Origin of the sequence: Streptomyces sp. NPDC086080 (assembly GCF_044540255.1) — a bacterium.
GTDB lineage: Bacteria > Actinomycetota > Actinomycetes > Streptomycetales > Streptomycetaceae > Streptomyces.
In genome coordinates this window covers 55360-280134 of sequence record NZ_JBITRU010000005.1, presented here as the reverse complement: position 1 = coordinate 280134, position 224775 = coordinate 55360, and the positions used below count along the sequence as shown (strand labels likewise).

The window sequence follows — 224775 nt, the reverse complement described above, 5'->3', positions numbered from 1 at the left end:
CATCAACACCGTCACCGCCGGCCGCACTCACCTCCAGCACGCTCTGCCCGTCACTTTCGGATACCGCGTCGCCGTATGGCTCTCGGCACTGGACCGACACGCCGAGCGTCTCGCCGACGTGCGACGACGCGACCTGATGGTCCAATTCGGAGGAGCCGTCGGCACCCTGGCCTCTCTCGGACCAGGACCCGAAGCTCTGCGCATACGTGCTGAACTCGCCGTGGAACTCGGCTTGCGGGACCCCGACATCACCTGGCACGTGGCGCGGGACGGTCTGACGGAAATCGTCTGGCTCCTCGCTGCCATCGGCGCATCCGTCGGGAAGATCGGCATGGACGTCGCCCTGATGTGTTCGACCGAGTTCGGGGAACTGGCCGAGCCATACGTCACGGGGCGCGGCGCGAGCTCCACCATGCCGCAGAAGCGCAACCCCATCTCCAGTGAACTCATGGTCGCTGCCGCGAAACTTCTGCGGGACAAGTCCTCAGCCATGCTGGATGCGGCGATGCAGGACTTCGAACGCGCCACCGGTCCCTGGCACATCGAATGGGCCGTCATCCCAGAAGCGTTCCTGCTGCTGTCCTCCTCCCTCGCCCAGGCGACCCACACGGTGGCACACCTGGACGTCGACACTGCCCGCATGCGTGAAAACCTTGGCCTCAGTGGAGGGCAAATCCTCGCCGAGGCGGTCATGATGGCCCTCGTGCCCGACCTCGGCCGCCAACGGGCCCACCACATCGTCTACGAGGCCTGTGCCCGAGCCGCGGAAAGCGGCACCGACCTGGTCGATGAGCTGCTCAGGACCCCGGACGTCGTCGTGAGCCTCGGCGAAGACCGGATCCGGCAGCTGAGCGACCCTTCCGTTTATTTGGGCCATGCCCAGGCCATGACCCAGTCCGTCATTCATCGACGCGCGAGTAACTGATCAGCCTGCACGAGTGCGGCGGAGGGACGATCGCCGTACTCGTTCCCTCGGAGAGCCGGTGATACAGCAGGCTCGGACATGGCCGACCCGATCACATGCGGGACCAATTCGGCGCGAGAACGGTCCGTCGAGGATCCGCTGCGGCAGCCTGCCCCGCACCGTGAACACGTAGAGCCCGCCAGCAAGCTGGCGGGCTCCCGCAAAGGACCGAGGCTAACCTGACATCAGGTCAGATCGTCGGCGTCTCGTCGACGATCTCCTTGTGCGGTTCGACAATGAACCTCCAGCCATCGCTGGGCTCCATGAAGCGCACTCGGGTCGGGTAGATGTCCAAGGCGCGGCGGTCACGGTTCTGGCTGTTCGCGTTCTTCCGCCCCCGGGCCGGCTCCTCGAACAGGTCGACCTTGACGTCGGGCACCGTGACGACTTCCTCATTCCAGCGCTGGACGATCCCCGCGCCGAAGGCTTCCCGGGCGGCGGAGTAGAGCGCCTCCAGGGATTCCTTGTTCCCGTTGGGTACGAAGAGGGCGAGATTCAAGAGGACGCCTGCATTCTGAAGAACCTCGATCTCTTCCCCTGCCTTATCGGCAACCCAGATCCCAGGCTCCTCGGCGTCGTCCGGGAGAACACTGATCTCCTGACCGAATATCGTCCTCGCAGTGAAGGACCCTCCCTCAAAGTTCTTGCCCGGCTTCGTGAGGGAAGCCGGAGCATAGCAGTCGAGGGGAAGGCCTTCCATCTCTGCCGAAACGAAGATTTCGTCCCGGAGACTCAGCTCCGAAACCTCTTCGGCCGTAAGACGTCGAGCCGTGACCTTCTCGGTTTTCACGCCATTCCCCTTTTTTCGCGGCGTCCTGCGAATTCAATGAAACTCTATCATAAGAATGGTCACTCAACTGCCGTCCAATTCCCTCCGAGGGAACGGCAGAAGATTCCTCCCGCATCACCGGAAAAACCCGGCAAGCGTAGAGAAACGATGCGAGATTCGAAAAGTGAACCACCCGCCCCCACGGAACTTCCGGCAACCGGGTCAGCCGTCGAGCGAAACGACGAGCAAGCCTGACCGAACGGGAAAAGCAGACAGCGGGCGCCTCTCTGTCAGGCATTGCGCTGCGCCTGCGCTCGCGCCGCGACGGGCCGGATCCCGGTCCCGGCGAGCGGCATGCGGACAGTCGCAGCCGAAGTGCTCACACCGTGGGACAGGCAGGTCATGCCCGCGGGCACGGCACGGGCGCGAACACGCGTCCCGCATCGCACACCGCGAGCTTTCCCGACGGCCGGGTGGACCTGTCGGAGGACGGGGAGGCAGCGGCGCTCGATGCCCTCCGTCGGCCACCGCCGATCAGCCCTTCTTCACGACGCCGGACTTGAGCTGCATCGCCCCGAATCCCTCGACCTTGCAGTCGATGTCATGCCCGTCGACGCCGTCGATCAGCCGGATGTTGCGCACCTTGGTGCCGGCCTTGATGCCCGTCGGGCTCCCCTTGACCTTGAGCGTCTTGACGACGACCACGGTGTCGCCGTCCTGCAGCACGTTTCCGACGGCGTCCTTCACGACGCGCTCCGCAGTGGCGGCACCCTCACTCTCCTCTCCACTCTCGGGGGCCCATTCGTGTGCGCACTCCGGGCACACGACAAGGGAATTCATCTCGTAGGTGTACTCACAGGAGCATTTCGGGCAGGGGGGAAGGTTGTCCATCATCTCGCGAGCGTATCCAGAGATCGGCGCGACCGGCGAACGAGCTCGGGGCGCTCCCCGCACAGGCGGCTGGGGGTTCCGTGATCGTCCACGGGAGAGCACATGCCCGGGGGAGCCGCGCTGCCGGTGTCCGACGCCGGCGGTCGGCGCCCGGGACCGGCCCCTCCGACGGTCATGGCGCCGCCGGTCCGCAGACACCCTGGGGTCACCGGCTCATGGCGTGGGCGGCGGCTCCGTAGGGCCGTCGACGGCGGCGTGACTCTCCTCGGCCCGGCGGCGGGCCTCGGCGAGGGCACGCTCGAACTCCTCACGGGCGCGCCGCTGGATGCCGTCGCGGTCGTGCAGCAGCGCTTCGATGTCCGCGGGCGTGGCCGTGACGGGCGGCGGTCCCTCGGCGGTCAGGCGTTCGTGGAGCCACCGGCACGCCCGGTCCTCGGCGGGGAACCGCTCCAGCACCTCGCGGGTGCCGCGCTCGTGGATCCCCACGACCCACTCGCCGTCGCGCTCTTCGAGGAAGTAGCGATCTCTGACCGGCCGGGGCCCATGGGTGCAGCCGGGGATCTCGTAATACGCCTCCGGGACCCCGGCCGCTCGAAGGGCCTGGCAGAGCTGCAGGCGGTCCATGAAGCCAGTCTTTCACCAGAGCGGGAGCCGGGTCGGGCGCCAGGTGAGAACCTCGCGCCGGGCCCTGCTCCTCCGCACCGTCACCGGGACTCGGCGGCCCGCACCCCGGCCGGCGGCTTCTGCTTCATCGGCTTGGTTTCCGTGTACGGGACCTTCACCCGCACGAGGGTGCCGTTGGAGACGAGTGTGCCCACGTTGGCGAAGGGGAGGCTCGGACAGACACTGGAGGACGTGACGTACTGAATGTCCCTACCCGGCTGCTCGAACGCCGGAGCGGCCGGTCCCGCGCACACGGTGACATCCTTCGCCACCCTGTACAGGTGGTAGTTGTACGGGTAGCGCGGATCCTCGGTGTTGAGGCTGGACGGCGGGATGGCCCGTCCCCCGTACTTCGTGCCCGCGGGAGAAAGGTACCGGCCGTTCTCGTTGCCGAACCTGTCGAGCGACTGTCCCGCGTGAAGCTCCAGCGGCGCCGCGATCGGTTGCTGGTTGCCGTCGAGCGCGAAGCCGTCGCGGGCCGGGTATTTCCAGTTGCCCTGCCCCGCGTCCGCGGTGCGGTCCCACCAAGTGCTGAGAAACTGCACGGCCGTGAGGCCCCCGAGCCGGTCGTAGCCCTTGACGATGTCCCCCAGCAGCCCGCGGTCCGGCAGCCGCTTGGGGCCGAGCCTCCAGTCACCGCAGAAGTAGAACGAGCGGTAGGACACCGGGATGGGGTACGGCACCAGTCCCTCGCACACACGTGGCGCCGGGTGGTTGGGTCCGTCCCCCGGTCGTCCGAGTGGTCCCGTCTTCCGGAGTGCGGCCGGGTCCGACCGGCCATGCGTGGGGGTCCCGCCCGGCCGCTCTCCTCGGCCGCGGGCGCGGCCGAGGCCGAGGCGACGGAGGCACCCACGACCAGGGAACCGGCCAGGCCGACCACGGCCGCGAAGCCGGCACACCTTGCTGACGATCTCAACACACCACCCATGTGGCGTGTATCCGACACCCACTGCCGAACATGTCCTGAAACATCTGGAAGAAGGCAGAACGACGAGATCACTAAAACCGTGGGGTCGGGCGAGAGCCAGCAGACGCGCCGGGCCTACGGCCGAACAGGGCCCGCACCGCAATGACCCGTCAGGCGGCAGCCGGTTCGCCCACGGCCCTGCCCCGGTCTCCTCCCCGGCCGGCGGCTGACAGCCCCACAGACCAGCACGGACCCGACCAGTGCCGGCCTGCACCCCCTGGGCCGGCCCGGCCGCCCGGACCCCGTGCTTCTGTCGACCCGCGCGAGCTTCCCCGTCTGCTGTCTATGGGTGAATCTGCACGAGAGGCGGCAAGAAGACCGGACGGCCCGTCAAAACTTTCTCCACGCCGATCCTGTGGCGTACTCACCGCGCGTCTGTCGACGTCACGAACTGCCGTCGCACCCGGCGTGAACCGGACGTCGGGTGCCCCGCCACCACACCGGCACCACCACCTACCCGATTCCGCCGCAATTTCGCCCGGGGAGCCGATCGTGCCGACGACGCGACCACTGCCGTCCGCAACCACGCAGGGGTGGATGGAGGGCCCGTACGGCCGTACCTGGTACCGGATCACCGGGAACCTCGATGTCTCGCGGGCGCGGGGACTCACCCCGCTGGTGGTACTGCACGGTGGTCCGGGCTTTCCGCACGACTACCTGCTGAACATCGCCCGGCTGGGGGAGACGGGTCGCGCCGTCGTCCACTACGACCAGCTGGGCTGCGGCCGCTCCACCCACCTGCCCGATGCCGACCCCGGTCTGTGGACCGTCGGCCTGTTCCTCGACGAACTCGACGCGCTGCTCGCTCATCTCGGGATCACCGGGGACCACACCGTGCTGGGACAGTCCTGGGGCGGCATGCTCGCCACGGAGCATGCGGTACGGAGACCCGCCGGGCTGCGCGCGATGGTCCTGGCGGACACGCCGGCGTCGATGCCGCTGTGGTGCAGCGGGGTGGCGCGGTTGCGCCGGGCGCTGCCCCGGGAGGTGCAGGAGGTCCTCGACCGCCATGAAGCGGCCGGCACCACCGGTTCACCGGAGTACGCGAAGGCCGCGCAGGCCTTCTACGATCGCCACCTGCTGCGGATCAAGCCGTATCCGACCGAAGTGGCTGCCAGTTTCGCCCAATGGGAGGAGGACCCCACCGTGTACCACACGATGATCGGTCCCAGTGAGTTCGACGTGACCGGCACCCTCCGTGACTGGTCGGCGGTGGACCGGCTGGCGTCGGTCGATGTGCCCGCGCTCGTTCTGCGCGGCGAACACGACGAGGCCACCGCCGAGTGCGTCGGGCCGTTCGTCGAGTGCGTCTCAGGTGCGCAGATGCGCGTGTTCCCGGAATCGAGCCACATGCCGCACATCGAGGAGGAGGAAGCGTTCCGTGACGCTGTCACAACCTTCCTCGCGAGGTACGACCTCGACGGAAGCAGTCCCCTGTGACGTTCCCTGTCGACAGCGGACTTGTCATCGGGCCCTCCACACCACTCTGACCTCAGAGGTTGCGGACCCGGTCGGCCACGGCGGGAGCTGGGGGGCGTGAGAGCCCGAGACAGCCGCGAGTGGAGCGACGAGGGAGGGCGGGGCGGACGTGCTCGGCTGCCCCGTGACCTCCGGCGGCTGCCCCTGCCCCGATCTCCGCAGCGGTGGTGCACGGCGGCGTCGGTGAACGGGACGTGGGGTGTCGGTGTGGGGGTGGTCAGCCGAGTGGGGCGGTGGTGTCGCGCAGGGTGGTCAGGGTCGGGGCGTACATGCGGGCCTTGATAGTGCCGAGGGTGTCGCCGGCCTTGCCGACCTGGGCCCGGGCGATCTCGATGGCGGTGGAGCGTACGGCTTCCTCGGGGACCGCCCGGTCGACGATGCCGGCGTCGGCCGCGTCGGTGCCTCCGTAGCGGCGGGCGGTCGTCATGGCCTCGTGCGCGGTCTGCGGTGCGAGCCGGGACTGGATGAGGGAGGCCATGCCGGGGGTGAAGGGGATGTTGATGTCCGCCTCGGGCAGGCACCAGTAGCCGCGGTCGGCGCGCATGACGCGGAAGTCCTGCGCGAGGGAGAACATCGCCCCGGCGGCGAACGTGTGGCCCTGCAGCGCGGCCACCGTGACGAGCGGCAGGGACAGCAGCCGCGCGAAGAGTTCGTGGACGGAGACGACGTAGTCGTGGTACGCGTCGGCGTTGGCCAACAGCCACTCCAGGTCGAGCCCGTTCGAGTAGAACTTGCCCGTGGCGGCAGTGACCAGGGCGCGGGGGCCCTCCGCCTTCTCCACCTCGTCGAGGGCGGCCCCGACCGCGGTGATCCAGTCGGGGTGGAAGCGGTTCTCGCCGTCCCCCAGGTCGAGGACGAAAACGTTCTCATGACGGTCGAGCGACGGCATGGTGGCTGTCTCCTTCGGCGAATGGTCTACTCGCCGGTAACTTATGCGGGCGGCCTGGACAGCGCAAGACATCCGCGCCCGCCCGCCCGGGCAGGCGGGCGGGCGAAGGGGGCCGTCAGTGGTCCGGGGTGGGGGCGAGTGACTCAATCAGTTGGCGGGCGCGGGTTTCCTCCTTCAGGAGGAGGTCGACGAGGGGGCCCGTGCCCGGGTCGGTCGTCGGGGTGTCGGCCGGGGCGTCCGCGGGCGGCCTGCCCGGGGAGGCGGCCTCGTCGAGGTACTGCTCGGCAGGGCGTGCGTCGGCTGTCAGGGGGACGCGGCCGGTGGTCAGCGCGCTGTGGACGGTGGCGTGGTCGAGGCCCATACGGGCCAGCCGCTCGCTGCCCGTGTAGCGGGTGTCGGGGGTGGGGGCGCTCTCGTCCTTCATGTGCGGGTACCGGAGCGCGACCTCGTGCGTGGCCAGGACCGCCAGCAGGATGTGCTCGGTGCCCACCGTGTCGTGGCCGAGACGGCGTGCCTGCTCATGGGTCTCCATGCTGACCCACCAGGCCGGGCGCGAGGCCCAGTTGACGCCTATGCGCTTGAGCAGCCACCGCTTCCAGAGGACTTTGTGGCGGTAGTGGCTGCGGCCGAGGAGGACGTCCCGGGTGGGGTGCAGCAGGGGGTCGAGGTCGCCCTCCTGGGGCGGGGTGTCGCCGTCGAGGAGCGACAGGACGGTCCGGGGAGAGACACCGCAGGCGGTCAGCAGTACCACCGCGCGGTTGGGCTCCCGCGTCCGCTTCCCGGTCTTCTCCTCCCCCGTGCTTTCCTCCGCCGCGTCCTCCTCCCCCGCGCTCTCCTCCAGCAGCGCCCGCAGCAGGTGCACCGCGCCGAACTTCTTCGCGCCCTCGCCCCACGCCTGCTCCATCGCCGAGGTCAGCGCCCTGGCCGCGGCGCCCGTGAAGCGGGTGCGGCGGTCGCCGTCCTCACCCAGGAGATCCCGGGAGGCGACGGTTTCGTCGGCGTCGTCGTCGCCCTCCCGCGTGACACCCCGTTCCCAGGCGTCCCGCAGCAGTGCCATCACGGCGGTCCTGGTCGCGCCTGCGTCCGCGAGCGCCTGGCGTGCGGCCCCCTTGGACGCGGTGATACCGGCCAGCAGGTGGTCGGTGCCGAGGACGTCCCCGTCGGCCGCCCCCGCCGCGCCTTTCGCGGATCCCATGATTCCCACGACGGTCCAGTCGGGCTCCTTGATGGCTTCCATGCTGCCTTCCTCGTGATCGCCGGTGCTGCCGTGCAGACTTCCCGACCCGGGCGGAGCAGCACATCGTCCGGGAGGCGTATCCGGATCTCCCCCTTCAGGGGTGTGCCGTGCCGGGCGGGCCGCACCACCAGGGGCGATGCCGCGCGGGAGTGCGCGCCCCGCGGGCTCCGTGCCGGGCGGACAGGGTGGTACGGCGCCCGAGGTCTTTTATCTGCACCCGCGAGGTCAGAGTTGTGCGCGAGGTGTCCACAGATTCATTACGGCGACGAGCGGAGCAGAATTGCGCAAAATACGCGGAGCGTCTCAGCGTGCTACTGTCGATCGCAGTTGCAGTTGTGGTTCCCGAAACTTCAAGCGCTCTTTCCGGCATGCGTACCGGAAAAGGCGCTTGTGCATTCCCGGTTTTCCGGCGGGGTGATCATCGCGGCGACACGGTGTCCGCACAGGGTGGATGCCGACGCACAGCCCCGAAGGAGATATGACATGGCTACTGGAACCGTGAAGTGGTTCAACGCGGAAAAGGGTTTCGGCTTCATCGAGCAGGACGGTGGCGGCGCTGACGTGTTCGCCCACTACTCGAACATCGCCGCCCAGGGTTTCCGCGAGCTCCTCGAGGGCCAGAAGGTGTCCTTCGACATCGCGCAGGGGCAGAAGGGCCCGACGGCCGAGAACATCGTTCCCGCCTGACCTGACGCGCACCACGTAGCTGGGGCCCGCATCCTTCGGGGTGCGGGCCCCAGCTGCTGCCGTTTTTCGCTCCGCTCGCTCCGCGCGTTCTACTCGCTCCGCGCGTTCTACTCGCTCTGCGCGTTCTACTTCTTCTTTCGATCTGTTTCACCCGGCCGGTGCGTGTCTCGCATTCCGTCCGGGCTTTTCGAAAACCGATCCACCCAGCGGGAGGCACTTCTTGTCCCTCATTCAGGCGTATTCCCGTCCGGCAGACACCTCCGCCCTCCACACGACGGCGGCCTGGCCCCGGGTCTGGCACGGCATGACCGTCGAGGTGGCGTTGTCCGTCATGGCCGCCGCCGGCACCGGTCACCTCGCCGTCTGTGACGAGGACGACCGGTGCACCGACGTGGTCACGCGGGTCCGGCTCACCGCCGTGCGGGACAGTCCCGCCTACACGGACCAGGTTCGCCTGGGCGACGTCGCGGACGACGCGCGGCGGCGGGCGGGCCGGGCGCGCGGCCGTCAGTGGTCGGAGTAGCTGAAATCACCCACGGTCCAGGCGCTGACGTCTTCGATCGCCACCCGGTACATCCCGCCGGTCTCCGGGATCCCCACCGTGCCCTGCAGGATGCGGGCGACGTGGAAGTGGAGATGTGTGGGTGGCCCCTCCCGTCTCACGGGGGCGTCGAAGACGGCGGAGAACCGGCTCAGCTGAGCCGAGCCTGTCAGCACCTCCGCCACTCGCTGGCGCCACACGGCTTCGGGGGCGAGGCGACCGGTGATGACAGCACCACCGGTAACCACGGTCAGGGACATCCGGCTGTTCTGCCCGGACTCCACCAGGGCAGCGATCTCGACGATCAGCTCGTCAGGCTTCACCATGAGGCCGAATTCTATGCACCGGCCCGTCCGGGGTGACATGCGCGGTCCCCTACCGGCCGGAAACCGTACGGGTGGCCCATGCCGTCGGCGCGGCCGCACCGGGCCGGAGCGCGGTGCCCGGCCTGGTCCGCTGTCGGCTCGGCCCGCGCAGGGCCGGCGTTCACTGCGAGGTTCGGGTCAGGCGTCCGCCTTGTGGCCGGAGCCGAGTTCACTGCGGCGCAGTTCGTCATTGATGCGCCGGGCCTCTTCCAGCTGATCTTCCAGAATGATGATGCGGCAGGCCGCCTCGATGGCGGTCCCCTGGTCGACCATCTCGCGGGCCCGGGCGGCGATCCGCAACTGATAGCGCGAGTAGCGGCGGTGGCCGCCCTCGGAACGCAGGGGCGTGATCAGCCGGGCCTCACCGAGTGCCCGCAGGAATGCGGGCGTGGTACCGAGCATCTCCGCTGCTCGGCCCATGGTGTAGGCGGGGTAGTCGTCGTCGTCGATGCGGTCGAGCGGTGTGTCTGCGGTCATCTGCACCTCTGTCGGGGTCATGCGTCGAGGGGCCTTGGTGCCGTACCGGCACCAAGGCCCCGAGGGATTTGTAACACCATCTGCCGGCTTACTGCACTGCCGGCCTTCTCTTTCCGCACCAGCCCCCGTCGAGGGGCGGAGAGTGCGGGGATCGCAGATGCGTGACCGTGGGACCACCTTCCGTTCCGGGGCCTGCGGTACCCGGGCAGACCGTTCTCGCCCGGGCCATCCTGATGGCGTCCGCCTCCTTCTCTCTTCGTTCTCCTGCGGTTCCTTCTTGGTACTGCCTTGGTACTGCGGATCCTGCGTGCGGGCAGTTCGTGTCTGCCGCGCCTTACGGACTTCTTGGCTACAGCAGACACAGTAGCCCTGTGATCAGAGGATGTCTATAGCGACGACAGCAGATTTCGGGCCGTACGGGTGAACGTTTCCCGTCGGCTCCTCCCTGGGCCGCGCCGGGCGGACGCGGCGCGTCCCCCGCCCCCCGACGTCGCGGCGGCAAGGCACCGGGCGTGTCACGATGCCGGTATGCGGGTCATCGTGGTGGGTGCGGGCCAGGTCGGACACACCGTGGTCAAGTCGCTCGCCGAGACGCACGAGTGCACGGTGATCGACACCGACGAGGCGCGCCTGCAGGCCTTGTCGCACGCCTACGACGTACGGGTCACGCGCGGCAGTGGCACACAGCGCGAGACCCTGCTGGAAGCCGGTGCGGCCGACGCGGACCTCGTCCTGGCCTGCACCTCGCGGGACGAGGTCAACCTGGTGATCGCCATGCTCGCCCGCCGGCTGTCGTCGGCTCGGACGGTGGTGCGGGCCACCGGAATGGACTATCTGGCGGCCTGGCACGCGGGCGATCTCGATGTGGACCTTCTCGTCTCGAAGGCGTTCGAGACCGCGAGCGCCGTCGCACGCGTTCTGCAGGTGCCCGGTGCCCGGCACGTGGACTTCTTCGCCGGGGGCGAGGTGGTGGTGCTGGGTGTTGACATCCACGAGGCGAAGTCGCCCTGGTGCGTCGGACGGCCCCTGCGGGACGCGGACCTGCCCGAGGCGTCCCGGGTGGTCGCCGTCGTACGGGACGGGGAGTGGGCCGGACCGACCGCGCGGGAGGTGCTGCGGGACGGGGACCGGTTGATCGTGACGGCGTCACCGGCGGCGGCACGCTCGTGGAGCCGGCTGGTCAGCGGGGCCGAACCGGTCGATGACATCGCGCTCTTCGGCGCCGGGCGCATGGGGACGGCCATCGCCCGGGTGCTGTCGGACCGGGGGATCTCCGTACGGGTGATCGAGCCGGACGCGGTACGGGCGCGAGCGGCCGCGGACGTGCTCGACCGGGCGCGGGTGTTCCACGCGTCGGGACTCGACCCGGAGTTCCTGCGCCGTGAGCGCATCGGCGCGGCGGGCGCGGCGGTGTTCGCCGGCCGCGACGACTCCCGCAATCTGCATGGGGCCCTGCTCGCGAAGATCCAGGGGGTGGGGCTCACCCTGACGGTTCTCGACAACCCCGCCGCCGCCGAGGTCTTCGTGGCGGCCGGCGTCGACGTGGCGATCGACCCCGGTGACGAGACCGCCGAGAAGATGGCCCGCTTCACCTTCGGTGAGCGCACCCGTCAGGTGGCGATGCTGGAGGACGACCGCTTCGAGGTGCTCGACATCGCCGTACGGGCCGGCAGCCGGTACGCGCATCGGCCGGTCGACGCGGTTCCCGGGGCCGGTGTGGGGGCGATCGTCCGTGACGGCGGGGTGTTCTTCCCCGGCGGGGAGGACGAGCTGCGGCCCGGGGACCGGGTCATCGTGCTCACCGAGCCCGGACGCGTGCCCGGGATCGAGCACGACCTGTGACGCCCTCGCACCCGCCCTCGTCCTCACCCCGGGCACCGAGTCGTGCCCGCCCCGCACGCCGGCGGCTCCCCGGTGGACGACGGTTCGGCGTGGACGTGCGCACCGCGCTGGGCGTGGTCGGTGCGCTGCTCACGTGGTTCGCGGTCGCGTTCGTCGCGCCGGCCGCCGTCGCGCTGGCGGCCGGGGAGCCTCCCTGGCCCTTCCTCGTCGCCGGGGTCGTGGTGGCCGTGACGGGCCTGACGCTCAGGCGTCTGACGGGCGAACGGCCCCCGCTGGGCGTCCGGGAGGGGTTCCTCGTCGTCGTCGCGGTGTGGCTGCTGGTGCCCGCGTTCGGCGCGCTGCCCTTCCTCCTCGGCCACGTTCCGCAGCTCGACCACCCGGTCGACGCCTACTTCGAGGCGATGTCGGGCTTCACCGCCACCGGGGCGACGGTGCTGACGGACGTGAACGCGCTCGGCACCGACATGCTGTTCTGGCGGCAGCTCACCACCTGGCTGGGCGGCGCGGGAATCATCGTGCTGGCGCTCGCGGTGCTGCCGCGGCTGCGCATCGGAGGCCGCGAGCTCCTGCGCTCGGAGCTGCCGGGGCCGGTCGAGACCGAGTCACTCGGCGCGACCGTGCGCGGGACCGCCCGACGGCTCTGGAAGATCTACCTCGCGGTGACGGCCGCCGGCGTCCTGCTCCTGGCCGGTCTGGGATGGGCGGGGCTGGACCGGCGGATGGATCTGTTCACCGCGTTCTCCTACGCGATGTCCGCCGTGGCCCTGAGCGGTTTCGCCCCGGAGGCCGACTCGGCCCGGGGCCTCGCGCCGGTGACGCAGTGGGTGCTGTGCGCACTGATGGTGGTGGCGGGGCTGAACCTGCTGCGGTTGTACCGACTCGCCGTGCTGCGTCAGTTCCGGGCCGGATTCCGCGACGAGGAGCTGCGCCTGTATCTGGCGCTGCTGGCCGGGAGCGCGGCCGTGCTCACGGTCGAACTGTTCGCCGACGGCACGGTGGACGGGCTCGGCGGCGTCCGGCACGCGGTCTTCCAGGCGGTCTCGGTGATGACCACCACCGGCTTGGCGACGCTGGACTGGTCGAGCTGGGGGACGCTCGCGACGCTCACCCTGCTGGCGCTGATGTTCGCCGGGGCCTGCGCCGGGTCGGCGAGCGGCTCGGTCAAGGTCGTGCGGCATCTCATCCTCTTCCGCTTCGCCCGCCGTGAGCTGGCGCAGGCCGTCCATCCCGACGCGGTGCTCCCGGTGCGGGTGAGCGGCCGGGTGGTCGACCAACCCGCGCTGCGCTCGGCGCTGCTGTTCGCTCTCCTCTACGTGCTCGCTCTCGCGTTCGGGACGCTCGGCCTCGCCCTCGACTCCCGGGTGAGTACGCCCGGAACCGGTGTGCTCACCGCGCTCGGCGCCGCGGCGGCCTGCCTCGGCAACATCGGCCCGGCGTTCGGCGAACTCGGCCCGTACGGTTCGTACGCACCCCTCGGAGGGCTGTCGAAGGTGATCCTCACCGCTCTCATGTTCCTCGGCCGCATCGAGATCGTCCCCCTGGCCGTCCTGCTCCGCCGCGGCTACTGGCGCGCTTAGCGGGATCCGGCGGGCGGCGGGCGGCGGGCGGCGAAGGCTTGCGGCGGCGGGCCTTCGCCGAGAAGGCCGAGAGGCCGGCGAATACGGTGGGTTGCCCCTGGAGGGGTGGATTCACCCGAGCGTGGCGGACCGTGTCTACGGCGATAATCGGGCCATGACCTCACCCCCGGCCGGCGTGGACGCCGTGCATGAGCGGCTGGTGGGCGATCTGCTCGCCGCCGGGACGCCGTACGGGCTCGTGCTGGCCGGTGGCGACGCCGTACGGGCGCACGGGCTGGTGGACGCCCGGGTCAGCCGGGGGGTGGACCTGGCCACGGAGCATCCCGCGGCCATGGCGGAGATCGCCGGGGCGGTGCGGGCAGGGCTGGAGCGGCGCGGGTGGGCGGTCCGGAGCCAGGAGGCCGATCCGCTGGCCGCGCGGCTGGCCGTCGGCGAACCCGCGTCCGGTACGGAGTGCCGGGTCGACCTGCGCAAGGAGGTGCTGTGGCGGCCGGCGGTGGAGACCCGGGCGGGTCCGGCGCTCTCCCTGGAGGATCTGATCGGTACGGCCGTGCGGGCGCTGGCGGACCGCGGCCTGCCCCGTGACCTCGTCGACGTCCACGCGGCCGCCGACCGGTGGAGCCACCCGGAGCTGGAGGAGCTCGGGCGCCGCCACGCCCCCGACACCTTCGACCTCACCGAGTTGCAGTCCCGGCTGGCGGGCACGGAATGGCTGGACGACGCCGGGTTCCGCGCCCATGGTCTCGACACCCCGGCGATCGAGGCCCTCCGCCGCTGGGCCCAGGCGTGGGCCGACGACATCGCGGAGCGGCTGGTGGAGGGGGAGGTTCCGGAGGAGTAGGACCCTGGCCGGCCCGTTTCGGCCGGTCCGTGCCCCGCCCGGCCGGACTCCCGGGAGCGATGCCGGGGTGAGCGGCACCCCGGACGTCCGAGGACCGTCCGGAAGCCCATCTCGGGGGAGAACCCCATCGGGTACGGCCCGGCGGCCCGGAAAGCCTGGAGAGCCTGGATGGAACGGCCGCTTCAGGAGGGCAGCTTGGGAGGGAGCCCTCTCGGAGGACCTGTCGGGCCCCGCGCTCGGGCAACCGCCCGCACACGGCCGGGCGCGGGCCGGGCGCCGGAGTGGCGGGCGCCGGGGCTAGGGTCGGCGCATGACGACTGCAGAGAACAAGGGCACCTCTCCTCTCGACGTCGAGATCGGCGCGCTCAACGGCGGTTCGGCGGACCTCGCCCAGTACGCCGGCCGGGCCGTGCTCGTCGTGAACGTGGCGTCCAAGTGCGGGCTGACCCCGCAGTACGCGGGACTGGAGCGGCTGCACGAGCGGTACGCGGAGCGGGGCTTCACCGTGCTGGGCGTGCCCTGCAACCAGTTCCTGGGACAGGAGCCGGGCAGCGCGGAGGACATCGCCGCGTTCTGCTCGGCGACGTACGGGGTGACCTTCCCGATGACCGAGAAGACCGAGGTCAACGGGGAGGGGCGGCACGCGTTGTACGAGCGGCTGGTCGGTTTCGCCGACGCCGAGGGGCACAGCGGGGACGTCCGCTGGAACTTCGAGAAGTTCCTGATCGGGCGGGACGGCGAGGTTCTCGCCCGTTTCTCGCCGCAGACCGAGCCGGAGTCGGCGGAGGTCGTGGCCGCGGTGGAGAAGGCGATCGGCTGACCGTTGACCTTGCCCCTGGGGCAGGGGTGAGCGTCTCTCCCACCGGGCGGACCGTCCGCCCGGTCACGGAGGATGTCGGCGTGGACGAGGAACTGCTCACCATCGGGGCGTTCGCGGCGCGGGCACGGCTTTCGGCGAAGGCCCTGCGCCTGTACGACCGGCTGGGGCTGCTGGCCCCGGCGCGGGTCGACGAGACCACCGGGTACCGCTCGTACCGGGCCGGTCAGGTCGAACGGGCCCGGCTGATCGCGCTGTTGCGGCAGCTGGACATGCCGCTCGCGCGGATCGCCGAGGTCGTCGACGCGGACGACACCGCGGCGGGGGCGGAACGGCTCGCCGCCTACTGGGCGGACGTCGAGGCGCGGCACGCCGGGCAGCGGACGCTCGCCGAGTACCTCCGTGGACGGTTGTCGGGGAGGAGCTCCGAGATGTACGGAAAGTTCGTGGTCGAGACGGTCGAGGTGCCGGAACAGGTGCTGATCACCGAGTCGCGGCACCTCCTGGCGGAGGAACTGCCGACGTGGATCGGGACGTCGCTGGGCCGGCTGGAGGAAGCGGCCCGGGAGTGCGGGGGCGTGACCGGAGCACCGTTCGTGGCGTATCACGCCGAGGTGTCGATGGAGAGCGACGGGCCGGCGGAGGCGTGCGTCCCGGTCGCCGACGAGGCGGCGGCACGTGCCTGGGCCGAGGCGCGGGGCCGGGTTCTGGGGGCGACGGTACGGGTGGAGCCGCCGCTGCGGCTGGCCCGTACCCGGATCACCAAGGCCCAGGTGGCGCATCCGCAGATCCTGGCCGCCTTCGAGGCGGTGGAGGAGTGGATGAGGGACCAGGGGCTGACGCCGACGGGTCCCTGCCGCGAGGTGTACTTCGCGGACTGGGCGGCCGCGGGTCCGGAGGACCCGGTGTGTGACGTGGCCTTCCCGATGGCCCTCCGCTAGGACGGCTGCCGGTCTGCGGCTTCCCGGGAGCCCTTTCCGGCGGCCCTGCGGCAGCCCTCCGGCGGCCCTCACGGCAGCGGCCGGGCGGGCCGGGCCGAGGGGGTGCGCGCCGGGCCCCCTCGGCTAGGACGGCGGGCTGGTCGAGGGGGCTCTTCGGTGGCGCCGGTGACCGACGCCGGTCCGGCCGGTGGCCGGCGCCGTCAGTTCTTGACCGAGGCCACGAAAGCGCTCCACGCGTTCGCGGGGAAGGCCAGCTTCGGGCCCTCGGGGACCTTGGTGTCCCCGAGTTCCAGTGCCACCTCGGTGGTCGACCTGACCATCACGCACGCGCCGTTGTTGTTGGTGTAGGAGGACGTCGTCCACGTTTCCGTGGCGCCCAGACGAATTGCCATGTTCGCTCCGTAGCCAGATGCTGAGTTGCTGTCACCGGCCTGCGCGGTCCGACAGGGACCCGCAGAACGGATTGCGCCAACCCTCACGGGTGTTGGCGTGATCGACGCTACTCGCCACCTTCTTCTGCCGGAGCGGCCGTTCACTCGTCCGAGTGGCATATCCCGAACGGTACGTCCAGTCGAGCATGTCAGCGGTATAAGGTTCCGCCTCGCGCCTGACGGCCGATCAGTGCGCGTAGTCCTTCGCGAGGCGTTCCACCAGCTGACGGGACTGTTCCACGTTCAGGGACTGCGCCCGCAGATGCTCGTACATCACCGTGTACTTCTGCACGTCGTGCGGCTTCTCCAGATACAGGTCGCTGGTGACGCCCTCGATGTACACCACGCTCGAATCGGCCGCGTCGGCGAACTCCAGGATCGAGTACTGGCCGTTGATGCCGGCGTGCGCGCCGACCTCGAACGGCAGCACCTGCACGGTGATGTGCGGCAGTTGGCTCAGCTCCATGACGTGTTCGAGCTGTTCCCGCATCACCTGGCGGCTGCCGACCACCCGGCGCAGCGCCGCCTCGTCCAGCACCACCCACAGCCGCAACGGGTCGCTCTCGGCGGTGATCCGGCCCTGCCGGCGCAGCCGCACCTCGACCCGCCTGTCGTTCTCCTGCCCGGTCGACTCCGGCGAACCACCCTGGACGATCGCCTCGGCGTACGCGCGGGTCTGCAACAGGCCGGTGATGATCTGGGGTTCGTAGACGCGCAGCGACTCCGCGTCCGTCTCCAGACCGATGTAGACGCTGTACGGGATGTCACCGAAGGCGTGCCACCAGCCCTGCTGGCGGGAGTCCTTGGCCATCTGCATGAGCGACTCGACGATCCGCTGGTCCTCGACCTCGTACACCCCGCACAGGTCGCGGACGTCGCGCTGGCTGATACTGCGCCGGCCGTTCTCCAGGCGGCTGATCTTCGACTGCGACACCAGCAGTCGCTCGGCCACCTCCTCGGCCGTCATGCCCTTGAGCTCTCGGAGCCTGCGCAGCTCCTGGCCCAGCCGGCGCCGCCTGACGGTGGGATTGACATTGGACGCCACGGGACGTGCACCTCCGGCTGTATGCCTCATACTTGCCACTTTGCGTGTCTGCTGATGAGCAGATTGCCACCAAGGGGCTTCCTACCGCTGGGAAACGGTGGATATACGACGGGTACACGCCACTTCAGGTACGGGTGGCAGGTGTCGGCGCCGGCCGGGGGCACGCCGAGCGGGGCGGAGAGCGCCCGTGCGTTCTCTCCGCCCCGCTCGGTCAGCGGCTCCCGTGACCCGTCACCGGGTCTGCCGTGCCGAGGATTCGTGCCGTTCGTGCCGGCTTTCCGCCCCTGGGGGACACACGGGGCGCAGGGCTCAGTGGGCCACGGCGCGTGCCATGGACCCCCGGTGCGGTTGTGCCGGCACGCCTCGCGCGGGTTCCGGTGCGCCCCTGCCGCCGCCGGGGCCGGGCTGCCGGCCGGCCGGTGCGGAACCGCGGCGCGGCTGGGCCGCGGCGCCGTTCTGGACGTCCATCACCGCGTGCGCGACGAGTCCGCCCATCGGGTCGTGCCGGATCAGGTCCCGCAACCGGGAACGCGAGGAGCGTCCCTCGTTCCCCGGATACAGGTGTTTGCCGAGGCCCACCGCGTGCGCCAGCGCGGCGAGCGCCGCGGTCCGCGGGTCCGGCGGAACGCCGGTGCGGATCGCGGAGTCCAGCCGGGCCTTGATCTCCCGGCTGATCTCGGTGTCCGTCGCTTGGTAGCGAGTCGTCGGCAGCACCCCGCACATCTGACCGGCCACGGCATGCACCATGCCGCACCGCTCCAGATGCGAGAGATAGGTCTGGCGCAGCCCGAGACGCGGCCCGCCGATCCAGTGGACCGCCCGCACAGGAGCGCCACGCCTTCGCAGCAACTCCAACGCGCAGTCCAGTGTTGGGTCTCCAGTCGGCCGTGGCACCACCACGGCGATACGATCCCCGTCTGGGGCTATCCGTCCGGCCAGCGCCAGCTCCACTAGCTGTGCTCCGGCCAGACCGAGGTCGAGCGACTGCGGCTGTGCAGTGGTACCCGTGGTCGGGTCCAATGCCAGCAGCAGAAGCTCCTCCGGAAGTGTTCTGCGGCTCCTGCCCATCCATGCCTCCCCGCGTGGATGTCTGACAGGGTGACCCCTCTCACATTGGTCTGTCGAGGGTGCGTGACCACTTCGTAGTGGAACCAGTAGGTATGTCGTTCCCGTCTACCACGCGGGGGAAGTCCGCACACAGGACACTGTTACATGGTTCGGACAGCGCTGCGGAGCGTTGTCGCGGGCGGGCGGTTCACGGTTCGGATGGCGCACGCGGGGCGTGCGGCGCATGGAGGAGGCATCGGTGGCGGGCGAGTCCCCCGACAGGTCGAAGCAGCGCGAGTCGTCGGCAGAAACGACGTCGGGGAGCGCGGGTCCGGTTCCCGAGAAGCGGGATCCCCGGTTGGCGGTGGCACGCGACGCGTCCCCCTCGAAGACCCGTGGAACCTCCGACACGGCCACCCGGGTGCTGTCGCTGCCCGCCGACGTGTCCTCTCCGGCGGAGAGCGGGGACGGGTCCGCGGCGGAGGACGGGGGCCGGTCCTCCGGCACGAGCGAGGGCCGGCTGCAGGAGGCGGTCGCCGCATGGGTCCGCACGGCGGAGCCGAGCGATGACCTGAGCGGCGACACCGGGCGCGAGGACGGCCGGAACGGCGAGGACGGGGCAGGCGAGCGCGACGCCGGACCCGCCGCGTCCGCCCCGGACGCGGACGAGTCACCGGGCGACGACACCGCGGCCGAGGCGGCGGACGACGACGCCCGCGCGGACGCGGGTACGGTCCCGTCCGCGAGCGATGCCTCCGACGACGCCGGTACGGTCCCGGCCGCGCGCAGCGCCTCCGACGACGGCGAGAAGGACGCACCGGCCGCAGAGGCCTCCCGCGACGAGGACGGGGACGGAGACGGGGACGGGGACGGAGACGGAGACGGGCCCGAGGATTCCGTGAGCGAGGTCTCCGCCGTCCCCACGGCCGGTAGGGGCGTCGACGAGCCCCGTGACCGCGACTCCCGCGCGGCAGCGGCCACGGCAACGGCAGGCGCAGCGGACAGCGCCCCGGACGACGCCACCTCGCAGGCGGATGCGCCCGGCCGCGGCGACGACCCGCACGCCGCCTCCGGCAAGCCCGGCCCGGAAGCCGACGACGCCCCCTCCGAGGGGGCGTCCGAGCCGACGGCCGAGGACCCGGGCACCGAGCACGCCGGAACCGGCGGCACCCCTGCGGCAGCGGACACCGACGCGGACGACGCCCCCCGCGACGACACGGACCCGGACACCAAGCGCACCGCAGCCGGCGGCACCCCCGCCGCCGTGGACACCGGCACGGACGACACTCCCCGGGCCAAGACATCCGACCACGGCGACGACACGGACCCGGACGCCGAGGGCACCGGAGCCGGCGGCAGCGCCGGGGCGCGCTCACCCGAACGCGACGACGACCCGGACACGGACGCGGATTCCGGCACGGGCCGCCCGTCGTGGGCCGGCGGCACCGGCACGCCCCCCTCCCCCGGCAAGCCCGGCAAGCCCGGTGCGGAAGCCGGCGACGCGGCCCCGGAAGCCGACTCCGGGTCCGGGTCCGGGTCCGACTCCGGGTCCGGGTCCGGGTCCGACTCCGGATCCGGATCCGACTCCGGGTCCGACTCCGGGTCCGGCGGGAAGGCCAAGGGCCCCGTCGATCAGCCCACCGCTGTCTTCCGGACCCGGCGGCCCTCCGTCGATCAGCCGACCACCATGCTCAAACTGGGCGACGTGGGCGCCAAGCCCGCGCGTGACAACGACGTCGACGGTGAGGCCGACAGCAAGCCCCCCGCCGGGCCCGGTCCCGAGCGGACCAGCAGGTTCGTCGCACTGAAGGACTTCGACGACCCCGCCGCCCGCAAGCCCCCGCGCACCACGGACGCCACCACCGCGTCGGGTGCCGTGCCGCCCGCCGAGGCCACCACCTCGCTCCCGCAGGTCGGGCCGGAGCGGACGACGCAGCAGCCGTTGCCGCCCAGGCCGCCGCTGGATCTGCTGGCCGAGCTGACCAACACCCCGCCGCCCCCGCAGACCCCGCTGCGCACGGCCGTGCGACGGATCAAGATCTGGACGCCGCTGGTCGTCCTGCTGCTGATCGTCTTCGCGGTCGTACAGAACGTCCGTCCGCTTCCCGCGCCCACGCTGGAGCTCACTGCCGAGGACAGCTACACCTTCGAGGGCGGCAAGCCCGAGATCCCGTGGCCGGCGGACGGCCAGGCCGCGCTCGACGTGCAGGGCATCGGCTCGTTCGGCTCCTCCGGCGAGCAGAAGCCCGTGCCGATCGCCAGTGTCGCCAAGGTGATGACCGCGTATCTGATCCTGCGCGACCACCCGCTGAAGAGCGGTGCCGAGGGTCCGATGATCAAGATCGACGAGCTGGCGGAGCAGCAGTCCGACGCGGGGCAGGAGTCGACCGTCGATGTCACCGAGGGCGACGAGATCTCCCAGCGGGAGGCGGTCGAGGCCGTCCTGATCGCGTCCGCGAACAATGTGGCGCGGCTGCTCGCCCGCTGGGACGCCAAGTCCGAGGAGGCGTTCGTCGAGAAGATGAACGAGGCCGCCGAGGACCTCGGCATGTCCGACACGACGTACACCGACCCGTCGGGTCTGAACGACACCACCGTGAGCACGGCCGTGGACCAGGTGAAGCTGGCCAAGGCCGCGATGACGCAGCCCGCGTTCCGCGAGGTCGCCGCGATGATGTCGTACGACGACTACAAGGGTGTCAACCACTCCAACTGGAACCAGCTGGTCGGCCACAACAACGTCGTCGGCATCAAGACCGGCACCACCACCTCCGCGCTCGGCAACCTGGTGTTCGCCGCGAAGAAGGAGGTCGGCGGGGAGACCCGGACGGTCGTCGGCGCCGTGGTCCGCCAGCCGGCGGGCGGCAAGGACAACACCATCCTGTCCGCCGCGCTCACCGCGGGCGACGAGCTGATCCGGGCCGCGCAGGACGCGCTGGAGGCGGCGACGATCGTGAAGAAGGGCACCGTCGTCGGGTATGTGGACGACGGTCTCGGCGGCCGTACGCCGGTCGCCGTCACCGAGGACGTCAAGGCGGTCGGCTGGGCGGGCCTCTCGGTGGAGCTGACGTTCGCCGCGGACGAGCTGCCGCGCACGGCGAAGGCCGGAACGAAGGTCGGCACGCTCACCGTGGGTGACGGTACGAGCAGCGCCGTCAAGGTGCCGGTCGCCCTCCAGGAGGACCTCGTGGAGCCCGGCTTCACGGACCGGCTGACCCGTCTCGCCTGAGACGGCGGCCGACGCGGCACATCCGCACCCCGCGGGCCCACGCCCCACCCGGGCGACGGTCGGCGGGGTGCGTGCTAGCGTCACGAAACGGACAGTGAACGGGCAGCGAACGGGCAAGGAACGGGACACGGGGAGTGCCTTCAGGTGGCCACAACGGAGCCGACACGCGCCGACGACGCCGATCCCGATCCTCGTCCGGGATCCGGTCCGCGAATACCCCTGGCCGGAGCACAGGGCCCCGCCGAGGGCGCTGAGCCCCCTCCCGGCACGCCGGGCGCCACCGCCCGCCCGGACACCCACGGTGACACCCCCGGCGACGCGCCCGGTGCCACCCACGGCGCCGCCATGACCGTCGTGCTCGCCGTGCGCGCCCGCATGTTGCGGCACCCCGTGCTGTCCGTCACGGCGCTCGCCGGGCTGCTGCACATCGTCTGGTTCTTCACGTCCGCCAACAGCGGCGGCGATCTGGCGGCGCAGGACGCCTGGGCGGAGTTCGTCGGCCGTCACCCGGACTCCGCGTACAACCTCGCCTGGTACGGCGGGATGCACCCGGTGTCGTACAGCGTGGTCTCGCCGTATCTGATGTCCCTCCTCGGGGTGCGGACGACGATGATGATCGCGGGGACGGTGTCGGCGGGCCTGCTGACGCTGGTGCTCCTGCGCAGCCGGGTGGTGCGCAACCCGCTGTGGGCGGCCCTGGCCGGGGTGTTCGCGCTGCTGTGCAACGCCGCCTCGGGACGGGTGACGTACGGGCTCGGCACGATGTTCGCGCTCGGCGCGGTCGCCGTCGTCTTCTGCTGGCCCCACCGCTGGCGTCACAAGCGCTGGGCGAAGGCACTGTGCGCGGCGCCGCTGGCCGCACTGGCGACCATGGCCTCGCCGGTCGCGGGGCTGTTCGTGGGCCTGGTCGCGGTGGCGCTGTTCCTGCAGAAGCGCCGGTCGGGGGCGTGGGCACTGGGCCTGGCGCCCACCGCGGTGGTGGCGGTGTCGGCCTGGCTGTTCCCGTTCTCGGGGACGCAGCCGATGGGCATCGGCTCGGTGATCCTGCCGCTGCTGTACTCGGTCCTGGTGTACGTCCTGGTCCCCGCGGAGTGGAGGACCGTACGGATCACGGCCGCGGTGTACGGGCTCGGGATCGTACTGGTCTGGCTGGTCAGTTCGCAGATCGGCTCGAACATGACGCGGCTGGCGATGCTGTTCGCCGGTGTGGTGCTGGTGGCGGCGCTGCCGTTCGCGGTGCCGAGGTCCCGGAAGTGGTACGTGATCGCCGTCGCGATCGCCGGCTTCACCGGCTGGATCGGCTTCAAGTCGGTCGACGACGTGGTGCACACCACCCCGCGCGCGTCCTGGGCGCGCGAGCTGGCGCCGCTGGTGAACGAGCTCCAGGAGGTCGGCGCCGAGCGGGGCCGCGTGGAGGTCGTCCCGGCCGCCTCGCACCGTGAGGCGTCGGCCCTCGCCCCGTACGTCAATCTGGCCCGCGGCTGGAACCGGCAGGCCGACATGGAGCGCAACCCGCTCTTCTACGACGACACCCTCAACTCGGCCAACTACCACGAGTGGCTGAAGCGCTGGGGCGTGCACTTCGTGGTGCTGCCCAAGGACGAGCCGGACGGTGACGGCGGCCAGCGGGAGCGGGAGCTGGTGCAGCGCGGGCTGCCGTATCTGAGGCAGATCTGGGGCGACGCGAACTGGCAGCTGTTCGCGGTGAACGAGCCGACCCCGCTCGCGGAGCCGAACACGGTCGTGGAGCGGGCCGAGCAGGGCGAGTGGACGCTGCGGGTGGAGAAGGCGGGCCGGATCCTGGTCCGCGTCCCGTACTCGCCGTGGCTGGGCCTGGTCGACGCCGACGGCAAGGCGCTGGAGCCTCCGCAGGAGACGGAGGAGTCCAAGGACCGTCCCGAGGGCGAGCCGAGGACGTACGAGAACGTCACCGGCTGCGTGATGGAGACGGAGGAGGACGCGAACGGCGACACGTGGACGATGCTGCTCGCGCCGGAGCCGGGGGTGTACCGCCTGGCGGCTCCGTACCAGTGGGACCGGGGCACGCCCTGCCCGGACGAGCTGCGCTGACAGCTTCGCGTTCACGGGGGTGAACGTTATTCAGCCATACGAACGACTTTACTCGCTCTTGACCTGACTCTTTCTTGTCGTGCCCGCGCCATCCCACCCACGATGAGCGGGCACTTCGCGCCCGTTCACGCCCCTACCCCGCTCAGGCGAAGTGTCAACCAGCTGGGCGGTGTTCACAAGGCGGACCCTGGAGGGGGGACATGAACGGTCTCGACTGGGCGGTTCTCATCGGCTACTTCGCCGTGATGGTCGCCATCGGCGTCTGGTCGCACAAGCGGGTGGACAACGTCAGCGACTTCTTCACGGCCGGCGGCAAGATGCCCTGGTGGCTCTCCGGCATCTCCCACCACATGTCGGGCTACAGCGCGGTGATGTTCACCGGGTACGCGGGCATCGCCTACACCTACGGCGTGACGTCCTTCGTCACCTGGTCCTTCCCCATCGCCTTCGGCATCGCCATCGGCTCCCGGCTGTTCGCCCCGCGCATCAACCGGCTGCGCTCCCGGCTCCATGTGGCGTCACCGCTGGAGTACCTCAAGAACCGCTACGACCTGAAGACCCAGCAGGCGCTCGCCTGGTCCGGCATGCTGCTGAAGATCGTGGACGTGGGCGCGAAATGGGCCGCGATCGCCACCCTGCTGTCGGTCTTCACCGGGGTCTCGCTCAACCAGGGCATCCTCATCACCGGTGTCGTCACGGCGGTCTACTGCACCATCGGCGGCCTGTGGGCGGACGCGCTGACCGAACTCGGGCAGTTCGTCATCCAGCTGCTGGCCGGCATCACGATGTTCGTCGCGGTGGTACTCGAACTCGGCGACCACGGCGGCTTCCTCGGCGCCTGGGACGAACCGGAGCTCCAGGGACACGGGGAGCCGCTGGTGGGACCGTACGGCACGGTCTTCCTGCTGGCGTTCCTCTTCATCAAGCTGTTCGAGTACAACGGCGGCATGCTCAACCAGGCCCAGCGCTACATGGCCACCCCCACGCCCCGCGAGGCGGAGCGTTCGGCACGGCTGTCGGCGGTGCTGTGGCTGGTCTGGCCGGTGATCCTGTTCTTCCCGATGTGGATGTCGCCGCTGCTCGTGGAGTCGCAGAAGGCGGACGGCTCCGACTCCTACGCCCTGATGACCGAACAGCTGCTGCCGCACGGCCTGCTGGGTCTGGTCATCGTCGGCTTCTTCTCCCACACGATGGCCATGTGCTCCTCGGACGCCAACGCCATCGCCGCGGTGTTCACCCGGGACGTGGCACCGGTGCTGTCCGCGCGGGCGCGCGCGTGGGGCGAGCGGTCGGGTCTGGTCGCGGCCCGCGTGACGACGGTGGTCTTCCTCGGCCTGTCCATGGCGGTCGCCACCCAGGTCGACTCACCCACCTTCAAGGACATCATCACGGTCGTCATCAAGTGGGTGGCCGGCCTGATGGGCCCGATCGCGATCCCGATGATGCTGGGCCTGCTGCGACCGTTCCGCCGCTCGGGTCCGACGGCGGCGCTCACCAGCTGGGGGCTGGGCCTGTTCGCCTTCTGGCTGGTGAACTACCCCGTCCACTGGGCCGTCGACGGTGGTGTGCCGCTGGAGTACCAGGTCTCCGTCCCGCTGGCGGTGTCGCTGGTCCTGTACGTGCTGATCGGCTTCGCGAAGCCGGAGGACACGCCGGAGCGGCTGGCGATCATCGACCGGGTCAACACCGATGGTGACGGGGGTGGCGGCTCGGCGGTTGCGGCGGTTGCGGCGGGGCCGGGTGCGGGGGAGGAAGAGCGGCCGTGAGTTCTGGCCGGGCGGGTGGGGCGCGCGGTTCGTCGTGCTGCGGGGTTCTCGTCCTTCCTGCCGGGTTCGTGGTGCCGGGGGGATCTCGCCCCCGCCGCCCCTTCCCGTCCCGTCCCTGGGGGCTTCGCCCCCAGACCCCCTTCGCGCCCGCGCGGCGGAGCCGCATATCGGCACAGCCCCGCGCCCCTGATTGCCCGCGTCCCTGATGGCGCCGCTATGCGCGGGGATATCGGGCCAGCCAGGCGGGGGAGGATCCTGTGGGGCTGTGCAGGGTGGGGCCCTGGGTCATCTCCATGGCGAAGTCGTCGGCGAGTTCCAGGATGGTGGGGCGGCCCTCCAGTTCGGCCAGCCAGGCCGGCGGCAGGGCCGTCTCGCCGTGCAGCGCCCCGAGCAGCCCGCCGGTCAGCGCGCCGGCGGCGGCGCTGGGTCCGTCGTGGTTGACGGCGAGACACAGCCCGTGCCGTACGTCCTCCCCCACCAGCGCGCAGTACACGGCGGCGGCGAGCAGCCCATCGGCGGTCGCGTTCCCGACCAGCTCCGTGACCCGCTCCGGGGTGGGTATCCCCTGCCGTACGGCACCGAGCGCGCGCTGGAGCGCGTCCGACACCGGCTGGTGCCCGGGCCGCGCCGCCAGCAGCGCGAGGGCGCGCTGCACGGCCGCGTCCAGGTTCTCGCCCCGGGCCAGCGCGTGCACGATCACGGCGTACCCGCCCGCCGCGAGGTATCCGGCCGGATGGCCGTGGGTCTGCGCCGCGCACTCCACGGCGAGCTGGGCGACGAGCTCCGGCTCCCAGCCGACGAGCAGCCCGAAGGGCGCGGACCGGGCGGCGGCCTCCGGCCCGGCCTCACCAGGGTTCTTGGGCGCGTCGAGGGTCCCCATGATCTCGTCACCGAGCCCGAGCAGCAGCGTCCGGGCGGGGTCCCGGCGGGCGTACAGCCACTCCTCGCGCGCCAGCCAGCCGTCGTCCCCCCGTCGTTCGTCCGGACCCCAGTCCCGCTGGGTGGTCGCCCAGCGCAGATACGCCCGGTGCAGGTCGGTCGGCGGATGCCAGGCCCCGGTGTCGCGCCGCACCTGGGCGCGGATCAGGCCGTCCACGGAGAACAGCGTGAGCTGGGTGTGGTGCGTGACGGCACCGCGCCGCCCGTAGGCGGGGGCGAGGTCGGTCATGCCCTGCGGGCCGTGGGCCTTCCGGATCGCGTCGATCGGCAGGCCGTTCACGGGCGCGCCCAGCGCGTCGCCGATGGCCACCCCGAGCAGTGTCCCGCGCACCCGGCTGCGGAAGTCCTGCTGCTCCCGGCGCCCCCACACGGGCCCGGCAGTACCGGTCACCAAGACCTCCCGGGCACCGTCCGTACATGCGACGCCCAGCACTGTAATCGAACGCGGTCGGTCGGTTCAGGAGGCGGATCGGTATGCGAGAAGTACGCCGAGTGATCGGATCCGGCCGATATCGACCGTCCCGGGGGCGTACGGGCCTCAGCGCAGCGCATACCCCCACGCCTCCCACGCGATTATGGCATTCGTGATGCCATAATGGGCCCATGGCTGACGACGACACCGCGTTCCCTCCCGGCGACGGTCCGAGCAGTGGCGTATCCGTCACCCTCACCGCCGGCACTCTGCACGCCATTCGTGAGCGGGTCGGCAAGCGGGGTGTCTCGGCGTATCTGGAGCGGGCGGCTCAGCGACAGATCGAGCGGGACCAGTTGGATGAGTTGATCAACGCTTTCGAGGAGGTCCACGGGCCGGCGGACCCGGAGGCCGTCGCAGTCAAGCGCGCCCGGCTCACCGGAGAGGGCTCGGACGCGGGGGCCGCCGCGTGAGCGGTGCCCTGATCCTGGACAGCGAGGGACTGGCCAAGGCCGTACAGCGGGATCGTGAGGTGCACGAGTGGCTGACAGCCGCCCGGGAGGCGGATCTCCCGGTGATCACCTCGGCCGCGGTACTGGTCGAGGTGATCCATCCGCGGATCAACGATGCCGCGCTTCGATGGACGCTGTCGCGACTGCGTGTGGAGCCGGTCACCCAGGCGCTCGCCCAGTCCGCTGCCGCCTTGTTGCGCACGGTCGGCCTGCACGGCCACAAGTACGCCATCGACGCCATGCTCTGTGCGACCGCCCTGCACCACCCCGGCAGAGTGACCGTCCTGACCTCCGATGTCGAGGACATCGGCCTGCTCACGGCCGGGCATCCACGCGTGGTGGCCGAGAAGGTCTGAGGTCGCGAGGGCTACTCGACCACCCGTACCGTCGTGCCCGCCGTGCCGAAGGCCCACAGGGCCCTGCCGTCGTCCTTCGTCACGCGGATTCCGCCGGTCTTGGCGTCCGGAGCCGCAGGAGGGGGTGAGGCCCCGTCGACCGCGTTGGAGAACGCCACGGAGATGCCGGACTTGGCGGCGAAGTAGACGATGTGCTCGACCTCCACACCGTCGCTGCCGGTGGTGGCCTCCGTGCGTTTGCCGATCGTGTACGAGCCGGGGTCCGGGGAGACCGTGCCCGGCCAGACCGGGAAGGTGCGGCGGGCGGCGTCGCTGGCGTCGACCAGCCAGACGCGTTTCTGGTCGAGGGAGTAGACGATACGGCGGCCGTTGCCCGAATCGGCCGGCACCGCCACCGGCTTCTTCTTCTCCGGCTGGGCGGAGGGCTTCGCGTCCGGCGTCGCCGACACGCTCGGCCGGCTCGTGGCGGCGGTGGGTTTCGTCCCCTGCTCCGCCTCTACGGCCAGGAACCCCACCACGGCTATCGCGCCCGCGGTCAGCCCGGTCACCCAGGCCCACGAAGGAAGACGGGCAGACACCGGTACGTATCTCCTCAGTTACGGGTCCCGAACGCGCGTCGGATCATCCTACTGCCAGCACTCACCGCTCCCCGGACCGTCCCCGACCGGTCCGGACGGTCCGGACGGTCCCGGGACCGCGCGCGGCCCGCTCCCCCGCGCCCCTCTCAGTCCAGTACCGGCAGCAGCTCCGGCAGGTGGCCGTCCGAGGCGTCCGCCGCCCGCCGGCGCTCCTCGGGGACCTCGCCGTACAGCGTGGTCCGGGGCCGCGACGGGCGCCCGGCCGCGTCGGCCACCGCCCGCAGGTCCCTGACCGACTTGTAGGAGCCGTAGGACGAACCCGCCATCCGCGAGATGGTCTCCTCCATCAGCGTGCCGCCGAGGTCGTTCGCCCCGGAGCGGAGCATCTCCGCCGCGCCCTCCGCGCCCAGTTTCACCCAGCTCGTCTGGATGTTCGGGATCCAGGGGTGCAGCAGCAGCCGCGCCATCGCCGTGACCGCGCGGTTGTCGCGGACCGTCGGGCCCGGGCGGGCGATACCGGCCAGGTAGACCGGGGCGTTGGTGTGCACGAAGGGGAGGGTCACGAACTCGGTGAAGCCTCCGGTGCGCTGCTGGATGCCGGCGAGGGTGAGCAGGTGGCCGAGCCAGTGGCGGGGCTGGTCGACGTGGCCGTACATCATCGTGGACGAGGAGCGGATGCCCAGTTCGTGGGCGGTGGTCACCACCTCGGTCCAGGTCGCCGCGGGCAGTTTGCCCTTGGTCAGGATCCAGCGGACCTCGTCGTCGAGGATCTCCGCCGCCGTGCCGGGGATGGTGTCCAGACCGGCTTCCTTCGCCGCCGTCAGCCACTCCCGCACGGACATGCCGGTGCGGCTCGCGCCGTTCACCACCTCCATCGGGGAGAAGGCGTGCACATGCATGCCGGGGACGCGTTCCTTCACCGCCCGCGCGATGTCGAAGTACGCGGTGCCGGGCAGGTCGGGGTGGATCCCGCCCTGCATGCAGACCTCCACCGCGCCCAGGTCCCACGCCTGCTGGGCGCGGTCGGCGACCTGGTCGAGCGAGAGCGTGTAGGCGTCGGCGTCCGTACGGCGCTGGGCGAAGGCGCAGAAGCGGCAACCGGTGTAACAGACGTTGGTGAAGTTGATGTTGCGCGTGACGATGTACGTCACGTCGTCGCCCACCGCCGACTTCCGCACGTCGTCCGCGACCCGGCACAGCGCGTCCAGCGCCGGGCCGTCCGCGTGCAGCAGCGCCAGCGCCTCCGCGTCGGTCAGCTTCGTCGGGTCGTCGGCCGCGGTGCGCAGGGCCTCGCGGACGTCGGTGTCGATGCGCTCCGGGACCATCCCGGGGGCGGCCGCCTCGCGCAGCGCCTCCCAGTCGCCGTACACCTCGTCGAAGTCGTCGCGGCGGTCGGTGGTGCGGCCCTCGGTGTCGATGGTGCGGTGCAGATCGGTGCGGCCGGTCGCGGTGAACGCCTCGTCCGGCTCCTGCCAGGGCAGCCCGCGCGGCAACGCGTCGGGGCGCGCGAGACCGGTGGCCGGGTCGGCGAGCGCGGCCACGTGCGGGCGCAGCCGCGGGTCCAGCCAGGGCTCACCGCGCCGCACGAACTCCGGGTAGACGCAGAGCCGTTCGCGCAGCTCGAAGCCGGCCGCGCGGGACTTGTCGGCCAGTTCCTCGATCTGCGGCCAGGGGCGTTCGGGGTTGACGTGGTCGATGGTGAGCGGGGAGACGCCGCCCCAGTCGTCGATGCCCGCCGCGATCAGCCGCCCGTACGCGGAGTCGACCAGGTTCGGCGGGGCCTGGAGACACGCGGAGGGGCCGAGGACGAGCCGGGCGACGGCGACCGTGGCGACCAGTTCGTCCAGTTCCGCGTCCGGCATGCCGCGCATCGCGGTGTCCGGCTTGGCGCGGAAGTTCTGGATGATCAGTTCCTGGATGCCGTGGTGGGCCCGGGAGACCTTCCGCAGCGCGAACAGCGACTCCGCGCGCTCCTCGAAGGTCTCGCCGATGCCGATGAGGATCCCGGAGGTGAAGGGGACCGAGGAGCGGCCCGCGTCCTCGAGGACCCTCAGCCGCACGGCCGGTTCCTTGTCCGGGGAGCCGTGGTGGGGGCCGCCGGGCTCGGACCACAGGCGGGTGGCGGTGGTCTCCAGCATCATGCCCATGGACGGCGCGACGGGCTTCAGACGCTGGAAGTCCGTCCAGGTCAGGACGCCGGGGTTGAGGTGCGGGAGGAGTCCCGTCTCCTCCAGGATGCGGATCGAGATGGCGCGGACGTAGGCGATCGTGTCGTCGTAGCCGTGCGCGTCGAGCCATTCGCGTGCCTCGGGCCAGCGGTCCTCGGGCTTGTCGCCGAGGGTGATGAGGGCTTCCTTGCAGCCGGCCGCGGCGCCCTTGCGGGCGATGTCCAGCACCTCGTCCGGCGACATGAACATCCCGTGCCCGGCCCGGCGCAGCTTGCCGGGCACGGTGACGAACGTGCAGTAGTGGCACTTGTCCCGGCACAGCCGGGTCAGCGGGACGAAGACACTCTTCGAGTACGTGATGACTCCGGGCCGCCCGGCCGCCTCGAGTCCCGCGTCCCGGACCCGGGCGGCCGACGCCGAGAGGTCCTCCAGGTGCTCACCGCGCGCCTGGAGCAGGACCGCCGCCTCCGACACGTCCAGGGAGACGCCGTCCCGGGCACGTCGGAGGGCACGGCGCAGGGAGTTCTCGGTCGGGCCGCCCGGGCCGCCCGTTCCGGGGGTCGCGGAAGTCGTCATTCCTTGAGCATACGTTCGGGTCGATCAGGCCCCCGGCCGGTCCACCGCGTCCGCATCGCCCGCCTCATCCGCTCCGCTCGGTACATCCGTTTCATCCGTCAGCTCGGTCCGCTCAGTCCGCTCCGTCCACGAACGGCTGGTAGGCGTCCAGCGCCCGCAGCACCTCCGCCTCCCCCGCCGCCGGCAGCTGCACCACGGTCTCCTCGATCCCCAGCCCGGCGAAGTGGGCCAGCTTGCCCGCACTGGGAACGACGGCGTACGGCACGACCTGGAGGGCGCCCGGGTCGCGGCCCGCGTCCGCCCAGGCGGTGCGCAGCAGCGGCAGCGACTCCGTCAGGCCCCGCCCGCCGATCGGCAGCCAGCCGTCGGCGTACTCGCAGATGTGCGCGAACAGCTTCGGTCCGGCCGCCCCGCCGACCAGCGTGCGCGGGCCGACCGCAGGACCGCGCGGTTTCCGCACCGGCTTGGGGTACGCGAGGCTGGCCCGTACGCTCCCGAACTCGCCCTCGTACGGCGTCGGTTCCTCCGCCCACAGCGCACGCATCAGACCGATGCGGTCCCGCACCAGCTCACGCCGGGTACGCCACTGCACCCCGTGGTCGGCGGCCTCCTCGACGTTCCAGCCGAAGCCGAGGCCCAGGGTGAACCGCCCGCCGGAGAGGTGGTCCAGCGTCGCGACCTGCTTGGCCAGGTCGATCGGGTCGTGCTGCGCGGCGAGCGTGATGCCGGTGCCGAGTCCCAGCCGCTCACTGACGGCGGCGGCCTGCCCGAGCGCGACGAAGGGGTCGAGGGTGCGGCCGTACTCCCTCGGCAGCTCCCCGCCCGCCGGGTAGGGAGTGGTCCGCTCGACGGGGATGTGGGTGTGCTCCGGCAGGTAAAGACCGGCGAACCCTCGCTGCTCCAGCTCACGGGCGAGCCGGACCGGGGTGATCGTCTCGTCGGTGAGGAAGATCGTGACGGCGATGCGCATGAGCGGCCTTTCGTACGCGGACGACCACCCATCCATACCCTGACGGACCCTGTCTGTCCATACCGACCGGTCGGGATATCGCCACGTCCGCGGCCTCCCGGCAGCCCGGCCGCCACGCCTTTCCCGGGCGCGCCGCCGGGCCCGGGAAAGGCGCGGCGGCCGGCGGTAGGCTCGGCGCACGATGACTTCTGGGACCTCGCGCGCCGAACGCAAGTACCGGACCGCCACCGCCTTCCAGCGCAGGATCAACCCCCTCCTGCGCCGGCTGCCGCTCCAGACGGTGCTGGAGACCACGGGGCGGGTCTCCGGCCTGCCCCGCCGCACCCCCGTGGGCGGACGACGGGTGGGCGACTCCTTCTGGCTGGTCTCGGAGTTCGGCGAACGGTCGCAGTACGTCCGCAACATCAAGGCCGACCCCCGGGTGCGGGTGCGCGTCCGGGGCCGCTGGCACACCGGGACCGCCCATCTCCTGCCCGACGACGACGCCGTGGCCCGGCTGCGCACCCTGCCCCGCTTCAACAGCGCCGCCGTACGGGCCCTCGGGGCGGGGCTGTTGACGGTGCGGGTGGATCTGGACGGCTGAGGGCGAAGATGTGTGGGCTCCGTGGCGGCCCGCGGTTCGCCGTGTGACCGCGGTCTCGCACGACTGCCGCATCCGCCATGAACAAGGCAAACTGGCGTAGTTGCTCAGGATGCATAGGGGGACTGCATGGAGGTTGCGCCGCGAGGACCGCAGCGGCGGCGTTCCGGCTCCTCGACGGAGTCCGGAGGGCTGCGCTTCGGCGTGCTCGGCCCGGTACGGGCCTGGCGCGACGACGAACCGGTCGCCACCGGCAGCCCCCAGCAACGCGCCCTGCTCGCCGCCCTGTTGCTGCGTGAGGGCCGTACGGCCACCGCGGCCGAACTGATCCACGCCCTGTGGGGCGAGGAACCGCCGGCCCAGGCGCTGGCGGCGGTGCGTACGTACGCCTCCCGGCTGCGGAAGGTGCTGGACCCCGGGATCCTGGTCAGCGAGTCCGGCGGCTACGCGGTGCGCGGGCTCGACGAGGGCGCGCTGGATCTGACGATGGCTCAGGAACTGGCGACGGAGGCGGAGAAGGCGCGCGGCGGCGGTGACCCGCGCCACGCCCGGGACGCGCTGAACCGCGCCCTGTCCCTGTGGGACGGCGAGACGCTGGCCTCGGTGCCCGGCCCGTACGCGGAGGCCCAGCGCGTCCGCCTGGAGGAATGGCGACTCCAACTACTGGAGTCCAGGCTGGACATGGACCTGGAGCAGGGCTGCCACGCGGAGGCGGTCTCCGAGCTGACGGCTCTCACGGCGGCGCATCCGCTGCGGGAGCGGTTGCGCGAACTGCTGATGCTGGCGCTGTACCGCAGCGGCCGCCAGGCGGAGGCGCTCGCGGTCTACGCGGACACCCGCCGTCTCCTCGCCGACGAACTCGGCGTGGACCCGCGCCCCGGCCTCCAGGAACTCCAGCAGCGCATCCTCCGGGCCGACCCGGGCCTCGCGGAACCGTCGGCCCCCGCGGCGGAACCGGTGGCGGCCCCCGTCCGCCCGGCCCAGCTCCCGGCGACGGTGCCGGACTTCACGGGCCGCGCGTCCTTCGTCAGGGAGCTGAGCGAGGTACTGGCGTCGGCGTCGGGCGCCGGGACCCAGGTGATGGCGGTGTCGGCGCTGGCGGGTATCGGCGGCGTCGGCAAGACGACGCTGGCCGTGCACGTGGCCCATGCGGCGCGCTCCGCCTTCCCCGACGGCCAGTTGTACGTCGATCTCCAGGGCGCGGGAGCGCGGTCCGCGGAACCGGAGACCGTTCTGGGTTCCTTCCTGCGGGCCCTCGGCACGGCGGACTCGGCGATCCCGGATTCCCTTCAGGAGCGGGCGGCGCTGTACCGCTCGGTCCTGGACGGCCGCAAGGTCCTGGTCCTGCTGGACAACGCACGGGACGCCGCACAGGTGAGGCCGCTGCTGCCGGGGACGGCGGGCTGCGCGGCCCTGGTGACCTCCCGGGTCCGGATGGTGGACCTGGCCGGAGCCCATCTGGTCGACCTGGACGTGATGTCGCCTGAGGAGGCGCTGGCGCTCTTCACGAAGATCGTGGGCGAGGAACGGGTCGCGTCGGAGCGCAAGGCGGCCCTGGACGTGGTGGCGGCCTGCGGCTTCCTGCCGCTGGCGATCAGGATCGCGGCGTCCAGACTGGCGGCACGGCGTACCTGGACGGTCTCGGTCCTCGCGGCGAAGCTCGCCGACGAACGCCGCCGCCTGGACGAACTCCAGGCCGGCGACCTGGCGGTGAAGGCCACGTTCGAGCTGGGCTACGGGCAGCTGGAACCCGCCCAGGCCCGCGCGTTCCGGCTGCTGGGCCTGGCGGACGGGCCGGACATCTCGCTGGCGGCGGCGGCCGCGGTCCTGGACCTGCCGGCGGAGGACACGGAGGACCTGCTGGAGTCCCTGGTCGACACGTCGTTGCTGGAGTCCGCGGCCGCGGGCCGCTACCGCTTCCACGATCTGGTGCGGCTCTACGCGCGTGCGTGCGCGGAACGGGACGAACAACCCCCGAGCGAAAGGGAGTCGGCGCTGTCGCGGTTGCTGGACTTCTATCTCGCGACGGCCGCGGGGGTGTACGCGATCGAGCGGCCCGGGGACCGGCTGGTGGACGACCTCGAACGCACCGCGTATCCGGGCCTGGTCTTCACCGACGGTTCCGCCGCCCTGGACTGGCTGTACACCGAGTCGGCGAACCTGCTGGCCTGCGTGCGCCAGACCGCGGGCACCGGCAGGCTGCGCGGGGGCATCGATCTCCTGTGGGCCTCGCGCGACCTGGCCGAGTCGGGCACCAACTCCCGTCAGTACGAGGTCACGGCCGTCGCCGTCTGTGAGGCCGCGCGGGAGGCCGGTGACCCGCGCGCCGAGGGCAGGGCCCGCAACACCCTCACCGGCGTCCTGCTCGTGTCCGGACGCATCGAGCGGGCCGAGAACGAAGCGCGCGCCGCCATGGAGCGGGCCGCCTCCGCCGGGGACGCGACCGCGGCGAGCTGGGCGGCGCAGGACCGGGGGCTCATCGCACTGCACCAGCACCGTTACGCGGACGGCAAGGCCTTCTTCGACCGGGCGATAGAGGGGTTCCGGGCGGCCGGCAACGGGCTCTGCGAGGCGACGGCGCTGTGCAACCTCTCCCGCGCCCACATGGGCATGGGCGACACCGGCAGGGCCGTCGAGTTCGCCCAGCACGGCCTCGACCGGCACATCGCGGTGGGCAGCACGATGCGCCTCGCCAACGGGCACTACGCCCTGGGTGTCGCTCTGGTGACGGCCGGCCGGCACACCGAGGCCCTCGGCCAGTTCTCCGAGGCCCTGAGCATCTTCACGGAACATCGCCAGCGCCTCTGGGAAGGAACCACACAGTTCAGGATCGCCGAGGCGCACCAAGCCGGCCACCGTCCGGCCCAGGCGGCCCGGCACGCGGAGCAGGCGCTGGCACTGGGCTGCATCGGTGGTGACCGTATGCGCGGCAACGTCCTGACGCTGCTGGGTCACGCTCTCGCGGAGCTGGGCCAGGCGGACCGGGCGAGGGCGTGCTGGCGCGAGGCGCTCGGTCTCTACGAGGCCAACGGCGCGCCGGAAGCCCTCCTGGTCCGCACGCTGCTCGCGTCGAAGGCCAGGGCCTGAACAGGGCGACCGCCCGGCGGGGCGGCCGGCGTTCAGCGAACGTTTATCTCCGCCCGGCATCATCGTCTGTGTCACGCCGTCGCGTCGGGGGGCAGACGGGTGACCAGGAGCCCTCAGGAGTTACTGTGCGGCTCCACGCGCCCGCCCGGCAGTACTCGGGGGAGCTTCCGGGTGGGCGCTCCGGACGTGTCACCGCAGCGTGTCACCGCAGAAGGGGAGCAACTCCATGGCCGACAGCATGAGGGACTCGGACGCCAAGCCGCTGGACAACAACATGCCCAGCCCCCCGGCGTCGGACGGAACCCCGACCACCCAGGACAACAACATGCCCAGCGAGCCCGCCGGGGACACCATCACGACGATGGACAACAACATGCCGGCTCCGCCCCAGTTGGACCTGGACCGGGACGGCAAGTAGACCTTTCCCGCACGGGGATCGGCCGCGGCGGCGCGGAGGGGAGGCCGTCGCGGCCGACGTGTGTCCGGGCGGGTTTCCCGCGGCGTGCCCCGGTGACCCGCGCCGGGAAGACCGCTGACGAGTGGCCCGGCGGTCACCCGTCGGCGACGGGCCGGTCAGCCGACCGCCGGGGCGTACGGGACCGGGTCGCAGTCGGCGATCCGGGTCACGTCGTCGACGGTTTCCACGTTCATCTCCGTTGTCACGGTGTCTCCCGCGGGTACGGCGACCGCCTGTGTCCGCGTGACGACCTCCGCGCCGCTCGTGTCCTCGAAGGTCACGGTGACGGTGAACACGCCGTCCGTGGCGTGGGGGTTGGTGACCTGGACCGTGGCGTACGGGTTGTCCTTCGAGGCGCAGGTCAGCAGGTCCACCGTGGCGACCGTGGAGGACGAGGGCGCGTCGCCGGCGTCGCCGCCGCCGCCCGTGCCGCCCTCGTCGTCATCGTCGTCGTCGTACCGGTGTGAGCCTCCCCCGGAGCCCGACGACGAGTCGTGGTTCTGGGACGAACTGCTGCAGCCGCCCCCGTCGCCGCTGCTGCCGCCGTGCCCGCGGCCGGTCGAGAAGCCGGTGAGGGCGAGGACGACGAGTGCCGAGACGGCCGTGAGCCCGAGTGTGTTCCCCCGAATCCGCATGGCCGTCAGGCTAGCCGTGTGCACGTCACGGCCCTGTCACCGTCCGTCGACCGTCCCGCACCCGTACGGCACCGCACCGTCCGCCCCCAGGGGGTGTGCGTCGGATCAGGCCGGAGGTGACCGAGGGTATCCGTCCAGCCGGACCCCACGTCCCCGGCATGATCCGCCGGACAGGCCCTAAGCCGTCCGGGCCGTTCCCGTCCCCTTCTCCGCGTCCAGCGCGTACACACAGCGGTCCTTGCTGCACGCGTACACCACGCCGTCCCGGACCACCGGGGAGCCGGTGATCTCGCCGCCGGTCGCCAGCTTCCACCTCAGGCGGCCGTCGTCGGCCTTGAGGGTGTACAGCAGGTGGTCGCTGGAGCCGAAGTGGATGCGGCCCTCGGCGACCACGGGGGCGCCCACGATCTCGCCGCCCGACTGGAAGCGCCACTTGGGCGTGCCGGTGACCGCGTCCAGGGTGTAGAGGCCCTTGCCGCTGCCCACATGGACGTGTCCCGCGGCGACCAGGACCGGTTCGATGGAGGCGCGGGACTCGGTGGCGATGCGCCAGCGGTCGCGGCCGTCGGTGGCGTCGAGGGCGTAGACCGTGCCGAGGTAGTCGGCGAGGTAGACACCGCCGCCGGTCACCGCGGGGCCGGGGACGAAGGCGGGCGGGCAGAGGAAGACCGCCGGGGCCTCGAAGTGCCAGCGGACGTGGCCGCCGGTGACATCGATGGCGAGGACGCGGGTGCCGGCGGAGACGTAGACATGGCCGTCGGGCGCGTGGGCGAGGCGGACCGGGACTCCACCGCAGGAGGCGGCGTCACCGATGGGGTACGACCAGCGCTCGTCGCCGGTGCGGGCGTCGAGGGCGCGCAGGCGGGCGTCCTGCCAGACGTAGACGGTGCCCTCGTGGACGGACGGCCCGGCCTCGGGGGACTCGAAGTCGGTCTGGCAGCCGCTGATCTCCCACAGCTTCTGACCGGTGGCCGCCTCCCAGGCCTGGACGCCACCACCGCGTGTGCCGGTGACGACGGTGCCGCGGTCGGCCTTCAGGGAGTACACCCAGGCGTCCGTGGACAGCCGCCACAGGTCACCGCCCTCGCGGGCGTCCAGGGCGAAGAGGGTGGGGCCGTCGGAGGCGTGGATACGGCCGTCGGCGACCGCCATCGACCAGGCGACGTCGCGGGTCTTGAAGCGGCGCCGGCCGGTGGCGACGTCGAGGGCGTGCACCTCGAAGGAGGTGACGTAGACGAGGTCGCCGTCGACGGCGGGGGTGCCCCAGACGTCGTTGGACATCCGGAAGCGCCACGGACGCCAGCCACTGGGGTGCTCCGGCGCGGCGGTGGGCGCCGGTACGGCCGGGTCGGCGCCGTTGACGCCGGGGCGGGGCTTGGACCAGGTGGCGGCGAGGGCGGCCTCCGGCGGGGGTGCCTTGACGGCGGCCGCGCGCGTGTCGGCGACGCGCGGGCCGGGACCGATGGGGACCATCGCGCCCGCCAGACGTACGGGGCCGGTGTCGGGGGCACCCACCGGGGCGCCCAGGGCCGGACCGGCGTGCGCACCCGGGTGTCCGCCCGCATGCGCTCCCGCGTGCGCGCCCACCGGGGCCGGCCTGGAAGGGGGCGGCGGGACGACGGGGGCGTGCGGCGGCGGGGGCGGTGCGTGGTGACGGGCGCCGCCGACGCTGCGGCCGCCCCCGTGCGGGGGCCTGGGCGTCGGACGGCCACCCCGGCGGGTCTCGATCAGGCTGACCGCCCGCTCGGGCAGCCACGCCGACGCCGTACCGCTGTCGTCGGAGCCGGAGCCGAAGAGGTGCGGAGCGAGCTGGGCCTGGAGGTCGGCGGGGTTGGGCCGGGCCGTGGCCTCCAGCTGCATGCACGCCTCGATGAGCGGGCGCAGCTCGTCCGGGAGCCCTTCGAGGTCCGGGCCCTCACGCAGCAGCATGAAGACGGTCTCGACGGGGTTGGCGCCGTGGAAGGGCGGGTGACCGGTGGCGGCGAAGACGAGCATCGAGCCGAGCGAGAAGACGTCGCTCGCGCCGGTGACGCTGCGCGAGTCCTTGGCCTGCTCCGGGGACATGTAGGCGGGGGTACCGACGGCGACGTTCGTCATCGTCAGACGGGTGTTCGACACGCCGGACGCGATGCCGAAGTCGATCACCCGGGGGCCGTCCTCGACGACGAGGACGTTGGAGGGCTTGAGGTCGCGGTGGACCAGCCCCGCACCGTGGATCGACTGGAGGGCCTCCGCGACGCCGGCCGCGAGCCAGCGCACCGCCTGGGCCGGCAGCGGCCCGCACTCGTTCACTATCTCCTCGAGGGAGGGCGCGGGAACGTAGGCGGTGGCCAGCCACGGCACGGCGGCGCGCGGATCGGCGTCCACGACGGCGGCCGTGTAGAAACCGGAGACCGCGCGGGCCGCCTCCACCTCGCGCGTGAAACGGACCCGGAAGAGCTGGTCCTCCGCCAGCTCCGTGCGGACCGTCTTGATCGCCACCCGCCGGCCGGACGCCGAGCGCGCGAGATAGACCAGCCCCATGCCGCCGGCTCCCAGCCGTCCCAGCACCTCGAACGGCCCGATACGCCGCGGATCGTGCTGCGTCAGCTGATCCACCACTTGCCTGCCACCTCCCCGTACGAGTCGCGCCACCACCTGTGCGCGACCGTAGTGCAGCGTCTCACCCCCGCACCGCCGTGGCGCCACGCACCCCGATTCTTCCTGTCCGGGCGCCCGGTTGCGAACCGGCCGACAAATCGGGTGTCCAGGTTTACATATGACACCGCGGGCGGAAACGGCTCAGCGGTACAGCAGCGCGAAGGACGCCCCCTGATTGTCGGTGACCACGGCCACCGTTCCGTAGGACGTCTCGAAGGGCGGAACCTGGACCCGCCCGCCGAGCCGGGTCACCTCCGCGAGGCCCGCCGTGAGGTCCTCGACGGCGAAGTGGACCAGGAGATGGGGCGGCATCTCGGCGGCGAAGACGTCGGAGACCTGTGCGCGGCCGAAGTCGGGGTCTGCGTCCGGCCCGAACAGGGCATCGTGGAAGAGATCGCCGTAGAACGTGTTGGCCGCCTCGGTGTTCCGTGCGTAGAGCTGCACCCAGGCGAAGGTGCCCGGTGCGTGCCGACGGCCGAAGCCGGGGGACCGTGCGCCCTGCCACAGGGAGAACACGGCACCCTCGGGATCGGTGACGAGCGCGGTGTGGCCCAGGTCTCCGAAGGGCAGCGGCGGGGAGACGACGCTTCCGCCGGCCGCACGGATCCGCCCGCACAGCGCCCCGGCGTCGGGGGTCGCGAAGGAGACCGTCCACACGGTGGGCAGCCGGCCGTCCGTCTTGTGCGCGAGGGAGGCGACCGCTTCCCCGTCCTTCAGCGCCCGCACGGTCCCCTGCGGCTGCTCCTCGAAGGTCCACCCGAAGAGCTCGCCGTAGAAACGCTTGCCCGCCTCCACGTCCGGCAACTGCGCGTCCACCCAGCACGGGGTGCCCTCCGCGTACTGGGACGCCCTGTACTCCGATGCCCTGTTTTCGGCCATGCCGCCAAACTAGCCGCGCCGGCCGCACCCCGCAGACCAGGCACACCAGCGTCCAGGGGGCCGCGCACCCCATTTGCAGTCGGCCGAATAGCGCCCGCATCACCCGTCGGTAAGCTGACGTCATGACAGGACAAGTGCGTACCGTCGACGGCCGCGTGGCCGGCCGGCGTGGGCAGGCGACCCGGCAGAAGCTGCTCGACTGCCTCAGCGAGATGCTCAGCTCCTCGCCCTACCGGGATGTCAAAGTCATCGATGTCGCCCGCCGGGCGGGGACTTCGCCGGCGACCTTCTACCAGTACTTCCCGGACGTCGAGGGCGCCGTTCTGGAGCTGGCCGAGAAAATGGCGGCCGAGAGCGGCGAGTTGACGGAACTGGTCGCGGGCCGCTCGTGGGCCGGGCGGGCCGGCTGGCAGACAGCGCAGGAACTCGTCGACGGCTTCCTGGAGTTCTGGCGGAGGAACGACGCGATCCTGCGGGTCGTGGATCTCGGTGCCGCCGAGGGCGACAAACGCTTCTACAAGATCCGTATGAAGGTCCTGAACTCGGTGAACACCTCGCTCACCGAATCGGTCGCCGAGTTGCAGTCCAAGGGACGGATCGACAAGGACGTGAATCCCGGGGCGGTCGCCGGCTCCCTGGTCGCCATGCTCGCGGCCGTGGCATCGCACCAGAAAGGTTTCTCCTCCTGGGGTGTGAAGCAGGCCGAGATCAAGCCCAACCTGGCCCTGCTGGTCCACCTGGGGGTGACCGGCAGAAAGCCGACGAAGTAGCCGCCCGGCGGCACGCACACCCCGCGCGACCTCACAAGTCCTGTCATCGAGGCGGCGGTTCACTCCGGTGGACCGCCGCCTGTCGCGTGGTACGGGGCGGAGCTGGTCCGATGGACGAGGAATCCTCCCCGCGCGGCCCGCGTTGCATCCGGGGAGCCCCGACCGCACGCCCGAACCGGCGCGCCGCCGCCCCGGCACACCCATCGCAGGAGGAACCCGTCATGGCCCTGACCCGCGAAGAACGTGAGCAGTTCCTGGCCGAACCCCATGTCGCCGCGATCGCGGTCGACGCCGGGGACGGCCGCGCCCCGCTGACCGTGCCGATCTGGTACCAGTACGCGCCCGGCGGCGACCTGTGGATCCTCACCGGCCTCGACTCGCGCAAGAACCGGCTGATCGGCGCGGCGGGGCGGTTCTCGCTCATGGTGGACCGCCTCGAACCGACCATCCGCTACGTCTCCGTCGAGGGCCCGGTCGTCGACACCACTCCGGCCACGATCGAACGGCTCCGGGAGCTCTCCGCCCGCTACCTTCCGCCGGACAAGGTCGAGGGATACGTCGACTTCGCCTGGAAGAACCACGGCGAACAGGTCGTGGTGCGGATGCGGCCGGAGCGCTGGGTGTCGTCGGACCTCGGGTCGATCTGACCGGGCCGCACCACCGACAATCGGGGTATGGAACCCGGTCTTCACGAGCTGCTGAGGTCGCTTCGGGTGTGGGACCCGGCGGTCACCACCCTGCCGCCGTTCGAGCCCGACACCGCGCCCGCCCTACCGCTGCCGCTGTTCGCGCGGTGGCTGGCGGAGGCGGCCGCGGCCGGGCAGCCCGATCCGCACACCATGTCGCTGGCCACGGCGGACGCGGAAGGGCTGCCCGACGCACGGATCGTCACGCTGCACGGCGCCGACGACAGCGGCTGGTCCTTCGCGACCCATGCGCACAGCCGCAAGGGCGGGCAGCTCGCCGCCCGTCCGTATGCCGCGCTGGTCTTCTACTGGCAGGTGCTGGGCCGTCAGGTGCGGGTGCGCGGGCCCGTGGAGGTCGCTCCGGCCGAGGAGGCACAGGCGGATCTGCACGCCCGTTCGACGGGTGCGCTGGCCGCCGCCCTCACCGGCAGCCAGAGCCGGGTCCTCGGCTCGGCGGAGGAACTGGCGCGGGCCTCGGAGGAGGCCTGGGAGCGGGCCCGGCGGGAGCCGGGGACGCCGGTGCCGTCCTGGACGCTGTACCACCTGCGGCCGGACGAGGTGGAGTTCTTCCAGGGCGACACCCGGCGGCGGCACGTCCGGCTGCGCTACCGGCGGGGTGCCGCGGCCGGGGAGTGGATCAGGGAGTCGCTCTGGCCCTGAGGCCGGCGGCCGGAGACCGGCGGGTATGGCGGGGCCGCCACGGCGACAGGAACCGGGAGCGGGACACGGAAGCCGCCACAGCGACAGGAACCGGAAGCGGGACACGGAAGCCGCCACAGCGACAGGAACCGGAAGCGGGACACGGAAGCCGCCACCGCGTCCGGGATCGAAGCACGAAGCCGCTGCCGCCCACCAGGATCCGGAGGGTGTCACCGGGTCGCCGTGTCGCGCGGGTGGCCATGGGTTTCCTGCGAACTCGCGCACCCCATGCACCGATGTGATCAATCCGCAACCAATTTCGGTCTTGACCGATACCCATCAACCAGGCATGGGATTACGCTCGCGCTCATGACCGATTCCTCCGACTCGCCCACCTCCGCGCGGTCCACCGCGCCGAACCCCCCGGACCGCCCCGTCTACGTCATCGGCGGCGGACCGGGCGGGCTCTCCGTCGCGTACGCCCTGCGCGCCCGGGGGATACGGGCCGTCGTCCTGGAGCGGTCCGACCGCGTCGGCGCCTCCTGGCGGCGCCACTACGACCGGCTGCGCCTGCACACCACCCGTCGTCTCTCCGCCCTGCCCGGACTGCCGATGCCCCGCCGGTTCGGCCGGTGGGTGGCCCGGGAGGACATGGTGCGCTACCTGGAGAAGTACGCCGAACACCACCGCCTGGAGATCGTCACCGGCGTCGAGGTCACCCGGGTCGAACGCACCCCGGACGGCAGCGGCTGGCTGCTGCGCGCCACCGGGGGGCGCGAGCTGACCGGCGCGGCGGTCGTCGTCGCCACCGGGTACAACCACACCCCGCGCCTCCCGGACTGGTCCGGCCGGGACACGTACACCGGAGAGTTCCTGCACGCCTCCGAGTACCGCGAGCCGAAGCCCTTCGCCGGCCGGGACGTGCTCGTCGTGGGCATCGGCAACACGGGCGCCGAGATAGCCGTGGATCTGGTGGAGGGGGGCGCCTCCCGGGTGCGGCTGGCGGTCCGCACCCCGCCGCACATCGTGCGCCGCTCGACCGCGGGCTGGCCCGCGCAGTACTCGGGCATCCTGGTACGGCGGCTGCCGGTCGGCCTCGTCGACCGGCTGTCCCGGGTCCAGGCGCGGGTGGCGCTCCCGGACCTGTCGGCCCAGGGCCTGCCCCGGCCCGACTCCGGTCTGTACAGCAGGGTGCGGGAGGGCGCCATCCCCGTACAGGACGTCGGGCTGATCGACGCGGTGCGCAAGGGGACGGTGGAGATCGTGGCCGCCGTGAAGGGTTTCGAGGAGGGCGAGGTCGTCCTCGCCGACGGCGGGCGCGTCACCCCGGACGCGGTGATAGCGGCCACGGGGTACGTCCGCGGGCTGGAGACCCTGGTCGGTGACCTCGACGTCCTCGACGACCGCGGCAGACCCGTGGCACACGGCCCCCGCACCCCGCCGGGCGCCCCGGGCCTCCACTTCACCGGCTACACCAACCCGATCAGCGGCAACCTCCGCGAACTGGCGCTGGACGCCGAGCGGATCGCCAAGGCCCTCTCCCGTGCGAAAGGCGTGTCCCGGCTCCCCGTCACGTGATCCCCGGCGGGAACGGGCGGGGCGGCCGCGCGACCCGGCGCTCGCGGGGAGGCCGGCACGCCCACCGGTGCCCCCGCGGGACGGCTGCCCGCGACGTGCGCGGGCGGTCAGACGGCCGCCACGCGCGCACCGTCCGTACGGCGCCGGATCACCAGCGCCATCAGCGCCGCCGCCGCGCACAACGCGCCCGACGCGACCCAGACCACGTCGTACGACCCGAACGCGTCCCGGGCGACACCCCCCACGAAGGCGACCACGGCCGCCCCCACCTGATGGGAGGCGAGCACCCACCCGAAGACGATCGGGCTGTCGTCCCCGTAGTGCTCCCGGCACAGCGCCAGCGTCGGCGGCACCGTCGCGACCCAGTCGAGCCCGTAGAACACGATGAAGAAGATCATCGGCGGATGCACACCCGGCGCCAGCAGCATCGGCAGGAACAGCAGCGAGACACCCCGCAGCGCGTAGTACACGGCGAGCAGCCGCCGCGAGTCGTACCGGTCGGTGAACCATCCGGACGCCACCGTCCCGACGACATCGAACACCCCGATGACCGCCAGCAGCGACGCCGCCGTCGTGATCGGCATGCCGTGGTCGTGGGACGCGGGCACGAAGTGGGTCTGGATCAGACCGTTCGTCGAGGCGCCACAGATCGCGAAGGTTCCGGCGAGCAGCCAGAAGGGCCCGGTCCGCGCCGCCGAGAACAGCACGGTCAGGGCGCGCCGGGCGGCACCCGGCACCGGCGCGGGCTTGGGTACGAACTCCTTCGCCCCGTAGGGCTTCTGGCCCACGTCGGCCGGGTGGTCGTGCAGCAGCAGCCAGACGAACGGCACCACCGCGAGGGCGGCGAGCGCCACGGTGACGGCGGCCGGCCGCCAGTCGTACGTGGCGACGATCCAGGAGAGCACGGGCAGGAAGATCAGCTGTCCGGAGGCGGACGCCGCGGTGAGGATGCCGGTGACCAGGCCGCGGCGCTCGGTGAACCAGCGGTTGGTCACGGTGGCGGCGAAGGCCAGCGCCATGGAGCCGGAGCCGAGGCCGACCAGCAGACCCCAGCACAGGATCAGCTGCCAGGCCGCGGTCATCCACACCGTCAGTCCCGAGCCGAGCGCGATCACGGTGAGCGCGACCGCGACGACCCGCCGGATGCCGTAGCGGTCCATCAGCGCGGCGGCGAACGGCGCGGTGAGGCCGTACAGCGCCAGGTTCACGGAGACCGCCGCGCCGATGGTCCCGCGCGACCAGCCGAACTCCGTGTGCAGCGGGTCGATGAACAGGCCCGGCACGGAACGGAACGCGGCGGCGCCGATGATCGTCACGAAGGTGACGGCGGCGACGAACCACGCGCGGTGGACCCGGCGGCGGGCGGGCCCGCGGCCGCTCGCGGGCGGCTCCACGACGGCGGCTGTCCGCGCTCCTGGCTGCGCTGCTGGCTGGCTTGTCTGTGTCACGTCATAGAGCTTCCGGTGCCGGAGGCCGCCGCATCGAGTGGCCCGAAGGACAGCGTTCGCTAGGATCGGGCCATGGATCCGGCCGAGCACACCCCCGCATCCGACGCCTTCCGGCCGCACCGGGTCGTCGTCCTCGCCCTCGACGGGCTGCTGCCGTTCGAGACGGGCATCCCGCACCGCATCTTCGGCGGCCCCCGCGACGGGCACGGGCGGCGGCTGTACGAGGTGGTCACCTGCTCGGTCCGGCCGCCCGGTCCCGTCGAGACGGACGCCGACTTCTCCCTCCACGTCGCCCACGGCCCCGAGGCTCTCGCCACCGCCGACACGGTGATCATCCCGGCCTCCTACGAACTCGGCCCGGTCTACGCGCGCGGTGAGCTCACCGACGAACTGGCCGCCGCCTTCGCCCTGATCCGGCCCGGCACCCGGATCGCGTCCATCTGCACCGGCGTCTACGTCCTGGCCGCCGCCGGGCGCCTCGACGGGCGCCCCGCGACCACGCACTGGGCGGACGCCGAGCGCTTCCAGGAGCTCTTCCCCCGGGTCCGGGTGGACCCGGACGTGCTGTTCATCGACGACGGCGACATTCTGACCTCGGCGGGCGTCGCGGCCGGCATCGACCTGTGCCTGCACATGGTGCGGCGCGACCACGGCGCCGTCGTGGCCAACGACGTGGCCCGGCGTACGGTCGTACCGCCGCACCGGGACGGCGGGCAGGCGCAGTTCATCCGGCGGCCGGTGCCCGATCCGCGGCAGGCGTCGACGAGCGCTGCCCGCGCGTGGGCGCTGGACAGGCTGCACGAGCCGATCCAGCTGCGGGACATGGCCGCGCGGGAGTCGATGTCGGTGCGTACCTTCACGCGCCGCTTCCGGGAGGAGGCCGGGGTCAGCCCGGGGCAGTGGCTGACCCAGCAGCGGGTGGAGCGGGCCCGGCACCTGCTGGAGTCCACCGGTCTGTCCGTGGACCAGGTGGCGCGCGACGCCGGTTTCGGTACGGCGCAGTCGATGCGGCAGCACCTCCAGGCGGCACTGGGGGTGACCCCCACGGCGTACCGGCGGACCTTCCGGGCCGGCGGGCGGCAGGAGGGGGTGGCCGCGTCCGTGTCCGGGTGAGGGAGAAGTTTTCCACAGCCTGTGGACGGCCGGGGCGCGGTCGCCACCGATCGAGGCGCCGGGCCGGCGACGCCACGGACACGGCCCGGGCCCCGGTGGCGGTGCGGCGCTCTCCGCCCCGAGCACGGCAGCGCCGCACCGCTCTTCGGCTCGGCGTTCCCTCCCGGGTCCCCCTCGGCCCTGGGGAACCGACGCCGCATCACGACCCACACTCGTCGAGGGCTCCCGTCGCCGGACCCTCGCCGTCCCCTCACGGCGAATCGCTGACGAACAGCGTGATCAAACGGTCACGGCGCGTCAATACCGGTTCGGGCGAGAGGGGACGGACGTGACACAATCCCTGGTCAACGGCGCGGCGCACGGAAGCACACCCGGCGCACCGGCCCGCACACCGCCTCGTACGACCGGCCCACCGTGCACCCGTGCCCCTCCGGGGGCGGACGGTCCGCACCCGCGCGGCAACGCGCGCTCAGACCGCTTCGTAGGCCAGTCCGTCGTAGGCCGCCGCGGCGCCCCCGCCGCAGGGCCGCGCCGCCTCGGATCCCTGGGCGCAGCGGTCGAGTTCGCACCAGATGCGTTTGCCCGCCCCTTCGGCGCTCCAGCCCCAGCGGTCGGCCAGGCCGTCGACGAGGGCGAGTCCGCGTCCCCCGGTCGACTCGCCGTTCACGCAGCGCGGCACCGGCGCCCGGTCGCTGCGGTCGGCCACCTCCAGACGGACGACGGCCTCCTCGGGCGCCTCCTCGGCCGCCTCCGCGACCGGCAGGGAGAGCCGCAGCACGGCCGGACAGCCGGTGTGCACCACGGCGTTGGTGACAAGCTCCGAGACGAGCAGGATCAGGGTCTCGGCCAGCGGTTCGTCGGCCCCTATACCGGACCCGGCCAGCCGGGAGCGGGCCCATCGCCGCGCCCGCCCCACCTCAGCGGGGTCGGGCCGGATCTCCAGCTGCACTTGAAGCACCTGCACCGCTCACACCATCCGAACCGGCGGACACTTGGACTCGCGCCTCACGAGGGCCACGATCGTAGCCATTTTCCGCATGGCTAGAACAACGGCCGGGACAGGGGTCACGGAACGTGAGTCCCTTGTGGGACAGCATGGTTGACGTACAGTCACGTCAACAAGCGCTTCGGGCATATTCCAGCGCGAAGGAGTACACGTGCGGCATACTGTGCGACCCCCGTCACAGGCGGCCGGGGAGGCGGCGTCGGCCGGCCCGGCCACGCGGCGAGCAACCGCAGGTACCGGGCGCGCAACCGCAGGTACCAGCGGAGACGGAGCCGCCTCGGGGGCGACTCCGTCGCGGTGCGTGCTCACAACGACTCGCATCTCACACAAGGTACCGGAGCGGACGTCCGACTCCGGGCCGTGACGAGTCACGCCGAGGACACGAACCGGTCCCGACGCTCCGTGATCACGGGAATGCCACAATCGGTGACATCCGCCGGGGGTGCGTCATTCGGGAACGGTGAAGTAGCGGGCGAAGGCCCGCACGATCTCCTCCTCGTCGATCCTGCCGTCGCCGTCGGTGTCCAGCGCGGCGGCGACGGAACGGGCGAGGTCCTCGGCGACACCGAGCACCATGAGCACCCGTGCGGTGTCCTCGACACCGACCGCTCCGCCGTCCCCGGTGCCGGCGACGGCGAGCGCCGCGTGCAGGAAGGGGCGGGCGATCTCGGCGAAGCGCTCCGGGTTGTCCCGCAGCCGCTTGACGGCGCCGTTCACGAACTCCTCGCGCGTGATGCGCTGATCGCCGTCCCGGTCCGCGATGCCCGCCATGCCCTGCCAGAACGCCTCGGCGCCGATGTACAGGGCCTGGCCCCGGTCGGAGCGGGCGGCGGTGCCGAACTCGGTGAGCAGCGCCTTGGCCGCTCCGCTGAAGTCCTGACGGTCGATGCAGCCGTTGCCGTCCTGGTCGAAGGTGGCGAACCGGGCCGCGATCCTGCGCTCGTACTCGCTGGTGACCATGTCTCTTTCAGGCCGCCTTAGGTCAGAGGGGTCGTCTCGCAGGGAGCGTACGTGGTCTGCGGGCGCCGGGTGGCCCCGATCCGGCCTCTGGACCAAGACCGGGGGAACAAGAGGACAACCGCGTGACACGTGTGAGCCGTTCCACGGCGGGCGCCGGCCAGGGAACGCGGCTCACGCCGACAGCGGACGGGAGTCCTCGTCGACGGCGGACGGGACGTCCGGGTGGATCTCGAAGAGGCGGCGGACGCCGAGAGCGCCGAGCACCTTGTTGACGTGGCTGCCGTCGGCGGCTCCCCGCGCGGGGAGGATCAGCCGCAGACTTCCCTGGCAGGAGCGCAGCAGCCGGCGGGAGGCGATAAGCACACCCACCCCGCTGGAGTCGCAGAACCACACCTCGGAGAGATCGAGGACGAGCCTGTGCCGGCCGTCGGCCACCACGTCGTGCACCCGCTGGCGCAGCACCGGGGACGTGACGAGGTCCAGCTCGCCCGACACCTGGAGCACGGCCCATGGGCCATGCTCCCGATCGGTCACTTTGAAGGTCACGACCACGCCCCTCACTCACCGAAACGGAAGCAGTACCTACGCTTCCTTGCAGCGCGGCTGCCCACCGGCCGTTCCCTGAAACACGGAGCGAGAAACGGTAACGGAACGGAAAGGGCTTGTTTTAGTCGCCTTCGATCCGATTCGATCGGTTCCGATCGACGCGGGAGGGGGCAGGCAGGTCCGGAACGCTCTCCGACGTGCCCGGGCGTCCCCTTACCACCTGGGGCTCTGCCGGGGGCGCACATTGCCACAAAGGGGCGTGCACGCTCGTTCGTGCCGACTACATTCATGAGGTCACCGGCCACACGCCGGCCCCGGGCACCGACCGGCCCGGGAGCCCGGGGCCCGGGAGGAACAGGGGGTGAAGCGCCGCATGCCGAAAAGGGACGTACCGCCCCGCTGGGACCGCACGATGCAGCAGCGGCTCGCCCGGGGGGAGGCAGCGGCCCTGGGTGAGCTCTACGACCGGTTCGCCTCCCTCGTCCATGGACTCGCCCACCGGGTCGTCGGCGACGAACACGCGGCCGACGCCCTCACCCGGGACGTCTTCGCCCACGTCTGGCAGCACCCGGACTCCTACGATCCCGGGGAGGGCCCGCTGCGCAGCTGGATCGCCGCGCTGACCAACCGGCTGGCCGTGCAGCGGCTGCGCACCACCGAGACCGCCGCACTCGCCCGGGGCGGCCCGGGCACCCCCGAGGATCTGGAGCGCAAGCTGCGGCACGCGTCGGTGGCCGCTCGCGCCGACTACATCGTCCAGTCCATGCCGACACCGCTGCGGGCCGCCCTGGAGCTGGCCTACTTCCAGCGCCGGGACTACCGCCAGACCGCCGTCGACCTGGGCGTCACCGACGACGAGGCCCGCCGCCGGCTCCGCCTGGGCCTGCAACTGCTGGCCACCGCGCATGACACCGAGGCCCCGGGCGCCCCGCCCGGAATCGGGGGCGCCGCGTGAGTGAGCACCGCCCCGGACCGTACGACGACGGACCCGGGTCACGCGACGACGAGCGGTCCGGTGAGCAAGCCGAACAGCGGGCCGGGAAGCCGACCGAGGAGCGAGCCGAGGAACAGGCCGGGAAGCCAGCCGAGGAACAGGCCGAGGAGCGAGCCGAGGAACAGGCCGAGGAGCGAGCCGAGGAACAGGCCGGGAAGCCAGCCGAGGAACAGGCCGGGAAGCCAGCCGAGGAACGGGCCGGGAAGCCGGCCGAGGAGCGGTACGAGTGGTCGGCCGTCGGGACGCCCGGCGCAAACGGGGCGGACGGTACGCCCCCGGAGCCGGCCCACCACGTGCTGAAATCGCTGCTGGGCGCCTGGGCGCTGGCCGCCTGCGGGCAAGCCGAGGCGGAGGCCGTCGAGGAGCACCTCGGTGCCTGCGGGTCCTGCGCGGACGAGGCACTACGGCTGCGGGAGGCGGTCGGCCTGCTCCACCGGCCCGAGAACCTCGACCTCGACCCGGGACTGCGCACCCGCGTCCTGGACTCCTGCCTGGAGCGACGCCCGCCGCGCCTCCCCGTACCCGAATGGGCCACCGCCTACGACGCCGAGACCGCGCGTCTGGACGCGCTGCTGCAGGACTTCGGGGACACCGAGTGGCAGGCGCCGGTGCGGCTGCGCTGGTACGAGGCGGACGAGGCGAGCAGCCGCCGCACCACCGTCGCCGGGGTGATCGCGCATCTGCTGACGGTCGACGGTCTGGTCGCGGTCGCCCTCGGCCTGGACGACCCGCTCGGCGACGCGACGGCCGACCGGCCCACCCCGTCGGACCGCACCGAGGCCTACTGGCGGACCGCCCACCACCCGCCCACCCGCTCCGTCCGTGCCCCCTGGCGGGAGCAGAGCCACGCACTCGTGCGGACGGTGTCCTTCACGGGCGGCCGCACCGGACGGACGACGGTTCCGTACGGCGACTTCGAACTGCCGCTGCACGACGCGATGCTGGACCGGGCCTTCGAGTGCTGGGTGCACGCGGAGGACATCGCCGAGGCCGTCGACTACCCCTACGAACCGCCCTCCGGCCGGCATCTGCACCGCATGGTCGACCTGGCCGCGCGGATGCTCCCGGCCGTGTTGGAGCACCGCAGGCTGCACGGTCTCGCCTCTCCCGTCGAGCGGCGGCTGGTCGCCGCCGGGGAACCGGGACGCAGCCTGCGGCTGGAGATCGAGGGATCCGGCGGCGGGGAGTGGCTGATCCCGCTGGACTCCCCCGCGGCGAAGGGCTCCGCCGACCACGAGGTGGCGCATGTCGCGCTGGACGGCGCGGAGTTCTGCCGTCTCGCGGCCGGGCATGTGCCGCCGCGGGAGGCTGCCGTCGGGCAGGAGGGGGATCGTGCGGCGATCAGTGACGTGCTGTTCGCTGCCGCGAGCCTGAGCAGGATGTAGCGCGGGGTGCGGTGGGGTGTGAGGCGAGTGCGCGGGATGTGAGGGCTGGTTGCGGTGCGTGGGCGGCTGCGGGTGGGTGGGGGTTGTTCGCGCAGTTCCCCGCGCCCCTGAGGGTGCGTCCACTGCGCCTGCTCAAGGGGCGCGGGGAACTGCGCGATCGGCCGCCGACGGCCCGCGGCCGCCTGCGGGACCGAACCCCGGGCGTTCCTAGGCGAACACCACCGTCCGGCGGCCGTTCAGCAGGATCCGCCGCTCCGCATGCCACTTCACCGCCCGCGCCAGCGCCCCGCACTCCACGTCGCGGCCGATGGCGACGAGCCCCTCGGGGGTGACGTCGTGGCCCACCCGCTCGACCTCCTGCTCGATGATGGGGCCCTCGTCGAGGTCGGCGGTCACATAGTGCGCGGTGGCGCCGATGAGCTTCACACCCCGCGCGTGTGCCTGGTGGTAGGGCTTCGCGCCCTTGAAGCTCGGCAGGAAGGAGTGGTGGATGTTGATGATCCGGCCGGAGAGCTGCTTGCACAGGTCGTCCGAGAGGACCTGCATGTAGCGGGCGAGGACGACGAGTTCGACGTTCTCCTCGCGCACGATCTCCAGCAGCCTGGCCTCGGCCTCCGGCTTGCCGTCCTTCGGCACGGGGATGTGGTGGAAGGGGACGTCGTACGACGACACCAGCTCGGCGAAATCGGTGTGATTGGACACCACGCCGGCGATCTCCACGGGCAGCGCGCCGGTCCGGGCGCGGAACAGCAGGTCGTTCAGACAGTGCCCGAACCTGCTGACCATGAGCAGGATGCGCATCTTCTCGTCGGCCCGGTTGATCTGCCAGTCCATCCGGAAGGCGTCGCCGATCGCCGCGAAGCTCGCCCGCAGCTTCTCCACGGTCACCGGCGCTTCGGCGGAGAAGTGGACGCGCATGAAGAACAGTCCCGTGTCGTGGTCACCGAACTGCTGGCTGTCCTCGATGTTGCAGCCGGTCATGAACAGGTAGCTGGACACGGCGTGCACGATGCCCTGCTTGTCGGGGCAGAACAGGGTGAGGACGTACTGGTCGGCCGGGGCCGCGGCTCGGGTGGACTGCTCGCTCATGCCAAAAAGGGTCCCATACGCGGGGCCCCGACCGGCCGGCCGTTCCGCTACGCGGACCGCGTCAGGATGTGCAGCACCTCGAGGGTGCTCGGCGGGCCGTCGGGGTCCTCGCCGTCGCTGGTCGCCATCCGCACATGGGCGTCCCGCGCGGCCCGCACGGCGTCCGGCCATCCCTCGTTCTCGAGATAGGCGGTCACCGGGGCGTCCGGCCCTACCTGGTGCATGATCCGCAGCACGCGCAGCACCGCGGTGTCGACGAGCGCCGCCTCCTGGGAGTCGCGGAAGATCGTGCCGACGTACTTCTCGGCGGACCAGCTGTCCAGCCAGGTGTCCTCGACCAGCCGGTAGACGGCGTCGGTGACGTCCCCGTAGCCGGGCACGCCGGCCAGCCAGACGTCCCGCTGGAAGCCGGGGTCGGAGAGCATGTGCAGCGCGGAGCGCACATTGCTGCGCCAGCGCCACCATGGCATGTCGTTGAGTGGCATGCCGCCCATGGTGGAGGAGCGACGGCCGCGACGGGAAGAGTTCTCCGAACCTTGCACGGTCGTCGATCGTACGTTTCCGCGCATCGGGGGTGGCACGGGACCCCGTAATTCACCTCCGCGTCACCGTCCGTTGACCAAGGGTCACGCCGGGGTTGGCCGGGTGGCGGAATCGTGCGGAGGCATGACCGGCAGGCGACAGACCCGCAGCACCTTCCACCCCCGCCTCCTCACCCGGCCCGTCAGAGCCGGCGCCCTGATCGCCGGCACGCTGCTGGCGTGCGCGTCGCTCACCACCGGGTGCGGTGTCGTCACCGGTGCCACGGGGGGCTCCGGGGACGACACCATCACCGTGATGACATGGGCGCCCGAGGACACCGGCGCCACGGACAAGCCCGGAATGCCCGCGTTCGCCGAGGCCTACGCCCGGTGGATCAACTCCCGGGGCGGTATCGACGGCCGCCGGCTCTCCGTGCTGACCTGCAACGAGCAGAACGACGCCACGGCCGCCGCGCGGTGCGCCCGGCGCGCGGTCGAGGAGAAGGCCGTCGCGGTCGTGGGCTCCTACAGCCAGCACGCCGACACCTTCCTGCCCACCCTGGAGACCGCAGGCATCCCGTACATCGGCGGCTACGGCATCACCAACGACGAGTTCACCAGTCCCCTGTCCTACCCCGTCAACGGCGGCCAGCCGGCGCTGCTGGCCGGTCTCGGCCGCACCCTCGCCGACAGCTGCGGACCGGTCGCCCTGATCCGGCCCGACACCATCGCGGGCGACCAGCTGCCCCCGCTGCTCGACTCGGGCCTGAAGGCGGGCGGGCACGACGCCGTCGGCGACCAGCGCGCCGCGGAGGCCGCCACCTCGTACGAAGGTCAGACGAAGCAGGCCCTGGAGCATGCCGCCGCCGACGCCGAGGAACCGGGCTGTGTCGTGCCCGCGCTCGGCGATCGCACCGGCACCTTCATGGACTCCTTCCGGCGGGCCCGCGGCGACTACCCCGAGGTGCGCACCGCGACCGTGCTCGGCAGCGTCGACCAGTCGGCCATCGACGCCTCCGGTGGGGCGTCGGGGCCGTACGAGGGGTCGTACGTCACCGGCTGGTACCCGGCGGCGAGCGATGCCCGCTGGGACGCGATGAAGGAAGTGATCAAGGAGGAGGCGTTCGGCGACAACCGGATCGACGCGGCGGACGCCGGGGTGCAGACCACCTGGATCGCCTACACCGTGTTCCGGCAGGTCGTGGAGTCCCTCGACGGCGAGGTGACCGCCGACACGGTGAGCGGGGCGCTGGACGGCGGGCTGAAGGTCACCACGGGCGACCTCACCCCGACCCTGCGCTGGCGGTTCCAGGACGAACTGGCCGCCGTCGGCTTCCCGCGTCTGGTCAACGCGAACGTGACCCTCCAGGTGGTCGAGAAGGGCCGGCTGGTCGCCGCCCGCGAGGGCTTCACCGATGTGACGCAGACCCTGCGGGACGCGGACCTGTAGCCGGCCGGCGTTCCCCGGCGTCCGGCATCCGGCGTCTGACCCGGGACCGGGCATCGGGCACAGGTGCCGATGTCCGGGCTCGGGGCTCCGGGCTCGGGGCTCCGGGCTCGGGGCTCGGGGCTCCGGGCTTCGGGCTTCGGGCTTCGGGCTTCGGGCTTCGGTCAGAGCTGGGTCGGCTGGCGTTCGGTCAGGCCGTACTTCCTGGCGATCTCGTTCCAGAGGCCGGACGCCTTGCCCTTCTCGGCGGTCGCGGTGCCGCTCTCCCGGTTGCCGGCCTCGGTCTCCTTGGTCGTCCGGGCCTGGCCCTTCTTGCAGCCCTTCTTGCTGGCGACCTGGTCGGCCCAGGCGGCGTAGTGGTTGTCGGCCGACTCCGATGCCCGCCAGGCCTTGGTGAGCGCGGCGGTGAGCTCCTGCTGGTTCGGCAGTTTGTCCACCGCCAGGCCGGCGAGGTCGGTCACCAGCTTGCTGCGCTGCCCGGCCGCCTCCCGCAGGTCCTTGGCCGCCTGCCCCAGGTTGCGGCAGGCCTTCACATCGGCCACCGCGTTGATCACGGCGGTCCGGCTGTCGCCGCTGTCGGCCAGCAGCTTGTCCAGCTCGACGGCCTGCTCACGGGCCGGGTCGACGGACGGCGAGGGGGAGGATTCCCCTTGGGTGGCGGACGCGCCGGCGGCCACCGTCTGGTTGTCACCGCTGTCCTCGTCGCCCCCGCTGCCGAGCAGGGCCCCGGCGCCGACGCCGAGGATGGCGATACCGACACCGATCGCCGCGATGACCGGCACGCGGGAACCGGTGCGGCCCCCGCCGCGGCCGCCCCGGCCACCGCCGGCCGGGCCGGCGGGCCCGGCGGGGTGCGCTGTGGGCGCGGTGGGCGCGGGCCTGCCGTACTCCACGCGCGGGAGCTGCTGGGTGGAACCGGCCGGGCCCGCGTCGTTGCGGAAGAGGTTGTCGAACTCGGCGGGCGGCTGCCGGTTGCCGTCACCGGCCGGCGGGGCCGGTGCGCCGTAGGGCTGCCCGGAGGGCGGGTCGGCGACGGGGGCGATGTACTGGGTGGCCTCGGCGTCGGGGCCACCGGCGGGCGGCAGGTGGGTGGCGCCGGGCGCGTTCTGCTGAGGGAGGCCGAGGTACCGGGTCTCCTCGGTGCTGTGCGCGGCGGGCATCTCGGGCGGCAGCGCGCCCGGGCCCACCGGGGGTATGAACTGCGTCGCCCCCTCGTCGGCACCGCCCGCGGGCACCGGCGGCAGGAACTGGGTGGCCCCCTCGGCGGCACCGCCCCCGGGCACCGGCGGCAGGAACTGGGTGGCCCCTTCCGATCCGTCGGGCACGGCGGGCGGTACGGGTCCGCCACCGGCCGGGGAGGTGCCGTACGCCGCGTGGGCGGGGGCGCCGTAGGCGGAGCCGTACGGGTCGGCGGTGCCCTCCGCACCCGGGTGGCCGCCGTAGCCGCCGCCGGGGTGGGCGTCCGGTGCGGCACCGTAGGGCGAGGGCGCGGTGTTTCCGCCGCCGTGAGCGCCGTGAGCGCCGTACCCGCCCGCACTGCCGTGCGAACCCGGCAAGCCGCTGTCCGCACCCGGGTGGCCGCCGTAGCCGCCGCCGGGGTGGGCGTCCGGCGCGCCGCCGTAGGGCGAGGGCGCGGTGTTTCCGCCGCCGTAGCCGTCGCCGTAGCCGGGGGACGCGGGCCGGGCGCCCTCGGGGGGCAGCGGGCCGGGGCCCTGGCCGCCCCAGGAGGGCTGTTCCGGCGTGCCCCAGCTGCCATCGGGCGGGGACTGCCGGTCCGGGCCCGACGGCGGACCCGCGTCCTGCCCGCCGGGGCCCCACGGTGTGCCCCAGGTCTGACCGCCGGGTGGGGCCGAGGCGGGGAAGCCGCCGACGGGGGGCCGGGCGTCCGCGCTGCCGCCGGGGGCGACCGGTCCGCCCGTCATGCCGGGCAGCAGGGGCTCACCGCCGTCGGAGGGCAGCACGATGCCTTCGCGCGCTGGGCGCGCCGAGGGCTCCTCGCCCTGTCCACTCTGCGTCACCGGGACTCCTACCAATGGGGGACCTTGTGGATCGTCGGCTCACGCTACCGGGTCCCCGGAGCCCGGTGCCACGCGCACAGGACCTGACCTCCTGCCCTGTGAGCGTGGTAACAAAACCGGGTCACTCCCCGTCGATTACGTCACCTCTTCCTCATCTCGCCGCCCGGTGACCGGCGTCACGCCGCCGCCTGGAGTTCCATGCGCGCCCCGAACTCCCGTACCACCGGCTCCTCCCGGTAGGGCTCGAGCCGCTGTTGGAGGTCCTCCAGGTACTCGGCGCCCCGGTTGGAACGCAGTCCGCCCAGAAGTCCCGCCGCCTTCAGGCCCGTACTGCAGGCCTGTTCGATCTCGCGCTGCTGCACCTGCGCGGTGGCCAGCAGCACATAGCCGATCGCCCGCCGCCGGGCCCGCGACTCGGGATGTCCCTCCAGCGACTGGCGGGCGCACCGCGCGGCGGCCTCGGCCTGGCCGAGGTCCCGGTGACAGTGCGCCAACTCGTCGGCCAGGTAGGCCTCGTCGAAGTGGGCGATCCACGCCGGGTCGTCACCGGAGGCCGGATCGGCGGCCTCCATGGCGCGCACGGCGCGCCCCGCCGCCGCCTGCGCGGCGTGCGCGTCCCCCATCAGTGCGTGCCCGCGCGCCTCCGCCGCGAGGAACATCGACTCCGCGCGGGGCGTCACCCGCCCCCGCGCGCCCTCCTGCGCCGCGCGCGCCAACTGCGCGATCTCGCGCGGGTTTCCGAGCTGTGCGGCGAGATGGCTCATGGAGGCGGCGAGCACATACCCGCCGTAGCCGCGGTCCCCGGCCGCCTGTGCCAGCCGCAGCGCCTGGATGTAGTAGCGCTGGGCGAGGCCCGGCTGCCCGGTGTCGACGGCCATGTACCCGGCGAGTTCGGTCAGTCGGGCCACCGCCGCGAACAGGTCCCGGCCCACCGCCTCGCGGTACGAACCCGCCAGCATCCCCGAGACGACACTGTTGAGGTAGTGCACCACGACCGGGCGCACATGCCCGCTGCCGTACTGGTGGTCCAGGTCGACCAGGGCCTGCGTCATGGACCGTACGGCGCCCACGTCGGACTGCCCCACGCGCGGACCGGCGGAGCGCGCCACCTGCCCGTCGGGGGCGGAGATCAGCCAGTCCCGGCTCGGTTCCACCAGCGCGGAGGAGGCGACGGACGAGCCGGACAGGAAGTCCCGCCGCCCCACGTCGCTACGCCACAGCTCGCAGACCTGCTCTATGGCCCCCAGCACCGTCGGCGAGAACTGGAGACCGACCCCCGACGCGAGGTTCTTGCCGTTGGCCATGCCGATCTCGTCGATCGTGACCGTACGGCCCAGTTTGCGGCCCAGGGCCTCCGCGATGATCGCCGGTGCCCGGCCCCTCGGCTGCTGCCCGCGCAGCCAGCGCGCCACCGACGTCTTGTCGTAGCGCAGATCGAGGCCGTGCTCGGCGCCGCACATGTTGACCCTGCGGGCCAGCCCGGCGTTGGAGCACCCGGCTTCCTGGATGAGCGCCTGCAGCCGTTCGTTCGGCTGCCGCGCGACGAGAGGCCTTGCGGCCATGGCGTACCCCCTGAGGCTGCGGTGCCTGCCCACGCACCGGGTTGACGTTCTTCCGCGGCCGTACTTCTCACGTCCCGGTCAGAAGAACCGGCCGTGAAGATCAATGCCCCGCCGATGTGCCGACAATGCGAGGCATGTGAGGATTGCCGGGGTAACGGCGGTTGCCGGCCCCCCTCGTGGTTACCCACCCGCACCGGCGGATCCCCCTGCGCGCCCCCACGGATGCACCCATGCGCCCCGAGCGGGGAAACGGTGCTCCTCCCCCGCGCACGCGACCTGGCGTAACCCCTGGTGACAGCCGTAGTTGTGCTCATCGTGGAAAAGACGATCGCGGGCACCGACGCCGTACAGATCCCGAAGCAGCGCGGGGAATCGCTGCTGGACGCCGCAGTGCGCTACGCGGAGGAGCGGCACTGGGACGTGGTCCCGGGCACCTGGCTGGAGGCCTCGGACGGGGTGCGGGCCTGCTCGTGCGGTGACGCGGAGTGCCCCGCACCCGGCGCGCACCCGGCCCAGCCGGACTGGGTGGCCCTGGCGACCGGCAGCGCCACCGCGGTCCGGCGGATGTGGGAGCGACAGCCGGCCGCCTCGGTCCTGCTGCCCACCGGGCGGACGTTCGACGCGGTCTCCGTTCCGGAGACGGCCGGGTTCCTGGCGCTCGCGCGGATGGAGCGGATGGGGCTGACGCCGGGACCGGTCACGCTGACGCCGGACCGGCGGACGGAGTTCTTCGTGCTGCCGGGGGCGGCGACGAAGGTACCGGGGCTGCTGCGCGGGCTGGGGTGGTCGTTGTCGTCGATCGACCTGACGGTGCGGGGGGAGGGCGACTTCGTGGCCGGGCCTCCGACACGGGTCGGGTGCCGGGGGGCTGTGCAGTGGGTCCGCCGGCCGACGTCGGCGAACCGGTGGCTGCCGGATGTGGAGGAGCTGATCCCGCCGTTGGCCTATGCGTGCGGCCGGGACCGGTAACGGGCCTTTCTCCTGCGGGGCTTGCGACGTACGGGCGCCCTCGCCGTCACCGGTCGCGTCCGCGTGTCGGCTCGGCCCCTTGCCCCTACGGCGCCCCGCGCCCCCGAAGACCCCCGACCGCCGCGGCTCGCAACCCGCAGCCCGCCGCCCGGCACGGGACAGACCGCACCGCCCGCCGACAGGCTCTGTGACCGCGGCCCGGGCAGGTCCTGAGGCCGTGACGGGCGAAGCCGAGACCTGCAGCGCGGCATTGGGCTGAGCCCGCCCGCGGGCCAGGGTCGGCCCGTGGGTGGCGAGGGGCGGACGACGTGGCGGTACGACCCCGCGGTGCGTGGTCCGGCGGTCGCCGCGTGATGCGGCTCAGGTGCCGCTGACGCTGTCCAGGAAGGGTTCGATCGCGGTCAGCCAGGCCTCCGGCTGGTCGTAGTGGACGAGGTGGCCCGCGTCGGGGACCTCGGCGTACTGGCCGTGGGGCAGGACGCGGACCATCTCCTGGGCCTCCGCCCGGCCCAGTTCCCCGTCGAGGCCGCGGACCACCAGGGCGGGGCACCGCACCTGGGCCAGCTCCTCCCAGTGGGCGTCGAACACCCAGGTCTCGCGGGAACGGAGCATCTGGTCCGGGTCGAAGACGGGCCGCCAGCCGTCGGGGGACTCGGCCATCACCTCGGCATAGAACTCGCCGCGGGCGGGGTTGGGGCGCTCCACCCAGGGGTCGTCCTCGCCGAACCACTTGCGTACGTCGGCGAGCGTGGCGAAGGGGAGCGGCCATGCCTTGAACCACTCGGCCCACTCGCGCTGCGAGGCGGCTCCGAGCGCGGAGGCCCGCATGTCGCAGATGATCAGACCGCGCACCAGGTCGGGGCGTTTCGCGGCGAGTTGCCAGGCAGTCAGCGCGCCCATCGCGTGGCCGATGAGGACGGTGGGGCCGAGGCCGAGCTGGTCGAGGGCGGCCTCGGCGTCGTCGACGTAGGCGTCGCGGGTGAAGGATGCCTGCGAGGGCTTGTCGCTGCGGCCGTGACCGCGCTGGTCGAGGGCGACGGCCCGGTACCGCGCGGAGAGCCGGCGGGCGGTGGACGCCCAGTGCGAGGCGCGGCCCATCAGTCCGTGCAGTAACAGCACACCGGGCCCGTTCCGCGTGCTGTCCTCCGCCGGGTCGGCCCCGTCCTTGGGCGGGTCGCCGAACTCCCAGGCGGCGAGCCGTACGCCGTCCGCCCCGGTCACGTCGATACGTCGCGCCATGATCCTGGCACCCCCCAAGCTCGCTGCCTGCCCACTGCCTGTGTGCCCCACTGCCTGCCCCGCCGCCCGTGTGCCCACTGCCCGTGTCCCGGCCTGTCCGCTGCCACTCTGCACGCAGGTTATCGAAAATGCATTCGAAAACGCCTTCTTGCCCGGCAACACCCCTCGTTCGAGTGACCCCCGGCGAGGATTGATCGCCGTGGCCCGGGGGAGATCTTCAGCGGGAGGCGGACCGCTCGGGGAAACCGGTCCGAGGGGAATGACCCTGAGAGCTCGGGGCTCCGGGTCAGCACAGGGGAGGACAGGCCCCGGCGCCCCAAGGCGCCGGGGCTCCTCACGTGGTCACGGCACACCGTCCCGCCCCTCCCCGGCCGGGACGACATCGCTGTCGGGCCGGCCAAGAGCCCCTCAGGTCATATGCCCCACGCGACAGCGTGGCACGCGATTCCGGCGAGCGCTGCAATTCCACGCAACGGACGGTCGATTCGGCGCGTTCCCACCCGCGGTCAGGGCTTGGCGACGAACACGTGGGACGCCACATCCGTCTCGAGCTCGGCCGCCTCACCGCCGCTGCCCACCAGCACCCCGCCGGCCGACTCCGTCACGCTCACCACCGAACCGGGCTGCACACCCGCCCGGCGCAGCGTGTACATCAGCTGCGCGTCCGTCTGGATCGGCTCGCCGATCCGCCGCACCACGACCGTCTTGCCCTCGCTGCCCGGGTCGAGATCGGCCAGCGACACCATGCCCTCGTCCAGGAACGGGTCGGCACCGTCCTTCTCGCCCAGCTCCTCCAGGCCCGGGATCGGGTTGCCGTACGGCGACTCGGTCGGGTGCCTCAGCAGCTCCAGCACGCGGCGCTCGACGGCCTCGCTCATCACGTGCTCCCAGCGGCACGCCTCGGCGTGCACCTGCTCCCACTCCAGGCCGATCACGTCGACCAGCAGGCACTCCGCGAGGCGGTGCTTGCGCATCACCCGCGTGGCGAGCCTGCGGCCCTCCTCCGTGAACTCCAGGTGCCGGTCGGGGGCGACGGAGACCAGGCCGTCGCGCTCCATGCGCGCCACCGTCTGGCTGACCGTCGGCCCGCTCTGGTCGAGCCGCTCGGCGATCCGGGCGCGCATGGGGACCACACCTTCCTCCTCCAGCTCGAGGATGGTGCGGAGATACATCTCCGTGGTGTCGATCAGTCCGGACATACATGCCCCTCGATGAGATCTGCGGATTGCTCTGCCGGAGGCTGGACTGCTCACCGGCGCGTGCGCTGGCCCAGGGCTCAATTCTGACGCATGCGGCTGACAACCGTGCCGCACAGCGCAAACGAGGGCTGCGGAACCAGGGAACCGGGCTGCCGGCGCCGCGTATTGACACGGCACTGGTCCAGACCGCACGGTGATCCGCGACACTTCACCCGCGAAGGGAACGCCGCATGAGCGACCGCACGCCGGCCGACCGGTTCCTCGACGCCGCGATCGGCCTGCTGGAGCGGATCCGCGACGAGGAGGCCGAGTCCGTGGCGGCCGCCGGCACGCTGCTCGCCGACACGGTCGCGGACGGCGGCCGGCTCTTCGCCTTCGGCGCCGGGCACTCCTCGCTCGCCGCACAGGACCTCGTCTACCGCGCGGGGGGACTCGCGCTGATGAACCTGCTCGCCGTGCCCGGGGTCGTCGGCATCGACGTGATGCCGGCGACGCTGGGCTCCGCGCTGGAGCGCGTCGACGGGCTCGCGAGCGTCGTGCTCGAGTCCTCGCCCCTCCGCACGGGCGACGCGCTGGTGATCATCTCGCTGTCCGGGCGCAACGCGCTGCCCGTGGAGATGGCCATGAAGGCCCGCGAGCTGGGTGTGCGGGTCATCGGCGTGACGTCGGTGGCGTACGCGACGCGGACGTCGTCCCGGCACTCCTCCGGAACGTTCCTGAAGGACCACTGCGACCTCGTGCTGGACTCCGGGATCGGGGTCGGTGACGCGGAGCTGACGCACGACCGCGTTCCCGCGCCCTTCGCTCCCGCGTCGACGGTGGTGACCACGGCGCTGCTGCAGGCCGTCATGGCGACGGCGGCGTCGGTGCTCGCGGAGCGGGGCATCGATCCCCCGCTGCTGCGTTCCGGCAACGTGGACGGCGGGCACGAGTGGAACGCGCGCGTCTTCGAGGAGTACGCCGACCGCATCTTCTACCGCCGGTGATCCCGCCCCCGCCGCCCCTTCCCGACCCGACCCGGGACTCCGCCCCGGACCCCGCGCCCTCGGCGGGGGGCGGGACCAGGGGCCTGTTGCGAGAGTGACGCCTGCCGTGCGGCGGGCGTCACGCACGCTCGTCTCGCCGGGCGGAAGCCCGGGCGCGCCCCGCCGGAGGCTGCCTTCCGGCCGGCACCCCGGGAGCAGGCACCGGACGCCGCACCGCCCCGCTCCGGTTTCCGGCCCGCATGCTCGGCGCACCGGACGAAAGCCCGCGCCCCGCCGGAGGCCTTCCGCCCGGCACGCCGGGAGCACGCACCGGACGCCGCGCCGCCCCCTCCGGGCGCCGACGGCCCGTGCGCGACAGGCTCTAGCGGTCGGAGTCCACGAGGCCCGCCAGGTCCAGTGCCGTGGCGATCCGGACCGCCACGTCCTCCGCGTACATGGCGTCGGACCGCTCGAACGCGTGTCGCCCCGCCCCCCGCAGAAACGTCACGGCACCGAGCGTCCGCCCCCGGCAGCGCAGCACGGTGCACAGCGCGTGCACCGCGTCCGCCGGCCACTGCCGCGCCAGCGCCCAGGCCCGCGCGTCCTCCGCGGACATGGCCCCCGCCCCGGCCCGCACGGACCCGGCCCGCTCCACGCACTGCACCGCCGGATGCCCCTCCCCGTACCGCACCGGCAGTCCCGCCCGTCCGTCGATCCTGCTCGGCCCCGGCGCGCCGGACGGTGTGGCGGCGATCCGCACCAGCCGCACGGGCTCGGCGTCCCCGGGGCACTCGGCCACGCGGTCGATCAGCGCATGATCGGCGAATCCGGCGAGCGCGAAGTCGAGGTGGACCGTGGCCGCCTCCGCCGGGTCCTCGCACTCCGCCGCCGCGCGCGCCGCGCGGTGCAGCTGCTGCGCGCGGAACCGCAGCAGCGACGCCTCCTGCTCCACCTGCCGCGACTCGGTCACGTCCTGGAACAGCCAGCCCACCCCGAGCGGCACCGGTTCCTCCGCCAGCGGTGACGCCAGCCGCACGAACCCGCTGCGCCAGCACCGCCGCCGCTCGCCCTCCGGCGTGCGCACGCTCACCCACAGCTCGGCCGGCGCGGGCGGCGTGCCCTCGGCGAGGACATGGGCGAGCGCGCTCTCCAGTTCCTCCACGCCCTGCACCAGCAGTTCCCCGAGCGGCCGCCCGAGTACGGACGTACGCCCCGCGCCCAGGGCCCGCGCGGCGTGCGCGTTCACCACCGCGGGCCGCAGGTCGGCGTCGACCAGGACGACGCCCCAGCTGGCGTCCTCCAACAGTGCCTCGCTCAGCGCGATCGACCGCTCCAGGTCGATCTGTGCGTGCACCTCGCTGAACGCGCAGTACACCCCGGCCGGCTTCCCGTCCGGTCCGCGCACGGCCGCGGACTGCGTCCGCACCAGGACCCGGCCGCCGTCCTTGGTCAGCAGCGCGAACTCGTTGACCTGCCGGCCCGGCGCGTCCATGGCCGACATCAGCCGCGCCTCGACCTCCTCGGCGTCCGCGCTGCGCACGGCCCACCCGGCGAACCCGGTCCGGCCCACGGCCTCGTCCGCGCTCCAGCCGAGGATCCGTTCCGCCTCGCGATTCCAGTGCGTGACCGTCCCGGCCGCGTCGAAGGCGCACAGGGCGGCGTCCATGCCGTCGAGCAGCGCGGCGAGGAGATCGGAACCGTCCGACCCCTCCCGCGCGGGCTCGGGCTCCTCCGGCCCCAGCTCGTCGGTGGTCCCACTACGCCGGGATGCACTCACCTGGACCCCCTGCAGGCTGCGTCCGCACGTACGGCACGACGGTTCGCTCACTGGCAATCATTCAACTTGAACGTGACTCAGCGCACACCGGGTTCCCGCAAGATTGAGAAAATCGTTGTACACCGCCTCTGTTCTCCAGCCGGTACCGCCCACTGCGCTCGCGCACCTCCCCCGGGGTCGTCGCGGCGGAAAGAGGGGGCCGGGAAAAAAAGTGGTTGATTCGCCGGCGATCGGTTCTTAGTGTGGCGGTACTTCGGAAAGGAGGTGGTTCGGCAGATGTATGCAGACCGGACGGAAGAGGTGGCTGTGGGCTAGCGGCCCGCCGCCGTACTCGGTTCGGCGCCGGACCCGCGTGTGCGTGATGCACGCAGCCGGCCGAATCCAACGCAGTCACCCGACCCGCGAGTCGCCGGTAACGTCCGGCCGGCTCCTCCCCAGGGAGGAACCTGACTCGCGGGTCGTTTGCGTGGTCGCGGACTTGCCGTGGCCGCCGGCTTCCCGGCTCAGCGGGCGATGTCCGCGTAGCCCTCGACCTCGCGCGGATCGCGGGTGCCCGGCCCGACATAGCGGGCCGAGGGGCGGACCAGGCGGCCGGTGCGCTTCTGCTCCAGGATGTGGGCCGACCAGCCCGCCGTGCGGGCGCAGGTGAACATCGACGTGAACATGTGTGCCGGGACCTCGGCGAAGTCCAGCACGATCGCCGCCCAGAACTCGACGTTGGTGGCGAGCACCCGGTCGGGCCGGCGGGCGTGCAGCTCGGCCAGGGCGGCCTTCTCCAGGGCCTCGGCGACCTGGAAGCGCGGGGCGCCCAGCTCACGGGCGGTGCGGCGCAGGACGCGGGCGCGGGGGTCCTCCGCCCGGTAGACGCGGTGCCCGAAGCCCATCAGACGCTCGCCCCGGTCGAGGGCCTGCTTGACGTACGCCTCGGCGTCCCCGGTGCGCTCGATCTCCTCGATCATGTGCAGCACGCGCGAGGGCGCGCCGCCGTGCAGCGGGCCGGACATGGCGCCCACGGCTCCGGAGAGAGCCGCCGCGACGTCCGCGCCGGTCGAGGCGATGACCCGCGCGGTGAACGTGGAGGCGTTCATCCCGTGTTCGGCGGCCGACGTCCAGTACGCGTCGACGGCGGCGACGTGCTTGGGGTCGGGTTCGCCGCGCCAGCGGATCATGAAGCGTTCGACGACGGAGTCGGCCTTGTCTATCTCGCGCTGCGGCACCATGGGCAGGCCCTGGCCGCGCGCGGACTGGGCGACGTAGGACAGCGCCATGACGGCGGCGCGCGCGAGGTCGTCGCGGGCCTGCTCGGCATCGATGTCGAGAAGCGGTTTGAGCCCCCATACGGGGGCCAGCATGGCGAGCGCGGACTGCACGTCGACGCGGATGTCACCGGAGTGCACGGGGATCGGGAACGGCTCCGCGGGCGGCAGCCCGGGGTTGAACGCCCCGTCGACGAGCAGCCCCCAGACATTGCCGAAGGAGACGTGCCCGACCAGATCCTCGATGTCGACGCCCCGGTATCGGAGGGCGCCGCCCTCCTTGTCCGGTTCGGCGATCTCCGTCTCGAACGCGACGACTCCTTCGAGCCCGGGTACGAAGTCGGACATCTGGCGGCTCCTTGTGAGATGGGTGACAGATGGTGTTGTGGGTGGGACGACCATGTGTCGGTCCGGACGGCGCGACCGGATGCGTCCGGTGGATCCGCGGTCACCCTGCGTGGACTCACGGTCCGGGACGTCATCCCTGTGATGCCCGGCTGGTGGTCACCCAACCGGATCAGTGCCAGCACGATATCCCTGAGTGCCATCTTTGGGGAGGGTCCGCGGCACTCAGTGCCATCACGTGACGTACGCCACCACCCGCGGCTGCCGCGCTCATGGGGCAGGATGACGGCGTGACCGACCGAGACGCTCCGCCCTTCGATCTCGCCGCGATGCGCAAGCACTACCGGAGAGAAGGGCTCTCCGAGACCGACCTGGCCGCCACGCCTGTCGAGCAGTTCGCGCGCTGGTTCAAACAGGCCGCGACGGACGGCGGCCTGTTCGAGCCGAACGCCGTGATCGTCTCGACGGCCGACGCGGAGGGACGGCCCAGCTCACGCACGGTCCTGCTGAAGCACTTCGACGACGACGGGTTCGTCTTCTACACGAACTACGACTCCCGCAAGGGCCGTGACCTGGCGGAGAACCCGCACATCTCACTGCTGTTCCCCTGGCTCCCGATGGAACGGCAGGTCATCGTCACCGGTACCGCGCGCCGCACCGGCCGGGACGAGACGGCCGCCTACTTCCGCACCCGCCCGCACGGCTCCCAGCTGGGCGCATGGGCCAGCGCCCAGTCCTCGGTGATCGTCGGCCGCGCGGAGCTCGACGCGTCGTACGCCGGGCTCGCGGCCCGCTACCCGGAGGGCGAGCAGGTACCGGTCCCGCCCCACTGGGGCGGATTCCGGGTGACCCCGCGCACGGTGGAGTTCTGGCAGGGCCGTGAGAACCGCCTGCACGACCGCCTGCGGTACGTCGCGGAGACGGACGGGGGCTGGCGGGTGGAGCGGCTGAGCCCATGACCGGGCGGGAGTCCCGCCGGCGGCACGAGGAGGCCGGGCAGCCGACGGTGACGGCTCCCTCGTCGTACCGGGCCCGCACAGCGGCGGCTCCCTCGTCGCACCGGGCCCGTACGGCGGCGGCTCCCCCGTCACACCGGACCCGTACGGCGCGGGTGAAGCGCTCCCAGGGCGCGTCGAGTCCGGCGATTACCCGTGGGACGTCACCGGCGGGTCAGCCCAGCGCCTCGTCCAGCAGCGCCGCCCACTGCGCCACCACCCGTTCCCGGCGGGCGGTGTCGTCGGTGAGGAGGTTGGCGAGGCCCAGGCCGCGGGCCATGTCGAGGAGGCCCTGGACGGTCTCGCGGACGCCGGGGCGGGACTCGTCGGCGCCCAGCAGCTCGACGGCGATGCGGTGGCACTCCCGGCCGACGCGCAGCTCCAGTTCGGTCACGCGCGGGCGCAGCTGTTCCTCGTTGGAGGCGGCGACCCAGAGGTGGACGGCCGCGCGGAAGACGGGTCCGGTGTAGAGGTCGACCAGCGCCGCGATCACCGCGCGCCGGTCGCTGGTGGCGGCGCCCTCGGGGAAGAGGGCGCGCAGGGCGGTGGAGCGTTCCTCGGCGACGTATTCCACGGCGGCCGTGAACAGGTCCTCGCGGGTCGGGAAGTGGTGCTGGGCGGCTCCCCGGGAGACGCCCGCGCGTTCGGCGACGACGGAGACCGTGGAGCCCGACCAGCCGTGCTCGGCGAGGCAGGCCACGGCGGCCTCCAGGAGGCGCTGCCGGGTGGCCCGGCTGCGGTCCTGCTTGGGGACTCGTTCCGCACGGTCGGCCGTGCTCACACCACCCATTCCGGATCCCGTCGTTCGAGGAAGGCCGTCATTCCCTCGCGCGCGTGGGCGGAGGCGAAGAGGCGTGCCGAGAGCGCGGTCAGGTCGGCCGCGTCCCGGTCGAAGGTCTCCAGCACCCTAGCCGTGAGCAGCCGTTTCGTCTCGGCCAGGGCCTCGGGGGCGGATCTGCGCAGTCCGTCGAGGATCGGGGCGAGGGTGTCGTCCACGTCCTCGCCGGCCGCCGTGAGCAGGCCGATCCGGGCCGCTTCGGCGGTGTCGAGGCGTTCCCCGGTGAGGTAGTAGCGGGCCAGCGCGCGCGGGTCGGTGCGGGGCAGCAGCGGCAGTGAGATGACGGCCGGGGCGACCCCGATGCGGACCTCGGTGAACGCGAACGTCGCCGCGTGGGAGGCGACGGAGATGTCGCAGGCGGCGAGCAGCCCCAGCCCGCCCGCGCGGACGTGCCCGGTGACCCGGGCGACGACCGGTCTGGGCAGCTCGACGATCTGCCGCAGCAGGCCCACGAACGCCTCGGGTGCGGGCGGGTCGCGCAGGTCGGCGCCCGCGCTGAAGGTGGTGCCGCTGTGGGTGAGGACCACCGCGCGGACGCCGGGGTCCTTTCCGGCGTCGGTCAGCGCGTCGGCGAGTTCGCCGACGAGGGCGGCGGACAGGGCGTTGCGGCGCTCAGGGGCGTCGAGGGACAGCGTTTCGACGCCCCGCGCGTGGGTGCGGCCGATCAGGGTCACGAGGGCTCCTTGTGCGCCTCGCGGAGTTCGCGGCGCAGGATCTTTCCGGAGGCGGCGCGGGGGACGCCGTCGATGAAGGTGACGTGCCGGACCCGCTTGTACGGGGCGACGTGCTCGGCGACGTACATCATGACCTCGCCCTCGGCGAGCTCCGGCGCGGACGGCTGGCGGACGACGAAGGCGTGCGGGACCTCGTTGCCGTCCTCGTTGTAGACGCCGATGACGGCGGCGTCGGCGATGCCCGGGTGGGTGAGGAGGAGCGCCTCGAGTTCGGCGGGGGCGACCTGGAAGCCCTTGTACTTGATGAGCTCCTTCACACGGTCGACGACGAAGAGCCAGCCCTCCTCGTCGACGTGGCCGACGTCCCCGGTGTGCAGCCATCCGTCCTCGTCGATCATCTCGGCGGTGGCGTCGGGCCGGCCGAGGTAGCCCTTCATGACCTGCGGCCCCCGTATGAGGATCTCGCCGGACTCGCCGGGGCCGAGGTCCTTGCCCCGGTCGTCGAGGGAGACGATGCGCATCTCGGTTCCGGCGATCAGCTTGCCGACAGTGCCGGGCGGCGCCTCGTCCATGGCGTCCAGGGGGACGACATGGGTGCCCGGCGACAGTTCCGTCATGCCGTACGCCTGCCCGACGGGCGGCAGTCCCAGCCGCCGCGAGCAGGCGGCGGCGAGGCTCGCGTCCAGGGGCGCGGCGGCGCTGATGACGTGCCGCAGGGAGCTCAGGTCGTACTGGGCGACCAGGGGATGCTTGGCGAGGGCCAGCACGATCGGCGGGGCCACGTACAGGCCGGTGATGCGGTGGTTCTGGATGGCCGCGAGGAACGTCTCCAGGTCGAAGCGCGGCAGGACGACTACGGTGGCGCCCTGCCGCAGCGGGGCGTTCATCAGGGCGGTGAGCCCGTAGATGTGGAAGAACGGAAGCACGGCGAGGATGCGGTCGCCGGGGCCCGCCGTGATGGACGGCTGGAGCTGCGCGAGGTTGGTGGCGATCTGCCGGTGGGTGAGCATCACGCCCTTGGGGACGCCGGTGGTGCCGGAGGAGTACGGCAGCGCGGCGACGTCCTCGGCCGGGTCGATCGCGACGACCGGCTCGGGAGCCGTGCAGGCCAGCATGTCGATCAGGGAGCGATGCCCCGGCGCGCTGTCGCAGACGAAGATCTCCTCCACCCCGCCCGCGAGTTCGGCCGCCCTGCGCGCGATCTCCAGCAGCGGGGAGACGGTGACGATCCAGCGGGCCGCGGAGTCCTTCAGCTGCTTGCCGAACTCCTCGGCGGTCGCCAGGGGGTGCACGGTGGTGACGGAGGCGCCCGCACGGGTGGCCGCGTAGAAGACGGTGGGGAAGGCGATGGTGTTGGGGCTGTGCAGGGCGAGCACGTCGCCCTTGCGCAGGCCCGCCTCGGCGAGCCCGGCGGCGACCCGCCGGTGGAAGCGGTCGAGCTGTTCGTAGCTGAGGGTGGTGCCGTCGGTGCCGTCGATCAGTGCCGGGATGTCCCCGAACTCGGCGGCCCGGGCGAGCACCGCGTCGTGGATGGGGAGGTCGACCGGAGAGACGTCTGCGTACTCGCTTCGGAACATGGTTCCTCCAAGACGGCCGGAAGCCGGGCGGGCCCGGGGGTGCCGGTGCCGGACACCCCCTGATGCGTCTAGTACGACTTGGGCAGGCCCAGGGTCTGGTGGGAGACGTAGTTGAGAATCATCTCCCGGCTCACCGGGGCAATACGAGACACGCGCGCCGCCGTTATCAGCGAGGCGAGCCCGTACTCGCGGGTGAGACCGTTTCCGCCGAGGGTGTGCACGGCCTGGTCGACGGCCTTCACACAGGCCTCACCGGCCGCGTACTTGGCCATGTTGGCGGCCTCGCCGGCGCCGATGTCGTCACCGGCGTCGCACAGGTGGGCGGCCTTCTGCATCATCAGGCGGGCCATCTCCAGTTCGATGTGCGCCTGGGCGAGGGGGTGGGCGATGGCCTGGTGGGCGCCGATGGGGACCTTCCAGACGGTGCGTTCGCGGGCGTACTCGACGGCCTTGCCGAGGGCGTAGCGGCCCATGCCGATGGCGAAGGCGGCGCCCATGATGCGCTCGGGGTTGAGCCCGGCGAACAGCTGCAGCAGGCCCGCGTCCTCGTCACCGACGAGTGCCCCGGCGGGCAGCCGCACATCGTCGAGGACCAGCTCGAACTGCCTCTCGGATGCGTTGAGTTCCATCTCGATGACGTTCCGCTGAAAGCCCTCGGTGTCGCGCGGGACGATGAACAGGCAGGGCTTGAGGCTCCCGGTGCGGGCGTCCTCGGTCCGGCCGACGATCAGCGTCGCGTCGGCGGTGTCCACCCCGGAGACGAACACCTTGCGGCCGGTGAGCAGCCAGTCGCCGGTGCCGGCGTCGCGTCGGGCGGTGGTGGTGATGCGGTGCGAGTTGGAACCGGCGTCGGGTTCGGTGATGCCGAAGGCCATGGTGCGGGTGCCGTCGGCCAGGGCGGGCAGCCACTCCCGCTTCTGCTCCTCGGTGCCGAAGCGGGCGATGACGGTGCCGCAGATCGCCGGGGAGACGACCATCATGAGCAGCGGGCAGCCCGCCGCGCCCAGTTCCTCCAGCACGATGGAGAGTTCGGCGATGCCGCCGCCCCCACCGCCGTATGCCTCCGGCAGGTTGACGCCGAGGTAGCCGAGCTTGGCGGCCTCCGACCAGAGTTCCTCGGGGTGTTGGCCGGAGGTGACGGCGTTGGTGAGGTAGTCGCGGCCGTAGCGTTTACCGAGGGCGGCGACGGCCGCGCGGAGGGCCTTGTGTTCTTCGGATTCGATGACGGGCACGAGCGCTCCTAAGGGGGAGGGGCTTCAGGTCGTCGGGAGGGTGCGGGTTCGTTGTGGTTACTCGCGCAGTTCCCCGCGCCCCTGGGGAGGGGCTTCAGGTCGTCGGGAGGGTGCGGGTTGTATCGGGCTGGTCGTGCCCACGCGGCAGCAGCCGCATATCGGGCGCAGCCCCGCGCCCCTAGGGTGTTGCCTCCACCACCGCCAGAAGGGTGCCGGGCTCCACTTGCTGGCCCGGTGTGGCGTGGAGGGCGCTGAGGGTTCCCGTCGCCGGGGCGGTGATCTTGTGTTGCATCTTCATGGCCTCCAGCCACAGCAGAGGCTGGCCGGCCTCGACCGGCGTTCCCTCGGTCAGGCCCTCCGCGATGCGGACGACCGTGCCCGGCATGGGGGCCAGGAGGGAGCCGGGGGCGTGCTGGGTGGTGGGGTCGGGGAAGCGGGGCAGGGCGGTGAGGGCGGTGGCGCCGACGTACACGCGGTCGCCGTAGCGGCTGACCTCGAACCTGCGCCGTACGCCGTCCACGTCGAGGATCACCAGACCCGCGTCGGCGTGCACGACCTGGGCCCCGTCGGCTTCGAGGCCGCCGCGCGTGTGCCGGTAGCGGACCTCGTGTTCCTCGCCCCCCATGACGTACCGCTTGATCTGCGGCTGCGAGGCCACGTTGCGCCAGCCGCCGAAGCGGGAGCGGCCGTGGGCGTCGGCGAGGGCGGCGGCGAGCGGGGCGTGCGGGTCGGCGGCGGGAGTGGTCAGTGCGGGCAGGTGGCGGTCGTAGAAACCCGTGTCCATACGGGCCTCGGCGAACTCCTCGTGCCGCAGGGTGCGGACGAGGAGGTCCCGGTTGGTGACCGGGCCGTGGACGACCGCGCGGTCGAGGGCGGCGGCCAGCTTGCGGACCGCCTCCGCGCGGGTGGGCGCGTGGGCGACGACCTTGGCGAGCATGGGGTCGTAGTGGACGCCGATGTCGTCGCCGTCGGTGTAGCCGGTGTCCAGGCGTACGGCGTCGGGGACGGCGAGGCGGTGCAGCCGGCCGGTCTGCGGGGCCCACCCCTGGGCCGGATCCTCGGCGTAGAGGCGGGCCTCCACGGCGTGACCGCGCGCGGCCGGGGGTTCGGTGTCCAGGGCGTGCCCCTCGGCGACGCGGATCTGCTCGGCGACGAGATCGACACCGAACACGGCCTCCGTCACCGGGTGTTCCACCTGGAGGCGGGTGTTCATCTCCAGGAAGTGCGCCCGGCCGTCGGCGACGAGGAACTCCACCGTGCCGGCGCCGGTGTAGGAGACGGCGCGCGCGGCGCGTACGGCGAGGGTGTGGAGCTCCTCGGTGAGCCGCGCGGACAGTCCCGGCGCCGGGGCCTCCTCGATCACCTTCTGGTGGCGGCGCTGGAGGGAGCAGTCGCGCGTGCCGAGCGCCCACACCGTGCCGTGCGTGTCGGCGAGCACCTGCACCTCGACGTGCCGTCCGTCCTCCACATACGGCTCCGTGAACACCTCACCGTCCCCGAAGGCGCTCGCGGCCTCCGCGCGGGCGGCGGCCAGTTCACCGTCCAGGTCCGCGAGCCGCCGTACGACGCGCATGCCGCGTCCGCCGCCGCCCGCCGCCGCCTTCACCAGCACCGGCAGATCGGCCTCGGTGACCTCGCGCAGGGGCGCGATGCCCATCAGCTCCTTGGCGCGGGTCTTGGACGCCATCGCCTCGATCGCCTCCGGGGGCGGCCCGATCCACACCAGTCCGGCGTCCAGGACGGCCCGCGCGAAGCCCGCGTTCTCGGAGAGGAAGCCGTAGCCGGGGTGCACGGCGTCCGCGCCGGCCGCGAGGGCCGCCTTCACGATCAGGTCGCCGCGCAGGTAGGTGTCGGCGGGCGCCGCCCCCGGCAGACGGACCGCCGTGTCCGCCACGCGCGCGTGGAGCGCGTTCCCGTCGGCGTCCGAGTGCACGGCGACGGTGCGGATGCCCAGCTCGCGGCAGGTGCGGACGATACGGCAGGCGATCTCGCCCCGGTTCGCCACCAGTACGGAAGTAATCATGGGCATCGTGGACCTCACATCCGGAAGACGCCGAAGCCACCGCGCGCGCCCTCGTAGGGCGCGGTGTGGATGGCCGACAGGCACAGGCCGAGAACGGTGCGGGTGTCGCGCGGGTCGATGACGCCGTCGTCGTACAGCCGCCCGGACAGGAACAGGGGCAGCGACTCGGACTCGATCTGCTGCTCCACCATGGCGCGCAGCGCCGCGTCCGCCTCGTCGTCGTACGGCCGTCCCTTCGCCGCCGCCGACTGCCGGGCGACGATGGACAGGACGCCGGCGAGCTGCTGCGGGCCCATGACGGCGGACTTGGCGCTGGGCCAGGCGAAGAGGAAGCGCGGGTCGTAGGCGCGGCCGCACATGCCGTAGTGCCCGGCGCCGTAGGAGGCGCCCATGAGGACGGACAGGTGCGGGACGCGGGAGTTGCTGACGGCGTTGATCATCATGGCGCCGTGCTTGATGATGCCGCCCTGCTCGTACTCCTTGCCGACCATGTAGCCGGTGGTGTTGTGCAGGAAGAGGAGCGGGATGTCGCGCTGGTTGGCGAGCTGGATGAACTGGGCGGCCTTCTGGGACTCCTCGCTGAAGAGAACCCCCTGGGCGTTGGCGAGGATGCCGACCGGGTAGCCGTGCAGGGCGGCCCAGCCGGTGGTGAGGCTGGTGCCGTAGAGGGGTTTGAACTCGTCGAAGTCGGAGGAGTCGACGATCCGCGCGATGACCTCGCGCGGGTCGAAGGGGATCTTCAGATCGCCCGGGACGATGCCGAGGAGTTCGTCCTCGTCGTACGTGGGGGGTGCGCCGGGTCCCGGGTCGGCGTGCGCCTTGCGGTGGTTGAGGCGGGCCACGACCCGGCGGGCCTGGCGGAGCGCGTCCTGCTCGTCGACGGCGAAGTAGTCGGCGAGGCCCGACACGCGCGCGTGCATCTCGGCGCCGCCCAGGGACTCGTCGTCGCTCTCCTCCCCGGTCGCCATCTTCACCAGCGGCGGCCCGCCGAGGAACACCTTCGCCCGCTCCTTGACCATGATCACGTGGTCGGACATGCCGGGGACGTACGCGCCCCCGGCGGTGGAGTTGCCGAAGACGACGGCGACGGTCGGGATACCGGCCGCCGACAGCCGGGTGAGGTCCCGGAAGATGGCGCCGCCCGGGATGAAGATCTCCTTCTGGGAGGGCAGGTCGGCGCCGCCGGACTCGACGAGGCTGATGCAGGGCAGCCGGTTGGCGAGCGCGATGTCGTTGGCGCGCAGGGCCTTCTTCAGCGACCACGGGTTGCTGGCACCGCCGCGCACGGTCGGGTCGTTGGCGGTGATCAGGCACTCCACGCCCTCGACGACCCCGATGCCGGTGACGAGGGAGGCGCCGACGGTGTAGTCGCTCCCCCAGGCCGCCAGCGGGGAGAGTTCCAGGAACGGCGTGTCGGGGTCGAGGAGCAGCTCGATGCGCTCACGGGCGAGCAGCTTGCCGCGCGTGCGGTGCCGTTCGACGTACTTCTCCCCGCCGCCCGCGACGGCCCTGGCGTGCTCGGCGTCGAGTGCGGCGAGCTTGGCGAGCATGGCGTCGCGGTGCTCCCGGTACTCCGGATCGGTGGTGTCGAGGGCGGATGCGAGGACCGTCACAGCAGGACCTCCGGGATGTCGAGATGCCGGGACCGCAGCCATTCACCGAGCGCCTTGGCCTGCGGATCGAATCGGGCCTGCGCGGCGACGCCTTCGCCGAGGATGCCCTCGACGAGGAAGTTCAGGGCGCGCAGGTGGGGCAGGACGTGCCGGGTGACGGGCAGCTCGCGGGCCTCGGGGATCAGTGCGCGGAACCGCTCGGCGGTCAGCTCGTGCGCGAGCCACCGCCAGGCGTCGTCGTCGCGCACCCACACGCCGACATTGGCGTTGCCGCCCTTGTCGCCGCTGCGGGCGCCGGCGAGAAGGCCGAGGGGCGCTCGTCTCACGGGCCCCGCGGGCAGCGGCTCGGGGAGCGCGGGCTCCGGTACGTCGACGGGTACGGCGGTGTCGTGCGGCGCGTCCACGGGGACACGGCGGCCGTCGTGGAGGACGGCCACATGGCCGACGTCGCCCTGGCGGACGTACGCGTCCTCGAAGACTCCGTAGGGGGAGCCCTTTCCCGGTGGTGCCAGGACGTGGAACCCGGGGTAGCTGGCCAGCGCCAGCTCGATGGCGGCGGCGCTCAGCGCACGCCCGACCTTCTCCTGCTCCGGGTCGCGTACGACGAGCCGCAGCAGGGCGCTCGCCGTCTCCTCGGTCGGGGCGTCGGGCCGGTCGGTGCGTACCAGGTCCCAGCGCACCTCGGCGGGCGGCGACTTGGAGAGCGCGTCACCCATCTGCGCCTTCACGAGGTCGGCCTTGGCCTCGATGTCGAGTCCGGTGAGGACGAACACGACCTCGTTGCGGAAGCCCCCGAGGCGGTTGACGCCGACCTTGAGCTCCGGGGGCGGGGCCTCGCCCCGGACACCGTCGATCCGCACCCGGTCCGGGCCCTCCTGCGTGAGCCGCGCGGTGTCCAGGCGGGCAGTGGTGTCCGGCCCCGCGTAACGGGCGCCGGCCGTCTCGTACAGCAGCTGTGCCGTCACCGTGCCCACGTCGACCAGACCGCCGGTGCCGGGGTGCTTGGTGATGACGCTGCTGCCGTCCTCGTGCAACTCGGCGATGGGGAAGCCGGGCCGTACGGCACCGCCCTCGCCGAAGAAGGCGTAGTTCCCGCCGGTGGCCTGCGCCCCGCACTCCAGCACATGCCCGGCGACGACGGCGCCCGCGAGCCGGTCGTGGTCCGTCGGTGCCCAGCCGAAGTGGGCGGCGGCGGGACCGGTGACGAGGGCCGCGTCGGTGACCCGCCCGGTGACCACGACGTCGGCGCCCGCGCGGAGGCATTCCGCGATCCCGAAGCCTCCGAGGTAGGCGTGGGCGGCGAGGCTGCCGGGGTACCGCGCGGTGAGGTCGTCGCCCTCGACGTGGGCGACCCGTACGGGGATGCCGAGTCGGCCGGCGAGGGCCCGTACGGCGTCGGCGAGACCGGCCGGGTTGAGCCCGCCCGCGTTGGTGACGATGCGGACCCCCCGCTCGTGGGCAAGCCCGAGGGTCTCCTCCAGTTGCCGCAGGAAGGTGCGGGCGTATCCGGCGGAGGGGTCCTTCAGCCGGTCGCGGGCGAGGATGAGCATGGTCAGCTCGGCGAGGTAGTCGCCGGTGAGGACATCCACCTCGCCGCCGGTGAGCATCTCGCGCAGGGCGTCGAAGCGGTCGCCGTAGAAGCCGGAGAAGTTCCCGATGCGCAGGGTCGCCGCCGCCGCTGTCGCTGCTGCCGCCGCTGTGTCCGTCTTCGTCGTCACGGCGCGGCGTCCCCCTTCGGCTCCCGTCCGTCGCCGGGCGGCCCGGCGAAGGCCTGGGCGATGTCCAGCCAGCGGTCGGCGTCGGGGCCGTCGGCGGTGAGGGCGAGGTCCGCGCGGTGGGCGCGCTGGGTGACGAGGAGGCAGAAGTCGAGCGCGGGCCCGGTGACCCGCTGGGGTGCGTCCTCGGGACCGTAGGCCCATGTCTCGCCCCCCGGGCCGGTGAGCTCGACGCGGAACGGTTCGGCGGGCGGGGTGAGGCCGTGCGCCCCGTACGCGAAGTCGCGGGTCCGCACCCCGAGCCACGCCACGTGCCGGAGCCGGTCGCTGGGCGGCCGCGTCCCACCGAGGGTGTCGGCGATGTCCTGCCCGTGCGCCCAGGTCTCCATGAGACGGGCGGTGGCCATGGAGGCGGCCGACATGGGCGGCCCGTACCAGGGGAACCGCGCCCCGGCCGGAGCCTCCCGCAGCGCCTTCTCCAGCGCCGCGCGCCCCTCCCGCCATCGCGCCAGCAGCTCGCCGGGCGCGGCCCGGGCGTACTCCGCGGCGCCGTCGTCCACGAAGGTGTGCGGGGCGTTCAGGGCCCCCTCGACCAACGCCCGGAACCCGTCCGCGTCGGTGACGGCGAGCAGCGAGGAGTGGTCGGTCCAGGCGAGGTGGGCGATCTGATGGGCCACGGTCCAGCCGGCGGCGGGCGTCTGCAGCGCCCACTGCTCGGTACCCAACCCGGCTACCAGCCGGTCCAGTTCGTCACTCTCGGCACACAGGTCGTCGATGACACGCGTCGGGTCTGCCATGGGGGGGAGCATGGCAGCGGCCCATAAAACAATCAAGCATGCTTGCTGGATTTTTTTGCCCGTCCTGTGCGACACCATTGCGTGGTGCCGATTCCTGTTGAAAGAAGGACAGGGCCATGAATCTTGGCTCCATGGACGACCTGACGACCGACACCACTCCCGGGAACCGCGAACGGATCGACGCCATCAAAGCGGCCATGGTCGACGCGGAGCGGGGACACGCGCTGGCCGCACTCCGCAAGGCTCAGGACCTCACCCGGGTTCAAGTCGCCAAGGCGATGGGCGTCACTCAGGGCCGGGTCAGCCGGATCGAGCGGGGCACCGCTCGCCTGGACACCCCGACGATGGCGGCGTACCTGCACGCCATCGGTGGCGAGCTGACCATGACGGCCACGGTGGGAAACCTATCGGTGCGTTTGTAGGACGGGACGCACCGCGGGGCGGTGCGCCCCGCCGACTCACGCTCCGCGCGTGAAGGCCACGTCGGTGATGTCGCGTTCCAGGACGACCCCCTGGTAGCCGTAGGTGCCGATCGCGGGCACCTTGAGGATCAGGCAGAACCGGTCGGTGGAGGCGACCGTGTCCGCTATCCGGCGGTAGAAGCGGCGCAGGAAGTACGCGGCGGCGTGATTGGTGAGCGCGGTCTGTCCGCAGATGAGGACGACGGGACGCTCCCCGCCCGGCGCGGTGAACTTCGCGAGCAGCACGTACGCCTCGTTCCCGCTGTCCCATCGATGGCGTACCCCGCCCGCCTCGATGGCCAGCGGATGGTCCGGGTGGGTGTAGGGGTGGAACGTGACGCCCGGGAGACTGTGCGCGAGATGACCCGCGCTCCGCACGTTCGAACCGAGCGGACCCCCGATGCAGAACTCGGGCCTGTTCCCGTTCCCGCCCCGGAAGTCGTCACCGCGGACGACCTCGACCTCGCACCCCAGACCGTGGCCGAGGACGGCCGCCTCGATCATGGCCTGCACGTCGTGGTGGTGCGTGGTGCCCGGAGCGTCGTACTTGTTGTTCATCACGATGAGGCAGGTGTCGCCGGGACGGGCGCCGACGACACTCATCCGCACCCGCAGGTCCCGGCTGTGCTTGCCGCGCTGCCACAGCCACACCGCCAGGCCACTCAGGCAACTGGCCAGCAGCCCCAGCACCAGATCGCCGAACGCCCCCGCCAGCATGCCGCTCCCCCCCTGTGAGTGCCCCGTACCCTACCCAGGTCCGCCGTCGTCCGTGCCCCGGCCGGCGGCGTCGGGAGCCGTCCCCGGGGTCCCCCGCGCCTTCCGCCGCCCCACCTGCGTCCGTACCGCGCCCATGCTCGCCGCGATGACCAGGGCGATGGCGGCGGCCTCGGCGGCGGAGAGGGCCTGGTCGAGGATCAGGAAACCGGCGGCGGCGGCGAGGGCCGGTTCCAGGCTCATCAGGATGGCGAAGGTGGAGGCGGGCAGGCGGCGCAGGGCGAGGAGTTCGAGGGTGTACGGCAGTACGGAGGACAGCACCGCGACCGCCGCGCCCAGGCCGAGGACCGTCGGGTCGAGGAGCTTCGTACCGGACTCGGCGATACCCAGCGGCAGGAAGAGCACGGCCGCCACCCCCATGGCGAGGGCGAGCCCGTCCGCCTGCGGAAAGCGGCGCCCCGTACGGGCGCTGAAGACGATGTACGCCGCCCACATGGCACCGGCACCGAGCGCGAAGGCGACGCCCAGCGGGTCGAGGCCGCTGAACCCGCCGCCGCCGAGCAGGAACACACCGGCGAGGGCCAGTCCGGCCCACACGAGGTTGATCGCCCGCCGGGAGGCCAGGACGGACAGCGTGAGCGGACCGAGGACCTCCAGCGTGACCGCCGGGCCCAGCGGGATGCGGGCCAGGGACTGGTAGAAGAGCCCGTTCATCGCGGCCATGGCGACACCGAAGACGATCACCGTGCCCCAGTCGGCGCGCGCGTGCCCGCGCAGCTTCGGCCGGCACAGCACCATCAGCACGATCGCGGCCACGAGCAGCCGGAGCGCCACCACCCCGAGAGCGCCGGCCCGCGGCATCAGCGTCACCGCCAGCGCCCCGCCGAACTGCACGGAGACCCCACCGGCGAGCACCAGCCCGACCGGGCCCAGGGAGCCGCGCCCGCGCGGGGCACCGGCCGGCGCAGGCGCAGGGGCGTGGCCCGTCCCGGGGGCGGTGGACGGGGTGGCGGCGCTGGGGCTGGTCACGGGACCTTCCAGGGACGTCGGAGCGGGCGCTGACTGGTACCGAGTGTGCGCCCTGATGGACTGCCCGGTCCAGCGTATTGAACCGAGTCAGCACCGTAGAGCGCTATATACCTGACGATGACGCCCGCGCCCCGCCCCGGTCAACTCCGTCCACCACGTGGAACCCCACCAGGTACCGTTCCCGGTGGTGACACCCCCGTCCGTTCCCAGCATCCGAGGCCCCGTGCGACGCCTTCTCGTCCGTCTCTGGCGACTCCTGCGCCCCTTACAGAGCCGCATCATGTGGTTGCTGCACGCCAAGTTCGTGGTCGGCGTGACCGGCGTCGTGCGCGACGACGAGGGGCGCGTACTGATGCTCCGCCACCGCATGTGGCACCCGGCCCGCCAGTGGGGCCTGCCGAGCGGCTTCGCCCGCAAGGGCGAGGACTTCCGGGCGACCGTGGTGCGCGAGGTCAAGGAGGAGACCAACCTCGACGTGGAGGTGGGCCGCCTCGTCATGCTGAACAGCGGCCTGCGCATCCGCGCGGAGGTCGCCTACGAGGCCCGCCTCCTGGGCGGCGAACTCCGCCTCGACCCCTTCGAGATCATCGAGGCCCGCTGGTGCCACCCGGACGACCTGCCCGAAGGCACCCAGCCGGCGTGCGGCCCGCTGGTACGGGGCGAGACGGCGTCCTGAAGGGCGTCAGCCCGTAGGCGGGGGCACTACGCCCCCGGGCGCTCGGCGACGAAGGAGCCGAGGCCGGGTTCTGTGTAGATAAGCCCTTCCGCACGCAAACCCTTGTGCACCTTCTGGGCAGTCACCGCCGCGATGCCGAATTCCGCTGTGATCTCCACGACGGACGGGATACGAGTGCGTGGCGGATAGGTGCCGTCCTCGATACGGCGGCGAATCACCTCGGCCACTTGGCGCCAGCGGGGGATGTCGGCAGCGAACTCCATCACCGAACCACCATGCGCAGACAACAGCATCCTGCGCGATACGCAGTACACCGCTTATACCGCAGTAGACCATAGTAGGGTGACGAAAGAACCCCGGCGACGGATGCCGCCGTCCCGGGGTGTGGCCACCAGATGAACCTATGGAGCTGATGACATGACCGACCTTATCGGCCGCCTTCTCGCGTGGGTGGACCTGCTGCTGAACCCGGGCGGGGCCCATCGCCGTGCCAGCTCCCGCGCGGTGTTCTCGTCCGTACCCGCCTCGCCTCGCCCGGCGGCGACTCGGCCGATCCTCCCCTCGCACCGCAGCCCTTACGGCCTGCCCTCCGTCTTGGACGGAGCCGAGACCGTAGCCGTGCGCCCCTACGTCACCGCCCCCTGGTTCCCGGAGAGGCAGGCGGCATGAGTGAACCGCGCGAGCCGCGTCTGCTGCCCTGGGCCGGGAGTGAGGGCAAGGCGTGCTACCTGGTCAGCGATGATCACGGCGGTCCGGTGTCGCGGCTCGCCGACGCCACCGAGGCCGTGCAGCTGGGGATGGGGCGGGAGTTGCTCGCCCATGCGCGGGAGCTCCTGCCGGACGCACCGCGCGGTGAGCTGCGCCACCTCGCCGAGTGCCTCACCCACGCCCTCACCGACGCGCTGCGGGTGGCGGAGAGCCGGGGACGGAGGCTGGAGCGGCTCAACTGAGCGCGTCGAGGACAGAAGGGTGGCGGCTGCTCACCTATTTCTCCAGGGCCGCCGCCAGCACCTCCGCCAGGTGGCGTCCCCGTACGCCCGCGAGCTGTTCCAGTTGCGTACGGCAGGAGAAGCCGTCGGCCAGGACGATCGCGCCCTCCGGGGCATCCCGGACCGAGGGGAGCAACTGGTCCTCGGCGCAGGCGGCCGAGACCTCGTAGTGGCCCTTCTCGAAGCCGAAGTTGCCGGCCAGGCCGCAGCAGCCGCCCGTCAGTTCGCCGGTGAGGCCGGCCGCCGCACGGAGCCGGCGGTCGGGGTCGTCGCCAAGCACCGCGTGCTGGTGGCAGTGGGTCTGGCCGGTGACCGGACGGTTCACCGGCGGTGGGGTCCAGTCCGGGGCGTACCGCTCCAGGGTTTCCGCGAAGGTCAGGACACGTGCGGCGAGTTGCGCCGCGCGGGGGTCGTCGTGGAGGAGTTCCGGGGCGTCCGTGCGCAGAGCGGCCGCACAGCTCGGTTCCAGGACGACCAGGGGGGCATCGGTGGCGAGGACCGGTTCCAGGAGGTCGAGGGTGCGGGTCAGGACCGTACGGGCGCGGTCGAGCTGACCCGTGGAGAGGTAGGTGAGGCCGCAGCAGACGCGGGATCGGCGGGCGGTCAGCAGGGACAGGGCCGAGCGGGTGCGGGCGTCGCCCACCCTGCCGGTCGTCCGCAGGGTCGGCGGCAGCGCCACCCGCAGGCCCGCCGCCTCCAGGACGCGTACGGCGGCCCGGCCCACCGAGGGCGACAGGTGCTCGGTGAAGGTGTCCGGCCAGAGCACCACCAGCGGGCCTTCGACCGGCGACTGGCGCCGGCCTCCAGCAGAGGACTCGGACCCGTCCCCGACAGCTGGCGCAGGCCTGTCCCCGGCCGGCGGGCGGCCAGACCGGTCCCCGGCAGAGGACCCGGACCCATCCCGGACACAAGACTCCGGCCCGTCCCCGACAGAAGACGCAGACATGCCCCCGGACAGGGGACCCGGCCGACCTCCGGCAGAGGGCTCAGGCCCGTCCCCGGCAGCAGGCACCGACCTGCCCCCCGCCGGCGGGCGGCCAGACCGGTCCCCGGCGGAGGACCGGCCTGGGCCGCCCTCACCCGGGAGGCCTGGCCGCCGCTGTCGCCACCAGCGGGTGAATGTCTCGCCGGCCACGCGCGGGATCTCCCGCTCTCCCGCGATTCCCCCCAGCCGCTTCGCCACCCGGGCCAACGGGCCCACCGAAGCCAGCGCGTTGACCACGCCCGCCAACCTCGTCCGGGCCACCCAGCGCAGCCACACCGGAAGCCACCCCATCGCGTAGTGCGCGGCGGGACGGCGGCGGCCCGCGTAGTGGTGGTGGAGGAACTCCGCCTTGTACGTGGCCATGTCGACCCCGACCGGGCAGTCCGAGCGGCAGCCCTTGCAGGACAGGCACAGGTCCAGGGCGTCCCGTACCTCCGTGGAGCGCCAGCCGTCGGTGATCAGTTCGCCCGCGAGCATCTCGTGCAGGAGGCGCGCGCGCCCGCGCGTGGAGTGCTCCTCCTCACCCGTCGCGCGGAAGGACGGGCACATCACCGCCGGCCCCGACACCGACGTCGTACGGCACTTGGCGACGCCCACGCAGCGCCGTACCGCCGCCGGGAAGTCGCCGCCGTCGGCGGGGTAGCCGAAGGCGACGTCCACCGGTTCGCGCGGGAGGACGGAGAAGCGGAGGTTCGCGTCCAGGGGGGCGGGGCGGACCAGCATGCCGGGGTTGAGCAGGTCGTCGGGGTCCCAGACGGACTTCAGGCGTGCGAAGAGGGCGACCGTCTCCGTGCCGTACATGCGCGGGAGGAGTTCCGCACGGGCCTGGCCGTCGCCGTGTTCGCCGGAGAGGGAGCCGCCGTGGGAGACGACCAGGCCGGCCAGCTCCTCCGAGAAGCGACGGAAGCGGGCGATGCCCGGCGCGGTCAGCAGGTCGAAGTCGATGCGGACGTGGATGCAGCCGTCCCCGAAGTGCCCGTACGGGGCGCCGCGCAGGCCGTGGTCCGCCATCAGCGCCCGGAAGTCCCGCAGGTACGCGCCGAGCCGGGCGGGCGGTACCGCGCAGTCCTCCCAGCCGGGCCACGCCTCCGTCCCGTCCGGCATCCTGGTCGCCGTGCCGCTCGCGTCCTCCCGGATCCGCCACAGCGCGCGCTGCCGGGCCGGGTCGGTGACCACCAGGGCGTCCAGGACGTCCGCCGCGCGGACGATCGTCTCCGCCCGCGCGCGCGCCTCCTCCGCCGTGTCCCCGCCGGTCTCCACGAACAGCCAGGCGCCCCCGCGCGGGAGGTCCGCCCCGGACGGTACGAGATCGGCCGCCATACCCTCCACTGTCAGCGGGCCGTGCTCCAGCAGTCCCGCCGCCGCCTGCGCGGCCCCGCTCTCGTCCGCGTACGCCAGCACGGCGAGGGCACACGCGCGGGGCGCCCGTACGAGGTCCACGACCGCTTCCGTGACCACGCCCAGCGTGCCCTCCGCGCCGCAGAGGGAGCGGGCGACATCGGCGCCGTTCTCGGGCAGCAGGGCGTCCATCGCGTAGCCGGAGATGCGCCGCGGGAGGTCCGGGAAAGCCGTGCGCAGGTGCGCGAGTTCGCCGTCCACCAGGTCCCGCAGTCCCGCCGGGGCGCCCGCCCATGCCCGTCCCGGGCGCAGTCGCTCCCCGCGCGGGGTGACGACCGACAGCTCGCGCACGCTGTCGGCCGTCGTCCCCCAGGCCACCGAGTGGGAACCGCAGGAGTTGTTGCCGATCATGCCGCCGAGGGTGCAGCGGCTGTGGGTGGAGGGGTCCGGGCCGAAGCGCAGACCGTGCGGGGCGGCGGCCTCCTGGAGGCGGTCGAGGACGAGGCCGGGCTGGACGACGGCCGTGCGCGCCCGGGGGTCGAGGGACAGCAGGCGGTTCATGTGGCGTGTGAAGTCGAGCACTACGCCGGTGCCGGTCGCCTGCCCCGCGATCGACGTGCCCCCGCCGCGCGGCACCACGGGGACGCCGTACGTCCGGCACACCGACAGCGCCGCCGCCACGTCGTCGGCGTCCCGCGGGACCACCACGCCGAGCGGCACCCGGCGGTAGTTGGAGGCATCCATCGTGGTCAGGGCACGCGCGGTCGTGCCGAAGTCGACCTCGCCGCGCACGGCGGCGCGCAGTGCGGCCCGCAGTTCCCGGTGATCCGTCATGCCCTCAGGATGCCTCCGCGGCGGCCGGGAAGGGGCGACGGCGCACACGGTTCACGGCGCCCCCGGACTCCCCGCCTCCCTGCGATTTACCGAATACGGAAGCGGAATCTCCCCAACCTGGTCACGAACTCTCATATAGTGACCGCGAGTTGCGCTCAGTTGTCGGACCTCGTTCGGATAAGCGACCCCAGAATCAGGTCCGGCGTCCCCATGGAACCCCACCCGTAGGGCCGCGCGGAGACGACGGCGCACGCCCGCGGACCGACCGAGGACCCGACCGAGGACCCTGATTGATGACCTCCCCCCTGCTCCCCGGCGACCGCCCCACCCCCCGCAGCCTGTTGCCCGTCCCGCTGCTCACCGCGGCGCTCGCCGCGCTCGCGGTCGTCGCCGCACTCTTCCTCGTCCCGGACGCCGCGGTGGATGCCACCCTGGTGATCGGGACGATCGCCGCCGTGCTGCTCTGCGCGGCCGCCACCGTGGCCATGTACTCCATACTCTCGGCCCGTGCGGCACGGACGCGGCTGGAGTCCGTCACCCAGGACGTCGGACGGCTGCTCCAGGAGCGGGCCCGGCTGACCGAGGACTCCCGCCGCCAGCACGAGCGGCTGACCGGCGAACTCAACCGGGAACGCGCCCGTCTGTTCGCCGAGTTGGACCAGGAGCGGGCCCACCTCGCCGAGACCCTGGCCGCCGAACGGGACCGGCTCACCGAGCAACACGCCGATGACCTCGCACGGTTGATGCGGGAGCACGCCGACACGCGAGCCCGGCTCACCGAGACGCACACCGCCGAGACCGAGCGCCTCACCGACGAACACGCCAAGAAGCTGCACCTCATCACCGAGGAACACGCGGCCCACACCGCCCGGACGGCCCGCGACCACGTCGAGGAGCTGAAGCGGCTGGAGGAGGCGCGGGACGAGCTGATGTCCGAGCGCGACCGGCTCCGCGAACAGAACGCGGTGCTGACCGCGAAGCTGCGCGAGGCCAACGGCATCCGTGCCGCCGCCGTCTCCGCGACCGCCAACGCGGCCGGACGCATGCAGGCGCTCTCCACCGGCATGCTCGCCGACCTGCGGGCGATGGAGGAGAAGCACCACGACGAGGAGGTCCTCGCCGATCTGCTCCACCTCGACCACCGCACCGCGCAGGCGGGCAGGCTCGCCGACTCCATCGCCGTCCTCACCGGCGCCCGCTCCGGCCGCCGCTGGGCCCGGCCCATCGCCATGGAGTCGATCCTGCGCGGCGCCATGGGCCGCATCAGCGGCTACCAGCGGGTCCGCGTCCACTCCACCAGCGACACCGCCGTCGCCGGGCACGCCGCCGAGGGCGTGATGCACGCGCTCGCCGAACTCCTCGACAACGCGGCGAACTTCTCGCCGCCGACCGCCGAGGTCCATGTCTACGTCGAGGAAGTCCCGGCCGGGGTCATCGTGTCCGTCGAGGACAGCGGGCTCGTGATGGGCGAGGCGCAGCTGCGCCGCGCCGAACGCGCGGTCTCCGGCGAGTCCACCGAGCTCGGTGGACTGACCGGCACCCGGCTGGGCCTCGCGGTGGTCGGCCGGCTGGCCCGGCGGTACGGGCTCCGGGTCTCCTACCGTCCCTCGGCCCGCGGTGGCACGGGCGTACTGATTCTCGTCCCGCAGGACATCCTCGTACCGGCGGACGCGGCGCCCGCGACCCCGCTGCCGGCCCCGGCGACGCCCGGCCGCAGCACCCCGTCCACCCCCAGTGTGTCGTCCGGCACCACCCCGCCCGACCCCAAGGACGCGAAGGACTCCGTGGACTCCGTGCACAGCGCCGACCCGGCGTCCGACGGCCTCCCCCACCGCCGGGGCGGCCGCACCGTGACCACCCCGGCCGCCACCACCACGGACCGGCCGGAACCGGAGACCAGCCACACCACCGCCCACGGCAGCGACTCCACCCCCGGCACGGGCACAACCACCGGCACCGGCACCACGTCGGCCGAACGCCCCGCATCCCCCGCGAGCGTCCGCCCCGCACCCTCCTACGCCGCCTCCCGCGCCGGAGCCGACCTCGACCCCGACCCGGTCCCCACCCACGAGTCGCCGTCCCCGGACCCGGACCCGGACACGACGGAGGCCCTCGTGCTGCCCCGCCGCCGCCGGGGACGGACCCTGGCCGAGGCCGAGCGCGGCCGTTCCGGCAGCGGCCGTCCCTCCGAACCCCGGCCCGCCCCGACGGCCGAGGAGACGAGGGCCCGCACCGCCCGCTTCAGCAGCTTCCGCCAGGCGGTCCGCACCCCCACCCCGGACGACACGGCCGACCCGGACACCGGCATCACCCCGGACGCCCCCGGCGGAGAAACCGGCACAGCAACCGGCACAGGATCCGGCACAGGATCCGGCACAGGCACAGAACCCCGAACCGGCCCCGGCGGCACCCGTATCACCCCCGACCAGACCCCCGAACCACAGACCACACCCGCGACCCCGGAAGGCGACACCACCTCATGACCGGCACGACGACCGCCGACGACAAGCTCACCTGGCTGCTGGAGGGCCTGCTGGAGCGCACGCCGGGCGCGCGGCACGCGCTCGTGCTGTCGCGTGACGGCCTGAAACTGTGCCGCACCCCGGAGCTGTCCGCCGACCAGGCCGACCAGCTCGCCGCGATCTCCGCCGGCATCCAGTCGCTGTCGCACGGCGCCTCGGTCGAGTTCGGCGACGGCAGCGGCGGGGTGCGCTCGGCGATGACCGAGTTCTACGGAGGCGTGCTGTTCATCGTCGAGGCCGGCGACGGCGCGCACCTGGCCGTCGTCACCAGTGAGGACGCGGACGCCGGGCTCATCGGGCACAACATGAGCGAACTCGTGGAACAGCTCGGCGAGCACCTGACCGCGCTGCCGCGCAGCTCATGAGCCGGCCCGGCAGGGACGACGCACCCGACCGGCTGTACACCCTCACCGGGGGACGCAGCCGGTCCGGTCCCGACAACCCCTTCGACCTGGTGACCCTGGTCGTCGCCGAATGCGATCCGGTGCCCGGCATGCAGTCCGAGCACGCGGCGATCCTGCGGATGACCGAACGCCCCACGGCGGTCGTGGAGATCGCGGCCGAGCTGAAGCTCCCCGTGAGCATCACCCGGATCCTGCTCTCCGACCTTCAGGCGGCGGGCCGGGTCAGTGCCCGTCACCCCCGCAAGGCCGCCGTACCCGACCCCGACATCCTGGAGCAGGTGCTCGTTGGACTCCGCAACCTCTGACCCGCGCACGGAAACGGTCACCGAGACCCGTACGCCGCTGGGCGCGTCGGCCGACAACGGCCTGAAGATCGTGGTCGTGGGCGGCTTCGGCGCCGGCAAGACGACGATGGTCCGCTCGGTCAGCGAGATCCGTCCCCTCAACACCGAGGAGACGATGACGCAGGCCGGCGAGGCCGTCGACGACACCAGCGGGGTGAGCGGCAAGACCGCCACCACCGTCGCCTTCGACTTCGGGCGCATCACGCTCGACTCGCACAACGTGCTGTACCTGTTCGGCGCGCCCGGCCAGGAACGCTTCTGGTTCCTGTGGGACCGGCTGTTCTCCGGCACGCTCGGCGCGGTCGTGCTGGTCGACACCCGGCGCATCGACGACTCCTGGTACGCCATCGACCGGCTGGAGCAGCACGGCACGCCGTTCATCGTGGCCTGCAACGACTTCGGCGGCGCCACCTTCACCCCGGCGCAGATCCGCGAGGCCCTCGACCTCGACCCGCACGTCCCGCTGGTCAACTGCGACGCACGGTCCCGGGAGTCCAGCAAGATCGTGCTGATCACGCTGGTGGAGCACATCCAGGCCCTGTACGCCGACCCTGCCCGAGCCCCCCGTCAGGAGCTGGTGTGAGTCCCGCCACCCATCCGAACGCCGTCCCGTTCAGCGGCCCCCTGCTCCAGGGCGATCCGGCCCGGGTGTACCGGGAGTTGCGACGCGACCACGGCAGCGTCGTCCCCGTGGTGCTGGACGGGGACGCGCCGGCCTGGCTGGTGCTCGGCTACCGCGAGCTGCACCAGGTGACCGGCGACCCGGTGCTGTTCAGCCGCGACTCCGAGCTGTGGAACCAGTGGGACAACATCCCCGACGACTGGCCGCTGCTGCCGATGATCGGCCGCAAGCAGCCGTCGATCCTCTACACCGTCGGCGAGCGGCACCGTGAGCGGGCCGGGATGCTGGTGAACGCGCTGGAGGCGGTCGATCCGTTCGAACTGCGCGGGTACGCCGAGAAGTTCGCGGACGAGCTGATCGACGCCATCTGCCCCAAGGGGACCGCCGACATCATCGCCGAGTTCGCGATGCTGCTGCCGGTGCGGGTGCTGGCCCGGCTGTTCGGCTTCTCCGACGAGCAGGGCCCTGCGCTGGTCACCGCCCTCAACGACATGATCGACGGCCGGGAGCGCGCGCTCGCGGGCCAGATGCACCTGTTCACGTCGATGACGGAGCTGGTGGCCGCCCGCCGGGTCGCGCCCGCGGAGGACGTCGCGTCCCGGATGCTCGCCGACACCTCGGGGTTCACCGACGAGGAGATCGTCCAGGACCTGATGGTCATGTCGGCGGCCGGGCACCAGCCGACCGCCGACTGGATCGGCAACTCCCTGCATCTGATGCTCACCGACGCCCGGTTCGCCGCCTCCCTCTTCGGGGGCCGCAACAGCATCGCCGAGGCGATGAACGAGGTGCTGTGGGAGGACGCGCCGACCCAGAACGTGGCCGCCCGCTGGGCGTCCCGTGACACCCAGCTCGGCGGGCGCCGGGTGCGCGCCGGCGACATGGTGCTCCTCGGCGTCCAGGGCGCCAACTCCGACCCCCAGGTGCGGACCGACAGCTCCGCGCTGACCGGCGGCAACGGCGCCCACTTCTCCTTCGGCCACGGGGAGCACCGCTGCCCGTTCCCGGCGCAGGAGGTCGCCGAGGTGATCGCCCGGACCGGTATCGAGGTCGTACTGGACCGGCTGCCGGACATCGACCTCGCGGTGCCTGCCGCGCAGCTGACCCGCCGCCCCTCTCCGTGGCTGCGCGGCCTGTCCGAACTCCCGGTCACCTTCACCCCCACTCCCGCCCTTGGAGGCAAGCGCGTATGACGGCCGCTACGGACACCACGACGACGGGTACCGAGCAGTCCCGGATCCACCTCGACCCCTTCGTCTCCGACCTGGACGGAGAGAGCGCGGCGCTGCGGGCCGCGGGGCCGCTGGCCGCCGTGATGCTGCCGGGCGACGTACCGGTGTGGGCGGTCACGCACCACGCCGAGGCGAAGAAGCTGCTCACCGACCCGCGTCTGGTGAAGGACATCAACGTCTGGGGGGCCTGGCAGCGCGGCGAGATAGCCCCCGACTGGCCGCTGATCGGGCTGGCCAACCCGCCCCGCTCCATGCTCACCGTGGACGGCGCCGACCACCGCCGGCTGCGCACGCTGGTCGCGCAGGCCCTCACGCCCCGCCGGGTGGAGCGGATGCGGGAGCGGATCACGGAACTGACCGAGGGGCTGCTGGACCAGGTGGCCGCCGCGTCCGGTCCGTCCGGTGACCCGGTCGACCTCAAGGCGCTGTTCGCCTACCCGCTGCCGATGTACGTGATCGCCGACCTGATGGGTCTTGCGGAGGAGCGGCTGCCGCGGCTGAAGGAGCTCTTCGAGAAGTTCTTCTCCACGCAGACCCCGCCGGAGGAGGTCATCGCGACACTGACCGAGCTCGCCGGGATCATGGCCGAGACGGTCGCGCACAAGCGCGAGCACCCGGGCGACGACCTGACCTCCGCGCTCATCCAGGCGTCGGAGGACGGCGACAGCCTCACCGACGAGGAGATCGTCGCCACGCTCCAGCTGATGGTGGCGGCCGGCCACGAGACCACGATCTCCCTCATCGTCAATGCGGTGGTCAGCCTCTCCACCCATCCGGAGCAGCGGGAGCTGGTGCTGTCCGGCACGGCGGACTGGTCGGCGGTGGTGGAGGAGACGCTGCGCCACTCGACCCCCACCTCACACGTCCTGATCCGGTTCGCGACCGAGGACATCCCGGTGGGTGACAAGGTCCTGCCGGCCGGCGACGCGCTGATCGTGTCGTACGCGGCGATCGGCCGGGACGAGCAGGCGCACGGCCCGACGGCCGGCGACTTCGACATCACCCGGGAGAGCGCCAACCGGCACATCTCCTTCGGCCACGGCCCGCACGTGTGCCCCGGCGCCGCCCTGTCCCGGCTGGAGGCCGGTGTGGCCCTGCCGGCCCTGTACGCCCGCTTCCCGAAGCTGGACCTGGCGGTCCCGGCGGGTGAGCTGCGCAACAAGCCGGTGGTCACCCAGAACGACCTGTTCGAGCTCCCGGTGAAGCTCGGCGGGTGACCGACGCGGGTGGTGGGCCGGACCTCCCCCCCGGTCCGCCCACCACCCGTCCGCCACCTGGCCGGTCCGTCTCAGCGGACGGACGATGTTTCGCCGGGGTTTCCCTCAGCCGATAGGCTCCGGTCGTGGCTGATATCCAGATTCCCGCTGACATCAAGCCCGCCGACGGACGTTTCGGCGCGGGTCCCTCCAAGGTGCGGACGGAGGCGCTGGACGCCCTGGCCGCGACCGGCACGTCCCTGCTCGGCACATCCCACCGCCAGGCCCCGGTGAAGAACCTGGTCGGCAAGGTGCGCGAGGGCATCTCCGAGCTGTTCTCCCTCCCCGAGGGCTACGAGGTGATCCTCGGCAACGGTGGCTCCACCGCGTTCTGGGACATCGCGACCCACGGCCTGATCGAGAACAAGTCGCAGCACCTCACCTTCGGCGAGTTCAGCTCCAAGTTCGCCAAGGCGTCCAAGCTCGCCCCCTGGCTGGCCGAGCCCACCGTCATCTCCTCCGACCCGGGCACGCACCCCGAGGCGGCCGCCGAAGCCGGCGTGGACGTCTACGCGTTCACCCACAACGAGACCTCCACCGGTGTCGCCATGCCGATCAGGCGGGTGGCCGGCGCCGACGAGGGCTCCCTGGTCCTGGTGGACGCCACCTCCGGCGCGGGCGGCCTGCCGGTCGACATCGCCGAGACGGACGTCTACTACTTCGCCCCGCAGAAGTCCTTCGCCTCCGACGGCGGCCTGTGGATCGGCGTGTTCTCCCCCGCCGCGATCGAGCGCGCCGAGCGCGTCCACGCGAGCGGCCGCCACGTCCCGGAGTTCTTCAGCCTCCCCACGGCGATCGACAACTCCCGCAAGAACCAGACGTACAACACCCCGGCGCTGGCCACCCTGTTCCTGCTGAACGAGCAGCTGGAGTGGCTGAACGGCCAGGGCGGCCTCGACTGGTCCACGGCCCGTACGAAGGACTCCTCCACCCGCCTGTACGCGTGGGCGGACGAGTCCAAGTACGCCACCCCGTTCGTCACCGACCCGGGCAAGCGCTCCCAGGTCATCGGCACGATCGACTTCACGGACGAGGTCGACGCCGCCGCCGTCGCCAAGGTCCTGCGCGCCAACGGCGTCGTCGACACCGAGCCCTACCGCAAGCTCGGCCGCAACCAGCTCCGCGTCGCGATGTTCCCGGCGATCGACCCGGCGGACGTCGAGGCCCTGACGAAGTGCGTGGACTACGTCATCGAGCAGTTGTAGACACGTCCCGCACGACGAGGGGCGCCCGGCGGATCATCTCCGCCGGGCGCCCCTCGCCCGTCCGTACGCGCCCCTGCTCACTCACGGCCCGGGCGGTCGCCCAGACCGACTCCGACGATTTCTCGGGTTGCCTGCCCCAGGACCCTCCGGCCGGGGTGCCGAAGACGTCGCGGGCTACGACCGACCGGGCATCGGTCTCTCGCGTGGAGCACACTCCTCAGGATGACGACCGTCGGTCCCGAGCACCGGCGCCCGGTTCACCGACGGCGGCGACGCCGGCTCAGTCCGAAGAGGGCCACGACGACCACGGCCAGCGTCACCGCGCCGATCTTGACGGTGGTCCCGCCGCCGTCCGCAATGCTCTTGCCGTCCTGCGCGCCGGCGGCGCCCTTCCCGCCGCCGCCCCCGCCCTCAGCGGCGCCGGGTGCCTCGCGGGACTCGACCGGGCTGCCGGAGCCCTCGCTGCCGTACATGAGCCGGGAGCCGTCGGCGGAGTAGGTCACGGACTCCCCCTGCCCCTGGAGCGGCACGCTCAGCCGGTCCTTCCGCTGAAGCCTCCCGCCGTTCCAGGCGTAGTGGACACCGCCGAAGTAGCCGCGCACGGCGAGCTGTTGACCGTCCGGGGAGAGCGCCGCGTCGGTGGCCCACAGTTCGACGGGGGCGATCGGCCGGAAGATGTTCTCGCCGGAGGAGGAGAGCTTCTCCGGGCCCTCGTAGAGATGCCCGCCCTCCTCCTTCTTGTCGACGATGTAGACCCGCCCGGTCTTCGGGTGCACGACCATCGACTCGGCGTCCCGGGGCCCGTCGGAGTACTTCACGACGTACTGCGTAGCCCGCACGGTCGCGTCGCCCAGCTTCTTCGGCTCGGGCAGTTCGTAGATCCACACGTACGGCCAGGTGCCACCGAGGTTGTCCCCGATGTCCCCGACGAAGATCTTGTTGCCGGGGCCGACGGAGATGGCCTCGACGTCGCGGGGCGAGCCGATGCCGGTGAGGGTGAGGCGGGCGACGGTCTCGCCGGTCGCGCTGTCGACGGCGTAGAGGTAGGGGCCGTCGTCGCTGTCGTTGTGCGTCCAGTAGACGCCGGGGTGGAGGCGGGAGGCGGCGAGCCCGCTGGACTCGGTGATGCGCGGGTCGTTGATGCTGAACCCCTCGTTGCCGTCGGCGCTTTCGGCTGCGGAGGCGGGCACGGCGAGCGCGCCCGTGAGAAGGGTCGCGGCGAGCAGGGTCAAGGTTCTGCGCATGTGCCAAGGGTGCCATCCCTCACCGGACTTCACGGCGGGTGGTCGGTCTCACATCGCGGCGGGCGGGCTGATCGACCATGATGAGCGGGTGCTCAGGTTCATGCCCGTAGGTGACTCGATGACGATCGGGAGCGCGGGTGAACACACCTGGCGCTACCGGCTGTGGCAGCACCTGTGCACGGCGTACGGCGGCCCCTTCACACTGGTGGGCCCGCGCGAGACGCTCCACGACCCGTCGGCCGACGCCCCCACGTCGTACGCGTACGCCGATCCGGACTTCCCCCGCGCCCATCTCGCCGGCTGGGGCGAGGGCTGGCACCACATGACCCCGCTGATCGGCGAGGCCGTGCGCTCCTGCCGGGCGGATGTGCTGCTGGTCTCGCTGGGCCTGATCGACCTCGGCTTCTATACGAACGCCGAGCAGACGGCGGACAACGTCCGCACGTTCGTGGCCGAGGCGAGGGCCGCCGGGCCGGGCGTCCGCATGGCCGTCATGCCGGTGGTCCGCAACATCCGGGTGGAGACGGACGAGTCCTTCGCCGAGCAGGTCACCCGCTTCAACGAACTCCTCGCGAAGACCGTCGCCGACCTCGACGCACCGGGCTCCTCCCTGCTGCTCGTCCCGCCCCCGGCGTCGTACGACTTCCACACCGACACCTACGACGGCACCCACCCCAACGAGACCGGCGAACACAAGATCGCCGGCGCCTTCGCGGAGGCGATGTGGCGGGAGTGGGACCTGGGCGGGCCGTACGAGGGGGCCTGACAGCACCACGAGCCGGGGCGACGATATCAAGCACGGGGTTCCGGCGACTTCGACATGATCGCCTCGGTCACCGGACAGCGGACCGCCTGGGTCGTCCCCGCGGGCACCGCCGACTGATCGTCACCCCCTTGCATAGAGCGCACTCCAAGCCGTTGGCTTGATGCACATGAAGTACACGCAGCTCGGACGCACAGGTCTCAAGGTCAGCCGGCTCGTCCTCGGGACGATGAACTTCGGTCCGCAGACCGACGAGCCCGACTCACACGCCATCATGGACGCGGCGCTGGACGCCGGGATCAACTTCTTCGACACGGCCAATGTCTATGGGTGGGGCGAGAACAAGGGCCGCACCGAGAGCATCATCGGCAGCTGGTTCGCGAAGGGCGGCGACCGCCGCGACAAGGTGGTCCTCGCGACGAAGGTGTACGGGAACATGGCCGCCGACGGCGATGCCTGGCCCAACCACGACAAGCTGTCCGCCGTGAACATCCGGCGCGCGGTCGAGGCCTCGCTGAAGCGGCTGGGCACCGACTACATCGACCTCTACCAGTTCCACCACGTCGACCGGGACACCCCGTTCGAGGAGATCTGGCAGGCGGTCGACGTCCTGATCCAGCAGGGCAAGATCCTCTACGTCGGTTCCTCGAACTTCCCCGGCTACAAGATCGCCCAGGCGAACGAGATCGCCGCCCGGCGCGGCGGGACCATCGGCCTGGTCAGCGAGCAGTGCCTCTACAACCTCGCCGAGCGCCGCGCCGAGATGGAGGTCATCCCGGCCGCACAGGAGTACGGACTCGGGGTCATCCCCTGGTCGCCCCTGCACGGCGGTCTGCTGGGCGGTGTGATCAAGAAGGAGGCGGAGGGCGGCCGCCGCGCCTCCGGCCGGGCCGCCGACACGCTCGCCGATCCCACCGCGCGCGCCCGGATCCAGGCGTACGAGGACCTGCTCGACAAGCACGGCATCGAGCCCGGCGAGGCCGGTCTCGCCTGGCTGCTCACCCGGCCCGGGGTGACCGGCCCGATCGTCGGTCCGCGCACCGCCGCGCAGCTCGCGTCCGCGCTGAAGGCGGTCGAGCTGGAGCTGAGCCAGGAGCTGCTGACCTCCCTGGACGAGATCTTCCCGGGGCCGGGCCCGTCCCCCGAGGCCTTCGCCTGGTAGCAGGGGGCGCCCACACCGGGCTCCCTCACCCCGCCGGGCTCTCCCCGGCGCCGCCCCCTCGGCGACGCCGGGCAGGGCAACGCCCCCAGGGGCGCGGGGAACTGGCAGCAGGGGGCACCCATCCGCACACCGGGTCCCCTCACCGCGCCAGGCTCTCCCCGGCGCCGCCCCCTCGGCAGCGCCGGGCAGGGCAACGCCCTCAGGGGCGCGGGGAACTGCGCGACTGGCAGCAGAGGGCCCCTTCCGCACACCGGGTCCCCTCACCCCGCCGGGCTCCCAGCACCACCGCCACCTCGGCGACGCCGGGCAGGGCAACGCCCTCAGGGGCGCGGGGAACTGCGCGACCAGCCCCCACGCACCCGCACCCGCACCCGCGCCTCACGGCAGCCGACGGCGCTACTTGCCCAGCGCCGCCGCCAGCCCTACGACGACGAACATCAGTACGAGCGCACCGGCCATGATCCGGTTCCGGGTCTTCGGGTCCACGCCTTCGAGCCTAACCGGCCGCACCGAGCACCCGTCGGGCGACCGCCTCATAGCGGGGCTGCTCGCCCGGCACCCCGGATGCCGGGAGCCTGCTGCGCACCAGCACCAGCTCGTTCACGGTCCAGGTGCGCCCGCGCCACGCACGCAGGGCCGCCACGTGCGGCCGTACGTCGACGGCCTCCCGGCTGCGGGCCACCGTCAGGTGGGCCTTGTACCGCCGGTGCTCCTCCATCGCCACCCCGGCCTTCCGCGCCGCGGCCTCGGTCCGCCCGGCCAGCAGCCGCATCGTGCGCAGATCCCCCTCCGCCCCGGTCCACAGCGCCCTGCCCTGCCCGAACTGCCCCCCGCCGCGCAGGGCCAGCTCGAAGGGGTCCGTCCGGGCCGCGGCCCGCGTCAGCCGCGCGACCAGCTCCGGTGCGAGCTCGTCCGCGACCTCCCCGTAGAACGCGAGCGTGAAGTGCCATCCGGCCCGCTCGGTCCACCGCATCCCGTCGGCGCCGGGCAGCGCCCTCAGCTTCGCCACCTCGGCGGCAAGCTCGTGGAGCACGTCTTCCGGCGGCAGCACGGCGGCGAAGAGCCTCATGGGTCCAGTCTCGCAGGGAGCGTCCGCACGCTCCCACGTGTCCTGGTCGCCGTGCGTATCGTTGTACCGCGCGGCTGTACGCATCGAATCGAGCGGCAGCCGGGGAGGAGCGCCACGATGACCGTCCTCGAAGACAGGATCGCGATGGCCGAGAGCGGCGACGAGCTCACACTTGACGCGATGTTCGAGTGGCTGGAGAAGATGCCCATCCCCGAGGGCTACAAGACCGAGATCGTCGGGGGGCACATCTTCATGGCACCGCAGCGGGACACCCGCTGGGAGATCATCGCGAACATCTACGATCAGCTCCGCGTGAAGTATCCGCGCAAGCGGGTCAAGTCCGATGTCCGCATCGACTACCCGGGACACCTCAACGGCTTCGCCTCCGACGTGACCCTGCTGGCCGAGGGTGCGGCCAAGAACGGGAAGGGGCTCTGGCGCTTCGAGGACGTCGAGTTCATCGCCGAGGTGATTTCCAGGAGCACCGCGGGCAACGACTACGGCCCGAAGAAGGACACCTACGCCGCCGCGGGCGTGCCGGTGTACCTGATCGTCGACCCGTACACCGGCGAGTGGCACCTGCACACGCTGCCGGAGGACGGTAAGTACCACGCCTCCGTGCGCTTCGGCTTCGGCAGCGAAGTCGATCTGACCGGGACGGTCGTCGGTCTCGTCCTCAAGACCGACGAGTTCCCCCGCGACTGACCGCGCCGGCGGCCCCGTCACACCGCCGAAACCAGTTCCTCGCGCCGCTCCCGCGGCACGAACCGCACGCGCGGGTGGCCGCCGTGCCAGCCCACCGACAGCCGCAGGCCGCCGGCCCTGGCCAGGATCAGGCCGATCACGGACGCCGCGACCACCGCGACCGCGCCCCCGGTGGCGAAGCCCACGCGGGCGCCGTAGGTGTCGGTGATCCAGCCGACGATCGGGGCGCCGACCGGGGCACCGCCGAGGAAGACCATCATGTAGAGGGCCATGACACGGCCGCGCATGAGCGGGTCGGTGGTCATCTGGAGGCTGCTGTTGGTGGTGACGTTGACCGTCATCGAGAACAGGCCCAGCGGAATCATGACCAGCGCGAACATCCACAGCCGGGGCGACGCGGCGGCCACGATCTCCAGCGTGCCGAAGGCCATCGCGGCCAGGATCACCAGCCGCAGCCGGGCGGTGCCGCGCCGGGCCGCGAGGAGGGCGCCGGAGACCGAGCCGACCGCCACGAGGGTGTTGAACATGCTGTAGACGCCCGCGCCCCCGTCGAAGACCTCGTCGGCGAAGGCCGAGAGGTAGACGGGGAAGTTGAAGGCGAAGGTGCCGATGAAGCCGACCAGCACGATCGGCCAGAGCAGTTCGGGCCGTCCGCTGACATAGCGCAGGCCCTCCCGCAGCTGTCCCTTGCCGCGCGGGGCGCGTTCGACGGGGTGCAGTTCGCGGGCGCGCATCATCATCAGGCCGGCCAGCGGGGCGACGAAGGAGAGGCCGTTGAGGAGGAACGCCCAGCCCGTGCCGACGCCGGTGATCAGCAGACCCGCGACGGCGGGGCCGACCAGGCGGGCGGACTGGAAGTTCGCGGAGTTGAGACTGACCGCGTTCTGCAGCTGGCCGGGGCCGACGAGCTCGGAGACGAAGGCCTGGCGGGCGGGGTTGTCGACGACCGTGGCGAGACCGAGGGCGAAGGCGGCGAGGTAGATGTGCCAGACCTCGACGCGGCCGGTCAGGGTGAGGACGGCGAGCGCGAGCGCGGTGAGGGCCATCGCGCACTGGGTGACGAAGAGGGTGGGCCGCTTGCGCAGCCGGTCGACGAGGACACCGCCGTACAGGCCGAACAGCAGCATCGGCAGGAACTGCAGGGCCGTGGTGATGCCGACGGCGGCCGAGGAGCCGGTGAGGCTGAGCACCAGCCAGTCCTGGGCGATGCGCTGCATCCAGGTGCCGATGTTGGAGACGACCTGGCCGAGGAAGAACAGGCGGTAGTTCCTGACCCGCAGCGAGGAGAACATCGACTTCTTGCGGGTGGGGCTGATGTCGAGGGTGGACCGGGTGTCGTTGGGGTCAGGTGCGGGGGCGGAAGCTGCTCCGGATCCCGTACTCAAAAGGGTTCGCCTCCTTGCTCGGCCGCTGCTCGCGGCACTGCTGCCTGCGCGGATGCTCGGATGCTCGGATGCTCGGATATTCGAATGGCTGGATGGCCGGATGCCGGGACGCTCAGAGGTGTGCGAGCTTCTCCAGCACGGGGGCGGCGGCGCGCAGTTTCGCCCACTCGTCCTCGTCCAGATCCTGCACCAGCGTCGCCAGGAACGCGTTCCGCTTGCGGCGGCTCTCCTCGAGCATCGCCTCGGCCTGCTCGGTCTGCGTGACGACCTTCTGGCGGCGGTCGTCGGGGTGCGGCTCAAGGCGGACGAGCCCCTTGGCCTCCAGCAGGGCCACGATGCGGGTCATCGAGGGCGGCTGGACATGCTCCTTGCGGGCGAGCTCGCCCGGGGTGGCGTGGCCGCAGCGGGCCAGGGTGCCCAGCACCGACATCTCGGTGGGGCTCAGGGATTCGTCGACGCGCTGGTGCTTGAGCCGACGTGACAGCCGCATCACGGCGGAGCGAAGGGCGTTCACGGCGGCTGCGTCGTCGCCATGGCTGAGGTCCGGCATGTTCCTTAGCTTAACTCATTACTCTCTCTAAAGAACACCCGGGTGACGTGCCGTCCGCCGTGACTCCGGCCACCCTTGTCACACCGAATCACCCATACGAGTGATCCGGCCACGAAACACGACACACCACACCCGGGTGTGCGACAACGCTCATGCCCATGGGGACCGACGTGCTCAGCCTGCGTATGGACCGCGAACTGCTCGAACGACTCCGGGAGCATGCCGCCAGACGCGGCATGAGCGTCCAGGACTATGTCGTCCGGACGCTCATGCGCGATGACTTCGACCAGCGGTTCCAGGCCGCGGTCGAGGAGACGGAGAAGTTCTACGGGGTCACCTGAGGGGCCCGCCGAGAGGGCCCGCCGCCTCCCCTCGGGTCGGGCCCGGCCCCATCAGGTCGGGCCCAGTACCGGCATCAGGTCAGGCCCAGCGCCGGCATCAGGTAGTAGAAGGCGAAGACCGCCGCCACCGCGTACATCGCCGCCGGGACCTCGCGGCCGCGGCTGGCCGCCAGGCGCAGCACGGCGAAGGTGATGAAGCCCATGCCGATGCCGTTGGTGATCGAGTAGGTGAACGGCATCATCAGCATCGTCACGAAGGCCGGGACGGCGATCGTGTAGTCCGCCCAGTCGATCTCCTTGATCGAGCCCGCCAGGATCAGGAAGCCCACCGCCACCAGCGCCGGGGTGGCCGCCTGGGAGGGGACCATGGTGGCGACGGGGGTGAGGAACAGCGCCAGGGCGAACATCGCGCCGGTGACGAGGTTGGCGAAGCCGGTCCGCGCGCCCTCGCCGACACCGGCCGTGGACTCCACGAACGCGGTGGCGGCCGAGGAGGAGCTCGCACCGCCCGCGGCGACCGCGACACCGTCGATGAACAGGACCTTGTTGATGCCGGGCATCTGGCCCTCGCCGTCGGTCAGCTTGGCCTCGTCCGAGACGCCCATGATCGTGCCCATCGCGTCGAAGAAGCACGACAGCAGCACGGTGAAGACGAACAGGACGCCGGTCAGCACACCGACCTTGCCGAAGCCGCCGAACAGGCTGACCTGGCCGATCAGACCGAAGTCGGGGGTGGCGACGGGGTTGCCGGGCCAGGTGGGCGTGGTCAGGCCCCAGGACTCGATGTCCGCGACGGCGTTGACGACCAGCGCGACGACCGTCATGGCGACGATCGAGATGAGGATCGCGCCGGGCACCTTGCGCACGATCAGCGCCAGGGTGAGCAGCGTGCCGAGGACGAAGACGAGGACGGGCCAGCCGTTGAGGTGACCGCCGGCGCCCAGCTGGAGCGGGACCGTGGTCTGGGCGATGTCCGGGATGCGGGTGACGAAGCCGGAGTCGACCAGACCGATCAGCATGATGAACAGGCCGATACCGATGGCGATGGCCTTGCGCAGCCCGTACGGGACGGCGTTCATGACGCGTTCCCGCAGGCCGGTGGCGACCAGCAGCATGACGATGAAGCCGGCCAGCACCACCATGCCCATGGCGTCCGGCCACGACATGCGCGGCGCGAGCTGAAGGGCGACGACGGAGTTCACACCGAGGCCGGCGGCCAGCGCGATCGGGACGTTGCCGATGACGCCCATGAGGAGCGTGGTGAACGCCGCGGTCAGGGCGGTCGCGGTGACCAGCTGGCCGTTGTCGAGCTGGTGGCCGTACATGTCCTTCGCGCTGCCCAGGATGATCGGGTTCAGCACGATGATGTAGGCCATGGCGAAGAAGGTGGCGAGACCGCCGCGGATCTCACGGGGCAGGGTGCTGCCGCGCTCGCTGATCCGGAAGTAGCGGTCGAGGGCGCCGGTTCCGGCACCGGACCCCGGCTGCTCGGGGGTGGGGGCCTTGACGGGGGCCGACGTGGACATGCGAGGACCTCATCACCGGCAGGCCTCCCCCAAAGCCCTTTGGTGTTTTCTACGAATGAAAGCGGTCAGAGACAAACGGATTCAGTATGAACATATAAGCCCGTCGATGCTATCTCCGCGCGTAGACAAGCACGGGCGGGCCTGGCCGGATCCGTACGCGGTGCGGCGTACCTCACGCGTCCGGCCCGCCGACAGCACGGCGGCGGGCCCTCGTAAGCTGTCCGCATGGCGAAGTGGACCCCCAAGCACGAGGCGCCGGAGCCCCTGGAGGGCCCCGTGGTCGCCACCATCACCGGCGGCACGATCGTCTGGTTCGCCCTGTTCCTGGTGCAGCTGCCGTTCTACGGCTGGTTCGACGACCGCGGCCACACCTGGTGGCTGTGGACCTGCCTGGCCGGCGGCGGGCTCGGCTTCATCGGCATCTGGTACGTCCGCAGGCGTGACGCCGCGATCAAGCGGGACGAAGCGGCGCGGGCGGCCCGGACGGCCTGAGCGGCGCGGACGGCCCGGACAGCGGCGGACGGCCCGAACCGCGCGGACGGCCCGGATGGCCTGAGCAGCCCCGGCGGCCCTGACGGCGCGGACGGCGGCGGGCGGCGGCGGGCGGCCCGGACGGCGGCGGACCCAACTGCCGCCCCTGACACCGTCGTACGACCACGGCACGACGCCCGTCCACATCTCTCCTCCCCAGGTCTGATCTTCCGCCGTTCGGGTGGGTACGGTCCCGTATCCGCACGTACCGTCGAAGGCATGACGCATCTCGATGCGGGCGCCCGGGCCGATACCGCGCTCCCCGCCACGGTCACCTCCCCGGCGACCGGGCTCAACTCCGCGGAAGTCGCCGAACGGGTGGCGCGCGGTCAGGTCAACGACGTGCCCGCGCGCAGCAGCCGCTCTCTCACCGAGATCGTCCGCGCGAACGTGTTCACCCGGTTCAACGCGATCATCGGCGTGCTCTGGGTGATCATGCTGATCGTCGCGCCGATCCAGGACAGCCTGTTCGGCTTCGTGATCCTCGCCAACACTGGCATCGGGATCGTCCAGGAGTGGCGGGCGAAGAAGACCCTGGACTCCCTGGCGGTGATCGGCGAGGCGCGGCCGACGGTGCGCCGCGACGGGGTGTCGGCGCGGGTCGGCACGTCCGAGATCGTGCTGGACGACCTGATCGAGATCGGACCGGGTGACAAGGTCGTCGTCGACGGGGTGTGTGCCGAGGCGGACGGCCTGGAGATCGACGAGTCACTGCTCACCGGCGAGGCCGACCCCGTGGTGAAGCAGCCCGGTGACCGGGTCCTGTCGGGCAGTTTCGTCGTCGCGGGCGGTGGCTCGTTCCAGGCGACCAGGGTGGGGCGCGAGGCCTACGCGGCGCAGCTCGCCGAGGAGGCGTCCCGCTTCACCCTCGTCCACTCCGAACTGCGCAGCGGCATCTCCACGATCCTCAAGTACGTGACGTGGATGATGGTCCCGACCGCGATCGGTCTGATCATCAGCCAGCTGGTGGTCAAGGACAACGAGCTGAAGAACTCGATCGCCCGCACGGTCGGCGGGATCGTGCCGATGGTCCCCGAGGGGCTGGTGCTGCTCACCTCCGTCGCCTTCGCGATCGGCGTGATCCGGCTGGGCCGCAAGCAGTGCCTGGTGCAGGAGCTGCCCGCCATCGAGGGGCTGGCCCGGGTCGACACGGTCTGCCTGGACAAGACCGGCACGCTCACCGAGGGCGGCATGAACGTCACCGAGCTGCGGGTGCTGGGGGACGGCGACGGCACGTACCTGCGCAAGGTGCTGGGCGAGCTCGGCTCGGCGGACCCCCGCCCGAACGCCTCCCTGCGGGCCCTCATCGACGCGTTCCCGGACACCACCGAGTGGCGCCTGACCGACACGCTGCCCTTCTCCTCCGCCCGCAAGTACAGCGGCGCGACGTTCGAGGAGGAGCGGGGCGGGGAGGCCGTCAGCTGGCTCCTGGGGGCCCCGGACGTGCTGCTGGAGTCCGGTGACCCGGCGCTGGCGGAGACCGGGCGGATGAACGAGCAGGGGCTGCGGGTGCTGCTGCTCGCCCGGGTCCGTCCCGGGGTGGACGTCGACGACCCCGCCGCCGCGACGGGCGTACGGCCGGCCGCGCTGGTGGTGCTGGAGCAGCGGCTGCGGCCCGACGCCGCCGACACCCTGCGCTACTTCGCCGAGCAGGACGTCCGGGCCAAGGTCATCTCCGGGGACAACGCGGTGTCGGTCGGCGCGGTCGCGGCCAAGCTGGGCCTGTCCGGTACGGCGGTGGACGCGCGCCGGCTGCCCGCCGATCCGGACGCCATGGCGAAGGCGCTGGACGAGGGCACGGTGTTCGGTCGGGTCACCCCGCAGCAGAAGCGGAACATGGTGGGCGCGCTGCAGTCGGACGGCCACACGGTGGCGATGACCGGTGACGGTGTGAACGACGTGCTGGCGCTGAAGGACGCGGACATCGGTGTGGCGATGGGCTCCGGTTCGGAGGCCACCCGGGCGGTCGCGCAGATCGTGCTGCTGAACAACAGCTTCGCCACGCTGCCGTCGGTGGTGGCGGAGGGCCGCCGGGTGATCGGCAACATCACCCGGGTCGCGACGCTGTTCCTGGTGAAGACGGTGTACTCGGTGCTGCTGGCGGTGCTGGTGGTGCTCTCGCAGGTGGAGTACCCGTTCCTGCCGCGCCATCTGACCCTGCTGGCCACGCTCACCATCGGCGTCCCGGCGTTCTTCCTGGCGCTCGCCCCCAACAAGGAACGCGCCCGCCCGAACTTCGTGAAGCGGGTCATGCGGTACGCGATCCCGGGCGGGGTGCTGGCCGCGACGGCGACCTTCACGACGTATCTGATCGCCCGGGAGCACTACAGCGGCGAGGGCGCGCTGGAGGCGGAGACGAGCGCGGCGACGCTGACGCTGTTCCTGATCTCGCTCTGGGTGCTGGCGATCATCGCCCGGCCGTACACGTGGTGGCGCATCGGTCTGGTGGCGGCGATGGGCGGGGGGTTCCTGCTGGTGCTGGTGGTGCCGTGGCTCCAGCACTTCTTCGCGCTGAGGCTGGTGGGCATGACGATGCCGTGGACGGCGGCCGGCATCGCGGTCGTCGCGGCGGGGGTGCTGGAGCTGCTGTGGCGGTGGGTGGGCCGGCGGTTCCCCGCCTAGCGGGGCCGGGGCCCGCCCACCGCCCTTGCGCCGGGTCTACTTCACGTCGATGAAGTCGGCGGCGGAGTTGACCGCCGCGGTGATCGAGTTGCCCACGTAGGAGTAGCGGAAGTAGCCGTCGGCGGAGGCCTTGACGGTGGTCTTCAGCTCGCCCTTGGAGTTGGTCTTGATGGTCCTGATGGTGGTGTAGCTCTTGGCGGTCTTCTTACGGAACTGGAGCTTCACCGACTGGCCGGAGTAGCCGCCGTTCCTGAGCGTCTCCCAGTTGGCGCGGGTGAGCTTGCCGGTGACGGTGATCGTCCTGCCCTTCTTCACCGGCTCGGGCGTGGCGTTGACCGTCAGCTGCGAGGCCCGCTGGAACCTGAAGGAACCGGCCTTCTGCTTCCACACGTAGTCGTGGTCCTTGGCGTCGACCCAGGCCTCGACGTACCAGGTGCCGGCGCTGGCGTTGCTGAGGTAGTCGACCTTCGGGGCCACCAGGACCGAGGCGGTGCAGGTGGACGTGGTGGAGCTTGCCGCCTTGCAGGTGGGCCGGCCCGTCGAGAAGTTCCCGTAGTCGGGACCGTACAGCCAGAACTCCTCGGCACTCGCGATGCCCGAGTTGTCCCTGGCGGTCACGCTGACCGTGATGGTCTTCGGGCTGGAGGCGCCCACGGGCACCTTGTTGTCCCCGTCGACCACGACCTTGGTGATCGTGGTGTCGCCATACGATCCATTGGCCTGGGCGGCCGGAACGGCGAGGGCGGACAGGGCAAGGGCGCCGGAGACGGTGGCCACGGCGGCCACGGTGGCCACGGTGGCCACGGTGGCCACGGCGGCCACGGTGGCCACGGTGGCCACGGCGGCCACGGCGGCCACGGTGGCCACGGCGGCACGTATGCGCATGTGTTGTTCCCCAGGGGGAGAAGGGGGCCCCGGCTCTGGTCGTTCGCTACGGCTCGTCGTCGGCGCGGGACCCCGAGTGATCGTGGGGTCTGTTGACCCGACTGATCAGATTCACCACTCGCGTGAATGGTTGTAGAGAAATGTGACCATCTTGCGGACGGTGGTGTCCGGCCCGGGCTTGTCCGGGGCGCCCATCGCTGCCGGGGCGCCCCTGGCAACCCGCGCGGCCTGGACCCCGGCACCCCGGCACCCCGGCACCCCGGCACCCCGGCACCCCGGAGCCTGCCCGGTGTTGGTACCGGGCGGGGGGTGTCTGCGCGGCCCGGCGCCTGCGGGGTGCCGTCGCGCCCACCCGTGCCGCCCTGCGGCACGACTGCCCGCGGAGGGCGAGGGCCCGTCGCCACCCTCCGCCACCGCAACTGCTGCACGGCCCCCCACGGAGGGCGAGGGAACCAGTCGCCCCCACCCACCACCACCGCAACTGCGGCACGACCCCCCGCGGAAGGCGGGGGACCGGTCGGGTGCCGGGGTCAGTCGAACCAGCGGTCGCGGGACAGTTCGTCGGTTCGGGACGGGTCCTCCAGCAGGGCCGCGACCTCGAAGCGGCGGGGCCACTGGCCCGCCGCCCAGGCGAGACCCGCGGCCACGCCCTCCAGCGTGGCCGCATGGAGCACACCGTCGTCGGTCAGCCGCCAGTCGATCTCCACACCGTCGACGACCAGCTCCTCGTGCTCCACGTACGACGCCAGCGTCCCGACCCCGAGCAGCACCCGCACCGGCTCCGGTACGTCGTGCACATCACCCTCGGAGCCGACCTCCCCGGTGACGGACTCGCTCAGCCGCCGCACCTGGAACAGCTCCGCCAGCTCGGCGGCCCGCGCCGGCCGTACCGGCAGCAGCGGAACCCCCGCTGTGAACGGCAGCAGATCCGGTGAGTCGACGACCACCGCGTCCGCCGCGTCCACCACCTCGACCCGCCCGTCGACCACGGCCCGCAGCTCGTCCGGCAGGGTCACCTGCTCGGGGTCCAGCTCGGCCAGCGCCCCGTACAGGGCGTGCAGCTGGGCGGCGGTGACCCGGCGGTCGGGGTCGGCGAGGCGGTCGAGCAGTTCGGCCGCGCCGCCGGGCTCGTCGAGCAGCGCGGCCACCGAGGTCCGTACGCCCAGCGCCCGCAGCACCTGCTCGTCCTCGAAGCCGGTCGCGTCGGCCTCCTCGTACAGGCCCCGCAGCAGCGGATCGCTCCCGGACGCCCGCAGTCCGGCCGGGTGGCGCCCGTCGATCACCGGGTGCCCGCGCAGCCACCACGCGGTGTAGGGCCGTACGGTCTCGTGGGTGCCGTCGTGCAGCAGGATGCGCACCGGCTGGACGAGCGCGTCGCGCAGCGGGGGCCGGGACAGCAGGGCGAGGGCCTGCGGCCAGCGTTCGTCGTCCACGAGGTCGAGGTCGCGCACGGCGACGATCTCGGTGGCGACCGGCGGGACGGGACTGTCCGGGAAGCGGTCGAGGAGGTCCTCGCTCCACACGTCCACGGCGTCCAGCAGCCCGGCGTCGTCGGGCTCGGCGAAGTCCCCCTCTCTCGGCTCCAGTTCATCGGGGTCGAGGACGACATCGGTGGCACGGACGAGGGTGAAGTCCACCAGCACCCCGCATGCCGAGAGGGGCTGTTCGCCCCACTTGGCTGCCAGCTCGCCGTCCACGGCCGCGAGTTCTCCCTCGCGCATGACCTGGGCGAACGGGCCACCGGGGAAGACGAGTTCGCAGGCCGGGGAGAGTTCGCCGTCCTCGTCGGGGAGGGCGAGGGCGCCCAGCCACGGTTCGTCACCGGGTTCGAGGGCGGCGTCCCGCACCAACCCCAGCACGACGTCGGCGAGTTCCTCGGCGTCCGGCACGTCCTCCTCCCAGTTCGTCCCGCCCTCGTCGTCCAGCGAGGCGGCGACGGCGGCCCGCACCTGCGGGGTGGTGAGGACGGCGCGCGGGGTGGCGGGAAGGGCGCCCAGTTTCTCCAGCAGGGGGTGCGCGGCGTCGGGGTGGGCGACCTTGAGACCGAGCCGGGCGAGGAGTTCGGCATCGAGGGAGGCCGAGTCGGGGGTGGGCAGCAGCACCTGCCGGGGCCCGATCGTCGTCCGCCCTCCCCCGGAGCCGAAAGCCCGGGAGGTGCCCCCGGCGAGCGGCACCGGCAGCCCGGACAGCCGGTCCGGCTCGACCCCGGCGAGGCTGTCGTACAGCCGCCGCCACCAGTCGGGGGACTTCTCCAGGCCCGCCAGTCGGTCGATCGCGTCGGTGAGCGGCACCCGGGCGACCCCGAGCGTGCGCAGCTCGACGCGCCGTTCGAGACCGGCGGGCAGGAGGGTGGGGAGCACCTCCGCCAGGACGCGTACGGTGTCGGCCCCCGCGCCCTCCACGACCTCGGCGTCCCTGGGCCGCAGCGACTCGGGCAGATCGGAGTCGCCCTCCTCGTCCGCGCGCGGTGCGGCGGCGGGCGGCAGGAAGGACGTGCGCGGCAGCCGTTCGAGGATCGCCCGGCGCAGGGCGCCGTCCAGCTCGCCCTTGCCGAGCGGGCCGGGCACGAGGCCGATGATCCCGTCCGTCACCGGGCGCCACTCGGCGAGCAGCCCGGCGTAGGCGTCGGCGGCGCGCTGCACGAGGAAGTCGGTGAGCGGGCCGGGGGCGGCGTGCCGGCGGGTGGAGTCCAGCGGGAGGGAGGCGATGAGCAGGGCGGGCACACCGAGGGGCTCGTCGCTCGGGGTGGGCGCGTGCACGACGGCGCTGGTCCGGGGCCGGGCGGGACGTCCGTCGGCGTCCACGGGCACGGCCCAGGTGACCGACCAGAACGGCCGCAGCCGCTCCTCGACCGGCCGGTCGGCGAGCAGGTCGGGGGTGAGCGGCCCCTGCGCGACGGCCGTGCGCCACCGGGTCGTACCCTCGCGCGAGTCCTCGACGACGGTGAGCTCCCCGTCCGCGCGCCGCCGCACGGTACGGGGCTCCGCGTCCCCGATCTCGACGACGACGTCCTCCAGGCCGGGCAGGGCCAGCAGCAGGGCGTCGTCGACGGCGTCCAGCAGCCGCTCGGCGAGATCGGCGGCGGCCGCGTCCCGCAGCGGGAGGATGACCGCGGTGTCGTACGGGTCGGGCGCGGTCCCCTCGGCGGCGAACGGGAGTCGCAGCAGCGGCACATGACCGTCCCGCCGGCGGATCTCGTCCACCAGACCGGCGCTCCGCAGGGCGGTGTCGTCCGCGAGGCCGCGTGCCTCGGCGAGCGACCACCTGACCCCGCCGTGCCGTCCGACGACGGCGGGCTCGTCGGTCACGGCGAGTACGGCGGCGAACCCGACCCCGAACCGCCCCACGGCCCGGTCCGGCGCGTCCCGCTTCGCGGAGGCCCGCAGGGTGGACAGCGACTCGACCCCGGCCTCGTCGAGCGGGGCCCCGGTGTTGGCGGCGACGAGGACCCCGTCGCGCAGGGTGAGCCGGAGCCGTCCCGGTACGCCGGCGCGGGCGGCGGCGTCGGCGGCGTTCTGCGCGAGCTCGACGACGAGACGGTCCCGGTACCCGCCGAGGACCAGGTCCTCCTCGGCGTTGGCGTCCTCACGGAAGCGGGCGGGGCTGGTGGCCCAGGCGTCGAGGACACCGCGCCGCAGCCGCGCCGTCCCGAACGGATCGGCACCCTCGGCGGCGGGCCGCACGTACTTGCTCACGTTGACTCTCCTCATCGGCCGCCCTGATCGGCGTGAGGACGAAGGTACCGTCCCACGGCACCCCGGCGAGGAGCACGTGAATAGCGAGGCCTCGGGCCGCGCGAAGCACGTGAGCCGCGAGACCTCAGGCCGCGCGATCCTCGAAGCGGAACTCGGGACTGGTGCGCGGGTCGATGCGGGCCCCGGCCTCCAGAGCGGCGGCCAGCCGCTCGATCAGCTCCAGCGTGGGCTCGACGTCGCTCTCCTCGATGGCCTCGACGGCCTCCTCGGAGAGCTCCGCACGCCGGGCCAGTTCGGCGGTGGACCAGCCGAGGGCGGAGCGCCGGTCGTAGACGGCCTGCGCGAAGTCCATACGCCGTCCCGCGGCACGGTACGCCGGATCCTCACGGTGCTCCGGCGGCACTGTCCAGCTCGTGTGGTAACCGCTGCTCATCAGGCCTCCTCGTCCCTACTGTAGACGGCGTGCTCACCGGCCGGAGCGTGCTCCGCCTCGCACAGTTTCCTCGCTCGCTGCGCTCTCAGCACTTCTTCCCTCTCTCGCATTCTGGTCTTGCGGAAGACAGTGAGGAGCACCGCGCGTCGCCCCGGGGCAAACCAGTAGGTGACGCGCACCGGTCCGATCCGCAGTTCTCGCAGCCCGTCACCCAGGTGACTGGCAAGCGGAAACGGTAGTGCGTGGCCATCGGTGGCAAGCCGGTCCGCGAAGCGTTCGACGGTTCTGTAGCCCGAGAGGGGAAGCGTTTCCAGCCATGCCCGGACCTCCGGCTCGATTTCAATGACGTAAGGGTCCGGTTCCGGTAGTGCCGACATGACCGTTCCGTTCGTAGCGCGGCCTGGTGGACAAGGCTTACGGCGTCCACACAATCGGTCAGTTGGCGGCCCCGGGGTCGAACCCCCGAGGTTCACACCATCAGGTACGGACTCGAAGGCGGTTACCGGGGGCATGGCGATCACCAGCGGCATGGCGAATTCCCGGAGACCCACGCCACATCCGGACCGGCCCGCCGGTGACATGCTCCACAGGCGAAACATCCCGTACTACCCGGAATAGTCGAGAACCACCCCACCGCAATTCGGACATTTCGCGCACAGTCCTGATCGATCGGCGCGAAATGGCGGCTTTCGTCCCCCATGGAGCCCTTCGTCAAGAGACCTGGACCTCACGCCAGAAGTACGGCCTTTCGTCGTAGGTCACACCTTTGCGGCTTTTGGGCGGCTGCGGTTACCAAGGAACGGCCAGCGCGGCACGGACCAGTTCCGCGGATGGCTTCCCCCGCCCCCTCCCCCATGAGGTTTTCGATGTTCGAGCGCGTCACGTCCCGTTTCCCCCGTACGTCCGCCACCCGCACCCGCGCGGCCGTCCTGGCCGCCGGTCTGGGCTCCACGGTCGTCCTGGGAGCCGGGGTCGCGGTCGCCGCCGCCGAGAACACGGCCGTGTCCGGCAGCGCCACCGCTGTCCAGGCGCAGGCCGCCGCTCAGGCCGAGGCCGCGAAGACGCAGGCCGTCATGGTCGAGAAGGCCGCCAAGACCACCAAGCCGGCCAAGCCCGCCAAGCCCGCCGCGAAGAAGCAGGCGTCCTGGGTCTCCCCCGTGAAGAGCTACAAGCTCTCCGCCAGCTACGCCGCGAACGGCGGCATGTGGGCCTCGAAGCACTCCGGCCAGGACTACGCCGTCCCGACCGGCACCCCCGTCGTCGCCGTCCACGGCGGCACCGTCGTCAAGTCCGGCGGCAACGGCGCCGGTGACGGCCCCGCGTACGGCAACGCCGTCGTCATCAAGCACAGCAACGGCACGTACTCCCAGTACGCCCACCTGTCCTCGGTGAACGTGAAGGCCGGCCAGGTCGTCAAGACCGGCCAGAAGATCGCCCTGTCCGGCAACACCGGCAACTCCAGCGGCCCCCACCTGCACTTCGAGATCCGCACCAGCCCGAACTACGGCACCGCCGTCAACCCGGCAGCCTTCCTGCGCGCCAACGGCGTCACGCTCTGACCCGGTTCACGCAGCAGCACCCGAGCGACCCCGAGGTACGGCCCTGCGCCGCCCTCGGGGTCGCGTCCGCGTTCAGCCCTCGGACGCGTACGGGACGAAGGCAGCCCACGTGTCCGGGGCGAAGGCGATGCGGGGTCCCGTGACGTCCTTGGAGTCGCGGACGTGGACGGTGCCGGGGGTGAGGGCGAGTTCGACGCAGGACTCACCGTTGTTGCCGCTGCTGTAGCTGCTCTTGAACCATGTCGGCTCGGAGGCGTCCCCGGCAGTGGTCTTGCGGATCATGTTTCCCCCAGCAGTTGCTCGATGAAGGCCAGCGACTCCCGAGGCGAGAGTGCCTGAGCCCGGATCGTCCCATACTGCAGTTCAAGGATGCGCAGCTGTTTGGGCTCCGAGGTCGGCCGCCCGTTGAACTCGCCGTCGGCCCGACCAACCGCCGTCCCGTCTGCGAACTTCAGCAGCTCGATGGTGCCGTCCGTCCCGGAGTGAGTCTCACAGTTCATCGGCATCACCTGAAGCACGACGTTGTGCAACCGGCCCACCTCCACAAGGCGTTCGAGTTGCTGACGCCAGAGCATTGTGCCCCCGATGGGCCGACGCAGAACCCCCTCTTCCAGGACGAAGCTGAGCGCCGGGGCGGGATCACGCTCGAAGACTGTGCGCCGTGCGATGCGTGCAGCCACCATGCGCTCCACATCGTCCGGAGAGTAGGGCGGCTGTGCCGCCCCGATCACAGCTCGCGCATGCTCCGGCGTCTGCAACAGGCCATTGATGCTGTTGGACTGATACACAGCGATCTCGACCGCTCTCGCTTCCAACTTGCCCAGCGCCCGAACCTTCTTCGGGTACCGGACCTTCTTCACGTCCTCCCAGGCCGCCGCGATCAGCCCGCCCGCTTCCAGGACCTCGTCCGCCTTGTCCAGGAACTCCTGGCGGGGGATCCGCTTGCCGCCCTCGATCTTGTACACCATGTCTTCGCCGTACCCGACGATCCGACCGAACTCGGCGGCCCGCATCCCCGCCGCCTCGCGCCGCAGCTTCAACTGCCGCCCGACCGTCGTGATGACCGCGACGCCCCACTCGTCATCCGGGTCCACCTCCCAACCGGGCTCGTCCGCCTCTTCCTTGAGCCGACCCGTCTCCGCCTCCACCTCGACCGCCGTCATGCCGCACCTCTCCCTCGGAACCGTCCGTGACGCACTCCGCGCCCTACCCGTACCAACCGTCGGAACAGCCACGACAGCACCGGACAACCACCGGACAGTGACCGTACGTACGCGCCGAGTGACATCTCACGGTACGCAGATCCGGCCACGCTGAGTGATGTGAATCAGCAAACCGTGCTCACCAAGGCCCACGGCTCCCGGAACGACATCTTTGTCGTCGACGGTGCGCCGCTCGACTACTTCGCCTCGGCGGACGAGCTGACCCGGGCCGTCGGGCTGCTGTGCGACCGCAAGCGTGGGCTGGGCGGTGACGGGGTGTACTTCGTGGCCGACCACGGCGACGGTACGGCGCGGGCCTGGTTCTACAACCCCGACGGATCCGAGGCGCTGCTCTGCGGGAACGGGATGCGGTGCGCCGGCCGGATACTGCTGGACCGGCACCGGGCCGAGTCGGTCGTGGTCGAGCAGGGGCCCTACTCCTTCACCGTGCGCGACCGGGGCCGTACCTCCCACGGTGTACGGCAGGTCTCCGTGGAACTGCCCGCCGTCGACTTCGCACCCGGCGAGCCGATCGTCGCGGAGGCGGGGCCGCACGGCGAGTACGTGGACCGGCTGCTTCCGGCTTTCCACGCGTCACGGCACGTGACGGCGGTCGCGGTACCGAACTCGCACCTGATCACAGTGATCGACGCCTACGACGAGGCGGAACTGATCGAGACCGGGCGACGCGTCGCCGGTTCCCCGGGGGTCTTCCCGATCGGCGCCAACCTCTCCTTCGTGCTGCCGCTGTCCGATGACGAGGTGTTCATCCACACCTACGAGCGAGGCGCCGGACTGACCCCGTCGTGCGGTTCGGGCATCGCGGCCTCCCGCGCCACCCTGTCCCGCCTCGGGCTCGTCGACCCGGAGCGGCCGGTGACCGTACGCAACCCGGGAGGCGTCGCCCGGAGCTACCTCCAGACGGTCGGTGACGCGTGGCAACCGGTCCTGGAGGGCAACGCCACCCTCGTGTACGACGCCGAACTCGACCCCGCGGTGCTTCTCGGGGACGGTCCGGTGACCTACGAGGGTGCCGCACACATGGCGGAAATCAGCGCGTTCGCCGAGCTCAGCCGGGAAAACATGAAGGTGCTGCACGAGGCGGGCGTCCACCCGACCGAGGTCTGACGCCACTCGGGCGTCCGTCCCGGCATGGCCCTGGCCGCGCGCAGCTGTCTGCCGGGCTTGGGCTATGGGGAGGGGACGGCGTGGGGGAACTGTCGGCCGGCCTGTTGGCGATCGCGGCCGGAATCGCGGTGCGGCAGGCGGACCGGTGGTGGTTCAGTCCGGCGCGGGGGCGACGGCACGGACCGGACTCGCTCCGGTCCGTGATGGGACTCCAACGCGAGCGACTGAACAACGTCACACCCGTCCTCCTGCTATGGGGCCACTGGCTGGAGTTCGCCGGGTGGTGCGCGGTGGCCATGCACGGCTGGCCCTGGGGCTGGGCGGTCGCCGCACTCGCGGGCGCGGTGAAATTCCGCCATCTCCAGGAGGTCAGCCACTTCGCCGTGCACGGCGTACTGACGCGGGGCGGCCGACTGAACACGTTGCTCGCCGAGGCTGCCGTCCACATCCCGCTCGGCTTCGTCCCCGTCGCCGTACGCCGCCGTCGGCACGTACGTGAGCACCATCCGAACGCGACGATCGCCGGAGCCGATCCGAACCTGGCGGAACTCCACGCGGCGGGTTTACGGCCTGGGGCCACGACGGCGCGGTACGCACTCGCGCTGATCCATCCGCTCACCCCGGCCGGTGCGTACGGCACCGTTCGCGGCCTGACCGGCCTCTGGCGGGAAGCGGGTGCCGGACGGCTGCGGGCGGCCGGTCCGTTCATGGTCACGGCGGCCCTCACCGTGACCTTCGGCTGGGAGGCGGCCGTGTTCGCCTTCGTACTGCCCCGGCTGCTCCTGTACCCCCAGCTCGCCTGGATGTCCCTGCTCGTCGAACACCGCTGGTTCGACCCGGAGCCGGTGACCGGACCACCCGTCGCGGTGGAAGCGGGCCGCTGCCTGCGGCTGTACCCGCGGAATGCGCTCCTCGCCCTGCTGGCCCGCGGCACCTGGCTCCCGTACGGCGACCTGTACCACTTCGCCCACTCCGCACACCCTGCCGTGCGCTGGAACTACCTCCCCGCGCTGGAACGCGCCCTGGGCGGCCCCGCCTACCGGCCGCACGCCCTGCTGCTGGGCGAGTCGGCGGTACTCCGGCGCCATCGGCGGGCCCTCGCATCGGGTCGCGTCCCGCGAGGTGGTGTAAGCGATCAGGCGCTTCGCCCTCCGGTACCCGGCTCGCGATGATCTCCACGTCGGCGCGGCACGTGAAGTGGCCCGGTCAGGCGCCGGGAGTGCCCCAGCCGGTCGACGTGCCCGGAGTGACCTGCGAGTTCCGGTCCGTTGATCGGCTACACCACCCGGCGGGACGCCATCTCGCATCGGCCTCCGGGCCGCCCCTGGACCGACTGGTCCGCCTGCTGTTCGAGTAGGCGGACCAGACCTCACGATCAGGCTTCGGGCACGTACGGGACGAACGCCGCCCATGCGCCCGGCTCGAAGGCGAGGCAGGGTCCTTCGGTGTTCTTGGAGTCACGGACGTGGACGGTGCCCGAGGTGAGGGCCAGTTCGACGCAGGACTCACCGTTGGTGCCACTGCTGTAGCTGCTCTTGAACCACGCCAGGTCGGACGCGTTTCCGGTCGATGCCTTGTGCATCATGTTTCTCCCAGCAGACGCTCGAGGAAGGCCAGTGACTCCCGGGGGGTGAGAGCCTGTGCCCGGATAGCGCTGAACTGCAGCTCGAGAATCCGGAGCTGCCGGGGCTCGGAGACGGGACGAGCGTTGAACGCTCCATCGCCACGTCCTACGGCTGTACCGTCCGCGAACTTCAGCAGCTCGATCTTGCCATCCAGACCCGGGTGGGCGTCGCTCTTGGTCGGCATCACCTGAAGTGTGACGTTCCACAACCGCCCTAGCTCCAGCAGACGTTCGAGCTGTCGTTGCCACACCATTGTGCCCCCGACTTCGCGACGCAGCGGCGCCTCTTCCATCACGAAGTGAATCGCGGGCCCCGGGTCTCGCTCGAAGACGGTCTGCCGCGCCAGCCGGGCGGTCACCATGCGTTCCACATCGTCCGGCGAGTACGGCGGCTGACAGGCTTCGAACAGAGCACGCGCATGCTCCGGCGTCTGCAACAGCCCGTGGATACTGTTGCACTCGTACAGGCCGATCTCTACGGCCTTACCCTCCAACTTCCCCAGGGCTCGAACCTTCTTCGGGTACCGGACCTTCTTCACGTCCTCCCAGGCCGCCGCGATCAGCCCGCCCGCGTCCAGGACTTCGTCCGCCTTGTCCAGGAACTCCTGGCGGGGGATCCGTTTGCCGCCCTCGATCTTGTACACCATGTCTTCGCCGTACCCGACGACCCGGCCGAAGTCGGCGGCCCGCATCCCCGCCGCCTCGCGGCGCAGCTTCAGTTGCCGTCCGACGGTCGTGATGACCGCGACGCCCCACTCGTCGTCCGGGTCCACCTCCCAGCCCGGCTCGTCCGCCTCGGTCTTGAGTTGACCCGTCTCCGTCTCGACCGCTGTCATACCGCACCTCTCCCTCGGGACCGTCCGTGACGCCACCCGGCGCCCTACCCGTACCAACCGTCGGAACAGCCACGACAGCACCGGACAAACACCGGACAGTGACCGTACGTACGCACTGAGTCACCTTCCACGGTACGCAGATCCGGCCACGCTGGGTGACGTGAATCAGCAAATCGCCGAACCCGCCGCCCCCGTCCGCAACTTCACCGTGCTGCTGTCCCCCACACCCCGCGGTGCTCGTCTCGCCCGGCTGCTCGGGGCGGAACAACTCCGTTCCTGGGGGCTGCCGATGGATCCCGCCCGCCAGGTCATCGCGGAACTGGCCGTCAACGCGGCGACCCACGGTCGCGTCCCCAGCCGGGACTTCCGGCTCACGCTCTACGTCGTGGCCGACACCCTCCGTATCGAGGTGACCGACACCAAGGGCGAGCGGCTTCCCCAGCCTCAACAGGTCACTGCCGAATCCGAGTCCGGCCGGGGCCTGCTGCTGGTCGAAGCGCTCGCGGACCGCTGGGGCGTATCCGAGGGCCGCTTCCCCCGCAAAACCGTCTGGGCCGAACTGCGGCTCACGGAACCGGAACCCGAGTTCTGAAGCTCCGGTGCCTTCGGCGCCTTCCAAAACAAGAACCCGGGGAGAAAGAACCCCACCAAGCCCCACCCTTTCCCGCCCGAGGCATGCCGTCACCCGGGCGGGTGAACATCGCCGGCTCAGCTGGATTTTCGCCCCCTCAGCACCTCTACGCTCAGCGCACACCACCCGAAAAAGACTTCGGCCCCCGCCGGGACTGGCATCCCGGTGCGAGGGCCTGACCACCAAGGAAGAAAGAGGCTTCCCGATGGATACCCAAAACCCTAGCGCGCCCCCACGCGCCCAGTCAGCCGCCGACGCCAATCCGACACGATCCCGTCACCACACCGGCGGCGTCATCCACGAGAACACCCGCCACACCACCCGCTTCGTGGTGATCGGCAACCACCTCGCCCAGCACCCGGAGCTCTCGCTCCTCGCGATCGGCCTCGGCTGCCACATCCAGTCGCTGCCCGCCGGCACCCCCGTGGACATCAAGAGCCTCGCCGCCCGCTTCAAGGAGGGCACCACACGGATCGCCGCCGCCCTGCGCGATCTGGAGGCCCACGGCTACCTCCGCCGCGAGCGCGTCCGCACCCCCACCGGCCGCATCGTCACCCGCACCATCTCCTGCAACCAGCCGGGCCACCGACGCGAGGCGGCGCCCCCCGACTGCCCTCCCCCACCACCCCGGCCGGCCACGACCGACCGCACATCCAAGCCCCGCCCCCGCAAGGCCCTCCCCTCCGTCCCCCAGCCCACCCACGCCGCAGCCACCGCACTCCGCCGGCAGGCCACCGATCTCCTGGCCGGCTTGCGCCGCCACGACCCCCGTCTCCTGCTCTCCGCCACCGACACCGAGCACCTGGCACCCGGAGTCATCGCCTGGCTCGAACGCGAGGTCACCCCCACCGCCCTCCGCCACGCCCTCACCGACCGCCTCCCCGACGAACCCCTCCACCGCCCCGCCGCCTTCCTCGCCCACCGTCTCGCCGACGGGCTCCCGCCCCAGCCCCCGTACCGGGCCCCGGCCTCCCCCGCGCCCGTACGCCACGGCCTCCGCAACTGCGACGGCTGCGACCACGCCTTCCGCGCCCCCGAAACCGAAAGCCACTGCCCCACCTGCCGCACAACCGCAGCCCCCCGACCCCTCTGAGCTAGTGAGTTCACCGCACAGGGCCTGGGCAAGCACCCGGCCAAGCACCTCTGGAGGAACCTGGTGGCCGTGGACCTCTCCTTCTACAAGTCCTACCTCGTCGAAGAAATCCGGGAAGAAGCCCGCGCCGAAGCCCGTACCGAGGCTCTGGCCGAAGGCGAGACGCGCCGCGCCGCCGAGGACGTCCTGGCGGTACTCGCGGAACGTGGCCTCGACGTACCCGAGGCCGCCCGTGAGCGCATCACCAGTTGCGACGACCCCCAGACCCTGAGCCGCTGGCTCCGGCGGGCCGTCACCGCGCCGACGGCCGAAGAGGTCTTCGACACGGAGTGAGCGAGGAAGCCACGAGGGGCGGCACAGCTCTGAGCTGTCCGCCCTCGACGGCGTGACGAATGTTTATGAGTGCCCCAGCTCCGCCGACGCCGCATCCTCCGTCGCCGGGACCGAACCGGAGTCGGGGGCGGGGCGGAGGGGGAAGGGGTCGACGCGGGTCTCGTCGATGACCGGCGGGGCCGGCTGCGGGGGCTTCGGCATGACCGCGGCCTCCGAGTGGCCGCCGCAGCCGTACCCCAGGGAGACGACGTGGCCGTCGGCCGGGGAATACTCGTTGGCGCACACGCCGAAGGCCTGGCCGAGGGAGCCGCCGATGCGGGCGAGGAAGCCGCACGACATGCAGGTGGCCGGGGCCGCCTGGGCCATGGGGGTCTTCGCTCCGAACCCCTCCTCCCAGCGGTCGGCGGCGATGTGCAGGCCGTAGCGGGACAGGACTCGGGTGCGGCGCAGGCCGAGTTCCTCGGCGACCGCCGCGATCGTGCCCCGGCTCGGAGTCACCGCCGGACGGGCCGGGGTCCCCGCCGTGACCTCGGCGTCCTCGGCCTCCACCAGCTCGGCCATCTCGTCGGACACCGCGGAGTTCGGCGGCGGCTCCTCCTCGCCGGTGTAGCCCGGTTCCAGGCGGAGGTCGTCCGCGTCGGTGGGGAGGAGGTCGCCGGGGCCCATGTCGCCGGGGCGCAGCCGCTCGCTCCACGGCACCCACTCGGGTGCGAGGACGGCGTCGGGGCCGGGCAGCAGCACCGACTCGTCGACCGTGACGATCTTGGCGCGGGAGGCGCGGGCGACGGTGACGGCCCAGCGCCAGCCGCGGTAACCGGGTTCGTGGCACCCGAAGAAGTGGGTGACGACGCGGTCGCCCTCGGAGACCATTCCCTCGTGCTCGCCGACGACCCCGGGGGCGGCGGCCTCCTCGGCTGCGGCGCGGGCGAGGTCGACCGCCTCCGCGCACAGACGGTCGGGGGTGCGGCTTCGCGTTGTCGCTGCGCTCACAGGTATCGCTTCTCTCCTACGCCGTCTCACGAGTGCGCCACTCCCAGCGCGGGGGGCGGACGGAGCGGACAGGGTGACCGCGTCGACGTCCGCGCCGCAACGTGCTCGGGCGCGCCTCCATCCATTCTGCGGGATGGCTGAGATACGCACGCTACCTGTTCACGTGCGCTGGGCCTACACCGACGGTTGTTCTGGGGTGCCGCGCGCCGGTTTCGGGGGGTGCGGGTCCGTATCCGGAGGGGTGGCGACCGGTTTCACGTTCACGGTCGCGCGGGCACCGATCCGTTCGCGGCGCGCGAGCGGGGTGGTGGCGGTACGCCGGCGACATCGGCGGTACGTCGCCCCGCCCGCGCGCCGGTTTCGGGGGGTGCGCGTCCGCATCCGGAAGGGTGGCGACCGGTTTCACGTTCACGGTCGCGCGGGCACCGATCCGTTCGCGGCGCGCGAGCGCGGTGGTGGCGGTACGCCGGCGACATCGGCGGTACGTCGCCCCGCGCCGGGGCCCGCCGCGTTGCGCCGTACAGCCGCACCCCGGGTGCCGTCCGTGGCGGATACCGCACTATGCACCGCCATCTCGGGGCACTATGACGTCGTGGCTACCGCGAGGACACCCCAGGACGCCACCGGGACCGGTGGGCCGAAAGGGGTCAAGGGGAGCGGCCGACGCCTCGGTACGGGCCGGGCGGGCGGCCGTCTGCGTGCGTGCGGGCGCATCCTGCATCTCCCGGTGACGAAGACCGCCCGCGGGATCCGCCGGGCGACCCACGCGCACGGCGCCGGGGAGTCCGGGCTCGGCAAGCTGATCGAACTGCACGGAGTGAACGGCGCCGGCGATGTCATGATCACGGTTGCGCTGGCGTCCACCGTCTTCTTCTCCGTACCGACCGACGAGGCCCGCGGGCGTGTCGCCCTCTACCTCGCCATCACCATGGCGCCCTTCACGCTCCTCGCCCCCGTGGTCGGCCCGCTCCTGGACCGGGTCCCGCACGGCCGCCGTGCCGCCATGGCCGGCGCGATGCTGGCCCGCGCGCTGCTCGCGCTGGTCCTGTCCGGCGCGGTCGTCACCGGCGGGCTCGAGCTGTACCCGGCCGCGCTGGGTGTGCTGGTCTCGTCGAAGGCGTACGGGGTGGTCAGAAGCGCGGTCGTGCCGCGGCTGCTGCCACCGGCCTTCTCCCTGGTGAAGGCGAACTCACGGGTCACCCTCGGCGGCCTGCTGGCGACCGGGATCGCCGCGCCGATCGGCGCGGGGCTCCATCAGATCGGGCCGCGCTGGCCGCTGTACGGAGCGTTCGTGCTCTTCGTGACGGGCGTGTTCCTGTCCTTCCGGCTGCCGCCGAAGGTGGACTCCGCCAAGGGTGAGGCGATGGCGCTGCTCGCCGCCGACGAGCAGCATCTGCACGGGCCGCACCGGAAGTCGGACAAGCGCCCCGGCCTGCGCACCGTCGGCCCGGCCGTCACCCACGCGCTCGCCGCCAATGCCTCCATCCGCTGCCTCACCGGCTTCCTGATCTTCTTCCTGGCGTTCCTGCTGCGCGAGCATCCGATGTCCGGCCAGAGCGCCGCGGTGTCGCTCGGCATCGTGGGGGTGTCGGCCGGTACGGGAAACGCGCTCGGTACGGCGGTCGGGGCGGGGCTGCGGAACCGCGCCCCGGAGATCATCATCGTGACGGTGGTGGCGTGTGTGCTGAGCGCGGCGATCGTGGCCGCCGCGTTCTTCGGCGCGGTCCTGGTGGCGTGTCTCGCCGCGATCGCCGGGTTCGCGCAGGCGCTGGCCAAGCTGTCGCTGGACGCGCTGATCCAGCGGGACGTGCCCGAGTTCGTGCGGAGCTCGGCGTTCGCTCGGTCGGAGACGCTGCTGCAGATGTCGTGGGTGCTGGGCGGCGCGATCGGCATCGTGATGCCGCTGAACGGGTCGCTGGGGCTGGCCGTGGGCGCGTCGATCGTCGCGACGGGCTGGCTGACCACGGTCCGCGGGCTGATCCGTTCGGCCCGGCAGGGGCCCGGGCACGGCGGGCGGGCGCGAGTGGCGTAACGCTCCGGCCACGCCGTACCCCCACGTGGGGGGCGCGGCACACCTGACCGATAACCTTCGCCCATGACCACGTTGCAATCCGTAGTGCGACGCCGCCGCGCCGTCGCCGCCGCCGGCGCCGTATCCGCCGGACTGCTCGTCCTGGCCGCCTGTGACAAGCCGACGTCGATCGCCACCATCACGGTGGGCGGCGACTCGGTGAGCTCCGAGGCCACCTGTGGCGGGGAGGGCGAGGCCCTCAAGGCCGCCGCCCTGAACAAGTGCCTGCAGGACAAGGGCATCGACGAGATCTCGGTCGACCCCACCGAGAGCGTGCGCTTCGGCGTCGACCCGGACATCGCCGACAAGGGCTGGACCATTTTGATGAACGGTCAGCCGCTGGTCGAGTCCAGCAAGAAGACCTACCAGTCGATCCCGGGCAGCGTGTTCTTCAACGCCCAGTACGGCGCCCAGGGCGACTCGACCCTGGTGTCGATCAAGGAGGGCGAGGACGAGACCACGGGTCTGTGGTCCTTCCGGCTGAAGAAGGACGAGGACGACTGATCACGTCCTCCGTACGATTTCTCGTGGCCACCGCCGTCCCCGCCGAGCGGGACGCGGTGGCCGAGGCGTTCCGGGGGCGGCCGGTGCGGGAGGTGCGAGGCCCCGGTGCCGCCCTGCACCGGGTGGCCGACGGCCCCGACCTGCTCGCCGCCGGGGTCGGCCCCGCGCTCGCCGCCGCGTCCACGGCCGCCGCGCTGACCGCGGCCGCCCTCGACGGCCGGCCCTACGGCCTGGTCGTCTCCGCCGGGATCGCCGGCGGTTTCCCGCCGCACGCGCCCCTCGGCTCGCTCGTCGTCGCGGACGAGATCACCGCGGCCGATCTGGGCGCCGAGACGGCCGACGGCTTCCTGCCGGTCACCGACCTCGGCTTCGGCACCGTCACCCACCGTCCGCCCGCCGCCCTGGTGCGGGAGGCCGCCGCCGCGGCCGGCGCGCTCACCGGAACCGTGCTCACCGTCTCGACGGTGACCGGGACCGCCGCCCGCGCCGACGCGCTCCGCGCGCGTCACCCACGTGCCCTCGCCGAGGCCATGGAGGGCTTCGGGGTCGCCGAGGCCGCCGCCGCGCACGGCGTGCCCGTGCTGGAGGTACGGGCGGTGTCGAACCCCGTCGGCCCGCGCGACCGCGCCGCCTGGCGCATCGGCGACGCCCTCGGCGCCCTCACCGAGGGGTTCGGGAAGCTCGCGCCCGTCCTGGAGAGTTGGATGCAGCTTGACATCTCCCGCAGCTGAAGCAGGGGAATTCAACCCTCACGGGTTGAGCTTTCTGCTTCATCGACAGCAGCCGACCCGAACAAACGGCGAGGACTGGTGTGCCAGTCATCGGTCTTACGCCGGCTCCACAGACCTGACATCCCGCCGGCCCGGCGGTAGACCCGGCCGACTTGGTTCTCGCCGACCGGGCAATTCGGAACCTATCACTCATCTGAAGGGCGTGGCTGCCGGACGACGAACCGCCCTGGCGGCGATCCGTCTTTGCCTGCCCTGCTCCGCAGGGGCCCGATTCATCCCCGCCCCGAAGGACGGGGTTTCCTCGGAGGAGATCCGATGACCATCAGTGAGCAGCGGCGACTGCGGATCGCCTACTCCCCCTGCCCCAACGACACCTTCGTCTTCGACGCCCTCGCCCACGGGCGCGTCCCGGACGCGCCCGCCGTCGACGTCACCTTCGCCGACATCGACCTCACCAACAGCATGGCCGAGCGCGGCGAGCTGGACGTGCTGAAGGTGTCGTACGCGGTGCTGCCGTACGTCCTCGACGACTACGCGCTGCTGCCCTGCGGGGGTGCGCTGGGGCGGGGCTGCGGGCCGCTGGTGCTGACCCGGGAGGCCGGGGCGGACCTGACCGGCCGTACGGTCGCCGTGCCGAGTGAGCGGTCGACGGCCTATCTGCTGTTCCGGCTGTGGGCGGCGGACGTGCTGGGAACCAAGGGGGGCGGGCCCGCAGGGCCCTCCGGTGAGGGCGGTGGTGGGCGACGGGCGGGCGGGGTCGGGGAGATCGTGGTGATGCCGTTCCACGAGATCATGCCCGCCGTGCGGGACGGGAAGGTCGACGCGGGGCTCGTCATCCACGAGGCGCGCTTCACGTACCGGACCTACGGGCTGCACAAGCTCGCCGACATGGGCGAGCACTGGGAGCGGACCACCGGGCTGCCGATCCCGCTCGGCGCGATCATCGCCAGGCGGTCGCTGGGCGAGCAGACGCTGATCCGGCTCGCCGACTCGATCCGTACCTCGGTACGGGCCGCGTGGGACGACCCCGAGGCGTCGCGCCCGTACGTCATGGAGCACGCCCAGGAGATGGACCCGGCCGTGGCCGACCAGCACATCGGGCTGTACGTCAACGAGTTCACGGCCGATCTCGGCGAGGACGGCTACGCGGCCGTCCGGGGGCTGCTCACGCGCGCGGCGGCCGAAGGGCTGGTGCCGCCCCTCGGCCCGGACGCGCTGCGGTTTCCCTGAGATTCCGGGCCCGGCCCGTGCGTCCGGCACGGGCCTCGCCCGTACTTGGGCCTGTCCGGCGGATCACGCCGGAGACGCGGGGTCCGGCACGCCCATCTGGGCTGCAAGGCGCCGTAGCTTTCCTCCGACTTGATCCGCCGGACAGGCCTAGACGTCGAGCTGATCGGCGACCGCGCGGAGCAGGCCGGCGATCTTCTTGCCGGCCGCCCGGTCGGGGTAGCGGCCCCGCTCCAGCGCGGGCGTGATGTTCTCCAGCAGGGTCGTCAGATCCTGGACGATGGAGGCCAGCTCGTCCGGCTTCTTGCGCTGGGCGACCGCGACCGACGGGGTCGGGTCGAGCACGGTCAGGGAGAGTGCCTGGTCCCCGCGCTGTCCGGCGACCACGCCGAACTCCACGCGCTGGCCCGGCTTCAGGGCCTCGACTCCGGCGGGGAGGACCGAGGAATGCACGAAGACGTCGCCGCCGTCGTCACGGGAGAGAAAGCCGAAGCCCTTCTCGCTGTTGAACCACTTCACCTTGCCGGTGGGCACGTCTGTCCTCGTCCTCGTACTCGTCGGGAAAACTGCTTCGGAAAAACGGGTCCTGATAGCACTCGGGCGGGCCCCGATGACCCGCCGGTACCCAGGCTAATGGTCTTCGGGCCGGTGACAAGACGTCACCGGGTTGTTCCTCTCGGCCAGGGAACTACCCTGGTCCAGTGCGTGACAAAACCCAAGCGAATTCCGCGGCGCCCGGTGACGGTCTGGTCCGTGCCGGAGGCATTGTCTTCATCGTCGGTGCTGTGGCCACTTTGGTCACCGTGGCACCGCTGTTCCTCGGCACGTCGCCCTTTCCGACGTACATGTTCGTCCTGAGCATGCTGATGGGGGTCGGATTCCTGATGGCCGGCGCGGGTGTGCTGCGCTCGGCCGCGGCGGGGCGGCGCAGGGCGCGGGACGGCCGGTCTCAGTTGTCCGAGGGGTAAGAGGGGTAAGAGTAGGCGTTCTCCGTGGGCTGGGTGGCCTCCGTGGGCTAGGCGTTCCCTGTGGGCACGTACTCGGTGCGATAGTCCGAAAACCATCGCGGGAATTCGGTCAGTGCGGTGAGGACGACGTCCGCGCCGGCCCCGTGCAGCTCCGTGGCGTCGCACGGGCCGCTGGCGACCCCGACGGAGAGCGCCCCGGCGGTCCGCGCGCCGCGCACGTCGCCCACGTGGTCGCCGACGTAGACGGCGGCCCGGTGCTCGCGCAGCGCCAGCGCCTTCTGCTCGGCCCACAGGCCGCCGATCACGGCGTCCGGCTCGATGCCGAGGTGCGCCAGGTGCAGCTTCGCGTTGGGCTCGTGCTTCGCCGTGACGACGATCGCGCGCCCGCCCCCGTCCCGTACGGCCGCTATCGCCTCACGGGCGCCGGGCAGGGCGGGCGTGGGCGTGATGGCGTACGCCGGGTACATCGCGCGGTACAGGTCCGCGGCCTCGGCGACCCGGTGGGCCGGGAACCAGTTGATCAGCTCGTCCACCAGCGGCGGCCCGAGCCGGCTGACCGCGAGCTCGGCGTCGATGTACGTGCCGGTCCGCTGGGCCAGCGCGAGGTAGCAGGCGCGGATGCCGGGGCGGGAGTCGATGAGGGTCATGTCGAGGTCGAAGCCGACGGTGGGTGGGAGGGGGGTGGTGGAGGGCATGCCGGTCATTGTGCCGGGGGCCTGGCCGGCCTGGTCGCGGGTGGTCGGTCGGGTGGGGGCGGGTGGAAGGTGTTTCGCCCCCGCCGCCCCTTCCCGTCCCGTCCCCGGGGGCTCCGCCCCCGGACCCCCGCTCCTCAAACGCCGGAGGGGCTGAGTTCGGGCGGAGGGGCTGAGGTGCAGGGGACCGGGTTCAGCCCTGCTGTCGTTGGGAGCGCCAGATCAGGAACAGGGCCGAGGTGATGGCGGCGATCCTGATCACCCACGGCCAGGTCTCCGTGATCGCGGTGTTCATGTGCCCCTCGGCGATGGGCTCGCCCCAGCGCTTCGCCGTCCTCCCCCACAGCCACAGCACACCGCCCGTGAGTGCGAGGCCCGGGATGATGACGACCGCCGCCTTCGACTCCGCCGGGCTGAGCCGGCGCGAGGCGTAGGCGATGAGCCAGCCGAGGATCAGGGCGAACCAGCTCCCGAGCACCGCGCCCGCGACCAGCAGCCCGGCGGCGAGCAGCAGCAGCGGGTTGCTCCAGCGCCGCGACGGCAGCCGCAGCAGGCGGCGCCGGCCCGGCGCGGCGTCCTCCGCCTCCGCCACGGCGACCGGCTCGGCGGCGGCCTCCGGTGCGGCCTCCTCCCGCTCCTTCGCCGGCGGCGGCTTGAGCAGTTCCGGGATCTCCACGCCGCCCACGAACCCCGGTACCTCGTCGCCGATGCCGAACGCGCTGCTGTCCCCCCGCCACCAGTCGGGCCGGCCGCCGCCGTCCCCGAGTTCGTCCGTACTGGCCCGGTGCGGCGGGGACGGTACGCCGGAGGGCGCGGGGTCCGCCGGTGCGGCCGGGCGGGGCCGGGGCACGACCCGGCGCAGCGCCCCCTTCGCGCGCTCACCACGGGCACCGGCACCACGCTCCGGGTCGCGCTGCTCCGGGACGGCGGCGGGCGGGACGGGGGCGTCCGGGGCGGCACCGGTGCCGTCCTCCGCCGCCACCACGACCTCGGTCGGCGTACCGATACGGGAGATGATGCGGCGCACCGCGGCCGGGGAGTCGACCACGGCCTTCGCCCTGCGCCGGTCGATCTCGTCGCGCAGCTCGGCGACCAGCCGCATACGGGCTGCCGACGGCAACTGGCGCTGCTGCGCGACATCGCCGACGCGGCTCAGATATTCGTAGACGACCTGGTCACTCTCGATACCCACGAAGTCCCCTCCGGGACGGATGCGCCTGGACACCGTCGCCCGACGGTACCGCGAGCGGGCCCGGCCGGCCCAACTCCCGGCACCCCATGGACGTACCCAGGCGCTAACGTGAGGCGGATGAGCACCGAGGAGAAGCCCGCGGCGGCCCCCCGATCCCTCGCCGAGGCCCTTCGGGGGCGGGACGACGTCTCCCTGGCCGCGCTGCTGCGCGCCCGGCCGGATCTCATCACGCCCGTGCCCACCGATCTCACCCAGCTCGCCACCCGGGCGGGCACCCGCGCCTCGGTCGCACGGGCCCTGGACCGGCTGGACCGGTTCACGCTGCAGACGGCCCAGGCGCTGGCGGTGGCGGCGGAGCCGTCGTCGTACGACGAGCTGCTCGGACTGCTGGCGGGCGACGACGGCGATCCGGCGGTCTCCGCCGCGCTGCCGCACGCGCTCGGGGTGCTGCGCGAGCAGGCCCTGGTGTGGGGCGGTGACGACCGGCTGCGGCTGGTGCGCACCGCCCGGGAGCTGCTGGCGCCGTCGCCGCAGCATCCGTCGCCGACGGGTCTCGGTCCGACGGTGCGGGAGGCCACCGCGGGGATGTCACCGGGGCGGATCCAGGAGATCGTGGCGACGGCGGGCCTGCCGTCCACGCACGACTCGGTCTCCGCGGTGACCGCGCTGACCGACCTGTTCAGCGACCCCGAGCGGATGTCTGCGCTGCTCGACGAGGCGCCGGCGGAGTCCGTGGAGGTGCTGGAGCGGCTGGTCTGGGGCCCGCCGTACGGGCAGGTCACCGCCGATCCCGCGGCCCGGCTGCGCTGGCTGCTGGACCGGGGGCTGCTGCTGCCGACGGCACCCGGGACGGTCGTCCTGCCGCGCGAGGTGGCGCTACGGCTGCGGGCGGGGCGGGCGCATCCGGTGCCGGAGCCGGTGCCGCCGGCCGTCGAGGCGGCCGCCACGCACCGTCCACAGGTGGTGGACGCGACGGCGGCAGGGCAGGCGCACACGGCGCTGGCGACGGTCGAGGAACTGCTGAAGGACTGGAACGAGGGCGGACCCGCGGTGCTGCGGGCCGGCGGGCTGAGCGTGCGGGACCTGAAGCGGACCGCCGTGGCCCTCGATGTGACCGAGCCGGTGGCCGCGTTCTGGGTCGAACTGGCCTACGCCGCGGGACTGCTGGCCTCCGACGGGGAGGCCGACGAGCGGTACGCGGCGACCCCGGCGTACGACGAGTGGCGCGAGCTCCCGGACGCGGAGCGGTGGGCGCGGCTGGCCACGGCGTGGCTGGCGGCGACCCGGACGGCGGGACTGGTCGGCGGGCGGGACGCGAAGGACCACACACTGTCGGCCCTGGGCCCGGGCCTGGACCGCTCGGCGGCCCCGGAGGTACGGCACCGGGTGCTGGCCCTGCTGGCCGCCCTCCCGGAGGGGGCCGCTCCGGACAGCGAGTCGGTACTGGCCCGCCTGAGGTGGGAGCGGCCACCGCGCGGTGGAAGCGGTCACCGCGCGGGAGGCGCCGCGGTGGGGGCGGAGGCCGGCCGTGGCGGGATCGCCTCACCGGCGGGCGGCGACCGCGGCGGGGCGGGCGCGGCCGGCTCGGGGGCGAGGGCCTACGCGGCCGAGGGCGGGCGCGGAGCGGTGGCCGGGTCCCCCGGTGGCGCGGGCGGGCGCGGTCCCGGGGGCGGTGGGGACGATCCGCGGGCGCGGCTCGCGCGGTGGGCGCTCGCCGAGGCGGAGATGCTGGGGGTGACCGGGCGCGGGGCCCTCTCCACGCACGGGCGGGCGTTGATCGGCGCGCCCGCTCCACGGCAGCCGGTGCCCGAGCCGGACGCGGGGACGGAGCCCGAGGGGCCGGGTGACAAGCTGCCCGTGCATCACCGGCCCACCCCGCCGCGGGCCCCGCACTCCCCCGCCGAGCAGGCCACCGCCGCCGCCGCTGCCGCCCGGCTGCTCGCGCCGCTGCTGCCGGAACCGCTGGACCACGTCCTGCTCCAGGCCGACCTGACGGCGGTGGCGCCGGGCCCGCTGGAGCGGCCGCTCGCCGACATGCTGGGGGTTCTCGCGGACGTGGAATCGAAGGGTGGCGCGACGGTCTACCGCTTCACGCCCGGCTCCGTACGGCGCGCCCTGGACGCCGGGCAGGCCGCCGCCGACCTGCACGCCTTCCTCGCCGCGCACTCCCGTACGCCGGTGCCGCAGCCGCTTGCGTATCTGATCGACGACGTGGCCCGCAGGCACGGGCACCTGCGGGTCGGCGCCGCCTCGGCGTACGTCCGCTGCGACGACGACGCGGTGCTCAGCGAGATCCTCGCCGACAAGCGCGCCGCCGGTCTTGGCCTGCGCCGGCTCGCCCCGACGGTGCTGGCCGCGCGGGCGGATCCGGCCGGGCTGCTGGAAGGGCTGCGCGCGATGGGCTTCGCCCCGGCCGCCGAGTCCGCCGAGGGCGATGTCGTGATCGCTCGGGCCGAGGCCCACCGCACCCCGCCGCGCACACCCCCCGAGCCGGTCCCGGACGGGCCGCCCGTCCCCGACGACACCCTGCTCCGCGCGGCGGTCCGCGCCGTCCGCGCCGGCGACCGGGCCACCACCGCGCCCCGCGACCCGGCCGCCGGTGACCCCTCCGGCGGCCGGGGCGCCGGGCTGCCCCGGACGGCCGCCGCCGAAACCCTCGCCACCCTGCAGGCCGCCGTCCTCACCGGCGAGGCGCTGTGGATCGGCTACGTCGACGCCGAGGGCGCGGCGAGCCGGCGCGTGATCGCCCCGGTCCGGGTCGAGGGCGGCTTCGTCACGGCGTACGACCACACCGCCGACGAGGTCCGTACGTATCCGCTGCACCGCATCACGGGCGTGGCGGAGCCGGCGGACCCGGAGGACTGAGCCGGGCACCCCCGCGCCACCCCGTCCGGGCACGCAGCCGCCCCCGCGCGCACCGCGCCCGACGGCCTGCGCCCGGCGAGCGAGGGCCCCGGCCCACCTGACCCCGGGGCCCCGGGTCACCGGAGGGGCACCCGCAGCACCGGACCTCCCGCCCACGACGGACCCGGACGATCCCAGCAACCACACGAGACGCCCCACACGTCCGCCACGCCCGGGCCCTCACCCCGAGCACCAGCACCGCCCCTCGCGATCCCGGAAACCCGGGCGGCCACCCCGGCTCACCGGAGGGGCGCCCGCAGCACCGGACCTCCCGCCCACGACGGACCCGAGCGATCCCGGCAGGGCCCGGCATGCCCGACCACACGAGACGCCCCACACGTCCCCCACGCCCGGGCCCTCACCCGGAGCACCAGCACCGCCCTCTCGATCCATCCCGGAAACCCGGGCGGCCACCCCAGCTCTCCGGAGATGTTCCCGCAGCACCGGACCTTCCCGCCCGCGCCCGACCCGAGCGATCCCGGCAGGGCCCAACGCGCCCGCCCGTCCGAGGTGCCCCGCGCTCCCCGCGCTCCCCGCGCTCCCCGCGAGCCCGGGGCACCGGCGCGCGCCGAGTCCGTCGGTGGGCAAGCTCACGTCGTCCCCGCCGAAACGGCCCAGGGCGACCGGGGCACCGGTGGCGCGCGATCAGGCAAACTGGACGTTTGGCCGGGCAGTGCACCCGCGATGCCCGTGCAGGATCCGGCCGCTTCCGTCGCCGAGGCGCAGAAAGGCAGCCGCGCGTGAATGGTCCGCTCATCGTCCAGTCCGACAAGACCCTGCTCCTTGAGGTCGATCACGAGCAGGCCGACGACTGCCGTCGGGTCATCGCGCCGTTCGCCGAGCTGGAGCGGGCGCCCGAGCACATCCACACCTACCGGGTGACCCCGCTGGGTCTGTGGAACGCGCGGGCGGCCGGGCACGACGCCGAGCAGGTCGTCGACGCCCTGGTGCAGTACAGCCGCTACCCCGTGCCGCACGCGCTGCTCGTCGACATCGCCGACACCATGGACCGCTACGGCCGGCTCACCCTGTCCAAGCACCCGGCGCACGGTCTGGTCCTCACCAGCACCGACCGGCCCGTGCTGGAGGAGGTGCTGCGCTCGAAGCGGATCGCCCCGCTCGTCGGCGCCCGCATCGACCCGGACACGGTCGTCGTGCATCCCTCGGAGCGCGGGCAGATCAAGCAGACGCTGCTCAAGCTGGGCTGGCCCGCCGAGGATCTCGCCGGGTACGTGGACGGCGAGGCGCACCCCATCGAGCTGGTCGAGGAGGGGTGGGCGCTGCGCCCGTACCAGAAGCAGGCCGTGGAGAACTTCTGGCACGGCGGCTCCGGTGTGGTCGTGCTCCCCTGCGGCGCGGGCAAGACGCTGGTCGGCGCCGGTTCGATGGCGCAGGCGAAGTCGACGACGCTGATCCTGGTGACGAACACCGTCTCGGCCCGCCAGTGGAAGCACGAGCTGGTGAAGCGGACGTCACTCACCGAGGACGAGATCGGCGAGTACAGCGGGACGAAGAAGGAGATCCGGCCCGTCACCATCGCCACCTACCAGGTGCTGACGACGCGGCGGAAGGGGATCTACCCCCACCTGGAGCTGTTCGACTCCCGGGACTGGGGTCTGATCCTCTACGACGAGGTGCATCTGCTGCCCGCGCCCGTCTTCAAGTTCACCGCCGATCTCCAGGCCAGGCGGCGGCTCGGTCTGACCGCGACCCTGGTCCGGGAGGACGGCCGCGAGTCGGACGTGTTCTCGCTGATCGGCCCGAAGCGGTTCGACGCGCCGTGGAAGGAGATCGAGGCCCAGGGCTACATCGCCCCGGCCGACTGCGTGGAGGTCCGGGTCAGCCTCACCGAGTCCGAGCGGCTGGCGTACGCGACGGCGGAGCAGGAGGAGAAGTACCGCTTCTGCTCGACGACGGCGACCAAGCAGAAGGTGACGGAGGCGCTCGTCCGGCGGTTCGCGGGGCAGCAGATCCTCGTCATCGGGCAGTACATCGACCAGCTCGACGAGCTGGGCGAGCATCTGAACGCGCCGGTGATCAAGGGCGAGACGTCGAACGCCCAGCGGGAGAAGCTGTTCGAGGCGTTCCGGCAGGGGGAGATCAGCGTCCTGGTCGTGTCCAAGGTCGCGAACTTCTCGATCGACCTGCCGGAGGCCACGGTCGCCATCCAGGTGTCGGGCACCTTCGGCTCGCGGCAGGAGGAGGCGCAGCGGCTCGGCCGGGTGCTGCGGCCCAAGGCGGACGGGCACCAGGCCCACTTCTACTCCGTGGTCGCCCGGGACACCATCGACCAGGACTTCGCGGCGCACCGCCAGCGGTTCCTCGCGGAGCAGGGGTACGCGTACCGGATCATGGACGCGGACGAGCTGCTGACCGACAACTGAGACGGTCGTCCCCGGGGCAGGTCGAAGGTCGGCACCAGGACGGACACCGAGGGCAGCAGCGACAGGCCCGCCGGCGAAACCGGGGCGGAGCCCCCGGGGGTCACTTCGGGTCGCGGTCGAACCTGGCGGCCGACCAGAAGTAGCCGAGCACGGTCAGCCCCGTGCACCAGGCCAGGGCCAGCCAGCCGTGGTGACCGATCTCGCTGCCGAGGAGCAGTCCTCGCAGGGTCTCGATCGCCGGGGTGAACGGCTGGTACTCGGCGATCGGCCGGAACCAGCCCGGCATACCGTCGACGGGGACGAAGGCGCTGGACAGCAGCGGCAGCAGGATCAGTGGCGTCGCGTTGTTGCTGGCGGCCTCGGCGTTCGGGCTGACCAGCCCCATGCCGACCGCGATCCAGGTGAGCGCCAGCGCGAACAGCACGAGCAGTCCGAACGCGGCCAGCCACTCCAGGGCGGTGGCGTCCGTCGTGCGGAAGCCGATGGCCACGGCGACGGCGCCCACGACGACCACGCTCGTCACCGACTGCAGCACGCTGCCGACGACATGTCCGATGAGCACGGCCCCCCGGTGGATGGCCATGGTGCGGAACCGGGCGACGATGCCCTCGGTCATGTCGTTGGAGACGGAGACCGCCGTGCCGATCGTGGTACTGCCGATGGTCATCAGCAGCAGGCCCGGTACAAGGTAGGCGACATACGCGGAACGGTCGGCTCCGCCGCCGATGCCCGCGCTCATCACGTCGCCGAAGACGTAGACGAAGAGCAGCAGCAACATGATCGGCGTGAGCAGCAGGTTCAGCGTGAGCGACGGGTAGCGCCGGGCGTGCAGCAGGTTGCGGCGCAGCATCGTGGACGAGTCGCGCACGGCCAGGGCGAAGGTACTCATCGGACGGCCTCCGTGGGCTGGTGGGGGACGGCGGCGCCACCGGTCAGGGCGAAGAAGACGTCGTCGAGGTCGGGGGTGTGCACGGTGAGTTCGTCCGTCTCGACGCCGGCCGAGTCGAGCCGGTCGAGGACGGAGCGCAGCTCGCGCCGGCTGCCGTCGCAGGGGATCCGCAGGACGAGGGACTCCTCGTCCCCGGAGGACCCGCGCAGCGCGGAGGCGGCGGACCGGTAGCCGGCGGGGTCGGTGAAGCGGAGCCGGACGTGTCCTCCGGGGACGAGCCGCTTGAGTTCGGCGGCGGTGCCTTCGGCGGCGATCCGGCCGTCGTGGAGCACGGCGATGCGGTGGGCGAGTTCGTCGGCCTCCTCCAGGTACTGGGTGGTGAGGAGGACGGTGACACCGCCCGTGACGAGTTCGCGGATGATCTGCCACATCGTGTGGCGGGAGCGCGGGTCGAGGCCGGTGGTCGGCTCGTCGAGGAAGATGATCCGCGGACCGCCGACCAGGGTCATGGCGATGTCGAGGCGCCGTTTCATGCCGCCGGAATAGGTGGAGGCCGGCTTCTTCGCCGCCTCGGTGAGGTCGAACCGCTCCAGCAGCTCGGCGGCCACCCGTCGCCCCTCACGCGGGGAGAGGTGGTGCAGGTCCGCCATCAGCAGCATGTTCTCCTCGCCCGTGATCAGGCCGTCCACGGCGGAGAACTGGCCGGTGACCCCGATCGCGGCCCGCACGGCCTGCGGGTCGGCGGCGAGGTCGTGGCCGCCCACCCTCAGCTCGCCGGCGTCCGCGGTGACGAGGGTGGAGAGGATCTTGACGACGGTGGTCTTGCCGGCGCCGTTCGGTCCCAGCAGGGAGAAGATCGTCCCTTCCGGGACGGTCAGGTCGACGCCGTCGAGTACGACCTTGTCGCCGTAGGACTTGTGCAGCCCGTGCGCCGCGATGGCCGAGCCGGTCATGTGGGTTCTCCGAAACACATCGTGAACTCCTTCGCGCTGCCGTTTCCAACAACAGAAACGCTACGTTGCGTTCATAATTTCGGCAACGCACTTGTTGCATACAACCCTTAAATCTCCACGCCAGAGCACCGATATCGTTGCAACGGGTCGACCCTTAACGCAACAAGCCCTCTCGCGCTCGTTGCAATGAAATGAGAGTGATCGCTATGCTGGCGGCTGCACGGACCACGAAGGAGGGATCGCGTTGCCAGGAGGCAGGCTCACCCAGCAGGAACGTCAGCAGATCGCGCTGGGACTGGCCGACGGCCTCGCCTACGCGGAGATCGCCAGGCGTCTCGATCGCCCCACCTCGACGATCACGCGTGAGGTGATGCGCAACGGCGGGCCCACCGCCTACCGCGCGGAACTCGCGCAGCGCGCCACCGAACGCCGCGCCCAACGGCGCAGACCGGCGGCGGCGTCCCGGGCGGCGAAGGCGCTCCCGGAGGCTCACGGACGCGACGCGGAGGCCGTGCGCGCGTACGAGGAGACACTCACGACCGCCTTCATCGCGTCGGGCACGCCCAGGATGATGGCCCGGGTCATGGCCTGCCTGGCCCTCACCGACAGCGGCAGCCTCACCGCCGCCGAACTCGCGCAGCGCCTCCAGGTCAGCCCGGCGACCATCTCCAAGGCGGTCACGTTCCTGGAGAGCCAGGACCTCGTCCGCCGGGAACGCGCGGAAGGCCGTCGTGAGCGCTACGGCTTCGACGAGAACATCTGGTACCGGTCGATGATGGCCAGCGCCCGTTCCACGGCGCAGATCGCCGAGACCTCACGGCAGGGTGTCGGCGTCATGGGGCCGGGCACTCCGGCCGCCACGCGCCTGGAGAACGCCGCCCGCTTCCTCGACTTCATCTCCGAGACCATGACCCGCGCCGCGGAGCAGGCCCGCGAGCTTCTGCACACACGACCCGGAACGGCCTCGGACCCGGACTCGGGATCGGGATCGGGATCGGACTCGGGATCGGGATCGGGATCGGACTCGGGATCGGGATCGGGATCGGGATCGGACGCAGACGTCACCGCCGCGTCACGTTCGGGCCGACGGTAAGGGGGCGGCCCCGTTCGGGCCGGGGGTCTCCGGCCGGGCAGCCCGGACACGACGACCGCCGCCCTGCCCGGACGGACGGGCAGACGGACGGGCGGCCGGCCGGCCGCCTACGTGCGGCGGACGCCCGCTTCCTCGCCGTACTCGCCGAGGACGATCACGTCGAAGGCGGCGCCGAGGAAGACCTTGACGGCGCGCAGGGCATCGCCGATGCGGTGCGGATGACTGCCCTGGACCGGGGTCGCGCCGGTCGGCCGGACCGGCGGTGTCGTGGGGTTGATGGTCGCTGCGCTCATATGTCCATGGTTGCTCTCCGACCCCGGTTCCGGCATCGGTCGAAGGGACCTGTTCGCGGTCCCTTCGGGTACGCCTCCAGAGCGACGGGTACCCCTCAGGCAGGACGGGGCGTCCCCTAGGGGACGCGGCATCGCCGGGGGTTGTCAGGCCCCCCGGGGGACGACGACCCGCGCGCCGCCGCCGGACCGCTGTGGGTGGTCCGGCGACAGGTCGCGAGGGGCGGATCAGCGGCCGATGGAGTCCAGTTCGGCGATGTCCTCCCCGGACAGGGTGATGCCCGCGCCGGTGATGTTCTCCCGCAGATGCGCCACCGACGACGTCCCGGGGATGAGCAGGATGTTGGGCGACCGGTGCAGCAGCCAGGCCAGGGCGACGGACATCGGGCGGGTGCCGAGCCGGGCGGCCACGGCGGAGAGCGCCGAGGACTGCAGAGGGCTGAAGCCACCCAGCGGGAAGAACGGCACATAGGCGACGCCCTGTTCGGCGAGCAGGTCGACGAGGTCGTCGTCCTGACGGTGGGCCAGGTTGTAGAGGTTCTGCACACAGACGAACGGGGCGATCGTCCGCGCCTCGGCGATCTGCTCCCTGGTCGCGTTGCTCAGGCCGAGGTGCCGGATCAGGCCCTGCTGCTGGAGTTCGACCAGGGTCTCGTACGCCGTGGCGAGCGAGCCGGGCTGCGGGCCCGCGGCGTCGCCGAGCCGCAGGTTGACGAGGTCCAGCGTCTCGACGCCGAGGTTCTCCAGGTTGCTGTGGACGGACCGGCGCAGATCGTCCGGCTCCCGGGCCGGGGGCCAGCCGCCCTGGGCGTCGCGGACCGCACCCACCTTGGTCACGATGCGCAGGGACTCGGGGTAGGGGTGCAGGGCTTCGCGGATCAGCCGGTTCGTGACGTGCGGCCCGTAGGCGTCGGCGGTGTCGATGTGGGTGATGCCGAGACGTACTGCTTCGCGCAGGACCGCGAGGGCGCCGTCGTGATCGGCCGGAGGCCCCATGACGCCGGGGCCGGTCAGCTGCATGGCCCCGTAGCCGAAGCGGGCGACGGTCAGATCGCCCATCGTCCAGGTGCCGCCGGGGAGGGATGTGGTCGAAGTGCTCATGGCCCCACCGTCCGACTCCCCGGCCGCCCGGCCCAGGTCCCTGGCGATCCTGGGAGTGACAGGGACAGGGACGAGCGGCCCCGCGCGCCTACGATGGAACGCATGCCTGAGGAGAATCTGCTCGGGGACTACCTCCGGGCGCGCCGCGAACTGGTGACCCCCGCCGACTTCGGTCTGCCGGCCCACGGGATCCGGCGGGTGCCGGGGCTGCGCCGGGAGGAAGTGGCGATGCTCGCCGGCATCAGCTCCGACTACTACCTGCGGCTGGAGCAGGGCCGTGACCGCAACCCCTCGGCGCAGGTCCTCGACGCGCTGGCCCGGGTGCTCCGGCTCGACGACACCGCGACCGGCTACCTCCACCAGCTCGCCGCGCCGCGCCCCCGCGCCCAGCGCCGGACCCCGCGGCCGGCCGTTCCGCCGGCCACGGTCCAGCTGATCGAGGCGATGGGGCTGCCGGCCTTCGTGACGGACAGGTCCCTCGACGTGATCGCGGCCAACCCGCTCGCCACCGCGCTGGCCCCGAGCATCCGCGTGGGGGAGAACCGGCTCCGGTCGTTCTTCCTCGACCCCGCCGAGCAGGCCCTGCACACGGACTGGTCCGACACGGCGTCCCGGTGCGTCGCCGCCTTCCGCCGGCGGCTCGGGCCCGAGATCGACGACCCGCGGGTCGTCCAGCTCGTCGGCGAACTCTCCCTGGCCAGCGAGGAGTTCCGGCAGGTGTGGGCACGCCACGATGTGCGGCAGCTGGGCACCGGACCGATCGGAATGAACCATCCGCAGGTCGGCGAGCTCAACCTCACCATGTCCAAACTGGACGTCGACGGTCCCGACGGCATCATGCTCGCGATCTACCACGCAGAGCCGGGGACCGCGGACGCCGAACGGCTCGCCCTGCTCGCCTCGCTGACCACGGGACCCGCGCGGCGGCCGGTCGAAGCGCCCGGCGTGCGGACGGCGGACGGTTCACCCCGTAGCGGCTGACCGGCCAGGCCACGGGTCGTACCCGGCCCGGCCACGGCGGTACCCGGCACGGCGCCCCGTCCGGCGCACAAACCGTTTGGAGCTCACCGTCCCCGCGTCCTAGAATCTCCGCTCTTGCCCGCCTCCCCTCACGGAGCGCCGCCGTCCGGACGGAAACCGGCCGGTACACGGAAACCGACCGGTATTCCGCAGCAGTCCCCGCAGCAGGCCCCCGGGAGGCACCCCCTTGTCCGCGTCCACGCCCGTAGACGAACCCCTCGACGTTCCCGATTTTGCGGGCGACGGCCCGCTCGCCCGCGAACGCTCCCACCTCGCCGCGTCCCGCTCCGCGCTGCGCGCCATGCGCGAGGACGTCGAGGCGCTCGACATCAGCGATGTCACCGCGAACTGGGTCAACGCGGCCGTCCTGCAGCGCCAGATCGAGGAGCGCGTCAAGGCGCTGGCCGACCTCAGCGGCACCCCGCTGTTCTTCGGCCGCCTCGACTACCTGCACGCGCCCGGCGCCGAGGGAGCGGAAGGCGCGGAAGGGGAACGCCCGCAGCCGGAGGCTGCTTATCAAACACTGCACATCGGACGCCGGCATGTGCACGACGCGGACGGCGACCCGATGGTGATCGACTGGCGCGCGCCGGTGTCACAGCCGTTCTACCGGGCGTCCAAGAAGGAGCCGCTGGACATCGCGCTGCGCCGCCGCTTCGGCTACACCGGCGGCGACCTCACCGCGTACGAGGACGAGCACCTCTCCGACCCGGCCGAGGCGGCGACCACCAGCAAGCTGCTCCAGCAGGAGATCGAGCGTCCGCGCGTCGGCCCGATGCGGGACATCGTCGCGACCATCCAGCCCGAGCAGGACGAGATCGTACGGTCCGGCCTCTCGGGCAGTGTGTGCGTGCAGGGAGGACCCGGGACCGGCAAGACGGCCGTCGGTCTGCACCGGGTGGCGTATCTGCTGTACGCGCACCGCGAGCGGCTGGCCCGCGCCGGCACCCTGGTCGTCGGGCCGAACCGGTCGTTCCTGCACTACATCGAGCAGGTGCTCCCGGCGCTGGGCGAGCTGACCGTCGCGCAGGCCACCGTGGACGACCTGGTGGCGCATGTCGAGGTGCGCGGGACGGACGACGCGCCGGCGGCGGTGGTGAAGGGCGACGCCCGGATGGCGCAGGTCCTGCGCAGGGCGCTCTACTCCCACGTCACAATGCCCACCGAGCCGGTCGTGGTCGTCCGCGGCTCCCGCCGGTGGCGGCTGCCGGCGTACGAACTGGAGGAGCTGGTCCAGCAGTTGCTCGACCGCGACATCCGCTACGGCGCCGCCCGCGAGGCCCTTCCGCAGCGCGTCGCGCACGCGGTGCTGGTGCAGATGGAGCGGGCCGGTGAGGCGCCGGACGATCGCGTCCAGGACGCGGTGGCGCGCAACGCCGCGGTGAACGCGGCGGTGAAGGCGGTCTGGCCGGCGGTCGACCCGGCGAAGCTGGTGCTGCGGCTGCTGGGCGACCCGGAGTTCCTCGCGGAGCACGCGGCGGGCCTGCTCGACGAGCAGGAGCAGAGAGCGATCCTGTGGGCGAAGCCCGCCCGCTCGGTGAAGTCGGCGAAGTGGTCACTCGCCGACGCGGTCCTGATCGACGAGGCGGCCGACCTCGTCCGGCGCACGCACTCCCTCGGGCATGTGGTGCTCGACGAGGCGCAGGACCTGTCCCCCATGCAGTACCGCGCGGTGGGCCGGCGCTGCACGACCGGTTCGGCGACGGTCCTCGGCGACCTGGCCCAGGGCACCACCCCGTGGGCGACCCGCAGTTGGCAGGAGGCCCTGCTCCACCTGGGCAAACAGGACGCGGTGATCGAGGAGTTGACGGCGGGTTTCCGTGTCCCGACGGACGTCATCGGCTACGCCTCCCGCCTCCTCCCGCACATCGCGCCCGGTCTGACCCCGGTGGCGTCGATCCGCGAGAACCCCGGCTTCTTCGAGGTCCGCCGGTCCGGGGGAACGGACGACGTGGTGTCCGCGTGCCGCGAACTCCTCGGCCACGAGGGCTCGGTGGGCCTGATCGCGGCGGACACCGACATCCCGGAGCTGGCCCAGGCCCTGACTGCGGCGGGGATCACCTTCATCGCCCCCGGGGAGGAGACCACCCACGCCACCCGCCTGACCCTGGTCCCGGCCTCCCTGGCGAAGGGCCTGGAGTACGACTACGTGCTCCTGCACGAACCCCGCGCGGTGGTCGCCGCCGAACCCGACGAACGCACCGGCCTGCGCCGCCTGTACGTCACCCTGACCCGAGCGGTCTCCGGCCTGATCGTGACCCACACAACCCCCTTGCCCCACCAACTGACCTGACGATCCCCACCTCGCCGCAGGCAGTCGGCCCCACCGTTCCCGCAGGCAGTCGGCCCCACCGTTCCCGCGGGCAGTCGTGCCGCAGGGCGGCACGGGTGGGCGCGACGGCACCCCGCAAGCGCCGGGCTGCGCAACACCCCCCGCCCAGCGACATCCCCCAGGGACCAAGCAACAGCGGCTCAGTCCCCCAACACCCGCCGCCACCGTGCAACCGCATCCGCGCGAACCGGCCCGCCCCACCCCTCCGGCCGAGCCGCCCCACCAATATGGAAGGCATCGATCCCGGCATCCAACAACCCCGGCACATGCTCCAACCGCAACCCACCCCCCACCAGCAACTGCTGCTCGTACCCCGGCTCCCCCCGCCGCCCCGCCTCCGCGAGCAGCGTCGGCAGCCCCACGTCCACTCCCTCCGCCGCCCCGGCCGTCAGGTAGGTGTCCAGCCCGGGAAAGTCCGCGAGCTGCTTGCGCACCGCCCACCGGTCGGCGGCCCGGTCGATCGCCCGGTGGAACGTCCACCGGCACCCCTCCAGCGCCCGGGCGACCCGCTCCACCGCCTCCAGATCCACCCCGCCCCCGGCGTCGAGGAACCCGAGCACGAACTGCTCCGCCCCGGCAGCACGCATCTCACCCGCGACCCGCGCCAGCCGCTCCACATCACCGGCGGCGAATCCGTCCGCGAGCCGCAGCATCACCCGCACCGGAATGTCCACAGCCGCCCGGATCCGCGCGACGGTCGCCGCGGCCGGTGTGAGTCCGTCCGCCGCCATGTCGGTGACCAGCTCGAGGCGGTCCGCACCTCCGGCCTGGGCGGCCACCGCGTCCTCGACATCGAGGGCGATCACCTCCAGGACTGCACGCTTGCTCATGGGACCCCATTCATCGGGCTAGGTCGGGCTCGGCGGGCTGAAGCCGCCGGCTGCCGGGCGCCGGCGGCTACAGGACATGCCTGTCCACTACAGGTCTAGTCCAATCCAGCCTACGCCCGACCACCCCGACAGGGCTCCCCCACCCCCGCGAGGGACCGCGCGTCAGTCCCCGAAGATGTTCAGCTCCGCAGCCTCCACCCCGGCCAGCTCGTACGAGGCGGCCCCGTCCAGCGGGCGTCCCGCGTACAGCCGTACGAGCGTCGGACCGTCGCCGATGAAGCGGGCCGGGGGACGCTCCCCCGTGGTGTCGCCCAGCCGCAGCGGCTCGTCGGCGTCGTCGAGGTCGGCGTGCAGGGGAAGATGCTTCCGCCGGATCGTGACCTGCCCCAGCAGGTCCAGCGCGTACGGCAGCCCCGCGCCCGCGTACGCGCCGGGCTCACCGAGCGCGACCCGCACATCCCCGGCGTGCACCCACTCGCCGAGCGCGAGGACGTCCAGCAGCCCGCCCGCCCGGGCGATCAGCGGACCGGCCTCGGTCATGCCGTGCTCCAGCTCGTCCATGACCCGGGCATGGGTCCACCCGGCCCGCTCGGCGATGTCCCGCTCGTTGCTCTCGGGCGAGAACACACCCTCCTCGAACCGGCTCTCCACCACCCGGGACAGCGCCGCCGAGCAGTGCGCCAGCACATCCCGCACCGTCCACGCCGGACACGCCGGCACCGGCAGCGCGAAGTCCGCGTCGTTCCTCCCCCGCAGCAGCGGGATCAGCGCGTCCCGCTCGACGGTCAGCAGCCGCCCGGGCAGCTCGGGGTCTCGTACGTTCCGCACATCCGCAGGAGTCGTCATGCCGTCCACGCTAGTGGGGACGGGCGCGCGGTGAGGACAATGAGGAGATGGCCGACACCGAAGTCCTGCGTGCCCGTTTCGCCCGTGCCCTGGAAGGGGCCCGCGGGCCCGGCGGCGGTCCCGATCCGTCGCCGTACGCCGAGAACCTGCTCGGCCGCTGGCAGGAACCGCAGCGGCACTACCACACGCTCACCCATCTCACGGCGGTCCTCGACCACGTCGACGAGCTGGCGGACCGGGCCGTGGACCCGGACGTCGTACGGCTGGCGGCCTGGTTCCACGACGCCGTGTACCTGCCGGACCGGTCCGAGAACGAGGAGCGTTCCGCCCGGCTCGCCGAGCGCGCCCTCCCTGAGGCCGGGGTGCCGGCGGCGAAGACCGCCGAGGTCGCCCGGCTGGTGCGGCTCACCGTCACGCACGATCCGGCCGACGACGACCGCGACGGCCAGGTGCTGTGCGACGCCGACCTCGCGATCCTCGCCGCGTCGCCGTCGTCGTACGCCGCCTACACCGCCGCCGTCCGTGAGGAGTACTCCTTCGTGCCGAACGACGCCTTCCGGGCGGGCCGCGCCGAGGTGCTGCGCCAACTCCTCGCCCTGCCGAGGCTGTTCCGTACGCCGTACGGGCAGGAGCACTGGGAGGCCACCGCCCGGTACAACATGCGCGGCGAACTGGAAATGCTGTCGACCACGCCCCTGTCACCGTCCTAGCCTGCCCCGCATGCGTGCTGTGGGAGCGGAACAGGTGGAGGAAGCCGTCGCGGGTTGCGTGGCGGCGCTGGGGGCGGTCACCGACCGGGACTGGAGGGGGGCCGCGGCCGGACGGCTGGAGTGGGACTGCCGGAGGACGGCGGAGCACATCGCAAGCGATCTCATCGCGTACGCGGGCCAGCTCGCCGGCCGGGCGCAGGACGCGTACACGCCCTTCGAGATCACCCTCGACGGCAGTGACGACGGTCTGGACCCCGCCGACAACGAGGGCGTCCTCCAGGTGATCACCACGACCGGTGCGCTGCTTGCCGCCGCCGTCCGCACCACCCCGCGCGCGGTCCGCGCGTTCCACCCGTACCCGTTCCGGCACGCGAACCGCGAGGGCTTCGCCGCCATGGGTGTGGCGGAGGTGCTGCTGCACACGCACGACATCGCCGAAGGGCTGGGGATCGGCTACGAGCCGCCCGCCGAGCTGGCCTCCTTCGTCCTGACCCGGATCTTCCCGCGGGTGCGGCCCGGCGCCACCCCGTGGCGGACGCTGCTGTGGGCCACCGGACGCGGCGACCTTCCCGGGCGGGAGCCCGTCACCGCCTGGCGCTGGAGCAACAACCCGGTGCACCGGTCGCAGCGGCTCACCCTGGAGGGCGTCACCCCGGCGACCGCCGCCGACCTGTCCCTGGCGGGTGACGGCGGCTACGAGTGGGTCGGCGGCGCCGCCGCCGACGGCACGCGCGAGGGCGCCGGAATCATGGTCAAGCAGTACGAGGAAGGCGAGTTCCACCCGGAGTGGGGCATGTATGTGCTGGTCCGCCGCGACGACGACCGCGCGGTGGGCGCGATGGGCTTCCACGCGGCCCCCGACGCCGACGGCCGCGTGGAGATCGGCTACGACCTCGTGGCGGGCGCCCGCGGCCACGGTTACGCCACCGAGGCACTGCGCACCCTGTCGCGCTGGGCGCTGGAGCAGGACGCCGTACGGACCGTGGTCGCCGTCGTGGAGCGGGGGAACGAGCCCTCGCGGGGGGTCGTCGCACGGGCCGGTTTCGTCCAGGTCTGCGAGGACGGGGGCCGGCTGACCTACGAACTGCGGGGCTGAGCCGCCCTCTTGCGCCGCCGCAGTCCTGCCCCGTGCAGCAGCACCACCACCTCGCGGCTGCTGACCTCGAGCGCCCCGGCGCGCACCGCGTCCGCGTACCGGTGCTGGGGGATGTCGTAGTGGTCGCGTTCGAAGGCGCGGCGGGGCACGCCCAGGCCGGCGGCGAAGGTGTGCAGTTCGGCGTAGGAGATGTCGCTGACGAGGTGGGACCACATCCGGCCGTGGCCCGGCCAGGTGGGCGGGTCGATGTACACGGTCACGCGGACCCCGCCACGCCGAGGCCGCCCACGGCGGCGACCTTCACGCCCGCCTTGTGGCACACCCAGTGCGGGTCCGGGCCGAGTTCGGGCTCCACCTCCAGGGCGTGCGGGTCACCGGTGGGGCACACGGGGCACAGCGGCCAGCGGCCGTACCGCTCCAGCAGGGCGTCCTGGACGTCCTGGGCGACCAGCCCGGCGAGGAACCCGGCGCCCTCGGGCCACTGCTCGACCCACCAGCGCCGGTGCGTCACGGAGTCCTCGACCAGGGACACCACGTCCGCCTCGGCGACCTCGCGCGCGACCAGATCGGCCAGCACGAGGGCGCGGGCCGCGTGCAACGCTTGTTCGAGAGGGGCGAGTGGGCGGGCGGCGGGTTCGCCGTGGGGGTGCTGGGGGTCCATGTCCCCATTGTGCGCACTCTTGACCCCGGGACCCTGCTGAAAATATCTTTCACCGTGTGACCGATGAAGTGAAGGAAATTTCCGGGAGGGGTCCGCGCACCACTCCCTCACCTCCCGCACCTCCCGCGCCTCCCGCCCCGCCCGCGCCCGCCGCCCTCGCGGCCAAGGTGCGCACGCTGGCTCCGTCGATGACCCGTTCCATGCAGCGGGTCGCCGAGGCCGTCGCCGACGACCCGGCCGGCTGCGCGGCCCTCACGGTCACCGGACTCGCCGAACTCACCGGCACCAGCGAGGCCACCGTCGTCCGCACCGCCCGGCTGCTCGGCTACCCCGGCTACCGCGACCTGCGCCTCGCCCTGGCCGGACTCGCCGCCCAGCAGCAGTCCGGGCGGGCACCCGCCATCACCACGGACATCGCGGTGGACGACCCCATAGCCGACGTCGTGTCCAAGCTCGCCTACGACGAGCAGCAGACCCTCGCCGACACCGCGGCCGGACTCGACACCGTGCAGCTCGCCGCCGCCGTGACCGCCCTGGCCGGCGCCCGCCGCACGGATGTGTACGGGGTCGGCGCGTCGGGGCTCGTCGCCCAGGACCTCACCCAGAAACTGCTGCGCATAGGCCTGCTGGCGCACGCCCACAGCGACCCGCATCTCGCCGTCACCAACGCGGTGCAGCTCCGCTCGGGTGACGTGGCGATCGCCATCACCCACTCCGGATCGACCGGGGACGTCATAGAGCCGCTCCGGGTGGCCTTCGAGCACGGGGCCACGACGGTGGCGGTCACCGGCCGCCCGGACAGCGCCGTCACGCAGTACGCCGACCACGTCCTGACCACCTCCACGGCCCGCGAGAGCGAGCTGCGCCCGGCCGCGATGTCCTCCCGGACGGGGCAACTGCTGGTGGTGGACTGCCTGTTCGTGGGCGTCGCCCAGCGGACGTACGAGGCGGCGGCGCCGGCGCTGGCCGCTTCGTACGAGGCTCTCGCGCATCGGCACCGGGTGCTCCGCAAAGGGCCGTGAAGGGTGCGCCGGCGTCGTCGGACCGCGGGCGACCCGTGGCCGATCACGCCCCCGCGGCGAAGCCGCACGTCGACAGAGCCCCGCGCCCCTGAGTGTGCCGCCGACCCGAAACCGGAAAGACCACCCATGCCGAATCCCTGACCACCGCAAACGCCGTCAAGGCGCCTCGGCGTCGTCGGCCGCGGGCGACCCGTGGCCGATCACGCCCCCGCGGCGAAGCCGCATATCGACAGAGCCCCGCGCCCCCGGGCAAGTCGCCCCACCCCGAATCGGAAAATTCACCCATGCCTTCTGCCTCCCACCACCGCGTCCTGCGCGCCCAACTGGAGTCGCTGACCACCGAGGCACACCGGCCGGAGCTGGCCGATGTCGACCGGTTGCCCACTGTTGAGATCGCCCGGCTGATGAACCGGGAGGACGCCTCGGTGGCCGGTGCCGTGGCCGGGCAGGTGCCCCTGATCGCCGCCGCGATCGACGCCGTCGCCGCGCGGATGGCCCGCGGCGGACGGCTGGTCTACGCGGGCGCGGGCACCGCCGGACGGCTGGGCGTGCTGGACGCCTCCGAGTGCCCGCCGACGTTCAACACCGACCCCGCGCGGGTCGTCGGCCTGATCGCGGGCGGCCCGGACGCCATGGTCACCTCGGTGGAGGGCGCCGAGGACTCCCGAGAACTGGCCGAGTCCGACCTCGCCGCGCTGAAACTGACCGCCGACGACACGGTGGTCGGCATCTCCGCCTCCGGCCGCACCCCGTACGCGATCGGCGCCGTCGCCTACGCCCGCGCACACGGGGCCCTCACCGTGGGCCTGGCCTGCAACCGGGGCAGCGCGCTGGCGGCCGCGGCCGAGCACGGCATCGAGGTCGTCGTGGGCCCGGAGTTCCTCACCGGCTCCACCCGTCTCAAGGCCGGCACGGCCCAGAAGCTCGTCCTGAACATGCTGTCGACGATCACGATGATCCGGCTGGGCAAGACGTACGGGAACCTGATGGTCGACGTCCGCGCCTCGAACGAGAAGCTGCACGCCCGCTCCCGCCGTATCGTCGCGCAGGTGACGGGAGCGGACAACGAAGCCGTCGAGCGTGCCCTGTCCGCCACGGACGGCGAGGTCAAGAACGCGATCCTGGTCCTGCTGGCCGGCGTGGACGGCCCCACCGCCACCCGTCTCCTCGCGGAGTCCGACGGCCACCTGCGCGAGGCGCTGGCAGCGGCAGCGGCAGCGGGCTGACCCGGGGAACCCCGGGATGGATACTGGACCTGTCCCCCACCTGGAGCACCCACCATGAACCACGCGCAGCTCACCGCCCTGGGCCGGGCCCTGCGGGTCCTGGGTGAGCACGGCGAGTCGCTGTCCGCCGACACCCTGGACGCCAAGCTGCACGAAGTGAAGGACGATCTGCGGCGGGCCCTGGACCTGCTGGAGGAGACCGTCACCACGGCCGTACCCAGCACGCGCTGCGCGGAGCACCCCACCGGACCGGTCGACGAGAGCGCCCCCGACCTGTGCCTGCTCTGCGAGACCCGGCGCCGCACCGCCCGCCGCGCCGAGTTCAACGGCCCCGCCCCGCAGGCCCCGGCCGCCGAACCCGCCCCGTCCCGGTACGGGATGCGCGCCGACCGGCCGCAGCCGCAGCAGCGCTGGCTGCCGGAACTGTGGAACGGACAGGCGTGGCAGCTGTGCGGAACCCCGCGCCGGGACCGGCGCGAGGCCGAGTTGTTCATCGTGGCACAGCGGCGCGGGCCCCGGCCCGCCATGGCGTACCGGATCGTGCACGAGTTCACCGACTACGAGGTACTGCGCGTGTGGGGCACGCCCGTCAGAATCGACATCGAACCCCTGGGCAACCTCTGACCCACCCCGCCGCAACGCCCGAGGGCGGCACCCCCCTGCGCAGGGGGGTGCCGCCCTCGTCACGCTACGGACGGATCCGATCCTCGAGGGATCAGAAGTCCATGTCACCGCCCGGCATGCCGCCGCCGGCCGGAGCCGCGGCCTTCTCCGGCTTGTCGGCGATGACGGCCTCGGTGGTGAGGAACAGCGCGGCGATGGAGGCGGCGTTCTGCAGAGCGGAACGGGTCACCTTCGCCGGGTCGATGATGCCCTCGGCGATCATGTCGACGTACTCACCGGTCGCGGCGTTCAGACCGTGGCCGACCTGGAGGTTGCGGACCTTCTCCACGACGACGCCGCCCTCGAGACCACCGTTGACGGCGATCTGCTTCAGCGGGGCCTCCAGGGCGAGCTTCACGGCGTTGGCGCCGGTCGCCTCGTCACCCTCGAGCTCCAGCTTGTCGAAGACCTGGGAGGCCTGCAGCAGGGCCACGCCACCACCGGCGACGATGCCCTCCTCGACGGCCGCCTTGGCGTTGCGCACGGCGTCCTCGATGCGGTGCTTGCGCTCCTTGAGCTCCACCTCGGTGGCGGCACCGGCCTTGATGACCGCGACACCGCCGGCGAGCTTCGCCAGGCGCTCCTGCAGCTTCTCGCGGTCGTAGTCCGAGTCGCTGTTGTCGATCTCGGCGCGGATCTGGTTGACACGGCCCTGGACCTGGTCGGCCGAGCCGGCACCGTCGACGATGGTGGTCTCGTCCTTGGTGATGACGACCTTGCGGGCCTTGCCCAGCAGGTCGAGCGTCGCGTTCTCCAGCTTGAGGCCGACCTCCTCGGAGATGACCTCGCCGCCCGTGAGGATGGCGATGTCGCCGAGCATGGCCTTGCGGCGGTCGCCGAAGCCGGGGGCCTTGACGGCGACGGACTTGAAGGTGCCGCGGATCTTGTTGACCACCAGGGTCGACAGGGCCTCGCCCTCGACGTCCTCGGCGATGATCAGCAGCGGCTTGCCGCCCTGCATGACCTTCTCCAGCAGCGGGAGCAGGTCCTTGACGTTGGAGATCTTGGAGTTCGCGATCAGGATGTACGGGTCGTCGAGGACGGCCTCCATACGCTCCATGTCGGTGGCGAAGTACGCCGAGATGTAGCCCTTGTCGAAGCGCATACCCTCGGTGAGCTCCAGCTCAAGACCGAAGGTCTGGGACTCCTCGACGGTGATGACGCCTTCCTTGCCGACCTTGTCCATGGCCTCGGCGATGAGCTCGCCGATCTGGGTGTCGGCGGCGGAGATGGAGGCCGTGGAGGCGATCTGCTCCTTGGTCTCGACATCCTTCGCCTGCTCGAGCAGGGCGCCGGAGACGGCCTCGACGGCCTTCTCGATGCCGCGCTTGAGGGCCATCGGGTTGGCGCCGGCGGCTACGTTGCGCAGGCCCTCCTTGACCAGGGCCTGGGCGAGAACGGTCGCGGTGGTCGTACCGTCACCGGCGACGTCGTCCGTCTTCTTGGCGACTTCCTTGACCAGCTCGGCGCCGATCTTCTCGTACGGGTCCTCGAGCTCGATCTCCTTGGCGATGGACACACCATCGTTGGTGATCGTGGGAGCGCCCCACTTCTTCTCGAGGACGACGTTGCGGCCCTTGGGGCCGAGCGTCACCTTGACGGCGTCCGCGAGCTGGTTCATGCCGCGCTCGAGGCCGCGCCGCGCCTCCTCGTCGAACGCGATGATCTTGGCCATGTGAAGTGGTCCCTCCAGGACTGGGGGTGATTCCTTCGGACCGCGCCCGCGCCCGCGACGGACGGCTCGCCGACCCTGTGGTTCCTTGCCCCACACGGTCCGCGGGCCTCACCGACCCGGTCCTTCGTTGTCACTCTCACCTTCAGAGTGCTAACGCAATGATTAGCACTCGACCCATGCGAGTGCAAGCGCCTATGGGGAGTACACGGGGCGCTCAGCCGCGCGCGAACACCGGCCGCGGCGCTGTGCGGGCACGGCGAAGGCCGGCACCCCGGCGCTGTGCGGGCACGGCGAAGGGCCCGCACCCCGGGAGGTGCGGGCCCTTCGTCAGCAGAAGATGCTTGCTGGTTGTGAGCGCGTTCAGGCGCTGAGACGAACCATGTCGGCCTGCGGGCCCTTCTGACCCTGCGAGATCTCGAACTCGACCCGCTGGCCTTCTTCGAGGGTGCGGTAGCCGTCCATCTGAATCGCGCTGTAGTGGACGAAAACATCCGCACCACCGTCGACCGCGATGAAGCCGTACCCCTTCTCCGCGTTGAACCACTTGACGGTGCCCTGAGCCATGCCTAACTCCCCTATTACTGGCCCTTGCACAGATCCGCACTTCGCGAATCCGGGTCAGACCTCACCCCCCAACGGTTGGGGGCGTGCGCCGGAACGCGTCGACCGCGGCTGAATGTATCTGCCCAACTGCCGTCTGCAACAGGTCAGTCGGACGAGAAATCTGGACGACACCGGTCCGGAATCTGGCGAGAATTCACACGATCTCAGGGCAAGTCGGGCCGGACAAAGGTCGCAAATGCCGCGAAGGGCGCCCGCACTTTGGCTACATCCAGTCGGGCGTACGGCAGGAATTCACGGTCCTCGATCAGTGGATCGGGAGCGCGTTCCCCAACTCTACCGCGCTCAACCCCATGGAATTGCCCCCTCCGCATCTCTCACGGAGGGGGCGAAGTCCTCAACCCTCGGTAACGGCGATGACCGATGGTAATGAACCGACGGTAATGATCAGCCGCCGGCGACCGCCGGGATGATCGACACGGATGCGCCGTCCGGGGTGGCCGTCTCGAGCCCCTGCTCGAACCGCACGTCGTCGTCATTGACGTAGACGTTGACGAACCGGCGCAGCTTGCCCTGGTCGTCCAGGACCCGGGCGGCGATCCCGGTGTGGTTCTTCTCCAGATCCGAGACGACCTCGGCGAGGGTCGCGCCTTCGGCACTCACCTCGGCCTTGCCGCCGGTGTAGGTACGCAGGATGGTCGGGACCCGAACAGTGACGCTCACAACAAAACCTCCGGTCAGGTGACGCCCCTGGGGGGGCGGGACTGCAGGGACATGCGGCTCCGCCGCGCGGGCGCGGGCGGCCACGACGGCGCCGGGGACGGAACGGCTCAGCCGAGCCCGGCCTCACGGAACGACTCCAGGGTGGGACGAATGGTCGCGGTCATCCCGGTGCCGGCCACCGCGTCCAGCGTCTTGAGCCCGTCCCCCGTGTTCAGCACGACCGTGGTCAGCGACGGGTCGAGCGCCCCGCTCTCGAGAAGCTTCCTGGTGACTCCCACGGTCACACCCCCTGCGGTCTCCGCGAAGATCCCCTCGGTCCGCGCCAGCAGCTTGATCGCGTCGACGACCTGATCGTCGTTGACGTCCTCGACCGCACCACCCGTGCGCCGGGCGATGTCCAGCACGTACGGCCCGTCCGCCGGGTTCCCGATCGCCAGCGACTTGGCGATCGTGTCCGGCTTCTGCGGACGGACGACGTCGTGCCCGGCCTTGTACGCCGTGGAGACCGGCGAGCAGCCCTCCGCCTGCGCCCCGAAGATCTTGTACGGCTTGTCCTCGACGAGACCGAGCTTGATCAGCTCCTGCAGTCCCTTGTCGATCTTCGTGAGCTGCGAGCCGGAGGCGATCGGGATGACGATCTGGTCGGGGAGGCGCCATCCCAGCTGCTCGCAGATCTCGTACGCGAGGGTCTTGGACCCCTCCGCGTAGTACGGCCGCAGGTTGACGTTGACGAAGCCCCAGCCTTCGCCGGCCGAGTCGCCGATCAGCTCGGAGCAGAAACGGTTCACGTCGTCGTAGTTGCCCTCGATGCCGACGAGCTCACCGCCGTAGACGGCGGCCATGACGACCTTGCCCTGCTCCAGGTCGTGCGGGATGAACACACAGGAGCGGAAGCCGGCCCGGGCGGCGGCGGCACCGACCGCGCCGGCGAGGTTCCCGGTGGAGGAGCAGGACAGGGTGGTGAAGCCGAAGGCGCGGGCGGCCTCGATGGCCTGGGCGACGACGCGGTCCTTGAAGGAGTGCGTCGGGTTGCCGGAGTCGTCCTTGACGAACAGCTTGCCGGGGTCGACGCCGAGTTCCCGCGCGAGGTTGTCGGCCTGGACGAGCTTGGTCCAGCCGGGGTTGATGTTCGGCTTGGTCGCCACGTCCGCCGGAACGGGCAGCAGGGGGGCGTAGCGCCAGATGTTCGCGGGTCCCGCTTCGATCCGCTTGCGGAGCTCTTCGGTGTCGTACGCCGAGAAGTCGTAGGCGATCTCCAGCGGGCCGAAACACTCCTCGCAGGCGAAGACCGGGCCGAGGGGGACGCGGTGCCCGCATTCGCGACAGGAGAGCGCGGTGGCGGGGCCCAGGTCGACGGCGTTCGCGGCGGCGGATCCGGGGGTGTCTTCAGCAGTCTGCACAGCCATGTGAGGCGAGGCCCTTTCTCCTCATCTTCCTCACGACGCATCTCGCCGTGAGACGGATTTGGCACCTTCCCTAGCCGGGAGCCTCGCCACGTCCGCGTGACAGGAACCGACTGGAGGGTTGCCGGGGCTTCATCGGGCCGTATCCCTCTGCCCCTCTGGATGAGCGGTGTTCAGTTGTGGGCTCGACGACCCCGGCATGCGAAGGTCATCGGCGTTGTTCAAGACTGTAACCGAGGCCCGGAGGGTCGAGACAGTCCGTCCGAACCGCGAGATGGATCACAGGCAGTGAGGAGCCGGGGAGCGTGCTGGAAGAAGTCGAGCGCTGGCTGACCGACCGCTCCTGGTCCGTGGCGGACCGCCCGCTCCACCGGATCCTGGCGGCGAAACGTGCCACGGGGCAGACGGTGAGCGTGGTCCTGCCCGCGCTGAACGAGGAGGCGACGGTCGGCGCCATCGTGTCGGCGATCCGGCACGACCTGATGCTCCAGGTCCCGCTGGTCGACGAGGTCGTGGTGATCGACTCGGGTTCGACCGACCGCACGGCCGAGGCGGCCGCGGCGGCGGGCGCGACGGTGGTGCACCGGGACGCGGTCCTGCCCCGGATACCGGCGGTGCCCGGCAAGGGCGAGGTGCTGTGGCGGTCGCTGCTGGTCACCCGGGGCGACATCGTGTGCTTCGTCGACGCGGACCTCAGGGAGTTCTCCTCCGACTTCGTCTCCGGCATCGTCGGCCCGCTGCTGACCGAGCCGGACGTCCACCTGGTCAAGGCGATGTACGACCGTCCCCTCACGATGTCCGACGGACACGCCCCGGGCGCGATCGCCGCCGGGCAGGGCGGCCGGGTCACGGAGCTGATGGCCCGCCCGCTGCTGAACATGCACTGGCCCCAGCTGGCCGGTTTCGTCCAGCCGCTCGGCGGCGAGTACGCGGCCCGCCGCTCCCTCCTCGAACAGCTCCCCTTCCCCGTCGGGTACGGCGTCGAGCTCGGCATGCTGGTCGACGCCCTGCACCTGGTGGGCCTGGACGCGCTGGCCCAGGTCGACGTCGGGGTGCGCAAGCACCGGCACCAGGACGGCCAGGCCCTCGGCCGGATGGCCGCCGCGATCTACCGCACCGCCCAGCTGCGGCTGGCCCGCGGCCACCTGATCCGGCCGTCGCTCACCCAGTTCGAACGCACGGGTGCCACCTTCGAACCCCGTACCTACTCCGTCGACACGGAGGAACGCCCCCCGATGGCGGACATCGCGGAGTACCAGGAGCGGCGGGTGGCCTGACCCACGGCGCGTGACCGAATCGCCGCCGTGGTGCGCGAAGACACGTTTGAGGTTCCGGGGGCCGGGCTAGGTTGTGGCGTATGGCTTCAAGCTTCGGTGCTGCTCAGGTGCTGGTCGCCTCCAATCGGGGGCCGGTCTCGTACGAGGTTCTGGACGACGGGTCGCTGCGGGCGAAGCGGGGCGGTGGCGGGCTGGTGTCCGGACTGTCGGCGATCGGGCCGGAGGCCGGCGCGCTGTGGGTCTGCTCGGCGCTGTCCGACGGCGACCGCGAGGCCGTACGGCGCGGAGCCGGCGAGGACGGCGTGCGGATGCTGGACATCCCGGCGGACGTCCACGCGGACGCGTACAACGGGATCGCCAACTCGGTGCTGTGGTTCGTGCACCACATGCTGTACCAGACCCCGGTGGAGCCGGTCTTCGACGCGGAGTTCCGCCGCCAGTGGGCCTCGTACGAGAGCTACAACCGCGCGTTCGCCGAGGCACTGGCCGAGGAGGCGGCGCCGGGCGCGGCGGTCCTGGTACAGGACTACCACCTGACCCTCGTCCCCCGGATGCTCCGCGAGCTCCGCCCCGACCTGCGCATCGGGCACTTCTCGCACACGCCGTGGGCCCCGCCGGAGTACTTCGCGATGCTGCCCGACGACATCGCACGGCAGGTGCTGGGCGGCATGCTGGGCGCCGACCGGCTCGGCTTCCTCACCCACCGCTGGGCGGACGCGTTCACCGCGTGCTGCGAACGGTTCACGGACGGGCCCGGGCACACGGAGGTCGGGGTGCACGGTCTCGGCGCGGATGCGGACTTCCTGCGCGCCCGCGCCCGCGAGGCGGACGTCGAGGAACGGATCGCGGTACTGCGGGAGGAGATCGGCACGGCACCCGACGGCCACCCGCGCCGGGCGATCGTCCGGGTGGACCGCACCGAGCTGTCGAAGAACATCGTGCGCGGCCTGCTGGCGTACCGGCAGCTCCTGGACGACCGCCCCGAGTGGCACGAGCGGGTGGTGCATGTCGCCTTCGCCTACCCCTCCCGGCAGGACCTCGCCGTGTACCGCGACTACACGGCCGAGGTCCAGAAGGTCGCGGAGGAGATCAACGAGCGGCACGGCACACCCGGCTGGCGGCCGGTCGTCCTGCACGTCAGGGACGACTTCGCGCGCTCGCTCGCCGCGTACCGGCTGGCGGACGTGGCCCTGGTCAACCCCATCCGCGACGGCATGAACCTGGTCGCCAAGGAGGTCCCGGTCGTCTCCGAAGCGGGCTGCGCGCTGGTGCTGTCGCGGGAGGCGGGCGCCCACGAGGAACTGGGCGAGGACGCGATCACGGTCAACCCGTACGACGTCGTCGAGACGGCCGGCGCCCTGCACGAGGCCCTGACCATGAACCCGGACGAGCGCACCGAGCGCACCAAGCGCCTGGCGGCGTCGGCGACGGCACTCCCCCCGGCCCGCTGGTTCCTGGACCAGCTGACCGCGCTGCGCGCCATGCGGCCTTCCACCTGACCGTCCCCCGACCACACCGAACACCCGGCGGCACCGGCGACGGCACTGCCCCGGCACGCCGATTCCCGGACCAACCGAACGTCCGAGGAGCCGGGCCCCGGCCGCCCCGACCGGCCGGGCACGTGCCTGCGCGATGTCCGGACAGCCACGCCCCACCGGCCGCACACCCCGCGGACGCCACGACACGACCTCCCGCGCGGAGTGCCGGACGGCGCGCAGGCGTGCACGGGGCCGACCGTGGATAGGTTGGGCAGTATGGCCAGCCATACGGATTCCACGGACCCGAACGCCACGCCGACGCCGACGCCGACCACGCAGGCCGGACGGGAAGGGCTCGACGCGCTGCTCTCCCACCCGGGCACGGCGCTGATCGGGCTCGACTTCGACGGAACGCTCGCGCCGATCGTGGCCGATCCCGAGCAGGCCCGCGCACACCCCGACGCGGTGCCCGCGCTCGCCGCGCTCGCCCCGAAGGTCGCCGCGGTCGCGGTCGTCACGGGCCGGCCCGCGAGTGTCGCGGTCCGCAACGGCGGCTTCGCGGGCGTCCCCGGTCTGGAGCACCTCGTCGTTCTCGGCCACTACGGCGCCGAGCGGTGGGACGCCGGGACGGGGACGGTCACCGCGCCCGCCCCGCCCCCCGGAGTCGCCGCCGCCCGCGCGGAGCTGCCGGGGCTGCTCGACCGGGCCGGGGCGGGGCAGGGCACATGGATCGAGGAGAAGGGCGGCCGGGCGGTCGCCGTCCACACCCGCCGGGCCGCCGATCCGCAGGCCGCGTTCGAGGCCCTGCGCGAGCCGCTCACCGACCTCGCCACCCGGCACGGCCTGGTCGTCGAGCCCGGCCGCATGGTTCTGGAGCTGCGCCCGCCCGGCATGGACAAGGGCGTCGCCCTGCTGGAGTACGCCCGGGAGATCGGCGCCGGTTCGGTCCTCTACGCCGGGGACGACCTGGGCGACCTCGCCGCCTACTCGGCCGTCGACAAACTCCGCGCGACCGGCACCCCCGGCCTCCTCGTCTGCAGCGGCAGCAACGAGGTCACGGAGCTCCGCGACCGCGCCGACGTGGTGACCGACGGCCCGTCCGGCGTCGTACGGCTGCTGCGGACCCTGGCGGCGAAAATCCCGTAACTCCCAACAGCCCGTCCGGCGCTTGAGGACGAGGCCCGAAGGGCCGACAGGGGGTCCGGGGGGCGCAGCCCTCCGGGGACGGGAAAGGGAAGGGGCGGCGGGGGCGAAACCTCTGGGGCAACCAACACAGCCCGCCCCCATCTCCTCACCGCTCCGCGCGACGCGACTCCCGCACCCGCCGCAGGCGGTTGACCGTGACCGGGTCATGAGCGAGGGCCCGCGGATCGTCCAGCAGGGCGTTGAGCAGCTGGTAGTAGCGCACCGGCGCCAGCCCCAGCTCTTCCCTGATCGCACGCTCCTTCACACCGGGCCCGGCAAAGCCCCGGCGTTCCAGCGCGAGGATGTCCCACTCTCGCCGGGCCAGCCCGCCGCTGGCCTCGTACCGCTCCTCGTCGTCCCCCTGATCCATGTGCCGCAGGCTACTCCGCGCTCGCCGCGCGCAGGGCATGGCCGCGGCCTGGGCCCGGTGCCCCCGCACCATCCGAAATTTTTCGACAGTCGGAATAAGGTCCATACCAAGCGAGTGGACTAGACCTCTTACCGGTCCGGGGGCCACACTGTTCCACGTGAAACACGTCATCGCCCTCGATGTGGGCGGCACCGGGATGAAGGCCGCCCTGGTCGGGGCGGACGGCGGGCTGCTGCACCAGGCCCGCCGGCCCACCGGCCGCGAGCGCGGCCCGGACGCGGTCGTCGCGGAGATCCTCGACTTCGCCGCGGAGTTGCGCGCCCACGGAATCGACCGGCACGGCACGTCCCCGTCCGCCGCCGGTGTCGCCGTTCCCGGGATCGTCGACGAGACGGCGGGCATCGCCGTCCACGCGGTCAACCTCGGCTGGCGCGACGTCCCGCTGCGCGCACTGCTCACCGAGCGGCTCGGCGGCATCCCCGTCGCCCTCGGCCACGACGTGCGCACCGGCGGCCTCGCCGAGGGGCGCATCGGAGCCGGCCGGGGCGCCGACCGCTTCCTCTTCGTGCCGCTGGGCACCGGTATCGCCGGCGCCATCGGCATCAACGGCCGGGTCGAGGCGGGCGCGCACGGCTTCGCCGGGGAGATCGGCCACATCGTCGTACGGCCCGGGGGCACTCCCTGCCCGTGCGGGCAGCGCGGCTGCCTGGAACGGTTCGCCTCCGCCGCGGCGGTGAGCGAGGCGTGGGCCGCGGCCTGCGGCGACCCGGGCGCGGACGCCGCGGACTGCGCCAAGGCCGTCGAGGCCGGGGACGTACGGGCCCGTCAGGTGTGGCAGGAGGCGGTGGACGCGCTCGCCGACGGGCTGGTCACCGCGCTCACCCTGCTGGACCCCCGGGCGCTGATCATCGGTGGCGGGCTCGCCGAGGCGGGGGAAACCTTGTTCACACCGCTGCGGGAGGCCGTCCGGCGGCGGGTCACCTTCCAGAAGCTCCCGTCCCTGGTCCCCGCGGCCCTCGGGGACACCGCCGGATGTCTGGGCGCGGGACTGCTCGCCTGGGACCTGATCGCCGACGCCACCACTGCCCCCTCGCGCCGTTCGTCTCCCTCGTCTCCCTCGGAGGTAACCACCTGATGGCCCCCACCAAGGTTCTCACCGGTGCCCGGGTGGTCCTGCCCGCCGGGACCGTGGACGACGGACGCGTGATCGTCGAGGGCACGCGGATCGCGGACACGGCGCCCGCCGATTCCGAGACGGTCGACGTGTCCGGTCACTGGCTGGTCCCCGGTTTCGTCGACCTCCACAACCACGGTGGCGGCGGGGCGTCCTTCGCCGGCGGCACCGCCGAGGACGTCCTCCAGGGCGTCCGCACCCACCGCGTGCACGGCACCACGACGGTGGTCGCCTCCGCCGTCACCGGCGACCTGGACTTCCTCGCCCGGCACGCCGGGATGCTGGCGGAGCTGGCCCAGCAGGGCGACATCGCCGGCATCCACTTCGAGGGGCCGTTCATCTCCCCCTGCCGCAAGGGCGCACACGACGAGCAACTGCTGCGCGACCCCGACCCGGCCGAGGTGCGCAAGCTGATCGACGCGGCGCACGGGCAGGCGAGGATGATGACGCTGGCCACCGAACTGCCGGGCGGCCTGGACTCCGTACGGCTGCTCGCCGAGCAGGGCGTGATCGCGGCCGTCGGGCACACGGACGCGACCTACGAGCAGACCGTCGAGGCCATCGCCGCTGGCGCGACCGTCGCCACCCACCTGTTCAACGCGATGCCCCCGCTGGGCCACCGCGCCCCGGGTCCGATCGCGGCCCTGCTGGAGGACGAGCGGGTCACCGTCGAGCTGATCAACGACGGCACCCATCTGCATCCTGCCGCGCTCCAGCTCGCCTTCCATCACGCGGGACGGGAACGGGTCGCCTTCATCACCGACGCGATGGACGCGGCCGGCTTCGGCGACGGCCGTTACATGCTGGGCACGCTGGAGGTCGAGGTCGCGGAGGGGGTGGCCCGGCTGGTGGAGGGCGGCTCGATCGCCGGCTCCACGCTCACCCTGGACCGCGCCTTCAAGCGGGCGGTGACGGTGGACGGGCTGCCCGTCGAGGATGTCGTCGCGGCGATCTCCGCCAACCCGGCGCGGCTGCTCGGCCTGGACGAACGGATCGGCTCCCTGGAGCCCGGAAAGGACGCCGACCTGGTGATTCTGGACGCCGGGTTCGACCTGGTGGGCGTGATGCGCCGCGGAGAATGGGTGGTCGATCCCCAACTGGGCTGATCCGTCCGCCGGTCGCGGGAGGCGGCCGGTCCAGGGGGTGGGCCGACCGCCGTCCGTTTGGCATGATCGTGCCGCCGGTACAGATAAAGGCGCAGGCGGCAAGGGGGAGGTCGGTCCGGTGATCCTCACGGTCACGTTGAACACCGCGCTCGACATCACCTATCGCATACCGTCCCTGCGGCCGGGGTCCTCCCACCGGGTCTCCGAGGTGACGGAGCGCCCCGGCGGCAAGGGCGTCAACGTGGCCCGGGTCCTCGCCGCCCTCGGCCATGAGGTGACCGTCACCGGCTTCTCCGGCGGCACGACGGGACGCGTCCTGCGCGAGAGACTCACCGAGGTCCCGCGCCTGACGGACGCTCTGGTCCCCGTCTCCGGCACGACCCGGCGCACCATAGCCGTCGTCGACGCACGCTCCGGAGACACCACCCAGCTCAACGAGCCCGGCCCCGCCGTCAGCCACGCCGAGTGGTCCGCGTTCCAGGAGGTGTACGAGGATCTGCTGGCCTCCGCCTCGGCGGTGGCCCTGTGCGGCAGCCTGCCCCCGGGTGTCCCGGTGGGCGCGTACGCGAGCCTGATCCGCACCGCCCGCGCGGCCGGGGTCCCGACCCTCCTCGACACCAGCGGCTCGGCGCTGCGCCGGGGGGTCGCGGGCCGCCCCGACATCCTCAAGCCCAACGCGGACGAACTGGCGGAGCTCACCGGCTCCCACGAGCCGCTCCGGGCCACCCAGGACGCCCGCCGCCGGGGCGCCGGCACGGTGGTCGCCTCCCTGGGCCCGCAGGGCCTCCTCGCGCTCACCCCGGACGCCCGCTGGCGCGCCACCCCGCCCACCGGCCTCCACGGCAACCCGACCGGCGCAGGCGACTCGGCGGTCGCGGGCCTGCTGTCGGCCCTGGTCGAACACCAGCCCTGGCCGACCCGCCTGTCCCGCGCGGTCGCCCTGTCAGCGGCGACGGTCCTGTCCCCGGTGGCCGGCGAGTTCGACCGCGCGGCCTACGAGGAGTTGCTGGACAAAGTCGTGGTGACCGGCAAAGCCACCGCGGCCTGACGTCTGTGCGCATGCCGACGGCGGTCTCGCAGACACTCCTGCCTCACTCCTTGACCTGGCCCTCCTTGAGCCACAGCTGGTCCAGCAGGACGTTGCACTTGTCGCCCTCGCCGCAGGAGACCGAGATCGTGTTGGTGCCCTTGCTCAGGGTGGGATACGCGTAGGTCTGGGTCCAGCCCTTGGAGAAGTCGCCGTCCTTGGCCCTGGCGAAGTTGTCCATGTTCAGCTTGGAACCGAAGGGTTTGCCGTTGACGTTGAGTGTCATCGACTGAGGATCATCGGTTGTGCTGTAGCGGACGAAGACCGTGTAGGCGCCGTCTTCCGGGATGCCGTTGACGGTCCATGTGACCGCGGCACCTGGATTGTTGAGGCCCGCGACGTAGATGCCGCCGTCGGCCTTCGCGCCCTCGAACTCGGAGGCCGTGGCCGCTCCCCCTTCCAAGCGGAGCGCCTTCGCGTCGATGGTCGGCAGTTCGGCCTTCTCGTCCTCCCCGTCGTCGCCGCTCGGCGACGGGGTCGGCTCGCCCTGGTCCTGGGACTGGGTCGGGCCGACGTCCGCCTGGTTGTCGCCCTTGTCCTCGTCGTCACCGCCGATCATGGCGATGCTGATGCCGATCACGACCGCGGCGAGCACGGCGACCGCGCCGATCAGCAGACCCTTGGTGTTGGGGCCGCGGCCCCGGCCGCCTCCGCCGTGCGAGGGCTGGGGCGACTGGGTCGTGACGGCGCCGCCGGGCTGCGCCTCCGGAGCGGCGTAGTGAGCGCTCGGCTGGCTGTAGGCGCCCTGCTGCTGCGGTGCCTGCGGAGCGGCGGGCTGCTGGCCGTACTGCCGGGTTCCGACCGGCCGCACCCGGTTGACCGAGTTCGGGTAGCCGTAGCCGCCGGACGGCGGCTGGGCCCCGTTGGCCTGCCCGTCGGCGTAGAGGTAGCCGAACGGGTCGTCGTCCTCGGGCGTGCTCGCGCCGTTGTTGCCGGGCGTCATCCCTTGGTGCTCCTAGCTGCGGATCGGGTGTGGTACGTGTGCGGAGAAGGCGAGCCTACCCGGTTCCCCTGACCCGATCGGGTGACCCCGGACCGCGTCAACGCACTGACCTGCGCATCATCCCGCACGTCTGTGCTGTTTGGGACGAGATCGTTTCTCGACGTACATCCGCTCGTCGGCCGACTTGAGGACTTCGTCCGCGGTCATCCCGCAATGTGCCCAGCCGATGCCGAAGCTGGCCCCGACCCGCACGGCCCGTCCCTCGGCCCGGATGGGCTGGATGATCTCGTTGCGCAGCCGTACGGCGAGGTCCTGGGCGTCGGCCCGGCCGAGCCCGTCGGCGAGGATCACGAACTCGTCGCCGCCCAGCCGGGCGACGGTGTCGCCGTCCCGTACGCCGTTGCCCAGCCGCCGGGCGACCTCGATGAGCACCGCGTCACCCGCGTTGTGCCCGAACCGGTCGTTGATCGACTTGAAGCCGTCGAGGTCGCAGAAGAGCACCGCGAGCCCCTTGGTTCCGTCGTCGAACTCGGCGGCGGGCGCGACCATGTGCACATGGCGGTCGAACCCGTCGTATCCGTCGGCGTCCGGCGGGAAGTCGAAGTCGTGCCCGCGGTCGAAGGCGGGCGGACCGTAGGCCGCGTCGTGGGAGTCGAAGGACTCGAAGGGGTCCATGGACTCGACGTCGGCGGGCGGCCCGCTCTGCGGCTGCTGCCGGCACAGCCGCGAGGACAGCCGCGCCCGCAGCTCGGCGGAGTTCGGCAGTCCGGTCAGCGAGTCGTGCGAGGCGCGATGGGCGAGCTGGAGCTCACGGCGTTTGCGCTCCTCGATGTCCTCGACGTGGGTGAGCAGGAAGCGGGGCCCGTCGGCGGCGTCGGCGACGACCGAGTTGCGCAGCGAGACCCAGACGAAGGTGCCGTCCCGGCGGCCCAGGCGCAGCTCGGCCCGGCCGCCCTCGGCGGAGGTGCGCAGCAGGGTGCCTATGTCCTCGGGGTGGACGAGGTCGGAGAAGGAGTAGCGGCGCATCGCGGAGGCGGGCCGCCCGAGCAGCCGGCACAGGGCGTCGTTGGTCCGCAGGATGCGGCCGTGCTGATCGCCGCCCATCTCGGCGATGGCCATGCCGGAGGGGGCGTACTCGAAGGCCTGCCGGAAGCTCTCCTCGCTGGCCCGCAGCGCCTGCTGGTCGCGCTCCAGACGGACCAGGGCGCGCTGCATGTTGGCCCGCAGGCGCGCGTTGCTGATCGCGATGGCGGCCTGGAAGGCGTACATCTGCAGGGCCTCGCGGCCCCAGGCGCCGGGTCGCCGGCCGTTGCGGGGGCGGTCCACGGAGAGGACGCCGACCAGTTCCCCGGAGGTGCCGCCGCCCTGCGGGCCGGGCGCGTACATCGGGGCGAAGAGCCGGTCGGAGGGGTGCCACTCGTCCTCGAAGCGGGGCGCGGGCCCGTCGGTGTACCACTGCGGGACGTCGTCGTCGTCGAGGACCCAGCCCTCGGTGTGCGGTATGAAGACCAGGTCACCCCAGCGCTCGCCCATGCTCAGGCGGCGGTCCCAGGACTCCCGGGAGCCGGCCCGGCCGGTGATCAGGGCCTCGGCGGCGGTGTTCCCGGCCAGGGCGGCGACCACGAGGTCACCGTCGGGCCGTACGAGATTGACGGCGGCCAGCCCGTATCCGAGGGCGCCCACGACGCCGTCCGCGACCGTCTGCAGGGTGTCCGCCAGGCTGCGTGCCGTGTTCATGTCGGCCATGGCCTGGTGGAGTTGCCGCAGCGACGCCAGGCGAACGTAGGGTTCCGACTCGGTCTCCATCCTCGCCCTCCCCCCGAGACCTCGGAGCGAATCAAGGGTTCTCTTCGGCGTATCGTCGTACCAGCTTCCCCGCCACTGAATCACAGCGCGCTGCTCACTCGGTACACAGGGTCAACAATTCCCGCCCCTTGTGACTCAAGTCACAGCTAAACGTGAACAATTGCGTGACCTTTCCCTGGTTTTTCCGCGCATTCGCCGAACGGGTTTTTTGCGAGGGTTGCGCGGGAACCGCGCCCGGATCGGGCGGTGGTCCTAGGTCCCGGTTCGGGCCACGGTCCGATGCGGTGCCCGTAGGGCGGAGACTAGCGTTCCGGTGTGCTGAACACTCCCGCCGCCCCGGCCGCGAACACCGTTGCGCCCTCCGCCCGGCATGCTGAGGGGGTGAGCAACGACGAGTTCCGCGCCGCCCTGTCCCGTCTGGCGGCCGGTGTGGTCCTGGTGACCGCGCAGGAGCCTCCGCTGGACCCGGACGACCCCGGCGCGCCGGCCGGCGAGGACGTCGGCATGACCGCGACCGCCTTCCTGTCGGTCTCCCTGGACCCGCCCCTGGTGCTGGTCAGCCTGCGCAACGGCTCCCGCATGGACGACCTGCTCGACGAACAGCCGATGTGGGCGGTGTCCGTCCTCTCCGAGAGCCAGCGGCACATCGCGGGCCGCTTCGCGATGAAGGGCCGGATCAGCGACCGCCTGTTGTTCGCGGACATTCCGTACCTGCGCGGCGAGTACAGCGGGGCCCCGCTGGTGAACGGCGCGCTGGCCACCCTGGAATGCCGCACCGAGCAGCGGGTGCCGGCCGGGGACCACACCCTGGTGATCGGCCGCGTCCTGACCGCCCGGGTACCGAGCGCGGAAGGCGGTCCGCTGACGTATTTCCGGGGCCGTTACCGGCAGTTGGGCTGAACGTCTTACGCGCCTAGCCGAAATCCCTTTTACGCAACGGCATTTACCAGCGCCCACCCCGAGTCGGAAAGAGCCCCGGCCACACACGCGCCCCAAAGAGCCCCGGCCACGGACGCGCCCCAAAGGGGCGCGGGGAACTGCGCGCCCAGCCCCGACGGACCCGCGGCGAACAAGCCACCGGGCCCCGGGGCCACACCACACCCGGGAGGCCGAGGGCCCCGGGGAGCACACACCACGCCCCGAAGGGGCCGTGATCACCCCCACCCCCGCGCGGAGCGCCCCCGCTTGGTCTCGGAGCGCTGCTTCTTCTCCCGCAACCGCCGTTCATTGATCCCGCGCGGAACGCGCGTCGCCCGGCGCGGCTTCGGCGGCGGCGCGGTCGCCTCCGCGAGCAGCGCCGCGAGGCGCACCGCCGCGGTCTCCCGGTTCCGCCACTGCGAGCGGTGCTCCGAAGCGCGAACGCTGATCACACCGCCCGTCAGCCGCCCTTCCAGCCGCTGCAGCGCCCGCTGCTTCCACACCTCGGGCAGCGCCTCCGTACCGGCCAGATCAAAACGCAGTTCGACCTGGGAATCACTGGTGTTCACATGCTGCCCACCAGGCCCCGACGAGCGCGAGAAACGCCACATGAGCTCCGCCTCGGGCAGGGAGACGGAGCCACGGATGACATACGGACCGGACATGCCGTACAGGTTCCCTCCTCCGACGTGGTCACGTCACCCCAATATCCGCCGTCCGCGATCCCGGTAAAGAAAGTAAAGCGACCTGGAACCTCACGTACCCCTCTCCGCGTTCAAGGTGGTAGCTGTAGCTTCTAGGCGTACGTAAACGAGGGAAGGGACTCCCAACAATGGCTGTAAGCCTGTCCAAGGGTGGCAACGTCTCGCTCACCAAGGAGGCTCCGGGCCTGACCGCCGTCACCGTGGGCCTCGGCTGGGACGTCCGCACCACCACCGGCACGGACTTCGACCTCGACGCCTCGGCGATCGCGGTCAACACGCAGGGCAGGGTCTACTCGGACGGCCACTTCGTCTTCTTCAACAACAAGCAGACCCCCGACAACACCATCGTCCACACGGGTGACAACCGCACCGGTGAGGGCGCGGGCGACGACGAGGCGATCAACGTCAACCTGGCCGGCCTCCCGGCCGACATCGACAAGATCGTCTTCCCGGTGTCGATCTACGACGCCGAGAACCGCTCGCAGAACTTCGGCCAGGTGCGCAACGCGTACATCCGCATCATCAACCAGGCCGGCGGCGCCGAGATCGCCCGCTACGACCTGTCGGAGGACGCCGCCACCGAGACCGCCATGGTCTTCGGCGAGCTGTACCGCAACGGCGCGGAGTGGAAGTTCCGCGCCGTCGGCCAGGGCTACGCCTCGGGCCTCGTGGGCATCGCCCAGGACTTCGGCGTGAGCGTCTGACGGACACCGCTTCCACGGCGGAGCCCCGGCCCGGACCCCTTCCGGGCCGGGGCTCCGGCCTGCGGGAAGGGCCGCCCCCGTCAGGCTGTCCTCGTCAAACCGCCCCCGTCAGGGCCGCTCCGGCCGCCCCTCCCCGTACAGCCACTCCTCCCAGATCCCGCCGAAATCCCTGTCCGGCGCCGACTCCTCCACATACGCCGTGAACTCGCCGGTGTCCGCGTTGCCATGACGGTGCTCCTCCGCCCAGCTCCGCAGCAGGGCACCGAAGGCGTCGTCGCCGACCGCCTGCCGGACCTTGTGCAGGACCATCGCGCCGCGCCAGTACACGGGAGTCGCGGAGACACGCGCCGCGTCCGGCGGATCGGCCGGCGGAAAGGCCCACAGCGCCCTGTTGGTCGCCGCGTCCGGGAAGTACCCACCGGCATAAAGCGCGTCGAAGGTCTGCTGCGCGGTGCGGCCGCCGTGGTCCTCCTCCCACAGCCACTGCGCGTACGTCGCGAAGCCCTCGTTGAGCCACATGTCCCGCCAGGTCCGCGGAGTCACGGAGTTGCCGTACCACTGGTGGGCGACCTCATGGACCAGCAGCCCGATGTCGGGAGCGCCGGGGAAGACGGGGCGGTTCTGTGTCTCCAGGGCGTATCCGACGTCCTCGGGACGGTCGACGATCGCGCCCGCGGAAGAGAAGGGGTACGGCCCGAAGGTCCGCTCCGCCCACCCCACGACCTCCGGAATCCGCGCGAGGACCGCACGGCTCGCCGCCGCCTGCCCCGGATCGACGGCCGTGTACACGGGCAGCCCGTCGGGCGTCTTCGAACGCCCCACCTCGTACCTGCCGATGGCCACGGTGGCCAGATAGCTCGCCATCGGCTCGCCGACCCGCCACCGGCATGTCGTGCGGCTCCCCTTCGTCTCCTCACCGGCCGGCTCCCCGTTGGACACCGCCCGCAGCCCTTTCGGCACGGTCACCGCGAGGCTGTACGTCGCCTTGTCGGACGGGTGGTGGTTGCCCGGGAACCACGCCATCGACCCCACCGGCTGCCCCAGAGCCAGCGCCCCGTCGGCGGTGCGCAACCAGCCCTCCTCGGAGCCGTCCGGGTCCGTGACGGTCTCCGGGGAGCCGGAATAGCGGACGACGACACGGAAACGCGCCTCCCGGTCCAGCCTCCCGCGCGGTCGGACGGTCAGCTCCTGACCGTCGCGGCTCCACCGGGCCCGCACACCGCCCACGGTGACGGCCTCGACATCAAGACCCACCAGGTCGAGGTTGAACGCGGTGAGATCCCGCGTCGCACGCGCCGTGATCGTCGCGGTACCGGCGAGACGGCGGCCGCGCGGCTCGTAGGAGAGGCCCAGCGCATAGTGGACGACGTCGTAGCCCTCGTTGCCGGACCGCGGGAAGAACGGATCACCCGCGCCCGGCCCACCGGACCCGTCCGCACCGGTCCCCGAACCGCTTCCGCACGCCGCCGACGCCACCGCGAGCAGAACGGCGGCGACAGCGCGGAAGCCGGAGCGGAGGCGGGGGAAGCGCACTGGGCGATCCTATGAGGGCAGCCACAGCACACACCCGGATCCCCCGAGGGCCGGTGTGCCGCGCCGTGACACCATCACCCACGTGCTCGACATCGGCTACGCCCTCTCCCACCGCTTCCCCGACCCACCGCAGACCGACTACCGCCGCGCGGACGTCCACGCCCTGCGCCACGACCTGTTCTGCGGCGACATCTACCTCGCCGACACCGAGTCGGACCGCGAGCTGTCCACAGCCTGGGGATGGGTGCCGGTGCTGGACTTCGCCTGGGCGCTGTGCGACATCGTCGAGCACGTCGACCGCGACCCGGCCGGCTCCCGCGCCTCCCGGCCCCAGCACGCGGAACTCGACTTCACCGAGTCCACCGACCGCCTGCTCTTCGAACGCCGCTTCGGCTGGGTGGACATCGAGGCGGAGTGGCTTCCGGCGGCCGAACCCCCGCTGACCTTCTCCCACGCCGAACTGCGCCGCGAGGCCCGCGACTTCCTCCACGACCTCCTCGCCGACCTGACCGACCTCCACGACGACCTCGCCGAGAACCCGGCCATCTGGACCCTCCAGGCCCGCTACCCCCGTCTGCCGTGACCCCGGCCGCTCACCCCTCCACCCTGATCCCCAGCTCCCCCGCCAGCACCGGCGCCAGATCCAGCAGCTGGGCCGTGCTGATCACCGCCCCCGACAGCCGGTCCACCCCCCGTGCGATCTCCAGCGAAGCGGCCCCGCGCAGGTCCACATCCCTGAGCGTCGCACCCGAGAGATCCACACCCTTCACCGCGCAGTCCACGAACTCCACCCGCTCCAGCCGCGCCCCGCCGAAGTCCGGCTCGACCAGCACACAGCCCTCGAAGGCCACGTCCTTGAGCCGGGCCCCGCGCAGGTTCAGAAAATCGATCTTGCCGCCGCGCACCAGCACCCGCTCCAGCACCGCCCCGTGCGCCTGCGTCCCCCCGAGCCGCGCGTCGGTCAGCTCGACATCCCGCAACGTCGCCTCGGCGAGATCCGTGCCCACCCCCCGGACACCGGCCAGCACCGAATCCAGCACCCGCGCCCGGGACAGCCGCGTCCCGTCCAGCGCGCACCCCCTCAGCGCGCAGTCCATGAAGCGCGCCCCACCACCGTCCTGCCCGGCGAAGTCCGCCTCCGGGAACTCCAGCCCGTCGTAGTCCCCGTCCGGCTCCAGCCCACCCCCCTCGTACCGCTCCAGCGCGGGCAGCCGCACCTCCGGGCGCCGCGCCCCCTTCACCCCCGCACCGTCCGCCGCTCTCCTCGCCATGCCCCCATGCTGCACCCCACCACTGACAATCCCCGTGAAGCCGGACGGCGGACCGGACGGGCGGGACGAGACCCGCCGGGCGGGCTACCGTACGCCACGTGATCGACATCCCCGCCGAACTCGCCGCCACCCAGGAGAAGTACAACAAGGAAGCCGGCCGGGCCTTCGTCGCCGCCCTCCCGGACCTCACCGCCGCCTTCCTCGACCGCTGGGACCTGCGCCTGGCCGGGGAGCCCATGCACGGAGTCGGCGCCCTGGTCCTCCCCGTCGACCGCGCGGACGGCACACCGGCGGTGCTGAAGCTCCAGATCCGCGACCACGAGAGCGAGGGCGAGCCGGTCGCCCTGCGCCTGTGGAACGGCGACGGAGCGGTCCGCCTGCTCGACCACGACGAACCCACCGGCACCATGCTCCTGGAACGCCTCGACGCCTCCCGGATGCTCGCCCACCAGCCGGACGTCCACGAGGGCGTCCTGGTGATCGCCCGCCTCCTCGCCCACCTCCACACCACCACGGCGCCCGAGGGCATGCGCCGCCTGGGCGACATGACCGCCGCCGTGCTGGAGCGGACCCCGCGGGCGCTGGACCGCATCCCGGAGCCGGAGGCCCGCCGCCTCGTCGCCGACTGCGCCGCCGCCGTACGCGAAGTCGCCGACGACCCCGGCGACCGCCTCCTCCACTGGGACCTGCACGACGAGAACGTCCTCGCCGCCGACCGCGCCCCCTGGCTCGCCATCGACCCCAAACCACTGGCCGGCGACCCCGGCTTCGACCTCTGGCCCGCCCTCGCCAACAACTTCGACCCCGACGACATCGTCTGGCGCTTCGACGCCATGACCGACGTCCTCGCCCTGGACCGCGCCCGCGCCCGGGCGTGGACGTACGGCCGGCTGCTGCAGAAGTGCCTGTGGGAGACCGAGGAGGGCCGCCCCCCGGACGAGACGGACCTGGAGATCGCGCGTCGGCTGCGCGGCCGTAGAGCATAGAGAAACCCCAGGTCAGGACTGACCTGGGGTCTCACTGAGCCCCCTGTCGGATTCGAACCGACGACCTGATCATTACAAGTGATCCGCTCTGGACCGGGCTGAGCTAAGGAGGCATCGCGCACTACAACGCCGTACGCGAAAGGCTGCTCCACTCTACACAGAGCGCCTTCCACTCAGCCACGAAGTTCTCCGTGCCGCCGGCCATGGAATCCGACCGTAACCACCCGTGCACCCGTTCGTTGATCGGTCTGACGTGCTGTTCCGAAGGCCGGATCGTCAGGGAGGGATCATGACGGGGTCGGCGGACGAGTCCCAGCCGAAAGCATGAAGGACGAGAAGGCCGAGCTCATCAAGCGTGAGGTCCTCGGCATCCACGAACGTGGAGCGCAGCACGCACGCAAGACGGCCCCTATGCGGTCCCACAGCAAGGAGCAGGGCACGCACCTTCGCTTGTACCGCTTCCGCTTCTATCCGACGGAGGAGCAGGCGGAGCAGTTGGGGCGGACGTTCGGGGCGTGTCGGTGGGTCTACAACGAGGGGCTTGCGCTGCGGTCGGGCGCCTGGGAGCGGCATCGGGTGAAGGTGGGGTTCCCGGAGACGTGCCGGGCGTTGACGGGCTGGAAGCAAGTCGAGGAGACGGCGTGGCTGGGTGAGGTGTCGTCGACTGTGCTCCAGCAGTCTCTGCGACATCTGGATCAGGCGTATCAGAGGTTCTTCAGGGGGCAGGGGCGGTATCCGAAGCGCAAGAAGAAGGGTCGGTCGCGTGATGCGGCGGTGTATGTGCGGACGGGTTTCCGGTGGGTGGAGGATGCGGAGCGGCCCGGTACCGGGTTGATCAAGTTGGCGAAGCAGTCGAAGCCGTTGGATGTCCGTTGGTCGCGGGCGTTGCCTGCCGGGACGGTGCCGGTGCGTCTGACGGTGACCCGGGATCGGGCCGGTCGGTATTTCGTATCCACGCTGGTGGAGGAGCGGATGGCTGCGCTGCCTGCGGTGTTCGTGCCGGGGACGCGGGAGCCGAAGGCTGTGGGGCTGGATCTGGGGTTGGCTTCGCTGGTCACCTTGGACGACGGGACGAAGGTCGATCATCCGCGGTTGTTGCGTCGGTATGCGGTGAAGCTGGCGGGGTTGCAGCGTGAGCTGCACAGAAAGGTGCGGGGGTCGCGGAACCGGGGCAAGGTCAGGCAGCGGATCGCGCGGCTCTACGCGCTCATCGGTGACGTACGCAGGGACATGTTGGACAAGCTCACCACCCGCCTCGTGCGCGAGAACCAAGTGCTCGTGGTGGAAGATCTGTCCGTCGTGACCCTGCTGCGTGCGGCGCGGGGTGAGGGGAGGCGGCGGAAGGCGAAGCTGAACGAGGCGATTCTGGATGCCGGTTGGGGCGAGTTGGTGCGTCTGTTGCGGTACAAGTGTGAGTGGTACGGGCGGACGTTGGTGATCGTGGACCGGTTCTTTCCGTCGACTCGGCGGTGTTCGGCCTGTCACACCAAAGGGCCGAGTATGGATCTCTCGGTCCGGAGCTGGGTGTGTGCCGAGTGCGGTGTGGTGCATGACCGGGATGTGAATGCCGCCGTGAACATCCGGGGCGAGGGGATGCGGTTGTACTGGCTGGTGGCGGCCGGGTTGCCGCCGGGGAGGATGGCGCCGACGGTCATCAGGGCGTCGGAGCTGGAGGCGTGTTCTCCGGCCGCGTAGGAGCGGCTGGTGCGGTACGGACCGATGGGCCGTCGGCCGTCATGCCTGTGGAGCCCGTGTCAGACCGGGTGTGCGCAGCTCAGCGGGGCTGTGTGTGGTCGGCGGTGGGTGATGAAGCAGGAAGCTCTGGGCGAGGTCAAAAGTGCATTGCTCTGCCACTCGTCCCGACCCGGTCACCCCGTGGGTCGAAAGTTTTCGCGAAATTCACAGTCCTGGAACTACTGACAGACCAGGTGAACGCCAGGTACCGTCCTGTGCCAGTTCACTCATGTGGACCACACCACCACGGAACACCCGTCGTGGCATCACCTTCCTACTCGGATCGTCCGGCACGTTCCTGCCGGTAGAAGGGGACCATTCACCATGGCCACTGTCACGTTCGACAAGGCGACCCGGATCTACCCCGGTTCCACCAAGCCCGCCGTCGACGCCCTGGACATCGAGATCGCGGACGGCGAGTTCCTCGTCCTCGTCGGCCCGTCCGGCTGCGGCAAGTCCACCTCGCTCCGCATGCTCGCGGGGCTCGAGGACGTCAACGGCGGCGCCATCCGCATCGGCGACCGCGACGTCACCCACCTGCCGCCGAAGGACCGGGACATCGCCATGGTGTTCCAGAACTACGCGCTCTACCCGCACATGTCGGTCGCCGACAACATGGGCTTCGCGCTCAAGATCGCCGGCGTCAACAAGGCGGAGATCCGGAAGAAGGTCGAAGAGGCCGCGAAGATCCTCGACCTCACCGAGTACCTGGACCGCAAGCCGAAGGCGCTCTCCGGTGGTCAGCGCCAGCGTGTCGCCATGGGTCGCGCCATCGTGCGTGAGCCGCAGGTGTTCCTCATGGACGAGCCGCTGTCCAACCTGGACGCCAAGCTCCGTGTGTCCACCCGTACGCAGATCGCGTCGCTCCAGCGCCGTCTGGGCATCACCACCGTCTACGTCACCCACGACCAGGTCGAGGCCCTGACCATGGGCGACCGTGTCGCGGTCCTCAAGGACGGTCTGCTCCAGCAGGTCGACACCCCGCGCAACATGTACGACAGGCCCGCGAACCTCTTCGTCGCCGGCTTCATCGGGTCCCCGGCGATGAACCTGATCGAGGTCCCGATCGCCGACGGCGGTGTGAAGTTCGGCAACTCGGTGGTGCCGGTGCAGCGTGACGCGCTGGCCTCGGCCACCGACAAGACCGTCACCGTGGGCGTCCGCCCCGAACACTTCGACGTGGCCGCCCCCGGCTCCGGCCAGGGTGTCGCGGTCACCGTCAACGTCGTCGAGGAGCTGGGCTCCGACGCGTTCGTGTACGGCACCGCGCGGGTCGGCGGCGAGGCCAAGGACATCGTGGTCCGCGTCGGCGGCCGTGAGGTCCCGGAGAAGGGCAGCGAGCTCCACGTCGTGCCGCGCGCGGGTGAGACCCACGTGTTCTCGACGTCGACCGGTGCGCGCCTGTCCGACTGAGGTCGGCGACAGTCACGTGTGAGGGGCCCCGCGGCGCGCCGCGGGGCCCCTCACGTTGTCGACAAATACCCCGCAGAACGGTCATTTCGAGCCGTGTGCGTCAACGCGCCGTGCGGAATCGGCGGTTCCCCGTCCCCCGTAACGGTGACGGAATGTTTCCTCACGGCTACCGGACGCTACCCTCACACGCGTGAAGCACTCCACTAACCCTCAGACGCGACGCGGCCGGGGCCCCGCCCGTCGGATCGGCCGTTCCCTCGCCCTCGTCCTGCCCGTCGTCCTGGTGCTCTCCGGGACCCTCGCCGTCGCGCGGGTCAACTGGTCGGGCGCCCCCTCGAGCCCGGTGCTCACCGCCACGGACACCGCCGCCTCCGGCGCCGCGTCGCGGGCGGGCGCTCGTGCGCCGCACGAGGTGCTGCGCGACCAGCTGCTGGTCGAACTGCAGAAGGAGAACCCGGGAGTGGCGCTCACCCATCTCCAGGAGGCGGTCAACGACCGCCCGTCCCTGGCGGAGCACTGCGCCTCGATCGCCCGCTCCCTGGGCAAGGCCGCGGTCCGCGTCTACGGCCCGACGAAGGCCCAGTCCTACGCCCGCCCGGTCTGCGACACCTCCTTCGCGTCAGGAGTCGTCAACGCCAACACCTGACCCGCCCGCCGCGGACAGCCGCACCGCACCCACCCGTACCGCTCCGACCGCGGCGGTCGTACCGCCCCACCACGGCACGACCGCACCGCACCGCAGCCCCACCCCGCCCACCGCGGCACGGCCGCACCACACCCCGGGCAGCCACACCCCGCCCCCCGCGGGCGGTCGTGCCGCAGGCCGATGGGGGAGGGTGGGCGCGGCGGCACCCCGTAATCGCCGGGCAACACGAACACCCCCCGCACCGCGCACCCCGCCGCGCACCGACAAGCGCACCGGCGACTGCCCGCGGCCGAACGCCGAGCGCCGCGTAAAGTGCGGGCATGACCGACCCGCGTGCCGTCTCCCGCCCCGTACAAGCCGTCATCCTGGCCGGCGGCCAGGGCTCCCGGCTCCGTCCGTACACCGACGACCGGCCCAAGCCGATGGTCGAGATCCCCGGCACGGGAACCCCGATCATCGGCCATCAGCTCACCTGGCTCGCCGAGGAAGGCGTCACCGACGTCGTCGTCTCCTGCGGTCACCTCGCCGAGGTGCTGCAGAAGTGGCTGGAGACCAACGAGCTGCCCGTCTCCGTCACCACGGTCGTCGAGACCGAACCCCTCGGCCGTGGCGGCGGCCTGAAGTACGCCGCCGCCCGTCTTCCGTACCCCGACCAGCCCTGGTACGCCACCAACGGCGACATCTGGACGCGGTTCTCGCTGCGCGACATGGCCGACTTCCACACCGAGCGGGACGCCGTCGCGACCCTCGCGCTGGCCCGCCCGCGTATCCCATGGGGCGCGGTGCGCACCGACGGCTTCGGCCACATCACCGACTTCATCGAGGCGCCGCCGTCGACCTCCGAGATCAACGCGGGGGTGTATGTTTTTTCCGCCGAGTTCGCCGATCTGCTGCCGGAGCGCGGCGACCACGAACGCACCACGTTCCCGCGGCTCGCGCGTGAGCGCCGGCTCGCCGGGTTCCCCATCCCCCAGGGCTCCTACTGGCGGGCGATCGACACCGCGAAGGACCTGACGGAGGCGGCGAAGGAACTGGCGGCGCTGCGGCGCTGACACGCCCTCACCCGCGTACGACAGCGACAGCACAGCGACAGCACAGCAATCACCGACGACCACGGCAGCACCCACGAACGACGACGGGGTCCCGCACGGACGAACGTGCGGGACCCCACTGCCGGGGCGACTGTCGTACGCGCCCAGGTGCGCTACCCGAGGAGGCCGCCCACCAGGCCCGGCTTCCCCGAGGAGCCGTCGTCGTCCCCGTCGGGGGCGCCGCCCCCGCTGCCCCCTGAGGCACTGCCGCCGCCGGAGGTCGGGCCGGAGGTGGTGCTGGGGGCCTCACCGGCCGGTGAGGACTGCTGGGGCGGGGCCTGGCCGGTGCTGCCCCGGGTCTGGCTGGGCGCGCCGGTGACGGCACCGGCGCCCTGGGTGGCCCCGGGGGCGGTCGTCCCGGCGGACGGGCTCGCCGAGCCCGAAGTGGCGTCCTGGGAGGGCGAGGTGGAGGCGGACGGGGCCCGCTTCTCCTCCTGGCGTTCGTCCGGCTCCTCCGGCAGCGGCGATCCGGGAAGCTCGTTGCGCGGGGCCTCGCCGGGCCCGGGGACGACCACCCGGTCGGCGTCGCGGACAGCTCCGCCGAGCAGCGAGCCGACGAGCATGCTCAGCCCGCACACCACGAAGGTGATGAGGACGCCGCGCCGCAGGACGTAGCCGCGCAGGTCCCAGATGTCCGCGCGGGGGCCGAGCCGGCGCCATGCCGCCCCCGCGAGGCGGCCGTCGACGGAGTAGACGGGTGCGCCCGCGATGATCAGCGGCGACCAGGCGGCGAGGTAGATGATGTCCGGCGTCCCGTAGACGGGCACGCTCTTCCAGCTGACCGTGACCAGCAGCGCCGCGGAGAGTGCCGCCCCGGCGACGGCGGCCACCCGCTGCCAGCAGCCGAGGACGGTCAGGACACCGACGACGACCTGGGCGAAGGCGATGGCCAGCCCGGAGCCGATGGGGTGCTCGAGGGCGAACTGGCGCAGTGGCTCGGCGACCTCCCACGGGTGCAGGGTGTGCAGCCACTTGACCATGGAGCCGCGCTTGCCGCCCTCGAAGTAGAGCGGGTCGCAGAGCTTGCTCATCCCGGCGTAGATCGAGATGCCGCCGAGGAAGACGCGGAGGGGGAGCAGGACGACGCCGAGGTTCAGTCGGCGGCCGGGGTAGTAGGCGTGCCGGGCCGTTTCGTCGCCGTGCCGCCTGCCGCGCCGGCCGGTGCTCCGGAACTCGTCGTCGTGGACGGGCTCGTCGTAGTCCGGCGTGCCGTAGTCCGGGCTGCCGTAGGCGTGGTCGTCGCCGGGTTCGTCGTAGGCGCTCCCCGAGGGGCGCATCGGGGGCAGCAGGGGCCCGTCGCCCGGGCCGCGCTGGGCGCCGACGAAGGGAAGGTCGAGGGGTTGGGTGGCCGGGCCGTCGTCGTACCCGGTGTCGTACCCGGGGCCTGTGTGGGGCAGGACGCGGGTCGCTCCGGAGTCGGTGAACAGGTCGTCGGCGTGGCGGATGCCGTCGTGCTGCCGCACGGCCTGGAGCAGGCGGTGGGCGCCGGTGTCGTCGGGGGCGGACCGGCCGCTCCAGACGACCGGACGGCGGCGGGCGGCGGCCGGCCCCGCCGTGCCCATGCTGGTGACGACCGGAATGCGGGCGGTGGTCTGGGCGGCGCTCATGTGCCGTGCGATCCGCGGCGAGGGGGCGCGCCGCGCCGAGGCGCCCAGCTGCACGCGGAAGCTGGCGTGATTGACGATGACCTGCGCCGGATCGCTCGGCACCTTCACCATGCTCAGCGCGGGAGCGTCGTCGATACCCGACGAGCGGTCCCCCGTGGGTGTGCGGGGTGTTCTGGTGTCCACACTCATCTAACCGAGTGATACGGCGTGAGGACACTGCCTTGACCCGCCGGGTGTGTCCGGACCGCGTCAAGCAGGTCCGGACCCCCCGGAATCCTCCATGTGGGTGACGCTACCGAACACCCGTTCAGACCCGCCGGCGCGCCGCCTCGTACAGCACGATGCCCGCCGCCACACCGGCGTTCAGCGACTCCGCACCGCCCGGCATGGGGATCCGGACCCGGTGGTCGCACGTCTCGCCGACCAGCCGGGACAGTCCCTTGCCCTCGCTGCCGACGACGATGACGACCGGGCCGTTCAGCGCGGGCAGCTCGCCGATCTCGGCCTCGCCGTCGGCGGCCAGGCCGACGACCGCGATGCCGGCCTTCTTGTACGCCTCCAGCGCGCGCGTCAGATTGGTGGCGCGGGCGACGGGTGTACGGGCGGCCGCACCGGCGGACGTCTTCCAGGCGCCGGCGGTCATCCCGGCGGCCCGCCGCTCGGGCACGACGACACCGTGGCCGCCGAAGGCGGAGACGGACCGGACGACCGCGCCGAGGTTGCGCGGGTCGGTGACCCCGTCGAGGGCGACGATCAGCGGGTCCTGTCCCTCGTCGTGGGCGGCCGCGACCAGGTCCTCGGGGTGCGCGTACTCGTACGGCGGGACCTGGAGGACCAGACCCTGGTGGTTCAGCCCGTTGGTCATGCGGTCGAGCTCGGGACGCGGCGCCTCCATGAGGTTGATGCCGCCGCGCTCGGCCGCGAGCTGGAGCGCCTCGCGCACCCGCTCGTCGTTGTCGATGAACTGCTGGACATACAGCGTGGACGCGGGCACGCCCTCGCGCAGCGCCTCGACGACCGGGTTGCGGCCGACGACGAGCTCCGAGGTCGAGCGTCCCCCGCCGCGCCGCGGCTGCGGGCGGCCACCCTGCGCGCGGCGGGCCTTCGCCTGGGCGGCGCGCTGCTTGACGTGCCCCTTGCGCATCTCGGCGGGCGGCGTCGGCCCCTTGCCTTCCAGGCCCCGGCGCCGCTGGCCGCCACTGCCGACCTGCGCGCCCTTCTTGCCGGACATGCGGCGGTTGTTCGCGGCCATGAGGATCCGTCTCCGTAAAGGTCGTGAGTCGTGGAATGTGAGTCGTGGACTGTAAGTCGTGAATCGTGGGTCGTGAATCGTGAGTCGTAGGTCGTACTGCTACTGCTCTTGTGCGTACGTCTGTGCGGTGTGCCTATGAAGTGTGCCGCCCGGAGGCCCGGACGGCACAGTCGATCTTCACAAGGCCGGGGCCGACCGGGTCCGGCCCTCAGCGCGGGCCGAGGCTCCAGCGGGGCCCCTGCGGGCTGTCCTCGATGACCAGCCCGGACTGGCCGAGCTGGTCACGGATCGCGTCCGCGGTGGGCCAGTCCTTGCGCGCCCGGGCGGCCTCACGCTGGTCGAGGACCATACGGACCAGGGTGTCGACCACGCCGTGGAGGTCCTGGCCGCGGTCGCTCTCGTCGGCCCACTGCGGGTCCAGCGGGTCGAGTCCGAGCACCCCGAGCATGGCGCGGACCTCCGCGAGCCGGGCGACGGCCTCCTCCTTGTCGTCGGCGGCCAGCGCGCTGTTGCCCTGCCGGACGGTGGTGTGCACGACGGCGAGCGCCTGCGGGACGCCCAGGTCGTCGTCCATCGCCTCGGCGAACGCGGGCGGCACCTCGCCCGCGGGTTCGACCACGCCCCCGGCCAGCTCCGTCACGCGCTGCACGAAGCCCTCGATCCGCGCGAACGCGGACTCGGCCTCGCGCAGGGCCTCCTCGCTGTACTCGATCATCGACCGGTAGTGCGGGGTGCCCAGGTAGTAGCGCAGCACGATGGGCCGCCAGCGCTTGACCATCTCGCTGACCAGCACCGAGTTGCCGAGCGACTTGGACATCTTCTCGCCGCTCATGGTGACCCAGGCGTTGTGCACCCAGTACCGGGCGAACTCGTCGCCGTAGGCCTTGGCCTGGGCGATCTCGTTCTCGTGGTGCGGGAAGATCAGGTCGAGGCCGCCGCCATGGATGTCGAAGGCGCTGCCGAGGTACTTGTGCGCCATGGCGGAGCACTCCAGGTGCCAGCCGGGGCGCCCGAGGCCCCACGGTGTCTCCCAGCTCGGCTCGCCGGGCTTGGCCGCCTTCCACATCGCGAAGTCCCGCGGGTCCCGCTTGCCGGTCTCGCCCTCGCCGGAGGGCTGGAGCAGGTTGTCGAGCTCCTGGTTGGACAGCGCCAGGTACTCGGGGAACGAGGTGACGGCGAAGTACACGTTGCCCTCGGCCTCGTAGGCGTGCCCGCGCTCGATGAGGCCGCGCATCATCTCGACCATCTCGGTGATGTGGCCGGTGGCGCGGGGCTCGTAGGTCGGGGGCAGGCAGCCGAGGGCCCGGTAGCCGTCGGTGAAGGCGCGCTCGTTCTCGTAGCCGATGGACCACCAGGGGCGGCCCTGTTCGGCGGATTTGGCGATGATCTTGTCGTCGATGTCGGTGACGTTCCGGACGAACGTCACGTCCATGCCGCGGTACTCGAACCAGCGGCGCATGATGTCGAAGTTCAGGCCCGAGCGGATGTGCCCGATGTGTGGTGCCGCCTGCACGGTGGCACCACACAGGTAGATCGAGACGCAACCCGGCTGGAGCGGGGAGAAGTCACGGATCTGCCGGGCGCTGGTGTCGTACAGGCGAATAGTCACGACACCAGGGTAGTAGGCGCGGCGGTGTGCGGTGTGCCTCCGGCGGTGTGGACGTCGTATGTCTCGCGCGGCCCGGTGGGGCTCGCCGGGGCAGCCGCCCCTATTTCACGACCAACGCCGTCGCCACCGCCATCAGTCCCTCGCCCCTGCCCGGGAAGCCCAGACCGTCCGTGGTGGCACCCGAGACCGAGACGGGGGCGCCCGCCGCCTCCGTCAGGATCTTCTGGGCCTCGTCCCTGCGTCTGCCGATCTTCGGGCGGGGGCCGACGACCTGTACGGCGACGTTGCCGATGCGGAAGCCCGCGTCCCGGACGATGCGCGCGGCCTCCGTCAGCAGTGTGACGCCCGACGCGCCGGACCACTCGGGGCGGCCGGTGCCGAAGTGCTGTCCCAGGTCGCCGAGGCCGGCGGCGGAGAAGAGGGCGTTGCAGGCGGCGTGGGCGACGACGTCCGCGTCGGAGTGACCGGCGAGGCCCGGCCCCTCGCCCTCCCACTTCAGTCCGGCGCACCAGAGGTCGCGGCCGTCCTCGAAGGCGTGGATGTCGGTGCCGATGCCGACCCGGGGCAGAGGGTAGGGCTCAGCGGCCGGCGCCTGCGGAGCCATCGCGTCAGAAGCCATCGTTGAGCCTCCTGCGGGCCAGGACCGCCTCGGCGAGGACCAGGTCGAGGGGGCGGGTGACCTTGAAGGCCTCCTCGTGCCCGGGAACGGTGACGACGGTGAGACCGAGCTGCTCGATCATGCTCGCGTCGTCGGTGACGTCGTCGGTCACCGTCGCGTGGGCGCGCACCAGGGTGTCCCGGTCGAAGCCCTGCGGGGTCTGCACCGCGCGCAGCAGGGACCGGTCGGGGGTGGCGACGACGGGTTCCGGCTCGCCGGGGACGGTGGCGGGCTCGACCTGCTTGACGGTGTCGGCGAGCGGCAGCACGGGGACGACGGCGGGCGCTCCGTCGCGTACGGCCTCGACGACGGCGTCGACGGTGTCCACCGGGACGAGCGGACGGGCCGCGTCGTGCACGAGGACGATGTCGTAGCCGGGCGGCAGCGCGTCCAGGCCGAGTTTCACGGACTCCTGGCGGCTCTCGCCGCCGGGGACCACGAGGAAGTCGGTGCGGTCGGGCAGCGCGTGCGCGTCGAGCAGCGTCTTCACCTCGGCGGCTCCGTCGGGCGGGGCCACGACGACGACCAGGGAGACGGCACGGGAATCGGCCATCGCGCGGATCGCGTGGACGAGCATGGGCGTGCCGCCCAGTACGCGGAGCGCCTTGGGGGCGCCCGGCCCGAGGCGCACACCACGGCCGGCGGCCGGGATCACGGCCGCTGTGCGGACGGTCGTACGGTCGGACGCGGGGTGCGGCGACGGCGGAGGGAGCGGATCGGCAGACATCGGTTCCTGTCAGGTTTGTGTGCTCGGCCTACGTGGGTATGGCCTGGGCGTACCCCCCGCTCCCGGAGCGGGGAAGTGCCGGGCGTACTCGCCTTGACCAGCCCTCTTCCGTGACTCTGGTCGAGCCGGCCGCCCGGGCCCGGGCACGCCGGGGGTGGGGACGTGAGTGACGCCACACTCCTCACCACGGCGCAGGAGCAGCGTACGCACGGTGTCCGGGTACGAATATGCCGCAGCGCCCGGCGACGTCCATGACGTCATCGGGCACCGCGGCATTTCGATGTGCGGCATTTCGATGTGCTGAGTGCGGCTTCGTCGTGCTGCTCTGTTCACTGGTGCGCTCCGCCGAGCGCCGAGCGAAAAGGAAGCTGCGCCCAGGAGGGCTCAGGAGGCGAGAACCTCGTCGAGCAGGGCCTCGGCCTTGTCCTCGTTGGTGTTTTCAGCGAGGGCGAGTTCGCTGACCAGAATCTGGCGCGCCTTGGCGAGCATGCGCTTCTCACCGGCGGAGAGTCCACGCTCACGCTCGCGACGCCACAGGTCACGCACGACTTCCGCGACCTTGATGACATCGCCCGAGGCGAGCTTCTCGAGATTTGCCTTGTAACGACGGGACCAGTTCGTGGGCTCTTCCGCGTACGGTGCGCGCAGCACCTCGAAGACCCGGTCCAGCCCGTCCTGACCGACCACATCACGTACGCCGACGAACTCCGCATTGTCCGCTGGCACACGTACCGTCAGGTCACCCTGGGCGACCTTCAGCACCAAGTAGGTCTTGTCCACGCCTTTGATCTGGCGAGTTTCGATAGCCTCGATCAGCGCGGCCCCGTGATGGGGATAGACCACGGTGTCGCCAACCTTGAACGTCATGTGACAGGTACCCCTTCCGTGGCTATCCAGGGTAACACGGATACGGCGTCTTCTGAATGGCGTTTTCGCAGGTCAGGGCCATTCTCGGGGCTTGACAACTGCAACAGGAACGTGCTGCGGACGCCTAGCGGAAGCAGGTATTCGCAGGTCGGAGCCTCTCTTCGGCACGCGCGATTCGCTCGCGCCACGCCCTCCCGAAGGCGCTTACGAGCGACCGAACATCCCGATATGTCCGGTTCCATGCGCTCGACTTCCGCTACTCCGTTCGATGAGCCCGGCCGGGTTCAGGCCGAATCCGGAATTGATCACACGGTGTGAGGATCAACGGCCGTGATCAATTCCCTGGCCACCCGCTCATTCCTTCACGGAAATACGTGATCGGCCGAAAGACCGGGTACCGGCGCGCCACCGGTCGCGGCACTGGACGCGGTACTGGACGCGCACTTACGCGACTTCACGAAGCCGAAGTGACGGCGGTTTACCAGCGAGTCACATGTGACTCACGGGACCGGTGGGACCCGAATGAACTACCGGGACACGACGACCGGTGATCGGGTGCCACCCCCGGCGCGGACACCGCCCCCTGGGCTAACCCGGGCCCTCTGGGGAGGGTCGGGTGCGACGCCGCCGGAACGGCTCGGTAACCTGAGGCCGCTGACAGACACTTAGGGCGACTTCATCCGGTCGCCAAACGCTCGAGTCAAGGAGTTGCCGCCGCCGTGAGCAGCAGCCTTCGACGCGGCGCACTCGCCGCCGCCGCCATCGCGTTCTCGATCGCCTCGCTCTCCGCGTGCGCGGCCGGCAACAACGCCCAGACCCTTCAGATCCAGCCGGACAACGCGGCGACGACCGTTGGCGACATCAAGATCCAGAACGCCGTGGTCATCACCCAGCCCGACCTGGAGTCGACCGGCCCCGCCGTCGTCGCCGCCACCCTGTTCAACGAGGGCAGCACCGACCAGACCCTGGAGTCGATCACCCTTCCCGGCACCGGGAAGACCGCCGAACTGTCCCCCGCCGAGGGCGGCAGCCTCACCGTTCCGGCCGGCGGCTCGCTGATCATCGGCGGCGAGGGCAACGCCTCCGCCGTCCTGCCCAGCAGCCGCGAGGCCGTCCAGGACGGCAACGCGCAGCAGGTCACCTTCACGCTCAGCGAGACCGGTGAGGTGGGTCTGCGCGCGTTCGTCGTCCCGGCCGAGAGCTTCTTCGAGAGCTGGGGCCCGAGCGAGATCCCGGCCGCGCCGGGCACCTCGACGGAGCCGTCGGCGGAGTCCTCCGACGAGCCCGCCGCGGGCAGCACGGACGAGGCCGGCACACCGGAAGGCGCGGAGGCCTCCGGGACCGGCGACGCCCCGGAGTCCGGCACCGCGACCGACGCGGCCTCCGCCAGCCAGTCGGCCGACCAGTAGGCACCGGCACAACGCGCAAGGGCGGGCCCCACCCGGGACCCGCCCTTTACCACACCCTCAGGCACTCACCCCGCCGCCCCGCCCGACTGCGGGCACGCCCACCGCCACCCCCGCCCGACTGCGGGCAGTCGTGCCTCCCCCAGTGCCTTAAGGGCCTGGGAGGTACCCCCAGGGCGGCACGGGTGGGCGCGGCGGCACCCCGCAAACGCCGGGCTGCGCAGTACCCCACGCCCCACAGCCGCACCCGGCACCGGGCACGACGCAGGCCCGGCCTACGGCTCGAACTTGTACCCAAGCCCCCGCACCGTCACCAGATACCGCGGCGCCCCCGGATCCGGCTCGATCTTCGCCCGCAACCGCTTCACATGCACATCGAGCGTCTTGGTGTCCCCCACATAGTCCGCCCCCCACACCCGGTCGATGAGCTGCATCCGCGTCAGCACCCGCCCCGCGTTGCGCAGCAGCATCTCCAGCAGATCGAACTCCTTCAGCGGCAATTCGACCTTGGTACCGCCCACGGTCACCACGTGCCGGTCCACATCCATCCGTACCGGCCCGGCCTCCAGCGCCGCGGGGGTCACCTCCTCGGGCTCACCGCGCCGCCGCAGCACCGCGCGGATACGGGCGACCAGCTCCCGGGAGGAGAACGGCTTGGTGACGTAGTCGTCGGCCCCTATCTCCAGGCCGACCACCTTGTCGATCTCGCTGTCCTTGGCGGTCACCATGATCACGGGGACGTTGGAGCGGCCGCGCAGCTGGCGGCAGACCTCCGTGCCCGGCAGCCCGGGCAGCATCAGGTCGAGGAGCACGAGGTCGGCGCCGTTGCGCTCGAACTCGTCGAGTCCGTCGGGCCCGGTGGTCGCGACGGCGACCTCGAAGCCCTCCTTGCGGAGCATGTACGACAGGGCGTCGGAGAAGGACTCCTCGTCCTCGACGACGAGCACTCGGGTCACGGAAGGACCTCCGGGGAGGGAAGCGTTTCGTACGCGGATGATTCGGAAGAGTGGGGGGATGGGTGGGACGCCCGTCGGGCCTCGCCATCGAGGCTCCCGGTGTCGTCCCGGTGGGACATCTCGTCCTGCTCGGACATCTCGTCCTGCTGGGACATCTGGTGGGCGCGGTTGCGGGCCGCCGCACGGGCCTCCGGCAACCGCAGGGTGAAGGTGGAGCCCTGGCCCTCGGCGCTCCACACGGTGACTTCCCCGCCGTGCGAGGCGGCCACGTGCTTCACGATCGCGAGGCCCAGCCCCGTACCACCGGTGGCACGGGAGCGAGCGGGGTCGACACGGTAGAAGCGCTCGAAGACGCGCTCCTTGTCCTTCTCGGAGATGCCGATGCCCTGGTCGGTCACGGCGATCTCGATGAGGTCCCCGCCGGGCTGGACGACCGTACGGGCCGCGATGCCCACGCGGGTGCGGGCGGGTGAGTAGTTGACCGCGTTCTCGACGAGGTTGCCGAGCGCGGCGGCGAGCTGGCCGCGGTTGCCCCATATGCGCAGGCCGGCGGTGCCTCCCGCGGCGATGGTGATCTCCTTGGTGCCCGCCGCGTGCCGGCAGCGGTCGACGGCCTCGGCGACCAGTTCATCGACGCGGACGGGTTCGGCGTCCTCCAGCGGATCGTCGTTCTGCACCCGCGAGAGGTCGATGAGTTCCTGGACCAGGTTGGTCAGCCGGGTCGCCTCGATCTGCATCCGCCCGGCGAAGCGCTCCACGGCCTCGGGGTCCTCGGAGGCGTCCATCACTGCCTCGGAGAGCAGCGACAGCGCGCCCACGGGGGTCTTGAGCTCGTGGCTGACGTTGGCGACGAAGTCACGTCGTACGGCCTCTATGCGGCGGGCCTCCGTGAGGTCCTCGACGAGGAGCAGCACGAGCCGGGAGCCGAGCGGCGCCACCCGCGCGGACACCGCGAGGGCCTCGCCACGTCCGGTTCCCCGGCGGGGCAGGTCCAGCTCCACCTGGCGTATCTCGCCGTCCCTGCGGGTGTCACGGGCCATCTTCAGCATGGGCTCGACGGCGAGCTTGCCGCCGCGGACCAGGCCGAGGGCGTACGCGGCGGAGCTGGCCTTGACGACACCGTCCGCCTCGTCGAGGACGACGGCGGAGGAGCGCAGTACGGACAGCACGGTGTCCACGCCCGGCGGGAGCACCGGGTCGGTGTGGAGGGAGGAGCGCGTGGGGCGTCTCTGTTCGCGCTCGCTGAAGCGGAACGCCAGCATGGCGATGACGCCGGTGAGTACTCCGGCGATCGCAGCCAATGCGGCGACCGCCGCGTTCACGTCCATGCACCCAGGTTAGGCATGGCGCGACCGCTGCCCACAGCCGTCGGAGTGCGAGCTCGAACACTCGTCGCCCAGAGTTCACCTTGGAGCCAGGGATGGTTCATTTGGGGTGACGGAATCGGACGCGTAGGGGACGGAACGTGGGAGCGTGGGCAGGAGCCCGGGCCCCTGAAGTCCGGACAGACGTACGAGAGGAACCCTGATGCGGGACGCGTACCACGAGGAACTGGATTCGATCGGCGACGGTCTGGTGGAGATGGCCCGGCTGGTCGGGTCGGCGATCGGGCGCGCCACGACGGCCATCCTCGACGCCGATCTGAAGTTGGCGGAGAACGTGATCGAGGCCGACCAGAAGGTCGACGAGCTCCAGCACGAGCTGGAGGCCCGGGCCATCGCCCTGCTGGCGCGCCAGCAGCCGGTGGCGACCGACCTGCGCATAGTCGTCACCTCGCTGCGGATGTCGGCCGACCTGGAGCGCTCCGGCGACCTCGCCCAGCATGTGGCGAAGCTGGCGCGACTGCGGTACCCGGAGCGGGGGGTGCCGCATGATCTGCACGCGACGATCCTGGAGATGGGCCAGCTCGCGCAGCGTCTGATGGCGAAGGCGGCCGAGGTGATCATCACCAAGGACGTCGATCTGGCGCTCCAGCTGGAGCAGGACGACGACGCGATGGACCTCCTCCACCGCACCCTCTTCCAGCACCTGATGGACGACCGCTGGAAGCACGGCATCGAGACGGCCGTGGACGTCACCCTGCTGGGCCGCTACTACGAGCGTTTCGCGGACCACGCGGTCTCGGTCGCCAAGCGGGTGGTCTACCTGGTCACGGGCGAGCACGCGGACGAGATCCAGGCCGATCTGCAGACGGAGATCCAGACGGTGCCGGGGGCGGAAGGGGCCTGATCAGGGGCGTAACCGGGGCTCGCGCGGCCCGACCGGAGCGCGTGCGAGCCCCAATGCGCCGACGATGCGCCGTCGATGCTCCGTTGATGCGCGCGGTCGCCGGGCATCCAATGGGCAGGCAGAGCTGTGCGCAGGCCCCAGCCCCGAGGAGGGACCCATGGCCGAATCTCCCGGCACGACGCCCGAACCCACGCAGGAACGCGAGACCGAGCAGCCCGCCGAGATCAGAAACCTCACCCTGATCGCCGCCTGCGGCTGCGGCTCGGGCTGCGGGTGCGGGTGCCAGTCGGGCAACCCATGCCAGTGCGGCTGACGCGGTGCGTCCCGTGGGTCCCGGCGCGATGGCCGCGCCGGGACCCACGGCACCCGAACCCACCCCTCACGACGTACTGACCTCGGGCACCGCCCCGGCCTTCCCCAGGACCGTTCCCACCTCAGTCTCCTCCTCCGGCAGCCGGCGCATCAGCAGCCCGTACCCGAGGCCCGCCACCGTGCCGACGACGGCGCACATCCCCCACAGCCACTCGGCGCCCCAGTGGTCGATCACGAAACCGGACATCAGCGGGGCGACGAGGGCGGCGACCGCCCAGGACATCGTGTACATCCCCTGGTAGCGACCGCGCCCGTGCACCGGGGAGAGCCGGACCACGAGCCCGGTCTGGGTCGGCGCGTTGACGATCTCGGCGAGGGTCCACACGCACACGGTGAGGGCGAAGACACCGACCGACCCGGCGAACGCGGTGAGTCCGAACCCGTACCCCGCCAGCAGCGACGAGACGACGAGCAGGTGCCGGGGATCCCGGTGCTCGATGAGCCGGGTGACGGGGAGCTGCAGGACGACGATCAGCACACCGTTGACGGCGATGGCCATACCGAAGTCGGCGGGCGTGAACCCGGCCTCCCCCATGGCGACGGGCAGCCCGAGATAGCCCTGCTGGAAGACGAGGGCGATCAGGAAGGACAGCCCGACGACACCCATGTACCGCCCGTCCCGCAGCACGGTCCGGAGCGAGACGGACTCGCCCTTCCCGCCGGAGGATTCCGGGGCGCTCTCCGTCCCCGGCCGGGACTCGGGCAGCTTCACGAAGACGACCACGGCACAGACGAGCGTCATGCCCGCCTCGATCAGGAACCCGGCGAGATAGCTGACCTCGGCGATGAACCCGGCCCCGGCGGAGGAGATCGCGAAACCCAGGTTGATGGCCCAGTAGTTGAGCGAGAAGGCCCGGATACGGTCCTCGGGCCGCACGATGTCCGCCATCATCGCCTGTACGGCGGGCCGGGAGGCATTGGAGGCCATGCCGACGAGGAAGGCGACGGCCGCGATGGCGACGGGGTCCCGCATGAAGCCGAGCAGTGCGACGGACAGCCCGGTGGCGGTCTGCGAGACGAGCAGCGTGGGCCGCCGGCCGAGCCGGTCGCTCATCACCCCCGCGCCCAGCGACGAGATCACCCCGCCCAGCCCGTGCAGCGCGGCGACCAGCCCGGCGTAGGAGGCGGAGTAGCCACGGTCCAGCGTCAGGTAGAGCGCCATGAAGGTGGCGACGAAGGCACCGAGCCGGTTGACGAGGGTGCTGATCCACAGCCACCAGAACGCGCGGGGAAGCCCTGAGACGGACTCACGCACGGCACGTCTCAGCCCGACGCCTGACATGGATCCCCCGCAGAATGTAAGTGGCCGACAAGGCCAGCACAACTTACAAACTGGAGGGCCCGGCAGGCCACTCGATTAACGGATCCCCTCTGCCCGTCCGCCCATCGGGCGGGGCGCGCGGCCCTCCCGGGCCGTCGATTACGCTCGGGCCCATGGCCGACGCACCGTACAAGCTGATCCTCCTCCGCCACGGCGAGAGCGAGTGGAACGAGAAGAACCTGTTCACCGGCTGGGTGGACGTCAACCTCACCCCGAAGGGCGAAAAGGAGGCGACGCGCGGCGGCGAGCTGCTCAAGGACGCCGGTCTGCTCCCCGACGTGCTCCACACCTCCCTCCAGAAGCGCGCGATCCGCACCGCGCAGCTCGCGCTGGAGTCCGCCGATCGCCTGTGGATCCCGGTGAACCGCAGCTGGCGCCTGAACGAGCGTCACTACGGCGCCCTGCAGGGCAAGGACAAGGCGCAGACCCTCGCGGAGTTCGGCGAGGAGCAGTTCATGCTGTGGCGCCGCTCCTACGACACCCCGCCGCCCCCGCTCGACAACGACGCCGAGTACTCCCAGTTCGCCGACCCGCGCTACGCGACCCTCCCGCCGGAGGTGCGCCCGCAGACGGAGTGCCTGAAGGACGTCGTCGTCCGCATGCTCCCGTACTGGTTCGACGCGATCGTCCCCGACCTCCTCACCGGCCGCACGGTCCTCGTCGCCGCCCACGGCAACAGCCTGCGCGCCCTGGTCAAGCACCTCGACGGCATCTCGGACGCCGACATCGCGGGCCTGAACATCCCCACGGGCATCCCGCTCTACTACGAGCTCGACTCCGACTTCAAGCCGGTCACCCCCGGCGGCAAGTACCTCGACCCGGACGCGGCAGCGGCGGCGATCGAGGCGGTCAAGAACCAGGGCAAGAAGAAGTAGGCCGAACGCTTTCAGCCCCCTACCTGCGACTTCTTCGCGAGTAGGGGGCTTGTGGCTGTCCTGGGGCCGTCTCTGGACCATCAGAGTGGCGGTCACGCCGCCACTCGTACGCACCGGGTGACGTCTCAACCACCTCACAGGGGTAGATCCCACGCACCCGGGTGAGAAGGTCGCGCTGCTCGGCGGCCCAAGTCGGCGGTAGTACGAACAGCGGGAGGGTGACCGTGATTCCAGTCGACGGCCCGTCGTGCACGGACACCAAGAGCCCGCCGCTCTCCTGGGGCTTGAACCTCATGGAAGGAGTCCGCCCGGAGTTGAGCCACGTGGCGAACCGTCGGGCCTCCAGCCCCGCCAAAGTCTCCTCCCAGTCCTCCAGGTCCTCAGGAAAGAGGGTCACCACGAAGGAGGCGTTGAGGGACTCCTCAGCCACGATGACGATCTCGCAATCGAGGAGGTCATGGCCGGTCAGGATTCCGGGTTGAGAGCGACCCAGGACGCGCACGGAGACACTGTGCCCACTGGTTCCGGGCCTGTCGGCCAGATGGATCAGATTGATGACGTCATCCGCGGAGTGCATGGGTTTCCTCCCCGAAGTAATCGCGTTCGAGCATCCTGCCGAACACTTTGCTGATCTCACGGTTCGGGGTGCAGACGCTTGGCGTAGATCTCGGACACGGCTCTGCTGGTCCGTTCCCGGCTGGAGGGCATGAGGTGCGCGTACACGCGGAGCGTCAGGCCGGGGGCCCGAGTGGCCCAGGTACTCGGCAAGCGCCTTGATGTTTTCCCCCGTGGGCCGCGGCGAGCGCCGGCTTCCACGCCTCCTCGTTGAGCGATGTACGCCAGACGTGCCCGCCCCACGGCCCGGTGAAAATGAGCTGCTTGGTCACCGGAGGGCCGTCGGCGACCTTCCACGGCAAGGTGATCTCGACGGGCGGGAACCGCTTCATGTGCTCCCGAAGCGCGTCGGCGACGGGACCGGGAAACGGCACGTCCAGCAGCTTGCCGCCCTTCGGTGACGCGAACACGGCCTTGCTCAGGCTCAGCTTGAATTGCTGCACCACGTGCTGGGTGTCGTTCTCGACGTCGTTGTCATCGACGGAGCCCGAGGATCTCGCCTTGCCGCAGACCGCATCCGGCGCCCACGTGGACCATGGGCCGGAAGCGCTCGACGATGGCGGCGCCCTGCGGACGGAACCGCGGGTAAGCGCCGCCGCGGTCGTAGTCGGGCGGCCCGGTTCAGGAGGTGAGGTGGCAGGATGACGCGGTGTCCGACTCCCTGCACGAACCGTGGCTGCGCGGCATCGCCTTCAATCCGGCAGCGCCCTCCGACGTCCTGATACGCCTGGTGGATTCAGCGGCCGGTGAGGCCGGCCTGCTGATGTGCGGGGGTCGTGACCTGCCCGACGCCGTCATCGACGCGGCCCTGAACCACCCGGACAGAGTGATCCGCCGCGCGCTCGCGCAGAACCGGCACATCGACCCCGAACGACTCGCCCCCTTGGCGACGGACCCGTCGGGGATCGTCCGCGGGTGGCTCGCCGGCGGCGCCCCCGCCCATCTCCGCCCGCGATGGGTCCGACCACTGCCTGACGACATCCTCGTCACCCTCCTGACCGCCCGGGACGGGGGCGAAGACGGCACGCTCACCGCGAACGAGATCGTCGGGGAGCTCATTTCCTCCCGGCAGATCCCTCTGTCCTTCCACCGCTTCATGGCCGAGCACGAGCACCCCGAGCTCCGTGAATGCGCCACCTGGAATTGGCGGTCGCTCACCGCCGCGCAGCGGGAGGCCCTGCTCGCCGACCCCGACCCCGCGGTACGGAAGGCGGCGCAGGAGCGCAGCTGGGTGCTGGATCCGGAACGGGTGGAGGCCAGGCTGCCGTCCTACGGTTCCCGCGGCAAGCCGTCCGTGTTCGGCGGCTGTGCCCTGTCTCCCGCAGTCGTCGACCAGTGCTTCGCGGACGGCACGGTGCACCCTCTGACCTGGAATCCCCACATCCCGGCCGACGCCGTCGCCCGGCTTGCCCGCCACCCCGTAGCGAAAATTCGCGAGTTGGCCGCAGCCCGGCCCGACCTGGGACCGGACCTGGTCGCGGAGCTGAGGGAGGACCCGGACGAGGACGTGCGGCTGCGCGCACGCCTCCACCCCTTCCCCCGAACCTGGGCCGAGTACTGGGCGATCGACGCGGTCATCGGGCACGGCCCTGACTGCATCTGCCCGATCACCGAGCCGACCGGCGAGCCGTCGCCCGACTGGTTCACCGCCTGCGCGGCGTCCGAGGAACCGGTGCTCCGCCGGGTCGCGGCGCGCTTCCCAGGCCTGCCCGCGGAACTCGCCGCGACACTCGCACAGGACGACGACGAGGAGGTACGGATCCGGCTGGCCTGCCACCACCCCCTGGCTCCGCCCCACCTCCTCCTGGACGTCTTCGTCACCCGCCCGGCGCACCGTCCGCACCTGCTGACCCTGCCCGCGTTCCCCCGCACCGGCCTGGCCCACCTCATCGGCCACCCGGACCCCGCCGTACGAGCCCTCGCCGCAGCTGACCCCACCCTGCCCGAACCCCCGATCGAAGACCCCGACGAGTCGGTACGTCAGGCAGCTGCCGCCAACCCGAGCCTGACGCCGCAAGCCCTGCAGGCCCTCCTCGCCGACCCGCGCACCGCACAGGGCGCCGCGGCCAACCCGTCTCTCCCCGCCCCCCGCATGCACGCACTCCTCGACCGCTGCCTGAACGACGCCGCCACTTCGCCGCCGGGCCGACACTGAGGGACGACGCTCTCTTAGCGATCACAGGACTGGCGAGCTCCGTCCCCACGCGTACAGGCCCCCTACCTGCGGGTCTCCGCTGGTGAGGGGCTCTTGGTGGGCCTGGGACGTCTCTGGGCCGTCAGGCCCGGGACGGGCGACGCGTCAGGCGCATACGTACGTTGAACGCGATGAAGAAGCCCGCGAGTGCGGCCGCGCCAAACGGGGTGCGGATCCAGATGGGCAGCGCCGCCACGCCGCAGCCGATCAAGGGCACTCCTGCCCGGGCCGGTGCAGTCAGCCGGCAAGGGGCAGTACAGCCGCTATCGCGTTCCGCTCCTTGCGGCCGAGCAACGGGAAGAGGATCTTCAAACTCTGTTCGCTGTCTGGTGAGGAGACCACGAAGGACGAGTTGAGCAGGCGCTCTTTGATCTCCGAGCGGACGAGACCGGCGCGAGGGATCGTCATCACGTGCTCCCTCGGCCGCGCGAACATCGGGTCCGCCCGGAAGATGAAGATGCGACGGCCGGTCATTGCCAAGTACATCGGGGCCGGCGTCGGGATCACGGCCATCCCACCGCTCATGATGGCCGAGGCTGCCGCGAACGCTGCGGTCCGGCGCACCGAGACGGAACTCAGGCTCACGATGGTCACCACCTCAACCTGCTCGTCGGGCTCAAGCATGGGGTCGACAGCGGCCAGCAGCAGGCGGCGGCGCTTTCCGTTCACGGGCGGTACTCCTGAAAGTTGGGCTGACCGGACGGGATACTCCTGTCCGGCATGCGACAGTTCGGCTCCCCGGGCGTCGTCGCAGGGTACCGGCGCCAGGAAAGCAGCCGCAGGCCGGGCCTTCCTCGGCCCGGTCGGCGTGAGTCGTCGGCAAGTCTCGCGAGGGCGACCACAGGCCCCTGTCCGCGGTTCTTCCGCCGACAGGGGGCCTGCCGCTGCACCGGAACTCCCAAGGCGCGCTTCCCGTCTACCTGTTGCCTCCATGCTCAGCATGTTCCTGACTGGTTGGCACGGGTGCGACCGGGCGGACCGCGGTGAACATCTCGAACTCGGAGCGGGTGGCGGAGAGCAGCAGCAGCCACTCGTCGCAGCCCTGCCACGGAGAGAGGTCGCCGCCCCCGCCGCGAACCACCCGCGGGCCGTCCCCGGTGCGGGGGCGTGCGTCCACCGGTGCGGCCGTGAAATGCGGGATCCACACGTCGGCGCAGATCTCGTTGGCCGACCCCATCGCCGCCAGCCCGAAGGCGTTCTCAGCTGCGGCAATGCGCTCCTCGTCAGCGAAGTCGTCGAGCACCTGGTCCTCGTCCGGCCTGTCGTCCCCGCGGAAGGTCAGAGTGGTCGTGCCCGCCCGAGCCGCATGCTCCCACTCCGCCTCGCTGGGCAGCCGGAACGGCAATGCCTCGAGCAGGTCATCCAAGCCGTCCTCGAACCGAGCCGTGTTCGAATCGGAGTCGGCGAAGCTGTCCTCGTACTCGGGCAGCCAGTGCCGTGCTTGCGCCACCGTCAGCGGGTGTCGGGCGATCAGGAACGGCTCGACCCACACCTCTCGCACCGGCCGGGCCCGGACAGCGCCGGCGAAGAACGCCTCAAGGTTGTCATCAGCAGCGTCGGCCCGCTCAATGGCACGAACCGCGTCCAGTTCCGCGTCGGACAGGCCCATCCGGAACGTCCCACCGGGCACGGCGCGAAAGACCACTCCGGAGGGGATGTGCCGCCAAGCCGGTCGGTCGGCCACGATCTCTTGAGCCCACATGGTGCCGGACGCTAGCAGCCAGGCATCCCGGACGGAGGAGGGGGAATCGGGGAGGGAGCGTGGTCGAGGGATCACCTCCTGGACGCCACAGCTCTGCACCACCACCGCACCGGATGAGCGGGGACCAACGGGGAACCACGGTGGAGAAAGTCGAGCCCAGAAGGAGTGCTCGACGTCGAGCACAACACCTTCGACCGACCAGTCGAGTTGTCGACGCACACTGTCCAGATCACCACCGCGCCACTCCGGCCACGGCCTGGACCAGGTCTGCCCCTCGGCGGGAGGGACGTTGACCGGAAGGCATGCCGCAAGAAATGCTCGGTGATCGTCCGCGAACTCGAAGCCGTACTCGCGCTCGATACGCGTGAACTCGGCTTCCGTCAGCCCCGGCTCGAACTCATAGAGACCTGTCTCTGCAAGGCGACGCGCGGCCTCTGCACCCAGGTGTGTTCCCTCATTGCTGATCACCCCGCACGCTAGCGCCGGCCGGAGCCTGTCGTCATCGGAGTTGTGGGCTGGACGGTGCAGCCGGCCGAGGAGCGGCCGCTTCCGCCCGGCTGACGCCATTCACGTGCCGTGGCTGGGCCGTCTCTGGGCCGTGCGAGGCCGCTCGACGGTGGCCAACGACGACCAATGACGACCACTCGGCCACCTATGAACACCGCCCTGACCACCAAAGACCAGCTCACCAAAAATGCCCAACGCAGGCGCTTGTCCAGTGGGGCTGCGCAGTCTCCTCCGAGGCCGGCGGAGAGGGGCTGTGCTGGGGTTCTCAGCTCTCCGACCAGGGTGAGGGCCAGGCGTCAGCCATCTCGAAGGCAACGACCGTTCCCCCGAAACGGCTCGGCCCGGAGTGCCAGGAAGCAGCGATGGAGTCGACCAGGAGCAGCCCGCGTCCGTGAGCGTCGTCGGCGTCCGGTCGGCGAAGGCGCACGCTCGCGGGGAACCCCGGGTTGTGCACCTCCACGCGTAGCGAGCTTCCGTCTACACGCAGCGAGCGAACGCCCGACCCGTGGCCTAAGGTGTCTAGAGAAGCGAGGGGGTTTCGAGGATGGCTGCTACCGACGACCGTCGGCCCAAGTACCAGCGGATCGCAGACTCCCTGCGGGAGGCGATCCGGTCGGGCGAGTACGGTCCCGGTGATCGGCTTCCGGGAGAGAACGACCTCATGGCCACGCACGGCGTGGCCCGTATGACGGCCCGGCAGGCTCTCGGGGTCCTCCGGGACGAAGGGATCGCCGAGGCGCGCAAGGGCGCAGGTGTGTTCGTCCGGGCCTTCCGCCCGATCCGACGCCACGGCATCCAGCGGCTGGCCCGCGACCAGTGGGGCAACGGTCGTTCCATCTGGTCGGCGGACATCGAGAACCGGGAACTCGTGGTCGACCAGGTCTCCGTGTCCGAAGAGGCGGCGCCCGAACGCGTCGGCGCGGTTCTGGACCTCGCCGACGGAGAGATGACGTGCGTGCGGCGCCGGCGCTTCGTCCTGGACGGCAAGCCGGTCCTGCTCGCGACCAGCTACCTCCCCATGCCCCTGGTTTCCGGGTCCGCCATCACCCAGGAGGAGACCGGGCCGGGAGGGACGTACGCCAGACTCGCCGAACTCGGGTACGAGCCGACGCACTTCCGGGAGGAGATCCGCTCCCGGATGCCGTCGAAGGACGAGATGACGCAGTTGAGCATGGCTGCGGGAACGCCGGTCGTCCTCATCTGCCGCACCGCTTTCACGGACCAGGGGCGCCCTGTCGAGGTCAACGAGATGACGCTGGACGCCGCTTCATACGTCCTGGAGTACGACTTCGACGCGAGCACGACACCCGACGTCACCAGCTAGTCGGCCACTCCCTCACAGGGAGGCAGCTCCAGGGGCTGCCTCCCGGAACCTGAGCCCGCGGAGCCCCACCCCCTCACCGCATCCCGGCCGGATCGGCCGAGGAGGAGGCGCACGGTGTGCGTGCCGTCGTCTCCTTGACGCGCGTCAAGGATCGCTTCGCGGTTTGGTGGGACCTTGGAGTCAGGACAACGGTTCCGGGGCTGCCGCAGTCGGGACCGAGGCCGGGAGAGAGGTGGGCGTGATGGGTGAGCGTCCGGTGAGTGAAGGGGCCCTCGAGGGAAGTCAGAGCGAACGGATCTCCCGTCGTCTGAACTGGCTCCGCGCGGGCGTGATGGGTGCCAATGACGGCATCGTCTCCACCGCGGCGATGGTCGTCGGGGTGGCCGGGGCGGCGGTGAGCAGCAGCGCGCTGCTGGCCTCCGGTGTCGCCGCCGTGGCGGCCGGCGCGCTGTCGATGGCCGTGGGTGAGTACGTCTCGGTGTCGAGTCAGCGCGACTCCCAGGTGGCCGAGCTGGCCCTGGAACGGTCCCAGCTGGAGGCGGATCCCGCGGGGGAGCTGGACCAGCTCACGGGACTGATCCAGGCGAGGGGCATCGACGCCGAAATCGCCCGGTCCGCGGCCGTGCAGCTGACCAAGAAGGACGCGCTGACCGCGCACGCCCGCCTCGAACTGGGTATCGACCCCGACGAGCTGATCAACCCCTGGCACGCGGGCCTGTCGTCGATGCTCACCTTCATCGTCGGCGGACTGGTACCGCTGCTCGCGATCCTGCTGTCTCCGCGGTCCGTCGCCGTAGGGGTCACGGTCGTGGCCGTGGTCCTCGCCCTCGCGGCGACCGGATCGATCTCGGCCCATCTGGGCGGCGCGGGCAAGCTCCGCGCGGTGGTGCGCGTCATCACCGGCGGGCTCGGGGCGATGGGCATCACCTACGCCATCGGCCTACTGGTCGGCACCCAGATCTGACCGACCCCACCCGAGAAAGGGGAAGAAAATGTACGAGCTTCTCATCATCGCGGCGTTCGTGGTGACGCTGGCCGTCGTGGTGCTCCGGCCGCAGCGGGCGGACGCGCACTGCGACACCATGGAGGGCCCCACGGCGAAGGACGGCGTCCGGGCACTGGAGTCCGCCGACCTCGATCACGCCCTGAAGTGGGTCGCCCCCGAGGGGGAGGCCGAGCTGCGGGAGGTGTTCGAGCGCAGTCTCGCGGCCCGGAAGCTCGGCCCCGAGGCCCAGGAGGTGGCCGACCGCTGGTTCCTGGAGAACCTCGTCCGGATCCACCGGGCCGGCGAGGGCGCCGCGTTCACCGGTCTGCTGCCGGCGGGCACGCCGGTGGAGGAGAAGGTCGCCGCCGCCGACCGGAGTATCGAGGAGGGGGATCTGCGCCCCCTGGCCGGCCTGGTTCCCGCGGAGCGCTGGCCGGAGCTGGAGCGGAGGTTCGCCGAGGTGCTCGAGCACCGGGAGTACGACATGCACGACCTGGACGCGGCCCGCGCCTACGTCGACGCCTACGTGAGCTTCTTCAAGTTCGCCGAGGGACACGATCACGACCACCCCCACGTCCACGCCGGGCGCGCCCACGCTGGGCACGGGCACGGGCACTGAAAGGGAGCCGTCATGGCGTACGCCGTCTCCGCCCTCGCCGCGGTGCTGCTGGCCCTGGCCGTGGGACTCGTGGCGCGGCGGAGGCTCGGCTTCGTGACCATGGTCGAGTCCGAGTCCATGGCGCCCACCCTGACGCCGGGCCGGCGGCTGCTGACCCGGCGTCCCCGGGCCTCCCGGCCGGTCCGGCGCGGTGACATCGTGGTGGTTCCCTCGGCCGAGCTGGGCCGGGTGATCGTCAAGCGGGTGATCGGGCTCCCCGGTGAGCATGTGGACATCGCCCCCGACGAGGTCCGGGTGGACGGCGAACCGCTGTCCGAGCCGTACGTCGTCCGTCGCGGCGGACGGTCCGGCGCCTTCGACGTCCCCGACGGCCATCTGCTCCTGCTCGGCGACAACCGCGCCCGGTCGAGCGACAGCCGCAGCTGGCGCCGGCCCTATGTGCCGGTCGGTGTCCTGCGCGGCACCCTGCTCGTCAGGCCGAGGCGACCCGTCGCAGCGCCTGCCGGTCGAGGACCTCGATCCGCCGGCCCGGCCCGAGCCGGATGACTCCGTCCTGCTGCAGTGCGCCGAGCCGACGGCTCAGCGTCTCCGCGGTGGTGCCGAGGTAGGAGGCCAGCTCCTTCTTGCTGGTGGGCAACCGGAAGACCGCTTCACCGGCCTCGTCCGCCAGGTGCAGCAGTTGCTGGGCCAGTCGCTGCCCGACCGACTTCCCGCTGAGCGCGGACACCATCTCCTCGGCGGCTTCCAGACGTCGCGACAAGGTCTGCAGCATCTGCACCGCCACCGCCGGATGCTGTCCGAGCAGCCGGGTGAACCGCGTCCGGTCGATCACGCAGAGTTCACTCGGTTGAAGCGCGACCGCGAAATGATCGGTGGTCGTGTCCGCGAGAAGCGCGGTCTCGCCGAGGAAGTCCCCCGGTGACATCAGCCTGATCAACTGTTCGTTCCCGGACTCCGTGAGCCGGTAGACCTTGACCAGCCCGCTGTGCACGATGAACAGCCCGGTGCGGTCACCGGGGCCGTACACGCGCTCGTCACGCCGGTACGGACGGGTCACCGCCGCGGACGCGACCCAGTGCTGGGCGGCCTCGGGCAGGCCGGCGAAGAGCCGTACCCTCCGGACGATGTGCAGTTGGTGGTCGTGCCCGTCGCCCATCGCCGCACTCCCGTCGCCGCCACCGAGTATGGCAAGGACGACGTCGACCTGTCGCAAGGACGCCGTCGACCGGCCCGTTCCCCCTGGTGGCGGCCACCCCGGGAGGCCGGTGACGGCCGGCTCTCCCGACCCGATCGCCGCACCGGCGCCCGTGCGCGGGTGCAACAAAGAGACAACGACCACAGCGGACGGGGCGTACGTAGGCGCATACTGGGGTGACGATGACAAAATCTGCTGCCCCGAAGCGCCACTTGCCCACCAGCCCCTTCAAGGCCTCGGTCGCGCCGCCGCCCAAGCACTTCGCCGTGGGTGACCAGGTCACCCATGATGTGCACGGTCTCGGCCGGGTGATCGCTGTCGAGGACGGAATCGCCGCGCTCGTGGACTTCGGTTCCACGCAGACGCGCATCCTGAGCCCGTACTCGAAGATGACCAAGCTGTAAGGACCGCCGTGTCCGGTCACCCGGTCACGGCACACCAGGCCGTCCCTTCAGGGGCAGGCCTGTACCGAAAGAGAGCCCTCTCATCGATCTGAACTCGCTGTTCTCCGCTCCGGAGGGGCAACCCCGCGGCTCCGCCACGGCATCGCCGCCTCCGGCGATCAACCCGTTCCAGTCCCCGGACTTCGGGGACGACGAGACGTTCGTGCCCGAGGATGCGGATGATCCCACCTCGGGCCGGCGGACGGCGCGCCCCAGGGCCGCCTGACACCGCGTCTCTTCAAGACCCTTCCCCACTCCTCCCGCTGGGTTAGCCTCGTGTCGGCCCGTCTGCGGAGGATGTGTTCATGCCCAGTTACGACAGTTCCCGGTCACGGCTGCGGCTGGCCGACCGCCATGTCCGGGTGATCACCCGTCTCGCGGAAGGTGAGACGCCGGACGCGGAGCTCTTCCCGTCGCTCGGCGAACTGCAGCAGCTCGGGCTGGTCGGCGAGGAGGGGCAGCTTTCGCCCCTCCTGAGGGAGTTCGTGGAGGCCGTCCGAGCCCCCGTTCTCACCATCGGTGTCGAGATCACCGGTGAGGCCGGTCCCGTGCACCACGGTGTCCTCGTCGGGCCGAACTCGGTGATCGCCCACGAAGGCTGGCCGGGTGAGGAGGAGTCGGAGTACATCCCGGTCGAGCCGAGCACCCTTGTCTTCGAGCTCGCCCGTATGGTCCATCTGCGTCGCGGTGCCGATGAGCAGCCGACGGCGCCCCGCGTCATCTCGACGATGAAAGCCCTGGATGCCGCCTTCGGGGTACCGGCCGCTGCGTCCGGAGAGGTCGAGGAGGACCGGGAGACGGTGCACACGGCACTCACCGGCGCCGGTACCTCCGAGGAGATGGCGGCTCCGCTGACCGAGCTGGTCCTCGCCCTGAACGCGTACTGGCGTGTCACCGTCGCCTGGGACGGAGAGCATGACGGCGCGCACGCCCCGATGCTGCGCTGCCTCGCCGTCTGGGACTGCGGTTCCCGGGGCTACTGGATCCGTGAGCGGCCGGAGGAGCCGATCCTGCCCGGCCAGGTCACGCCGGAGAGCCCGCTGGAGCTGGTCCGCTCGGACGCCGGGGAGATCTGGCGGAAGCTGACCGATCTGATCCCGGAGAAGGGGGAGTTGGGTCCGCGCTGAGCCGGGCGGACCGAGTCCCCTACTCTGCCCCGTCCGACCAGCGCTGCATCAGGGCGAAGGGTGCCGACAGGGCGGCGCCGGCCAGGGTGAGGACGTCGGTGTCCACCTCCTCCAGCACGATCGCGATGGCGAGGTCCACGGCGTCGACCGGGCCGGTGGCGGTGCCGGCGCTGGCCAGAAAGGCCGGTGGGATTTGCCGACCGAATGCGATGGAAACCCGGACGCCTTCTCTCTCCAAGATATTCGCCTTGCCCAGCCCCTCTGAGAAGTAGATGTATTCCCGTCCTTCATATGCGATGCGTAGGACCCGGTCCTCGCGCTTCAGGGCCTTGGCGTTGAATCTCAATTCCGCGGCACGCCCGTCCAGCGTGAGCTCTGCCTTGAACAGCGAAGGCTGCCCCGTCCTGCGCTTCCCCCGGAAGATCGTCTCCGGGAAGGCGGGACCGCTCAACCGAGCAGTGTCCATTCCCTTTTCGCGAATCTGAACCTGCGGACAGCGCTCCACGATGACGTGGCCGAAGCCCTCCACATCTCCCTCGCGACCAGCCTTGGGGCGCTCCCGTTTTGTCGGCTTGGTCTTGTACGGCACCAGCTCGAACTCCAAGGACCCGCTACTCGTTCCCATGGCGACAAAGACTCTCATCTCTTGGATCGGCTAATCGAACGGGTTCAGCGCACTACCCAGCTTCTTGGCTCCGTCGGCAATGTCGTCCCCGAGGTCGCTCGCCTTGTCCCCCACCCAGTCGGCCGCCTTGCCGGCGCCTTCCGTGATGTCGTCCCAGTGTTCGACGACCTTCAGTCCCCCGTAGACGAGCCCGGTGCCCACGGCGAGGCCAATCGTGACCGGGTTGGGGGCGACCATCGCCGCGGTCAGGGACGCGTTGAAGCCGACCTCCGCGTAGTTGGCCAGGTAGCCGGCCTTGCTCTTCTCCCACTCCTTGGCGTGGTCCATGGTGGCGATGTTGGCCACCGAGAACGCCGTCGCGCCCACCGAGCCGACGATGCCGGCTCCGCGCCACAGTCCTGCCGTCTTCGCCGCCGCGCTGAATCCACCGGCCCTCCCGACCGTCACGAGGCTGGCCTGTCCCGCGCGGACGACCGGCTGCCCGGCGTGGGTCAGCCCGCCGTACATACGGGCCACATCGTCCGACCCGGCGAAGAAGTTGATGGCCTGATTGGGGGTGAAACCCATCAGCTTGGCGTTCATGAACCCGCGTTGACGCAGCGCGTCCCATCCGCCGCCCCAACGGTCGTTCAGAAAGCCGGAGCTGAACGGCACGTTGGCGACCCGCTGGTACGTCTGGCTCCGGGAGGCCATGGTGCCGAGCTGGCCGGGAAACCAGCTGCCGGGAGCGGACAGCGAGCGGATGGGCGGGTTGTAACTCCCGAGCTTCGTGCCTGCCCAGCGCAGAATGGGGTTACTGCCGGCCGCGGTCCACCGTGCCGCGAGGGCGTCCTTCATCGGCCCGAGCCTGCCCGTCTTCACCGCGTTGCCCAGCAGCACCTTGGTGCCCGAGAAGCCGCTCGCCACCGAGACCTGGGCGGCGGCCGCCACGTTGAACGCGTCGCTGCCGAACTTGATCATCTCGGTGAGTGTCTCTTCGTGCGGTTCGAGACCCGGGATCTTCGCGAGCGCGTGCGCCTCGAGCCGTACGATCCAGTCGCCGAGCTTCTCCCCCGGCTGTCGTGCCAGGCCCTGCGCGTTCGGATCACCGCTGGCCGCAACGGAGTTGGCCAGCAGGAAGGTCTCCGGCCTGATCCCCTCACCCTGGTATTTCTCCAGGTCTTCCGCCGTGAATCCCGCCCACAGCAGTCCTGCCGTGGGGTCGCCGTTCTCCAGGCGGAGAAGGACCGCGCGTTTCCTCAGGTCCTTGGCCTCGTCACGGGTCCAGGAGCGCATCGGCTTCAGGGGCGCCAGATGCCCGGTCGCCCCCAGCCGGGCGGCCCGGGTGAACGCCTCGTCGAGGCGGTCCTCCACACCACCGCGTCCGTCCAGGAGTTTCGCCAACTGCTCCAGATCCTCGGGATTCGCTCCCCGAAACGACATGCTCGCCCCGTCCCTCGTCCACCGACTTGGCCTCAGCCGCTCGCGGCTCAGAATAGGCCGACGGACGGCAGTCGGGGGGTGGAGCGCGAGAGGGGGACGATCCAGCCCTCGGAGGGGAAGGCAACTGCCGTCGCGCGAAAGCACGGGCCGACGCGAGCGGCGCCCAGAGGCAGCCGACGGCAGCCGACACCGGTGAAGCGTCAGTGGTTGACTTGCGCGCATGTCGTCGACTCTTGGTGTACCGCGCCCGGATCAGGCCGCCTACATGCTGCGAGCGGCCGCGGGCGATGCCGGCCGTGCCTACAAGCGGCAGCTTCTCGAATCGCTGGACATCGAGGCAGGTCACACCGCCCTGGATGTCGGGTGCGGACCCGGCACCGATCTGCCCGCGCTGGCGGAACGCGTCGGTGGGACCGGCATCGTGATCGGTGTGGACCGGGACCGGGCGATGCTGGAGCGGGCCCGGGCGCGCACGGCGGACCTGCGGCGGGTGGAGCTTCGTGAAGGCGACGCCCACGCACTTCCCGTCGAGCCGGGGACGGTGGACCGCGCCAAGATCGACCGCGTGCTCATGCATGTGGCCGAACCGTCCGGTGTCCTCGCGGAGTTGCGTCGCGTCACCCGGCCGGGCGCGCGGATCGGCCTCGCGGAACCCGACTGGGACACGCTGATCGTCGACTCCGAGGATCTGGGTACCAGCCGCGCCTTCACCCGGTACACCACGACGGAGGTGGTCCGGCATGCGACCATCGGCCGCCGCCTCGCCCGCCTCGCCGAACGGGCCGGCTTCCGCGTCGAGGCCGTGAGCGCCGTGACACCCGTCTTCCTCGATGTCCAGGAGGCGGACCACACGCTGGGCCTGGGGCGCAATCTGCGAAAGGCCATGGACGAGGGCCACATCGACCCGGCCCGCGGCCGTGCCTGGTTCGCCGGCCTCTCCGAGGGGCCGTTCTACGCCTCGTTCACGCTGATCAGCGTGGTCTGCTCACGCTGACTCGCCCGCCCGCGACGCCCGTGGTCGCCTGTGACGACGGCGACGGCAAGGTCGTCGCGACTCACGACTCACGACTTGCGTGCACCGTGTCGCGTGCGGCGTCACGGCAAGCGGCCGCCGCGGGATCCGCGACGGCCGCAGGACTCCCTCGCGTCCCTACGCCCGCCGCTCCGTCTCGGCGTCGGCGACGGCGATCGTGATGCCGAGGGCCTTGGCGATGTTCGCCGCTGCCGTCATGACACGGGCCGTTCCCACGACGGGAGCGATGGCGACCAGGACGTCCTGCACCTTCTCGGCGGTCACACCGGACTGGATGGCGGGGTCGATGTGCGCGATGTAGGAGATCGGCGGGGCGTCCGACGCCGCGAGGGCCGCGATGCGGGTGAGCATGAACGTTTCCTGGTCCAGCCCGCACCGCTCGACCGAGTCGGTGGTCATCGCGACGAGGGTGTCCATTACCGGGGTCTCAGATGCTGTGGCCATGGGCCGTCTTCTCCTGTCAGTGCTGAAGGGGAATGGACGGGCACGGAATGCGGCGTCCGACCATCGGTACGGCGCCGATCGACCGTGAGTCCGCTTTGAAGGTACGTCCGTTTCGCACTGATCGCCCGTTGAGGGAAACCGCCCGGGACGACGCAGGGGGCCTGCCGATACCGCGTACCGCGGCCGGGGTGCCTGGCCGGGAACGCGGCATCACCCGCCGACGGAACGGCAAGGCCGAGGCTCACTACGGTCAGCGGCATGAACTGGGTCGAGCGCGCCGCCGAGTTGCGGCAGTGGAACCGGCGCCGGGCTCGGCCTTCGCGCCTCAGGGGCGCGGAGATCCGCCGGGACACGGCGTGCCGGGCCCGTCTGCGGCCGGCACCGTGTCGAGCCACTCCCCTACTCTCTCGAAGTCCGCTTCCGTCAGCCCTTTCGCCGGGTCCACCCGGTACAGCAGGGCCGGGGCCGGGTGGGCCACCGCCACCCATGTGCGGTCCGGCGCGCCGATCTCGTCGTCGAGCCAGATGAACGGGCGGGGGCCGGCCCACTCGGACAGGCGGCGGGTCTTCCAGTGGAGGCCGCGCGGTGCGGGGGTGTCGTCGTCCTCAGGCCAGGAGACCACCGGCAGGAGCGGCAGGCCGAGGCGCGGGGCGACCGTGACGTTCGCCTCGTGCTGCCAGGTCGTCGCCCACACCAGGTCGCAGGGCAGCGCGAGCAGCCGGGCGCCCACCGTGGGGTCGAGACGGCTCAGCAGCGGGTTGTCGTCGTCCGTGAGCGGGACCCGCGCGGGATCGCCGAAGGGGATCAGCGGGCCGTCGACGTCCAGGAAGAGGAGAGGGCGGTCGGGGGCGGTCATGTCGTCAGCGTGTCACGGGTGCATTCTGGCCCCCTTCAGGGCCTTGTCCACCGCGTTCCGGGGGCCGTGGAGGGCCAGGCCGACCAGGTCCAGGTCCGTCGTGCCGACGGCCCGTACCGCCGCGCGGTTCGCCTCGTCGTGGCCGGTGGAGAAGAGGTCGGAGGTGAAGACCGCGCGGGGCAGGGCCCGGGTCAGCGCACGCGCGTGTGCGGCCTTGAGGACTTCCTTCGTGCCCTGGAAGACCAGGACCGGCTGGCGGAACATCGGCAGGTAGCGCACGTCGTCGGCGTCCTCGTACGGTTCCCCGATCACCTCGGGGACCTGGGTGCCGAGGCCGCTGACCAGGAAGGCGGTGACGTTGAGGCGCTGCCAGGGTTCCAGGTCCTCGCGCAGCAGTACGGCGATCTTCGTGTCGAAGCGGGTGCTTGTGCTCATGGGCCGAGACTGCCGGTCCGGGCGCGGCGGCGTCTTGTACGTTGTTTGCATGCCCTCCCCGGCGACATCTCGGGCGACGGTTTCCGCCTGGCGGCCCCGCGTTCCGGGTGTCGTCGAGGTGTTCCATGCCCGCTTCACCGAGTACGCCTATCCGATGCACGTCCATGACGCCTGGACCCTGCTCATCGTCGACGACGGCGCCGTACGGTACGACCTCGACCGGCACGAGCACGGCACCCCGCATGACACGGTGTCCCTGCTGCCGCCGCACGTTCCGCACAACGGCGCTCCCGCCACCGCCGGCGGTTTCCGCAAGCGGGTGCTGTACCTGGACACCAGCCGTCTCGGGGACGATCTCATCGGGGCCGCCGTCGACCGGCCCGATCTGCGGGACCCCCTGCTGCGGCGCCGTGTCGCGCAGGTGCACGCCGCACTCGTACGGCCGGGGGACGAGCTGGAGGCGGAGAGCAGGCTGACGCTCGTCGGGGAGCGGCTGCGGGAGCATTTGCGGTCACGGGAGGCCGCGACGCCGGCGTCGCCCCTGCGGGATCCCGTGCTCGTGTGCCGGCTGCGGGAGTTGCTCGACGCGCGGGTCGTCGAGGGTCTGACGCTGGAGGAGGCGGGTGCGGTGCTGTCCGCCCATCCCGCGCATCTCGTACGGGCGTTCAGCGGGGCCTACGGCATCGCGCCGCACCAGTATCTGATGTCACGCCGGGTGGGGCGGGCGCGGCGGCTGTTGCTGGAGGGGCGGTCACCGAGCGGGGTCGCGGTCGCCACGGGGTTCTACGACCAGGCCCATCTCACCCGGCACTTCCGCAGGCTGGTGGGGGTCACTCCGGGGCGCTACCGGGCGAGGGGCGTGACAGCAGGTGCGTGAACGCGTCCAGGTTGCGGGTGGACTCGCCGCGTGAGACCCGCCAGTCGTACTCCTTGCGGATGGCGGAGGCGAAACCGAGTTCCAGCAGGGTGTTGAAGCTGCCGTCGGCGGCCTGGAGGACCTGGCCGAGGAGACGGTCGACCTCCTCCTCGGTGACGGCGGCGAGGGGCAGGCGCCCGGTGACGTAGATGTCGCCGAGCGGGTCGACGGCGTAACTCACGCCGAAGAGCTTGAGGTTGCGTTCCAGGAGCCAGCGGTGGACCGCGCCCTCGTTCTCGTCGGGGTGGCGGATGACGAAGGCGTTGAGGGAGAGCGTGTGCCGGCCGGCGATCAGGGAGACGGTCGTGGAGAGCTTGCGGGTGCCGGGGAGTTTCACCACGTACGAGCCCGGTGCGGGGCTCTCCCATTCCAGCTCGGTGTCCTTCAGCACGTCCTCGATGACCCGCGCCGCGCGCTGCCGCTCCGCGTCCGCCGCTTCCACTGCCTTGTCAGCCATGGTGCGAGCGTAGGTGACGGCGGTGGGCCTGGGTCGCGGCCGTGTAGACGTCGGCCGTGGCGGCGGCCGCGGTGTCCCAGCCGAAGTGCTGGGCGTGCTGGGCGGCGGCCTCGCCCATGCGGTCGGCGAGGTGCGGGTGGTCGGCGAATTCGCGCAGCACGCGCGCGTAGGCGCCCGGATCGTGGCCCTGGACGAGGAAGCCGGTGTGCCCGTCCCGTACGGCGACCGGGAGGCCGCCGACCGCGGCGGCGAGCACCGGGGTGCCCGCTGCCTGCGCCTCTATGGCGACCAGGCCGAAGGACTCGCTGTAGGAGGGCATGACGAGCACGGACGCCGCGCGGAACCAGTCCGCGAGCTGTTCCTGCTCCACGGGCGGGTGGAAGCGGACGACGTCGGCGATGCCGAGCCGCGCGGCGAGCTTCTGCAGGCCCTCCGGCTTGGCGAGGCCGCTGCCGCTGGGGCCGCCGACGACGGGAACGCAGATGCGTGAGCGCAGGTCGGGACGTTCGTCGAGCAGGGCGGCCACCGCGCGGAGGAGGACATCGGGGGCCTTGAGGGGCTGGATACGGCCCGCGAAGAGGGGGATCAGGGCGTCGCCGGGCAGGCCGAGGCGGGCCCGCGCGGCGGCGCGGCCGTCGGCGGGGCGGAAGCGGGCCAGGTTCACGCCGGGGTGGACGACGGCGACCTTGCCGGGGTCGGCGGAGTAGTGCCGTACGAGTTCGCCGGCCTCTTCGGCGGTGTTGGCGATCAGCCGGTCGGCGGCGGTGACGATCTGGGTCTCGCCGATGACGCGGGCGGCGGGCTCGGGGACGTCGCCGTCGGCCAGGTTGGCGTTCTTGACCTTGGCCATGGTGTGCATGGCGTGCACCAGGGGGACGCCCCAGCGCTGGGCGGCGAGCCAGCCGACGTGGCCGGAGAGCCAGTAGTGGGAGTGGACCAGGTCGTAGTGGCCGGGGCGGTGGCCGGCCCAGGCCTGCATCACGCCGTGGGTGAAGGCGCACAGCTGGGCCGGCAGTTCTTCCTTGGCGAGACCCTCGTAGGGGCCCGCGTCGACGTGCCGGACGAGGACACCGGGGGCCAGTTCGACGGTGGGCGGGAGGGCGGCGGTGGTCGCGCGGGTGAAGATCTCGACCTCGATGTTGATCGCGGCGAGGCGCTGCGCGAGCTCCACGATGTAGACGTTCATGCCGCCCGCGTCGCCGGTGCCCGGCTGGTGGAGCGGGGAGGTGTGCACGGAGAGCATCGCCACGCGGCGGGGCCTGCGGTGCAGGCGCAGCCGAGCCGGTGCGGCGGGGGAGCGCCGCCCGAGCCTCGCGATGTACTGGCTCACGTGGCGTTCCTCCTCGCTCGGGGCATGGCTGTGGTGGCACGGCTGTGGTGGCACGGCTCTCGGAGGGTCGTGCGGGCCCTCGGTGGCCTCAACACCGGAAGGTTCGCCTCCCATTCCGGCAGGGCCCTCCGGTTTCGTTCTTTGCCGAATCATTACCTGCTGTCGCTCAACCGTTCGAGGAGCGGGTGCGTGGCGCCGTCCCACCCGTATCGGCCCTCCGCGCCGGTGCCCCCGTACCCTCGTCGGTATGACCGTCCGCACCGCCGCCCTCCCCGTCGTGGGCACGGTGACGCGCGGCACCACCAACCCCAACCGGCTGCGCCGCATGGACCGCTGGATAGCGGCCACGCACGGCGCGGAACTGCGCCGCGCGGAGGACCCCCTCGCCGTCGATCTGGGCTACGGCGCGGCGCCCTGGACCGCGGTCGAACTGCTGCACCGGCTGCGCACCGTGGCGCCACGCGCGCGTGTGACGGGCATCGAGATCGAACCGGCCCGGGTCGCGGCGGCCCGGCCGTACGAGCGCGAGGGGCTGGCCTTCCTCCGCGGGGGCTTCGAGATCCCGGTGCCCGGACGTCCGCTGCTGGTCCGCGCGGCGAACGTACTGCGCCAGTACGACGAGGCCGAGGTGGCCGCGGTGTGGCGGCGGCTGTGCGCGCGGCTCGCACCGGCCGACCCGGCGACGGGATCGCGCGGCGGGCTGCTGGTCGAGGGGACCTGTGACGAGATCGGACGGCGGCACGTGTGGGTCGCGCTCGGGCCGGAAGGGCCGCGCACGGTGACCTTCGCGACCCGGCTGGGTTCGCTGGAACGCCCCTCGGACCTGGCGGAACGGCTCCCGAAGGCACTCATCCACCGCAATGTCCCCGGCGAGCCGGTGCACGCCTTCCTGCGCGACTTCGACCGCGCCTGGGCGGCCGCCGCGCCCTACGCCTCGTACGGCGCCCGGCAGCGCTGGATCCGGACGGCGGGGGACCTCACAGCCGACTGGCCGGTGACGGACGGGCCGGCGCGATGGCGCCAAGGGGAGATCACGGTGCGGTGGGAGGCACTGGCTCCACGGGGCTGACCCGGGCGCCGGCGTCGGCGAGCGGCCTCGGCGGTCGCCTCGCCGCTGACGCGACATCAGGGCACGACCCGTCCGGCGGCAACACCCGCACGACGGCACGCCGCCACGCCGCCACGCCTACACGCCGGGATTCGCCCCTCGCACCCGTACGACTGCACGCCGACGCCTCGAGGCGTCACCCCTCGCACCCGGCTCGACGTCCCCGTCGTCCGGGCTCCGGAGTCCACGGCCCAGGTCCCGCGGCCCGAACCCAGCACCCCGCCGTCCAAACTCCGGCACCCAGCACCCAGGCACTCGGGCTCCGACTTCGGGAACGATCTCCGTGAGTCGTTCGTCACACAGACGGAGCGATCGTCACGCCGGAGGATGGTGGGCGGGGAGAGGCGGGCAGTATTCCCTCTGTCGTTTCGCGCGTCGGCGTGGCAGCATCCCCCCGACGACCAAATGTTACTGACGGTTAATCAGGTGGGGGTGGCGTCATGGGGACGGGCAAACGCGGGTTGCTCACGGCGGCCGTGACCGTGGTCTGCGCGGTCACGGTGCTGGCGGCGCCGGGCACGGCGTTCGCGGCACCCACTCCCCCGCCCCCTCCGGGCACGACCGCGAGCGTCACCGTGGTGATCACCGACAAGGAACTCGAAGCCATCCGCGAGAAGCTCGAGAAGCTCTACCGCGCGGCAGCCGTGGCCACCGAGGAGTACAACGCCGCCGAGGAGAAGGCGCGGAAGCAGTCCGCCGAGATCGTCCGGCTGGCGAAGAAGATCGTCGAGGGCCGGGAGAAGCTGGACGAGCTGAAGGACCGCGCGGGCGCCGCGGCCGCCGCCCAGTACCGCGGTGGCGGACTGCCGCCCGAGGCGCGTCTCATGCTGAGCGACGATCCGCAGGACTTCCTCGACGGCGCGGGCCGGGTGCGGCAGGGCGAGCACGCGACCAAGGGGCTGCTCGGAGAAAAGACCCGCCTCCAGCAGGACTTGGAGCAGTACGCGAAGGACGCGGACGCGCAGTGGAAGAAGCTGGAGGCGGGCCGCAGGGCCAAGGCCACGGCACAGAAGAAGATCGAGAAGCAGATCGAGGCGGCCGAGAAGGTCGAGTCCGAGCTGGAGCAGGAGGAGCGGGAGCGCCTGGTCCGGCTGGAGCGACAGGCCGCCGCCCGGGCCCAGGCGAGTTGGCTGGGCTCCGGCGTCCTCGACGAGATCGAAGGCAAGGCGACGGAGCAGGGCAAGAAGGCCGTCGCCTACGCCACCGCGCAGATCGGGAAGCCCTACCAGTGGGGCGCCGAAGGCCCGAACACGTACGACTGCTCCGGGCTGACCTCGCAGGCCTGGATCTCCGCCGGACTGAGCATGCCGCGCACCTCACAGGCGCAGTGGGAGCAGCTGAAGCGCGTCGCCGTCGAGGACATGCGGCCCGGTGACCTCATCATCTACTTCGCCGACGCGAGCCATGTCGGGATGTACGTCGGCGACGGCGTCATGGTGCACGCCCCGCGCCCCGGACGGTCGGTGACGCTCGCCGGAGCCGGATCGATGCCGATCCTCGGGGTCGTACGGCCGGACCCGGCAGCGAACCGAACGGTGAACTGACCGTCGGATCGCCTGCCGGACACCTGCCGGACGCCTGCCGGAGCGTCTGTCGAAGACCCTGCCGGAGCACCGCCGGAGACGGCTGCCGGAGCGCCTGCCGGAGCGTCCGGTGCGACCGGACCGGACGCGAACCGCACCGGCGAACCGCACCGGCGGAACGCACCGCCCGCACCACCCCGATCCGCCCAACGGCCCGGCAGCCGGAGCAAAGTGACCCAAAGCACGTCGATCTTCCCTGCAAACGCCCCGCCCACGTGACGTTCGTCATTCCCCCGGCGGCTCCGGCCTGTCCAACTGCGATAGCAAACGCGGCATATGACAGCGGCCGAGGGCGGAGCGGCGTGGTTCACGCCATTCCGCTGCGGTGCCGTCAACCGCTATGGTCCCCGTTCGAAGGGGCATCCCCAGCTCGCACGCAGAGCCGAGAGCCGGGGACAGGGGCGAGATCCGTCGCCCCCGCCACGCCCTCGGGGGGAGGGAAGGAACCCGGAACAATGCCCGCACCCGTACCGCGGCAGAGAGCGATCCCGGCCGCGGAAGGTGGTCAGGCGCCGGCCGCTGCACCGCTCAAAGGCCTCGCCCAGGCCTCCCCGGAGGCCGAGACGGCCGCCCACACCAACCTCACACTGCTGCTGATCGAGGACGACCCCGGCGGTTCGCCGATCGTGCCGGATCTGCTCGACCAGTCGGGCAGGCCGATTCGCGTCCGCACCGCCCGCAATCTCACCGAGGCGGAGCGGCTGCTGACCGACGACGTCCACTGCATCCTGCTGGACCTCGCACTGCCCGCGCCGGGCCGCGCCGGCGCCGACGACGAGCTCGCGGTGCTCAAGCACGTACTGCGGATCGCGCCCCGGCACGCCGTCCTCGCCCTGACCGGCGCCGACGACACCGAGCGCGGCGCGGAGGCGGTACGCGTGGGCGCCCAGGACTATCTCGTCCGTGACGAGCTGGACGGCCGACTGCTCAGCCGGGCGATCCGCTACGCGGTGGAGCGCAAGCGGTCCGACTCCGCCGAGCGGCGGCTCGCCGAGGGCCGCGTCCGCGCCCAGGAGAACCGCCGTCTGGAGCGCGGCCTGCTGCCCACGCCGCTGCTGGACGGCTCCTCGCTGCGCTTCGCCGCCCGCTACCGGCCCGGCCGCTCGCGCGCCCTGCTCGGGGGCGACTTCTACGACGTCGTCCGCACCCCGGACGGCACCGTGCACGCCATGATCGGCGACGTCTGCGGGCACGGCCCGGACGAGGCCGCCCTCGGCGTGGAGCTGCGTATCGCCTGGCGCGCGCTGACCCTGGCGGGGCTGTGCGGGGACGAACTGCTCGGCACGCTGCAGCAGGTGCTGGAACACGAACGCCCGGACGACGAGATCTTCGCGACCCTGTGCACGGTGGACATCGCACCGGACGGCCGCCGGGCGGGCCTGTGCCTGGCCGGACACCCCTCCCCACTGCTCGCCCGGCCGGGCACGCCCGCGCGCCTGCTGCCGTACGACAACAACGGCCCGGCCCTCGGCCTGCTGCCGAACGCCCGCTGGCCGCGCATGCAGGTGGAGCTGGGGGCCGAGTGGAGTCTGATGCTCTACACCGACGGCCTGATCGAGGGCCGGGTCGGTGACACCGGCGAGCGGCTCGGCCAGGAGGGCATGGTCGACATGATCCGCAGGCAGCTCGCCGCGGGGCTGAGCGGGGAGGAACTGCTGCGGACCGCCGTGAACGAGGTCCGGGACCTCAACGGGGGCGAGCTGACGGACGACGTGGCGGTACTGCTGCTGGACCGGGGGGTGTGAGCCGGCCCCGCGCCCTCACCCGACGCGGGGGCCACCCGTCGTGGGTCAGCGACCGCCGTTGTACGGGCCGTAGGGGCCGTCGCTGCTGGAGCCGCCCCGGCGGGTCCGGCCGCCGCCGGGCAGGCCCCGGAGGGCCGGGCGGACGTCGACCATGTACACGATGGTCGCGATCAGCCCGATGATCGGCAGGAACGACAGGATGTTGAAGATCAGGTTCACCACGAAGGCCAGGGCGAGGATGATCAGCCAGAACGGCTTGGTCTTCTTGTCCGCCGCACGGTAGGCGTCCTCACGGCGCGTCGCCGCGTCGATCAGCGCGAACCCGCTGAAAGCGATCAGGGCCATGCTCAGCAGCCACATGAACCCCACGAAGCCCTGCATCAGCACAACGTCCACCACCCGATTCGGCTCGTCGTCTACGCCGTCACCGTACCCGCATCCCCCGGCCGGCTATCCGGAGAACGGGCCGGGCCTCGTCGGAGTGCCCGGCCCGTCGCACCACCCCGTGCGCCCGTGGCTACTTCGCGGGCGGGGTCGTCTTCTTCGCGGACGTCTTGCGCGCCGGGGCCTTCTTGGCGGCGGCGGGCTTCTTCACCGAGGTGGCGCCGTTCGTGGTGCCGGCCGCGGCGGGCTGGTCGCTCTTGACCTCGACCGGCTCGGGCCGGGGCGCGGGCTTCGGCTCGACGACCGGCTCGGCGGACGGCTCGACGGCCACGGCGATGTCCTCGATGCCCTCGGCGGCCTCGCCGCGCCAGGTCCGCACGGTCTGCTCACCGCGCTCGGCGACCTTCTCGTACGTCTCCCGGGCCTTGACCGCGTACTCGGCGGCGATGCCGACGCCACGCAGCGCGAGGTCCTGGGCGTTCTCTCCGAGCTTCTTCAGATCGGTGTCGAGCGAGCCGATGAGCTCGTTGACCTTGGCCTGGAGGTTCTCCTGCGTCTCCCGGACCCGGACGGTCGCCCGCTCCTGAACGACCTTGGGGTCGGTGTTGCGCACGGCCTCGATGCGGGCCGGGGCCTCGGTGCGCAGCTGCTCCACCAGAGCCGGCACCTTCTTGGCCTGCTGCAGCGCGAGGTCGGCGGTGCCGGCGGCGAAGTAGAGGGGGGTCGGGTCGCTGAGGGTCTTGCGCAGGTCGTGGGTGATGGCCATGGTGATGGTCCTCCCGGATATCGTTTCGGCTGAGGGTTGTAGGGGTGATCCGCGGCAGGTGGCCGACGCCCTGGTCCGGCTCAGCCGGCCGTCCGCCGCGGATCGCTGTCACTGTCGATGGAACTGTCGATGGCACCGGCCGCGCGGGACCGGCCCTTGCCGGACGCACCGCCGCGGGTCTTGCGGCTCCGGCGTATCGCGCCATCGCCCTCCGGCACGTCCACCGGAACGTCCGCGGGAACCTTTGACGCGCGGCCACTCACGTCGGCGGCCTCGGACACCCCGGCCGCCTCCGCCGCCCCGGCGTCCTCCGTCGCCTCACCGTCCTCGGCGCCGCCAAACCCGTTCTCCTTGCGGAACGACTCGTAGATCTGGAGCAGCACCTGCTTCTGACGCTCGGTCAGCGTGGGGTCGGCGAGCAGCGCGGCACGGGTCTCCATCTCGTCCCGGTCCCGCTCCGCGTCGAGGATGCCGGCCCGGACGTACAGCGTCTCGGCGGAGATCCGCAGCGCCTTGGCGACCTGCTGCAGCACCTCCGCACTGGGCTTGCGCAGCCCGCGCTCGATCTGGCTGAGATACGGATTGGACACCCCGGCGGCATCGGCGAGCTGCCGCAGCGACAACTGCGCGCTGCGCCGCTGCTCGCGCAGATACTCACCGAGATTGCCGACGTTGAGCGTTCCCATACCTTCACCCTGCCCCACCTAGCTAACTATTGCAAGCACCCGCTTGCAATAGTGCGCCACGGCATACCCCTGGATGTGTGAGCCTGAGCACGACAGGTGTCGTATTCGCACGACAACTGTCGTCATCCGTGTGCGGCCTCCTGGTGCAGGTGTTTGGGGTCGGCCTCCGCGAGTCGCCGAGAAGCGGCGTTGTCGGTGGGCTCCGCCAGTATGTGCGTCGTGGATGAATCGGTGGAGCGTGTCGACGGTCAAGATCGTGTGCTGGGGGTGGTCAGCCGTCGGGAGGCCACGCGGGAGGGTTGGCTGCATCGGGTCGCCGTGACGGTGTGTCGTGATGATCGTGGCCGGATCCTCGTCCACCGGCGGTCGGAGCAGGTGTCCCGCTTCCCCGGGCTCTATGAGGTCGAGGTCGGTGGCGCCGCACATGTCGGCGAGTCCTATGAACAGGCCGCCGGGCGGGAGCTGGCAGAAGAGCTGGGCATTCGTGCGCTGCCGCGCCTGCTGTTCACGTTCATCAACCGCAGCGGTTTGAGCCCTCACTGGCTCGGCGTGCACGAAGCCGTGGTGCCGGATGCTGTGGTCCCCGATCCCGATGAGGTCGCCTGGCATGGCTGGCTGACCGAGCCGGAGCTCGGCTCGGCCCTGCTGGAGTGGCGCTTCACCCCCGACAGCCACGAAGCCTTCAGCCGGTATCTCGCGTTCCGGGGCGCGCAGTCCTGACCTCTTCGAACCGAGTAGGAGACCATCCGGACGAGCCGGACAGAGCCCTTGGTTGACCTTCACCTTGGGGGAGCCCACAGCATCGGTGGGGCCGGGCGACGTGCCTGGCATGAGGAGGAACGAGCATGGAGTTGCTGACCATCGGGACGTTCGCGAGGGCGTCCCGGCTGTCGCCGAAGGCGCTGCGTCTTTACGACGAGCTCGGCCTGCTGACTCCCGCTCGCGTCGACCCGGTGACCGGCTACCGCCTCTACGCACCGGAGCAACTGGATCAGGCCCGGCTGGTTGCCTGGCTCCGACGTCTCGGGATGCCTCTCGCCCGCATCCAACAGGTCTGCACGCTGGAGGCAGGTCCGGCAGCGGAAGAGATCCGCGCGTTCTGGGCCCAGGTCGAAGCCGACACCGCCGCACGGCGGGACCTGGCCACCTTCCTCATCGACCACCTCAACTGGAAGGACCCTGCCATGTCCCCGACCGTCAAGCCCCTGGGCATCCGTTACGCCGCCCTTTCCGACACCGGCCTTGTCCGCGAGAGCAACCAGGACACCGCCTACGCAGGGTCCCGCCTGCTCGCCGTCGCCGACGGCTACGGCAGCGGAGGTGCCCCCGCAAGCGCCGCCGCCGTCGACGCGCTCAAGCGCCTCGAAACCGACAGCCTCCCGGCGGGCAATCTCCTCAACGCCCTCGAAGACGCCATCGACCAGGCCAAGCTGGCCGTGCACGGCATCTCCGGACTCGGCCCTTCCTCCGAGGACGCCGGCACCACACTCACCGCGATGCTGTGGACCGGCTCGCAGCTGGCCCTCGTCCACATCGGCGACTCCCGCGTCCACCTCCTGCGCGACGGAGAGCTGTTCCAGATCACCCACGACCACACCATGGTGCAGTCGATGGTCGACGAAGGGCGCCTCAGCCCGGAAGAAGCCGCCTCCCACCCCCAGCGGTCCCTGCTGATACGTGCCCTGGGCCAAGGAGCCGACTCCACACCCGACATGCGCCTGCACGACGCCCGGCAGGGAGACCGCTACCTGCTCTGCTCGGACGGCCTGTCCACCGTCGTGCCGACCGAAGGGATCCGCCGGGTGCTCTCCGACATCAGCGAGCCCGAGCAGGCGGTCCGCGAACTCGTCGCCCTCGCCAACGGCTCCGGCGGCCCCGACAACGTCAGTTGCGTGGTCGCCGACGTCCTGCAGCTCCAGCAGTAGGAGCGAGCGGCATGCACTTCGAGTTGCACCAGGTCCGCTCCCACGAACTCATCCGCGAGGCGGACGAATACCGACTCGCCCAGCAAGCCAGGAACGCCGGATCGGCCCCTCGCACCATGCCGTCCGATACACAGCGCCCGACTCCACGGCGCCTGCTGGCTCGGCTGCGCGGGTGAACCATCACGCTGCCTACGGTTGAGCGGGACACCGACCCACCAACTTGTCCCACACGACCGTAGGCACCGCAGGTCAGCCCCGACTCACCCACACGTGTCCGGCCCGGACAGGTAGCGTGACGCCCGTGATCGTATGGATCAACGGAACGCACGGCGTCGGCAAGACGACCACCGCGCCGATCGTGCGGCGGCTGCTCCCGGACGCTCGGGTACTCGACGCCGAGAAGGTCGGCGAGACGCTCATGGACATCACGCCGGGGCTGCCCGGCACGGACAACTTCCAGCACTGGCCACCGTGGCGGCCGCTCGTGGTGGAGACGGCCCGCCGCGTCCTCGACTACACGGGCGGCACCCTGGTGATGCCCATGACCGTCCTGGTCGAGGAATACTGGCGCGAGATCAGCGCGGGGCTCGCCCACCATGCCGTTCCGGTACGGCACTTCGTCCTCCATGCCGACCAGGAGACCCTCCGCGGGCGCATCGAGGGGGACGCCGTTCTCGGGCCCTCACCGTTCCGTCTCCGCCACCTGGAGGCCTATGCCGAGGCGGCCCGTACCTGGCTGCACGCCGAGGCCGAGGTCGTCGACACCACGCACCGCACCCCCGCCCAGGCCGCCCGGCTGATCGCGGAGGCCGTCAGGAGGTGAGCGCCGGCGGTGGGACCGGCCGGTTCTGCGTGCTTCCGCATCCGGCCGTGACACTTCCGGGGCCGGCGCGACGTGAGGATGCCCGGCGCGACGTAGGGATGCCCGGTGCGACGTGGGGATGCCCGGCGCGTCCACTGCGCGCAGGCCGCCCCGGCGGCGGTCCGCGCGCGGCAGACTGAGCCGCATGACCACATCGTCCGACGCCGCCAAGGCCGACCTCCGCCGCTACCTCCAGGAAGCCCGCGACGCCCTGGTGTGGAAGCTCGACGGCCTCTCCGAGTACGACGTCCGCCGCCCCATGACGCCGACCGGCACCAACCTCCTCGGCCTGGTGAAGCACGCGGCCGGGGTGGAGTTGGGCTACCTCGGCGCCACCTTCGGGCGGCCGTCCGGCGAGCCGCTGCCCTGGCTCGCGGACTCGGCGGAGACCAACGCCGACATGTGGGCCACCGCCGGGGAGTCACGCGCGTTCGTCGTGGAGCTGTACCGGCGGGCGTGGGCGCACGCGGACGCCACGATCGACGCCCTCGCGCTGGACACGACCGGCATGGTGCCTTGGTGGCCGGACGGCAAGGACGAACTGACGCTGCACCACGCCGTGGTCCGCGTGATCGCCGACACCCACCGCCACGCCGGGCACGCCGACATCCTGCGCGAACTCCTGGACGGCGCCGTGGGAGAGAACGCCGTCAACACCAGCCTGCCGTCGACCGATCCTGCCTGGTGGGAGACCTACCGGCAGCGCCTGGAGAGCGCGGCCCGGGAGGCCGGGCAGCGGTCATGACCGCGGAGGTCACCCCTTCACCGCCCCCGCCGTGAGCCCCTGGACGATGTGGCGGCCGGCGAAGGCGAACAGGACCGAGGACCATGGTGGGGAGGATGTTGAATCCTCCCCTCCCTGAAGGGAGGGGAGTCCTGACTCAGGCCGCCTGACGGAACAGCGTTCCGTCAGGGCTTGCGCCGTCAGCGCCAGCCGGGTCGAGACCAGCCCGGACGAGCATCACGCGGGCGGAGTTCTTGTCCCTGGGGACACGGCTCAGACCAGCCTTCTGCAGCAGGTCGTTGACAACGCCGAACTCACTGTTGAACAGCCAGCGGAACAGGATGCCGATGAGGAACCCGGAGATGGCCCACGGGAAGGGTCGCCCCGGGGCACACGGGCGGGAAACTGGGGCGGCGCGGCGCTGGCACGGCGCGGGCGGTACTCGGCGCGACGCGGGCGGGTGCATGTGGCCGGGGTCGTCGGCCGCAGGGGGTTCCTCCTAGACCAGGGCGCGGGCGAGATAGGGATTCGCCGTGGAGCGGACCGGGAGGCCCAGTGCTCCGGTGGCGACGGTCAGGGTCATCGCGTAGGAGTCCACCGCGCGGCGGACGTTGGGGGCGTCCAGGCTCGCGCCGGTCACGATGCGGTCGAGGTCGATGTACGCGGAGCGGACGATCTCCAGCCGGCGGTACGCCTGCCAGTCGTCCCGCCAGCCTCGGGTGTACTCGGGTGGCAGCCCGCGCTCCCAGCGGCTGAACATCCGGTCACGGATCTCCGGGCGGGTCGGGGTGAGGTGCATGTGCCGGACCAGGTCGTAGAGGGGGTCGCCGATCAGCGCCATCTCCCAGTCGATGATGGTCAGCGCGAAGGGGTCGTCACGGCGTACCAGGTTCCACGGGTTCAGGTCGCCGTGCAGCAGGGACGGCTCGCGGTGGCTCACCTCCTGCCGGGACAGGATCTGGTGCAGTCGCGCGGCGTCCGGCAGGCCCAGTTGCCGGGCGAGTTGCAGCGACTTCTTGGGCAGATCAAGGACGAGGCGGACGAGTTGGTCCGCGATCCACCGGTAGAAGCCCCGCTCTCCGGCCAACGGATCCACCCGTCCGCAGTCCACCTGCGTCAGCGCGCAGAGCTGGTCCACGAGACCGTCCGCCTCGTGCGGCAGCAGCCCGTTCACGGGGTGGTTCGGAGGGCGGCCGATGTCCTGCGGGCCCACGTAGGTGTGGATGACGAAAGGGTCGTTCGGGTAGCTCTCGCCCAGGGCCAGCGCTCTCGGCGCGGCCACGGCGACGGGGGCCGCCTCGATGCTGCGCAGCACGGCGTGCTCGCTGAGGTACCGCGGCTCCCGTCGGCACACGTCGGGCAGTGCGCGGCGTACGACGACGGGGTGGTCGACGCCCGGGACGCGGACCACGGTGTTGAGGTGGGCGGTGCCCTTGAAGACCCGTCCCGCCGGCGCCGCGCCCTCCACCGCGAGGGCGCCCAGGACGGCGGTCTCCGGGAAGTCCTCGGGCAGCGGCAGCCGCCGGTCCTGGTGCCAGCCGAAGGCCGGGGCGGCGGCGGGGCCACGGCCGCCGCCGCCCCAGTCACGGCGGGACGTCAGCCAGCGGAACAGCGCGCCCTCGATCTCCTGCGTCCCGGGCACGCTGCTCAGCCGCAGCGGTACGGCGGCCGCCGCCAGCGCCCGGCTCACCTCCGCCGTCGCCTCGTCCAGGTTCTTCTGGGAGAACGATTCCTCCAGGCTCCGCGCGGCCCGCATCACGTCCGGGAAGACGGACTGCGCCCGCTCGAACGCCAGGTAGTGCCCCAGGTCCTTCGCCAGCCCGTTGACGGCGGCCGGACGGATGCGCCGCATGGCCTCCTCCCAGGCGTCGATCACCTCTGGCCACTGATGGTCCGGGTACCGCATGCGCACCAGATGGGTCGCCAGGTCGTGCAGCGGATCGCCGTAGGTCGCCAGCTCCCAGTCGACGCAGATGAGCGGAAGCGTGCCGCCGTAGGAGACGATCAGGTTGTCGCGGTGCAGGTCCGCGTGCAGCAGGCTGTACGGCCGCCGCGCCATCACGGGTGCCCGCTCGGCCAGCCTGACCAAGGCGTCCTCCGGAATGCCCAGGGCCGCGAACAGTCCACCGAAGGCAGCCCAATTGGGCTGCCGGATCTGCCGGTCGGCCCGATGCGCGAGCGTCCGCAGAAAGCCCTGGCCGTCGGTGTCGTTGCGGGGCCAGCCGGCCGGCAGCGGAGGCAGCGCGCTGCGCCGCACCTGGGCCATCTGGGCGAGCAGCCCGGCCAGCGCCTTGATGAGCAGTGTGTCCACGGGCTTTCCGTTCCCGCAGACGCTGGACAGCGGTACGCCTTCCACATAGCTGTGGATGGCGAAGCCGTCGCCCTTGGCGAGGCACTGCGGCACATGCGGCAGGATCCCCTTGACCGCGCCGAGGATCTCGTCCTCGTTGTCCCAGGTCCTGATCACGACCGGCAAGGCCTCGGCCCGGCGGATCCGCACCGTCACGGAGGTTCCGGGCTCACGTCCGAGCAGCCGGGCCTCCGGCTCGGTCAGCGGGAGCACGTAGTTCTGGTTGTGGTGTCCGCTGCTGGCCACACCGCGCCGGGTGGCGAGTTCCACGAAGTCCCGGAGCTGGACATCCGGCGCGGCGGGTCCCCCGAGGGCGGGTCGGGGAACAGGTGGTGCGCCCACTGGCCGCTCCGGGAGGTACGAGGGGAGTCACAACTGAAGGTAGGCATGCGGCCTCCCCTCCCGCACGCGGAGTGCCGCGTACCGGACCGCGTCGGGCACGGTGTCACCCGTCTGCCCGAGGCCGTGGAAGCCCGTTCGAGTCGGCTGATGGGCCCCTGGGTACGAACGGAGGCGAGCGCTTGCTCAATCGGTGCGCGAATGCTAGCGCATGCGGTTCAACTCAGAAGCAGTCATCGCGCCGAAAGCAGCCCACTTCTCGGAAATGGTCCGCCGTCCACCAGCAGACCGCATTCCGGCGGCCCTCACTCCGAGAGCAGCTTCCAGACCGAGTCGAACCACTGCTGCATGCTGTCCACGAAGACCGATCCCGGAGCCGTCGGCTTCCCCGTCTTCACGTGGTGGGTGAGGGTCGCACCGAGGCCCAGGACGTCCAGGGCCGTGACCACCTCGCCGCGTTCCAGTTCCAGCGGTCGCTCGATGATTTCGTACATGCCGTGCAGGACCTCGACGGCGTTGAAGAGGTAGAGCTTGAAGGTGGGAGTGAGCGGGGCGTGCTTGATCCACACGTCGACGGAGGGGACCAGCCCCTCGGTCTGCAGGTCTCTGAGCGCCCCCAGCAGCGACGTCGTGTGCGACTCGGTGATGGTCCTCAGCCGTTCCCGCAGTCGGGTGTCGTCGGGGTCGTTCTGGACCCGGGGGTAGGGCAGCGGAAGCGCCGGATCCGGCAGGAGCATCCGCAGCGTGATGCGCTGCGGTGAGATGAAGCCGCCCCGGATCCGTTCCGCCTGGAGCCGGATGTGCGCGTCCAGCGACTCGGACGTCAGTGTGTAGACGTCCAGGGTGACCTCCGGCTGTTCGAAGGCCTCACTGATGAACGGGGCCAGCGTCACCTCGCCGCGCCACCGCGTCGCCTTGGCGGCCGAGGACTGTATGCGCTGGGTTTTGATCACCCGCGAGCCGCTGCCCCGGTACGACTTGATCCAGCCCTCGTTGGCCAGCTCGCGCAGTGCCCGCTGCACCGTGTCACGGGAGACTCCCAGTTCCTCGGCCAGGGCGCGCTGCGACGGCAGGAAGGACCGCAGCGGGTACGCGTTCCCTATCCGCCCGCGCAACTCGTCGGCGATCCGCTGGAACTCCCTGCCCCCGCCGCCTTCGGCGGTCCGCTGTCCGGCCACAAGCGGAACGTACCGCCTTCAGTCCACCGGCAAACCACCCGAACCGCGCCAACCGGCGGTGGAACCCGCCGTGTTGGTTAAGGGATCAATTCACCCGGGCAGACCACTGTCAGCACATCCAGTCCAATTGGACGGCAAGTTGCGCACTTACCGGAAAGTGGAGGGGAGATGGTCGGATCATGCCGCAGTCCAAGGTGCTCACGCCGCTCGGGGAGCTGATGCTGAACCTGCTCGCCGAGGCACGGCTCGGCCCCGTCGCCCTGCTGGTCCTGCTCTTCATCGGCGTGTGGGCACGGGACCCGCGCAACGGTCGCGCCCTGTGTGCGGCGCTCGTGCTCACCCTGCTGATGACTCACGCCTGACGCGGGTCGCGGACCAGCCGGAGCACGGGCAGCAGGGAGTCCACGACGGTGAGGGCGCCCGCGTCGCGCAGCAGCTTGTTCTTGTGGTCGTTGCGGGCATAGCCGAGGAACGGTACGCCGGCCGCCCGCGCGGCGTGCAGGTCGGAGGGGGTGTCGCCGATCATCAGGGCGGTGGCGGGGGCGGCGCCGATCGCGTTCAGGGCGCGGTTGATGCAGTGGGGGTCGGGTTTGAGGTGGTTCAGTTCCTGGGTGCGGCCGTAGATGTGGGGGGCGAAACAGGGGACGAGGCCGCGCGAGGCCAGGTACTCGCGCACGACGCGCGGGGAGTTGTTCGTGGCGATCGCCAGGCGGGCGCCCACCGCGGTCCAGGTGCGGATCAGCGGGTCGGCGTACGGGGTCGGCATCGCGGAGGCCGTGGCCCGCAGCTCCTCCTGGGTGAGACGCTCCTCCAGCTCCGCCACGAGATCGCTGCCGGGGTGCCGGCGGTCGACGGCGCGCAGGACGACATGCGGATCCAGGGACTCGCGTTCCTCGTCCGTGAGCAGGCGGTGCAGGCCGCGCCCCTCGAGCCAGGACGCGAGGTCGTCGGCCACCCGCTCCGCCGAATGACCCGCGAACAGACGGCAGATGGGTCCGTCGAAGTCCCACAGCACGACACGGGCCCCCTTGGCCAGATCCCGTATCTCGTTCAGTTCCGTCTCGGTCTCGGTCTCGGCCGTCGCCGGATCGGTCCGTGTCGTCTCAGAAGTCACCTGGCTCCCCCAAGGATGCCCCGGCCTTCAGGCCGGGGAGGAATCGGACCCCTGCGAAGCAGGGCAGGAAACGGGGTTTCGCCGTCAAGGCGAAAGACCGCCCACCCGGCCGGGTAAACTGCACGCCGTACGTTGCGAGAACCAAGCGCGTACGTCGTGCTGATCGAGAACCAGGACAGCACATGCACCTCCGAGCTTTGCCGTATGACCCCGGGCTGGTTTCAACCCGGCTGGTGCTGATCGTGGAAGACCTGTCGGGTCGCTGACCCGCAGGCGGCGTGAGCCAGGAATCCCCCTGCTTCAGCTGGGGGAGGATTCAATAGGAGAGTGTCAGGTCCGTCGTGATGGTTTCCCAGAGGGCGTCGAACCACTTCTGTGATTCCTCCACGAACGCCTCGTCCCGCCGGCCGGCCCGCCCGGCGAAGGAGAAGAGCAGGGACGCCGAGCCCAGGACGTCGTACATCTCCAGGTTCTGGCTCTCCCACTCCTCCTCGCGCCGGGTGAGCATGTAGTAGCCGAGCAGCGCCTCCTCCCCGTTGAGCAGGTACAGCTTCACCGGTGGGGTGAAGGGCAGCGCGCGGAACTGCACCCGTACGTCGATGCCGTGCGTCGCCCGCAGGGCCTGCACGTTGTGCCGGAGCACCTGGGCCTGGGCGTTGCGCATCGCCAGCCAGCGCTCGTGCACCGGGTTGTCGCTGCCGCCGCCCTCCTCGACGGGGACCGGGAAAGCCAGGTTGATGGTGCGGGAGGGCAGGAGGAGGCGTACGTCGACCGAAGCGGGGCGTATCCGGCCCTCGTGGATGTGCCGGAGCGGTTCTCCGAGCGCCACCATCAGGCTCTCGGAGGTCAGGCACACCGCGTCGATCCGCACCCGGTCGGCCTCGAAGGCGGCCGACAGGCGCGGTGCCAGCCCCACCATCGTCGGCTGGGGCTCCTCCCGGACGGCGCGGTCGGGGGCGGGGGCCGCGATCCTCGGCGGGCTGCCCTTGGTGACGTTGCTGAGCAGGCCGTCGTCCTGCAGCGCGCGCAGCGCCTGGCGGACGGTGCCGCGCTCGACGCCGAACTCGTCTGCCAGCTCGGCCTGGGTGGGCAGCCGGTCGCCCGCTCTGAGCTCGCCGGCCCGGATGCGCTCCCGCAGGATGTCGGCGATCTCCTGGGGCGTGAGCCTGCTGCTGCCGTTCACTGCCACGTTCTCCTGGGTCACGACCAAACGCTACAACTTTGATCCATCTAAGGGGAGTTGTTCGTATGTTGTTTATGAGTAGCGACCAAATGGGGACAACTTCAACAGAGTTGGCAACCAACTCAGGCAAGTTGGCATCATCGCTACGGGGGGGAAACACCATGTACGTCCTCACTCTGGTCTCCGCCGTTCTCGTCATCACCGTCCAGCAGCTCGCCGAGTGGACGTTCGGAGTGGCCGGCCTCGTCGGCCTGCTGATGCTCACCCTGGGCATCAGGGCCAACAGGCCGTGGATCAGCTGCGCCGGGGCGGTGACGCTCGCGCTGCTGGTGACGAGGCCCGCCCTGTGAGAGGCCGGCCCGGCTCCGATGTCCGTGGGGGACGTCAGCTCGTGAGCACCAGCTCCGAACTGATGGTCTCCCAGAGTGCGTTGAACCACAGCTGCGACTGCTCCACGAACGTGGTGTCCCGCAGGCCGGGGCCCTGTTCGAAGGCGAAGAGCATGGACCGTATGCCCTGCGCGTCGTACATCTCCAGACTCTGCTGATCGATCTGTGTCTCGCTGCGGGCCAGCGTGTAGTAGGCGAACAGTGCTTCCACGTTGTTCAGCAGATACAGCTTCACCGGTGGGGTGAAGGGCAGCGCGCGGAACCGCACCCGTACGTCGATGCCGTGCGTCGCGCGCAGTGCCTGCAGGTTGTGCCGGAGCACCTGACCCTGGGCGTTGCGCATGGACAACCACCGCTCGTGCACCGGCCCTTCGGCGCCGTCGCTGCCCCCGACCGGCACCGGGAAGGCCAGGTCGATCTCCCGGCTGGGCAGCAGCACCCGGACGTCGACCTTGGCCGGTTTCAGTCGCCCCGCGTGGATCTGGCGCAACGGCTCTCCCATGGCGAGGGTGAGGGAGATGGAGGTCAGGCAGACGGCGTCGATCTCGACGTGCTCGGCCTCGAAGGCCGCGGCGATCCGGGGTGCGAGCCCCACCGTGGTGGGCAGCGGCGGTGCCGCGGGGCCGGTCGGGGTGCTGCCGAACCGGTCGGCCACGGTCGCCGGGGCGCCCTTGGAGACATTGGTGAGCAACTGCTCGGACTGCAGAATGCGCAGCGCCCGGCGTATCGCGGGGCGCTCCACGCCGAACTCGGCGGCGAGCCGGGCCTGGGTGGGCATGCGCTGGCCCGGCCGCAGCGCACCGGTCCGGATCCGTGCGCGCAGCTCGTCGGCCACCTCTTGAGGCGTTCTCCGTGGCCGCTGCGATTTCTCCCGCCCATTGACGGGGGCATGTTCCGGGTCCACAGCCAAACCCTACAACTTCTCGCCATCTTCGGGCAGTTCAGCAGAGGATGGTTATAAGCCTCTTCCAAGAGGAGATAACTAACTACAAATTGGTCACCAACTCGCGCAACCTGGTCGACTCACTGAGGGGTTGGCTTACCAGGGTGGCGGTTGAGGGCCATGGACAGAGGGGGACCGCAATGCCGCTCATCGCCATCGTCCTCGCCGCCCTGGCCATCGGATTCGAGCAGCTCGTCCAGTGGAAATACGGGCCGATGGGGATCATCGCCTTCGTCGCCCTCACCGTGGGCATCAAGGCACGGAACACCATGATCAGCGGCATCGGCGCGGTCATCCTCGTGATGCTGCTCGCCCAGTCCGGCTGACAGCACCGCACAGACCACTGACCGGGCTCCCTTCCGGAGGGGAGCCGGGAGCCCGTCAGGAGGGCACCACCCGCACCAGCACCACCCGCACCATCTGCATCACCAGCACCGTCTGCACAACAACCACAACTGAACAGCTCGCTACGGATGAGTGCTCACCCGCCGTCGGCGGAAGGAGGAAGCAGCAGGGGCGCGCACAGGGACACCGCGCTCAGAAGATGTCCGGGCACCACGGTCGCCTGGACGTACGCAGCAGGGCGTCGGCCTGACGGGCGGCGCCCGCTCGTTCTTCCCGCACCCGGCCCAGCGCCGCCAGCCGCACCGCCGACTCGTCCCCCAGCCACAGCACGGCCAGCTCGGCGACGTCCAGCGTCAGATCGGCGCCCTCGGTGGTCGGCACACAGGACCCGGCCCCGTCCGCCGACGCCTCCAGCCGGTACCGGCCCCCGGCGAGCCCAGCGCCGTCGGCCACCTCCAGTACCAGCGACCCCGCCGCCTCGTACGTCCGCGCCTCCAGGGCCCGTACGACATCCAGGATCCGCACCCACAGCCAGTCCGCCTGTGTGGTGACGGCGGCGGCCCGCGGGTCGGGCAGGAAGTGCGGGAGCAGATCGTCGGGGGCCCGCCAGCCGCTCTTCACCCTCACCACCCAGTCGATCGAGCACAGGTAGTGCCACAGCGCCCGCTCCGCGGCCGGGGTCACCCCGATCAGCCACTTCACCCGGGCCGTGTTCAACGGCTGCTTGGCATCACCCCAGTTGTCGTCCGCCGTGTAGGCCACCATGCCCTCGACCTCGCCGCCGGCCGAGCGGTACACGGCGTAGAAGGGCTCGTGGAAGCTCGTATGGAAGCGCACGGCCCCGGTGGTGAGCTTCCACCACAGGTCGTCGCGGCTCACGGCACCCGGCTGCGCCCGCCACAGGCGTCGGTGCAGTTCGGGACCCAGCTTGCGGACGTCCTCCCCGTCCACCAGGTCGATCCGCCCGCCGTCCCCCGGTCCGGACCGGCGCGGGTCGAGGCCGGCGCGCGGCACGTCGACCGTCCACTCGGCCGCCGAGGTGGCGGGGCCGAAGCCGTAGCGCCCGTAGATGGGGTACTCGGCGGCGATCAGCGTGGCGACGACGTCCCCGCGCTCCTTGGCGGCCGCGAGGTCCCGCGTCATCATCCGGCTGAGCAGGCCGCGTCGCCGATGGGTGGGGGAGACCGTGACGTTGGTGACGGCGTCGGCGGGGACGGCCGCCCCGCCGACCACCGTGAGCTCCTGCGCGAAGGAACGGAACGTCGCTACACACCGCCCGCCGTCGAAGGCCCCCACCGTACGGCCGGGCGTGAGCTGCGCCCGGCGCGCGTCGACGACCTCGTCGGGCAGGGTGGGTTCCTGCAGGAAACCGATGCTCATCGCCCGGGTCCAGTCGGCGAACTCGGACTCGGTGATGGGGCGTACGTCGATGGCGTCACGGGAGGTCATGGGCTCACGGGAGGTCATGGGCTCACGGTAGGTCGGCCGCACGACAGGTGTCGACGAGGTTTCCCGGGGCCCGGTGAGGCCCTGGCCGGGCGCCGGTCAGGCGCCGGACGGATCCCGGTCGAGCCCCGGGCGATCCCGGTCAAGCCCCGGTAGGGAACCAGGCAAGGCCCCGCCGCCCCCGTCCCGCCGGGACGTCACGCCAGCAGGTCGTCGACCTGGGCCTCCCCGTCCCGGTACCGGCGCGTGATCTCCGCGCCGCACTCGTCCGCCGTACGCTGCAGCCGCTGCCGCCGCCGGGACACCTGCTGCTCGTACCGCACCAGCCGCCCCATCGCGGCGTGCAGTTCCCCGTCCGTCCGGGCGCCGAGATCCGACAGCTCCACCTCGGCGAGCATCTCGGCCGCCAGCCGCCGGTATTCCTCGCTCTGCGGCGTCCCCAGCGTCACATGACGGGCGGAGGAACGGTACCGGGCCGGGCCGTCCCGCAGGATCTCCGACAACCGCTCCACGACGGACGCGTCCCCCGCCGTGACGACGTGGGGCACGCCCTTCGGGACCCGCCGGGCCAGCTCCGCCCGCAGGATGTCGATCCGCCCCTGGAGCAGGCGCCGTACATAGCTCAGGTCGGCCTCGTCCCGCTGTGCGTCACGGCGCACCGCGCGCAGCTCCGGCAGACCGATCGCGGTCACATCGGCCGCTCGCCCTTCCTCGGACAGCACCGGACTGTCGGTGCGCTGTGTGGGCGGTCGGCGGAACTCCCGCTCCCCGATGCCCGCTCGGTCCAACGGAACTGCCGCAGGCGACTGCCCGGCTCCCGGTGTGCTCATGTCCCTCAACCGTCCCTCGACCGGCGTGTGGCAGCATCGTGCCACCCCGAGCGGCCGCTATGTGAGCGAGTGTCCCCGATCCGCCCCAGATGGGCGCTAAGGAGTAAAAATAGCCCGACCGGGGGGCGGCGCGGGCCGGGGTCGGGCGGCTGTTCGCCGACCGGCATCATGGACGTATGCGAGCAGTGGTGCAGAGGGTCGACGGCGCAAGCGTCGTGGTGGACGGCGAGACGGTGGGCGCGATCGAGGGCGAGGGCCTGTGTGTCCTCATCGGTGTCACCCACGAGGACACCAAGGAGAAGGCGGCCCAGCTCGCCCGCAAGCTCTGGTCCATCCGGATGCTCCAGGACGAGAAGTCGTGCAGTGACATCGACGCCCCGCTCCTGGTGATCAGCCAGTTCACCCTCTACGGCGACGCCCGCAAGGGCCGCCGCCCCACCTGGAACGCCGCCGCCCCCGGCGACCTCGCCGAACCACTGGTCGACGAGGTCGTCGCGCAGCTGCGTGCGCTGGGCGCGACGGTGGCGACGGGCCGCTTCGGCGCGCGGATGCGGGTGTCGCTGACCAACGACGGCCCGTTCACCGTCCTGCTGGAGATCTGACCTGGCTCAGGGCTCGACGACGGTCTCCTGCGCGGCCGCGGTGTCCCCGGCGAGCAGCCGCGCGTCCACCGGCACGTTCCGCTTCACCAGCGCCAGCGCCACCGGACCCAGTTCGTGATGCCGTACGGACGTCGTGACGAAGCCGATCTTCCGCCCGTCCGGACCGTCGTCCGCCAGCCGGAGCTCGGTTCCCGGTGCCGGAAGGTGCACCTCGCTGCCGTCCAGGTGCAGGAACACCAGCCGCCGCGGCGGCTTGCCCAGGTTCTGCACCCGGGCGACCGTCTCCTGCCCCCGGTAGCAGCCCTTCTGCAGATGCACGGCGCCGCCGATCCAGCCCAGCTCGTGCGGGATGGTGCGGTGATCGGTCTCGAACCCGAGCCGCGGCCGCTGCTGCTCGACCCGCAGCGCCTCGTACGCGAGCAGTCCGGCGGGCGGTCCCGCCTTCTCCGCGTACGACTCCAGCTCGCCCCGGGGCAGGAACAGATCCCGTCCGTACGGGGTCTCGCGGACGGCGACGCCCTCGGGCACCTCTGCGATGGACCCGGCCGGCAGATGCACCACCGCGATGTCGGCGGTCCGGTCGGCGACCTCGACCCGGTAGAAGAACTTCATCGACTCCAGATACGCGATCAGCGCGTCCTGGGTGCCGGGCTCGACATGCGCCCAGACCGTCTCGCCGTCGTCGACCAGGTAGAGCGCGTGCTCGATGTGGCCGTGGGCGGAGAGGATCAGGGCCTCGGTGGCCTGGTGCGGC

213 protein-coding genes, 1 tRNA gene, 2 pseudogenes and 1 riboswitch (2 of these 217 cut by a window edge) are annotated in these 224775 nt (G+C 71.7%); of the genes and pseudogenes, 105 read left to right on the top strand and 111 right to left on the bottom strand.

What is annotated here, in order from left to right; all coding sequences use genetic code 11:
- A protein-coding gene (locus ACIF9R_RS09125; RefSeq protein WP_399976402.1) for an adenylosuccinate lyase family protein crosses the window boundary here: on the top strand, nt 1-925 show its 3' portion. It extends 434 nt beyond the left edge of the window; only the last 925 of its 1359 coding nucleotides appear in the window; its start codon lies beyond the left edge, outside the window; it ends in the stop codon at nt 923-925.
- 229 nt (nt 926-1154) lie between these two features.
- Here ACIF9R_RS09125 and ACIF9R_RS09120 read toward each other — a convergent pair whose 3' ends face one another.
- From ACIF9R_RS09120 to ACIF9R_RS09105, 4 genes are all read right to left on the bottom strand, one after another.
- Nucleotides 1155-1754: a hypothetical protein gene (locus ACIF9R_RS09120; RefSeq protein WP_399976399.1), complete on the bottom strand. Its 600-nt coding sequence runs from the start codon at nt 1752-1754 to the stop codon at nt 1155-1157.
- Nucleotides 1755-2267: 513 nt separating this feature from the next.
- Nucleotides 2268-2627 carry a zinc ribbon domain-containing protein YjdM gene (locus ACIF9R_RS09115; protein WP_399976397.1) on the bottom strand — a complete coding sequence of 120 codons (360 nt, stop codon included), beginning with the start codon at nt 2625-2627 and terminating at the stop codon, nt 2268-2270.
- A 210-nt stretch (nt 2628-2837) separates the two neighbouring features.
- Nucleotides 2838-3248, bottom strand: coding sequence for a hypothetical protein (locus tag ACIF9R_RS09110; protein WP_399976394.1), 411 nt, complete (start codon nt 3246-3248; stop codon nt 2838-2840).
- A gap of 80 nt (nt 3249-3328) precedes the next feature.
- Nucleotides 3329-3970 (bottom strand): TNT domain-containing protein, encoded by a 642-nt coding sequence (locus tag ACIF9R_RS09105; protein WP_399976392.1) that lies wholly within the window; start codon nt 3968-3970, stop codon nt 3329-3331.
- 821 nt (nt 3971-4791) lie between these two features.
- Here ACIF9R_RS09105 and ACIF9R_RS09100 point away from each other — a divergent pair.
- Nucleotides 4792-5694: a proline iminopeptidase-family hydrolase gene (locus ACIF9R_RS09100; protein WP_399976661.1), complete on the top strand. Its 903-nt coding sequence runs from the start codon at nt 4792-4794 to the stop codon at nt 5692-5694.
- A gap of 256 nt (nt 5695-5950) precedes the next feature.
- Here the strand turns inward: ACIF9R_RS09100 and ACIF9R_RS09095 are convergent, their stop codons facing one another.
- Complete coding sequence (locus ACIF9R_RS09095; RefSeq protein ID WP_399976389.1) at nt 5951-6622, bottom strand: enoyl-CoA hydratase-related protein; 672 nt, start codon at nt 6620-6622, stop codon at nt 5951-5953.
- Nucleotides 6623-6737: 115 nt separating this feature from the next.
- A complete protein-coding gene (locus ACIF9R_RS09090; RefSeq protein ID WP_399976387.1) occupies nt 6738-7859 on the bottom strand; it encodes a Clp protease N-terminal domain-containing protein in 1122 nt (373 codons plus the stop codon).
- A gap of 483 nt (nt 7860-8342) precedes the next feature.
- On the opposite strand from ACIF9R_RS09090, the gene ACIF9R_RS09085 reads away from it, so the two are divergent.
- Both ACIF9R_RS09085 and ACIF9R_RS09080 read left to right on the top strand, forming a co-directional pair.
- Nucleotides 8343-8546: a cold-shock protein gene (locus tag ACIF9R_RS09085; RefSeq protein ID WP_004986771.1), complete on the top strand. Its 204-nt coding sequence runs from the start codon at nt 8343-8345 to the stop codon at nt 8544-8546.
- A 220-nt stretch (nt 8547-8766) separates the two neighbouring features.
- On the top strand, nt 8767-9069 hold the full coding sequence (locus ACIF9R_RS09080; RefSeq protein WP_399976384.1) for a CBS domain-containing protein: 303 nt from the start codon (nt 8767-8769) through the stop codon (nt 9067-9069).
- Here ACIF9R_RS09080 and ACIF9R_RS09075 read toward each other — a convergent pair.
- Both ACIF9R_RS09075 and ACIF9R_RS09070 read right to left on the bottom strand, forming a co-directional pair.
- Complete coding sequence (locus ACIF9R_RS09075; protein ID WP_399976381.1) at nt 9054-9413, bottom strand: hypothetical protein; 360 nt, start codon at nt 9411-9413, stop codon at nt 9054-9056. The two genes, ACIF9R_RS09080 and ACIF9R_RS09075, sit on opposite strands and share 16 nt — an antisense overlap.
- Before the next feature lie 177 nt (nt 9414-9590).
- The gene (locus tag ACIF9R_RS09070) at nt 9591-9929 is read right to left on the bottom strand and encodes a MerR family transcriptional regulator (protein WP_399976658.1); all 339 of its coding nucleotides are present in this window, start codon (nt 9927-9929) and stop codon (nt 9591-9593) included.
- A gap of 528 nt (nt 9930-10457) precedes the next feature.
- On the opposite strand from ACIF9R_RS09070, the gene trkA reads away from it, so the two are divergent.
- The 5 genes from trkA to ACIF9R_RS09045 all read left to right on the top strand — a co-directional run bounded on the left by trkA (nt 10458) and on the right by ACIF9R_RS09045 (nt 15947).
- Nucleotides 10458-11771 carry a Trk system potassium transporter TrkA gene (gene trkA, locus ACIF9R_RS09065; protein WP_399976378.1) on the top strand — a complete coding sequence of 438 codons (1314 nt, stop codon included), beginning with the start codon at nt 10458-10460 and terminating at the stop codon, nt 11769-11771.
- A gap of 89 nt (nt 11772-11860) precedes the next feature.
- Nucleotides 11861-13348 carry a TrkH family potassium uptake protein gene (locus ACIF9R_RS09060; protein WP_399976375.1) on the top strand — a complete coding sequence of 496 codons (1488 nt, stop codon included), beginning with the start codon at nt 11861-11863 and terminating at the stop codon, nt 13346-13348.
- Nucleotides 13349-13502: 154 nt separating this feature from the next.
- Complete coding sequence (locus ACIF9R_RS09055) at nt 13503-14189, top strand: nucleotidyl transferase AbiEii/AbiGii toxin family protein (protein ID WP_399976373.1); 687 nt, start codon at nt 13503-13505, stop codon at nt 14187-14189.
- Nucleotides 14190-14499: 310 nt separating this feature from the next.
- Nucleotides 14500-15009: a glutathione peroxidase gene (locus ACIF9R_RS09050; RefSeq protein ID WP_399976370.1), complete on the top strand. Its 510-nt coding sequence runs from the start codon at nt 14500-14502 to the stop codon at nt 15007-15009.
- An 80-nt stretch (nt 15010-15089) separates the two neighbouring features.
- Nucleotides 15090-15947, top strand: coding sequence for a MerR family transcriptional regulator (locus ACIF9R_RS09045; protein ID WP_399976368.1), 858 nt, complete (start codon nt 15090-15092; stop codon nt 15945-15947).
- A gap of 200 nt (nt 15948-16147) precedes the next feature.
- On the opposite strand, the gene ACIF9R_RS09040 is transcribed toward ACIF9R_RS09045, so the two are convergent.
- From ACIF9R_RS09040 to ACIF9R_RS09030, 3 genes are all read right to left on the bottom strand, one after another.
- The gene (locus ACIF9R_RS09040; RefSeq protein WP_399976365.1) at nt 16148-16339 is read right to left on the bottom strand and encodes a DUF397 domain-containing protein; all 192 of its coding nucleotides are present in this window, start codon (nt 16337-16339) and stop codon (nt 16148-16150) included.
- Nucleotides 16340-16565: 226 nt separating this feature from the next.
- On the bottom strand, nt 16566-17423 hold the full coding sequence (locus ACIF9R_RS09035; RefSeq protein ID WP_399976363.1) for a helix-turn-helix domain-containing protein: 858 nt from the start codon (nt 17421-17423) through the stop codon (nt 16566-16568).
- 309 nt (nt 17424-17732) lie between these two features.
- Nucleotides 17733-18491, bottom strand: coding sequence for a GPP34 family phosphoprotein (locus tag ACIF9R_RS09030; RefSeq protein WP_399976361.1), 759 nt, complete (start codon nt 18489-18491; stop codon nt 17733-17735).
- A 223-nt stretch (nt 18492-18714) separates the two neighbouring features.
- Between ACIF9R_RS09030 and ACIF9R_RS09025 the strand changes: the two genes are divergently transcribed.
- From ACIF9R_RS09025 to ACIF9R_RS09015, 3 genes are all read left to right on the top strand, one after another.
- A complete protein-coding gene (locus ACIF9R_RS09025) occupies nt 18715-21699 on the top strand; it encodes a D-alanyl-D-alanine carboxypeptidase (protein ID WP_399976358.1) in 2985 nt (994 codons plus the stop codon).
- Between the two features lie 144 nt (nt 21700-21843).
- Nucleotides 21844-23769 (top strand): MFS transporter, encoded by a 1926-nt coding sequence (locus ACIF9R_RS09020; protein ID WP_399976356.1) that lies wholly within the window; start codon nt 21844-21846, stop codon nt 23767-23769.
- A gap of 200 nt (nt 23770-23969) precedes the next feature.
- Nucleotides 23970-25535 carry a sodium:solute symporter family protein gene (locus ACIF9R_RS09015; protein ID WP_399976354.1) on the top strand — a complete coding sequence of 522 codons (1566 nt, stop codon included), beginning with the start codon at nt 23970-23972 and terminating at the stop codon, nt 25533-25535.
- A 214-nt stretch (nt 25536-25749) separates the two neighbouring features.
- On the opposite strand, the gene ACIF9R_RS09010 is transcribed toward ACIF9R_RS09015, so the two are convergent.
- Nucleotides 25750-26865 carry an ADP-ribosylglycohydrolase family protein gene (locus ACIF9R_RS09010; RefSeq protein WP_399976351.1) on the bottom strand — a complete coding sequence of 372 codons (1116 nt, stop codon included), beginning with the start codon at nt 26863-26865 and terminating at the stop codon, nt 25750-25752.
- Between the two features lie 212 nt (nt 26866-27077).
- On the opposite strand from ACIF9R_RS09010, the gene ACIF9R_RS09005 reads away from it, so the two are divergent.
- Both ACIF9R_RS09005 and ACIF9R_RS09000 read left to right on the top strand, forming a co-directional pair.
- Entirely contained in the window at nt 27078-27359 is a 282-nt protein-coding gene (locus ACIF9R_RS09005; protein WP_399976348.1) for a hypothetical protein, read from the top strand.
- On the top strand, nt 27356-27754 hold the full coding sequence (locus ACIF9R_RS09000) for a PIN domain-containing protein (protein ID WP_399976346.1): 399 nt from the start codon (nt 27356-27358) through the stop codon (nt 27752-27754). Before ACIF9R_RS09005 ends, ACIF9R_RS09000 begins: the two co-directional genes overlap by 4 nt.
- An 11-nt stretch (nt 27755-27765) precedes the next feature.
- Here ACIF9R_RS09000 and ACIF9R_RS08995 read toward each other — a convergent pair whose 3' ends face one another.
- The 3 genes from ACIF9R_RS08995 to ACIF9R_RS08985 form a co-directional block, all read right to left on the bottom strand.
- A complete protein-coding gene (locus ACIF9R_RS08995; RefSeq protein ID WP_399976344.1) occupies nt 27766-28332 on the bottom strand; it encodes a hypothetical protein in 567 nt (188 codons plus the stop codon).
- Between the two features lie 146 nt (nt 28333-28478).
- Complete coding sequence (locus ACIF9R_RS08990; protein ID WP_399976341.1) at nt 28479-31076, bottom strand: bifunctional FO biosynthesis protein CofGH; 2598 nt, start codon at nt 31074-31076, stop codon at nt 28479-28481.
- Between the two features lie 112 nt (nt 31077-31188).
- Complete coding sequence (locus tag ACIF9R_RS08985; protein WP_399976338.1) at nt 31189-32046, bottom strand: TIGR03619 family F420-dependent LLM class oxidoreductase; 858 nt, start codon at nt 32044-32046, stop codon at nt 31189-31191.
- Between the two features lie 181 nt (nt 32047-32227).
- Here ACIF9R_RS08985 and ACIF9R_RS08980 point away from each other — a divergent pair, with 181 nt between their 5' ends.
- The 3 genes from ACIF9R_RS08980 to ACIF9R_RS08970 all read left to right on the top strand — a co-directional run bounded on the left by ACIF9R_RS08980 (nt 32228) and on the right by ACIF9R_RS08970 (nt 36131).
- Complete coding sequence (locus ACIF9R_RS08980) at nt 32228-32629, top strand: nitroreductase/quinone reductase family protein (RefSeq protein ID WP_399976335.1); 402 nt, start codon at nt 32228-32230, stop codon at nt 32627-32629.
- Between the two features lie 126 nt (nt 32630-32755).
- On the top strand, nt 32756-35713 hold the full coding sequence (locus tag ACIF9R_RS08975; RefSeq protein ID WP_399976332.1) for an AfsR/SARP family transcriptional regulator: 2958 nt from the start codon (nt 32756-32758) through the stop codon (nt 35711-35713).
- Between the two features lie 226 nt (nt 35714-35939).
- Nucleotides 35940-36131, top strand: a complete 192-nt coding sequence (locus ACIF9R_RS08970) for a hypothetical protein (RefSeq protein WP_399976330.1) — start codon at nt 35940-35942, stop codon at nt 36129-36131.
- 155 nt (nt 36132-36286) lie between these two features.
- Here the strand turns inward: ACIF9R_RS08970 and ACIF9R_RS08965 are convergent, their stop codons facing one another.
- The 3 genes from ACIF9R_RS08965 to ACIF9R_RS08955 all read right to left on the bottom strand — a co-directional run bounded on the left by ACIF9R_RS08965 (nt 36287) and on the right by ACIF9R_RS08955 (nt 40324).
- Nucleotides 36287-36805: a hypothetical protein gene (locus ACIF9R_RS08965; protein ID WP_399976327.1), complete on the bottom strand. Its 519-nt coding sequence runs from the start codon at nt 36803-36805 to the stop codon at nt 36287-36289.
- 177 nt (nt 36806-36982) lie between these two features.
- Nucleotides 36983-39406, bottom strand: a complete 2424-nt coding sequence (locus tag ACIF9R_RS08960; RefSeq protein ID WP_399976325.1) for a PQQ-binding-like beta-propeller repeat protein — start codon at nt 39404-39406, stop codon at nt 36983-36985.
- A gap of 180 nt (nt 39407-39586) precedes the next feature.
- The gene (locus ACIF9R_RS08955; protein WP_399976322.1) at nt 39587-40324 is read right to left on the bottom strand and encodes a VOC family protein; all 738 of its coding nucleotides are present in this window, start codon (nt 40322-40324) and stop codon (nt 39587-39589) included.
- A gap of 134 nt (nt 40325-40458) precedes the next feature.
- Between ACIF9R_RS08955 and ACIF9R_RS08950 the strand changes: the two genes are divergently transcribed.
- The 4 genes from ACIF9R_RS08950 (at nt 40459) to ACIF9R_RS08935 (ending at nt 43997) form a co-directional block, all read left to right on the top strand.
- The gene (locus ACIF9R_RS08950) at nt 40459-41094 is read left to right on the top strand and encodes a TetR family transcriptional regulator (RefSeq protein WP_399976656.1); all 636 of its coding nucleotides are present in this window, start codon (nt 40459-40461) and stop codon (nt 41092-41094) included.
- 221 nt (nt 41095-41315) lie between these two features.
- Entirely contained in the window at nt 41316-41741 is a 426-nt protein-coding gene (locus ACIF9R_RS08945; protein WP_399976320.1) for a pyridoxamine 5'-phosphate oxidase family protein, read from the top strand.
- 27 nt (nt 41742-41768) lie between these two features.
- Nucleotides 41769-42440, top strand: coding sequence for a pyridoxal 5'-phosphate synthase (locus ACIF9R_RS08940; protein ID WP_399976317.1), 672 nt, complete (start codon nt 41769-41771; stop codon nt 42438-42440).
- Between the two features lie 348 nt (nt 42441-42788).
- Nucleotides 42789-43997 carry a flavin-containing monooxygenase gene (locus ACIF9R_RS08935; RefSeq protein WP_399976314.1) on the top strand — a complete coding sequence of 403 codons (1209 nt, stop codon included), beginning with the start codon at nt 42789-42791 and terminating at the stop codon, nt 43995-43997.
- Nucleotides 43998-44104: 107 nt separating this feature from the next.
- On the opposite strand, the gene ACIF9R_RS08930 is transcribed toward ACIF9R_RS08935, so the two are convergent.
- Nucleotides 44105-45445 carry an MFS transporter gene (locus tag ACIF9R_RS08930; protein ID WP_399976311.1) on the bottom strand — a complete coding sequence of 447 codons (1341 nt, stop codon included), beginning with the start codon at nt 45443-45445 and terminating at the stop codon, nt 44105-44107.
- Between the two features lie 72 nt (nt 45446-45517).
- Here ACIF9R_RS08930 and ACIF9R_RS08925 point away from each other — a divergent pair, with 72 nt between their 5' ends.
- Nucleotides 45518-46558, top strand: coding sequence for a GlxA family transcriptional regulator (locus ACIF9R_RS08925; protein ID WP_399976309.1), 1041 nt, complete (start codon nt 45518-45520; stop codon nt 46556-46558).
- 469 nt (nt 46559-47027) lie between these two features.
- On the opposite strand, the gene ACIF9R_RS08920 is transcribed toward ACIF9R_RS08925, so the two are convergent.
- From ACIF9R_RS08920 to ACIF9R_RS08910, 3 genes are all read right to left on the bottom strand, one after another.
- Nucleotides 47028-47507, bottom strand: coding sequence for an ATP-binding protein (locus ACIF9R_RS08920; protein WP_399976653.1), 480 nt, complete (start codon nt 47505-47507; stop codon nt 47028-47030).
- A 504-nt stretch (nt 47508-48011) separates the two neighbouring features.
- Nucleotides 48012-48524 carry an EF-hand domain-containing protein gene (locus ACIF9R_RS08915; RefSeq protein ID WP_399976306.1) on the bottom strand — a complete coding sequence of 171 codons (513 nt, stop codon included), beginning with the start codon at nt 48522-48524 and terminating at the stop codon, nt 48012-48014.
- Between the two features lie 171 nt (nt 48525-48695).
- Nucleotides 48696-49076, bottom strand: a complete 381-nt coding sequence (locus ACIF9R_RS08910; RefSeq protein ID WP_399976303.1) for an STAS domain-containing protein — start codon at nt 49074-49076, stop codon at nt 48696-48698.
- Between the two features lie 367 nt (nt 49077-49443).
- Between ACIF9R_RS08910 and ACIF9R_RS08905 the strand changes: the two genes are divergently transcribed.
- Nucleotides 49444-50025, top strand: a complete 582-nt coding sequence (locus ACIF9R_RS08905; protein WP_399976300.1) for a sigma-70 family RNA polymerase sigma factor — start codon at nt 49444-49446, stop codon at nt 50023-50025.
- Nucleotides 50022-51449 carry a maleylpyruvate isomerase N-terminal domain-containing protein gene (locus ACIF9R_RS08900; protein WP_399976298.1) on the top strand — a complete coding sequence of 476 codons (1428 nt, stop codon included), beginning with the start codon at nt 50022-50024 and terminating at the stop codon, nt 51447-51449. The genes ACIF9R_RS08905 and ACIF9R_RS08900 overlap by 4 nt, the downstream gene beginning before the upstream one ends.
- A gap of 207 nt (nt 51450-51656) precedes the next feature.
- Here ACIF9R_RS08900 and purU read toward each other — a convergent pair whose 3' ends face one another.
- A complete protein-coding gene (gene purU / locus ACIF9R_RS08895) occupies nt 51657-52538 on the bottom strand; it encodes a formyltetrahydrofolate deformylase (protein WP_399976296.1) in 882 nt (293 codons plus the stop codon).
- Nucleotides 52539-52585: 47 nt separating this feature from the next.
- A complete protein-coding gene (locus ACIF9R_RS08890; protein WP_399976293.1) occupies nt 52586-53107 on the bottom strand; it encodes a hypothetical protein in 522 nt (173 codons plus the stop codon).
- A gap of 97 nt (nt 53108-53204) precedes the next feature.
- Between ACIF9R_RS08890 and ACIF9R_RS08885 the strand changes: the two genes are divergently transcribed.
- Entirely contained in the window at nt 53205-54509 is a 1305-nt protein-coding gene (locus ACIF9R_RS08885) for an ABC transporter substrate-binding protein (RefSeq protein WP_399976291.1), read from the top strand.
- A 161-nt stretch (nt 54510-54670) separates the two neighbouring features.
- Here the strand turns inward: ACIF9R_RS08885 and ACIF9R_RS08880 are convergent, their stop codons facing one another.
- Together ACIF9R_RS08880 and ACIF9R_RS08875 are read right to left on the bottom strand one after the other, a co-directional pair.
- Nucleotides 54671-56524 carry a hypothetical protein gene (locus tag ACIF9R_RS08880; RefSeq protein WP_399976288.1) on the bottom strand — a complete coding sequence of 618 codons (1854 nt, stop codon included), beginning with the start codon at nt 56522-56524 and terminating at the stop codon, nt 54671-54673.
- Between the two features lie 176 nt (nt 56525-56700).
- On the bottom strand, nt 56701-58086 hold the full coding sequence (locus ACIF9R_RS08875) for a transcriptional regulator (RefSeq protein ID WP_399976286.1): 1386 nt from the start codon (nt 58084-58086) through the stop codon (nt 56701-56703).
- Nucleotides 58087-58392: 306 nt separating this feature from the next.
- Here ACIF9R_RS08875 and ACIF9R_RS08870 point away from each other — a divergent pair, with 306 nt between their 5' ends.
- Nucleotides 58393-59055 (top strand): bifunctional DNA primase/polymerase, encoded by a 663-nt coding sequence (locus ACIF9R_RS08870; protein WP_399976650.1) that lies wholly within the window; start codon nt 58393-58395, stop codon nt 59053-59055.
- Between the two features lie 360 nt (nt 59056-59415).
- Here the strand turns inward: ACIF9R_RS08870 and ACIF9R_RS08865 are convergent, their stop codons facing one another.
- Together ACIF9R_RS08865 and ACIF9R_RS08860 are read right to left on the bottom strand one after the other, a co-directional pair.
- Complete coding sequence (locus tag ACIF9R_RS08865; RefSeq protein ID WP_399976283.1) at nt 59416-60294, bottom strand: alpha/beta fold hydrolase; 879 nt, start codon at nt 60292-60294, stop codon at nt 59416-59418.
- A 506-nt stretch (nt 60295-60800) separates the two neighbouring features.
- A complete protein-coding gene (locus tag ACIF9R_RS08860; protein ID WP_399976280.1) occupies nt 60801-61493 on the bottom strand; it encodes a metal-dependent transcriptional regulator in 693 nt (230 codons plus the stop codon).
- 230 nt (nt 61494-61723) lie between these two features.
- On the opposite strand from ACIF9R_RS08860, the gene ACIF9R_RS08855 reads away from it, so the two are divergent.
- Complete coding sequence (locus ACIF9R_RS08855) at nt 61724-62479, top strand: SIS domain-containing protein (protein ID WP_399976277.1); 756 nt, start codon at nt 61724-61726, stop codon at nt 62477-62479.
- Nucleotides 62480-62840: 361 nt separating this feature from the next.
- Here ACIF9R_RS08855 and ACIF9R_RS08850 read toward each other — a convergent pair whose 3' ends face one another.
- Entirely contained in the window at nt 62841-64235 is a 1395-nt protein-coding gene (locus tag ACIF9R_RS08850) for a PAS domain-containing protein (protein WP_399976274.1), read from the bottom strand.
- 503 nt (nt 64236-64738) lie between these two features.
- On the bottom strand, nt 64739-65839 hold the full coding sequence (locus ACIF9R_RS08845; RefSeq protein WP_399976271.1) for a citrate synthase 2: 1101 nt from the start codon (nt 65837-65839) through the stop codon (nt 64739-64741).
- 269 nt (nt 65840-66108) lie between these two features.
- Here ACIF9R_RS08845 and pdxH point away from each other — a divergent pair, with 269 nt between their 5' ends.
- Nucleotides 66109-66795, top strand: coding sequence for a pyridoxamine 5'-phosphate oxidase (pdxH, locus tag ACIF9R_RS08840; protein ID WP_399976269.1), 687 nt, complete (start codon nt 66109-66111; stop codon nt 66793-66795).
- 211 nt (nt 66796-67006) lie between these two features.
- On the opposite strand, the gene ACIF9R_RS08835 is transcribed toward pdxH, so the two are convergent.
- From ACIF9R_RS08835 to ACIF9R_RS08800, 8 genes are all read right to left on the bottom strand, one after another.
- The gene (locus ACIF9R_RS08835; protein ID WP_399976266.1) at nt 67007-67621 is read right to left on the bottom strand and encodes a TetR/AcrR family transcriptional regulator; all 615 of its coding nucleotides are present in this window, start codon (nt 67619-67621) and stop codon (nt 67007-67009) included.
- A complete protein-coding gene (locus ACIF9R_RS08830; protein ID WP_399976263.1) occupies nt 67609-68343 on the bottom strand; it encodes an enoyl-CoA hydratase family protein in 735 nt (244 codons plus the stop codon). The genes ACIF9R_RS08835 and ACIF9R_RS08830 overlap by 13 nt, the downstream gene beginning before the upstream one ends.
- Entirely contained in the window at nt 68340-69920 is a 1581-nt protein-coding gene (locus ACIF9R_RS08825; RefSeq protein WP_399976260.1) for a 4-coumarate--CoA ligase family protein, read from the bottom strand. The genes ACIF9R_RS08830 and ACIF9R_RS08825 overlap by 4 nt, the downstream gene beginning before the upstream one ends.
- Before the next feature lie 68 nt (nt 69921-69988).
- Nucleotides 69989-71152 carry an acyl-CoA dehydrogenase family protein gene (locus ACIF9R_RS08820; RefSeq protein WP_399976258.1) on the bottom strand — a complete coding sequence of 388 codons (1164 nt, stop codon included), beginning with the start codon at nt 71150-71152 and terminating at the stop codon, nt 69989-69991.
- Nucleotides 71153-71330: 178 nt separating this feature from the next.
- Nucleotides 71331-73175: an acetyl/propionyl/methylcrotonyl-CoA carboxylase subunit alpha gene (locus tag ACIF9R_RS08815; protein ID WP_399976255.1), complete on the bottom strand. Its 1845-nt coding sequence runs from the start codon at nt 73173-73175 to the stop codon at nt 71331-71333.
- A gap of 14 nt (nt 73176-73189) precedes the next feature.
- Nucleotides 73190-74788 carry an acyl-CoA carboxylase subunit beta gene (locus ACIF9R_RS08810; RefSeq protein ID WP_399976252.1) on the bottom strand — a complete coding sequence of 533 codons (1599 nt, stop codon included), beginning with the start codon at nt 74786-74788 and terminating at the stop codon, nt 73190-73192.
- Nucleotides 74785-76506 (bottom strand): acyclic terpene utilization AtuA family protein, encoded by a 1722-nt coding sequence (locus ACIF9R_RS08805; protein ID WP_399976249.1) that lies wholly within the window; start codon nt 76504-76506, stop codon nt 74785-74787. The genes ACIF9R_RS08810 and ACIF9R_RS08805 overlap by 4 nt, the downstream gene beginning before the upstream one ends.
- On the bottom strand, nt 76503-77300 hold the full coding sequence (locus tag ACIF9R_RS08800; RefSeq protein ID WP_399976246.1) for a TIGR03084 family metal-binding protein: 798 nt from the start codon (nt 77298-77300) through the stop codon (nt 76503-76505). Before ACIF9R_RS08800 ends, ACIF9R_RS08805 begins: the two co-directional genes overlap by 4 nt.
- A 116-nt stretch (nt 77301-77416) precedes the next feature.
- Between ACIF9R_RS08800 and ACIF9R_RS08795 the strand changes: the two genes are divergently transcribed.
- Entirely contained in the window at nt 77417-77722 is a 306-nt protein-coding gene (locus ACIF9R_RS08795) for a helix-turn-helix domain-containing protein (RefSeq protein ID WP_399976243.1), read from the top strand.
- Between the two features lie 36 nt (nt 77723-77758).
- On the opposite strand, the gene ACIF9R_RS08790 is transcribed toward ACIF9R_RS08795, so the two are convergent.
- Nucleotides 77759-78478 (bottom strand): hypothetical protein, encoded by a 720-nt coding sequence (locus ACIF9R_RS08790; protein ID WP_399976240.1) that lies wholly within the window; start codon nt 78476-78478, stop codon nt 77759-77761.
- A 30-nt stretch (nt 78479-78508) separates the two neighbouring features.
- Nucleotides 78509-79504, bottom strand: coding sequence for an EamA family transporter (locus tag ACIF9R_RS08785; RefSeq protein ID WP_399976238.1), 996 nt, complete (start codon nt 79502-79504; stop codon nt 78509-78511).
- Nucleotides 79505-79727: 223 nt separating this feature from the next.
- Here ACIF9R_RS08785 and ACIF9R_RS08780 point away from each other — a divergent pair, with 223 nt between their 5' ends.
- A complete protein-coding gene (locus ACIF9R_RS08780; protein WP_399976236.1) occupies nt 79728-80180 on the top strand; it encodes an NUDIX hydrolase in 453 nt (150 codons plus the stop codon).
- A 26-nt stretch (nt 80181-80206) separates the two neighbouring features.
- On the opposite strand, the gene ACIF9R_RS08775 is transcribed toward ACIF9R_RS08780, so the two are convergent.
- On the bottom strand, nt 80207-80443 hold the full coding sequence (locus ACIF9R_RS08775; protein ID WP_399976647.1) for a GntR family transcriptional regulator: 237 nt from the start codon (nt 80441-80443) through the stop codon (nt 80207-80209).
- 154 nt (nt 80444-80597) lie between these two features.
- Between ACIF9R_RS08775 and ACIF9R_RS08770 the strand changes: the two genes are divergently transcribed.
- Nucleotides 80598-80849: a hypothetical protein gene (locus ACIF9R_RS08770; protein WP_399976234.1), complete on the top strand. Its 252-nt coding sequence runs from the start codon at nt 80598-80600 to the stop codon at nt 80847-80849.
- Nucleotides 80846-81130, top strand: a complete 285-nt coding sequence (locus ACIF9R_RS08765; RefSeq protein WP_399976231.1) for a hypothetical protein — start codon at nt 80846-80848, stop codon at nt 81128-81130. Before ACIF9R_RS08770 ends, ACIF9R_RS08765 begins: the two co-directional genes overlap by 4 nt.
- A 34-nt stretch (nt 81131-81164) precedes the next feature.
- Here the strand turns inward: ACIF9R_RS08765 and ACIF9R_RS08760 are convergent, their stop codons facing one another.
- Complete coding sequence (locus ACIF9R_RS08760; RefSeq protein WP_399976229.1) at nt 81165-84326, bottom strand: FAD-linked oxidase C-terminal domain-containing protein; 3162 nt, start codon at nt 84324-84326, stop codon at nt 81165-81167.
- A 293-nt stretch (nt 84327-84619) separates the two neighbouring features.
- Between ACIF9R_RS08760 and ACIF9R_RS08755 the strand changes: the two genes are divergently transcribed.
- From ACIF9R_RS08755 to serC, 7 genes are all read left to right on the top strand, one after another.
- A complete protein-coding gene (locus ACIF9R_RS08755; protein WP_399976226.1) occupies nt 84620-86809 on the top strand; it encodes an ATP-binding protein in 2190 nt (729 codons plus the stop codon).
- Nucleotides 86806-87213, top strand: coding sequence for a roadblock/LC7 domain-containing protein (locus ACIF9R_RS08750; protein ID WP_399976223.1), 408 nt, complete (start codon nt 86806-86808; stop codon nt 87211-87213). The genes ACIF9R_RS08755 and ACIF9R_RS08750 overlap by 4 nt, the downstream gene beginning before the upstream one ends.
- Nucleotides 87210-87557, top strand: coding sequence for a DUF742 domain-containing protein (locus ACIF9R_RS08745; protein WP_399976220.1), 348 nt, complete (start codon nt 87210-87212; stop codon nt 87555-87557). Before ACIF9R_RS08750 ends, ACIF9R_RS08745 begins: the two co-directional genes overlap by 4 nt.
- On the top strand, nt 87538-88179 hold the full coding sequence (locus ACIF9R_RS08740; RefSeq protein ID WP_399976218.1) for a GTP-binding protein: 642 nt from the start codon (nt 87538-87540) through the stop codon (nt 88177-88179). The genes ACIF9R_RS08745 and ACIF9R_RS08740 overlap by 20 nt, the downstream gene beginning before the upstream one ends.
- Nucleotides 88176-89411 (top strand): cytochrome P450, encoded by a 1236-nt coding sequence (locus tag ACIF9R_RS08735; RefSeq protein ID WP_399976216.1) that lies wholly within the window; start codon nt 88176-88178, stop codon nt 89409-89411. Before ACIF9R_RS08740 ends, ACIF9R_RS08735 begins: the two co-directional genes overlap by 4 nt.
- Entirely contained in the window at nt 89408-90667 is a 1260-nt protein-coding gene (locus tag ACIF9R_RS08730) for a cytochrome P450 (RefSeq protein ID WP_399976212.1), read from the top strand. Before ACIF9R_RS08735 ends, ACIF9R_RS08730 begins: the two co-directional genes overlap by 4 nt.
- Before the next feature lie 125 nt (nt 90668-90792).
- Entirely contained in the window at nt 90793-91911 is a 1119-nt protein-coding gene (serC, locus tag ACIF9R_RS08725; protein ID WP_399976209.1) for a phosphoserine transaminase, read from the top strand.
- 257 nt (nt 91912-92168) lie between these two features.
- On the opposite strand, the gene ACIF9R_RS08720 is transcribed toward serC, so the two are convergent.
- Nucleotides 92169-93155: a WD40 repeat domain-containing protein gene (locus tag ACIF9R_RS08720; RefSeq protein WP_399976206.1), complete on the bottom strand. Its 987-nt coding sequence runs from the start codon at nt 93153-93155 to the stop codon at nt 92169-92171.
- A gap of 88 nt (nt 93156-93243) precedes the next feature.
- Between ACIF9R_RS08720 and ACIF9R_RS08715 the strand changes: the two genes are divergently transcribed.
- Together ACIF9R_RS08715 and ACIF9R_RS08710 are read left to right on the top strand one after the other, a co-directional pair.
- Nucleotides 93244-93921: a GDSL-type esterase/lipase family protein gene (locus ACIF9R_RS08715; RefSeq protein WP_399976204.1), complete on the top strand. Its 678-nt coding sequence runs from the start codon at nt 93244-93246 to the stop codon at nt 93919-93921.
- A 166-nt stretch (nt 93922-94087) separates the two neighbouring features.
- Nucleotides 94088-95080 carry an aldo/keto reductase gene (locus tag ACIF9R_RS08710; protein WP_399976201.1) on the top strand — a complete coding sequence of 331 codons (993 nt, stop codon included), beginning with the start codon at nt 94088-94090 and terminating at the stop codon, nt 95078-95080.
- Between the two features lie 496 nt (nt 95081-95576).
- Here ACIF9R_RS08710 and thpR read toward each other — a convergent pair whose 3' ends face one another.
- A complete protein-coding gene (gene thpR, locus ACIF9R_RS08705; RefSeq protein WP_399976199.1) occupies nt 95577-96149 on the bottom strand; it encodes an RNA 2',3'-cyclic phosphodiesterase in 573 nt (190 codons plus the stop codon).
- A gap of 117 nt (nt 96150-96266) precedes the next feature.
- On the opposite strand from thpR, the gene ACIF9R_RS08700 reads away from it, so the two are divergent.
- Nucleotides 96267-96854, top strand: a complete 588-nt coding sequence (locus ACIF9R_RS08700; protein ID WP_399976197.1) for a Uma2 family endonuclease — start codon at nt 96267-96269, stop codon at nt 96852-96854.
- A gap of 17 nt (nt 96855-96871) precedes the next feature.
- Here ACIF9R_RS08700 and ACIF9R_RS08695 read toward each other — a convergent pair whose 3' ends face one another.
- Together ACIF9R_RS08695 and ACIF9R_RS08690 are read right to left on the bottom strand one after the other, a co-directional pair.
- A complete protein-coding gene (locus ACIF9R_RS08695) occupies nt 96872-98239 on the bottom strand; it encodes an MFS transporter (protein ID WP_399976194.1) in 1368 nt (455 codons plus the stop codon).
- A gap of 112 nt (nt 98240-98351) precedes the next feature.
- The gene (locus ACIF9R_RS08690; protein ID WP_399976191.1) at nt 98352-98789 is read right to left on the bottom strand and encodes a MarR family winged helix-turn-helix transcriptional regulator; all 438 of its coding nucleotides are present in this window, start codon (nt 98787-98789) and stop codon (nt 98352-98354) included.
- A gap of 158 nt (nt 98790-98947) precedes the next feature.
- Between ACIF9R_RS08690 and ACIF9R_RS08685 the strand changes: the two genes are divergently transcribed.
- Nucleotides 98948-99130, top strand: a complete 183-nt coding sequence (locus tag ACIF9R_RS08685) for a ribbon-helix-helix protein, CopG family (RefSeq protein ID WP_103542967.1) — start codon at nt 98948-98950, stop codon at nt 99128-99130.
- Between the two features lie 74 nt (nt 99131-99204).
- Here the strand turns inward: ACIF9R_RS08685 and ACIF9R_RS08680 are convergent, their stop codons facing one another.
- A complete protein-coding gene (locus ACIF9R_RS08680; protein ID WP_399976188.1) occupies nt 99205-100656 on the bottom strand; it encodes an NCS2 family permease in 1452 nt (483 codons plus the stop codon).
- A gap of 225 nt (nt 100657-100881) precedes the next feature.
- Here ACIF9R_RS08680 and ACIF9R_RS08675 point away from each other — a divergent pair, with 225 nt between their 5' ends.
- Nucleotides 100882-101148: a DUF2530 domain-containing protein gene (locus ACIF9R_RS08675; RefSeq protein ID WP_399976185.1), complete on the top strand. Its 267-nt coding sequence runs from the start codon at nt 100882-100884 to the stop codon at nt 101146-101148.
- A 258-nt stretch (nt 101149-101406) separates the two neighbouring features.
- The gene (locus ACIF9R_RS08670) at nt 101407-103809 is read left to right on the top strand and encodes an HAD-IC family P-type ATPase (protein ID WP_399976182.1); all 2403 of its coding nucleotides are present in this window, start codon (nt 101407-101409) and stop codon (nt 103807-103809) included.
- Between the two features lie 36 nt (nt 103810-103845).
- Here the strand turns inward: ACIF9R_RS08670 and ACIF9R_RS08665 are convergent, their stop codons facing one another.
- The 4 genes from ACIF9R_RS08665 to ACIF9R_RS08650 all read right to left on the bottom strand — a co-directional run bounded on the left by ACIF9R_RS08665 (nt 103846) and on the right by ACIF9R_RS08650 (nt 109199).
- Entirely contained in the window at nt 103846-104586 is a 741-nt protein-coding gene (locus ACIF9R_RS08665) for a calcium-binding protein (RefSeq protein ID WP_399976646.1), read from the bottom strand.
- Between the two features lie 638 nt (nt 104587-105224).
- Nucleotides 105225-108389 (bottom strand): sacsin N-terminal ATP-binding-like domain-containing protein, encoded by a 3165-nt coding sequence (locus tag ACIF9R_RS08660; protein WP_399976179.1) that lies wholly within the window; start codon nt 108387-108389, stop codon nt 105225-105227.
- A gap of 124 nt (nt 108390-108513) precedes the next feature.
- The gene (locus tag ACIF9R_RS08655; protein WP_399976176.1) at nt 108514-108822 is read right to left on the bottom strand and encodes a multiprotein-bridging factor 1 family protein; all 309 of its coding nucleotides are present in this window, start codon (nt 108820-108822) and stop codon (nt 108514-108516) included.
- Nucleotides 108822-109199: a type II toxin-antitoxin system RelE/ParE family toxin gene (locus ACIF9R_RS08650; RefSeq protein ID WP_399976174.1), complete on the bottom strand. Its 378-nt coding sequence runs from the start codon at nt 109197-109199 to the stop codon at nt 108822-108824. The genes ACIF9R_RS08655 and ACIF9R_RS08650 overlap by 1 nt, the downstream gene beginning before the upstream one ends.
- A gap of 489 nt (nt 109200-109688) precedes the next feature.
- Here ACIF9R_RS08650 and ACIF9R_RS08645 point away from each other — a divergent pair, with 489 nt between their 5' ends.
- Complete coding sequence (locus tag ACIF9R_RS08645; protein WP_399976171.1) at nt 109689-110381, top strand: M23 family metallopeptidase; 693 nt, start codon at nt 109689-109691, stop codon at nt 110379-110381.
- 72 nt (nt 110382-110453) lie between these two features.
- Here ACIF9R_RS08645 and ACIF9R_RS08640 read toward each other — a convergent pair whose 3' ends face one another.
- Both ACIF9R_RS08640 and ACIF9R_RS08635 read right to left on the bottom strand, forming a co-directional pair.
- Nucleotides 110454-110663 (bottom strand): DUF397 domain-containing protein, encoded by a 210-nt coding sequence (locus ACIF9R_RS08640; protein ID WP_399976168.1) that lies wholly within the window; start codon nt 110661-110663, stop codon nt 110454-110456.
- Entirely contained in the window at nt 110660-111544 is an 885-nt protein-coding gene (locus ACIF9R_RS08635) for a helix-turn-helix domain-containing protein (protein ID WP_399976166.1), read from the bottom strand. Before ACIF9R_RS08635 ends, ACIF9R_RS08640 begins: the two co-directional genes overlap by 4 nt.
- Before the next feature lie 159 nt (nt 111545-111703).
- Here ACIF9R_RS08635 and dapF point away from each other — a divergent pair, with 159 nt between their 5' ends.
- The gene (gene dapF / locus ACIF9R_RS08630) at nt 111704-112711 is read left to right on the top strand and encodes a diaminopimelate epimerase (protein WP_399976164.1); all 1008 of its coding nucleotides are present in this window, start codon (nt 111704-111706) and stop codon (nt 112709-112711) included.
- 80 nt (nt 112712-112791) lie between these two features.
- A complete protein-coding gene (locus ACIF9R_RS08625) occupies nt 112792-113883 on the top strand; it encodes a fatty acid desaturase (RefSeq protein WP_399976162.1) in 1092 nt (363 codons plus the stop codon).
- A gap of 203 nt (nt 113884-114086) precedes the next feature.
- On the opposite strand, the gene ACIF9R_RS08620 is transcribed toward ACIF9R_RS08625, so the two are convergent.
- Together ACIF9R_RS08620 and ACIF9R_RS08615 are read right to left on the bottom strand one after the other, a co-directional pair.
- Nucleotides 114087-114296: a DUF397 domain-containing protein gene (locus ACIF9R_RS08620; RefSeq protein ID WP_399976160.1), complete on the bottom strand. Its 210-nt coding sequence runs from the start codon at nt 114294-114296 to the stop codon at nt 114087-114089.
- Nucleotides 114293-115171, bottom strand: coding sequence for a helix-turn-helix transcriptional regulator (locus tag ACIF9R_RS08615; protein WP_399976157.1), 879 nt, complete (start codon nt 115169-115171; stop codon nt 114293-114295). Before ACIF9R_RS08615 ends, ACIF9R_RS08620 begins: the two co-directional genes overlap by 4 nt.
- A 151-nt stretch (nt 115172-115322) precedes the next feature.
- On the opposite strand from ACIF9R_RS08615, the gene ACIF9R_RS08610 reads away from it, so the two are divergent.
- From ACIF9R_RS08610 to ACIF9R_RS08600, 3 genes are all read left to right on the top strand, one after another.
- On the top strand, nt 115323-115763 hold the full coding sequence (locus ACIF9R_RS08610) for an ATP-binding protein (RefSeq protein ID WP_399976643.1): 441 nt from the start codon (nt 115323-115325) through the stop codon (nt 115761-115763).
- Between the two features lie 244 nt (nt 115764-116007).
- Complete coding sequence (locus ACIF9R_RS08605; protein WP_399976154.1) at nt 116008-116895, top strand: helix-turn-helix domain-containing protein; 888 nt, start codon at nt 116008-116010, stop codon at nt 116893-116895.
- A gap of 63 nt (nt 116896-116958) precedes the next feature.
- Nucleotides 116959-117228 (top strand): hypothetical protein, encoded by a 270-nt coding sequence (locus ACIF9R_RS08600; RefSeq protein WP_399976151.1) that lies wholly within the window; start codon nt 116959-116961, stop codon nt 117226-117228.
- Nucleotides 117229-117291: 63 nt separating this feature from the next.
- On the opposite strand, the gene ACIF9R_RS08595 is transcribed toward ACIF9R_RS08600, so the two are convergent.
- Nucleotides 117292-118218, bottom strand: a complete 927-nt coding sequence (locus ACIF9R_RS08595; protein ID WP_399976148.1) for a DUF3027 domain-containing protein — start codon at nt 118216-118218, stop codon at nt 117292-117294.
- Between the two features lie 592 nt (nt 118219-118810).
- Between ACIF9R_RS08595 and ACIF9R_RS08590 the strand changes: the two genes are divergently transcribed.
- From ACIF9R_RS08590 to ACIF9R_RS08575, 4 genes are all read left to right on the top strand, one after another.
- On the top strand, nt 118811-120250 hold the full coding sequence (locus tag ACIF9R_RS08590; RefSeq protein WP_399976146.1) for an MFS transporter: 1440 nt from the start codon (nt 118811-118813) through the stop codon (nt 120248-120250).
- Between the two features lie 84 nt (nt 120251-120334).
- Complete coding sequence (locus ACIF9R_RS08585; RefSeq protein ID WP_399976640.1) at nt 120335-120793, top strand: DUF2771 domain-containing protein; 459 nt, start codon at nt 120335-120337, stop codon at nt 120791-120793.
- A 23-nt stretch (nt 120794-120816) separates the two neighbouring features.
- Nucleotides 120817-121524: a futalosine hydrolase gene (locus ACIF9R_RS08580; protein WP_399976143.1), complete on the top strand. Its 708-nt coding sequence runs from the start codon at nt 120817-120819 to the stop codon at nt 121522-121524.
- 315 nt (nt 121525-121839) lie between these two features.
- Entirely contained in the window at nt 121840-122754 is a 915-nt protein-coding gene (locus tag ACIF9R_RS08575; protein ID WP_399976141.1) for a 1,4-dihydroxy-6-naphthoate synthase, read from the top strand.
- Between the two features lie 147 nt (nt 122755-122901).
- On the opposite strand, the gene ACIF9R_RS08570 is transcribed toward ACIF9R_RS08575, so the two are convergent.
- Complete coding sequence (locus ACIF9R_RS08570) at nt 122902-123285, bottom strand: cold-shock protein (protein WP_399976138.1); 384 nt, start codon at nt 123283-123285, stop codon at nt 122902-122904.
- A gap of 167 nt (nt 123286-123452) precedes the next feature.
- Between ACIF9R_RS08570 and ACIF9R_RS08565 the strand changes: the two genes are divergently transcribed.
- The gene (locus ACIF9R_RS08565; RefSeq protein WP_399976135.1) at nt 123453-123719 is read left to right on the top strand and encodes a hypothetical protein; all 267 of its coding nucleotides are present in this window, start codon (nt 123453-123455) and stop codon (nt 123717-123719) included.
- Nucleotides 123720-123766: 47 nt separating this feature from the next.
- Here ACIF9R_RS08565 and ACIF9R_RS08560 read toward each other — a convergent pair whose 3' ends face one another.
- Nucleotides 123767-124414: an HAD family hydrolase gene (locus ACIF9R_RS08560; protein WP_399976133.1), complete on the bottom strand. Its 648-nt coding sequence runs from the start codon at nt 124412-124414 to the stop codon at nt 123767-123769.
- A gap of 190 nt (nt 124415-124604) precedes the next feature.
- Nucleotides 124605-125603, bottom strand: a complete 999-nt coding sequence (locus ACIF9R_RS08555; RefSeq protein WP_399976131.1) for a hypothetical protein — start codon at nt 125601-125603, stop codon at nt 124605-124607.
- A 117-nt stretch (nt 125604-125720) separates the two neighbouring features.
- Between ACIF9R_RS08555 and ACIF9R_RS08550 the strand changes: the two genes are divergently transcribed.
- Complete coding sequence (locus ACIF9R_RS08550; RefSeq protein ID WP_399976129.1) at nt 125721-128468, top strand: helicase-associated domain-containing protein; 2748 nt, start codon at nt 125721-125723, stop codon at nt 128466-128468.
- Between the two features lie 779 nt (nt 128469-129247).
- Nucleotides 129248-130891, top strand: coding sequence for a DNA repair helicase XPB (locus tag ACIF9R_RS08545; protein WP_399976126.1), 1644 nt, complete (start codon nt 129248-129250; stop codon nt 130889-130891).
- A gap of 100 nt (nt 130892-130991) precedes the next feature.
- On the opposite strand, the gene ACIF9R_RS08540 is transcribed toward ACIF9R_RS08545, so the two are convergent.
- Nucleotides 130992-131780, bottom strand: coding sequence for an ABC transporter permease (locus tag ACIF9R_RS08540; protein WP_399976123.1), 789 nt, complete (start codon nt 131778-131780; stop codon nt 130992-130994).
- Nucleotides 131777-132733, bottom strand: a complete 957-nt coding sequence (locus ACIF9R_RS08535; protein ID WP_399976120.1) for an ATP-binding cassette domain-containing protein — start codon at nt 132731-132733, stop codon at nt 131777-131779. The genes ACIF9R_RS08540 and ACIF9R_RS08535 overlap by 4 nt, the downstream gene beginning before the upstream one ends.
- A 244-nt stretch (nt 132734-132977) precedes the next feature.
- On the opposite strand from ACIF9R_RS08535, the gene ACIF9R_RS08530 reads away from it, so the two are divergent.
- A complete protein-coding gene (locus ACIF9R_RS08530) occupies nt 132978-133826 on the top strand; it encodes a helix-turn-helix domain-containing protein (RefSeq protein ID WP_399976117.1) in 849 nt (282 codons plus the stop codon).
- A gap of 107 nt (nt 133827-133933) precedes the next feature.
- Here the strand turns inward: ACIF9R_RS08530 and ACIF9R_RS08525 are convergent, their stop codons facing one another.
- Together ACIF9R_RS08525 and ACIF9R_RS08520 are read right to left on the bottom strand one after the other, a co-directional pair.
- The gene (locus ACIF9R_RS08525) at nt 133934-134119 is read right to left on the bottom strand and encodes a hypothetical protein (protein ID WP_399976114.1); all 186 of its coding nucleotides are present in this window, start codon (nt 134117-134119) and stop codon (nt 133934-133936) included.
- Between the two features lie 225 nt (nt 134120-134344).
- A complete protein-coding gene (locus ACIF9R_RS08520) occupies nt 134345-135217 on the bottom strand; it encodes an aldo/keto reductase family oxidoreductase (RefSeq protein ID WP_399976112.1) in 873 nt (290 codons plus the stop codon).
- Nucleotides 135218-135310: 93 nt separating this feature from the next.
- Between ACIF9R_RS08520 and ACIF9R_RS08515 the strand changes: the two genes are divergently transcribed.
- Both ACIF9R_RS08515 and ACIF9R_RS08510 read left to right on the top strand, forming a co-directional pair.
- The gene (locus ACIF9R_RS08515) at nt 135311-136198 is read left to right on the top strand and encodes a helix-turn-helix domain-containing protein (protein ID WP_399976109.1); all 888 of its coding nucleotides are present in this window, start codon (nt 135311-135313) and stop codon (nt 136196-136198) included.
- 226 nt (nt 136199-136424) lie between these two features.
- Nucleotides 136425-138530, top strand: coding sequence for a HelD family protein (locus tag ACIF9R_RS08510; RefSeq protein ID WP_399976106.1), 2106 nt, complete (start codon nt 136425-136427; stop codon nt 138528-138530).
- A gap of 179 nt (nt 138531-138709) precedes the next feature.
- Here ACIF9R_RS08510 and ACIF9R_RS08505 read toward each other — a convergent pair whose 3' ends face one another.
- Nucleotides 138710-139399 carry a copper homeostasis protein CutC gene (locus tag ACIF9R_RS08505; RefSeq protein ID WP_399976104.1) on the bottom strand — a complete coding sequence of 230 codons (690 nt, stop codon included), beginning with the start codon at nt 139397-139399 and terminating at the stop codon, nt 138710-138712.
- A 162-nt stretch (nt 139400-139561) separates the two neighbouring features.
- Complete coding sequence (locus tag ACIF9R_RS08500; RefSeq protein WP_399976102.1) at nt 139562-140245, bottom strand: maleylpyruvate isomerase family mycothiol-dependent enzyme; 684 nt, start codon at nt 140243-140245, stop codon at nt 139562-139564.
- A gap of 47 nt (nt 140246-140292) precedes the next feature.
- Here ACIF9R_RS08500 and ACIF9R_RS08495 point away from each other — a divergent pair, with 47 nt between their 5' ends.
- Together ACIF9R_RS08495 and ACIF9R_RS08490 are read left to right on the top strand one after the other, a co-directional pair.
- Complete coding sequence (locus tag ACIF9R_RS08495) at nt 140293-140955, top strand: hypothetical protein (protein WP_399976099.1); 663 nt, start codon at nt 140293-140295, stop codon at nt 140953-140955.
- Between the two features lie 10 nt (nt 140956-140965).
- Nucleotides 140966-142051 (top strand): GNAT family N-acetyltransferase, encoded by a 1086-nt coding sequence (locus ACIF9R_RS08490; RefSeq protein WP_399976096.1) that lies wholly within the window; start codon nt 140966-140968, stop codon nt 142049-142051.
- On the opposite strand, the gene ACIF9R_RS08485 is transcribed toward ACIF9R_RS08490, so the two are convergent.
- Both ACIF9R_RS08485 and ACIF9R_RS08480 read right to left on the bottom strand, forming a co-directional pair.
- The gene (locus ACIF9R_RS08485; RefSeq protein ID WP_399976094.1) at nt 142033-142311 is read right to left on the bottom strand and encodes a DUF4031 domain-containing protein; all 279 of its coding nucleotides are present in this window, start codon (nt 142309-142311) and stop codon (nt 142033-142035) included. The two genes, ACIF9R_RS08490 and ACIF9R_RS08485, sit on opposite strands and share 19 nt — an antisense overlap.
- Nucleotides 142308-142712, bottom strand: coding sequence for a hypothetical protein (locus tag ACIF9R_RS08480; protein WP_399976091.1), 405 nt, complete (start codon nt 142710-142712; stop codon nt 142308-142310). Before ACIF9R_RS08480 ends, ACIF9R_RS08485 begins: the two co-directional genes overlap by 4 nt.
- Nucleotides 142713-142768: 56 nt before the next feature.
- On the opposite strand from ACIF9R_RS08480, the gene ACIF9R_RS08475 reads away from it, so the two are divergent.
- From ACIF9R_RS08475 to ACIF9R_RS08465, 3 genes are all read left to right on the top strand, one after another.
- Nucleotides 142769-143734 carry a MurR/RpiR family transcriptional regulator gene (locus ACIF9R_RS08475; protein ID WP_399976089.1) on the top strand — a complete coding sequence of 322 codons (966 nt, stop codon included), beginning with the start codon at nt 142769-142771 and terminating at the stop codon, nt 143732-143734.
- Nucleotides 143735-144018: 284 nt separating this feature from the next.
- On the top strand, nt 144019-144960 hold the full coding sequence (gene murQ, locus ACIF9R_RS08470; protein ID WP_399976087.1) for an N-acetylmuramic acid 6-phosphate etherase: 942 nt from the start codon (nt 144019-144021) through the stop codon (nt 144958-144960).
- Between the two features lie 54 nt (nt 144961-145014).
- Nucleotides 145015-145584 (top strand): hypothetical protein, encoded by a 570-nt coding sequence (locus ACIF9R_RS08465; protein WP_399976085.1) that lies wholly within the window; start codon nt 145015-145017, stop codon nt 145582-145584.
- 91 nt (nt 145585-145675) lie between these two features.
- Here ACIF9R_RS08465 and groL read toward each other — a convergent pair whose 3' ends face one another.
- The 4 genes from groL to thrC all read right to left on the bottom strand — a co-directional run bounded on the left by groL (nt 145676) and on the right by thrC (nt 149988).
- The gene (gene groL, locus ACIF9R_RS08460) at nt 145676-147298 is read right to left on the bottom strand and encodes a chaperonin GroEL (RefSeq protein ID WP_399976082.1); all 1623 of its coding nucleotides are present in this window, start codon (nt 147296-147298) and stop codon (nt 145676-145678) included.
- Nucleotides 147299-147658: 360 nt separating this feature from the next.
- On the bottom strand, nt 147659-147862 hold the full coding sequence (locus ACIF9R_RS08455; protein ID WP_004929928.1) for a cold-shock protein: 204 nt from the start codon (nt 147860-147862) through the stop codon (nt 147659-147661).
- 444 nt (nt 147863-148306) lie between these two features.
- Nucleotides 148307-148582 carry a MoaD/ThiS family protein gene (locus tag ACIF9R_RS08450; protein ID WP_399976078.1) on the bottom strand — a complete coding sequence of 92 codons (276 nt, stop codon included), beginning with the start codon at nt 148580-148582 and terminating at the stop codon, nt 148307-148309.
- 107 nt (nt 148583-148689) lie between these two features.
- Nucleotides 148690-149988, bottom strand: a complete 1299-nt coding sequence (gene thrC / locus ACIF9R_RS08445; protein WP_399976075.1) for a threonine synthase — start codon at nt 149986-149988, stop codon at nt 148690-148692.
- A gap of 18 nt (nt 149989-150006) precedes the next feature.
- Nucleotides 150007-150154, bottom strand: a riboswitch (SAM riboswitch).
- Between the two features lie 136 nt (nt 150155-150290).
- On the opposite strand from thrC, the gene ACIF9R_RS08440 reads away from it, so the two are divergent.
- From ACIF9R_RS08440 to otsB, 3 genes are all read left to right on the top strand, one after another.
- Entirely contained in the window at nt 150291-151262 is a 972-nt protein-coding gene (locus ACIF9R_RS08440; RefSeq protein WP_399976072.1) for a glucosyl-3-phosphoglycerate synthase, read from the top strand.
- Between the two features lie 80 nt (nt 151263-151342).
- Nucleotides 151343-152761 (top strand): trehalose-6-phosphate synthase, encoded by a 1419-nt coding sequence (locus tag ACIF9R_RS08435; protein WP_399976070.1) that lies wholly within the window; start codon nt 151343-151345, stop codon nt 152759-152761.
- Nucleotides 152762-153016: 255 nt separating this feature from the next.
- Nucleotides 153017-153886 (top strand): trehalose-phosphatase, encoded by an 870-nt coding sequence (gene otsB / locus ACIF9R_RS08430; RefSeq protein WP_399976068.1) that lies wholly within the window; start codon nt 153017-153019, stop codon nt 153884-153886.
- 145 nt (nt 153887-154031) lie between these two features.
- Here the strand turns inward: otsB and ACIF9R_RS08425 are convergent, their stop codons facing one another.
- A complete protein-coding gene (locus ACIF9R_RS08425) occupies nt 154032-154295 on the bottom strand; it encodes a DUF3263 domain-containing protein (protein WP_399976065.1) in 264 nt (87 codons plus the stop codon).
- Between the two features lie 157 nt (nt 154296-154452).
- Here ACIF9R_RS08425 and ACIF9R_RS08420 point away from each other — a divergent pair, with 157 nt between their 5' ends.
- The 3 genes from ACIF9R_RS08420 to ACIF9R_RS08410 all read left to right on the top strand — a co-directional run bounded on the left by ACIF9R_RS08420 (nt 154453) and on the right by ACIF9R_RS08410 (nt 157623).
- A complete protein-coding gene (locus ACIF9R_RS08420; RefSeq protein WP_399976062.1) occupies nt 154453-155430 on the top strand; it encodes an ROK family protein in 978 nt (325 codons plus the stop codon).
- Entirely contained in the window at nt 155430-156575 is a 1146-nt protein-coding gene (gene nagA / locus ACIF9R_RS08415; protein WP_399976059.1) for an N-acetylglucosamine-6-phosphate deacetylase, read from the top strand. Before ACIF9R_RS08420 ends, nagA begins: the two co-directional genes overlap by 1 nt.
- Nucleotides 156576-156693: 118 nt before the next feature.
- On the top strand, nt 156694-157623 hold the full coding sequence (locus tag ACIF9R_RS08410) for a 1-phosphofructokinase family hexose kinase (protein WP_399976056.1): 930 nt from the start codon (nt 156694-156696) through the stop codon (nt 157621-157623).
- 43 nt (nt 157624-157666) lie between these two features.
- Here the strand turns inward: ACIF9R_RS08410 and ACIF9R_RS08405 are convergent, their stop codons facing one another.
- Entirely contained in the window at nt 157667-158605 is a 939-nt protein-coding gene (locus tag ACIF9R_RS08405; protein WP_399976054.1) for a carbohydrate-binding protein, read from the bottom strand.
- Between the two features lie 117 nt (nt 158606-158722).
- Complete coding sequence (gene cdgB, locus ACIF9R_RS08400; RefSeq protein ID WP_399976051.1) at nt 158723-160411, bottom strand: diguanylate cyclase CdgB; 1689 nt, start codon at nt 160409-160411, stop codon at nt 158723-158725.
- A 315-nt stretch (nt 160412-160726) separates the two neighbouring features.
- On the opposite strand from cdgB, the gene ACIF9R_RS08395 reads away from it, so the two are divergent.
- A complete protein-coding gene (locus ACIF9R_RS08395; RefSeq protein ID WP_399976048.1) occupies nt 160727-161311 on the top strand; it encodes a flavin reductase family protein in 585 nt (194 codons plus the stop codon).
- Nucleotides 161312-161565: 254 nt separating this feature from the next.
- On the opposite strand, the gene arfB is transcribed toward ACIF9R_RS08395, so the two are convergent.
- Nucleotides 161566-162003 (bottom strand): alternative ribosome rescue aminoacyl-tRNA hydrolase ArfB, encoded by a 438-nt coding sequence (gene arfB, locus ACIF9R_RS08390; RefSeq protein WP_399976638.1) that lies wholly within the window; start codon nt 162001-162003, stop codon nt 161566-161568.
- 158 nt (nt 162004-162161) lie between these two features.
- Between arfB and ACIF9R_RS08385 the strand changes: the two genes are divergently transcribed.
- On the top strand, nt 162162-162737 hold the full coding sequence (locus tag ACIF9R_RS08385) for a TerD family protein (RefSeq protein ID WP_399976046.1): 576 nt from the start codon (nt 162162-162164) through the stop codon (nt 162735-162737).
- A gap of 108 nt (nt 162738-162845) precedes the next feature.
- Here ACIF9R_RS08385 and ACIF9R_RS08380 read toward each other — a convergent pair whose 3' ends face one another.
- Nucleotides 162846-164270: a M1 family metallopeptidase gene (locus tag ACIF9R_RS08380; protein ID WP_399976043.1), complete on the bottom strand. Its 1425-nt coding sequence runs from the start codon at nt 164268-164270 to the stop codon at nt 162846-162848.
- A gap of 82 nt (nt 164271-164352) precedes the next feature.
- On the opposite strand from ACIF9R_RS08380, the gene ACIF9R_RS08375 reads away from it, so the two are divergent.
- A complete protein-coding gene (locus ACIF9R_RS08375; protein WP_399976040.1) occupies nt 164353-164853 on the top strand; it encodes a hypothetical protein in 501 nt (166 codons plus the stop codon).
- A 10-nt stretch (nt 164854-164863) separates the two neighbouring features.
- Here the strand turns inward: ACIF9R_RS08375 and ACIF9R_RS08370 are convergent, their stop codons facing one another.
- A complete protein-coding gene (locus ACIF9R_RS08370) occupies nt 164864-165541 on the bottom strand; it encodes a pentapeptide repeat-containing protein (RefSeq protein ID WP_399976037.1) in 678 nt (225 codons plus the stop codon).
- A 98-nt stretch (nt 165542-165639) separates the two neighbouring features.
- Between ACIF9R_RS08370 and ACIF9R_RS08365 the strand changes: the two genes are divergently transcribed.
- On the top strand, nt 165640-166527 hold the full coding sequence (locus ACIF9R_RS08365) for an aminoglycoside phosphotransferase family protein (protein ID WP_399976035.1): 888 nt from the start codon (nt 165640-165642) through the stop codon (nt 166525-166527).
- Nucleotides 166528-166564: 37 nt separating this feature from the next.
- Here the strand turns inward: ACIF9R_RS08365 and ACIF9R_RS08360 are convergent.
- Nucleotides 166565-166640, bottom strand: a tRNA-Thr gene (locus ACIF9R_RS08360).
- Nucleotides 166641-166851: 211 nt separating this feature from the next.
- Here ACIF9R_RS08360 and ACIF9R_RS08355 point away from each other — a divergent pair.
- From ACIF9R_RS08355 to ACIF9R_RS08340, 4 genes are all read left to right on the top strand, one after another.
- Entirely contained in the window at nt 166852-168222 is a 1371-nt protein-coding gene (locus tag ACIF9R_RS08355) for an RNA-guided endonuclease InsQ/TnpB family protein (RefSeq protein WP_399976032.1), read from the top strand.
- A gap of 363 nt (nt 168223-168585) precedes the next feature.
- A complete protein-coding gene (locus ACIF9R_RS08350; RefSeq protein WP_399976029.1) occupies nt 168586-169674 on the top strand; it encodes an ABC transporter ATP-binding protein in 1089 nt (362 codons plus the stop codon).
- A 190-nt stretch (nt 169675-169864) separates the two neighbouring features.
- A complete protein-coding gene (locus ACIF9R_RS08345) occupies nt 169865-170320 on the top strand; it encodes a hypothetical protein (protein WP_399976027.1) in 456 nt (151 codons plus the stop codon).
- 320 nt (nt 170321-170640) lie between these two features.
- Nucleotides 170641-171372, top strand: coding sequence for an NDP-sugar synthase (locus tag ACIF9R_RS08340; protein WP_399976025.1), 732 nt, complete (start codon nt 170641-170643; stop codon nt 171370-171372).
- A gap of 152 nt (nt 171373-171524) precedes the next feature.
- Here the strand turns inward: ACIF9R_RS08340 and ACIF9R_RS08335 are convergent, their stop codons facing one another.
- From ACIF9R_RS08335 to ACIF9R_RS08310, 6 genes are all read right to left on the bottom strand, one after another.
- Nucleotides 171525-173207, bottom strand: coding sequence for a DoxX family membrane protein (locus tag ACIF9R_RS08335; RefSeq protein ID WP_399976023.1), 1683 nt, complete (start codon nt 173205-173207; stop codon nt 171525-171527).
- A 118-nt stretch (nt 173208-173325) separates the two neighbouring features.
- Complete coding sequence (gene rlmB / locus ACIF9R_RS08330) at nt 173326-174270, bottom strand: 23S rRNA (guanosine(2251)-2'-O)-methyltransferase RlmB (protein WP_399976021.1); 945 nt, start codon at nt 174268-174270, stop codon at nt 173326-173328.
- A 208-nt stretch (nt 174271-174478) separates the two neighbouring features.
- Nucleotides 174479-175879, bottom strand: a complete 1401-nt coding sequence (gene cysS, locus ACIF9R_RS08325) for a cysteine--tRNA ligase (protein WP_399976019.1) — start codon at nt 175877-175879, stop codon at nt 174479-174481.
- 100 nt (nt 175880-175979) lie between these two features.
- Nucleotides 175980-176498 (bottom strand): 2-C-methyl-D-erythritol 2,4-cyclodiphosphate synthase, encoded by a 519-nt coding sequence (gene ispF / locus ACIF9R_RS08320; RefSeq protein ID WP_399976017.1) that lies wholly within the window; start codon nt 176496-176498, stop codon nt 175980-175982.
- Entirely contained in the window at nt 176488-177264 is a 777-nt protein-coding gene (gene ispD, locus ACIF9R_RS08315; protein WP_399976015.1) for a 2-C-methyl-D-erythritol 4-phosphate cytidylyltransferase, read from the bottom strand. Before ispD ends, ispF begins: the two co-directional genes overlap by 11 nt.
- A 384-nt stretch (nt 177265-177648) precedes the next feature.
- The gene (locus ACIF9R_RS08310; RefSeq protein ID WP_003953493.1) at nt 177649-178131 is read right to left on the bottom strand and encodes a CarD family transcriptional regulator; all 483 of its coding nucleotides are present in this window, start codon (nt 178129-178131) and stop codon (nt 177649-177651) included.
- Between the two features lie 719 nt (nt 178132-178850).
- Between ACIF9R_RS08310 and ACIF9R_RS08305 the strand changes: the two genes are divergently transcribed.
- Nucleotides 178851-179540, top strand: a complete 690-nt coding sequence (locus tag ACIF9R_RS08305) for a DUF461 domain-containing protein (RefSeq protein WP_399976013.1) — start codon at nt 178851-178853, stop codon at nt 179538-179540.
- A gap of 272 nt (nt 179541-179812) precedes the next feature.
- Here ACIF9R_RS08305 and ACIF9R_RS08300 read toward each other — a convergent pair whose 3' ends face one another.
- Nucleotides 179813-180493, bottom strand: a complete 681-nt coding sequence (locus ACIF9R_RS08300; RefSeq protein WP_399976010.1) for a response regulator — start codon at nt 180491-180493, stop codon at nt 179813-179815.
- The gene (locus tag ACIF9R_RS08295; RefSeq protein WP_399976008.1) at nt 180490-181821 is read right to left on the bottom strand and encodes a sensor histidine kinase; all 1332 of its coding nucleotides are present in this window, start codon (nt 181819-181821) and stop codon (nt 180490-180492) included. The genes ACIF9R_RS08300 and ACIF9R_RS08295 overlap by 4 nt, the downstream gene beginning before the upstream one ends.
- A 199-nt stretch (nt 181822-182020) precedes the next feature.
- Between ACIF9R_RS08295 and phoU the strand changes: the two genes are divergently transcribed.
- Together phoU and ACIF9R_RS08285 are read left to right on the top strand one after the other, a co-directional pair.
- Nucleotides 182021-182722: a phosphate signaling complex protein PhoU gene (gene phoU / locus ACIF9R_RS08290; RefSeq protein WP_399976005.1), complete on the top strand. Its 702-nt coding sequence runs from the start codon at nt 182021-182023 to the stop codon at nt 182720-182722.
- A gap of 157 nt (nt 182723-182879) precedes the next feature.
- A complete protein-coding gene (locus ACIF9R_RS08285) occupies nt 182880-183035 on the top strand; it encodes a hypothetical protein (protein WP_399976002.1) in 156 nt (51 codons plus the stop codon).
- 66 nt (nt 183036-183101) lie between these two features.
- Here ACIF9R_RS08285 and ACIF9R_RS08280 read toward each other — a convergent pair whose 3' ends face one another.
- On the bottom strand, nt 183102-184376 hold the full coding sequence (locus ACIF9R_RS08280; RefSeq protein WP_399975999.1) for an MDR family MFS transporter: 1275 nt from the start codon (nt 184374-184376) through the stop codon (nt 183102-183104).
- 152 nt (nt 184377-184528) lie between these two features.
- Between ACIF9R_RS08280 and ACIF9R_RS08275 the strand changes: the two genes are divergently transcribed.
- Nucleotides 184529-185290 carry a phosphoglyceromutase gene (locus ACIF9R_RS08275; RefSeq protein ID WP_399975997.1) on the top strand — a complete coding sequence of 254 codons (762 nt, stop codon included), beginning with the start codon at nt 184529-184531 and terminating at the stop codon, nt 185288-185290.
- Nucleotides 185291-185309: 19 nt separating this feature from the next.
- Here the strand turns inward: ACIF9R_RS08275 and ACIF9R_RS08270 are convergent, their stop codons facing one another.
- Together ACIF9R_RS08270 and ACIF9R_RS08265 are read right to left on the bottom strand one after the other, a co-directional pair.
- Nucleotides 185310-185867, bottom strand: a complete 558-nt coding sequence (locus ACIF9R_RS08270; RefSeq protein ID WP_399975995.1) for a DUF5959 family protein — start codon at nt 185865-185867, stop codon at nt 185310-185312.
- A 56-nt stretch (nt 185868-185923) separates the two neighbouring features.
- A pseudogene (locus tag ACIF9R_RS08265) lies at nt 185924-186469 on the bottom strand (site-specific integrase); the annotation flags it as partial.
- Nucleotides 186470-186554: 85 nt separating this feature from the next.
- Here ACIF9R_RS08265 and ACIF9R_RS08260 point away from each other — a divergent pair.
- Nucleotides 186555-188060: a hypothetical protein gene (locus ACIF9R_RS08260; protein ID WP_399975992.1), complete on the top strand. Its 1506-nt coding sequence runs from the start codon at nt 186555-186557 to the stop codon at nt 188058-188060.
- A 276-nt stretch (nt 188061-188336) separates the two neighbouring features.
- Here the strand turns inward: ACIF9R_RS08260 and ACIF9R_RS08255 are convergent, their stop codons facing one another.
- The 3 genes and pseudogenes from ACIF9R_RS08255 to ACIF9R_RS08245 form a co-directional block, all read right to left on the bottom strand.
- The gene (locus ACIF9R_RS08255) at nt 188337-188768 is read right to left on the bottom strand and encodes a hypothetical protein (RefSeq protein WP_399975990.1); all 432 of its coding nucleotides are present in this window, start codon (nt 188766-188768) and stop codon (nt 188337-188339) included.
- 247 nt (nt 188769-189015) lie between these two features.
- Complete coding sequence (locus ACIF9R_RS08250; protein ID WP_399975987.1) at nt 189016-190269, bottom strand: formylglycine-generating enzyme family protein; 1254 nt, start codon at nt 190267-190269, stop codon at nt 189016-189018.
- A gap of 304 nt (nt 190270-190573) precedes the next feature.
- Nucleotides 190574-190786 (bottom strand): annotated as a pseudogene (locus ACIF9R_RS08245) (ATP-binding protein); the annotation flags it as partial.
- 66 nt (nt 190787-190852) lie between these two features.
- Here ACIF9R_RS08245 and ACIF9R_RS08240 point away from each other — a divergent pair.
- The 4 genes from ACIF9R_RS08240 (at nt 190853) to lepB (ending at nt 193782) form a co-directional block, all read left to right on the top strand.
- The gene (locus tag ACIF9R_RS08240; RefSeq protein WP_399975985.1) at nt 190853-191632 is read left to right on the top strand and encodes a GntR family transcriptional regulator; all 780 of its coding nucleotides are present in this window, start codon (nt 190853-190855) and stop codon (nt 191630-191632) included.
- A gap of 241 nt (nt 191633-191873) precedes the next feature.
- Nucleotides 191874-192596 carry a VIT family protein gene (locus tag ACIF9R_RS08235; protein ID WP_399975982.1) on the top strand — a complete coding sequence of 241 codons (723 nt, stop codon included), beginning with the start codon at nt 191874-191876 and terminating at the stop codon, nt 192594-192596.
- Nucleotides 192597-192624: 28 nt separating this feature from the next.
- Nucleotides 192625-193236, top strand: a complete 612-nt coding sequence (locus ACIF9R_RS08230; protein ID WP_399975980.1) for a DUF6448 family protein — start codon at nt 192625-192627, stop codon at nt 193234-193236.
- Between the two features lie 12 nt (nt 193237-193248).
- The gene (gene lepB, locus ACIF9R_RS08225; RefSeq protein ID WP_399975977.1) at nt 193249-193782 is read left to right on the top strand and encodes a signal peptidase I; all 534 of its coding nucleotides are present in this window, start codon (nt 193249-193251) and stop codon (nt 193780-193782) included.
- Here the strand turns inward: lepB and ACIF9R_RS08220 are convergent.
- Entirely contained in the window at nt 193709-194392 is a 684-nt protein-coding gene (locus ACIF9R_RS08220; protein ID WP_399975974.1) for a Crp/Fnr family transcriptional regulator, read from the bottom strand. The genes lepB and ACIF9R_RS08220 overlap by 74 nt on opposite strands.
- A gap of 221 nt (nt 194393-194613) precedes the next feature.
- Here ACIF9R_RS08220 and ACIF9R_RS08215 point away from each other — a divergent pair, with 221 nt between their 5' ends.
- The gene (locus tag ACIF9R_RS08215) at nt 194614-194835 is read left to right on the top strand and encodes a hypothetical protein (RefSeq protein WP_399975971.1); all 222 of its coding nucleotides are present in this window, start codon (nt 194614-194616) and stop codon (nt 194833-194835) included.
- 344 nt (nt 194836-195179) lie between these two features.
- The gene (locus ACIF9R_RS08210; RefSeq protein WP_399975968.1) at nt 195180-196001 is read left to right on the top strand and encodes a hypothetical protein; all 822 of its coding nucleotides are present in this window, start codon (nt 195180-195182) and stop codon (nt 195999-196001) included.
- A 19-nt stretch (nt 196002-196020) separates the two neighbouring features.
- Here ACIF9R_RS08210 and ACIF9R_RS08205 read toward each other — a convergent pair whose 3' ends face one another.
- Together ACIF9R_RS08205 and ACIF9R_RS08200 are read right to left on the bottom strand one after the other, a co-directional pair.
- Complete coding sequence (locus tag ACIF9R_RS08205; protein WP_399975966.1) at nt 196021-196605, bottom strand: hypothetical protein; 585 nt, start codon at nt 196603-196605, stop codon at nt 196021-196023.
- A 51-nt stretch (nt 196606-196656) separates the two neighbouring features.
- Nucleotides 196657-198048: a PE-PGRS family protein gene (locus ACIF9R_RS08200; RefSeq protein ID WP_399975964.1), complete on the bottom strand. Its 1392-nt coding sequence runs from the start codon at nt 198046-198048 to the stop codon at nt 196657-196659.
- Nucleotides 198049-198268: 220 nt separating this feature from the next.
- Between ACIF9R_RS08200 and ACIF9R_RS08195 the strand changes: the two genes are divergently transcribed.
- On the top strand, nt 198269-199042 hold the full coding sequence (locus ACIF9R_RS08195; protein WP_399975961.1) for a methyltransferase domain-containing protein: 774 nt from the start codon (nt 198269-198271) through the stop codon (nt 199040-199042).
- 156 nt (nt 199043-199198) lie between these two features.
- Here ACIF9R_RS08195 and ACIF9R_RS08190 read toward each other — a convergent pair whose 3' ends face one another.
- The 3 genes from ACIF9R_RS08190 to ACIF9R_RS08180 form a co-directional block, all read right to left on the bottom strand.
- Nucleotides 199199-199525, bottom strand: a complete 327-nt coding sequence (locus tag ACIF9R_RS08190) for a carboxymuconolactone decarboxylase family protein (RefSeq protein WP_399975959.1) — start codon at nt 199523-199525, stop codon at nt 199199-199201.
- A 325-nt stretch (nt 199526-199850) separates the two neighbouring features.
- Nucleotides 199851-200381 (bottom strand): HAD domain-containing protein, encoded by a 531-nt coding sequence (locus tag ACIF9R_RS08185; RefSeq protein WP_399975957.1) that lies wholly within the window; start codon nt 200379-200381, stop codon nt 199851-199853.
- Nucleotides 200382-200393: 12 nt separating this feature from the next.
- Nucleotides 200394-200867, bottom strand: a complete 474-nt coding sequence (locus ACIF9R_RS08180; protein ID WP_399975954.1) for a DUF2000 family protein — start codon at nt 200865-200867, stop codon at nt 200394-200396.
- Between ACIF9R_RS08180 and ACIF9R_RS08175 the strand changes: the two genes are divergently transcribed.
- A complete protein-coding gene (locus ACIF9R_RS08175) occupies nt 200866-201693 on the top strand; it encodes an AraC family transcriptional regulator (protein WP_399975952.1) in 828 nt (275 codons plus the stop codon). The genes ACIF9R_RS08180 and ACIF9R_RS08175 overlap by 2 nt on opposite strands.
- Here ACIF9R_RS08175 and ACIF9R_RS08170 read toward each other — a convergent pair.
- Together ACIF9R_RS08170 and mshA are read right to left on the bottom strand one after the other, a co-directional pair.
- Nucleotides 201647-202189: a YbjN domain-containing protein gene (locus ACIF9R_RS08170; RefSeq protein WP_399975950.1), complete on the bottom strand. Its 543-nt coding sequence runs from the start codon at nt 202187-202189 to the stop codon at nt 201647-201649. The genes ACIF9R_RS08175 and ACIF9R_RS08170 overlap by 47 nt on opposite strands.
- Entirely contained in the window at nt 202182-203519 is a 1338-nt protein-coding gene (gene mshA, locus ACIF9R_RS08165; protein ID WP_399975947.1) for a D-inositol-3-phosphate glycosyltransferase, read from the bottom strand. Before mshA ends, ACIF9R_RS08170 begins: the two co-directional genes overlap by 8 nt.
- Nucleotides 203520-203766: 247 nt before the next feature.
- Between mshA and ACIF9R_RS08160 the strand changes: the two genes are divergently transcribed.
- From ACIF9R_RS08160 to ACIF9R_RS08150, 3 genes are all read left to right on the top strand, one after another.
- Nucleotides 203767-204588: a class I SAM-dependent methyltransferase gene (locus tag ACIF9R_RS08160; protein WP_399975944.1), complete on the top strand. Its 822-nt coding sequence runs from the start codon at nt 203767-203769 to the stop codon at nt 204586-204588.
- A 479-nt stretch (nt 204589-205067) separates the two neighbouring features.
- Nucleotides 205068-206171 carry an NlpC/P60 family protein gene (locus ACIF9R_RS08155; RefSeq protein ID WP_399975942.1) on the top strand — a complete coding sequence of 368 codons (1104 nt, stop codon included), beginning with the start codon at nt 205068-205070 and terminating at the stop codon, nt 206169-206171.
- A gap of 494 nt (nt 206172-206665) precedes the next feature.
- Nucleotides 206666-207955: a PP2C family protein-serine/threonine phosphatase gene (locus tag ACIF9R_RS08150; protein WP_399975940.1), complete on the top strand. Its 1290-nt coding sequence runs from the start codon at nt 206666-206668 to the stop codon at nt 207953-207955.
- Nucleotides 207956-208000: 45 nt separating this feature from the next.
- On the opposite strand, the gene ACIF9R_RS08145 is transcribed toward ACIF9R_RS08150, so the two are convergent.
- The 3 genes from ACIF9R_RS08145 to ACIF9R_RS08135 form a co-directional block, all read right to left on the bottom strand.
- Complete coding sequence (locus ACIF9R_RS08145; RefSeq protein WP_399976635.1) at nt 208001-208336, bottom strand: DUF2516 family protein; 336 nt, start codon at nt 208334-208336, stop codon at nt 208001-208003.
- Between the two features lie 136 nt (nt 208337-208472).
- Nucleotides 208473-209105, bottom strand: coding sequence for a hypothetical protein (locus ACIF9R_RS08140; RefSeq protein ID WP_399975938.1), 633 nt, complete (start codon nt 209103-209105; stop codon nt 208473-208475).
- Between the two features lie 80 nt (nt 209106-209185).
- Nucleotides 209186-209791, bottom strand: coding sequence for a helix-turn-helix domain-containing protein (locus tag ACIF9R_RS08135; RefSeq protein ID WP_399975935.1), 606 nt, complete (start codon nt 209789-209791; stop codon nt 209186-209188).
- Nucleotides 209792-210001: 210 nt separating this feature from the next.
- On the opposite strand from ACIF9R_RS08135, the gene ACIF9R_RS08130 reads away from it, so the two are divergent.
- From ACIF9R_RS08130 to ACIF9R_RS08110, 5 genes are all read left to right on the top strand, one after another.
- Nucleotides 210002-210511, top strand: coding sequence for an NUDIX hydrolase (locus ACIF9R_RS08130; RefSeq protein WP_399976633.1), 510 nt, complete (start codon nt 210002-210004; stop codon nt 210509-210511).
- Nucleotides 210512-210636: 125 nt separating this feature from the next.
- Complete coding sequence (locus tag ACIF9R_RS08125; RefSeq protein ID WP_399975933.1) at nt 210637-211716, top strand: MerR family transcriptional regulator; 1080 nt, start codon at nt 210637-210639, stop codon at nt 211714-211716.
- Between the two features lie 11 nt (nt 211717-211727).
- Nucleotides 211728-211892, top strand: coding sequence for a hypothetical protein (locus ACIF9R_RS08120; RefSeq protein WP_399975930.1), 165 nt, complete (start codon nt 211728-211730; stop codon nt 211890-211892).
- Between the two features lie 125 nt (nt 211893-212017).
- Nucleotides 212018-212539 carry an AAA family ATPase gene (locus ACIF9R_RS08115; protein ID WP_399975928.1) on the top strand — a complete coding sequence of 174 codons (522 nt, stop codon included), beginning with the start codon at nt 212018-212020 and terminating at the stop codon, nt 212537-212539.
- Nucleotides 212540-212723: 184 nt separating this feature from the next.
- Nucleotides 212724-213323, top strand: a complete 600-nt coding sequence (locus tag ACIF9R_RS08110; RefSeq protein WP_399975925.1) for a DinB family protein — start codon at nt 212724-212726, stop codon at nt 213321-213323.
- A 478-nt stretch (nt 213324-213801) separates the two neighbouring features.
- Here ACIF9R_RS08110 and ACIF9R_RS08105 read toward each other — a convergent pair whose 3' ends face one another.
- A complete protein-coding gene (locus tag ACIF9R_RS08105) occupies nt 213802-215994 on the bottom strand; it encodes an aminoglycoside phosphotransferase family protein (RefSeq protein WP_399975923.1) in 2193 nt (730 codons plus the stop codon).
- A gap of 302 nt (nt 215995-216296) precedes the next feature.
- Nucleotides 216297-217169 carry a GntR family transcriptional regulator gene (locus ACIF9R_RS08100; protein WP_399975921.1) on the bottom strand — a complete coding sequence of 291 codons (873 nt, stop codon included), beginning with the start codon at nt 217167-217169 and terminating at the stop codon, nt 216297-216299.
- A 179-nt stretch (nt 217170-217348) separates the two neighbouring features.
- Here ACIF9R_RS08100 and ACIF9R_RS08095 point away from each other — a divergent pair, with 179 nt between their 5' ends.
- Nucleotides 217349-217531 carry a hypothetical protein gene (locus tag ACIF9R_RS08095; protein ID WP_399975918.1) on the top strand — a complete coding sequence of 61 codons (183 nt, stop codon included), beginning with the start codon at nt 217349-217351 and terminating at the stop codon, nt 217529-217531.
- Here the strand turns inward: ACIF9R_RS08095 and ACIF9R_RS08090 are convergent.
- A complete protein-coding gene (locus ACIF9R_RS08090; RefSeq protein WP_399975916.1) occupies nt 217522-218283 on the bottom strand; it encodes an HAD family hydrolase in 762 nt (253 codons plus the stop codon). The two genes, ACIF9R_RS08095 and ACIF9R_RS08090, sit on opposite strands and share 10 nt — an antisense overlap.
- Before the next feature lie 316 nt (nt 218284-218599).
- On the bottom strand, nt 218600-219493 hold the full coding sequence (locus tag ACIF9R_RS08085; protein WP_399975914.1) for a GntR family transcriptional regulator: 894 nt from the start codon (nt 219491-219493) through the stop codon (nt 218600-218602).
- Nucleotides 219494-219627: 134 nt separating this feature from the next.
- Between ACIF9R_RS08085 and ACIF9R_RS08080 the strand changes: the two genes are divergently transcribed.
- Nucleotides 219628-219816: a hypothetical protein gene (locus ACIF9R_RS08080; RefSeq protein WP_399975912.1), complete on the top strand. Its 189-nt coding sequence runs from the start codon at nt 219628-219630 to the stop codon at nt 219814-219816.
- A 34-nt stretch (nt 219817-219850) separates the two neighbouring features.
- Here ACIF9R_RS08080 and ACIF9R_RS08075 read toward each other — a convergent pair whose 3' ends face one another.
- A complete protein-coding gene (locus ACIF9R_RS08075) occupies nt 219851-220765 on the bottom strand; it encodes a GntR family transcriptional regulator (RefSeq protein WP_399975910.1) in 915 nt (304 codons plus the stop codon).
- A gap of 173 nt (nt 220766-220938) precedes the next feature.
- On the opposite strand from ACIF9R_RS08075, the gene ACIF9R_RS08070 reads away from it, so the two are divergent.
- Entirely contained in the window at nt 220939-221124 is a 186-nt protein-coding gene (locus ACIF9R_RS08070) for a hypothetical protein (RefSeq protein ID WP_073934300.1), read from the top strand.
- A gap of 211 nt (nt 221125-221335) precedes the next feature.
- Here the strand turns inward: ACIF9R_RS08070 and ACIF9R_RS08065 are convergent, their stop codons facing one another.
- Nucleotides 221336-222592, bottom strand: coding sequence for a GNAT family N-acetyltransferase (locus ACIF9R_RS08065; protein WP_399976630.1), 1257 nt, complete (start codon nt 222590-222592; stop codon nt 221336-221338).
- A 194-nt stretch (nt 222593-222786) separates the two neighbouring features.
- A complete protein-coding gene (locus tag ACIF9R_RS08060) occupies nt 222787-223419 on the bottom strand; it encodes an aerial mycelium formation protein (RefSeq protein WP_399975907.1) in 633 nt (210 codons plus the stop codon).
- 176 nt (nt 223420-223595) lie between these two features.
- Between ACIF9R_RS08060 and dtd the strand changes: the two genes are divergently transcribed.
- Entirely contained in the window at nt 223596-224021 is a 426-nt protein-coding gene (gene dtd, locus ACIF9R_RS08055) for a D-aminoacyl-tRNA deacylase (RefSeq protein ID WP_399975905.1), read from the top strand.
- A 6-nt stretch (nt 224022-224027) separates the two neighbouring features.
- Here dtd and ACIF9R_RS08050 read toward each other — a convergent pair whose 3' ends face one another.
- Nucleotides 224028-224775, bottom strand: the 3' portion of a protein-coding gene (locus tag ACIF9R_RS08050; protein ID WP_399975903.1) for a YgfZ/GcvT domain-containing protein. It continues 218 nt past the right edge of the window; 748 of the gene's 966 nt are visible here — the last part of the coding sequence; its start codon lies off the right edge, out of view — the gene reads right to left on this strand; its stop codon occupies nt 224028-224030.

Bases quoted from the DNA above. Each gene is read 5' to 3' on its own strand.
- ACIF9R_RS09115 (WP_399976397.1), bottom strand. From the start codon at position 2,627: ATGATGGACAACCTTCCCCCCTGCCCGAAATGCTCCTGTGAGTACACC.
- ACIF9R_RS09110 (WP_399976394.1), bottom strand. From the start codon at position 3,248: ATGGACCGCCTGCAGCTCTGCCAGGCCCTTCGAGCGGCCGGGGTCCCG.
- ACIF9R_RS09100 (WP_399976661.1), top strand. From the start codon at position 4,792: ATGGAGGGCCCGTACGGCCGTACCTGGTACCGGATCACCGGGAACCTC.
- ACIF9R_RS09095 (WP_399976389.1), bottom strand. From the start codon at position 6,622: ATGCCGTCGCTCGACCGTCATGAGAACGTTTTCGTCCTCGACCTGGGG.
- ACIF9R_RS09090 (WP_399976387.1), bottom strand. From the start codon at position 7,859: ATGGAAGCCATCAAGGAGCCCGACTGGACCGTCGTGGGAATCATGGGA.
- ACIF9R_RS09085 (WP_004986771.1), top strand. From the start codon at position 8,343: ATGGCTACTGGAACCGTGAAGTGGTTCAACGCGGAAAAGGGTTTCGGC.
- ACIF9R_RS09075 (WP_399976381.1), bottom strand. From the start codon at position 9,413: ATGGTGAAGCCTGACGAGCTGATCGTCGAGATCGCTGCCCTGGTGGAG.
- ACIF9R_RS09070 (WP_399976658.1), bottom strand. From the start codon at position 9,929: ATGACCGCAGACACACCGCTCGACCGCATCGACGACGACGACTACCCC.
- trkA (WP_399976378.1), top strand. From the start codon at position 10,458: ATGCGGGTCATCGTGGTGGGTGCGGGCCAGGTCGGACACACCGTGGTC.
- ACIF9R_RS09055 (WP_399976373.1), top strand. From the start codon at position 13,503: ATGACCTCACCCCCGGCCGGCGTGGACGCCGTGCATGAGCGGCTGGTG.
- ACIF9R_RS09050 (WP_399976370.1), top strand. From the start codon at position 14,500: ATGACGACTGCAGAGAACAAGGGCACCTCTCCTCTCGACGTCGAGATC.
- ACIF9R_RS09040 (WP_399976365.1), bottom strand. From the start codon at position 16,339: ATGGCAATTCGTCTGGGCGCCACGGAAACGTGGACGACGTCCTCCTAC.
- ACIF9R_RS09030 (WP_399976361.1), bottom strand. From the start codon at position 18,491: ATGGGCAGGAGCCGCAGAACACTTCCGGAGGAGCTTCTGCTGCTGGCA.
- ACIF9R_RS09025 (WP_399976358.1), top strand. From the start codon at position 18,715: ATGGAGGAGGCATCGGTGGCGGGCGAGTCCCCCGACAGGTCGAAGCAG.
- ACIF9R_RS09015 (WP_399976354.1), top strand. From the start codon at position 23,970: ATGAACGGTCTCGACTGGGCGGTTCTCATCGGCTACTTCGCCGTGATG.
- ACIF9R_RS09005 (WP_399976348.1), top strand. From the start codon at position 27,078: ATGGCTGACGACGACACCGCGTTCCCTCCCGGCGACGGTCCGAGCAGT.
- ACIF9R_RS08990 (WP_399976341.1), bottom strand. From the start codon at position 31,076: ATGACGACTTCCGCGACCCCCGGAACGGGCGGCCCGGGCGGCCCGACC.
- ACIF9R_RS08985 (WP_399976338.1), bottom strand. From the start codon at position 32,046: ATGCGCATCGCCGTCACGATCTTCCTCACCGACGAGACGATCACCCCG.
- ACIF9R_RS08980 (WP_399976335.1), top strand. From the start codon at position 32,228: ATGACTTCTGGGACCTCGCGCGCCGAACGCAAGTACCGGACCGCCACC.
- ACIF9R_RS08975 (WP_399976332.1), top strand. From the start codon at position 32,756: ATGGAGGTTGCGCCGCGAGGACCGCAGCGGCGGCGTTCCGGCTCCTCG.
- ACIF9R_RS08970 (WP_399976330.1), top strand. From the start codon at position 35,940: ATGGCCGACAGCATGAGGGACTCGGACGCCAAGCCGCTGGACAACAAC.
- ACIF9R_RS08965 (WP_399976327.1), bottom strand. From the start codon at position 36,805: ATGCGGATTCGGGGGAACACACTCGGGCTCACGGCCGTCTCGGCACTC.
- ACIF9R_RS08955 (WP_399976322.1), bottom strand. From the start codon at position 40,324: ATGGCCGAAAACAGGGCATCGGAGTACAGGGCGTCCCAGTACGCGGAG.
- ACIF9R_RS08945 (WP_399976320.1), top strand. From the start codon at position 41,316: ATGGCCCTGACCCGCGAAGAACGTGAGCAGTTCCTGGCCGAACCCCAT.
- ACIF9R_RS08940 (WP_399976317.1), top strand. From the start codon at position 41,769: ATGGAACCCGGTCTTCACGAGCTGCTGAGGTCGCTTCGGGTGTGGGAC.
- ACIF9R_RS08935 (WP_399976314.1), top strand. From the start codon at position 42,789: ATGACCGATTCCTCCGACTCGCCCACCTCCGCGCGGTCCACCGCGCCG.
- ACIF9R_RS08925 (WP_399976309.1), top strand. From the start codon at position 45,518: ATGGATCCGGCCGAGCACACCCCCGCATCCGACGCCTTCCGGCCGCAC.
- ACIF9R_RS08915 (WP_399976306.1), bottom strand. From the start codon at position 48,524: ATGGTCACCAGCGAGTACGAGCGCAGGATCGCGGCCCGGTTCGCCACC.
- ACIF9R_RS08905 (WP_399976300.1), top strand. From the start codon at position 49,444: ATGCCGAAAAGGGACGTACCGCCCCGCTGGGACCGCACGATGCAGCAG.
- purU (WP_399976296.1), bottom strand. From the start codon at position 52,538: ATGAGCGAGCAGTCCACCCGAGCCGCGGCCCCGGCCGACCAGTACGTC.
- ACIF9R_RS08890 (WP_399976293.1), bottom strand. From the start codon at position 53,107: ATGCGCGGAAACGTACGATCGACGACCGTGCAAGGTTCGGAGAACTCT.
- ACIF9R_RS08885 (WP_399976291.1), top strand. From the start codon at position 53,205: ATGACCGGCAGGCGACAGACCCGCAGCACCTTCCACCCCCGCCTCCTC.
- ACIF9R_RS08875 (WP_399976286.1), bottom strand. From the start codon at position 58,086: ATGGCCGCAAGGCCTCTCGTCGCGCGGCAGCCGAACGAACGGCTGCAG.
- ACIF9R_RS08865 (WP_399976283.1), bottom strand. From the start codon at position 60,294: ATGGCGCGACGTATCGACGTGACCGGGGCGGACGGCGTACGGCTCGCC.
- ACIF9R_RS08860 (WP_399976280.1), bottom strand. From the start codon at position 61,493: ATGTCCGGACTGATCGACACCACGGAGATGTATCTCCGCACCATCCTC.
- ACIF9R_RS08855 (WP_399976277.1), top strand. From the start codon at position 61,724: ATGAGCGACCGCACGCCGGCCGACCGGTTCCTCGACGCCGCGATCGGC.
- ACIF9R_RS08845 (WP_399976271.1), bottom strand. From the start codon at position 65,839: ATGTCCGACTTCGTACCCGGGCTCGAAGGAGTCGTCGCGTTCGAGACG.
- pdxH (WP_399976269.1), top strand. From the start codon at position 66,109: ATGGGGCAGGATGACGGCGTGACCGACCGAGACGCTCCGCCCTTCGAT.
- ACIF9R_RS08835 (WP_399976266.1), bottom strand. From the start codon at position 67,621: ATGGGTGGTGTGAGCACGGCCGACCGTGCGGAACGAGTCCCCAAGCAG.
- ACIF9R_RS08825 (WP_399976260.1), bottom strand. From the start codon at position 69,920: ATGTTCCGAAGCGAGTACGCAGACGTCTCTCCGGTCGACCTCCCCATC.
- ACIF9R_RS08815 (WP_399976255.1), bottom strand. From the start codon at position 73,175: ATGATTACTTCCGTACTGGTGGCGAACCGGGGCGAGATCGCCTGCCGT.
- ACIF9R_RS08800 (WP_399976246.1), bottom strand. From the start codon at position 77,300: ATGGCAGACCCGACGCGTGTCATCGACGACCTGTGTGCCGAGAGTGAC.
- ACIF9R_RS08795 (WP_399976243.1), top strand. From the start codon at position 77,417: ATGAATCTTGGCTCCATGGACGACCTGACGACCGACACCACTCCCGGG.
- ACIF9R_RS08790 (WP_399976240.1), bottom strand. From the start codon at position 78,478: ATGCTGGCGGGGGCGTTCGGCGATCTGGTGCTGGGGCTGCTGGCCAGT.
- ACIF9R_RS08775 (WP_399976647.1), bottom strand. From the start codon at position 80,443: ATGGAGTTCGCTGCCGACATCCCCCGCTGGCGCCAAGTGGCCGAGGTG.
- ACIF9R_RS08770 (WP_399976234.1), top strand. From the start codon at position 80,598: ATGACCGACCTTATCGGCCGCCTTCTCGCGTGGGTGGACCTGCTGCTG.
- ACIF9R_RS08765 (WP_399976231.1), top strand. From the start codon at position 80,846: ATGAGTGAACCGCGCGAGCCGCGTCTGCTGCCCTGGGCCGGGAGTGAG.
- ACIF9R_RS08760 (WP_399976229.1), bottom strand. From the start codon at position 84,326: ATGACGGATCACCGGGAACTGCGGGCCGCACTGCGCGCCGCCGTGCGC.
- ACIF9R_RS08755 (WP_399976226.1), top strand. From the start codon at position 84,620: ATGACCTCCCCCCTGCTCCCCGGCGACCGCCCCACCCCCCGCAGCCTG.
- ACIF9R_RS08750 (WP_399976223.1), top strand. From the start codon at position 86,806: ATGACCGGCACGACGACCGCCGACGACAAGCTCACCTGGCTGCTGGAG.
- ACIF9R_RS08745 (WP_399976220.1), top strand. From the start codon at position 87,210: ATGAGCCGGCCCGGCAGGGACGACGCACCCGACCGGCTGTACACCCTC.
- ACIF9R_RS08730 (WP_399976212.1), top strand. From the start codon at position 89,408: ATGACGGCCGCTACGGACACCACGACGACGGGTACCGAGCAGTCCCGG.
- ACIF9R_RS08720 (WP_399976206.1), bottom strand. From the start codon at position 93,155: ATGCGCAGAACCTTGACCCTGCTCGCCGCGACCCTTCTCACGGGCGCG.
- ACIF9R_RS08710 (WP_399976201.1), top strand. From the start codon at position 94,088: ATGAAGTACACGCAGCTCGGACGCACAGGTCTCAAGGTCAGCCGGCTC.
- thpR (WP_399976199.1), bottom strand. From the start codon at position 96,149: ATGAGGCTCTTCGCCGCCGTGCTGCCGCCGGAAGACGTGCTCCACGAG.
- ACIF9R_RS08700 (WP_399976197.1), top strand. From the start codon at position 96,267: ATGACCGTCCTCGAAGACAGGATCGCGATGGCCGAGAGCGGCGACGAG.
- ACIF9R_RS08690 (WP_399976191.1), bottom strand. From the start codon at position 98,789: ATGCCGGACCTCAGCCATGGCGACGACGCAGCCGCCGTGAACGCCCTT.
- ACIF9R_RS08685 (WP_103542967.1), top strand. From the start codon at position 98,948: ATGGGGACCGACGTGCTCAGCCTGCGTATGGACCGCGAACTGCTCGAA.
- ACIF9R_RS08680 (WP_399976188.1), bottom strand. From the start codon at position 100,656: ATGTCCACGTCGGCCCCCGTCAAGGCCCCCACCCCCGAGCAGCCGGGG.
- ACIF9R_RS08675 (WP_399976185.1), top strand. From the start codon at position 100,882: ATGGCGAAGTGGACCCCCAAGCACGAGGCGCCGGAGCCCCTGGAGGGC.
- ACIF9R_RS08670 (WP_399976182.1), top strand. From the start codon at position 101,407: ATGACGCATCTCGATGCGGGCGCCCGGGCCGATACCGCGCTCCCCGCC.
- ACIF9R_RS08655 (WP_399976176.1), bottom strand. From the start codon at position 108,822: ATGAGCAGCGGTTACCACACGAGCTGGACAGTGCCGCCGGAGCACCGT.
- ACIF9R_RS08650 (WP_399976174.1), bottom strand. From the start codon at position 109,199: ATGTCGGCACTACCGGAACCGGACCCTTACGTCATTGAAATCGAGCCG.
- ACIF9R_RS08645 (WP_399976171.1), top strand. From the start codon at position 109,689: ATGTTCGAGCGCGTCACGTCCCGTTTCCCCCGTACGTCCGCCACCCGC.
- ACIF9R_RS08640 (WP_399976168.1), bottom strand. From the start codon at position 110,663: ATGATCCGCAAGACCACTGCCGGGGACGCCTCCGAGCCGACATGGTTC.
- ACIF9R_RS08635 (WP_399976166.1), bottom strand. From the start codon at position 111,544: ATGACGGCGGTCGAGGTGGAGGCGGAGACGGGTCGGCTCAAGGAAGAG.
- ACIF9R_RS08620 (WP_399976160.1), bottom strand. From the start codon at position 114,296: ATGATGCACAAGGCATCGACCGGAAACGCGTCCGACCTGGCGTGGTTC.
- ACIF9R_RS08615 (WP_399976157.1), bottom strand. From the start codon at position 115,171: ATGACAGCGGTCGAGACGGAGACGGGTCAACTCAAGACCGAGGCGGAC.
- ACIF9R_RS08605 (WP_399976154.1), top strand. From the start codon at position 116,008: ATGGATACCCAAAACCCTAGCGCGCCCCCACGCGCCCAGTCAGCCGCC.
- ACIF9R_RS08575 (WP_399976141.1), top strand. From the start codon at position 121,840: ATGACCATCAGTGAGCAGCGGCGACTGCGGATCGCCTACTCCCCCTGC.
- ACIF9R_RS08560 (WP_399976133.1), bottom strand. From the start codon at position 124,414: ATGCCCTCCACCACCCCCCTCCCACCCACCGTCGGCTTCGACCTCGAC.
- ACIF9R_RS08550 (WP_399976129.1), top strand. From the start codon at position 125,721: ATGAGCACCGAGGAGAAGCCCGCGGCGGCCCCCCGATCCCTCGCCGAG.
- ACIF9R_RS08540 (WP_399976123.1), bottom strand. From the start codon at position 131,780: ATGAGTACCTTCGCCCTGGCCGTGCGCGACTCGTCCACGATGCTGCGC.
- ACIF9R_RS08535 (WP_399976120.1), bottom strand. From the start codon at position 132,733: ATGACCGGCTCGGCCATCGCGGCGCACGGGCTGCACAAGTCCTACGGC.
- ACIF9R_RS08525 (WP_399976114.1), bottom strand. From the start codon at position 134,119: ATGAGCGCAGCGACCATCAACCCCACGACACCGCCGGTCCGGCCGACC.
- ACIF9R_RS08520 (WP_399976112.1), bottom strand. From the start codon at position 135,217: ATGAGCACTTCGACCACATCCCTCCCCGGCGGCACCTGGACGATGGGC.
- ACIF9R_RS08515 (WP_399976109.1), top strand. From the start codon at position 135,311: ATGGAACGCATGCCTGAGGAGAATCTGCTCGGGGACTACCTCCGGGCG.
- ACIF9R_RS08505 (WP_399976104.1), bottom strand. From the start codon at position 139,399: ATGAGCAAGCGTGCAGTCCTGGAGGTGATCGCCCTCGATGTCGAGGAC.
- ACIF9R_RS08500 (WP_399976102.1), bottom strand. From the start codon at position 140,245: ATGACGACTCCTGCGGATGTGCGGAACGTACGAGACCCCGAGCTGCCC.
- ACIF9R_RS08495 (WP_399976099.1), top strand. From the start codon at position 140,293: ATGGCCGACACCGAAGTCCTGCGTGCCCGTTTCGCCCGTGCCCTGGAA.
- ACIF9R_RS08490 (WP_399976096.1), top strand. From the start codon at position 140,966: ATGCGTGCTGTGGGAGCGGAACAGGTGGAGGAAGCCGTCGCGGGTTGC.
- ACIF9R_RS08480 (WP_399976091.1), bottom strand. From the start codon at position 142,712: ATGGACCCCCAGCACCCCCACGGCGAACCCGCCGCCCGCCCACTCGCC.
- murQ (WP_399976087.1), top strand. From the start codon at position 144,019: ATGCCTTCTGCCTCCCACCACCGCGTCCTGCGCGCCCAACTGGAGTCG.
- ACIF9R_RS08465 (WP_399976085.1), top strand. From the start codon at position 145,015: ATGAACCACGCGCAGCTCACCGCCCTGGGCCGGGCCCTGCGGGTCCTG.
- groL (WP_399976082.1), bottom strand. From the start codon at position 147,298: ATGGCCAAGATCATCGCGTTCGACGAGGAGGCGCGGCGCGGCCTCGAG.
- ACIF9R_RS08455 (WP_004929928.1), bottom strand. From the start codon at position 147,862: ATGGCTCAGGGCACCGTCAAGTGGTTCAACGCGGAGAAGGGGTACGGC.
- thrC (WP_399976075.1), bottom strand. From the start codon at position 149,988: ATGGCTGTGCAGACTGCTGAAGACACCCCCGGATCCGCCGCCGCGAAC.
- ACIF9R_RS08435 (WP_399976070.1), top strand. From the start codon at position 151,343: ATGGCTTCAAGCTTCGGTGCTGCTCAGGTGCTGGTCGCCTCCAATCGG.
- otsB (WP_399976068.1), top strand. From the start codon at position 153,017: ATGGCCAGCCATACGGATTCCACGGACCCGAACGCCACGCCGACGCCG.
- ACIF9R_RS08425 (WP_399976065.1), bottom strand. From the start codon at position 154,295: ATGGATCAGGGGGACGACGAGGAGCGGTACGAGGCCAGCGGCGGGCTG.
- nagA (WP_399976059.1), top strand. From the start codon at position 155,430: ATGGCCCCCACCAAGGTTCTCACCGGTGCCCGGGTGGTCCTGCCCGCC.
- ACIF9R_RS08405 (WP_399976054.1), bottom strand. From the start codon at position 158,605: ATGACGCCCGGCAACAACGGCGCGAGCACGCCCGAGGACGACGACCCG.
- cdgB (WP_399976051.1), bottom strand. From the start codon at position 160,411: ATGGAGACCGAGTCGGAACCCTACGTTCGCCTGGCGTCGCTGCGGCAA.
- ACIF9R_RS08385 (WP_399976046.1), top strand. From the start codon at position 162,162: ATGGCTGTAAGCCTGTCCAAGGGTGGCAACGTCTCGCTCACCAAGGAG.
- ACIF9R_RS08370 (WP_399976037.1), bottom strand. From the start codon at position 165,541: ATGGCGAGGAGAGCGGCGGACGGTGCGGGGGTGAAGGGGGCGCGGCGC.
- ACIF9R_RS08355 (WP_399976032.1), top strand. From the start codon at position 166,852: ATGAAGGACGAGAAGGCCGAGCTCATCAAGCGTGAGGTCCTCGGCATC.
- ACIF9R_RS08350 (WP_399976029.1), top strand. From the start codon at position 168,586: ATGGCCACTGTCACGTTCGACAAGGCGACCCGGATCTACCCCGGTTCC.
- ACIF9R_RS08340 (WP_399976025.1), top strand. From the start codon at position 170,641: ATGACCGACCCGCGTGCCGTCTCCCGCCCCGTACAAGCCGTCATCCTG.
- ACIF9R_RS08335 (WP_399976023.1), bottom strand. From the start codon at position 173,207: ATGAGTGTGGACACCAGAACACCCCGCACACCCACGGGGGACCGCTCG.
- rlmB (WP_399976021.1), bottom strand. From the start codon at position 174,270: ATGGCCGCGAACAACCGCCGCATGTCCGGCAAGAAGGGCGCGCAGGTC.
- ispF (WP_399976017.1), bottom strand. From the start codon at position 176,498: ATGGCTTCTGACGCGATGGCTCCGCAGGCGCCGGCCGCTGAGCCCTAC.
- ispD (WP_399976015.1), bottom strand. From the start codon at position 177,264: ATGTCTGCCGATCCGCTCCCTCCGCCGTCGCCGCACCCCGCGTCCGAC.
- ACIF9R_RS08310 (WP_003953493.1), bottom strand. From the start codon at position 178,131: ATGACGTTCAAGGTTGGCGACACCGTGGTCTATCCCCATCACGGGGCC.
- ACIF9R_RS08295 (WP_399976008.1), bottom strand. From the start codon at position 181,821: ATGGACGTGAACGCGGCGGTCGCCGCATTGGCTGCGATCGCCGGAGTA.
- phoU (WP_399976005.1), top strand. From the start codon at position 182,021: ATGCGGGACGCGTACCACGAGGAACTGGATTCGATCGGCGACGGTCTG.
- ACIF9R_RS08285 (WP_399976002.1), top strand. From the start codon at position 182,880: ATGGCCGAATCTCCCGGCACGACGCCCGAACCCACGCAGGAACGCGAG.
- ACIF9R_RS08280 (WP_399975999.1), bottom strand. From the start codon at position 184,376: ATGTCAGGCGTCGGGCTGAGACGTGCCGTGCGTGAGTCCGTCTCAGGG.
- ACIF9R_RS08275 (WP_399975997.1), top strand. From the start codon at position 184,529: ATGGCCGACGCACCGTACAAGCTGATCCTCCTCCGCCACGGCGAGAGC.
- ACIF9R_RS08270 (WP_399975995.1), bottom strand. From the start codon at position 185,867: ATGCACTCCGCGGATGACGTCATCAATCTGATCCATCTGGCCGACAGG.
- ACIF9R_RS08240 (WP_399975985.1), top strand. From the start codon at position 190,853: ATGGCTGCTACCGACGACCGTCGGCCCAAGTACCAGCGGATCGCAGAC.
- ACIF9R_RS08235 (WP_399975982.1), top strand. From the start codon at position 191,874: ATGGGTGAGCGTCCGGTGAGTGAAGGGGCCCTCGAGGGAAGTCAGAGC.
- ACIF9R_RS08230 (WP_399975980.1), top strand. From the start codon at position 192,625: ATGTACGAGCTTCTCATCATCGCGGCGTTCGTGGTGACGCTGGCCGTC.
- lepB (WP_399975977.1), top strand. From the start codon at position 193,249: ATGGCGTACGCCGTCTCCGCCCTCGCCGCGGTGCTGCTGGCCCTGGCC.
- ACIF9R_RS08220 (WP_399975974.1), bottom strand. From the start codon at position 194,392: ATGGGCGACGGGCACGACCACCAACTGCACATCGTCCGGAGGGTACGG.
- ACIF9R_RS08215 (WP_399975971.1), top strand. From the start codon at position 194,614: ATGACAAAATCTGCTGCCCCGAAGCGCCACTTGCCCACCAGCCCCTTC.
- ACIF9R_RS08210 (WP_399975968.1), top strand. From the start codon at position 195,180: ATGCCCAGTTACGACAGTTCCCGGTCACGGCTGCGGCTGGCCGACCGC.
- ACIF9R_RS08200 (WP_399975964.1), bottom strand. From the start codon at position 198,048: ATGTCGTTTCGGGGAGCGAATCCCGAGGATCTGGAGCAGTTGGCGAAA.
- ACIF9R_RS08195 (WP_399975961.1), top strand. From the start codon at position 198,269: ATGTCGTCGACTCTTGGTGTACCGCGCCCGGATCAGGCCGCCTACATG.
- ACIF9R_RS08190 (WP_399975959.1), bottom strand. From the start codon at position 199,525: ATGGCCACAGCATCTGAGACCCCGGTAATGGACACCCTCGTCGCGATG.
- ACIF9R_RS08185 (WP_399975957.1), bottom strand. From the start codon at position 200,381: ATGACCGCCCCCGACCGCCCTCTCCTCTTCCTGGACGTCGACGGCCCG.
- ACIF9R_RS08175 (WP_399975952.1), top strand. From the start codon at position 200,866: ATGCCCTCCCCGGCGACATCTCGGGCGACGGTTTCCGCCTGGCGGCCC.
- ACIF9R_RS08180 (WP_399975954.1), bottom strand. From the start codon at position 200,867: ATGCAAACAACGTACAAGACGCCGCCGCGCCCGGACCGGCAGTCTCGG.
- ACIF9R_RS08170 (WP_399975950.1), bottom strand. From the start codon at position 202,189: ATGGCTGACAAGGCAGTGGAAGCGGCGGACGCGGAGCGGCAGCGCGCG.
- ACIF9R_RS08160 (WP_399975944.1), top strand. From the start codon at position 203,767: ATGACCGTCCGCACCGCCGCCCTCCCCGTCGTGGGCACGGTGACGCGC.
- ACIF9R_RS08155 (WP_399975942.1), top strand. From the start codon at position 205,068: ATGGGGACGGGCAAACGCGGGTTGCTCACGGCGGCCGTGACCGTGGTC.
- ACIF9R_RS08150 (WP_399975940.1), top strand. From the start codon at position 206,666: ATGCCCGCACCCGTACCGCGGCAGAGAGCGATCCCGGCCGCGGAAGGT.
- ACIF9R_RS08145 (WP_399976635.1), bottom strand. From the start codon at position 208,336: ATGCAGGGCTTCGTGGGGTTCATGTGGCTGCTGAGCATGGCCCTGATC.
- ACIF9R_RS08140 (WP_399975938.1), bottom strand. From the start codon at position 209,105: ATGGCCATCACCCACGACCTGCGCAAGACCCTCAGCGACCCGACCCCC.
- ACIF9R_RS08135 (WP_399975935.1), bottom strand. From the start codon at position 209,791: ATGGGAACGCTCAACGTCGGCAATCTCGGTGAGTATCTGCGCGAGCAG.
- ACIF9R_RS08130 (WP_399976633.1), top strand. From the start codon at position 210,002: ATGTGCGTCGTGGATGAATCGGTGGAGCGTGTCGACGGTCAAGATCGT.
- ACIF9R_RS08125 (WP_399975933.1), top strand. From the start codon at position 210,637: ATGGAGTTGCTGACCATCGGGACGTTCGCGAGGGCGTCCCGGCTGTCG.
- ACIF9R_RS08120 (WP_399975930.1), top strand. From the start codon at position 211,728: ATGCACTTCGAGTTGCACCAGGTCCGCTCCCACGAACTCATCCGCGAG.
- ACIF9R_RS08110 (WP_399975925.1), top strand. From the start codon at position 212,724: ATGACCACATCGTCCGACGCCGCCAAGGCCGACCTCCGCCGCTACCTC.
- ACIF9R_RS08095 (WP_399975918.1), top strand. From the start codon at position 217,349: ATGCCGCAGTCCAAGGTGCTCACGCCGCTCGGGGAGCTGATGCTGAAC.
- ACIF9R_RS08080 (WP_399975912.1), top strand. From the start codon at position 219,628: ATGTACGTCCTCACTCTGGTCTCCGCCGTTCTCGTCATCACCGTCCAG.
- ACIF9R_RS08070 (WP_073934300.1), top strand. From the start codon at position 220,939: ATGCCGCTCATCGCCATCGTCCTCGCCGCCCTGGCCATCGGATTCGAG.
- ACIF9R_RS08065 (WP_399976630.1), bottom strand. From the start codon at position 222,592: ATGACCTCCCGTGACGCCATCGACGTACGCCCCATCACCGAGTCCGAG.
- ACIF9R_RS08060 (WP_399975907.1), bottom strand. From the start codon at position 223,419: ATGAGCACACCGGGAGCCGGGCAGTCGCCTGCGGCAGTTCCGTTGGAC.
- dtd (WP_399975905.1), top strand. From the start codon at position 223,596: ATGCGAGCAGTGGTGCAGAGGGTCGACGGCGCAAGCGTCGTGGTGGAC.